Annotated in this window: 223 protein-coding genes, 6 tRNA genes and 3 pseudogenes (2 of these 232 cut by a window edge); 114 read left to right on the top strand and 118 right to left on the bottom strand. The window is 65.1% G+C overall.

Annotated elements, in window-relative coordinates:
* Positions 1 to 1,042, top strand: partial view of a serine hydrolase gene (locus tag I6F33_RS12960; RefSeq protein ID WP_225142776.1) — the 3' portion only. Its footprint begins 194 nt before the window's first position; the window shows 1,042 of its 1,236 coding nt (coding positions 195–1,236); its start codon lies beyond the left edge, outside the window; it ends in the stop codon at positions 1,040 to 1,042.
* Positions 1,043 to 1,189: 147 nt separating this feature from the next.
* On the opposite strand, the gene I6F33_RS12955 is transcribed toward I6F33_RS12960, so the two are convergent.
* Both I6F33_RS12955 and I6F33_RS12950 read right to left on the bottom strand, forming a co-directional pair.
* Complete coding sequence (locus I6F33_RS12955; RefSeq protein ID WP_225142774.1) at positions 1,190 to 1,957, bottom strand: SDR family NAD(P)-dependent oxidoreductase; 768 nt, start codon at positions 1,955 to 1,957, stop codon at positions 1,190 to 1,192.
* A 33-nt stretch (positions 1,958 to 1,990) separates the two neighbouring features.
* Positions 1,991 to 2,689 carry a histidine phosphatase family protein gene (locus tag I6F33_RS12950; protein ID WP_225142772.1) on the bottom strand — a complete coding sequence of 233 codons (699 nt, stop codon included), beginning with the start codon at positions 2,687 to 2,689 and terminating at the stop codon, positions 1,991 to 1,993.
* A 133-nt stretch (positions 2,690 to 2,822) separates the two neighbouring features.
* Between I6F33_RS12950 and I6F33_RS12945 the strand changes: the two genes are divergently transcribed.
* Together I6F33_RS12945 and argE are read left to right on the top strand one after the other, a co-directional pair.
* On the top strand, positions 2,823 to 3,608 hold the full coding sequence (locus I6F33_RS12945; RefSeq protein WP_036027664.1) for an SDR family NAD(P)-dependent oxidoreductase: 786 nt from the start codon (positions 2,823 to 2,825) through the stop codon (positions 3,606 to 3,608).
* A gap of 400 nt (positions 3,609 to 4,008) precedes the next feature.
* Positions 4,009 to 5,202, top strand: a complete 1,194-nt coding sequence (argE, locus tag I6F33_RS12940; protein ID WP_225142770.1) for an acetylornithine deacetylase — start codon at positions 4,009 to 4,011, stop codon at positions 5,200 to 5,202.
* Between the two features lie 161 nt (positions 5,203 to 5,363).
* Here argE and I6F33_RS12935 read toward each other — a convergent pair whose 3' ends face one another.
* From I6F33_RS12935 to I6F33_RS12925, 3 genes are all read right to left on the bottom strand, one after another.
* The gene (locus tag I6F33_RS12935) at positions 5,364 to 5,990 is read right to left on the bottom strand and encodes a LysE family translocator (protein WP_225142769.1); all 627 of its coding nucleotides are present in this window, start codon (positions 5,988 to 5,990) and stop codon (positions 5,364 to 5,366) included.
* 249 nt (positions 5,991 to 6,239) lie between these two features.
* On the bottom strand, positions 6,240 to 7,298 hold the full coding sequence (locus I6F33_RS12930; RefSeq protein ID WP_225142890.1) for a phosphotransferase family protein: 1,059 nt from the start codon (positions 7,296 to 7,298) through the stop codon (positions 6,240 to 6,242).
* Positions 7,299 to 7,429: 131 nt separating this feature from the next.
* Complete coding sequence (locus I6F33_RS12925) at positions 7,430 to 8,665, bottom strand: acyl-CoA dehydrogenase family protein (protein WP_225142767.1); 1,236 nt, start codon at positions 8,663 to 8,665, stop codon at positions 7,430 to 7,432.
* 229 nt (positions 8,666 to 8,894) lie between these two features.
* Here I6F33_RS12925 and I6F33_RS12920 point away from each other — a divergent pair, with 229 nt between their 5' ends.
* Positions 8,895 to 9,557, top strand: a complete 663-nt coding sequence (locus I6F33_RS12920) for a TetR/AcrR family transcriptional regulator (RefSeq protein ID WP_225142765.1) — start codon at positions 8,895 to 8,897, stop codon at positions 9,555 to 9,557.
* A gap of 303 nt (positions 9,558 to 9,860) precedes the next feature.
* On the opposite strand, the gene I6F33_RS12915 is transcribed toward I6F33_RS12920, so the two are convergent.
* From I6F33_RS12915 to I6F33_RS12880, 8 genes are all read right to left on the bottom strand, one after another.
* Complete coding sequence (locus tag I6F33_RS12915) at positions 9,861 to 10,076, bottom strand: hypothetical protein (RefSeq protein WP_036010888.1); 216 nt, start codon at positions 10,074 to 10,076, stop codon at positions 9,861 to 9,863.
* A gap of 206 nt (positions 10,077 to 10,282) precedes the next feature.
* Complete coding sequence (locus tag I6F33_RS12910) at positions 10,283 to 11,512, bottom strand: CaiB/BaiF CoA-transferase family protein (protein WP_036010886.1); 1,230 nt, start codon at positions 11,510 to 11,512, stop codon at positions 10,283 to 10,285.
* Positions 11,513 to 11,692: 180 nt separating this feature from the next.
* Complete coding sequence (locus I6F33_RS12905) at positions 11,693 to 12,895, bottom strand: MFS transporter (RefSeq protein WP_225142763.1); 1,203 nt, start codon at positions 12,893 to 12,895, stop codon at positions 11,693 to 11,695.
* A gap of 132 nt (positions 12,896 to 13,027) precedes the next feature.
* Positions 13,028 to 13,855 (bottom strand): 3-keto-5-aminohexanoate cleavage protein, encoded by an 828-nt coding sequence (locus I6F33_RS12900; protein WP_225142760.1) that lies wholly within the window; start codon positions 13,853 to 13,855, stop codon positions 13,028 to 13,030.
* 287 nt (positions 13,856 to 14,142) lie between these two features.
* A complete protein-coding gene (locus tag I6F33_RS12895; RefSeq protein ID WP_225142759.1) occupies positions 14,143 to 14,313 on the bottom strand; it encodes a hypothetical protein in 171 nt (56 codons plus the stop codon).
* A 13-nt stretch (positions 14,314 to 14,326) separates the two neighbouring features.
* Positions 14,327 to 14,542 (bottom strand): hypothetical protein, encoded by a 216-nt coding sequence (locus I6F33_RS12890; protein ID WP_036010879.1) that lies wholly within the window; start codon positions 14,540 to 14,542, stop codon positions 14,327 to 14,329.
* 61 nt (positions 14,543 to 14,603) lie between these two features.
* A complete protein-coding gene (locus I6F33_RS12885; protein ID WP_225142757.1) occupies positions 14,604 to 15,935 on the bottom strand; it encodes a sorbosone dehydrogenase family protein in 1,332 nt (443 codons plus the stop codon).
* The gene (locus tag I6F33_RS12880; protein ID WP_225142755.1) at positions 15,932 to 16,384 is read right to left on the bottom strand and encodes a DUF2231 domain-containing protein; all 453 of its coding nucleotides are present in this window, start codon (positions 16,382 to 16,384) and stop codon (positions 15,932 to 15,934) included. The genes I6F33_RS12885 and I6F33_RS12880 overlap by 4 nt, the downstream gene beginning before the upstream one ends.
* Before the next feature lie 163 nt (positions 16,385 to 16,547).
* On the opposite strand from I6F33_RS12880, the gene I6F33_RS12875 reads away from it, so the two are divergent.
* Positions 16,548 to 17,411 (top strand): formate/nitrite transporter family protein, encoded by an 864-nt coding sequence (locus I6F33_RS12875; protein WP_036010870.1) that lies wholly within the window; start codon positions 16,548 to 16,550, stop codon positions 17,409 to 17,411.
* A gap of 135 nt (positions 17,412 to 17,546) precedes the next feature.
* Here I6F33_RS12875 and I6F33_RS12870 read toward each other — a convergent pair whose 3' ends face one another.
* The 3 genes and pseudogenes from I6F33_RS12870 to I6F33_RS12860 all read right to left on the bottom strand — a co-directional run.
* Positions 17,547 to 17,756 (bottom strand): hypothetical protein, encoded by a 210-nt coding sequence (locus I6F33_RS12870; RefSeq protein WP_081494576.1) that lies wholly within the window; start codon positions 17,754 to 17,756, stop codon positions 17,547 to 17,549.
* Positions 17,757 to 17,763: 7 nt separating this feature from the next.
* Positions 17,764 to 17,837 (bottom strand) — tRNA-Gly (locus I6F33_RS12865).
* Positions 17,838 to 18,166: 329 nt separating this feature from the next.
* Positions 18,167 to 19,912, bottom strand: a pseudogene (locus I6F33_RS12860) (ATP-binding protein); the annotation flags it as partial.
* Positions 19,913 to 20,322: 410 nt separating this feature from the next.
* Here I6F33_RS12860 and I6F33_RS12855 point away from each other — a divergent pair.
* Positions 20,323 to 20,493, top strand: coding sequence for a hypothetical protein (locus I6F33_RS12855; RefSeq protein ID WP_225128221.1), 171 nt, complete (start codon positions 20,323 to 20,325; stop codon positions 20,491 to 20,493).
* 11 nt (positions 20,494 to 20,504) lie between these two features.
* Here I6F33_RS12855 and I6F33_RS12850 read toward each other — a convergent pair whose 3' ends face one another.
* Positions 20,505 to 20,666 (bottom strand): hypothetical protein, encoded by a 162-nt coding sequence (locus I6F33_RS12850; RefSeq protein ID WP_225142753.1) that lies wholly within the window; start codon positions 20,664 to 20,666, stop codon positions 20,505 to 20,507.
* Positions 20,667 to 20,793: 127 nt separating this feature from the next.
* Positions 20,794 to 20,979, bottom strand: coding sequence for a hypothetical protein (locus tag I6F33_RS12845; RefSeq protein WP_036010865.1), 186 nt, complete (start codon positions 20,977 to 20,979; stop codon positions 20,794 to 20,796).
* 211 nt (positions 20,980 to 21,190) lie between these two features.
* Here I6F33_RS12845 and I6F33_RS12840 point away from each other — a divergent pair, with 211 nt between their 5' ends.
* A complete protein-coding gene (locus I6F33_RS12840; protein ID WP_036027698.1) occupies positions 21,191 to 21,565 on the top strand; it encodes a YciI family protein in 375 nt (124 codons plus the stop codon).
* Here I6F33_RS12840 and I6F33_RS12835 read toward each other — a convergent pair.
* Positions 21,532 to 22,125 carry a TMEM175 family protein gene (locus I6F33_RS12835; protein WP_036010860.1) on the bottom strand — a complete coding sequence of 198 codons (594 nt, stop codon included), beginning with the start codon at positions 22,123 to 22,125 and terminating at the stop codon, positions 21,532 to 21,534. The two genes, I6F33_RS12840 and I6F33_RS12835, sit on opposite strands and share 34 nt — an antisense overlap.
* A 122-nt stretch (positions 22,126 to 22,247) precedes the next feature.
* Between I6F33_RS12835 and I6F33_RS12830 the strand changes: the two genes are divergently transcribed.
* The 3 genes from I6F33_RS12830 (at position 22,248) to I6F33_RS12820 (ending at position 26,469) form a co-directional block, all read left to right on the top strand.
* Positions 22,248 to 24,305, top strand: a complete 2,058-nt coding sequence (locus I6F33_RS12830) for an ATP-dependent helicase (protein WP_225113255.1) — start codon at positions 22,248 to 22,250, stop codon at positions 24,303 to 24,305.
* A 56-nt stretch (positions 24,306 to 24,361) separates the two neighbouring features.
* Positions 24,362 to 25,342 carry an NADPH:quinone oxidoreductase family protein gene (locus I6F33_RS12825; RefSeq protein ID WP_225142751.1) on the top strand — a complete coding sequence of 327 codons (981 nt, stop codon included), beginning with the start codon at positions 24,362 to 24,364 and terminating at the stop codon, positions 25,340 to 25,342.
* Between the two features lie 95 nt (positions 25,343 to 25,437).
* Complete coding sequence (locus I6F33_RS12820; protein ID WP_225142749.1) at positions 25,438 to 26,469, top strand: LLM class flavin-dependent oxidoreductase; 1,032 nt, start codon at positions 25,438 to 25,440, stop codon at positions 26,467 to 26,469.
* A gap of 126 nt (positions 26,470 to 26,595) precedes the next feature.
* On the opposite strand, the gene I6F33_RS12815 is transcribed toward I6F33_RS12820, so the two are convergent.
* A tRNA-Tyr gene (locus I6F33_RS12815) sits at positions 26,596 to 26,681 on the bottom strand.
* Between the two features lie 207 nt (positions 26,682 to 26,888).
* Here I6F33_RS12815 and rlmB point away from each other — a divergent pair.
* Positions 26,889 to 27,719, top strand: a complete 831-nt coding sequence (rlmB, locus tag I6F33_RS12810) for a 23S rRNA (guanosine(2251)-2'-O)-methyltransferase RlmB (RefSeq protein WP_225142747.1) — start codon at positions 26,889 to 26,891, stop codon at positions 27,717 to 27,719.
* Between the two features lie 262 nt (positions 27,720 to 27,981).
* On the opposite strand, the gene I6F33_RS12805 is transcribed toward rlmB, so the two are convergent.
* The gene (locus tag I6F33_RS12805) at positions 27,982 to 28,506 is read right to left on the bottom strand and encodes a hypothetical protein (RefSeq protein WP_225142745.1); all 525 of its coding nucleotides are present in this window, start codon (positions 28,504 to 28,506) and stop codon (positions 27,982 to 27,984) included.
* A gap of 41 nt (positions 28,507 to 28,547) precedes the next feature.
* Positions 28,548 to 29,030: a hypothetical protein gene (locus tag I6F33_RS12800; RefSeq protein ID WP_109143325.1), complete on the bottom strand. Its 483-nt coding sequence runs from the start codon at positions 29,028 to 29,030 to the stop codon at positions 28,548 to 28,550.
* Positions 29,031 to 29,313: 283 nt separating this feature from the next.
* Between I6F33_RS12800 and I6F33_RS12795 the strand changes: the two genes are divergently transcribed.
* Together I6F33_RS12795 and I6F33_RS12790 are read left to right on the top strand one after the other, a co-directional pair.
* On the top strand, positions 29,314 to 29,808 hold the full coding sequence (locus tag I6F33_RS12795; protein WP_225142742.1) for a hypothetical protein: 495 nt from the start codon (positions 29,314 to 29,316) through the stop codon (positions 29,806 to 29,808).
* A gap of 171 nt (positions 29,809 to 29,979) precedes the next feature.
* Positions 29,980 to 30,054, top strand: a tRNA-Thr gene (locus I6F33_RS12790).
* On the opposite strand, the gene I6F33_RS12785 is transcribed toward I6F33_RS12790, so the two are convergent.
* Positions 30,042 to 30,761, bottom strand: coding sequence for a class I SAM-dependent methyltransferase (locus I6F33_RS12785; RefSeq protein WP_225142740.1), 720 nt, complete (start codon positions 30,759 to 30,761; stop codon positions 30,042 to 30,044). The two genes, I6F33_RS12790 and I6F33_RS12785, sit on opposite strands and share 13 nt — an antisense overlap.
* Before the next feature lie 234 nt (positions 30,762 to 30,995).
* On the opposite strand from I6F33_RS12785, the gene I6F33_RS12780 reads away from it, so the two are divergent.
* Entirely contained in the window at positions 30,996 to 31,199 is a 204-nt protein-coding gene (locus I6F33_RS12780) for a hypothetical protein (protein ID WP_225142739.1), read from the top strand.
* 23 nt (positions 31,200 to 31,222) lie between these two features.
* Here the strand turns inward: I6F33_RS12780 and I6F33_RS12775 are convergent, their stop codons facing one another.
* Positions 31,223 to 31,387: a hypothetical protein gene (locus I6F33_RS12775; protein WP_167361680.1), complete on the bottom strand. Its 165-nt coding sequence runs from the start codon at positions 31,385 to 31,387 to the stop codon at positions 31,223 to 31,225.
* Positions 31,388 to 31,486: 99 nt separating this feature from the next.
* Here I6F33_RS12775 and I6F33_RS12770 point away from each other — a divergent pair, with 99 nt between their 5' ends.
* Together I6F33_RS12770 and I6F33_RS12765 are read left to right on the top strand one after the other, a co-directional pair.
* On the top strand, positions 31,487 to 31,858 hold the full coding sequence (locus tag I6F33_RS12770; protein ID WP_128264674.1) for a hypothetical protein: 372 nt from the start codon (positions 31,487 to 31,489) through the stop codon (positions 31,856 to 31,858).
* A 312-nt stretch (positions 31,859 to 32,170) separates the two neighbouring features.
* Positions 32,171 to 32,425: a hypothetical protein gene (locus I6F33_RS12765; protein ID WP_036010552.1), complete on the top strand. Its 255-nt coding sequence runs from the start codon at positions 32,171 to 32,173 to the stop codon at positions 32,423 to 32,425.
* Between the two features lie 27 nt (positions 32,426 to 32,452).
* On the opposite strand, the gene I6F33_RS38470 is transcribed toward I6F33_RS12765, so the two are convergent.
* The 4 genes from I6F33_RS38470 to I6F33_RS12745 all read right to left on the bottom strand — a co-directional run bounded on the left by I6F33_RS38470 (position 32,453) and on the right by I6F33_RS12745 (position 34,964).
* On the bottom strand, positions 32,453 to 32,695 hold the full coding sequence (locus tag I6F33_RS38470) for a DUF6719 family protein (RefSeq protein WP_036010549.1): 243 nt from the start codon (positions 32,693 to 32,695) through the stop codon (positions 32,453 to 32,455).
* A gap of 282 nt (positions 32,696 to 32,977) precedes the next feature.
* A complete protein-coding gene (locus I6F33_RS12755) occupies positions 32,978 to 33,682 on the bottom strand; it encodes an outer membrane protein (RefSeq protein ID WP_225142737.1) in 705 nt (234 codons plus the stop codon).
* Positions 33,683 to 33,943: 261 nt separating this feature from the next.
* Positions 33,944 to 34,339 (bottom strand): hypothetical protein, encoded by a 396-nt coding sequence (locus tag I6F33_RS12750; protein ID WP_225142888.1) that lies wholly within the window; start codon positions 34,337 to 34,339, stop codon positions 33,944 to 33,946.
* A gap of 229 nt (positions 34,340 to 34,568) precedes the next feature.
* Positions 34,569 to 34,964, bottom strand: coding sequence for a His-rich protein BRANT (locus tag I6F33_RS12745; protein ID WP_225142735.1), 396 nt, complete (start codon positions 34,962 to 34,964; stop codon positions 34,569 to 34,571).
* 250 nt (positions 34,965 to 35,214) lie between these two features.
* On the opposite strand from I6F33_RS12745, the gene I6F33_RS12740 reads away from it, so the two are divergent.
* Positions 35,215 to 35,757, top strand: a complete 543-nt coding sequence (locus I6F33_RS12740) for a lipopolysaccharide assembly protein LapB (protein ID WP_036010542.1) — start codon at positions 35,215 to 35,217, stop codon at positions 35,755 to 35,757.
* A 108-nt stretch (positions 35,758 to 35,865) separates the two neighbouring features.
* Positions 35,866 to 37,254: a serine hydrolase gene (locus I6F33_RS12735; RefSeq protein WP_225142733.1), complete on the top strand. Its 1,389-nt coding sequence runs from the start codon at positions 35,866 to 35,868 to the stop codon at positions 37,252 to 37,254.
* On the opposite strand, the gene I6F33_RS12730 is transcribed toward I6F33_RS12735, so the two are convergent.
* Positions 37,241 to 38,809 (bottom strand): S10 family peptidase, encoded by a 1,569-nt coding sequence (locus I6F33_RS12730; protein ID WP_225142731.1) that lies wholly within the window; start codon positions 38,807 to 38,809, stop codon positions 37,241 to 37,243. The two genes, I6F33_RS12735 and I6F33_RS12730, sit on opposite strands and share 14 nt — an antisense overlap.
* Positions 38,810 to 39,061: 252 nt before the next feature.
* On the opposite strand from I6F33_RS12730, the gene I6F33_RS12725 reads away from it, so the two are divergent.
* The 3 genes from I6F33_RS12725 (at position 39,062) to I6F33_RS12715 (ending at position 41,086) form a co-directional block, all read left to right on the top strand.
* Positions 39,062 to 39,841: an NAD kinase gene (locus I6F33_RS12725; protein WP_036010536.1), complete on the top strand. Its 780-nt coding sequence runs from the start codon at positions 39,062 to 39,064 to the stop codon at positions 39,839 to 39,841.
* A 92-nt stretch (positions 39,842 to 39,933) separates the two neighbouring features.
* Positions 39,934 to 40,479, top strand: a complete 546-nt coding sequence (locus I6F33_RS12720; protein WP_011088265.1) for a response regulator — start codon at positions 39,934 to 39,936, stop codon at positions 40,477 to 40,479.
* A gap of 28 nt (positions 40,480 to 40,507) precedes the next feature.
* Positions 40,508 to 41,086 carry an Hpt domain-containing protein gene (locus I6F33_RS12715; protein WP_225142729.1) on the top strand — a complete coding sequence of 193 codons (579 nt, stop codon included), beginning with the start codon at positions 40,508 to 40,510 and terminating at the stop codon, positions 41,084 to 41,086.
* Between the two features lie 140 nt (positions 41,087 to 41,226).
* Here I6F33_RS12715 and I6F33_RS12710 read toward each other — a convergent pair whose 3' ends face one another.
* The 4 genes from I6F33_RS12710 to folE form a co-directional block, all read right to left on the bottom strand.
* Complete coding sequence (locus I6F33_RS12710; protein ID WP_225142727.1) at positions 41,227 to 42,402, bottom strand: DUF2336 domain-containing protein; 1,176 nt, start codon at positions 42,400 to 42,402, stop codon at positions 41,227 to 41,229.
* 269 nt (positions 42,403 to 42,671) lie between these two features.
* Positions 42,672 to 43,745 carry a transglycosylase SLT domain-containing protein gene (locus I6F33_RS12705; RefSeq protein ID WP_225142725.1) on the bottom strand — a complete coding sequence of 358 codons (1,074 nt, stop codon included), beginning with the start codon at positions 43,743 to 43,745 and terminating at the stop codon, positions 42,672 to 42,674.
* Between the two features lie 96 nt (positions 43,746 to 43,841).
* The gene (hisI, locus tag I6F33_RS12700) at positions 43,842 to 44,264 is read right to left on the bottom strand and encodes a phosphoribosyl-AMP cyclohydrolase (RefSeq protein WP_128264665.1); all 423 of its coding nucleotides are present in this window, start codon (positions 44,262 to 44,264) and stop codon (positions 43,842 to 43,844) included.
* 27 nt (positions 44,265 to 44,291) lie between these two features.
* On the bottom strand, positions 44,292 to 44,984 hold the full coding sequence (gene folE / locus I6F33_RS12695) for a GTP cyclohydrolase I FolE (RefSeq protein WP_036010520.1): 693 nt from the start codon (positions 44,982 to 44,984) through the stop codon (positions 44,292 to 44,294).
* A gap of 253 nt (positions 44,985 to 45,237) precedes the next feature.
* On the opposite strand from folE, the gene I6F33_RS12690 reads away from it, so the two are divergent.
* Positions 45,238 to 45,693: an iron-sulfur cluster assembly scaffold protein gene (locus I6F33_RS12690; RefSeq protein ID WP_036044037.1), complete on the top strand. Its 456-nt coding sequence runs from the start codon at positions 45,238 to 45,240 to the stop codon at positions 45,691 to 45,693.
* Positions 45,694 to 45,801: 108 nt separating this feature from the next.
* On the opposite strand, the gene I6F33_RS12685 is transcribed toward I6F33_RS12690, so the two are convergent.
* Positions 45,802 to 46,698, bottom strand: coding sequence for a hypothetical protein (locus tag I6F33_RS12685; protein ID WP_036027720.1), 897 nt, complete (start codon positions 46,696 to 46,698; stop codon positions 45,802 to 45,804).
* A gap of 255 nt (positions 46,699 to 46,953) precedes the next feature.
* Between I6F33_RS12685 and yidD the strand changes: the two genes are divergently transcribed.
* Positions 46,954 to 47,292: a membrane protein insertion efficiency factor YidD gene (gene yidD, locus I6F33_RS12680; protein WP_225142722.1), complete on the top strand. Its 339-nt coding sequence runs from the start codon at positions 46,954 to 46,956 to the stop codon at positions 47,290 to 47,292.
* A gap of 89 nt (positions 47,293 to 47,381) precedes the next feature.
* Entirely contained in the window at positions 47,382 to 47,588 is a 207-nt protein-coding gene (locus I6F33_RS12675) for a hypothetical protein (protein ID WP_225142720.1), read from the top strand.
* Here the strand turns inward: I6F33_RS12675 and I6F33_RS12670 are convergent, their stop codons facing one another.
* Positions 47,589 to 48,803 carry a hypothetical protein gene (locus I6F33_RS12670; RefSeq protein ID WP_225142718.1) on the bottom strand — a complete coding sequence of 405 codons (1,215 nt, stop codon included), beginning with the start codon at positions 48,801 to 48,803 and terminating at the stop codon, positions 47,589 to 47,591. It lies immediately after the preceding gene.
* A 2-nt stretch (positions 48,804 to 48,805) separates the two neighbouring features.
* Positions 48,806 to 50,173 carry an APC family permease gene (locus I6F33_RS12665; RefSeq protein ID WP_225142716.1) on the bottom strand — a complete coding sequence of 456 codons (1,368 nt, stop codon included), beginning with the start codon at positions 50,171 to 50,173 and terminating at the stop codon, positions 48,806 to 48,808.
* A gap of 360 nt (positions 50,174 to 50,533) precedes the next feature.
* Here I6F33_RS12665 and I6F33_RS12660 point away from each other — a divergent pair, with 360 nt between their 5' ends.
* Positions 50,534 to 51,856: an alpha/beta hydrolase gene (locus tag I6F33_RS12660; RefSeq protein ID WP_225142715.1), complete on the top strand. Its 1,323-nt coding sequence runs from the start codon at positions 50,534 to 50,536 to the stop codon at positions 51,854 to 51,856.
* 21 nt (positions 51,857 to 51,877) lie between these two features.
* Here the strand turns inward: I6F33_RS12660 and I6F33_RS12655 are convergent, their stop codons facing one another.
* Complete coding sequence (locus I6F33_RS12655) at positions 51,878 to 52,243, bottom strand: hypothetical protein (RefSeq protein WP_036010500.1); 366 nt, start codon at positions 52,241 to 52,243, stop codon at positions 51,878 to 51,880.
* A gap of 89 nt (positions 52,244 to 52,332) precedes the next feature.
* Positions 52,333 to 53,508, bottom strand: coding sequence for an MFS transporter (locus I6F33_RS12650; RefSeq protein ID WP_225142714.1), 1,176 nt, complete (start codon positions 53,506 to 53,508; stop codon positions 52,333 to 52,335).
* Positions 53,509 to 53,695: 187 nt separating this feature from the next.
* Between I6F33_RS12650 and thrS the strand changes: the two genes are divergently transcribed.
* The 3 genes from thrS to I6F33_RS12635 all read left to right on the top strand — a co-directional run bounded on the left by thrS (position 53,696) and on the right by I6F33_RS12635 (position 57,728).
* Positions 53,696 to 55,738 (top strand): threonine--tRNA ligase, encoded by a 2,043-nt coding sequence (gene thrS, locus I6F33_RS12645; RefSeq protein ID WP_225142712.1) that lies wholly within the window; start codon positions 53,696 to 53,698, stop codon positions 55,736 to 55,738.
* A 93-nt stretch (positions 55,739 to 55,831) separates the two neighbouring features.
* Complete coding sequence (locus I6F33_RS12640) at positions 55,832 to 56,395, top strand: nitroreductase (RefSeq protein ID WP_036010490.1); 564 nt, start codon at positions 55,832 to 55,834, stop codon at positions 56,393 to 56,395.
* Between the two features lie 64 nt (positions 56,396 to 56,459).
* Positions 56,460 to 57,728 (top strand): serine hydrolase, encoded by a 1,269-nt coding sequence (locus I6F33_RS12635; RefSeq protein WP_225142710.1) that lies wholly within the window; start codon positions 56,460 to 56,462, stop codon positions 57,726 to 57,728.
* Here I6F33_RS12635 and I6F33_RS12630 read toward each other — a convergent pair.
* The 3 genes from I6F33_RS12630 to I6F33_RS12620 form a co-directional block, all read right to left on the bottom strand.
* Positions 57,714 to 60,176, bottom strand: a complete 2,463-nt coding sequence (locus I6F33_RS12630) for a bifunctional diguanylate cyclase/phosphodiesterase (protein ID WP_036027750.1) — start codon at positions 60,174 to 60,176, stop codon at positions 57,714 to 57,716. The two genes, I6F33_RS12635 and I6F33_RS12630, sit on opposite strands and share 15 nt — an antisense overlap.
* 982 nt (positions 60,177 to 61,158) lie before the next feature.
* Positions 61,159 to 61,398, bottom strand: coding sequence for a hypothetical protein (locus tag I6F33_RS12625; protein ID WP_225115011.1), 240 nt, complete (start codon positions 61,396 to 61,398; stop codon positions 61,159 to 61,161).
* A gap of 320 nt (positions 61,399 to 61,718) precedes the next feature.
* The gene (locus I6F33_RS12620; protein WP_225142708.1) at positions 61,719 to 62,792 is read right to left on the bottom strand and encodes a hypothetical protein; all 1,074 of its coding nucleotides are present in this window, start codon (positions 62,790 to 62,792) and stop codon (positions 61,719 to 61,721) included.
* A 247-nt stretch (positions 62,793 to 63,039) separates the two neighbouring features.
* On the opposite strand from I6F33_RS12620, the gene I6F33_RS12615 reads away from it, so the two are divergent.
* Complete coding sequence (locus tag I6F33_RS12615; RefSeq protein ID WP_036015237.1) at positions 63,040 to 64,113, top strand: patatin-like phospholipase family protein; 1,074 nt, start codon at positions 63,040 to 63,042, stop codon at positions 64,111 to 64,113.
* Here I6F33_RS12615 and I6F33_RS12610 read toward each other — a convergent pair whose 3' ends face one another.
* Together I6F33_RS12610 and I6F33_RS12605 are read right to left on the bottom strand one after the other, a co-directional pair.
* Positions 64,114 to 64,542, bottom strand: a complete 429-nt coding sequence (locus I6F33_RS12610; RefSeq protein ID WP_036015240.1) for a CBS domain-containing protein — start codon at positions 64,540 to 64,542, stop codon at positions 64,114 to 64,116. It lies immediately after the preceding gene.
* Between the two features lie 188 nt (positions 64,543 to 64,730).
* On the bottom strand, positions 64,731 to 65,549 hold the full coding sequence (locus I6F33_RS12605) for a rhomboid family intramembrane serine protease (RefSeq protein WP_225142706.1): 819 nt from the start codon (positions 65,547 to 65,549) through the stop codon (positions 64,731 to 64,733).
* A 449-nt stretch (positions 65,550 to 65,998) separates the two neighbouring features.
* Between I6F33_RS12605 and I6F33_RS12600 the strand changes: the two genes are divergently transcribed.
* From I6F33_RS12600 to I6F33_RS12590, 3 genes are all read left to right on the top strand, one after another.
* A complete protein-coding gene (locus I6F33_RS12600; protein ID WP_036015243.1) occupies positions 65,999 to 66,553 on the top strand; it encodes a PAS domain-containing protein in 555 nt (184 codons plus the stop codon).
* 135 nt (positions 66,554 to 66,688) lie between these two features.
* Entirely contained in the window at positions 66,689 to 67,822 is a 1,134-nt protein-coding gene (locus I6F33_RS12595; RefSeq protein WP_036015286.1) for a DJ-1/PfpI family protein, read from the top strand.
* Positions 67,823 to 67,900: 78 nt separating this feature from the next.
* On the top strand, positions 67,901 to 68,407 hold the full coding sequence (locus I6F33_RS12590) for a GNAT family N-acetyltransferase (protein ID WP_225142704.1): 507 nt from the start codon (positions 67,901 to 67,903) through the stop codon (positions 68,405 to 68,407).
* A 45-nt stretch (positions 68,408 to 68,452) separates the two neighbouring features.
* Here the strand turns inward: I6F33_RS12590 and I6F33_RS12585 are convergent, their stop codons facing one another.
* The 3 genes from I6F33_RS12585 to I6F33_RS12575 all read right to left on the bottom strand — a co-directional run bounded on the left by I6F33_RS12585 (position 68,453) and on the right by I6F33_RS12575 (position 71,597).
* Positions 68,453 to 68,677 (bottom strand): hypothetical protein, encoded by a 225-nt coding sequence (locus I6F33_RS12585; protein ID WP_081494642.1) that lies wholly within the window; start codon positions 68,675 to 68,677, stop codon positions 68,453 to 68,455.
* 115 nt (positions 68,678 to 68,792) lie between these two features.
* Positions 68,793 to 69,272, bottom strand: coding sequence for a phasin (locus tag I6F33_RS12580; protein WP_225142701.1), 480 nt, complete (start codon positions 69,270 to 69,272; stop codon positions 68,793 to 68,795).
* A gap of 399 nt (positions 69,273 to 69,671) precedes the next feature.
* A complete protein-coding gene (locus I6F33_RS12575; protein WP_225142700.1) occupies positions 69,672 to 71,597 on the bottom strand; it encodes a DEAD/DEAH box helicase in 1,926 nt (641 codons plus the stop codon).
* A 271-nt stretch (positions 71,598 to 71,868) separates the two neighbouring features.
* Here I6F33_RS12575 and I6F33_RS12570 point away from each other — a divergent pair, with 271 nt between their 5' ends.
* The gene (locus I6F33_RS12570; RefSeq protein WP_225132650.1) at positions 71,869 to 72,609 is read left to right on the top strand and encodes a metallophosphoesterase; all 741 of its coding nucleotides are present in this window, start codon (positions 71,869 to 71,871) and stop codon (positions 72,607 to 72,609) included.
* 6 nt (positions 72,610 to 72,615) lie between these two features.
* Here I6F33_RS12570 and I6F33_RS12565 read toward each other — a convergent pair whose 3' ends face one another.
* The 3 genes from I6F33_RS12565 to I6F33_RS12555 all read right to left on the bottom strand — a co-directional run bounded on the left by I6F33_RS12565 (position 72,616) and on the right by I6F33_RS12555 (position 74,783).
* Positions 72,616 to 73,038, bottom strand: a complete 423-nt coding sequence (locus I6F33_RS12565) for a VOC family protein (protein ID WP_225132651.1) — start codon at positions 73,036 to 73,038, stop codon at positions 72,616 to 72,618.
* A 107-nt stretch (positions 73,039 to 73,145) separates the two neighbouring features.
* Positions 73,146 to 73,628 carry a DUF5680 domain-containing protein gene (locus I6F33_RS12560; protein WP_225132652.1) on the bottom strand — a complete coding sequence of 161 codons (483 nt, stop codon included), beginning with the start codon at positions 73,626 to 73,628 and terminating at the stop codon, positions 73,146 to 73,148.
* A gap of 3 nt (positions 73,629 to 73,631) precedes the next feature.
* A complete protein-coding gene (locus I6F33_RS12555) occupies positions 73,632 to 74,783 on the bottom strand; it encodes a zinc-binding dehydrogenase (protein ID WP_225142698.1) in 1,152 nt (383 codons plus the stop codon).
* Positions 74,784 to 74,979: 196 nt separating this feature from the next.
* Here I6F33_RS12555 and I6F33_RS12550 point away from each other — a divergent pair, with 196 nt between their 5' ends.
* The 4 genes from I6F33_RS12550 (at position 74,980) to I6F33_RS12535 (ending at position 79,126) form a co-directional block, all read left to right on the top strand.
* On the top strand, positions 74,980 to 75,918 hold the full coding sequence (locus tag I6F33_RS12550) for an acyl-CoA desaturase (protein WP_225132654.1): 939 nt from the start codon (positions 74,980 to 74,982) through the stop codon (positions 75,916 to 75,918).
* 267 nt (positions 75,919 to 76,185) lie between these two features.
* A complete protein-coding gene (locus I6F33_RS12545) occupies positions 76,186 to 77,436 on the top strand; it encodes an MFS transporter (RefSeq protein ID WP_346657202.1) in 1,251 nt (416 codons plus the stop codon).
* Positions 77,437 to 77,560: 124 nt separating this feature from the next.
* The gene (locus tag I6F33_RS12540) at positions 77,561 to 78,172 is read left to right on the top strand and encodes a PilZ domain-containing protein (protein ID WP_026312634.1); all 612 of its coding nucleotides are present in this window, start codon (positions 77,561 to 77,563) and stop codon (positions 78,170 to 78,172) included.
* Between the two features lie 330 nt (positions 78,173 to 78,502).
* Complete coding sequence (locus tag I6F33_RS12535) at positions 78,503 to 79,126, top strand: transglutaminase-like cysteine peptidase (RefSeq protein WP_036029667.1); 624 nt, start codon at positions 78,503 to 78,505, stop codon at positions 79,124 to 79,126.
* A 120-nt stretch (positions 79,127 to 79,246) separates the two neighbouring features.
* Here the strand turns inward: I6F33_RS12535 and I6F33_RS12530 are convergent, their stop codons facing one another.
* Both I6F33_RS12530 and I6F33_RS12525 read right to left on the bottom strand, forming a co-directional pair.
* Positions 79,247 to 81,010, bottom strand: coding sequence for a CYTH and CHAD domain-containing protein (locus tag I6F33_RS12530; protein WP_225142694.1), 1,764 nt, complete (start codon positions 81,008 to 81,010; stop codon positions 79,247 to 79,249).
* A 181-nt stretch (positions 81,011 to 81,191) separates the two neighbouring features.
* Positions 81,192 to 82,739, bottom strand: coding sequence for an FAD-dependent oxidoreductase (locus I6F33_RS12525; RefSeq protein ID WP_225142691.1), 1,548 nt, complete (start codon positions 82,737 to 82,739; stop codon positions 81,192 to 81,194).
* Between the two features lie 139 nt (positions 82,740 to 82,878).
* Between I6F33_RS12525 and I6F33_RS12520 the strand changes: the two genes are divergently transcribed.
* From I6F33_RS12520 to I6F33_RS12510, 3 genes are all read left to right on the top strand, one after another.
* Complete coding sequence (locus I6F33_RS12520; protein WP_225114709.1) at positions 82,879 to 83,085, top strand: hypothetical protein; 207 nt, start codon at positions 82,879 to 82,881, stop codon at positions 83,083 to 83,085.
* 104 nt (positions 83,086 to 83,189) lie between these two features.
* Positions 83,190 to 84,005: a helix-turn-helix domain-containing protein gene (locus tag I6F33_RS12515; protein WP_036015272.1), complete on the top strand. Its 816-nt coding sequence runs from the start codon at positions 83,190 to 83,192 to the stop codon at positions 84,003 to 84,005.
* 104 nt (positions 84,006 to 84,109) lie between these two features.
* A complete protein-coding gene (locus I6F33_RS12510; protein ID WP_036029677.1) occupies positions 84,110 to 85,087 on the top strand; it encodes a tripartite tricarboxylate transporter substrate binding protein in 978 nt (325 codons plus the stop codon).
* 40 nt (positions 85,088 to 85,127) lie between these two features.
* Here I6F33_RS12510 and I6F33_RS12505 read toward each other — a convergent pair whose 3' ends face one another.
* Complete coding sequence (locus I6F33_RS12505) at positions 85,128 to 85,835, bottom strand: GntR family transcriptional regulator (RefSeq protein WP_225142689.1); 708 nt, start codon at positions 85,833 to 85,835, stop codon at positions 85,128 to 85,130.
* 255 nt (positions 85,836 to 86,090) lie between these two features.
* Between I6F33_RS12505 and I6F33_RS12500 the strand changes: the two genes are divergently transcribed.
* The 6 genes from I6F33_RS12500 (at position 86,091) to I6F33_RS12475 (ending at position 91,675) form a co-directional block, all read left to right on the top strand.
* Positions 86,091 to 87,077, top strand: coding sequence for an ABC transporter ATP-binding protein (locus I6F33_RS12500; protein WP_036044007.1), 987 nt, complete (start codon positions 86,091 to 86,093; stop codon positions 87,075 to 87,077).
* 42 nt (positions 87,078 to 87,119) lie between these two features.
* Positions 87,120 to 88,409 carry a PotD/PotF family extracellular solute-binding protein gene (locus I6F33_RS12495; protein WP_036029687.1) on the top strand — a complete coding sequence of 430 codons (1,290 nt, stop codon included), beginning with the start codon at positions 87,120 to 87,122 and terminating at the stop codon, positions 88,407 to 88,409.
* A 5-nt stretch (positions 88,410 to 88,414) separates the two neighbouring features.
* Positions 88,415 to 89,368: an ABC transporter permease gene (locus tag I6F33_RS12490; RefSeq protein WP_157280642.1), complete on the top strand. Its 954-nt coding sequence runs from the start codon at positions 88,415 to 88,417 to the stop codon at positions 89,366 to 89,368.
* A 3-nt stretch (positions 89,369 to 89,371) separates the two neighbouring features.
* Entirely contained in the window at positions 89,372 to 90,250 is an 879-nt protein-coding gene (locus I6F33_RS12485) for an ABC transporter permease (protein WP_025037151.1), read from the top strand.
* A 21-nt stretch (positions 90,251 to 90,271) separates the two neighbouring features.
* Entirely contained in the window at positions 90,272 to 91,003 is a 732-nt protein-coding gene (locus I6F33_RS12480) for an aspartate/glutamate racemase family protein (protein WP_225142686.1), read from the top strand.
* A 180-nt stretch (positions 91,004 to 91,183) separates the two neighbouring features.
* Positions 91,184 to 91,675, top strand: coding sequence for a hypothetical protein (locus I6F33_RS12475; protein ID WP_057029563.1), 492 nt, complete (start codon positions 91,184 to 91,186; stop codon positions 91,673 to 91,675).
* A gap of 180 nt (positions 91,676 to 91,855) precedes the next feature.
* On the opposite strand, the gene I6F33_RS12470 is transcribed toward I6F33_RS12475, so the two are convergent.
* From I6F33_RS12470 to I6F33_RS12455, 4 genes are all read right to left on the bottom strand, one after another.
* On the bottom strand, positions 91,856 to 92,230 hold the full coding sequence (locus I6F33_RS12470; protein ID WP_225142684.1) for a hypothetical protein: 375 nt from the start codon (positions 92,228 to 92,230) through the stop codon (positions 91,856 to 91,858).
* A gap of 141 nt (positions 92,231 to 92,371) precedes the next feature.
* Positions 92,372 to 94,066 carry a PAS-domain containing protein gene (locus I6F33_RS12465; protein ID WP_225142683.1) on the bottom strand — a complete coding sequence of 565 codons (1,695 nt, stop codon included), beginning with the start codon at positions 94,064 to 94,066 and terminating at the stop codon, positions 92,372 to 92,374.
* 132 nt (positions 94,067 to 94,198) lie between these two features.
* On the bottom strand, positions 94,199 to 94,729 hold the full coding sequence (locus I6F33_RS12460; protein WP_036044000.1) for a gamma carbonic anhydrase family protein: 531 nt from the start codon (positions 94,727 to 94,729) through the stop codon (positions 94,199 to 94,201).
* 85 nt (positions 94,730 to 94,814) lie between these two features.
* Positions 94,815 to 95,144: a hypothetical protein gene (locus I6F33_RS12455; protein ID WP_036015295.1), complete on the bottom strand. Its 330-nt coding sequence runs from the start codon at positions 95,142 to 95,144 to the stop codon at positions 94,815 to 94,817.
* Between the two features lie 222 nt (positions 95,145 to 95,366).
* On the opposite strand from I6F33_RS12455, the gene I6F33_RS12450 reads away from it, so the two are divergent.
* Positions 95,367 to 96,074, top strand: a complete 708-nt coding sequence (locus I6F33_RS12450) for a hypothetical protein (protein WP_225142681.1) — start codon at positions 95,367 to 95,369, stop codon at positions 96,072 to 96,074.
* 266 nt (positions 96,075 to 96,340) lie between these two features.
* A pseudogene (locus I6F33_RS12445) lies at positions 96,341 to 97,790 on the top strand (hypothetical protein).
* Positions 97,791 to 98,104: 314 nt separating this feature from the next.
* Here the strand turns inward: I6F33_RS12445 and I6F33_RS12440 are convergent.
* Together I6F33_RS12440 and cysE are read right to left on the bottom strand one after the other, a co-directional pair.
* A complete protein-coding gene (locus I6F33_RS12440; RefSeq protein WP_007602550.1) occupies positions 98,105 to 98,323 on the bottom strand; it encodes a DUF3126 family protein in 219 nt (72 codons plus the stop codon).
* A gap of 132 nt (positions 98,324 to 98,455) precedes the next feature.
* Positions 98,456 to 99,280, bottom strand: a complete 825-nt coding sequence (gene cysE, locus I6F33_RS12435) for a serine O-acetyltransferase (RefSeq protein ID WP_036015299.1) — start codon at positions 99,278 to 99,280, stop codon at positions 98,456 to 98,458.
* Between the two features lie 274 nt (positions 99,281 to 99,554).
* Here cysE and I6F33_RS12430 point away from each other — a divergent pair, with 274 nt between their 5' ends.
* Together I6F33_RS12430 and I6F33_RS12425 are read left to right on the top strand one after the other, a co-directional pair.
* Positions 99,555 to 101,009, top strand: coding sequence for a hypothetical protein (locus I6F33_RS12430; RefSeq protein WP_225142680.1), 1,455 nt, complete (start codon positions 99,555 to 99,557; stop codon positions 101,007 to 101,009).
* A gap of 313 nt (positions 101,010 to 101,322) precedes the next feature.
* Positions 101,323 to 101,550 (top strand): hypothetical protein, encoded by a 228-nt coding sequence (locus I6F33_RS12425; protein WP_146207712.1) that lies wholly within the window; start codon positions 101,323 to 101,325, stop codon positions 101,548 to 101,550.
* 55 nt (positions 101,551 to 101,605) lie between these two features.
* Here the strand turns inward: I6F33_RS12425 and I6F33_RS12420 are convergent, their stop codons facing one another.
* Complete coding sequence (locus I6F33_RS12420) at positions 101,606 to 101,944, bottom strand: hypothetical protein (RefSeq protein ID WP_225142679.1); 339 nt, start codon at positions 101,942 to 101,944, stop codon at positions 101,606 to 101,608.
* A gap of 182 nt (positions 101,945 to 102,126) precedes the next feature.
* Here I6F33_RS12420 and I6F33_RS12415 point away from each other — a divergent pair, with 182 nt between their 5' ends.
* A complete protein-coding gene (locus I6F33_RS12415; RefSeq protein WP_225139951.1) occupies positions 102,127 to 103,062 on the top strand; it encodes a LysR family transcriptional regulator in 936 nt (311 codons plus the stop codon).
* 108 nt (positions 103,063 to 103,170) lie between these two features.
* A complete protein-coding gene (locus tag I6F33_RS12410; RefSeq protein WP_225142676.1) occupies positions 103,171 to 103,683 on the top strand; it encodes a protein-tyrosine phosphatase family protein in 513 nt (170 codons plus the stop codon).
* 16 nt (positions 103,684 to 103,699) lie between these two features.
* Here I6F33_RS12410 and I6F33_RS12405 read toward each other — a convergent pair whose 3' ends face one another.
* Together I6F33_RS12405 and I6F33_RS12400 are read right to left on the bottom strand one after the other, a co-directional pair.
* Positions 103,700 to 104,455, bottom strand: a complete 756-nt coding sequence (locus I6F33_RS12405; RefSeq protein ID WP_036015305.1) for an alpha/beta fold hydrolase — start codon at positions 104,453 to 104,455, stop codon at positions 103,700 to 103,702.
* A 117-nt stretch (positions 104,456 to 104,572) separates the two neighbouring features.
* The gene (locus tag I6F33_RS12400; RefSeq protein WP_225124824.1) at positions 104,573 to 105,709 is read right to left on the bottom strand and encodes a hypothetical protein; all 1,137 of its coding nucleotides are present in this window, start codon (positions 105,707 to 105,709) and stop codon (positions 104,573 to 104,575) included.
* 308 nt (positions 105,710 to 106,017) lie between these two features.
* Here I6F33_RS12400 and I6F33_RS12395 point away from each other — a divergent pair, with 308 nt between their 5' ends.
* The gene (locus I6F33_RS12395) at positions 106,018 to 106,263 is read left to right on the top strand and encodes a zinc-finger domain-containing protein (RefSeq protein ID WP_008562814.1); all 246 of its coding nucleotides are present in this window, start codon (positions 106,018 to 106,020) and stop codon (positions 106,261 to 106,263) included.
* Between the two features lie 20 nt (positions 106,264 to 106,283).
* A complete protein-coding gene (locus I6F33_RS12390) occupies positions 106,284 to 107,486 on the top strand; it encodes an FAD-dependent monooxygenase (protein WP_225142674.1) in 1,203 nt (400 codons plus the stop codon).
* A gap of 25 nt (positions 107,487 to 107,511) precedes the next feature.
* Here the strand turns inward: I6F33_RS12390 and I6F33_RS12385 are convergent, their stop codons facing one another.
* Positions 107,512 to 107,934 (bottom strand): hypothetical protein, encoded by a 423-nt coding sequence (locus I6F33_RS12385; protein WP_036045885.1) that lies wholly within the window; start codon positions 107,932 to 107,934, stop codon positions 107,512 to 107,514.
* Between the two features lie 173 nt (positions 107,935 to 108,107).
* Between I6F33_RS12385 and I6F33_RS12380 the strand changes: the two genes are divergently transcribed.
* A tRNA-Leu gene (locus I6F33_RS12380) sits at positions 108,108 to 108,196 on the top strand.
* Between the two features lie 10 nt (positions 108,197 to 108,206).
* Here I6F33_RS12380 and I6F33_RS12375 read toward each other — a convergent pair.
* Positions 108,207 to 109,517: a hypothetical protein gene (locus tag I6F33_RS12375; RefSeq protein ID WP_225142672.1), complete on the bottom strand. Its 1,311-nt coding sequence runs from the start codon at positions 109,515 to 109,517 to the stop codon at positions 108,207 to 108,209.
* 288 nt (positions 109,518 to 109,805) lie between these two features.
* On the opposite strand from I6F33_RS12375, the gene I6F33_RS12370 reads away from it, so the two are divergent.
* Positions 109,806 to 111,056 (top strand): multidrug effflux MFS transporter, encoded by a 1,251-nt coding sequence (locus I6F33_RS12370; protein WP_225142670.1) that lies wholly within the window; start codon positions 109,806 to 109,808, stop codon positions 111,054 to 111,056.
* A gap of 382 nt (positions 111,057 to 111,438) precedes the next feature.
* Here I6F33_RS12370 and I6F33_RS12365 read toward each other — a convergent pair whose 3' ends face one another.
* Complete coding sequence (locus I6F33_RS12365) at positions 111,439 to 113,046, bottom strand: ABC transporter substrate-binding protein (protein ID WP_036015319.1); 1,608 nt, start codon at positions 113,044 to 113,046, stop codon at positions 111,439 to 111,441.
* A gap of 267 nt (positions 113,047 to 113,313) precedes the next feature.
* On the opposite strand from I6F33_RS12365, the gene I6F33_RS12360 reads away from it, so the two are divergent.
* The 9 genes from I6F33_RS12360 (at position 113,314) to I6F33_RS12320 (ending at position 124,295) form a co-directional block, all read left to right on the top strand.
* Positions 113,314 to 114,444, top strand: coding sequence for a M20/M25/M40 family metallo-hydrolase (locus I6F33_RS12360; protein ID WP_036015323.1), 1,131 nt, complete (start codon positions 113,314 to 113,316; stop codon positions 114,442 to 114,444).
* A 221-nt stretch (positions 114,445 to 114,665) separates the two neighbouring features.
* Positions 114,666 to 115,607: an ABC transporter permease gene (locus I6F33_RS12355; protein ID WP_225114725.1), complete on the top strand. Its 942-nt coding sequence runs from the start codon at positions 114,666 to 114,668 to the stop codon at positions 115,605 to 115,607.
* 18 nt (positions 115,608 to 115,625) lie between these two features.
* The gene (locus I6F33_RS12350) at positions 115,626 to 116,513 is read left to right on the top strand and encodes an ABC transporter permease (RefSeq protein WP_036029754.1); all 888 of its coding nucleotides are present in this window, start codon (positions 115,626 to 115,628) and stop codon (positions 116,511 to 116,513) included.
* A gap of 129 nt (positions 116,514 to 116,642) precedes the next feature.
* Positions 116,643 to 118,292 carry a dipeptide ABC transporter ATP-binding protein gene (locus I6F33_RS12345; protein WP_225124813.1) on the top strand — a complete coding sequence of 550 codons (1,650 nt, stop codon included), beginning with the start codon at positions 116,643 to 116,645 and terminating at the stop codon, positions 118,290 to 118,292.
* Positions 118,293 to 118,558: 266 nt separating this feature from the next.
* A complete protein-coding gene (locus tag I6F33_RS12340; RefSeq protein ID WP_225142668.1) occupies positions 118,559 to 120,064 on the top strand; it encodes a M81 family metallopeptidase in 1,506 nt (501 codons plus the stop codon).
* A gap of 14 nt (positions 120,065 to 120,078) precedes the next feature.
* Positions 120,079 to 121,251: a M20 aminoacylase family protein gene (locus I6F33_RS12335; protein ID WP_036015333.1), complete on the top strand. Its 1,173-nt coding sequence runs from the start codon at positions 120,079 to 120,081 to the stop codon at positions 121,249 to 121,251.
* Entirely contained in the window at positions 121,244 to 122,659 is a 1,416-nt protein-coding gene (locus tag I6F33_RS12330; protein WP_225142666.1) for an amidase, read from the top strand. Before I6F33_RS12335 ends, I6F33_RS12330 begins: the two co-directional genes overlap by 8 nt.
* A gap of 161 nt (positions 122,660 to 122,820) precedes the next feature.
* A complete protein-coding gene (locus tag I6F33_RS12325; protein WP_036045899.1) occupies positions 122,821 to 123,711 on the top strand; it encodes a crotonase/enoyl-CoA hydratase family protein in 891 nt (296 codons plus the stop codon).
* A gap of 137 nt (positions 123,712 to 123,848) precedes the next feature.
* Entirely contained in the window at positions 123,849 to 124,295 is a 447-nt protein-coding gene (locus tag I6F33_RS12320; RefSeq protein WP_225114408.1) for a hypothetical protein, read from the top strand.
* On the opposite strand, the gene I6F33_RS12315 is transcribed toward I6F33_RS12320, so the two are convergent.
* The 3 genes from I6F33_RS12315 to I6F33_RS12305 all read right to left on the bottom strand — a co-directional run bounded on the left by I6F33_RS12315 (position 124,284) and on the right by I6F33_RS12305 (position 126,704).
* A complete protein-coding gene (locus I6F33_RS12315) occupies positions 124,284 to 125,258 on the bottom strand; it encodes an NADPH:quinone oxidoreductase family protein (protein ID WP_225142664.1) in 975 nt (324 codons plus the stop codon). The two genes, I6F33_RS12320 and I6F33_RS12315, sit on opposite strands and share 12 nt — an antisense overlap.
* Positions 125,258 to 125,866: a 2-hydroxychromene-2-carboxylate isomerase gene (locus tag I6F33_RS12310; protein WP_225142662.1), complete on the bottom strand. Its 609-nt coding sequence runs from the start codon at positions 125,864 to 125,866 to the stop codon at positions 125,258 to 125,260. Before I6F33_RS12310 ends, I6F33_RS12315 begins: the two co-directional genes overlap by 1 nt.
* A gap of 136 nt (positions 125,867 to 126,002) precedes the next feature.
* Positions 126,003 to 126,704, bottom strand: coding sequence for a glutathione S-transferase N-terminal domain-containing protein (locus I6F33_RS12305; protein ID WP_225142660.1), 702 nt, complete (start codon positions 126,702 to 126,704; stop codon positions 126,003 to 126,005).
* Positions 126,705 to 126,822: 118 nt separating this feature from the next.
* On the opposite strand from I6F33_RS12305, the gene I6F33_RS12300 reads away from it, so the two are divergent.
* A complete protein-coding gene (locus I6F33_RS12300) occupies positions 126,823 to 127,845 on the top strand; it encodes a methionine synthase (protein WP_225142658.1) in 1,023 nt (340 codons plus the stop codon).
* 25 nt (positions 127,846 to 127,870) lie between these two features.
* On the opposite strand, the gene I6F33_RS12295 is transcribed toward I6F33_RS12300, so the two are convergent.
* From I6F33_RS12295 to I6F33_RS12285, 3 genes are read right to left on the bottom strand one after another with little or no spacing between them, the layout of a single operon-like run.
* Positions 127,871 to 128,533 (bottom strand): hypothetical protein, encoded by a 663-nt coding sequence (locus I6F33_RS12295; protein WP_225142656.1) that lies wholly within the window; start codon positions 128,531 to 128,533, stop codon positions 127,871 to 127,873.
* Between the two features lie 23 nt (positions 128,534 to 128,556).
* Positions 128,557 to 129,084, bottom strand: coding sequence for a xanthine phosphoribosyltransferase (gene gpt, locus I6F33_RS12290; RefSeq protein WP_036015348.1), 528 nt, complete (start codon positions 129,082 to 129,084; stop codon positions 128,557 to 128,559).
* Between the two features lie 36 nt (positions 129,085 to 129,120).
* Positions 129,121 to 129,858, bottom strand: a complete 738-nt coding sequence (locus I6F33_RS12285) for a molybdopterin-binding protein (protein ID WP_036046217.1) — start codon at positions 129,856 to 129,858, stop codon at positions 129,121 to 129,123.
* A gap of 278 nt (positions 129,859 to 130,136) precedes the next feature.
* On the opposite strand from I6F33_RS12285, the gene I6F33_RS12280 reads away from it, so the two are divergent.
* The 6 genes from I6F33_RS12280 to I6F33_RS12255 all read left to right on the top strand — a co-directional run bounded on the left by I6F33_RS12280 (position 130,137) and on the right by I6F33_RS12255 (position 135,760).
* Entirely contained in the window at positions 130,137 to 131,555 is a 1,419-nt protein-coding gene (locus I6F33_RS12280) for a circularly permuted type 2 ATP-grasp protein (protein WP_036015353.1), read from the top strand.
* Positions 131,556 to 131,559: 4 nt separating this feature from the next.
* Positions 131,560 to 132,504: an alpha-E domain-containing protein gene (locus I6F33_RS12275; protein WP_036015356.1), complete on the top strand. Its 945-nt coding sequence runs from the start codon at positions 131,560 to 131,562 to the stop codon at positions 132,502 to 132,504.
* Positions 132,505 to 132,701: 197 nt separating this feature from the next.
* Positions 132,702 to 133,550 (top strand): transglutaminase family protein, encoded by an 849-nt coding sequence (locus I6F33_RS12270; RefSeq protein WP_036015358.1) that lies wholly within the window; start codon positions 132,702 to 132,704, stop codon positions 133,548 to 133,550.
* Between the two features lie 66 nt (positions 133,551 to 133,616).
* Entirely contained in the window at positions 133,617 to 134,024 is a 408-nt protein-coding gene (locus tag I6F33_RS12265; RefSeq protein ID WP_225142654.1) for a carboxymuconolactone decarboxylase family protein, read from the top strand.
* 192 nt (positions 134,025 to 134,216) lie between these two features.
* Entirely contained in the window at positions 134,217 to 134,975 is a 759-nt protein-coding gene (locus I6F33_RS12260) for a proteasome-type protease (protein ID WP_036046219.1), read from the top strand.
* Between the two features lie 26 nt (positions 134,976 to 135,001).
* Positions 135,002 to 135,760 (top strand): SDR family oxidoreductase, encoded by a 759-nt coding sequence (locus I6F33_RS12255; RefSeq protein WP_036029803.1) that lies wholly within the window; start codon positions 135,002 to 135,004, stop codon positions 135,758 to 135,760.
* Positions 135,761 to 136,000: 240 nt separating this feature from the next.
* On the opposite strand, the gene I6F33_RS12250 is transcribed toward I6F33_RS12255, so the two are convergent.
* Positions 136,001 to 137,239, bottom strand: coding sequence for an MFS transporter (locus I6F33_RS12250; protein ID WP_225142886.1), 1,239 nt, complete (start codon positions 137,237 to 137,239; stop codon positions 136,001 to 136,003).
* Between the two features lie 159 nt (positions 137,240 to 137,398).
* Between I6F33_RS12250 and I6F33_RS12245 the strand changes: the two genes are divergently transcribed.
* Entirely contained in the window at positions 137,399 to 138,649 is a 1,251-nt protein-coding gene (locus I6F33_RS12245; RefSeq protein ID WP_225142652.1) for a NupC/NupG family nucleoside CNT transporter, read from the top strand.
* Between the two features lie 120 nt (positions 138,650 to 138,769).
* On the opposite strand, the gene I6F33_RS12240 is transcribed toward I6F33_RS12245, so the two are convergent.
* Together I6F33_RS12240 and I6F33_RS12235 are read right to left on the bottom strand one after the other, a co-directional pair.
* Entirely contained in the window at positions 138,770 to 139,969 is a 1,200-nt protein-coding gene (locus tag I6F33_RS12240; RefSeq protein ID WP_225142650.1) for a rhomboid family intramembrane serine protease, read from the bottom strand.
* A 151-nt stretch (positions 139,970 to 140,120) separates the two neighbouring features.
* Complete coding sequence (locus I6F33_RS12235) at positions 140,121 to 140,648, bottom strand: cupin domain-containing protein (RefSeq protein ID WP_225142649.1); 528 nt, start codon at positions 140,646 to 140,648, stop codon at positions 140,121 to 140,123.
* A 291-nt stretch (positions 140,649 to 140,939) separates the two neighbouring features.
* On the opposite strand from I6F33_RS12235, the gene I6F33_RS12230 reads away from it, so the two are divergent.
* Positions 140,940 to 143,069 carry a tetratricopeptide repeat protein gene (locus tag I6F33_RS12230; RefSeq protein ID WP_225142647.1) on the top strand — a complete coding sequence of 710 codons (2,130 nt, stop codon included), beginning with the start codon at positions 140,940 to 140,942 and terminating at the stop codon, positions 143,067 to 143,069.
* Positions 143,070 to 143,203: 134 nt separating this feature from the next.
* On the opposite strand, the gene I6F33_RS12225 is transcribed toward I6F33_RS12230, so the two are convergent.
* A complete protein-coding gene (locus I6F33_RS12225; protein WP_036015394.1) occupies positions 143,204 to 143,491 on the bottom strand; it encodes an usg protein in 288 nt (95 codons plus the stop codon).
* Positions 143,492 to 143,869: 378 nt separating this feature from the next.
* Here I6F33_RS12225 and I6F33_RS12220 point away from each other — a divergent pair, with 378 nt between their 5' ends.
* Positions 143,870 to 144,184, top strand: a complete 315-nt coding sequence (locus I6F33_RS12220; RefSeq protein ID WP_025037205.1) for a co-chaperone GroES — start codon at positions 143,870 to 143,872, stop codon at positions 144,182 to 144,184.
* A gap of 48 nt (positions 144,185 to 144,232) precedes the next feature.
* The gene (gene groL / locus I6F33_RS12215; RefSeq protein ID WP_057029537.1) at positions 144,233 to 145,873 is read left to right on the top strand and encodes a chaperonin GroEL; all 1,641 of its coding nucleotides are present in this window, start codon (positions 144,233 to 144,235) and stop codon (positions 145,871 to 145,873) included.
* A gap of 238 nt (positions 145,874 to 146,111) precedes the next feature.
* On the opposite strand, the gene I6F33_RS12210 is transcribed toward groL, so the two are convergent.
* From I6F33_RS12210 to I6F33_RS12185, 6 genes are all read right to left on the bottom strand, one after another.
* Entirely contained in the window at positions 146,112 to 146,399 is a 288-nt protein-coding gene (locus I6F33_RS12210; protein ID WP_036012793.1) for a GIY-YIG nuclease family protein, read from the bottom strand.
* Positions 146,400 to 146,468: 69 nt separating this feature from the next.
* Positions 146,469 to 147,212, bottom strand: coding sequence for a signal peptidase I (gene lepB, locus I6F33_RS12205; protein WP_225142645.1), 744 nt, complete (start codon positions 147,210 to 147,212; stop codon positions 146,469 to 146,471).
* A 160-nt stretch (positions 147,213 to 147,372) separates the two neighbouring features.
* Positions 147,373 to 148,536 (bottom strand): slipin family protein, encoded by a 1,164-nt coding sequence (locus I6F33_RS12200; protein WP_225114397.1) that lies wholly within the window; start codon positions 148,534 to 148,536, stop codon positions 147,373 to 147,375.
* 337 nt (positions 148,537 to 148,873) lie between these two features.
* Positions 148,874 to 148,939: transfer RNA gene (locus I6F33_RS12195), tRNA-His, on the bottom strand.
* 4 nt (positions 148,940 to 148,943) lie between these two features.
* Positions 148,944 to 149,013, bottom strand: a tRNA-Phe gene (locus I6F33_RS12190).
* Positions 149,014 to 149,207: 194 nt separating this feature from the next.
* Positions 149,208 to 150,047 carry a LysR family transcriptional regulator gene (locus tag I6F33_RS12185; RefSeq protein ID WP_225139950.1) on the bottom strand — a complete coding sequence of 280 codons (840 nt, stop codon included), beginning with the start codon at positions 150,045 to 150,047 and terminating at the stop codon, positions 149,208 to 149,210.
* A gap of 127 nt (positions 150,048 to 150,174) precedes the next feature.
* Here I6F33_RS12185 and I6F33_RS12180 point away from each other — a divergent pair, with 127 nt between their 5' ends.
* Together I6F33_RS12180 and I6F33_RS12175 are read left to right on the top strand one after the other, a co-directional pair.
* Positions 150,175 to 150,768 (top strand): cysteine hydrolase family protein, encoded by a 594-nt coding sequence (locus I6F33_RS12180; RefSeq protein WP_225132688.1) that lies wholly within the window; start codon positions 150,175 to 150,177, stop codon positions 150,766 to 150,768.
* 13 nt (positions 150,769 to 150,781) lie between these two features.
* Positions 150,782 to 151,411, top strand: a complete 630-nt coding sequence (locus tag I6F33_RS12175; protein ID WP_225142643.1) for a glutathione binding-like protein — start codon at positions 150,782 to 150,784, stop codon at positions 151,409 to 151,411.
* Positions 151,412 to 151,418: 7 nt separating this feature from the next.
* Here the strand turns inward: I6F33_RS12175 and I6F33_RS12170 are convergent, their stop codons facing one another.
* A complete protein-coding gene (locus tag I6F33_RS12170) occupies positions 151,419 to 152,498 on the bottom strand; it encodes a tlde1 domain-containing protein (RefSeq protein ID WP_225142641.1) in 1,080 nt (359 codons plus the stop codon).
* A 658-nt stretch (positions 152,499 to 153,156) separates the two neighbouring features.
* On the opposite strand from I6F33_RS12170, the gene I6F33_RS12165 reads away from it, so the two are divergent.
* The gene (locus I6F33_RS12165) at positions 153,157 to 153,681 is read left to right on the top strand and encodes a FecR domain-containing protein (protein WP_036043640.1); all 525 of its coding nucleotides are present in this window, start codon (positions 153,157 to 153,159) and stop codon (positions 153,679 to 153,681) included.
* 56 nt (positions 153,682 to 153,737) lie between these two features.
* Complete coding sequence (locus I6F33_RS12160; RefSeq protein ID WP_225142638.1) at positions 153,738 to 155,627, top strand: CHASE2 domain-containing protein; 1,890 nt, start codon at positions 153,738 to 153,740, stop codon at positions 155,625 to 155,627.
* Positions 155,628 to 155,690: 63 nt separating this feature from the next.
* Here I6F33_RS12160 and I6F33_RS12155 read toward each other — a convergent pair whose 3' ends face one another.
* The 4 genes from I6F33_RS12155 to I6F33_RS12140 form a co-directional block, all read right to left on the bottom strand.
* Positions 155,691 to 157,193, bottom strand: a complete 1,503-nt coding sequence (locus tag I6F33_RS12155) for a glycosyltransferase family 39 protein (protein ID WP_225142636.1) — start codon at positions 157,191 to 157,193, stop codon at positions 155,691 to 155,693.
* Between the two features lie 6 nt (positions 157,194 to 157,199).
* Positions 157,200 to 158,327 carry a glycosyltransferase family 2 protein gene (locus I6F33_RS12150; RefSeq protein ID WP_225142634.1) on the bottom strand — a complete coding sequence of 376 codons (1,128 nt, stop codon included), beginning with the start codon at positions 158,325 to 158,327 and terminating at the stop codon, positions 157,200 to 157,202.
* A 241-nt stretch (positions 158,328 to 158,568) separates the two neighbouring features.
* Complete coding sequence (locus I6F33_RS12145) at positions 158,569 to 158,769, bottom strand: hypothetical protein (RefSeq protein ID WP_036027765.1); 201 nt, start codon at positions 158,767 to 158,769, stop codon at positions 158,569 to 158,571.
* 135 nt (positions 158,770 to 158,904) lie between these two features.
* Positions 158,905 to 159,285 (bottom strand): hypothetical protein, encoded by a 381-nt coding sequence (locus I6F33_RS12140; RefSeq protein WP_036012816.1) that lies wholly within the window; start codon positions 159,283 to 159,285, stop codon positions 158,905 to 158,907.
* 98 nt (positions 159,286 to 159,383) lie between these two features.
* Between I6F33_RS12140 and I6F33_RS12135 the strand changes: the two genes are divergently transcribed.
* A complete protein-coding gene (locus tag I6F33_RS12135) occupies positions 159,384 to 160,220 on the top strand; it encodes a DUF72 domain-containing protein (protein WP_225142632.1) in 837 nt (278 codons plus the stop codon).
* A 7-nt stretch (positions 160,221 to 160,227) separates the two neighbouring features.
* Positions 160,228 to 160,689: a DUF488 family protein gene (locus tag I6F33_RS12130; RefSeq protein ID WP_225142630.1), complete on the top strand. Its 462-nt coding sequence runs from the start codon at positions 160,228 to 160,230 to the stop codon at positions 160,687 to 160,689.
* 124 nt (positions 160,690 to 160,813) lie between these two features.
* Here the strand turns inward: I6F33_RS12130 and I6F33_RS12125 are convergent, their stop codons facing one another.
* The 6 genes from I6F33_RS12125 to I6F33_RS12100 form a co-directional block, all read right to left on the bottom strand.
* Positions 160,814 to 161,728 (bottom strand): PhzF family phenazine biosynthesis protein, encoded by a 915-nt coding sequence (locus I6F33_RS12125; RefSeq protein WP_225142629.1) that lies wholly within the window; start codon positions 161,726 to 161,728, stop codon positions 160,814 to 160,816.
* Between the two features lie 152 nt (positions 161,729 to 161,880).
* The gene (locus tag I6F33_RS12120) at positions 161,881 to 163,188 is read right to left on the bottom strand and encodes an adenylate/guanylate cyclase domain-containing protein (protein WP_225142627.1); all 1,308 of its coding nucleotides are present in this window, start codon (positions 163,186 to 163,188) and stop codon (positions 161,881 to 161,883) included.
* A 28-nt stretch (positions 163,189 to 163,216) separates the two neighbouring features.
* On the bottom strand, positions 163,217 to 164,380 hold the full coding sequence (locus I6F33_RS12115; protein ID WP_225142625.1) for an ABC transporter permease: 1,164 nt from the start codon (positions 164,378 to 164,380) through the stop codon (positions 163,217 to 163,219).
* Positions 164,377 to 165,309 (bottom strand): ABC transporter ATP-binding protein, encoded by a 933-nt coding sequence (locus I6F33_RS12110; protein ID WP_036027774.1) that lies wholly within the window; start codon positions 165,307 to 165,309, stop codon positions 164,377 to 164,379. Before I6F33_RS12110 ends, I6F33_RS12115 begins: the two co-directional genes overlap by 4 nt.
* Entirely contained in the window at positions 165,306 to 166,109 is an 804-nt protein-coding gene (locus I6F33_RS12105) for an HlyD family secretion protein (RefSeq protein WP_036027776.1), read from the bottom strand. The genes I6F33_RS12110 and I6F33_RS12105 overlap by 4 nt, the downstream gene beginning before the upstream one ends.
* The gene (locus I6F33_RS12100; RefSeq protein WP_225124775.1) at positions 166,106 to 166,801 is read right to left on the bottom strand and encodes a TetR/AcrR family transcriptional regulator; all 696 of its coding nucleotides are present in this window, start codon (positions 166,799 to 166,801) and stop codon (positions 166,106 to 166,108) included. Before I6F33_RS12100 ends, I6F33_RS12105 begins: the two co-directional genes overlap by 4 nt.
* Positions 166,802 to 166,909: 108 nt before the next feature.
* Between I6F33_RS12100 and I6F33_RS12095 the strand changes: the two genes are divergently transcribed.
* From I6F33_RS12095 to I6F33_RS12085, 3 genes are read left to right on the top strand one after another with little or no spacing between them, the layout of a single operon-like run.
* The gene (locus I6F33_RS12095; protein ID WP_036012825.1) at positions 166,910 to 167,245 is read left to right on the top strand and encodes a helix-turn-helix transcriptional regulator; all 336 of its coding nucleotides are present in this window, start codon (positions 166,910 to 166,912) and stop codon (positions 167,243 to 167,245) included.
* Complete coding sequence (locus I6F33_RS12090) at positions 167,242 to 167,703, top strand: SRPBCC domain-containing protein (protein WP_036027779.1); 462 nt, start codon at positions 167,242 to 167,244, stop codon at positions 167,701 to 167,703. The genes I6F33_RS12095 and I6F33_RS12090 overlap by 4 nt, the downstream gene beginning before the upstream one ends.
* Positions 167,704 to 167,718: 15 nt before the next feature.
* Positions 167,719 to 168,132, top strand: coding sequence for a GFA family protein (locus I6F33_RS12085; protein ID WP_036012827.1), 414 nt, complete (start codon positions 167,719 to 167,721; stop codon positions 168,130 to 168,132).
* A gap of 67 nt (positions 168,133 to 168,199) precedes the next feature.
* Here I6F33_RS12085 and adhP read toward each other — a convergent pair.
* From adhP to I6F33_RS12030, 11 genes and pseudogenes are all read right to left on the bottom strand, one after another.
* Positions 168,200 to 169,224: pseudogene (adhP, locus tag I6F33_RS12080) on the bottom strand (alcohol dehydrogenase AdhP).
* A 139-nt stretch (positions 169,225 to 169,363) separates the two neighbouring features.
* Positions 169,364 to 169,774, bottom strand: coding sequence for a DUF2000 family protein (locus tag I6F33_RS12075; protein WP_057029516.1), 411 nt, complete (start codon positions 169,772 to 169,774; stop codon positions 169,364 to 169,366).
* Between the two features lie 66 nt (positions 169,775 to 169,840).
* The gene (locus tag I6F33_RS12070) at positions 169,841 to 170,230 is read right to left on the bottom strand and encodes a DUF4189 domain-containing protein (RefSeq protein WP_109143260.1); all 390 of its coding nucleotides are present in this window, start codon (positions 170,228 to 170,230) and stop codon (positions 169,841 to 169,843) included.
* 203 nt (positions 170,231 to 170,433) lie between these two features.
* The gene (locus tag I6F33_RS12065) at positions 170,434 to 172,038 is read right to left on the bottom strand and encodes an NTP transferase domain-containing protein (RefSeq protein ID WP_225142623.1); all 1,605 of its coding nucleotides are present in this window, start codon (positions 172,036 to 172,038) and stop codon (positions 170,434 to 170,436) included.
* Positions 172,035 to 172,736 (bottom strand): XdhC family protein, encoded by a 702-nt coding sequence (locus I6F33_RS12060; protein WP_225142621.1) that lies wholly within the window; start codon positions 172,734 to 172,736, stop codon positions 172,035 to 172,037. Before I6F33_RS12060 ends, I6F33_RS12065 begins: the two co-directional genes overlap by 4 nt.
* Positions 172,737 to 172,738: 2 nt before the next feature.
* Positions 172,739 to 173,062 (bottom strand): XdhC family protein, encoded by a 324-nt coding sequence (locus tag I6F33_RS12055; protein WP_025037240.1) that lies wholly within the window; start codon positions 173,060 to 173,062, stop codon positions 172,739 to 172,741.
* A gap of 10 nt (positions 173,063 to 173,072) precedes the next feature.
* On the bottom strand, positions 173,073 to 174,275 hold the full coding sequence (locus tag I6F33_RS12050; protein ID WP_225142618.1) for a VWA domain-containing protein: 1,203 nt from the start codon (positions 174,273 to 174,275) through the stop codon (positions 173,073 to 173,075).
* A gap of 131 nt (positions 174,276 to 174,406) precedes the next feature.
* Positions 174,407 to 175,330, bottom strand: a complete 924-nt coding sequence (locus I6F33_RS12045; protein WP_036027789.1) for a MoxR family ATPase — start codon at positions 175,328 to 175,330, stop codon at positions 174,407 to 174,409.
* A gap of 62 nt (positions 175,331 to 175,392) precedes the next feature.
* Positions 175,393 to 176,199 (bottom strand): xanthine dehydrogenase family protein subunit M, encoded by an 807-nt coding sequence (locus I6F33_RS12040; RefSeq protein ID WP_225142615.1) that lies wholly within the window; start codon positions 176,197 to 176,199, stop codon positions 175,393 to 175,395.
* Positions 176,200 to 176,226: 27 nt separating this feature from the next.
* Positions 176,227 to 176,712 (bottom strand): (2Fe-2S)-binding protein, encoded by a 486-nt coding sequence (locus I6F33_RS12035; protein WP_014494194.1) that lies wholly within the window; start codon positions 176,710 to 176,712, stop codon positions 176,227 to 176,229.
* 149 nt (positions 176,713 to 176,861) lie between these two features.
* Positions 176,862 to 177,308 carry a carbon monoxide dehydrogenase subunit G gene (locus tag I6F33_RS12030; protein WP_036043583.1) on the bottom strand — a complete coding sequence of 149 codons (447 nt, stop codon included), beginning with the start codon at positions 177,306 to 177,308 and terminating at the stop codon, positions 176,862 to 176,864.
* A 172-nt stretch (positions 177,309 to 177,480) separates the two neighbouring features.
* Here I6F33_RS12030 and I6F33_RS12025 point away from each other — a divergent pair, with 172 nt between their 5' ends.
* The 3 genes from I6F33_RS12025 (at position 177,481) to I6F33_RS12015 (ending at position 180,136) form a co-directional block, all read left to right on the top strand.
* Positions 177,481 to 178,836 (top strand): 3-carboxy-cis,cis-muconate cycloisomerase, encoded by a 1,356-nt coding sequence (locus I6F33_RS12025; protein ID WP_225142613.1) that lies wholly within the window; start codon positions 177,481 to 177,483, stop codon positions 178,834 to 178,836.
* Positions 178,837 to 178,851: 15 nt separating this feature from the next.
* Entirely contained in the window at positions 178,852 to 179,634 is a 783-nt protein-coding gene (gene pcaD, locus I6F33_RS12020; RefSeq protein ID WP_036012854.1) for a 3-oxoadipate enol-lactonase, read from the top strand.
* Positions 179,635 to 179,743: 109 nt separating this feature from the next.
* Positions 179,744 to 180,136 carry a carboxymuconolactone decarboxylase family protein gene (locus I6F33_RS12015; protein WP_024340834.1) on the top strand — a complete coding sequence of 131 codons (393 nt, stop codon included), beginning with the start codon at positions 179,744 to 179,746 and terminating at the stop codon, positions 180,134 to 180,136.
* On the opposite strand, the gene I6F33_RS12010 is transcribed toward I6F33_RS12015, so the two are convergent.
* Together I6F33_RS12010 and I6F33_RS12005 are read right to left on the bottom strand one after the other, a co-directional pair.
* On the bottom strand, positions 180,098 to 180,637 hold the full coding sequence (locus I6F33_RS12010; RefSeq protein ID WP_225142610.1) for a hypothetical protein: 540 nt from the start codon (positions 180,635 to 180,637) through the stop codon (positions 180,098 to 180,100). The two genes, I6F33_RS12015 and I6F33_RS12010, sit on opposite strands and share 39 nt — an antisense overlap.
* 231 nt (positions 180,638 to 180,868) lie before the next feature.
* Complete coding sequence (locus tag I6F33_RS12005; RefSeq protein ID WP_167361691.1) at positions 180,869 to 181,030, bottom strand: hypothetical protein; 162 nt, start codon at positions 181,028 to 181,030, stop codon at positions 180,869 to 180,871.
* A gap of 262 nt (positions 181,031 to 181,292) precedes the next feature.
* Here I6F33_RS12005 and I6F33_RS12000 point away from each other — a divergent pair, with 262 nt between their 5' ends.
* From I6F33_RS12000 to I6F33_RS11980, 5 genes are all read left to right on the top strand, one after another.
* Positions 181,293 to 182,210 carry a branched-chain amino acid ABC transporter permease gene (locus I6F33_RS12000; RefSeq protein ID WP_057029507.1) on the top strand — a complete coding sequence of 306 codons (918 nt, stop codon included), beginning with the start codon at positions 181,293 to 181,295 and terminating at the stop codon, positions 182,208 to 182,210.
* 5 nt (positions 182,211 to 182,215) lie between these two features.
* Positions 182,216 to 183,535, top strand: coding sequence for a high-affinity branched-chain amino acid ABC transporter permease LivM (gene livM / locus I6F33_RS11995; RefSeq protein WP_225142609.1), 1,320 nt, complete (start codon positions 182,216 to 182,218; stop codon positions 183,533 to 183,535).
* Entirely contained in the window at positions 183,532 to 184,365 is an 834-nt protein-coding gene (locus I6F33_RS11990) for an ABC transporter ATP-binding protein (RefSeq protein WP_036012867.1), read from the top strand. Before livM ends, I6F33_RS11990 begins: the two co-directional genes overlap by 4 nt.
* Positions 184,362 to 185,099 (top strand): ABC transporter ATP-binding protein, encoded by a 738-nt coding sequence (locus I6F33_RS11985; protein ID WP_025037253.1) that lies wholly within the window; start codon positions 184,362 to 184,364, stop codon positions 185,097 to 185,099. The genes I6F33_RS11990 and I6F33_RS11985 overlap by 4 nt, the downstream gene beginning before the upstream one ends.
* A 151-nt stretch (positions 185,100 to 185,250) precedes the next feature.
* Positions 185,251 to 186,369, top strand: coding sequence for a branched-chain amino acid ABC transporter substrate-binding protein (locus I6F33_RS11980; RefSeq protein ID WP_036012868.1), 1,119 nt, complete (start codon positions 185,251 to 185,253; stop codon positions 186,367 to 186,369).
* Positions 186,370 to 186,463: 94 nt separating this feature from the next.
* Here I6F33_RS11980 and I6F33_RS11975 read toward each other — a convergent pair whose 3' ends face one another.
* A complete protein-coding gene (locus I6F33_RS11975) occupies positions 186,464 to 186,850 on the bottom strand; it encodes a response regulator (protein ID WP_225142608.1) in 387 nt (128 codons plus the stop codon).
* A 235-nt stretch (positions 186,851 to 187,085) separates the two neighbouring features.
* Between I6F33_RS11975 and I6F33_RS11970 the strand changes: the two genes are divergently transcribed.
* From I6F33_RS11970 to I6F33_RS11960, 3 genes are read left to right on the top strand one after another with little or no spacing between them, the layout of a single operon-like run.
* Complete coding sequence (locus I6F33_RS11970) at positions 187,086 to 189,899, top strand: PAS domain S-box protein (protein WP_036043571.1); 2,814 nt, start codon at positions 187,086 to 187,088, stop codon at positions 189,897 to 189,899.
* A gap of 55 nt (positions 189,900 to 189,954) precedes the next feature.
* Positions 189,955 to 190,953, top strand: a complete 999-nt coding sequence (locus tag I6F33_RS11965; protein ID WP_036012870.1) for a P1 family peptidase — start codon at positions 189,955 to 189,957, stop codon at positions 190,951 to 190,953.
* 53 nt (positions 190,954 to 191,006) lie between these two features.
* Entirely contained in the window at positions 191,007 to 191,219 is a 213-nt protein-coding gene (locus I6F33_RS11960; protein WP_225142606.1) for a KTSC domain-containing protein, read from the top strand.
* Between the two features lie 13 nt (positions 191,220 to 191,232).
* On the opposite strand, the gene I6F33_RS11955 is transcribed toward I6F33_RS11960, so the two are convergent.
* Positions 191,233 to 191,982, bottom strand: coding sequence for an EF-hand domain-containing protein (locus tag I6F33_RS11955; RefSeq protein ID WP_109143249.1), 750 nt, complete (start codon positions 191,980 to 191,982; stop codon positions 191,233 to 191,235).
* A gap of 254 nt (positions 191,983 to 192,236) precedes the next feature.
* On the opposite strand from I6F33_RS11955, the gene rpe reads away from it, so the two are divergent.
* The 5 genes from rpe to I6F33_RS11930 all read left to right on the top strand — a co-directional run bounded on the left by rpe (position 192,237) and on the right by I6F33_RS11930 (position 194,213).
* Positions 192,237 to 192,938 (top strand): ribulose-phosphate 3-epimerase, encoded by a 702-nt coding sequence (rpe, locus tag I6F33_RS11950; RefSeq protein ID WP_036012875.1) that lies wholly within the window; start codon positions 192,237 to 192,239, stop codon positions 192,936 to 192,938.
* Between the two features lie 47 nt (positions 192,939 to 192,985).
* Positions 192,986 to 193,585 (top strand): hypothetical protein, encoded by a 600-nt coding sequence (locus I6F33_RS11945; RefSeq protein ID WP_225142605.1) that lies wholly within the window; start codon positions 192,986 to 192,988, stop codon positions 193,583 to 193,585.
* A gap of 89 nt (positions 193,586 to 193,674) precedes the next feature.
* The gene (locus I6F33_RS11940) at positions 193,675 to 193,815 is read left to right on the top strand and encodes a hypothetical protein (protein ID WP_167361692.1); all 141 of its coding nucleotides are present in this window, start codon (positions 193,675 to 193,677) and stop codon (positions 193,813 to 193,815) included.
* A 5-nt stretch (positions 193,816 to 193,820) separates the two neighbouring features.
* Entirely contained in the window at positions 193,821 to 194,003 is a 183-nt protein-coding gene (locus I6F33_RS11935) for a hypothetical protein (RefSeq protein WP_225114378.1), read from the top strand.
* A 21-nt stretch (positions 194,004 to 194,024) separates the two neighbouring features.
* A complete protein-coding gene (locus I6F33_RS11930) occupies positions 194,025 to 194,213 on the top strand; it encodes a hypothetical protein (RefSeq protein WP_036012880.1) in 189 nt (62 codons plus the stop codon).
* 27 nt (positions 194,214 to 194,240) lie between these two features.
* On the opposite strand, the gene I6F33_RS11925 is transcribed toward I6F33_RS11930, so the two are convergent.
* From I6F33_RS11925 to I6F33_RS11905, 5 genes are all read right to left on the bottom strand, one after another.
* The gene (locus tag I6F33_RS11925; RefSeq protein ID WP_225142604.1) at positions 194,241 to 195,674 is read right to left on the bottom strand and encodes a bifunctional serine/threonine-protein kinase/universal stress protein; all 1,434 of its coding nucleotides are present in this window, start codon (positions 195,672 to 195,674) and stop codon (positions 194,241 to 194,243) included.
* Between the two features lie 3 nt (positions 195,675 to 195,677).
* Positions 195,678 to 196,418, bottom strand: coding sequence for a metallophosphoesterase (locus I6F33_RS11920; protein ID WP_057029497.1), 741 nt, complete (start codon positions 196,416 to 196,418; stop codon positions 195,678 to 195,680).
* A 118-nt stretch (positions 196,419 to 196,536) separates the two neighbouring features.
* On the bottom strand, positions 196,537 to 197,142 hold the full coding sequence (locus I6F33_RS11915; RefSeq protein WP_109143243.1) for a hypothetical protein: 606 nt from the start codon (positions 197,140 to 197,142) through the stop codon (positions 196,537 to 196,539).
* Positions 197,135 to 197,821, bottom strand: coding sequence for a hypothetical protein (locus I6F33_RS11910; protein WP_036043556.1), 687 nt, complete (start codon positions 197,819 to 197,821; stop codon positions 197,135 to 197,137). Before I6F33_RS11910 ends, I6F33_RS11915 begins: the two co-directional genes overlap by 8 nt.
* The gene (locus I6F33_RS11905) at positions 197,818 to 198,588 is read right to left on the bottom strand and encodes a MotA/TolQ/ExbB proton channel family protein (protein ID WP_036027818.1); all 771 of its coding nucleotides are present in this window, start codon (positions 198,586 to 198,588) and stop codon (positions 197,818 to 197,820) included. Before I6F33_RS11905 ends, I6F33_RS11910 begins: the two co-directional genes overlap by 4 nt.
* Positions 198,589 to 198,786: 198 nt before the next feature.
* On the opposite strand from I6F33_RS11905, the gene I6F33_RS11900 reads away from it, so the two are divergent.
* Both I6F33_RS11900 and I6F33_RS11895 read left to right on the top strand, forming a co-directional pair.
* Complete coding sequence (locus I6F33_RS11900; RefSeq protein ID WP_225142601.1) at positions 198,787 to 200,157, top strand: sensor histidine kinase; 1,371 nt, start codon at positions 198,787 to 198,789, stop codon at positions 200,155 to 200,157.
* Positions 200,158 to 200,164: 7 nt separating this feature from the next.
* Complete coding sequence (locus I6F33_RS11895; RefSeq protein ID WP_036027820.1) at positions 200,165 to 200,818, top strand: response regulator transcription factor; 654 nt, start codon at positions 200,165 to 200,167, stop codon at positions 200,816 to 200,818.
* 451 nt (positions 200,819 to 201,269) lie between these two features.
* Here the strand turns inward: I6F33_RS11895 and I6F33_RS11890 are convergent, their stop codons facing one another.
* Positions 201,270 to 201,857, bottom strand: coding sequence for a TetR family transcriptional regulator (locus tag I6F33_RS11890; RefSeq protein ID WP_036012895.1), 588 nt, complete (start codon positions 201,855 to 201,857; stop codon positions 201,270 to 201,272).
* 566 nt (positions 201,858 to 202,423) lie between these two features.
* Between I6F33_RS11890 and purB the strand changes: the two genes are divergently transcribed.
* Complete coding sequence (gene purB, locus I6F33_RS11885; RefSeq protein WP_225142598.1) at positions 202,424 to 203,731, top strand: adenylosuccinate lyase; 1,308 nt, start codon at positions 202,424 to 202,426, stop codon at positions 203,729 to 203,731.
* Positions 203,732 to 203,899: 168 nt separating this feature from the next.
* Positions 203,900 to 205,072: a M20 aminoacylase family protein gene (locus I6F33_RS11880; RefSeq protein WP_225142596.1), complete on the top strand. Its 1,173-nt coding sequence runs from the start codon at positions 203,900 to 203,902 to the stop codon at positions 205,070 to 205,072.
* Between the two features lie 120 nt (positions 205,073 to 205,192).
* Here the strand turns inward: I6F33_RS11880 and I6F33_RS11875 are convergent, their stop codons facing one another.
* Positions 205,193 to 206,983, bottom strand: coding sequence for a caspase family protein (locus I6F33_RS11875; protein WP_225142884.1), 1,791 nt, complete (start codon positions 206,981 to 206,983; stop codon positions 205,193 to 205,195).
* 192 nt (positions 206,984 to 207,175) lie between these two features.
* The gene (locus I6F33_RS11870) at positions 207,176 to 209,083 is read right to left on the bottom strand and encodes an acyl-CoA synthetase (RefSeq protein ID WP_225142594.1); all 1,908 of its coding nucleotides are present in this window, start codon (positions 209,081 to 209,083) and stop codon (positions 207,176 to 207,178) included.
* Between the two features lie 226 nt (positions 209,084 to 209,309).
* Here I6F33_RS11870 and I6F33_RS11865 point away from each other — a divergent pair, with 226 nt between their 5' ends.
* From I6F33_RS11865 to I6F33_RS11835, 7 genes are all read left to right on the top strand, one after another.
* Positions 209,310 to 210,389, top strand: a complete 1,080-nt coding sequence (locus I6F33_RS11865; protein ID WP_225142592.1) for a preprotein translocase subunit SecD — start codon at positions 209,310 to 209,312, stop codon at positions 210,387 to 210,389.
* 229 nt (positions 210,390 to 210,618) lie between these two features.
* Positions 210,619 to 211,425 (top strand): Crp/Fnr family transcriptional regulator, encoded by an 807-nt coding sequence (locus I6F33_RS11860; protein ID WP_036012905.1) that lies wholly within the window; start codon positions 210,619 to 210,621, stop codon positions 211,423 to 211,425.
* Positions 211,426 to 211,561: 136 nt separating this feature from the next.
* Positions 211,562 to 212,359 (top strand): glutamate racemase, encoded by a 798-nt coding sequence (gene murI, locus I6F33_RS11855; RefSeq protein WP_036027824.1) that lies wholly within the window; start codon positions 211,562 to 211,564, stop codon positions 212,357 to 212,359.
* Between the two features lie 61 nt (positions 212,360 to 212,420).
* A complete protein-coding gene (locus tag I6F33_RS11850; protein ID WP_225142590.1) occupies positions 212,421 to 213,194 on the top strand; it encodes an HpcH/HpaI aldolase/citrate lyase family protein in 774 nt (257 codons plus the stop codon).
* 221 nt (positions 213,195 to 213,415) lie between these two features.
* Positions 213,416 to 214,183 (top strand): acyltransferase, encoded by a 768-nt coding sequence (locus I6F33_RS11845; protein WP_036012914.1) that lies wholly within the window; start codon positions 213,416 to 213,418, stop codon positions 214,181 to 214,183.
* Between the two features lie 222 nt (positions 214,184 to 214,405).
* On the top strand, positions 214,406 to 215,023 hold the full coding sequence (gene rpsD / locus I6F33_RS11840) for a 30S ribosomal protein S4 (RefSeq protein ID WP_036012915.1): 618 nt from the start codon (positions 214,406 to 214,408) through the stop codon (positions 215,021 to 215,023).
* Between the two features lie 87 nt (positions 215,024 to 215,110).
* A complete protein-coding gene (locus I6F33_RS11835) occupies positions 215,111 to 216,178 on the top strand; it encodes a low specificity L-threonine aldolase (RefSeq protein ID WP_057029488.1) in 1,068 nt (355 codons plus the stop codon).
* 112 nt (positions 216,179 to 216,290) lie between these two features.
* Here the strand turns inward: I6F33_RS11835 and I6F33_RS11830 are convergent, their stop codons facing one another.
* From I6F33_RS11830 to grxD, 4 genes are read right to left on the bottom strand one after another with little or no spacing between them, the layout of a single operon-like run.
* Positions 216,291 to 217,550 carry a serine hydrolase gene (locus I6F33_RS11830; protein WP_225142588.1) on the bottom strand — a complete coding sequence of 420 codons (1,260 nt, stop codon included), beginning with the start codon at positions 217,548 to 217,550 and terminating at the stop codon, positions 216,291 to 216,293.
* 1 nt (position 217,551) lies between these two features.
* A complete protein-coding gene (locus I6F33_RS11825) occupies positions 217,552 to 218,838 on the bottom strand; it encodes a serine hydrolase (protein ID WP_036012922.1) in 1,287 nt (428 codons plus the stop codon).
* 46 nt (positions 218,839 to 218,884) lie between these two features.
* On the bottom strand, positions 218,885 to 219,436 hold the full coding sequence (locus I6F33_RS11820) for an O-acetyl-ADP-ribose deacetylase (protein WP_225142586.1): 552 nt from the start codon (positions 219,434 to 219,436) through the stop codon (positions 218,885 to 218,887).
* A gap of 3 nt (positions 219,437 to 219,439) precedes the next feature.
* The gene (gene grxD / locus I6F33_RS11815; protein WP_018647423.1) at positions 219,440 to 219,766 is read right to left on the bottom strand and encodes a Grx4 family monothiol glutaredoxin; all 327 of its coding nucleotides are present in this window, start codon (positions 219,764 to 219,766) and stop codon (positions 219,440 to 219,442) included.
* A gap of 238 nt (positions 219,767 to 220,004) precedes the next feature.
* Between grxD and egtB the strand changes: the two genes are divergently transcribed.
* Both egtB and egtD read left to right on the top strand, forming a co-directional pair.
* Positions 220,005 to 221,300 (top strand): ergothioneine biosynthesis protein EgtB, encoded by a 1,296-nt coding sequence (gene egtB / locus I6F33_RS11810; RefSeq protein ID WP_225142584.1) that lies wholly within the window; start codon positions 220,005 to 220,007, stop codon positions 221,298 to 221,300.
* A 48-nt stretch (positions 221,301 to 221,348) separates the two neighbouring features.
* Positions 221,349 to 221,854, top strand: partial view of an L-histidine N(alpha)-methyltransferase gene (egtD, locus tag I6F33_RS11805; RefSeq protein ID WP_192893154.1) — the 5' portion only. 466 nt of this gene lie beyond the right edge of the window; 506 of the gene's 972 nt are visible here — the first part of the coding sequence; it begins with the start codon at positions 221,349 to 221,351; the stop codon falls past the right edge of the window.

Here is a 221,854-nt window from a genome sequence, read left to right as displayed (position 1 = left end):
AATCGGCTGGTTCGAGGCACTCGGCAGGCAGAGCCCGGCAGGCGCGGCGCCGATGGCGCGCGATTCGATCTTCCGCATCTTCTCGATGACCAAGCCGATCGTCTCGGTCGGCATCATGGCGCTGGTCGAGGACGGCTTCCTCCTGCTCAGCGATGCCGTCGCAAAGTTCATCCCGGAGTTCGCGAGCCAGCAGGTCGGCGTCGTCAAGGACGGCAGGTTGGAGCTGGTGCCGCCGGCGCGGCCCATGACCGTGCAGGACCTGCTCCGCCACACCTCCGGCCTCACCTACGAGCACCAGGGCGACGGCCCCGTGCACAAGTTCTACCAGGAGTCCCGCGTCCGCAGCCGCAAGATCACCAATGCCGAGCACGCCGCGCTGGTGGCGAGCTTCCCGCTGGTCTGCCAGCCCGGCGCGGAGTTCAACTACAGCCGCTCCACGGATATTTTGGGCCGCATCATCGAAGTGGTGAGCGGCAAATCGCTCGGCACGTTCCTCACAGAGCGCGTGCTCGCGCCGCTGCAAATGGCCGAAACCGGCTTCTCGACGAGCCAGGCGAATGCCGGCCGGCTCGCCGAGCCGTTCGCGGCCGACCCCTGGACCGGCGACAAGGTCGCCCTGTTCAACATGCTCGAGCAGCCGGTGATGGAGTCCGGCGGCGGCGGCCTGGTCTCGACCACGATGGATTATGCCCGCTTCTGCCTGATGCTGCGAAACGGCGGCTCACTCGACGGCAACAGGATCATCGGCCGCAAGACGCTGGAGCTGATGGCCTCTGATCACCTCGGGCCAGGCGTGCCCACCAACGGCACGCTGCTGTCGCCCGGCCATGGCTTTGGCCTCGGCTTTGCCGTGCGTCGCGAGGCAGGCATCGCACCCTTCCCCGGCAGCGTCGGCCAGTATTTCTGGAGCGGCATTGCCGGCACCTTCTTCTGGATCGATCCGAAGGAGGACCTGTTCGCAGTGTTCATGAGCCAGGGGCCGGGACAGCGCGACTACACGCGGACCTTGGTACGGGATCTGGTGTACGCGGCGGTGGAGTGAGATCTCGTGCCCCGGACGCGCTGCAACGCCCTTTAGCGTTGCTGCGCAGAGCCGGGGCCCGTGCATCCACGATCTCGTTCTCGGCCTTCTGGATCCGGGCTCTGCGGCGCAGCGTTACACGCTGGCGTCCGGGACACGGTCGTTATCTCAACTGATCGTCGCGCCGCCGTCGATCACCATGGTCTGGCCGGTCATGAAGTCGCCGGCCTTCGAGCCCAGGAACACCGCCGCGCCGGCGATCTCGTCGGGGATGCCGATGCGCAAGAGCGGCGAGCGCGAGGTCGAGGCTTTCAGGTTCTCCGGATTGTCCCACAGCGCTTTGGCAAAATCGGTCTTGATCAGGCCCGGCGCGATACAGTTCACGCGAATGTTGTGCTGGCCGTATTCGCAGGCGAGGTTGCGCGCGAGCTGCATGTCGGCGGCCTTCGAGATGGCGTAAGCGCCGAGGATGGTCGAGCCCTTGAGGCCGCCGATCGACGAGACGATGATGATCGATCCGTCCTTGCGCTCGATCATCTGCGGCACCACCATCGAGATCAGCCAATTGTTGGCGACGATGTTGTTGTCGAGGATCTTTCTGAACTGATCGTCGGAGATGCCGGCGAGCGGGCCGTAATATGGATTCGATGCGGCGTTGCAGACCAGCACGTCGATCTTGCCGAAGGCACGGTTGCTCTCGTCGACGAGGTTTTGCAGATTCTCCTTCGACGAGATGTTGGCGGCGATCGCAATTGCAGTGCCCTTGCCAAATCTGTCGTTGATGCCTTTCGCCACCTCCTCGCACACGTCGGCCTTGCGCGAGGAGATCACCACCTTGGCGCCGTGCTCGGCCATGCGCTCGGCGATCGCAAGCCCGATGCCGCGCGTCGAGCCCGTGATGACGGCGACTTTCCCCTTCATGTCGAACAAGGTCATGTTTCTCTCCCAGATTGATTTTCGTATTCAGTGTCAGGCCAGCTTCTTGACTTCCGGTCCCGCCGGCTGATGCATCGCCGCGTGCGCGGGATCCGCAATCCACGGCTGCTGATTGACCATCGGCAGCCGCCAGACCGTGCGATCGGGGCTCGCAAAATAATCCAGCCGCGTCACCGAGCAATTGTCGATGTCGAACGACAGCCCGCGTTCCGCCTGCCCGCCGAGCGCGAACCCCACCGCCGCCCTGATGGTGCCACCATGCGCCACTGCGATGATGTCCTGTCCGGCCGCCTCGGCGTTGATCCGCTCGATGGTGCGGCGCGTGCGATTGTAGAGATCCATGAAGCTTTCACCGCCGGGCGCGGGCTCGTTGATGTCGGCGAACCAGCTCGCACCGACGGGGCGGCTGGCAATGAACTGGGCGCGGTTCATGCCCTGCCAGCGGCCGAGGTTCTGCTCGGCGAGATCCGCCTCCCATTTCAGCGCTGCCGGCCTTGGAAAACCCGCAGCCCAGATCGCCTCGGCAGTTTGATGGGTGCGCATCAGATTGCTCGAATACCAGACCGCCTGGCGTGGCAGCACCTTGGCAACAGCATTGAACACATAAGTATCGCTGGTGTCACAGGCGATGTCGCTCTGCCCGTAGATGTTGCCGCCGTCGTTGCGCACCGGCGCGTGACGGACCCACCACCACCGCGTGATGACCACGTTCGGCTTGTCTGCACCTGCCATCGAAACCCTTCCATCCAGTCTATTGTCGCTGTACGTGAGTAGCGAACGTGTCTCAAGACACTTTGCCGTTTGAAATCTTGTTTGAAATTCCGTCGCGCGGCAAGCGTCGTGCACGAGCAAAAGGGAGAAACGCATGGGTCGCCTGCAAGGCAAATCCGTCATCATCACCGGCGCCGGCAGCGGCATCGGCCGCGCGGCTGCGCTGCTGTTCACCAAGGAGGGCGGCAAGTTGATCGCGGTCGATCGCACCGAGGCGGTGAAGGAGACGGTCGAGGAGATCAAGAAGGCCGGCGGCGTCGCGGAAGCGATGGTTGCGGATGCCGGCTCCGAACGAGACGTCATCGCTGTGATCGACAAGGCGGTGAAGACGCACGGCCGGCTCGACGTGATCTGGGCCAATGCCGGCGTCTCCGGCGGACTCGTTCCGCTCGCCGAGCAGACCGTCGAGCATTGGCAGGAAATCCTGCGCGTCAACCTGATCGGGCCGTTCCTCGCGGTGAAGTACGCAATGCCGCACATGGTCAAGCAGCAGTCCGGCGCGATCGTGCTGACCGCCTCTGTCGCCGGCCTCAAGGCCGGCGCGAGCGGGCATCCCTATGCCGCGAGCAAGGCCGGCGTAATCAGCCTGGTGCAGACCACGGCGTATTCGCTCACCGGCACCGGCGTGCGCATCAATGCGGTCTGCCCCGGCCTGATCGAAACAGGCATGACCAAGCCGATCTTCGACCGCGCCAAGGAGCGCGGCACCCAAGACAAGATCGGCCAGCTCAACCCGCTCAAGCGGCCGGGACAGCCGCACGAGCTCGCGGCGATGGGACTGTTCCTGGCGAGCGACGAGGCTTCGTATGTGAACGGCCAGGCGTTCCCGGTCGACGGCGGCTTGACGGCATCGATGCCGTATACGGGCAAGCCGGTTTAGTTCGCAGGTCGTGTCCCGGACGCGACGCAGCGCGCAAGCGGTGCGGCGCAGAGCCGGGACCCAGCAGGCTACGTCGCTCGCTGCTGCACGGGCCCCGGCTCTGCAGCGCATCGTCGAACCGGACGATGCTTCGCATCGCCGGGGAGACGCTGCGCAGCGTCCGGGCCACGAGACGTGAGTTTCAGGTACACAGCTGCCTCAACCCGTCATTGCGAGCGCAGCGAAGCAATCCAGAATCCCTCCGCGGAAAGACTATGGATTGCTTCGCTGCGCTCGCAATGACGGTCGTGTGGTGGGCAGCATCCGGGCTGCGGGACTGTGTTGATTTGCTCGACCGGGGCTCACGTTGGTATGGTTCCTGCAGGCAACTCAGCCTCCATTCCCTGACAAGACCGAGACAATGCCAAGCTCAAGACCCGACCGTATCCGAAAACTCCTCGCCGACCTCGTCTCGTTCGACACCGTCAGCGACCGCACCAACCTGCCCCTGATTGCCCATATCGAGAGCTATCTCGCCGCGTTCGGCCTCAAGGGTGAGCGCATCGTCGACGAGACCGGCGAGAAGGCTTCGCTCTGGGTCACGATCGGGCCGGAGGATCGGCCGGGCTTCGTGCTGTCGGGCCATACCGATGTGGTCCCTGTCGTGGGCCAGGACTGGAGCCATGATCCGTTCAAGCTGGTGGAGCGTGACGGCAAGCTGTACGGCCGCGGCACCACGGACATGAAGGGCTATGTGGCGGTGTGCCTCGCCATGGTGCCGGAGATGGTGGAGGCGAGACTCAAGACGCCGATTCATCTGGCGATCTCCTATGACGAGGAGATCGGCTGCGTCGGCGTGCGGCCGATGCTGCACGAGGTCGCGAAGAAGAGGGTCCGGCCGCTCGGCGCATTCATCGGCGAGCCCACCCAGATGCAGGTCATCATCGGCCACAAGGGCAAGCACGGCGTGCGCGCCACATTCCACGGGCTTGCACGTCATTCCTCGATCGCGCCCGACGGCGTCAATGCGATCGAATATGCCGCCGAGCTGATCGTCGAGATCCGCCGCCGCGCAGTGGCGCTGGCGGCCGTGCGGTTGACGGACAGCCTCTACGACGTCCCGCATTCGACGCTGCTCACCAGCATCGTGCACGGCGGCGCAGCGCTGAACATCGTGCCTGATACCTGCACCGTGGATTTCGAATGCCGCGGCATCGGGATCACCGAGTCCAAGGAGGTGACCGATGCGATCGTCGCCTGGGCCAAGGCCGAGATTGAGCCGGCGATGAAGGCGAGACATCCCGATTGCGGCATCGATTTCGAGGAGATCCTCGACTATCCCGCGCTCGACACCGCCGCCGACGCCGCCCTCGTCACGCTGGCCAAGAGCCTCGCAGGACGCAACGACCACGCCAAGGTCGCGTTCGGCACCGAGGCGAGCTTGTTCGCCGACATCGCCGACATTCCCTCCGTGGTGATCGGCCCGGGCTCGATCGCACAAGCGCATACGCCCGATGAGTTCGTGGAGATGGCGGAGCTGGAGAAATGCGCGGGGTTCGTGGAAAGGCTGATCGCGCATTGTGCGAAGGGCGCCTCTCAGGCGGCGCTGCCGTAGGGTGGGCAAAGCGACTTGTCCGCCGTAGCTCGGAGAGCGAAGGCGGAAGCGTGCCCACGGTTTCGTGTGACCGCGGAGAGATGGTGGGCACGGCGCTGCGCGCCTTTGCCCACCCTACGAGAGTCAGCCTGTACTCATTGCCGCTACGGGCTCACCGCGCCCTATCGCTCCTGCAAGGCCAGCCGCACGCCGACGGCGCAGTAGATGGTCCCGACCACTTTGCCCTGCCACTTCACCACCGCCGGATAGCGGCGCAGTAGCTTGCCGAGGCGGCCGGCGCCGACAGCGAATACGACGGTGCTGACGAGACCGAGCAGCACGAAGACGACACCGAGAACGGCAAGCTGAAGTGCAGGCGCGCCGTGCTCCGGCTTCACGAATTGCGGCAGGAACGCCAGGAAGAACAGTGCGGTCTTGGGATTGAGTACCTCGGTCAGCACGGCCTCGCGAAAGGCACGGCCCGCGCCGATCGGAGGGGCGCCGACGTTCAGCGCGATCGGCGCCTTGTCCAGCATGGCCCGAATGCCGAGATAGATCAGGAAGCCAGCGCCGGCATATTTGACGATGCTGAACAGCAGCGCCGAGGTGGCGATGATCGCCGAGAGTCCGACAATCGCCATCCCCGTATGTACCAGGTCTCCAGCGGCGATTCCCGCACCCGTGGCGATGCCGACCTTCGTTCCCGAGCTTGCCGCCCGCGCCATCGTGAGCAGCGTCGCTGGTCCCGGGATGAAGACGAAACCGAGCACGATGAGGACGTAGGTGATGAGGGTAGTGTGGTCGATCATGCGCGGGTCTCCCGGGGCGGATTGGGCAAAGGGATACAAGGACTCGGTCGCTGCGAAAGGCACTTGCGCGGTGTGAATTGCGAGTCTTGGATTCCGCCTCCTCGTCATTGCGAGCGCAGCGAAGCAATCCAGGGGGCCACCGCGGAAAGAATCTGGATTGCTTCGCTGCGCTCGCAATGACGGCGCGTGTGGAGCAGCGCCTTACCAAAACAAAAAAGGGCGCAGCCATCGGCCGCGCCTTTGTTCTTCCTACACCGCCCCCGCCTTCTGCGCGTATTCCCAGGAAGCCTTCGACAGCGGCACGGTGCGCTTCGCGGATTCGAGCGCCTTGGCGTTGGCGGCGGTGCCGTCGCGGACGCGGCCGGCGATGCCTTGGGTGATGCCGGCGAGACGGAACAAATTGTATGCGAAATACCAATTGAGATCGGGCACCGTCATCTCTGTGACGTTGCAATAGATCTGCGCGGCCTCTTCGAGGCTCGGGATATTGAGCGCCTTGAGGTCGGCACCGTCGAGGCCCGGCATGATCCATTGCATCAAGAGATAGGTGAAGTCGGCCATGGGATCGCCGAGCGTCGACAGCTCCCAGTCCAGCACCGCCTGCACGCGCGGTTCCGTCGCGTGGAAAATCATGTTGTCGAGACGATAGTCGCCATGGACGATCGAGACGCGCGCCTGCTCCGGCACCGTCTTCGGCAACCATTCGGCCACCTTCTCAAACTCCGGAATGTGCTGGGTCTCGGACGCGCGATATTGCTTGGTCCAGCGGTCGATCTGCCGGGCAAAATAGTTGCCGGGCTTGCCGAAGTCGCCGAGCCCGATGGCAACAGGGTCGAACATGTGGAGCTTGGCCAGCGTCTCGATCTTGCTGGTGAAGATCTTCCGCCGGGCTTCCGGCTCCTGGCTCGGCAGCGTCGGATCCCAGAACACGCGGCCCTCCTCCATCGACATGATGTAGAAGGCCGCGCCGATGACGCCGTCGTCCTGGCACAGCGCATAGGCGCGCGCGACCGGAAAGCCCTGCTTGCCAAGCGCCGCGATGACGCGATACTCGCGGTCGACTGCATGCGCCGAGGGCAGCAGCTTGCCGAACGGCTTGCGGCGCATCACGTAGGAGCGGTTCGGTGTGTTGAGGCGATAGGTCGGGTTGGACTGCCCGCCCTTGAACTGCAGCACCACAAGCGGGCCTTCGAAGCCTTCGACGTGCTCGCGCATCCAAGCCTCGAGCCGCATCTCGTCGAAGCGATGCCGCTCCTCGACCGGCTTGGTGCCCGAAAACTCCTCGTCTTTCCTGACGCCGTCAGCCACGGTCACGCTCCCTCTTCAGTCCGAACATGATCCTAATCGGTAACCGCTAACGCACTTGCGTCAAGCGGTTACCGCAATTGGATCATGTCCCGTCGTTTCTTCAAGTCGGGAGCGCCGCAGGGCTCCCCCGCTTAGTGATTGGGAGAGTTTGCATACTTCCGAAGTTCGAGCCTGGCAATGGCGCGATTGTGCACCTCGTCCGGGCCGTCGGCGAGCCGCAGCGTGCGGATGTGGGCGTAGTCCTTGGCAAGGCCAGCCTCGTCCGACACACCGCCGCCGCCGAACGCCTGGATCGCCTCGTCGATGATCTTCAGCGCCATGTTGGGCGCAGCGACCTTGATCATGGCGATCTCGGCCTGCGCGGTCTTGTTGCCGACCTTATCCATCATGTCGGCCGCCTTGAGACACAGAAGACGCGTCATCTCGATGTTGGTGCGGGCCTCGCCGATGCGCTGCTCCCACACGCTGTGCTCGACGATCTTCTTGCCGAACGCGGTGCGCGAGGCAAGCCGCTTCACCATTTTCTCCAGCGCCTCCTCAGCCTTGCCGATGGTTCGCATGCAGTGATGGATACGGCCCGGGCCGAGGCGGCCCTGCGCGATCTCGAAGCCGCGGCCTTCGCCGAGCAGGATGTTCTCCTTCGGCACGCGCACGTTCTCGAGCAGCACCTGGGCATGGCCGTGTGGCGCATCGTCGAAGCCGAACACGGGCAGCATCTTCTCGACCTTGATGCCGGGCGTGTCGAGCGGAACCAGGATCTGCGACTGCTGCTGGTGCTTGGCGGCCTTGAAGTCGGTCTTGCCCATCAGGATCGCGATCTTACAGCGGGGATCGCCGACGCCGGACGACCACCATTTGCGGCCGTTGATGACGTAATGGTCGCCGTCGCGCTCGATGCGGGTCTCGATGTTGGTGGCGTCGGACGAGGCCACCGCCGGCTCCGTCATCAGGAAGGCGGAGCGGATCTCACCGTCCATCAGCGGCCGCAGCCATTTCCGCTTCTGCTCCTTGGTGCCGTAGCGGATGAACACTTCCATGTTGCCGGTGTCGGGCGCGGAACAATTGAACACTTCCGAGGCCCAGGTGATGCGGCCCATTTCTTCCGACAAAAGCGCGTATTCGAGATTTGTCAGTCCCGCGCCGCGGAATTCGTCGTCCTCGTGCTCGGACGGCGGCATGAACATGTTCCAGAGGCCTTCGGCCTTCGCCTTCTTCTTGAGCTCCTCGAGAACAGGGATCACCTTCCAGCGGTCGCCGCTCTTGTCCTGCTGATCGTAGATCGGCACCGCCGGGCGCACGTGCTTGGCCATGAAGGACCGCACGCGGTCGAGCCATTCCTTTTGCTTGGGCGACATATCGAAGTCCATGCGACGCTCCTCTCTCTCACTGGTCCTTTTGCGCGGGACTGTCCTCCCGCTTTGCGCGGCCCGCAAGCGCGAATGCGCGTCCTTGCGGGACCTGTCGAAACCCGGCTGCAGTTGCGAACGAGTCCCGATTGCGGATTGACTTTTCCCGACCTTCAAACGATAGTTTCATACAACTGTTTGAATTGCAACTCCCCTGTTTGAATTGCAACTCCCCTCCCCGAGGGCATTCATGGCCAGCGATCATACGAGGTCTGCCATTCTCGCCGCCGCCGAGCGGCTCTATGCCGATCGCGGCTTCGGCGACGTGACGCTGCGCGACATCGTCGCGGAGGCGGGCGTCAATCTCGCCGCGGTGAACTATCATTTCGGCTCAAAGGACGAGCTGATCGCGGAACTGTTTGTCACGCGGTCGATCGCCACCAACCGCGAGCGCCTGCACGAGTTGAAGGCGGCGGAGGAGCAAGGCGGCGGCCGCGCGCCGATCGAGGTCATCCTGCGCGCGTTGGTCGGGCCAACCTTGCGCGGCTGCCTGGGACCGGAGAACCAGCGCTCGACCGCGGCGCGCTTCATGATCCGCGCCTCGATCGAATCCGTGCCGCCGATCCGGCGCATCAAGAACCGCGAGATCGACCATTTGCGCAAATTCGTCGGCGCGATGCGGCGGTCCCTGCCCGACCGCAGTGACGTCGATATCTATTGGGGCCTCAACTTCGCGCTCGCCATGGCGCATCACACCATCCGTGAGAGCGAGCGGCTGACCAAGCTGTCGGAGGGCAAATGCGACATCGACGACGTCGAGGACGTGGTCGCGCGCGTCGTCAGCGTGGCGACGATGGCGCTGACGGCGGGACGGATGGAGCCGAAGGTCTCTTCAAAGGTGGCGGCGCGTTAGCGCGGATGGGCGTTGACGGTACGGAGCTGGAAGCTGCATTCGCGGTGCGCTCCCTCGCCCCGTTCTTACGGGGCCGCGACGAGCTTTGCTCGCGCTGAGAGGGGTTGGGGTGAGGGGCCTCTCTCCACACGTGCGGTCTTCGGGGAGACCTGTACCCCCTCACCCGGATCGCACCGGACGATGCTTTCGCATCGCCGAGGCGATCCGACCTCTCCCCGCAAGCGGGGAGAGGTGAAGTCAGCGCCATTCACCTCACAACAGGCGATGCAGTCGATCTGGTCGAAGAATGATTGGTGGGCGGGACTACGCCCGCTGCGGCATCTCCTCGGCCTCTTCCTTGGCGAGCAGCAGCAGCATCTCGATGCCCATTTCGCCTTCCTGCGGCGAGCGGATGAACTTGATCTCGTCGGCGCTCTGCCGCAGCGCGGCAATGATGGCGACGGCCTGATTGGCGGTGGCCGCCTCGGTCGCCAGAATGGCTTTCTGGTCCTTGGCCTGGAACCCGATCGTGTAGGACATTCACTTCCCTCCCCGAACTCAAGTGGAGAGATCGAATCAGAGTCGGAGGCAAAGCGGAAGCCTGTGCGACTACGGACCGGGATTACTTGGGATTTGCGGGCAAGCTTCACGCAAGCCCCGGCATGGCGCGCGCGTCCACGGCTGTCACAATATAGTCGCGCTGCGCATGAATCCCGGCCTCTTGGCCCCAGGCGCGGAACAGAGCGTCAGATAATCCCCTGCTGCTTCAGCTGCTCGATCTTGCCGGCATCATAGCCGAGCTTGCCGCCGAGGACCTCCTGGGTGTGCTCGCCCAGAAGCGGCGGGGCGCGGTAGTCCTTGATCGGGGTCTCCGAGAGCGTCAGCGCGTTGCGGACCAGCGACAGATCGGGCTCGAAGGGATGGTTGACCTTCACGCGCATGCCGCGCGACTGGACGTGCGGGTCGGAGAACACCTGCTCGAAATTGTTGATCGGCCCTGAGGGCACCCCCGCCTCCTCCAGCTTCTCCAGCCAGTAGGCTACCTTTTGCTTCAGGAACAGGCCGGCGAAGATCGCCATGATCTCCTTGCCGTGCACGACGCGGTCGTTGTTCTTGACGAAGCGCGGATCGTTCGCGAGCTCGGGCTCGCCGAGCACGGCGCAGGTGCGCTGAAACTGGCCGTCATTGCCGACCACCAGCATCAGCTCGCCGTCGGCGCAGCGGAACACGCCGGCGGGCATGCCGCCATTGCCCCAGGTGCCGCGGCGCGGCGGCGTCTTGCCGTTGACAAGGTAAATTTGGAGCCAGTGCGACAGCGATGCGATCACGGTATCGAACAGGCAGACGTCGATGTGCTGTCCCTGCCCGCCATTGGCATCACGATGGTAGAGCGCCGAGAGAATGCCAATCGAGGCGTTCATGCCGGTCATGTAGTCGACGATCGAGGGGCCGACCTTCATCGGACCCTCGCCGGGCTCGCCGTCGATATGGCCGGTGACGCTCATCAGGCCGCCCATCGCCTGCAGGATGGCGTCGTAGCCGGCGCGCGGCGCGTAAGGTCCGGTCTGGCCGAAGCCGGTCACCGAGCAATAGATGATGCGGGGATTGATCGCCTTGATGGTCTCGTAGTCGAGACCGTAGCGCTTGAGATCGCCGACCTTGTAGTTCTCCATGAAGACGTCGGCGTCCTTGGCGAGCTCGCGGACGATCGCCTGCCCTTCGGGCTTGGCGATGTTGACGGTGACCGACTTCTTGTTGCGGTTGGCACAGAGGTAGAACGAATTGTTGTTGTTGGCCTTGCCCTCCGGGTCGGCCAGGTAAGGCGGACCGAAAGCGCGCGCGTCGTCGCCGGTGCCCGGCCGCTCGATCTTGATCACCTCCGCGCCGAGATCGCCCAGCATCTGGGCCGACAGCGGCCCGGCCAGCACGCGGGTGAGGTCAAGGATCTTGATGCCTGAGAGCGGCAGGGCCGACATGTCGATTTCCTCCGGGGAACTAACCTTGGCGCGGCGGCGGGATCGCGAGGCTGCGCTCCCTGCCGATACCACCATTTTCGCACGCTGAGCACTGCACTTGCGGCATACGGCTATCTCCTGCCGGGCCGGAGGTGATCGCCGTCCGCAAACTTTCCGCGCCGCGAATATTGCGTGATCGGCTCAGGTCACGACCGCCGGCTGTCGCGGCCGGCGGCGAGCGAGCAGAACGAGGATCAGCACCGTCGCGCAGGAGAACACCAGCGTGAGACCGAGCGCAGCACGGCTGCCGAACTCCGTCAGCAGGCCCGCGAGCAGCGGCGGTGAGATCGCGGAGGCGAGGTTGAGCGGCAGCGAGATCATCGACATCGCCTTGGCGAACTCGGCCTGGTCATAGAACACCAGCGGGATGGTCGCCCGCGCCACCGCCATTGCGCCGCTGCCGGCGCCATAGAGCAGGATGAAGACCGCGACCGCCCACGTGGCGCCCTCGCTCGACATCAGCAGCAGCATGGCTACCGGCAATGCGCTGCCCGCGACGAGCCCGGTCGTGATGCCGTCCCATCGTCCGCCGCCGAGAAAATCCAGCCCGCGGGCGCTGACCTGGATCACGCCCAGCATCGAGCCGAATACCAGCGCCTGAGCCGGCGCCAGCCCCTCCGCCCGCAACAGCTCGATCAGGATCGCACTGACGCCGAAATTGACGAAGGCGTTCAGCGTGATCGCGGCGACGACGAGGCCGAACGTGCTCCGTGCAATCGCGGGCGGCGGCGACCGCTTCGCCGGCGCGGTGCCCTCGTCCTGTGCGATCTTTCGGCGCGGCGCGCCGAACGCATAGAGCGGGAGGCTGACGAGGAGCATCATCGCGGCGTAGACCAGGCACGTCCCCCGCCAGCCGAGGTGACCGCTCAGGAACGAGGTCGTCGGCCAGAAGATGCTGCTGGACAGGCCCGTCACCAGCATCAGCGCGCCGATCGCGTTCTTGGCCTGCCGCCCCGCGATCTCGTTCAGCATGATATAGGCGCCGGTCGACAGCGTGGCGCTGCCGGAGATGCCGAGGACGATCCACGCGGCGAAATAGAGCATCGGCTCGCGCGCCAGCGACAGCAGCACGAAGCCTGGCGCCGTGACGATCGTGCCGACCATCATCACCGTCCGCGCGGCATGCCGCGCAAACGACTTGGCGAGCAACGGACCGCACAGCCCCATCGAGACGTAGAGAACGGACGTGCCGGCGAACACCGCCGGCAGGCTCATGCCGAGATCGGCGGCGAGATCGCGCCCGACGATGGCGGGAAGCCCGATCGTGCCCCATCCGACCAGCTGCGTGGTGGCGAGCATCAGCAAGACCCCGATGAGCCTGCCGTCATATTTCAAGAACTGCATTCCAAAAGTCGCCTGCCCGGCAGGCGCAGATTGCGCCTGTCGCACCTGTCTACTCGGAGAAACGGCGCACGGGAACGCCGGCCGCCGAATGGCAGGCGGCAGCCGGGAGCATGTGAGGACGAGGAAGTCGCCCTACCCTGCCATGGCGAGCAGCGATCGCGCCTCAGTCGCGGTCGCAACGCGCCGGCCGTGGCGCGCGACCGCCTCGCAGGCCAAGGTCACGAGCTCGGCGTTGCTGGCAGCAAGGCGCGTCTTGTCGATGCGGATATTGTCCTCGAGCCCGGTGCGGACCGCGTCCGCCCCTCGGGCGAGCGCCCACCCCATGACCTCGGCCTGATGGCGGCCGATTCCGGCTGCGGTCCAGGTTGCCTTCGGGATCAGCCGCCTGAGCTCGCCCAGGAGAATGTCGAGCACATGCTCGTCCGTCGGCATCGCGTTCTTGACACCCATGACGAACTGCACGTGCGGACGCGCGTCGATGAGGCCCGCATCGATCAGGCGGCGGGCGCCATGCAGATGCGACAGATCGAAGATCTCGATTTCCGGCCGGATGCCGTTCGTCTTCATGCTAGTGGCGAGCGTCTCGACCAGCGCGGCGCTGTTCTCGTAGACGATGGTCGGAAAGTTCACCGATCCCGTGGAGAGCGAGGCCATGTCGGGCTTGAGGTAGAGCGCCGATCCGCGCGCCGAGGGATCGCGGCCACGTCCGCCGGTCGAGAACTGGACGATCATATCAGGACAATGCTTTTTGATCCCCTCCTGCACCTGGGCAAAACGCTCGGGATCGGAGGACGGCGTCTCGTCGTCGTTGCGGACGTGGATATGCGCAAGCGTGGCGCCCGCCTCGAAGGCCTGGTGCGTCGATTCGATCTGCTCCGAGGGCAGGATCGGCACCGCCGGATTGTCCTTCTTGCGCGGAACGGAGCCGGTGATGGCGACGGCAATGACAGCGGGGTTCATCCAGCGACCTCATGATCTTTGCGCTCGCGCGCATAACGTTCGGCCAGTCTTGCTACAAGTGAAACCCTGTCGCCGCAACATTCGTCGATCGCAGCGACAGGGCCTTTTCGTCCGAATCAGGTCGGAACTGCGGTCGCCCGGCCTGCTGTGGCCGTGCGGCTGGCGGCGGCGCGCGCGATGACCTCGAGGCGACTACCTCGATTCAAAGGCCGCTACGGAAATGACGGAGGAGTGCCGCCCGCCGCGGGCGATTGATCGTCTGGTCGGTTGGCCGCAGCGGAGCCCCCTCACGCGGTGTGGCCGGGATCCACGTGCTTCGGCGTCTTCTTCTCGCGCTGCGGCGTCATCTTGGCCGGATCGAGCGCGCCCGGCACGCCGCGCGGGCCGAGCTGGTCGCGCTGGATGTCGTCCTCGGAGCGGGATGGCTCGACGCCGTTGGGCTCACGGGGCTTGGTCATCGCGTCTTCCTTCTCAAGCGTTGTCCCGGACGCCGAGCGCGTTGCCTCCCGCCTCGCGGCCGGGCACGCTGACCTGAACTTCATGTCCCTCACGCAGCGCGAGGGATGCGGCGGCGACTGCGGACTCGAACGCGGCTTCCTTGGTGGCGTAGGTGTTCTTGACGTCGCCGTCGTGCAGCACGCCCCATTCGTCCCGCACCGGCACGATGGCATATTGCGCAAGGCCCATTGTCCAAACTCCTGGCTCTAGATTTCAGAAAAAAGATCTGCACGACAACGCGCCTGCGCGCTTAACGTTGCGTCAGCTGCGGATGGGTCGCGCTCACTCGCCAGACCGTGTTGCCGCTGTCGTCCGCAACCAGAAGCGCGCCGGTCTTGTCGATGGCAACACCAACGGGGCGGCCGCGCGCCTTATTGTCGCTGTTGAGGAACCCGGTGACGACGTCCTGCGGCGGGCCGCTCGGTCTGCCGTCCGTGAACGGCACGAACACGACCTTGTAGCCGCTCAGCACCTGCCTGTTCCAACTGCCGTGCTCGCCAACGAAGGCGCCGCCGCGATAGGCGGCCGGCAGGCTGGTGCCGGTGTTGAAGGCGAGCCCGAGCGGGGCGACATGCGAGCTCAGCGCGTAGTCAGGCACGATCGCCCTGGCGACGAGATCCGGCCGCTCCGGCTTGACGCGGGGATCGACGTGCTGGCCGAAATAGCTGTAGGGCCAGCCGTAGAAGCCGCCGTCCTTCACCGAGGTCATGTAATCGGGCACGAGATCAGGACCGAGCTCGTCGCGCTCGTTGACCACCGCCCAGAGTGCACCGGTCTGCGGCTCGAAGCTGAGGCCGTTGGGATTACGCAGGCCGCTTGCGAACACGCGCCAGCGGCCGCTGGCGCGATCGACCTCGAGGATGGCGGCGCGATTGTGCTCGGCCTCCATGCCCCTCTCGGCAGCGTTGCTGTTGGAGCCGACGCCGGCGTAGAGCTTCGAGCCGTCGGGGCTGGCGACCAGGCTCTTGGTCCAGTGATGGTTGATCGGACCGCCCGGCAGCGGCGTCAGCACCGTGCCCGGCGCGGTGATCTTCGTGTCCCCTTCGGTGTAGGGATATCTGACGATGGCGTCGGTGTTGGCGACATAGAGATCGTTGCCGACCAGCGCGACGCCGAACGGCGAGTTGAGATGGAGGAAGACGCTTTGCGTCTCCGGCACGCCATCCCCATTGCTGTCGCGCAGCAGCGTGATGCGGTTGCTCGCGCCGCTGTCGCCGCCGGAGGTCGCCCAGGACTCGATGAAGCCCATCACGATCTCCTTGGGCCGCTTGATCGGGGCGCCTTTCGGCGCCTTGGATTCCACCACCAGCACGTCGCCATTGGGGAGAACGTAGAGCGAGCGCGGGTGCTGCAGGCCCGTGGCGAAGGCCTTGGCCTGCAGGCCCTGCGCGACCGTCGGCGTCTCGTCCTTCTTCCAGCCGACGATGCGGGCAATGTGGACCGGCGGCAGCAGATATTGCTGGATTTCGGGAAGTGCCGGATTGGCGCCGACCTGCGCGTTGGGATCGCCGCTGCCGTCATTGCAGCCGGCCAGACCCAGCACCGACGCGCACAACAGCGCGCGGATCATCGCAGATATCATCGTGCAACTCCCACGCCGTGGCGATAGACAAGAGCCCAGCCGAGCCACCCCGTGATCGGCAGGATCAGCACTGTGAGAGCGGACAAGGCGAGCCCGCTCGGCCACACCGAAGTCCAGCCATCGCGCATGTGGATCATCAGATTGACCATCGAAAGGATCAGCACCACGACATTGCCGATCAGATGCGGCCAGGCCGGCGCCTGCGCCCGCACCAGCCGATTGCCGAGGAAGTCGATCAGGCCCACGATCGCCGCCAGCACGCCGAAGACGATTCCGGCGAGCAGCAGCCAGGCCGAAAAATTCGCCCACATGATCTCGGCACTGGCGACATAGGCGATGTCGGTCAGCAGCGCCCCGACGAAACACGTGATCGGGATCGGCACCAGCATCGGATGAATCGGATGACCCGCGATCTGCGCGGTGGAGCGCACGCGCTCGTCGTCTCGCACGGTTGACCTCGTGACTTTCAGCCTGCCCCTGCGGCGAACTCCTGCTCATGACGAAGGTTCCTCCGCGTGCTGCACCGCGCCTGGAGCGAGGCTGCACCGCGCAAGGGGAACTGAATGGGACATCCGGAAGTCTTGACTGGATCAGCCTTTCGGAGACCGCAGCGTGGATCAGTCTGGCGACGGCGCCTCATTCAACCCAGCATCCAAGCTCGACGGCGTGTCGCGGCGCCAGACCAGGCAGATCGAATCCCAGAGCAGGCCAAGCGCCGCGCTGATCCATGAGACGATCCGCGCCGAAGGCGAGCAGGAGCTGGAGCGGCGATGGTGGGCCATCGTGCTGTCCGGTTTTGCTGCCGGCCTTTCGATAAGCCTGTCGCTAATCGTTCAGGGCGAGTTGCATGCGCTGATCTCGGATGAGGCGACCCGCCGCCTGGTTGCTCCGCTCGGCTACACCGTCGGCTTCCTGGTCGTCGTGCTGGGACGACAACAGCTCTTTACCGAGAACACGCTGACACCGATCCTGCCGCTGTTGCACAACAGGGATCTCGGCACCTTGGCAAGCGTGCTCAAGCTCTGGATCCTGGTTCTCGCCTCGAATATCGCAGGGACCTGGGCGGCCGCCTCCGTGCTCGCTCGCACCAGCATCTTCGAACCTCGCATCGTGGACGCCTTCATCGATCTCAGCCGGCCGACGATCGAGGGGACGTTCTCGAGCACCTTCGTCAGGGCCATCTTCGCCGGCTGGCTGATCGCCTCGATGGCCTGGCTTCTTCCGGCTGCCAAAGGCTCGCGCGCACACATCATCGTAGTGATGACCTATGTGGTCGCACTCGGCCAGTTCTTGCACATCGTCGCGGGTTCGATCGAGTGCGCCTTTCTGGTGCAGAGCGGCCTGGCCTCGTTCAGCCAATATGCCTCCGACTTCTTCATACCCACGCTACTCGGCAATATTATCGGCGGAACGACCCTGGTTGCGCTGCTGAACTACGGACAGGTCGCCGCCGAAATCGATAACCACAGGGGATAGAGCCTGCACGAAGCGGCTGCTTTGGACAGGAACGATAGCGCAGAGCTGGGTTTGCCCTAGCAATCAACGCGGTCAAGCAGGATCATTCATGAGCATCGAGAGCAAGAGCCCATTCGACAGGAACCGGCCGAAGGATCACGCGACATCATTGATCGCGAACTTCAGCGCGGCGACGAGGCCGACAAGGTCGATCATCTCCCCGGCGTGAAGGTCAGCGGACAGCCTCAAGGCGGCGCGCTCGATCGCGCACGGAAGGAACGCGAGCGACGGGACGAGGAATAGCTGATCAGCCGTCAAGCCACGGGCGGCTATCGAGGAAACGCCCTGCTGGGATATCGCGTCCAACAGGTTCTGGAGCGGGTGAAGGGAATCGAACCCTCGTATTCAGCTTGGAAGGCTGCTGCTCTACCATTGAGCTACACCCGCGTTACGGGCTCCCTAACACGGCCGGGCTGCGGTCTCAACTGCCCAGGAGGTCGCTTTCCGGCGTCTTCGGCGGCCTTGCGAACCATCCGGGTTCCTGCGGACCCGCCGCCCCTTAACAGCGGCGGGATCGCCGCCTATATTGAAGACTTCCGAAACCAACGAAAGGAGGTGATCCAGTGTCTTATCTCAAGCGCTGTCACCTCGCTGGGATCGCCCGCTAAGCTTTGAGTAGGGCTTGGCATCGGGGCGCTCTCAGCCCTGGACCAGCGAGCAAGAAATCGGGCGCGACGGGGCTTCCCCGCCGCGCCTTTTTCGTCTGTCGCCGCGGCTCAGGCGGGCGGCTCGCCGGCAAGCACCTCGCGAATCTTCTGCGACAGCTCCGCCTTGCGGTATGGCTTGAACAGCAGCGCCACGCCGGGATCGAGATGTCCGTCGTGGACGATGGTGTTGTCGGTATAGCCGGAGGTGTAGAGCACCCTCACGCCCGGCCGGCGGAGCCTGACGGCTTCGGCCAATTCATGCCCGTTCATGCCGCCGGGCATGATGATGTCCGTGAACAGCAGATCGAATCGGGCACCTTGGTCGACCAGCGTCAGCGCGGACGCGCCGTCGCTCGCAGCGAGCGTGCGGTAGCCGAGGCCGCCGAGTTGCGCGATGACATAGCCCTGGACCAGCGGATCGTCCTCCACCACGAGTATCGTCTCCCGCCCGCGCGCCGTGGCGGGCGCTTGAACCGGCGCCGTCCTGGCCACCGCCTCGCCCTTTGCCCGCGGCAGGAACAGCCGCATCACGGTGCCGCGCCCCTCCTCGCTTTCGATCGCAACAGTGCCGCCGCTCTGGCGGGCAAAGCCGTAGACCATGCTCAGCCCCAGACCGGTGCCGCGGCCGACCCCCTTGGTGGTGAAGAACGGCTCGAAAACACGCTCGCGGATATCGGCCGGAATGCCGTGACCGGTGTCGCCGACTGCAACCATCACGAAGGCGCCGCGCACGCCCTCACCAGCGGTCCCCGTGCCGTCGAGCTCGCGGTTCGCGGTTTCGAGGGTGAGCTTGCCGCCGCCCGGCATCGCGTCGCGCGCATTGACGGCGAGGTTGACGATCGCGGAGGACAGCTGCGACGGATCCACCATCGCGGACCAGGCCTCGTCGGCGAGCCGCGTCTCGATCTCGATTTGCTCGCCGAGCATCGGCCTCAGCAGCTTCGCGGTCTCGACCACGAGCGCGTTAACGTCGATCTCGCGCGGCTCCAGCGGCTGGCGGCGCGCGAAGGTCAGGAGTTGCGAGGTGATCTCCGCCCCGCGCGCGGCCGCATCATCGATCAATTGCGCGATCGCGGCCAGCTCGGGCTTGTCCGCAAGCCCCTCCTGGATGATCTCGATCGTACCGGTGATAACCGTGAGCACGTTGTTGAAATCGTGCGCCACGCCGCCGGTGAGCTGGCCGATCGCGTCCATCTTCTGGGACTGACGCAGCCGCTCCTCGATCTCGTGCTGCGCGGTGAGGTCGGTCGCGGAGCCGCGGTAGCCGAGGAAGCGTCCATCGTCGTCGAAAACCGGCTTGCCGTTGACGCTGAAATGATGCATCCGCCCGCGCGTGTCGCGTCCGCGATACTCGAATTTGCGGAACGGCTCGTGACGGTCCAGCGTCGCCAGATGCGCGCGCCATTTCTCGGCCTCGGTATCCCGATCGAGCGCAGTATCGATGCGACGCGTGCCGATCCGCACTTTGGGATCCATTCCGAAGGCGATCACCCGGTCAGAGAGATAGGTGAAGCAGTGGTCCGGCCCGGTTTCCCAGAACCAGTCGGACGCGGTTTCGGCATAGTCGCGGAAACGCTCTTCGCTCGCCCGCGCCTCCGCTTCGGCGCGCCGGCGGATGGTCAAATCGCGCTCGAGATTGGCATTGGCCTCGCGCAGCTCGCCATAGGCCTGCTGGAGGTTCGCGCACATCGCATTGAAAGCCTCGATCACCTTGTCCAGCTCGTCGGCATCGGAGGGCGGCCGGCGCTCCAGGCGTAACGGCGGCGGCGGCCGGGTCAGGCTGTATTTGCTGACGTACTCGGCGATGGCCGCAAGCGTCTCGATGTCGGTCAGACCAGGCTTCGCCGCCGTCGGCGCGATGGCGTGGCTGCGCTTGGCGTCCTCGTCAGCTGCGTTGGCCATGCACCATGTTCCCGAAATGGCGGCTCGCTGCTGCGGTCGAGCGGTTGCAGTCTCGAGCAATCCATGGGCTGAGACGCGCCCGTCTCGTCACCCGATGCAAGCGACGTCCCGTCGGCCCGCGAGCTCGAAGTCGGCAAGTCACGTCTTCCGCCCAGCAGCGGCACTGCTGGGCAAATTATCACTGCCCGTGCTAAAATGTCATCGGTGAAAGTCCGGTATGGCTCGCGGGACGAGCGCGCAATGATCGTTGCGACCGGGTGTGCAGGCGCCAACTTTGGCGGCTAGCCGTCGCCTGCCTGTCGCTGCTCGCCACTGACCCTGCGTTGGCGCAGGACACGATCCGGCTGGCGCGGATCGCCTGCAACCACTACCTGTATGAACGTCATCGCGATCTGGTGCCTGAGGTTGGCAAGGTCATCGCTCGGATGCAGGCGAGCGGCGAGCTGGGCTCGCTACGCGAGGCCTTGGTCAAGCAGGTCTTGAGCGGGCAATGACGAATGCTGCGTCAGCCGGCGCGAAGCCGCTCGCGCAGCGCGACGGCGGCGATCAGCATGCCGACGCACCAGGCCACGACCGCGCGGTGCGGCTCCTCGCCGAGCAGCACCGTGACCAGAGCATGATCCAGAAAAGTGTGTAGCGGTTTTCCGAAAAGATCATGCTCAAACATAACCTCTCGTCAGAAGGCACGGGACGATGGCCTTGGAGGTCCGGCTCATCAGCGCGAGCAGGAACGGCATCGCCGCGATCGATATCTGCAGGACGTCCATTTCGAACGCCGGCCTCGCCGCAAGGCTTCAGAACCCGAAGAAGTTGAACGCGCGCCGCAGTTTGCCGCGCCGGCTCTCGACGATCCGCTCACCGCCGTTCTCAGCCGAGCTGCCGTAATAGCGGTGATGGCCGGCCTGGTCGTGCAGATCGGCCGGCTCCGACTGCCCTGCCCGCCGCGCGTCGCAGATGATCTTGATGGTATGACCCGACATTGCCGCCTCCAGCAAAGAACTTGTTGTTTATGGTCCATCAGTCGCGACCAGTTCCGGCGGCGTTCACATCGGCGAGGACGCAATCGGGTTTCAGGACGGTTTCGCCGCTTGCGGGCCACGCAATATTTTGCTTCGGAAGTGTCGGCACGGGCCGCCGTGCCACGTCCTCAGGACTTGCGCAGAAACAAAAGCAGAAAAGAACGAGGTGACGATGCTGTACGCCATCCTGGCCTATCACGTGGAAGACGAGGTCCTGTCCTGGACGCCGGAGCAGGATGCCGCGGTCGTCGCCAAGGTCATCGAGGTTCAGGCGCCGCTGCGGGCCAGCGGGCAGTTTGGTCCGGCGGCCCGGCTGGATGAGACCCGGAAGGCCCGCACTTTGCGGGGTCCCGGCGCGGGAATGGTGCTGGACGGGCCGTTTGCCGAGACCAAGGAGCAGCTTCTCGGCTTCCACTTGATGCAATGCGCCACCGAGGAGGAAGCGATCGAAGCGGCGCGGAAGCTGCGCGCGGTCAATCCGACGGCGGTGTACGAGATCCGCCCGGTCAAGCTTTACGTGCCGGCCGATGGGTTCGGCGCGACATAGAAGCGCTGGATCAGGAGGCCGCCAAAGGCAAAACACCAGATGTAGGGCGCGATATGCGGCGCAAACGCCGCAACGATGGTGCCCGGGATGAACACGGCGACCGGAAACAGCGAAGCCATGATCTCGCGGCCCCAGCCGCGCAGGATGGTCCACCACAGCAAGGCATTGAGGCCGCCGATCGTGGTCAGGTGCAGGCCGTAGAGCACCGCCACCGCGCTGCTCATGGCGTAGTTGGTGTAGAGCCCATTGGTGACCGGCAGCAGCACGATCGAGAGCAGGAAGAAAAGGTTGAGGACCACCATGCCGCGGCTGCCGACGGGCTGACGTGCCAGTCGGCGGTGATGGCTGATCCAGAACACCCCGGCGATGATGAAGCTGAGCGCGAAGCCGGCAAGCTTGCCGGAATACACCCGCGCGAGATCGTTCCAGTCGGGTGCGCCACTGAACACTGCCGCCTTCGGCAGGTCGTAGGCCAGCAGCGTCATGGCGACGCCGAAAATGGTGTTGCTGAGCGACTCCAGCCGCCGCATCTCGAATTGTTCGGGCTTGAGCTCGGTCATCTCGCCATGGGGTGCTGGAACTAAAGGGCCGTCATCCCCCTAAATCCTAATTCCAGTTCCGTCCAGCCGCATTGCGATTCGCGCCGGGATCGCCGAGTCTCATCCTTTCACCGGGGCGATTCGTGGCGACATATCTGGACACGCTCAATGCGGAGCAGCGCCGCGCCGTCGAGCATGGCGTGGCCGACGGCGCAACCGTGGGCGGCCCCCTGCTCGTCATCGCCGGTGCCGGCTCCGGCAAGACCAACACGCTCGCCCACCGCGTCGCGCATCTGATCGTCGCAGGCGCCGATCCCCGCCGCATCCTGCTGATGACGTTCTCCCGCCGCGCCGCGGCGGAAATGGCCGGAAGGGTCGAGCGCATCGCGCGCAAGGTGCTGGGCGAGAACAACGCCGCAATCATGCGCGATGCGCTGACCTGGGCCGGCACCTTCCACGGCATCGGCGCGCGGCTCCTGCGCGAATATGCCGAGCGGATCGGCGTCGATCCCGCCTTCACCATCCATGACCGCGAGGATTCTGCCGACCTGATGAACCTGGTCCGGCACGAGCGCGGCCTGTCGAAGACCGAGAGCCGCTTTCCGGCCAAGGGCACCTGCCTGTCGATCTATTCCCGCTGCGTCAATGCCGAGATGGAGATCGAGAAGGTGCTCGCCCAGCATTTTCCCTGGTGCGCGGGCTGGGCCGCCGAGCTGAAGGGTCTGTTCGCCGCCTATGTCGAGGCCAAGCAGGCCCAGCACGTGCTCGATTACGACGATCTGCTGCTGTATTGGTCGCAGATGATGGGCGATGCGCTGATCGCTCAGGAGATCGGCGGCCGCTTCGACCACGTGCTGGTCGACGAATATCAGGACACCAACCGTCTGCAATCCTCGATCCTCTTGGCGCTCAAGCCCGACGGCCGCGGCCTCACCGTGGTCGGCGACGACGCGCAGTCGATCTATTCGTTTCGCGCCGCCACCGTGCGCAACATCCTGGACTTTCCGCAGAGCTTCTCGCCGCGCGCGGAGATGATCACGCTCGACCGCAATTACCGCTCGACGCAGGCGGTGCTGTCGGCGGCGAACGGCGTGATCGGCCTCGCCCGCGAGCGCTTCACCAAGAACCTCTGGACCGACCGCACCTCAGGTCAGAAGCCGCAGCTCGTCACCGTGCACGACGAGGCCGACCAGGCGCGCTACATCGTCGAGGCGGTGCTGGCGAACCGCGAGCAAGGCGCGCTGCTCAAGCATCAGGCGGTGCTGTTCCGCACCTCCTCGCATTCGGGTCCGCTGGAGATCGAGCTGACCCGCCGCAACATCCCCTTCGTCAAGTTCGGCGGCCTGAAATTCCTGGATGCCGCGCATGTCAAGGACGTGCTGGCCGTGTTGCGCTTCGCCGAGAATCCGCGCGACCGCGTCGCCGGCTTTCGCATCCTGCACCTGCTGCCGGGTATCGGGCCTGCGACCGCACAGCGCGTGCTGGACCAGATGGCGGAGAGCACCGACCCGCTTGCCGCGCTCGGCCGGCTGCCGGGGCCGGCGCGCACCGGCGAGGACTGGACCTGTTTCGTCCGCACGGTCGAAAACTTGCGCTATTCGGAATGGCCCGTCGATCTCGAACGGGTGCGGCTCTGGTACGAGCCGCATCTCGACCGCATGCACGAGGATGCCGAGACGCGCCGCGCCGATCTGATGCAACTCGAGCAGATCGCGAGCGGCTATGCCTCTCGCGAGAAATTCCTGACCGAGCTCACGCTCGATCCGCCGGATGCGACCAGCGACAAATCAGGGCCACCCCTGCGCGACGAGGACTACCTGATCCTCTCCACCATCCACTCCGCCAAGGGCCAGGAGTGGAAATCGGTGTTCGTGCTCAACGTCGTCGACGGCTGCATGCCGTCCGATCTCGGCGCCGGCACCAGCGCCGAGATCGAGGAGGAGCGCCGCCTGCTCTATGTCGCGATGACGCGCGCCAAGGACGATCTGCATCTCGTCGTGCCGCAGCGCTTCTTCGTGCACGGTCAGGCCGCCAGGGGCGACCGCCACGTCTACGCCTCGCGCACCCGGTTCATCCCGGAGCAATTGGTCTACCTGTTCGAGCGCACCGCCTGGCCGAAGGCAGCAAGCGGTGCCGCGCGCACCGCGGCGCAGGGGCCGAAGATCGACATCGGGGCGCGGATGCGGGGGATGTGGCGGTAGACACAAGAGGCTAGTGTCGAGACCTGTCAGGATAACTGGAACAACAGAGGTCCGACATGAAAGCCGTTGTCGTCGAGCAATACGCCCCCATCGATCAGATCGAGCTGAAGGACGTACCGCCTCCGTCCATGGAGGCGGGACAGCTGCGCATCCGGGTGGAAGCTGCCGGGATTGGCTTCGTCGACGGGCTGAAGATCGAGGGACGCTACCAGACCAAGGACCCCCTGCCCTTCATTCCCGGGACGGAGTTCGCGGGGGTGGTGACGGACGCGCCCGGCCCACCGGGCGGTTACCAACCCGGCATGCGCGTGATGGGCATGACGCGATCGGGCGCACTGGCCGAAGAGATCGTCGTTAGGCCTGAAGCGGTCCATCCCCTGCCGGATGGCGTCGCAGCCGAGGTCGCCGCCTCGTTTCGCGCCAATTACCTGACGGCCCTTTATGCGCTGGGCGCGCGCGCTTCGCTGGCCGCAGGCGAGCAGCTTTTCGTGCTGGGTGCCGCCGGCGGCACTGGGATTGCGGCCGTCCAGATTGGAAAGCTGCTCGGCGCTCGCGTCATCGCGGCTGCATCAACACCAGAGAAGCGCGAGTTTGCGCAGGCGCATGGCGCCGATGCGGTGATCGACTATACGCAGGCCGGCTGGCGCGACACGCTCAAGGAGTTGACGGCAGGACGTGGCGCGGACGTGATCTTCGATCCCGTTGGCGGCGAAATCTCGGTGCAGGCATTTCGCTCCATCGCCTGGCGCGGACGCCATCTCGTGGTCGGCTTTGCCGCCGGCGCCATTCCCGCGCTGCCGTTCAATCTGCCGCTGCTGAAAGGCGGCGCCTTACTCGGTGTCGATCTTGCGCAGATTCCAACGCGCGAGCCCGATGTGCAGAAGCGCCTGATGTCACAATTGACGGACTGGCTTGCCGATGGCCAGTTGAAGCCCGTGGTCGGCCAAGTCTTCGCCTTCGAGGATTTCCGCGCGGCATTCAAGACGATGCAGACGCGCGCTGCGCTCGGCAAGATGGTGGTGCGCATCGGGCGATAAGATCCACAAACGGAAACCGAGCATTTCCGCACGTGCGCTTGTGACCGGGCTGCGGTCCCTTAGATGTGGCCGATCCTCCCACAGAGACCTGATCGATGACCCCACCGCTCGAATTCGGACTGGATACCTTTGGCGACGTCACAAGAGATGCGTCCGGCGACATGATTCCGCATGCGCAGGTGATCCGCAACGTGGTCGACGAAGCGGTGCTGGCGGACGAGCTCGGTCTCGATTTCATCGGTCTCGGCGAGCATCACCGCGCCGATTTCGCGATCTCCTCGCCGGAGACCGTGCTCGCGGCGATCGCATCGCGCACCAGGCGCATCCATCTCGGCTCGGCCGTGACGGTGCTGTCTTCGGACGATCCCATCCGCGTGTTCCAGCGCTTTGCCACGCTGGATGCGGTCTCGAACGGACGCGCCGAGGTGATCCTCGGCCGCGGCTCGTTCACCGAATCCTTCCCGCTGTTCGGCTTCGACCTGCGCAAATATGAAGAGCTGTTCGAGGAGAAGCTCGATCTGTTCGCCGCGCTCTTGTCGCAGCAGCCGGTCACCTGGCAAGGCAAGCTGCGCCCGCCGCTGAAAGATCAACTGGTCTATCCGCCGGTCGAGAACGGCAAGCTGAAAACCTGGATCGGCGTCGGCGGCAGTCCGCAATCGGTGGTGCGCGCCGCGCATTACGATCTGCCCTTGATGCTGGCGATCATCGGCGGCGATCCCGCGCGCTTTGCGCCCTATGTCGAGCTCTATCATCGGGCCTTCAGGGAGTTCGGTCGCCCGGCCCAGCCGATCGGCGTGCATTCGCCGGGCTTCGTCGCCGAGACCGACGCGCAGGCACGCGAGGAGCTGTGGCCCGATTACAAGGCGATGCGCGACCGCATCGGCAAGGAGCGCGGCTGGCCCCCGATGGGACGCGACGAGTTCGTCCATGAGGCCGAGCACGGCTCGCTCTATGTCGGCGCGCCGGAAACGGTGGCGCGCAAGATCGCGAAGACCGCGAAGGCGCTCGGCATTTCGCGGTTTCAGTTGAAGTATTCGGCGGGGCCCTTGCCGCACGAGAAGCTGATGCGGAGCATCGAGCTTTACGGGCGGAAGGTGGTGCCGATGGTGCGGGAGATGATGGGGTAGCGGGCTTGAGAAACAGTCCCAGTCCGCCTACGCCCTGCGGGCTACGGCGCGACAGCCTTCGCTCACTTCGCGCCACGAGCACTTATGCTGGCTTGCCTAGCCGTAGCTCGCGAAGCGAGCGAAGGCTGGTGGGGGAGGCAGGACTCGAACCTGCGAAGCCATGAGGCGGCTGATTTACAGTCAGCTCCCTTTGCCACTCGGGACACTCCCCCGCTCGACGGCAGCACAATCGGGCCGGACCTTGCCGGCGGACCGAAGACGGCCATGGAACGTGAAGGCCGCGGCAACCCGGATCGGGGCGCGACCGGGCGCGTTTATGGGCGAAGCGGTGGGGCAAAGTCAACCGAGGCAAGCAGCTAAAATCGCCCTCACAGGCACCGAAATTGCCATATTCCGGAACCCATGACAGAAGCGAGCCCATGAAGGATCGAAAATTCGGCCCCAAGGGGGCTCGCGGCGGGGCTAAGCCCTTCAACAGACCCGGAAAATCGGCCGGCCGGCCGGCTTGGCGCGACCGCGATTCGCAAGGCGACGGCCCGGTCATTCTCTATGGCTGGCACACCGTCACCATGGCCCTCGCCAACCCGCAGCGGCGGATCCGCAAGCTGACGCTAACCGAGAACGCCGCGCGGCGGCTGGCGGAGGAAAACATCGCGACCCGCATCGCGCCCGAGATCGTCCGTCCCCAGGAGATCGACCGCCTGCTCTCGCCCGACGCCGTGCATCAGGGCCTGCTCGCCGAGGCCGATCCCCTGCCCTCGCCGGACATCGAGACGCTCAAGCAGGAAGGCATGGTGCTGGTGCTGGACCAGATCACCGATCCGCACAATGTCGGCGCCATTCTGCGCTCTGCAGCGGCCTTCGCGGTGAAGGCGATCGTGACCACCGCGCGTCACAGCCCCGAGGCGACGGGCGTGCTCGCCAAGGCCGCCTCCGGCGCGCTGGAGCTTGTGCCTGTCGTCACGGTGCAAAATCTCGCCCGCGCCTTAACGGCGTTGAACGAGCGCGGCTTCCAGACCGTCGGTCTCGACAGCGAAGGTACCGAGGACCTCTCGAACGTCACACTGCGCGAGCCGCTCGCGCTGGTGCTCGGCGCCGAAGGCAAAGGCTTGCGGCAATTGACGCGCGAGACCTGCAGCGTCGTGGCGCGGCTCGACATGCCCGGCGAGATCAAGAGCCTCAACGTCTCGAATGCGGCCGTACTCTCGCTCTATGTCGGCGCGAGCCGGCTGGGGCTGATGAAGCGCTAGCGCTTTAGGCGCCGCGCATATCCGGACGATGCTAGACTACGCCTGTTTTGCCCGACGGATCAATCGAAGTCTCTGTTTTTCCGAAATTTGGAGTTCGAACAATGAGCTAATGAGCGATGCTCGCTCATCTCGGGCACATTGCGCTTCAAGTCCTTGATTTCACTGTTCCCGGCTACTGTGCATGGGGTTGTTTTGAAGAGAAAGCAAAACGCCCGTCCGCATCACGCGAACGGGCGCTTCGCCAATCTCAACCGATCAGAGATCAGTAATAGCGGCGCAGCACGCGGTGACCGCCATAATAATGCGGCGCGTGGCGGTGGGCGTGGCCGTGGCGGTGGGCGTAGCCGTAGCGGTGAGCATGGCCGTAGTTCACGCGCGGCAGATAGCCGTAGCGCGGGCCGTAGCCGTAGCGATAGGGACGGAAGTACGGACGGCGATAGGGATAAGCGGCCGGCGGCGCGACCGCAGCGGCACGATAGCCATAGCCATAGCCGTAATTGGCGGGCGCGACGACCGCGTCCTCGCGATAGGTCGGGTACGGCGCGAAGGCGCCCGGACCGGTATAGGTCGGACCCTGGTTGACGTAATAATACTGCGTGGTCGGCTCGGCGAGACGCTCATAGGCGCCGTAGCCGTAGCCATAACCATATCCGCCGCATCCGGTGTTGCAGCCGGCATAGACCGGCGCAACGGGCGCGCATGTGCTGAAGCCGCAGGCCGCGGCCGGCACGGTGGCGGCGAACATCACGGCAGTTGCCGCGACCAGTCCCGAAATCATTTGACGCATTACTCTCTCCTGTTGATTTCCGTTTTTGGTTTTCACGTTTCTCAACCCGGCGGCCTGCCGGGTATCTCTGTGCGCGGCCGCGGCCGCGGGGGCCGAGGACGGTCGTTGATCTCGGGCGCGTAGATCACCGGCGGCGGATCGACGGGCGGATCCATCTGCGCCGGCAGCGGCGCGGACGAGGCACCCCAGCTCTGGTGGTAGCTCTCGGCGGGCTTGGGCAATTTGCGGTTCGCCGGCGGCTCGACCTCGAGCCGGCCGTAGCCTGGCCGCAGGCCCAGCGTCGGATAATAATGGCCGACGTTGTCGGGCTGCCGCTCGGCGATATAGCGTCCGCCATAGATCGTGGGCTGCACCTGCTGGCCCTTGCCGAGGCCCCAGGTGCCCTCGACGACGGCATAGGACGCGTCGATGTTGTTGATGATGACAGGCACGCCGGGACGGCCGGGAACGACGATCTCGAAGCCGGCTGCAAACGCGGTTGCAGGCAGTCCGATCAGAAAGGCGGCGAGCGCCACGGCACGCATGAGGAGACCCCGGTTATCCGGGCGCAACCTATCCGATCGCGACGCAGAGAGAGTTAAGGCCTGCTCACCAAATTCCGGTAAGCCTAACGTGCAAGGATTGCGCGCCGCTCAAATGCTGCACGGCGAGCTAGCGAAGCGTTAACGGCGCGGAACCGCGCGGCTGGAACAACGCATGCTGCTCACATCGGTTTGACGGCTCGCCTCCGAAAAATCCCAAGGTTGCATCGGAACGTCCTGCGCCGTCAGCGTTTAGCTCCTGTCCACAAAATGGGAGCGAACAACCATGACCATCAAGCTTCTCGGGGCCACGGCGATCGCAGCGACCATGCTGGCAGGCTCTGCCATGGCGCAGACCGTCGTCACCAATCAGGGCCGCTGCTCGGCGCAATTCCCGAACGCCAATTGCCAGACCTTCGGACCGGGACAGGCCACCACCGAGAGCGGCTACCGCCACCGCCGCGCGGCCTATCGCCAGACCAACCGCGACTGGAATAACGACTGGAACAGAAGCCCCACTGGCTTCTGGCCGACCGACGTTGCGGCGGGCGCTGTCGGGACGGCGGCCGGCGTCGCGGGCGCCGCGATCGGCACCGCCGGCGCGATTGCCACCGCCCCATTCCGAGGTTCGGACAATTCCTACGCCTATGACAATTCGTGGGACCGCGGCTGGGACAATCGTAGCTGGGACAGGCGCACCTATGCCCAGCGCAACGGCTTCGTCTGTACGCCCGGCACGTACTTCAAGGGCGCAGACGGCCGCCGGCAGCTCTGCCAGTAAGCCGGCTTGAGCCGAACGCGACACATCGGGCGGCCCGCGCGGCCGCCCGATTCACGTCCTGCGACGACGACCTGCCGGTTCTGGCACTTTCCGATCAAGTCTGCTATTGCGGCGCGCACGGGTAGACGGGGCCCGGCGCGAGCCGAGCTCTGCCCTGCCTCTTGAGGCATCGCCGGCTTAGCTCAGCGGTAGAGCAGCGGTTTTGTAAACCGAAGGTCGGGGGTTCAATCCCCTCAGCCGGCACCAGCTTCTGACGCGAAGCTATTCTCCGACAGCTCATCCAGCCGCCAGAGCCCGAGGCTCTTGTCGCGCCAGCCGCCACCGCCCTCCTCGCAACGCTCGTCGATCAGTGCCTGCGGTGCCGGCCAGCCGAACGGCGCTTTCTCCATGTTGAGCGCGCGCCAGTCGCCATCCTCGCAATCGTGATTGTCGTCCCACTCCGGAAAGGTCGTGACGAGCAGGAAGCGCGCGCCGCTCATCCGAAATTGCGCGAGCGCGCGATAGATGTTCGCAAAGCTCAGATGCACCAGGCAATCCCGGCAGAGAATGACGTCGGCGTGCGGCAGCGCATCGCGCGTGATGTCAGCAACGAGAAACCGACCGGACGAACCGTCAGCTGCGACACGCCAGCGGTTTGCCTCGATCAGCGCCGGTACGATGTCGATGCCGGTGTAATCGATATCGAGCTCGAGCCGGCCGATCCAACCTGCATCGCCGCAGGGCGCATCGAGCAGCGAGCGCGCGCCGAGCCGTTGCAGCAATGCAGGCAGCGCCTCCTGGATTGCGGCTGTGGCGACATCCTCCGAGCCGAGGCCGGACACCGAAGTGGCCGCGCCCCAGAGGTTGGTCCGCTCGATCCGCGCGAACCGTGCGGCGAGATCCAGCCCTGAGAAATTGTCACGGTCGGCAACGAAGCGTTCGTGCGCAAGCACGGGGGGACGATCGGCGGTCATTGGGCGAGCCTTTTGCGGCGCGCGCGCACTATACAACCCAGGCGAACTGTTCGAAACCGGCGCGATGACGGCCGTCGTCGCGACGGCCATGCTGTTCGTGCTCGCGCTCGGCTTGGTGCTGTCGCACTAGGCGCGATCTAAAGCCCCCGTTTTCGCATCGAAAATCGCCGGCCCGGAACCGGCTCCGGCGCCAGCCGTTGTCGGCGCATGCGGATCCGGGAAGAAAACCGAAACATGATTCTGCTGGCGACGGTGATGCTGTGCTGCAGCGCCGTGGCCGGGACGCTGGCGCTGTTCGAGCCGGCGCCGGGGCGGGCGCCCGATAAGCTGGTCGCCGATAGAGCCGTGATCGACCCCACTCCGCGCACGCCAGCTCAGATCCCGGTTCGGGTGGTCGGCGCGCCGTTCGAGCCCAACGTCAATCCGCGCGAGCGGTAGCGCTCACCTCGGCCAGGCCTTGCTCACCTCGGCGAGGCCTTGGCGCCCTCCTCGGGCCGGCCGTGGACACGCGCCAATTCCTCGACAAACGCGATGACCTCCGCCCGCTTGTCGGGCGGCAGCGTCAGGAACGCGCGGATGAGCCTCAGGCCCTCCGCCTCGTTCGGTCTTTCTTTCGATGCATCCATCTGCCCAGTGTCGGGCTACCGGGAAAAATATGCAACCCTTGCAAACAGCCTTGATTCGAAGCAGCCGCTTTGCTGGAATACGCGCGGCTGAGGTGGATCATGAAATGGATCAGGGAGCGCGACGCACTGATCGCGCAGACGCTGGCTTTCGTCCAATCGGTGACCGGCAGGAAGGATGATGTCCTCCAGCCGGAGGCGCCCGCATCTGGCCCGGCCGTCGCGATGGAGATCGTAACCGTGGAGGCGGTCACCGTCGAGATCGAACCGCCGCAAGCCCCCCTTCCGCCGCGGCCCGCGCCTCTGCCGACGCGGACGAGCGGCGAATTCCGTGCCGAGATGCAGGCCCGCATCGCCAATTTCCGCAAGCACCAGGAGCGCTTCGAGCGCGAACGTGAGGAATATTGTGCGGCGACCCTGACCAAATTGCGTGCAGCCATCCGCGACGCCTCAGGTCCGCCGGCCGAAAAATAAGGCCCGGCCAGGGGTCTACAGCCAGGACCCTACAACCACGACCAGACCAGCCAGAGATTGGCCGCGCAGGCGCCGAACAGCGCCAGCGTGAGCGGCAGGAGCATGTGCCCGCAGGATGTGTTCAGGTCGCTCGTCATGGCCGAAAACATCCGCTGATTCCGGCCGAAGAGTCCCAGGGATTCTTTTTTCCGGGATTCAGGACTCATTAAGGACTCAAGGGCCGTCCAAGACGATCACGGGCGCGTGATCGGGCGGGTGGCCGGAACCCTCCCCCCGTAAGCTCGTTAACGGGCATTCCTGGAGTCGGGATGCATGCCCTACGCCCTCTTCTGCAATGACGCCCAAATCAGCAAGTCCTATCCGAGCGAGGCCGACGTCTGGAAGCTCGCCGAGCGGAGTGGTCTCGTCGTGGACGTGACGGCGGACGACGAGCGGCCGGGACCGCGCCGGGTGCTCGACAATGATTACAAGATCGAGCCGTGCCAAGCGGCCCAAGGCGAGGACCCCGCCAAGAACAAGGCGGAGGCTGATCGGCAGTCCAGAATGGAGCTCGAGCTGAATTCCTGAGCTCCGGCACGGAGCCGGAGCGAAAGCTCAGGGAGTGGCCGCCACAAGCGAGGCCTGCTCGCCCGGCATAGTCACGCAGGCCTTGCGGCGGTGCAGCCCGCGGATGGCGCCGGTGACCTTCATGACCTTGCCCGACGGACATGAAGCGTCCTTGACGAAGGCAACTTCGTACGGTGCCAACATCAGAGGCTCGGATCTGAGGATTGTCTGTGCAGAGCACGGCAGGCAGCCGAAGAACGAGAGCACCACTGCCGACACCAAGATACGCATGTCCGTCGTCCCACCTGCCCGGTAATTGTCATATAACGCGTTCCGGAGCGCGAGTTCCGTAAACCGCAAAAATTATTTTTGCTTTACGCCAGCCCCATGACGCGCGTGAGAAGGCGCGCCAGCATCGTTTGCAAGCAAATGACGCGCCAAATGGTTCACGGAATGCAAAGAAACAGGCGCCGGAGGCGGGAGGCCGGCAGACGAAAGGCCGGCGGAGCCGGCCTTTGTCAGGTCTTCGATTTCAAGGTCTTGGATCTTCAGGTCTTGGGTCGGCGCTGACCGTCAGTACCGCGAGGCGGCCGGGCCGCCCCAGCCGAAGCGGTAGTTCACCCCGGCCTTGACGGTATGCTCGTCCTCCCGGCCACGAACGCCAACGATGTCAGCCGGGCCGGAGGTGAAGGTGGTGCTGCCGAAATTGTAATACTGGTACTCGGCCTTGGCCGACCAGTTTGGCGCGAACATGTATTCGAGGCCGGCGCCGACCGTATAGCCGTCCTTGTTGTTGCCGGTGGTAGTGAAGGCCTGCGGCACCCCGGCGATGTTCACGCCAAGGCCGTTATTGCGCCAGGCATAACCGCCCTTGGCGTAAAGCAGCGTCGGTCCCCAGGTGTAGCCGACGCGACCGGTCACCGACCCGATCTGGTCGGTGTTGGATGTCACCTGCGTGCCCAGCGGGAAGATGGCGCCATTGTTGTTGGTCGGCAGCCAGGAATACTGGGCCTCGATACCCACCACCCAGTTGGGCGCGAACTGGTAGTCGAAGCCGCCCTGCACGCCGCCCAGGAAACGCGCATCGCTCGACTGGAAGGTGTTGTCGCCGGCAAACGCGCCGCCGAGATGGCCGCCGATATAGAAACCGGTCCAGTTATAGATAACCTGCGGCGGCGTGACCGGAGCCTTGGTATAGGCGCGCGGCTGCATGTCGGCCGCTGCGGCCGGCGCAACCAGCGCCAGCAGAGCTGCTGCACCCAGCAAGATCGACTTCATGATCATCCCCGTTCTTTCATTACGACACTCGGGAAACAACGTGGCGTGAATTGGGTTGCTTCGCGGCAATGCCGGAACGTTGATCGTTCGTGACTGTGACGGCGTGGCAACAACACGAATTTGTTCCGTCAATTCGGCTGCGCAAGGCCGCCGCCACGATTTGTCGCAAGACGAAACCACCCCGTTCAAAGCTCGCCGAAATGTGATCCAGCGGCTCCGGCTCCTTCTGTCTAACACCGGGCGATAAAGGCTGCCTTTGCGCTACCGCGTCATCTTTTCCAGTTCCGGAAACGGTGCGTAAACCGCACCGGCGCAGAGATCGCTGGTCTGGTCGACCACGCGGTCCGCCCGGCCGTTGACGAAGATCACGGCCCGCTCGCGCATGCCCTTGTAGCTCCCATCCGTCTCGCGCGGGGTGAAGTGCAGGCAGCTCACATAGAACTGCCGGCCGCCGACCTCGCGCTGTACCGGCTCGGCCATGGCGGCATTGCGCACGCCGACCGGATTGTTGAGATAGGCCCGCATCAACGCCACCGTGTCGTTCCGGAAATTGTCGGGAAACGGCTGCGGCCCGCCGGCCTGGGTCCCGCCCATGAAAGTCGGACGGTCACTGTCGCTGCCGAAACATGCCGTAAGCGCCAGCGGCAACGCCAGGATCACCGCACATCTCGCCAATCGCCCCACAGGCCCCGCTCTCCGCTCGAACAGATCAGGAGACGTTCTAGCCCCAAGCCGGGATGAAGGGAATTCGCTTGCAGCGCGCAAACAGCGCACCGGCCAGCCGCCGAAATCTCGGGCTTCCGCCCGAGGCGTGGCAACGGGCCAGGCCTGACGTCCGCGCGCGGCGGCGGGCAATGCCAGGGATGCCGCCGCGCGGGATCAGTCGTCAGTTGCGCTTATCAGACGTCGCGGGCTTGGTCACATCCGGCTGCGCCTTCTGCGACTCCTTGGCCGTGACCTGCTTGTCGTGATGGCGATGCTTGCTCACGCTCTTGTGCTGGTCGGTGGTGACCGCGGCGTTGGCGTCCATTGCCTTCGACTTGCCATCCACCTTGGCGTCCGTCTTGACATCGGAAGCCTTCGCGTCCGTCGTCTTCACGTCCGTCTTGGCGTCGGCCTTGACGCCGGCTTCCGGTTTTGCGGCAGTGGTCGCCGCCTTGGTCTGGCTCTGGTCGGCCTTGATCACCGGCGCGGCTGTGGTGGTCTTGCCGGCCTCGGCGGCGAACGCCGGGGCTGCGATCACGGAGGTTGCGAGCAAGGCTGCAGAAATGGTCTTCAACATGGTGGTCTCCTCTTGGAAGATCATCCAGGCGGCGCCCTCTCGCCCGCCCATCGATCGTGGGGAGGAGCCTAGGCGCGGGGCACTGAACCCAGTCTGAAGCCCTCAGCGGGCTTCCGTTCATCTCGATGACACGTTTGTCATCCACGGCCGGGCGAATCGATCGTGCGACGCGGGAATGTTTTTGCCCGAGAGGTGTTCCGGTCTTCGGGCAATCGTGTAGGATCGCCACGTTCCATACCGGAGAACTTAGATGCGCAAACTCTCAATGCTCGTTGTGCCGGGACTCGTCGCCATGACACTGGCGGCCGCGCCGGTGCTGTCCAGCGCGTATGCCGCCGCCGGCGACGACCCTTCGTCGCCGCCGAAATCGGACACCTCGACCAAGAAGGGCAAGAAGAAGAGCTCTTCCGTCAGCGACCCCAAATTCCTCGCGGCCTACCGCACCGCCTACGCCGCGATCTACGACAAGCACGATTACAGGGGCGCGATCGACCAGCTGAAGTCGCTCAAGCGCAACGACGTCGCCGACGTCGCCAACCTGATCGGCTACTCCTATCGCAAGCTCGGCGACTACCAGTCGTCGAAGGCCTATTATGAGCTGGCGCTGAAGGACGATCCGAACCACGTCCGCACCTGGCAATATTACGGCCTCTGGCAGCTCGAGCAGGGCAACCGCGAGCAGGCGCAATACCACCTCGACAAGATCGCCTCGCTCGCCGGCACCGGCAGCTCGGAATATCGCTCGCTGGCCGAAGCGCTCGACAAGCCGACCGGCGCGACGCTCGTCTACTGAAGGCATCGCATCTTCGAACGACGCGATCGGGCACAACCTTTCAGGTTGTGCCCGTTCTGCTTTCTCGGCTAGCTTTCGCACCGACCTCCCTCGCAAACCGGTAGCGCAATGGATACGTGGCTGCGATCCGCGATCGACTACATCGGCTCCTGGATCGAATACCAGCTGACGACGATCCAGCAGCCGGGCGTCATCGTGGCTTTCGCTCATCGCGGCGAGGTCGTCGCCGAGCATGCGTTCGGCCTCGCCAATCTCGACACCGGCGAGAAGCTCACCCCGCGCCATCGCTTCCGCATCGCCTCGCACTCCAAGAGCTTCACCTCGGCCGGCATCATGAAGCTGCGCGAGCGGGGCAAGCTCCGGCTCGACGACCATGTCGGCCGATATGTCGGCGGCCTCGATCCGCGCGTCGCCGAGACCACGATCGCGCAAGTGCTGTCGCACAGCGCGGGGCTGACGCGCGACGGCGCCGATTCCGGCCAGTTCATCGACAGCCGCCCCTATCTCGATGCCAAGGAGCTGCTTGCAGAATTGAAGCTGCCGACCGCGATCGACCCCGGCACACGCTTCAAATATTCTAATCACGGCTTTGGCCTGCTCGGCCTCGTGATCGAGGCTGTTGCGAAGGAGCCCTACTCCGTCTGGATCAAGCGCGAGATCATTGCGCCGGCCGGCCTGCGCGAGACCGAACCGGACGCACCGCTTCCCAAGGGCGCAGCCTTCGCGCGCGGCCACACGCGAAGAGTGCCGTTTGGCGAGCGCTGCGTGATCCCCGGCGACAATCCCGCACATGCAATGGCATCTGCCGCAGGCTTCGTCGCCACCTCCGCCGACACCGCCCGCTTCTTCGCGCAGCTGGCGCCCAACGCGAAGAAGAGCGTGCTGTCGGTCGCGAGCCGCCGTGAGATGACACGAAATCATTGGCGCATCCCGCAGAGCGTCGAGGCCTATTACGGCTTGGGGGTCAATGCCGGCAAGACCGACGGCTGGGACTGGTTCGGCCATGGCGGCGGTTTCCAGGGCTATATCTCGCGGACCTGCTCCATTCCCGCTTGCGAGCTTGCAATCAGCATCCTCAGCAACTCGATCGACGGCGCGGCGCCGTTCTGGATGGACGGCGCGATGCAGATCCTGCGCGTCTTCCAGACCCGCGGCGCACCCGACCGGCGCCTGCGCGACTGGACCGGGCGCTGGTGGACGATCTGGGGCGCGACCGATCTCGTCCCCGCCGGCGACCGCGTGCTCGTCGCCAACCCGCAATTCAACAACCCGTTCATGGATGCCGCCGAAATCGAAGTGACCGGCCGCGACACCGGCAAGCTCGCCTGGGCTGCCGGCTATTCCAGCCACGGCGAGCCGGTGCGCCGAATCCGTGACAAGCGCGGCAAGATCAGCGACATCTGGATTGCCGGCGCGAACGTGAAGCCAAAAAAAGTCGTCGCACGCGAGATCGCGCGCCGGTATCCGCCGCGCAAGCGCCGGCCTACTCCCGAATGAGCGCCTCGACCTCGCTTCGGAACGCCTGCCGCGATCCGTCGCGCGAATAGAACATGTGGCCGCCGGGATAGACCACGAACTTCACGCGCTGCGTCACGAAGGCCGGCAACTGGTCGAGCACCCGCCTCGTTGCGAAATAGGGCGTGGCGAGATCGAACAGGCCGTGCGTGACCAGCACGTTCAGCTTCGCATCGGTGGCGAGGATCTGGCGCAGTTCGGAAACCGATTGCGGCGGGTTGATGCCGCGGCCGAAATCCCATTGACCTTCGACGGCGCCGTTCAGGACTTCATATGAGCCGCCGGGCCGCCAGTTGAGCTTGCGCGAGAGCACGTCGACCGCGGCGCTCGTCAGCGGTGCCTGGAGCGGATCGCCGGAGGGATCGCCGAAGCGCGAGCTGCTCGAATCCGGATAGGGATCGAAGCCGCGCACCGAGGCATCGTAGCGTCCGGTCACCTTGCCGTTCTTGCGGTCGAATTCGCGGCGGAATTCACCGACGTCGAAGCGGCCGGCGAGGCGGCGGCTCACCGCCTGGTCGATGCCGGTGAGTTCGGCGACCTTGTCGGCCAGACGCGTCGTTGCCTCCTTGTCCGCCTCGCCCCTGACGAGGTCGGTCAGGAATTCGCCGCGCGCATAAGCTTCGACGTCGGCGAGGTCGGCGCGCTTGACTGGACGTTTGGCTTCGCGCGCCACTGCCACGTAGCTCGGCAGCGTCGCGACATATTGCAGGAGGCTCGTGCCGGTGAACTCGCGGAAATCCAAGAGCGGCGAGACCAGGATCAAGCCCCTGACGCCGACGCCGTGCTGGAGCTGCAACTGGCGCAAGACCTTGGGGCCGCGAATGCCGCCATAGCTTTCGCCGGCGACGTATTTCGGCGAAGTCAGCCGCTCGTGCTTTTCGAGCCAGCGGCGGATCACGAGCGCGATCGAGTTGGCGTCGCCGTCGACGGAGTAGAACGATTTGCGGGCATCCTCGCCGCTCGCCACGAAGCGGCTGTAGCCGGTGCTGACGGGGTCGATGAAGACGAGATCGGTGAAGTCGAGCCAGGTCTCCGCGTTCGGCTTCACCTCGGGCGAGGCCGACGGCGACAGGGCCTCGCCATCGAGCGGCAACCGCCACGGCCCGGCCGCGCCGAACTGAAGCCAGGCCGAGGACGCACCGGGCCCGCCGTTGAACAGGAACGTCACCGGACGCGTGGCGCGCTCGGCACCGTCGAGCTGGTAGGACGTATAGGCGATGTCGGCCAACGGCTCGCCTTTGCCATCGAACACGCGGATCGACCCGGCGGTGGCCGTGAAGTTGAGGGTCCGGCCGGGCAGATCGAGCGTCTGTTTCGTGGTCGAATCCGGCGGCAGACGGTGCGGCTCGGCCGCGGACGACGACGTCTGCGGCGCGCCTTGTGCGCCACCGCCGCGGCCCCCCTTCTGTCCGGCCGGCGCGGCCGCCTCGGAGCGCGGCTGCGGCGCATCATCTGCGTGTGCAAGGCCGACGAACGCGAAAGCCGACACCGCCAACACCAGGCCCGCGCGGCGGAGCGCCGGCAAAGTCGTGACCATGATCGTCCTCCGTGTCCGGCCGTGATCGCCGGCAGTCAGAAAGGTAGCGCCAAATTGCGACGGTTTGGGGAATCATTGGCAGTGCGAACCCTGAAGCGGCCGGCCGGGTTCAAATTGCCCGGTTCGGTGCTTAAGTCCGGTTGGATCGTCCCCGTTAGCTTTGGTGGGCGGTCATCCTCGACAATACGGGCCTACCTCGTATAGACGAGCCCGGCGGAACCTTCCTCGACCCAGCGGCCCTGCCGAGAAGCCATGACCAAGCCTGCGCGATACGACCGGATCGCCTTCGTCGCCAGCCCGAGCAACGAGGCGCAAGCCGCCTTTGGCCAGCTGACCAGGGATTATGGCAATTGCGATCCCGATGAGGCCGACGTAGTCGTCGCACTCGGCGGCGATGGGCTGATGCTGCAGACGCTGCACCACCATATGCGCACGGGAAAGCCGATCTACGGCATGCACCGCGGCACGGTCGGCTTCCTGATGAACGAGTACTCGACGCATGATCTGCGCCAACGGCTCGAGACGGCGCATGAATCCGAGATCAATCCGCTCCTGATGCGCGCGACCGACGTCAACGACCGCGTTCACCTGCACCATGCCATCAACGAGGTCTACCTGTTCCGCCAGACCTCCCAGGCGGCGCGCTTGCGGATTCTGATCGACGAGCGCGAGCGCATGCCGGAGCTGATCGCCGATGGCATTATCGTCGCGACGCCGGCAGGTTCGACGGCCTATAACCTCTCCGCCCAAGGACCCATCCTCCCAATCAACGCCGCCCTGCTGGCGCTGACGCCAATCAGCGCCTTCCGGCCGCGGCGCTGGCGCGGCGCCCTCCTGCCCAATACCGCCTATGTCGTGATCGAGGTGCTGGAAGACGACAAGCGCCCCGTCGCAGCGGTCGCCGACCACGAGGAGGTGCGCAGGGTCCGGCGCGTCGAAGTGCTTTCGGACAAGAGCATCTCGATGCGGATGCTGTTCGACCCTGGCCACAGCCTGGAAGAGCGTATCCTGCGGGAGCAGTTCGGCTACTGAGTGTCCTGCCGGCCCACCCCTGGCCGCAACCCTTCGTTAACTCCCGGCACGATATGGTTAACGAAGGTTGACCCGCTTTTGGCCCGGGCGTCATGTTCCGTATCGACTTCAACAAGCTGCGCTTCCTCGTCTGCGACGACAATCCGCACATGCGCCGCATCCTGCGGACGCTGCTGCATTCGTTCGGCGCGCGCGAGGTCTATGAGGCCGAGGACGGCGCCACGGCGCTCGAAATGTACAGCCATTACGTGCCCGACATCGTCATCACCGACTGGGCCATGCCGATCTTCGACGGGCTCGAGCTCGCGCAGATGATCCGGCAGCCGGAATCCAAGGGCAATCCCTACGCACCGATCATCATGCTGACCGGACATTCGGAGAAACGTCGCGTCACGGTCGCGCGCGATGCCGGCGTCACCGAATTTCTGGCCAAGCCGATCTCGGCCAAGGGGCTCTATCAGCGTATCCTCAACGTCGTCGCCAATCCCCGCCCCTTCATCAAGACCAAGACCTATTTCGGCCCCGACCGGCGCCGCAACACCAACTCCGCCTATATGGGCCCGGAGCGCCGCGTCGGCGAAAAGCACGAGGTGCTGCAGCAGCCCTCGCTGCTCGACAAGGCCCGCTCCACCATCTAGCGCAACCGCTTCAGACGAGGCAGGCATCATGGCGAAGAACAGCGCAAAGGACATCGAGGTCAAGGCCTTCGCCACGCACCAGGTCATCACGCAGCCCAATCCGCTGCGCAAGGTCCTGCGCCGCGTCGAAGAAAAAGACCTCGACGACCCGGTCGCCCGCGCCGAGCAGGCGCTCGCGAGCCTCTCCGGCGAGTTCAAGGACTGGATGGCGATCGAGGCCCAGCGACTGTACGCCGCCTGGACGGCCGTGCAGAACGACGGCTTCACGAAGAAACTGCGCGACGAGCTGTTTCGCGCCGCGCATGACATCAAGGGGGATGCGGCGACATTCGGCTTTCCTTCAGCCGCAGGCATCGCCGAAAGCCTGTGCCGCGTCATCGAGCACGCGCCTGACCTGGAAAAGGTGCCGGCCGAGCTGTTCACGCACCACATCAACGCCATTCTCGCCATCGTGCACGAGAACACCAGGCTGGACAGGATCAGCGTCTCGGCCGAGCTCAGCCGCCGCCTGCGCAAGGTCGCCGATGATTATCTTGCCTACGTCAACCGCGACCGCCCCGAGCATCTCGAGGTGATCCTGGCGCCGAGCATCGCGCCGGCGGAATAAGGCCGAACTCTCTCCTCTCGTCATTGCGAGCGCAGCGAAGCAATCCAGACTGTCCCCGCGGAGGGATTCTCGATTGCTTCGCTGCGCTCGCAATGACGGAGCCTGTCTCTCTTCCGGCCCGCCTTGTCGCGAGCTTCGAACTACGCCGCAATCAGATCGTCATAGAGCGGATCGACCACATCATCCGCGACAATCTCGTCGCAGAACAGCCGTGCCTCTTCGCGCGCGGATTCAGTGGCGAAGCGGCGCAGCAGGACCATCAGCGGCTCGGTGGCGCCGCGATCGGACTCGCAATGGGTGAGCACGCGCTCGACCATGCGCCGGCGCAGCCGCGCCGCGCCGTCGTCGCTATCGACGAAGCCCTGCTCGTGGCAGGCATCGAGCGCGACCTGGAACGCCGCAAACGTCGCCTCCGGAAGCCCGGCGCGACGGAGCAGCGCGTGCACGCCGTTGCCGCGGCGCTCGTGCAGCAGCGCCGAGACGCGCGCCAGCGGCAGATCGGCGAGTTCGGCGAGTGCCGCGTCGAACAAGTCCAGATTGCCCGACAGCAATGCGCGCAGGATCAGGCCCGCGGTCAGCTGGCCGGTGATGCGCAAATGCCGGACCAGGCCCTGCATGTCATCGCCGCGCGAGCGCGCCGCGATGTTCATGGTGGAGCGGTCGCGCGCCTCGATGGTGATGCGGTCGGCGCGGTCGGCGCTCAGCCAGTTCCGCGCCACGACGAATTGCGCCAGCGTCTCGGAGAGCTTTGCCACCAGCGCAGCACGCGTTGCAGCCGGCAGATCCTCCAGCACCAGCATCGCCTCGCGGATCGCGGCTAGATGGCCATGACGCTCGACGATCCGGTCCCAGGAGAACGGGGCGAGCTCGGCATGGGGATTCTCGATCAGCTCCAGCGCGGCAGCCGCGCAGCCGACTTCGGCGATCGCGGCGCACACCGACACCGGCAATGCGATGCGGCGCGCGACTGCGCATTGCACCTCCTCGCCGCCGGTCGCGACGATGTCGACGAGATCGGCGTCGATCAAGAGCGGGGAATGTTCGAGCACCGGCAGCGCGACCGTCGGCTGATCGGCCGACAGCGCCCGCACGATTGCGGCCGGCGCATCGAGGCTGCGGGCAAAAGCTTCAGCCATCGCCTGCCGCACCAGCGGCGAGGCATCGTCAAGCAGCATCAGAAGCGCGCCTTCGGCGGCGATGCGATCGTCTGCAGAAAGGTCCGAGATCAGCCAGGCCCGGGCCAGCGCCCGTGTTGCCTCGGCCCGCTCGCCTGCGGGTGCCGTCCTGATCCAATGAATGAACTGCCGAACAATCATGCTGCTTCCGGCTTACACAACAAACGAAAAACGATGACGCTCGTCACCTGCAACACAAAATAAACCACGACGCTTAACAAAGCGTTCACCATAACTGGCTGGTTTTGTTGATGATTTGTTAAGGGAACAAAGCCGCTTGGCAGGAGTGCCCGGACGCAGCGCAGCACGCAAGTGATGCGCTGCTGAGCCGGGGCCCAGATGGTCGAGAGCAGTTTTGTTGCATGGGTCCCGGCTCTGCGCCGCAGCGCGTCCGGGACACGAGATATCGGCTAGCTCGAGAACGTGCCGCTGCGATCACTGAAGAGATCGAGCGGTTGCGGCGGCCGCACGTCCGGCGTCGCCGCTGCGACCGAGGTGAGCGAGGCATTGTTGCCCCATAGTTTCTGCACCGTGGTCGAGACCGGCTGCGTGGCATCGCCGGGTTGATAGATCGAACGAAACACCGGCGTGCCCGTCGGATTGTCCGCGACATGTGTCGACGACGTCGCGCTGACGGGCGTCACTGTGCGGGCATTCGGGAAGGTCTGGAGATAGGCGGCGTTGTCCACGACAGGCGCAGTGGGCACCACTGCATTGGCACTCGCGACCTGCGTGGTCGAAGGCGTGGCGCCATACATCGCCATCGCGCTGCGGGTTACCTTTGAATTGGCCGCGCTGGCATAGCGGCTGTCCAGGACCGAATAGACCTCGGAGACGCTGCGGGCGCGGCCGTCCTTGGCGTAGAAGATCGGGCGGTTGGCGGCCGCCGCGTTGGGAAACAGCCGCGCGCCGACGGCTTGCGGATTGTCCTCGGCATTGGCGATCAATTTCGCCGCGCCGCGGACGCCCATGAAATGGGCCATGTAGAGTTCGCTGTCGCTCGGCCTGCGCCCGAGCAGGCCGGTGAGCTTGAAGCTGTTCGACTGCGTCAGCGCCGCGGCCATGGCGGAAGCGGCTTCGGGATCGTCGCGCAGCTTCATGATCGACCGCTTCTTGACGGGATCGTCGACGGTGTAGGTCCCCGATGACGTCCTGGTGATGGCGTCGGCGTAGCTGCCATAGCCGAGCTGGGCACCCGCTTCCTTCACCGTACCGAGCCAGGTCTGGTCGATGAACTGGTAGAGCCCCTGCGCGGACGAGGTGGTCGCGGCGGCCGTCGGATTGAAGTCCGATTCCATCTTGGCCGTGGTCAGCATGTACTGGAAGCTGACGCCTGTGACGTTCGAGGCCTGCTTGATCGAACCGGCGACACGCGCGCGCGACGGATCAAGGCCGGCCGTCTGCGTGGCACTGAAACTGTCGATCGACATGGTGGAGGGCCCGCCCCGCGCGGCGCTGAGCGACGCCGGCAATTCGGCGCCCATCGTCTCACCGTGGGACAGGTATGGTTAAGGCGGGGTTAACTGACGCTCCGCGTCATTCCGGGGCATGCGACAGCGCGAACCCGGAATGACAGGCTGCTACTTCCTGTAAACGTCGTTCGGATCGAACAGCCGGTCCGCCTCAGTGAAGACCAATCTCGCTCCCCCGCCCTCGGCCTCGACCTTGCGGTAGAAGCACGACCGCCGGCCGGTATGGCAGGCCGCGCCGATCTGCTCGATGCGGATCCAGACCGCATCCTGATCGCAGTCGGTGCGCATCTCGACCACGCGCTGGGTCTGACCCGACGTCTCACCTTTTCGCCACAACGCATTGCGCGAGCGGCTGAAATACCAGGCTTCGCCGGTCGCAATGGTCTTGCGCAGCGCCTCCTCGTTCATGTGCGCGACCATCAGCACGTCGCCGGTGGCGACGTCGGTGGCGACGACCGTCACGAGGCCAGCGGCATCAAATCTGGGCAGGAAGGCGAGGCCCTCCTCGATCTCGTGGGAATGAGCGGACACAGCAACTCTCGCCGGTTTGTCGCGAGGTCAGCGCGTCGTGCCTCGCACCAGGGACAGGAAACGGGCCTGCTCCGCCGGATTGTCGCGGAACATGCCGGTGAAGCGGCTGGTGAAAGTAGAGGCGCCATGCTTGGCGACGCCGCGCACCGACATGCAGGTATGCTCGGCCTCGATCAGCACGGCAACGCCGCGAGGCTTGAGGACCTCGTCGATCGCGGCGGCGATCTGCGCGGTCAGGTGCTCCTGGGTCTGGAGCCGGCGGGCGAAGATGTCGGTCAGGCGGGCCAGCTTGGACAGGCCGACGACGCGCTCCACCGGCGTATAGGCGATGTGCGCCTTGCCGTAGAACGGCATCATGTGATGCTCGCATTGCGAGGTGAACTCGATGTCGCGCACCAGGACGAAGTCGTCATAGCCCGCCGTCTCACCGAAGGTGCGGTCGAGCACCTCGGCCGGGCACTGGTGGTAGCCCTGATAGAGCTCGTCGAAAGCCTCGACGACGCGGCGCGGCGTGTCGAGCAGGCCCTCGCGCTCGGTGTTCTCGCCGATATAGGCGAGCAGCGTCTTCACCGCCGCTTCCGCCTCGGCGCGCGCGGGGCGCGGCTGGTCGGCGCGGACTGCGGCCGCGAGGAATTCGGCAGGATCAAGCTCGGCCGGGCGGCTCTCGGGCTGCCGGTCGGAGGGCTTGCCCGGGCGGATGGATTTGATTGCAGCGTCCATATCTTCTCCGTTCGACGGCCTAACGGCCGGAGTGTCACCGGCAGACGGGGCGGCCAAGCCGCCGGACGCCTGAACAGAACAGTTTCGGTGCAAAAGTCCCAAGGTCACAAAGCCGGCAGCGCAGATCTGGATCACCGCCACCGCTCCGCTGGACTGTTTTTCCACCAGTTCCGCCCCTATATAGGACCGTGGGCGGCGCCCGCCAAGGCCGATCCGGCTTGGAAGCGGGTGTGGACGCGTTGGACTCCATCACATGCTGAACGACATTTACAACAAGCGGATCATCGAGCTGGCCGGGAATATTCCGCGGCTCGGACGGTTGGCGGACCCCGATGCCTCCGCCACCGCCCATTCCAAGCTGTGCGGCTCGACCGTGAAGGTCGATCTTAAGATGAACGGGGATACCGTCACCGACTTCGCCCATGACGTGAAGGCCTGCGCTTTGGGCCAGGCCTCTTCATCCATCATGGCAAGTCACGTGGTCGGCTCGACTGCGAGCGAACTCCGTGAGTTACGCGAAACCGTTCGCAAGATGCTGAAGGAGAATGGTGCGCCTCCTCAAGGAAAATGGGAGGAGATCAAGTTCCTCGAGCCGGTCCGCGACTACAAGGCGCGCCATGCCTCGACGCTTCTCACCTTCGATGCCGTGGTTGATGCCATCGGCCAGATCGAGGCCAGAACCAAGCAGCCGGCCGCAGCGCAAGGCTGACCCCCCTCTCCGTCATTCCGGGGCGAACTTGCGCACCCCAGGTACGCACTTGCTCACCAACGTTCGCGCTGACGCGCGCCCCGCGAATGACTGCCGAGATTTAAGAGCTTACTTCGGCGCCGCCGCAGCAGCCGGTGTGGCAACACTACCGGTCGGCACCAGGGCTTCCGCCGTCTTGGTCGACTTGGAAGCCTGCTCCGGTTCCGCGCCGAACCTCGCCTGCGTCTTCGGTGCAAGCTCCGCCATTGCCGGCGCCGAGATATCCACGTGCGGGAGCACGTCAGCCACGAGATCGGTCGTAACCAGATTGGTGAGCTTGAGCTCGCCGGCATCGAGCTCGTGCAGGTCCTCCCAAGGCGGGACGCTGAGCGCAAGCGACAACAGATCCCCGGCGCCACCCATATCGAAGGTGTATTTGGCGAGGCGGCCGATGTCGCGCTCCACGATCATCAGGTCCTGCGCGCTATAGCTCGCCGCCTTGGCATCATCGGCGCGGTCGCCCATCCAGATCTGGTGAACCCGGACATGAGCGGCTTCCGGCACGTAACGCTTCTTGCCGGCCAGCAGCAGGAAGGCGCACATGGATTCGCAATACGCTTCCGGCGCGACGGCCGGCCGTGTCGACGGCCCGCCGCGGAGGCTCACGCCGACCGTGGTCAAAAGCCCGAGATTGCGGAAGCGCCGGCCGAGCGTGATCGCGTCATTGACGGAGCCGCCGCTGGAATCGAGCACTACGGTGGCGCCGCCGAGCTGGCGGCCGCGCGAAAACTCTTCGAATTCTTTGGGCGTATCGGCGGTGATGATGCCGACCGCGCTGATCCAGCCGCGGCAGTTCGGCTCGCAGGCGACCCAGCTGAACTTCATCGGCAGCTTGCGCTCTTCGAGGGCAGCGCCGGCGCGGGCCGACGATCCGAATGTTGCGACAGCGCCAGCCAGCGCGACTCCGCAGACGGCGGTTCCCACCAGCAACCAGCCGCGAAGTTTAAGGGAGTTCAGAAGTCTCAATCTGGTTCCTTCCCCAAGCCCCAAAGCCCCAAGGTCCCCAAACAATCCCCGGTGGCGCTACCTGAGTCCATCATACAGGCGTATGTTTCTACACACGACCGTCATAAAAATGGTATCCGGGCGAATACAGATCGTCCACAGATACTTGCTGCACTGCTCCCAAAAAACACGCAAAATATGGCGTGGAAACAACAACTTATGGTTCCCTGCACCGGAACCGGGCAAAGCTTCGCTCAACATCGCAGCACAACGCACATGAAGCATTCAGCTTGCGAGCATTGTTCCAGTTCCGTCGATGGTGTGCTCCGGCTGCCGCGCAGATTCGGCCGTGCACTGATCTGGCTGTATCGCCACACGCTGTCACCTCTGGTCGGTTACAATTGCCGGCACCTGCCGACCTGCTCCGTCTATGGCGATGAGGCAATCGAACGGTTCGGGCTGTGGGCCGGCGGCTGGATGACGCTCGCGCGCCTGCTCCGTTGCCATCCCTTCGGCACGTCCGGCATCGACAACGTGCCTCTCACGGCGCCCAAAGGCGCACGCTGGTATCTCCCCTGGCGCTATGGCCGCTGGCGCGGAGTTAACGCGTACTGACCTGCGGTGCTCTGAACAGCGCCGCCCTGACCGGAACCTTAGACTTTCCGCCCGCGTTGTCTTGATGCTCCCCACGGGAGGAAACAACAATGCGCTGGAAAATCAGCCCGCATTTTCACGCTAAGCCCGGTCCGAATCTCGATCACAGGGCGCACGATCCAAGAACCATCGACCTGCTCGCCATCATCGCTTTGCTTGCGCTCGTCCTCGGCTCAGGCTGGTATCTTGAGAGGAGCCTTGCGACACAGCCGAGCACGACGACGTTCATCGTGCCGAGCCAGAGCGTGCATTGGTAGTCACCGGAACCAGTAGAACCGTCCCTGTGACGGAGGGATCGACTCCGGCGGTCGTAGCCGCTTCGGGCGCGGCGGCTTTGGCGCCGGCTCGGCGGCCGAAGTGGTCTCTGCAGCCGGTGCGGTCTCGCTGCCCGGCACCTTCACTGCCAGCAGCAAATTCGATTCACGCATGCGCCAGCGATAGCCGACGCCGAAATCGATTGGCTGGGCGCGCGTGAACAGCTCGGCGTAGCGCTCCTGGTAGCGGCCGGGGAATTCGTCGATGGGGCCGAGATAGCGGCCGAACGGGAAGAACCGCCATTGCCGCGCATTGTAGTTCGCAAGCGGAATGCCGGAATCGTCCTGGATGATGGTGGCGCTGTTGGCGAGCAACCAGTCGCGTGCGACGGTAAAATTGCCGGAGTGCAACAAGTAGGACGCACTCTTAAGCAGGCTGTTGCCGGGCCCGAGCGTCTCGCAGAATTTCAGGAAGCCCGTGGCACGTGCGCCGGAATTTGAGAGGTCGGTTGCGAAATAATACAGCGTACGCGCTTCCCCGTCGCTGCCGGCAAAGCTGATGCGGACGCCGCGCGTCACGTTCCGTCCGGGATTGTCGCCGCCGACATGAAGCCCGCCCTTGTCGTCGAGCGCGACCATCTCGACGTTGCGGATGGTCTTGCCGGAGCGGGCGAGGAAGACATAGAGGATCGGCAGGGTGCCGTTGACCTGGTTGGCGCTCAGGTCGACCTTCATCTGCTTGGTGATGAAGAACGAGAAGCTCAGGATCGAGCCAAGCGAGCGTTCGACGTTATAGAGCGCAGCGCCGACCGAACCGCGCGGCAGCCGCGTCAAATCGGGGACCGCGCCGACCGGCTCCAACGCGCCGAGCACGTAGGTGCTGGCTTTGGGATAGAAGGTGTTGGCGTAGAGGAAATCGGGGCCGCTGAACAAATAGAACATGGTCGGTCGGGGCGCGGCCAGATTGAGGTCGGCCCAGCTGCGGATCTTCGAGAGCTGACGCTGCTCGAGCTGAGCGAAGGCGCCGTCGAAGAATTTGGCGTGACGCTGCCAGGCCGGGTCCCTGGTGAGCGGCACCAGCGGCGAGTCCGCCGAAGGCTGCATGCCCGCAAGGAAGCGCGCCGTGTCATCGAAGGTGACGTCTGCGGCACGCGCGGACGAGACGGCCGCAGCCAGGAGGACGAAAGCAACGGCCGCAATTCTCAGGGGGCGGAGCATGTCTATTCGCGATGCGGTGATGCGGCAGCGACGACGGGCCGCCTGCGGAACACAGCGTAAATCATAAGGCCGGAGAGCATGACGAGCATTCCCGACAGCGACTGAAGCGGCCGCTCCGTCAGAAGGTAGTACATCATGAACGCGGTCACGAGCAGAAACACGAGCGGCGTGAACGGGTATCCCCAGGCGCGATAGGGCCGCGGCAGATCGGGATCGGTGATCCGCAGCTTGATGACGCCGGCGACCGTGAAGAACGAGCAGAACAACAGCGCGAACTGGATGAAATCGAGCACCGCCTCGAAGCTGCGCGTGAACAGCAGAAGATTGGCGATGGCCAGTTGGAACAGGATGGCATAGGCCGGCGCGCCGCTCACCGACCGCTTGGAGAAAACGCGCAAGGCGGGAATGTCCTCCCCCATCGTCATCATCACGCGCGGGCCGATCCACATCATCGCGCTGATCGAAGAGATCAGACCGAAGCAAATCATGGCGCCGACGATCCGACCGCCGAGGGTGCCGAAGATCGCCGTGCCGGCGACACTGGCGACGTCGAGCTGGCCGGCGAGCGCGCTGACCGGCGCCGAATGGAGAAATACCGCGTTCAGCGCGACATACAGCACGAGCACGATCAGCGTGCCCGCGAGCAGCGCGCGCGGCAGGTTCCGTTGCGGCGTCTTCATCTCGCCGATGATGTAGGTGGCGGCATTCCAGCCCGAGAACGAATACATCACGAAGACGAGCCCGATGGCGAACGGCGCGCTGACGATGTGAGCGATATCGCCGGGCTGCGGCGTGAAGCTGATCGGCTGCGGCACGGCGATGCCGAAACCGGCGACCAGGAAGGCGACGATCAGCACGACCTTGAGGACGGTCGAGATCAACTGGAACGTGGATGAGTGCCTGACGCCGGTCAGTTGCACGAGCGAAACCAGCCACACCACGCCGATGGCGAGCGGAATCGCCGGCAGATCGGGTACGACCGACTTGGCATATTCCCCGAACGCCATTGCGGCGAGCGCGACCGGCGCCGCGAAGCCGACCGTGGCCGACACCCAGCCGGCGAGGAAGCCGAAGGCCGGGTGATAGGCGCGGCCGAGGAAATTGTACTCGCCGCTCGAGCGCGGAAACATCGCGCCCAACTCGCTGTACGCGAACACACCGCACAGCGCGACGACGCCGCCAACCGTCCAGAGCAGGAGGATGGAGAAGCCGGACGGGATGTCCTTGACCTGGAAGCCGAGGCTGGTGAAGACGCCGACCCCGATCATGTCGGCCACGACGATGGCGGTGGCGACCGGGACGGAGACCCCGGCCCCCCTCCCGGTCAGCCGGTCCGTCCAGGGCGGGGTACCCGCATCTGATGCCGTCATCGGGGTCCTTAACCTCAGGCGCTTCGCCTAATGGGCCGATCGTGCACTTTGGCCCAGTCAATTCAAGCAGGGTTAACAAGGGTTAAATGAGGCAACGGAGGTAGGTACCTGACCACCGCCTAGGCGCTTCTTTGGACGATGTCTCTGGATGAACCCGGGATTGGCCGTTCCGCTCCCCCACAATCAGGACACGATTGCATGGTCCTTTCGAGCGTTCCGGATGTGGGGAAGTTTCTCCGGACGCTTAACGTCGCCTAAACGCCAGTCGGCTCAATTGTTTCAAGTTTGCCGATGGACGTGTGACTTGGACGTGTGACCTGGGACGTAAGACTTGGGTCGTGACTTTGGGGTCATGGGTGGATGGCCGGGGCCGCTCCTAAACTGAGAGCTGATGATCGTGCCGATCGGACAATGTCCGGTCGGCATGATCGTGCGCTCCGGGCCGGTCTAATCTCAGTCATGGTGCCGTTGTCGCTGACGCTGGTTCAATGCGGCAAGGCGCCGGATCCGGCGGCGCTGGCGGCGAACTCCCAGGCGAATGTCCAGGTGGTCGCCAAGACCAATTCGCAGAGCTCGAACGCGCGCGTGGCAAGCGGCGACACGTTCGAGGATCGCTTCCCTGCCCCGCAGTTTAGGGAGCGCTTTCCCTCGGCGAGTGAGAGCTTCCTGCAACGGCAGATGTCGGACTTCTCACCCAAGAGCGCAGTCCAGCGACAGATACCGGACCAGGCGTCCTACAAGGTGGCCTCGCTCGAGCCGCAAGTGCCGTACAAGCGCCCCGCCCGCGAGGATCTGACGACACTCGTCAGCATGAAGTCGTCGGCCTTTCCCTATTTCGGCAACAACCCCGCCTCCGACGCGCCCTTCCTCAACATCTCCAAGGGCGACCGCCGCGGCCACCGCAGCTATTCCGGCCGCGTCTACTGGCAGGACGAGACCTACAGCGACAGCCGCGTGCTGGTGCACGTGCCCGAGCATTTCGACCTGCGCAAGCCGGGCGTGATCGTGGTGTTCTTCCACGGCAATGGCGCAACGCTCGAGCGCGACGTCCGCGACCGGCAGATGGTGCCGAAACAGGTCACCGATTCCGGCGCCAATGCGATCCTGCTCGCGCCGCAGATGGCGGTCGACGCCGCCGATTCCAGCGCCGGAAAATTCTGGCAGCCGGGCGGCTTCAAGCGCTTCATGGCGGAATCGGCCGACCATCTTGCGCGCCTCACCGGCGATCCCAACAGCGCGCGCGCCTTCGCCAACATGCCGATCGTGATCGTCGGCTATAGCGGCGGCTTCCTGCCGACGGCCTGGAGCCTCGAGGTCGGCGGCATCAGCGACCGCGTGCGCGGCGTGGTGCTGCTCGATGCCGTCTATGGCGAGATGGACAAATTCGCGTCCTGGATCGAGAGCCACCGTTCCGGCTTCTTCGTCAGCGCCTACACCCGCCACACCGCGCGGCGCGACCGCGAGCTGATGAGCATGCTCCGCCAGAAGGGCATCAGCGTCGCCGAGGGCATGGACGGGCCGCTACGACCCGGCAGCGTGGTATTCGTGGAGACCGGCGAGGGCATCACCCATCGCGACTATGTCACCCGCGCTTGGACGCGCGATCCGCTCAAGGACGTGCTGGTGAAGATGGCGGCGACGCCGTCGCTCGCGCTGACGCGCGTCGCCTCCACAAATCCCTAGCCGGGATATCAGTTCCCAATATCAGTTCCTGGGCAGCTTCGGAATGCTCTCGGCAAAGCCGTTGAAGCAGGCCAGCCGCTCGTCCTCTTCCTTGAAGAAGCGGCAGTCGGCATAGCCCTTGGCCTTGGCCGGCTTCGGCTTCGGCGCCGGCGGGATCACCGCGTCGTAGCAGTTGAGGCGATCCTTGGTGCCGTCGTCGATTTCGAGGCAGGTCTGGAGGCGGACCGCGATCGATTGCGGCTTGCCCTTTGGAGCGGCGACAGCCTCCTTGGCGCCTTTCGGCTTGACCTGCACCAGCGGCTTGTCCCCCACCATGGGTGGCTTCTCGGTCTGCGCAAATGCGGAGGCTGAATAGAGCACCGCGGCAACCGCCAGAATCATCCTCATCTCAGTCAACTCTCTTTGATCCCCACGCCGGCCTTCTACCGCTCCCGCGCGAGGTTTGCCAAGCGCCTTGCGCGCACGACCTGCTGCGTTCAGGCGGTGGCGGCAGCCGCCCGCCGGGGCCGGGTCACGACCACCAGGATCAGTGCCAACACGACGAAACCGACCGCGACGAAGCCGAGCGCGTGCAGGAGCTCGCGGGCGAACAGCAGCCCGCCGACGGCGGAGCCAACCGCCTGGCCGATATAGAGGACGGACGTGTTGAGCGCCACGGTGGCCCACGCCAGCGGCGGCGCAGCCGCGACCAGCCGCACCTGCTGCATCGAATTGGTCGAGGCAAAGCCAAGGCCCCAGATCGCTACCGCGCCCGCCATCATGACGAGCGAGCCCGCGCCGAGGGCCCACCCGCTCATCCCGGCAAGCAGCAGGCAGGTGAACAGCAACGAGGTGCGATAGGGCCCCGCAGTGTCGACGATGCGGGTGGCGACGACGACGCCGAGGAAGCCGCAGATCCCGTACAGCGCGAAGACCGAGCCGATCGCATCGGGGCCGGCGCCGGTGAGCTTGTTGAGCAGCGGGCCCATATAGGTGAACACGACGAACTGCCCCGACATTTGCAGCATCGTGATCGCGAGCAGCAGCAGGATCGTCCTGCTTCGGCCGACGGCGGCCCATGTCTTCAGATCGACCGGTGCGCCCTGCAGGCCCGCCGGCAGGCGCAGCAGCAACAGCAGCAAGCTGACGCAGCCGAGCGCGCCGACCCCGCCATAGGCCGCGCGCCAGCCGTAGCGGCTGGCGATAAAGGTGATGAGCGGCAGGCCGACGGCGGCTGCGAGCGACCAGCCGAGGAAGAGGTACGCAATGGTGCTGCCGCGCCGTTCCGCCGGCACGATCAGCGCAGCCGTGCCGGCGGCCTGCGGCGTATAGAGCGAGCCGACTGCGAGCATCGCGAGCCGAATGATCAGCAGGCTGGTATAATCGGGCGCAAGCGCGGAGGCGAGATTGCCGAGTGCGAGCACCGCCAGCGTCGTGGCGAGCAGGATCCGCCGTTCGATGCGGCTGGTCAGCCACGCCGTCAGCGGCGAGCCGACGCACAGCGTCACCGCGCCGAAGGTGATCAGGAGCCCGGCCGCGTGGATGCTGATCCCGAGCCCTGCCGACAATTCCGGCAGCATGCCCGCCGGTGCCAACACCGAGCAGCCGGTCACGAGATTGCCGAGCATCAGGGCGGTTGGCGCGAAACGGCCGGCGGCTGGGGCGCTTTTCATGCAAACGCATGTAGCGGCGGCCTGCGACCGGTTAAAGGGTACAACGTCAAATAGTTGCTGGCTCCGCCCCGGGTTTTGCGCGCCACTTTCTTGGAAATGCCGGATTGCGCAGGCCGAATCGCCTGATATATCGCTCGTTCCCGCTTACCTGCGCTCGTTCGCAGGAGTGAGCCCCAGGAGAAAAGCAATGTCCGACCAGCCCAAATCCGAGTCCGGCTTCCAGTACAGCCTCTCCAATTTGAAGCCCGTGACCCCCGCCGCCAAAGTCACCCTCACCTTCCCCGACGGCGCCAAGCGCCAGTTCGACAAGGGCATCACCGGCCTCGATATCGCCAAGGGCATCTCGCCGTCGCTGGCCAAGCGCACGGTCGCCATGGCGCTCGACGGCACGCTTGCCGATCTCAACGATCCGATCGAGGCCGACGCTGGAATCGAGCTCGTCAATCGCGATGACCCGCGCGCGCTCGAATTGATCCGGCACGACTGCGCACACGTGCTGGCGGAAGCGGTGCAGACGCTGTGGCCGGGAACCCAGGTCACGATCGGCCCCGTGATCGAGAACGGCTTCTATTACGACTTCTTCCGCAACGAGCCGTTCACGCCGGAAGACTTTGCCGCGATCGAGAAGAAGATGCGCGAGATCATCGCGCGCGACAAGCCTTTCACCAAGGAAGTCTGGGACCGCGAAAAGACCAAGCAGGTGTTCCGCGACAAGGGCGAGGCCTTCAAGGTCGAGCTGGTCGACGCCATTCCCGGCACCGAGCCGATCAAGATCTACTACCAGGGCGACTGGTTCGACCTGTGCCGCGGTCCGCACATGACCTCGACCGGCAAGGTCGGAGGCGCCTTCAAGCTGATGAAGGTGGCCGGCGCTTATTGGCGCGGCGATTCCAACAACCCGATGCTGACGCGCATTTACGGCACAGCCTTCGCCAAGCAGGAGGACCTCGACGCCTACCTGAAGCAGATCGAGGAGGCCGAGAAGCGCGACCATCGCAAGCTCGGGCGCGAGCTCGACCTCTTCCACTTCCAGGAGGAAGGTCCGGGCGTCGTGTTCTGGCATCCGAAAGGCTGGACCATCTTCCAGCAGCTGATCGCTTATATGCGCCGGCGCCTCTCCGGCGACTACAACGAGGTCAACGCGCCGCAGATCCTCGACAAGGTGCTGTGGGAGACCTCGGGCCATTGGGGCTGGTATCGCGAGAACATGTTCGCGGCGCAATCGGCCGGCGACGAGGCCGAGGACAAGCGCTGGTTTGCGCTCAAGCCGATGAACTGCCCTGGCCACGTCCAGATCTTCAAGCACGGCCTGAAGAGCTACCGCGACCTGCCCTTGCGCCTCGCCGAGTTCGGCGTGGTGCACCGCTACGAGCCCTCCGGCGCCATGCACGGCCTGATGCGCGTGCGCGGCTTCACCCAGGACGACGCGCACATCTTCTGCACCGAGGATCAGCTCGCCGAGGAGTGCCTGAAGATCAACGATCTGATCCTGTCGACCTATGCCGATTTCGGCTTCACCGGCGACCTCACGGTGAAGCTCTCGACCCGGCCGGAGAAACGCGTCGGCACCGATGCGATGTGGGATCACGCCGAGCGCGTGATGGCGACGGTGCTGCGCGAGATCCAGTCGCAGAACAATCACATCAAGACCGAGATCAATCCGGGCGAAGGCGCTTTCTACGGACCGAAGTTCGAATACGTTCTGCGCGATGCCATCGGTCGCGACTGGCAGTGCGGCACCACACAGGTCGACTTCAACCTGCCGGAGCGGTTCGGCGCCTTCTACATCGACCATGACGGCGGCAAGAAACCGCCGGTGATGGTGCACCGCGCGATCTGCGGCTCGATGGAGCGCTATATCGGCATCCTGATCGAGCACTATGCTGGCAACTTCCCGCTCTGGCTCTCGCCGGTGCAGGCGGTTGTCACCACCATCACCTCGGAAGGCGACGAATACGCCAAGGTGGTGCTGGAGCAGGCGCGGCGCGCCGGGCTTCGGGTCGAGATCGACCTGCGCAACGAAAAGATCAACTACAAGGTCCGCGAGCACTCGCTGGCCAAGATCCCGGCCCTGCTTGTGGTCGGCAAAAAAGAGGCTGAGACGCATTCGGTCTCGGTCCGCCGGCTCGGCAGCGACGGCCAGAAGGTGATGACGACGGCCGAGGCGATCGCCGCCCTGGTCGACGAGGCGACGCCGCCGGACGTGAAGCGGGCGCGCGGCGCCGTCTGAGCCCTGAAATCGATCTAAATTCGCTTCCGGTTGCGGGCGTGCATGCTTATCTCGGCATGGCACGCCCGCCGACCATTTGAAGAGGATATCGCAGTGCCCGATGCCATCGAACTCCTGAAGACCCGCCGCTCGGTCAAGCCGCGCGAGATGACGGGGCCCGGCCCGTCGGCGGCCGAGCTCGAGACCATCCTCACCATCGGGGCGCGCGTGCCGGATCACGGCAAGCTCGCGCCCTGGCGCTTCATCATCTTCGAGGGCGAGGCCCGGCTACGTGCCGGCGAGGTGATCGCGCGGGTCTTCGCCAGGAAGAATCCGGGCGCGCCGGCGGCCGACGTCGAGACCGAGCGCAAGCGCCTAATGGACGCACCGCTGGTGATCGGCATCGTCAGCTTCACCAAGCCGCACCCGAAGGTGCCGGCGTTCGAGCAGGAATTGTCGGCGGGCGCCAGCGCCATGAACATCGTCACCGCCGCCACCGCACTCGGCTACGGCGCCTGCTGGCTGACCGGCTGGTTCTCTTTCGACCGCGACGTGCTCGACGGCCTCGGCCTCAAGCCGGATGAGAAGCTCGCCGGCTTCATTCATATCGGCACGCCGACCAAGCCGAACGAAGACCGTCCGCGCCCGTCACTTTCGGACATCGTGACGCGATTTTAATCGATGTTGTGTTGACGCATCGAGCCTCTTGCGGCTTTGATCCCGCCGAGGGAGGAAGGTGCGGATGAGACGCCGTGAATTTCTGGTCGGGGCCGCGATGCTCGCCGGCACGATGGCGCGAAGCCGGGCCGCGGACATCCCCGCCCCCTCGCCCGACGGCCTCGACCGCATCACGGCGTACTTCGACAATGAGGTGGCAAGCGGCCGGCTGCCGGGCGCGGTGATCCTCGTTCAGCAGCACGGCAAGCCGGTCTACCTGAAGTGCTTCGGCGTGCGCGACACCAGGAGCGGCGTCGCGATGACGCCGGACACGATCTTCGCCATCCATTCCATGACCAAGCCGATCACGTGCCTTGGCGCGATGATGCTGATCGACGAGGGCAAGCTCGCGCTGACCGACCCCGTCTCGAAATACGTCCCGCTGTTCGCCGGGACCAAGGTGGGCCGCGAGGTGACCCTGCCCAGCGGCACGGTCGAGCTGGACCTCGACCCACCGGACCGCCCCGTCAACATCGAGGATCTGCTGCGGCATACTTCGGGCATCAGCTACGATTACATCGGCAGCGAATGGGTCGAGCACGCCTACAAGATGGCCGACATTTTCGCGGGCCATTTCGACAACAGGGAATTCGCCGATCGCATCGCCAAGCTGCCGCTGGCGCGGCAGCCCGGAACGCTGTGGCGCTACGGCCATTCCACCGACGTGCTCGGCAGCGTCATCGAGATCATCTCGGGCCAGACGCTGTACGACTTCCTGAAAGCACGCATCTTCGATCCGCTCGGCATGAACAGCACCAAATTTACGCTCGCGACCGAGGACGAGCTGGCGCGGATGGCGCGGCCGCTGCCGAGTGACTCAATCCTGCTCGCCGGCGAGCGCGACCGCCTGGACCATCCAGAATGGCAGTCGGGCGGCGGCGGCCTGCTCTCGACCATCACCGACTATCAGCGCTTCTCGCAGATGCTGCTCAACGGCGGCGAGCTCGAGGGCAGGCGCTATCTCAGCCCCGCCGCGTTCAAGGCCATGACGACCGATCAGATCGGGCCGGGCTCCGGCGTCGGACGCGACTATTTCTATTTTCCAGGCGACGGCTTCGGCTACGGCTACGGCCTTGCGGTGCGCACCGATCCCGGCAATGCAAAACCGCCGCCGCCGGGCTCGCTCGGCGAATTGAAATGGGACTCGGGGAGCGGCACCTATTTCGGCGTCGATCCCAAGCTCGACATGGTCTACGTCATGATGCAGCAGACCCAGAACGAGCGCGGCCGCATCACCCCCGCGTTCAAGGCGCTGGTCTACGATTGCTATCCGCCCGCGTTACGCCGCCCGTGAGGTGCGCTGGCCGAAATCGGCGAGGAGCTTTCCGAGCTCGGCCGCCGGCCGCGCGGCGCTGAACAGAAATCCCTGCACCTCGTTGCAGCCTTCGGCGCGCAGCCAGTCGAGCTGATCCTCGGTCTCCACGCCCTCCGCGGTCGTGGTGATGTTGAGGCTGCGCCCCAAACCCGAGATCGCGCGCACGATCGCACCGCAGTCGGGCCGCTCAGCCAGATCCTTGACGAAGGAGCGGTCGATCTTGATCTTGTCGAACGGAAAGCTGCGGAGATAGCTCAGGCTGGAATAGCCGGTGCCGAAATCGTCCATGGAAATGCCGACGCCGAGCTCGCGCAACTGGTGCAAGGTGGCGACATTGGCGTCGGTCTCGGCCAGGAAAATCGACTCGGTGATCTCGAGCTCGAGCCGCTTCGGCGACAGGCCGGACTGCGCTAGGGCCGAGATCACGACCTGGACCAGGTTGCGGCTGCGGAATTGTGCCGGCGACAGGTTAACGGCGACCTTGACGTCGACGGGCCATTTCACCGCCTCGGTGCAGGCTTCGCGCAGCACCCATTCGCCGAGCTGGGTGATCAGGCCGATGTCTTCGGCGACGGGGATGAACTCCGCGGGCGAGATCATGCCCTTGTCCGGATGACGCCAGCGCAGCAGCGACTCGAAGCCGGAGATGCGGTCAGAGGCGATCGACACCAGCGGCTGATAGTGCAGCTCGAACTCGCCGTTGGCGAACGCCCGGCGCAGATCCAGCTCCATGTCGCGGCGCCTCTGCGCCTGGAGGTCCATCTCACGCTCGAAGAAGTGGTGCACGCCGCCGCCGTCGGCCTTGGCCCGGTACAGCGCCATGTCGGCATTGCGCATCAACTCTTCCGGCGTGGTGCCATCGCCCGGCGACAGCGCGATGCCAACGCTGGCGCCGATCACCATCTCCTGTCCGTCGACGTCGTAAGGCGCCTTGAGCATGTCGATCAGCAGGGAGGCACAGGCGCTGGCCTCGTTCGGCGAGACGTCGGCAGCCAAGATGACGGCGAACTCATCGCCGCCGAGCCGCGCGGCGAGATTGGTGCCGCGGACCGCTATGGTCAGGCGCTCGGCGACCTGCTTCAACAGGCGATCGCCCACCGGATGACCGAAGGAATCGTTGATGTTCTTGAACAGGTCAAGATCGATGTAGAGCACGCCGACCCGTTTTCCCGCGGCCTGGTCCAGCGCCTGCTTCAGGCGCTCCTGGAAGTGCTCGCGGTTCGGCAGGTCGGTGAGCCCGTCATGATGGGCCATATAGGCGATGCGCGCTTCGGCCTTGCGTCGTTCGGTGATGTCGACCACCGCCACCAGATAGCCGTCGCGCTCGTCGAAGGCGACGCGACGGCCGAAGGTGAGCACCTCGATCTCGCTGCCGTCGGCGCGCAAGTGTCGCCAATTGCGCGAGGAGTGGTAGGCGTCGCCGAGGCGCTCCAGCGCCGCGGCGTGGCTGTCCCACTCGTCCTCCGGCCATATCTCGTGCAGCTTCATGCGCAGGAAGGTCGCGCGGCTGTAGCCGTAATGCTGGACCGCGGCGTCGTTGACGCTGAGGAACTCCTTGGTCTCTGCGTCGAACACCCACATCGGCATTGGATTGTTGTCGAACAGGAGGCGGAACGAGGCATCGCGCCGCTTCAGGACGGTGACATCGGAGATGGTCAGCGAGACCACGTCGGCAAAGGCCGTGGCGCTGAGCCTGAGGTAGCGTCCCTCGCTCTCCAGCTCGAGCTGCTCGCAGCGGCTGCCCGAAACGGCCTTGAGCAGGAATTCCATCACCTCGGGGAAAGCCAGCAGCGTGCCGCCTTCGCCGATCCGCCGCCACAACAGGCTTGCGCCTGCAACCTTCAGCAGCTCACCCGCGCTCTTGTTGTGGTGCACGACCTGAAGGTCGAACGGCTTGCCGGCGGCATCGCGCAGCGTCGCCAGGAAGACCACCGCGTCGTCGGTCGCGGAAAAGATGGCGTCGAGGAGATTGTATTGCGCGCCGCGCTCGTTGACATAGGCGCCGATCAGCGTCGCGCCCCAGCGCGAGGACGTCGGCAGCGCCAGCACGTCGTAGGTCCTGACCATGCCGTCGCGCACGCAATGCGCGCTCGCCCGGTGCGGCCGTCCGGCCGCCAGCGCGCTCGCCGCCGCTTCCGACAGCGCCGTGGCGCAATCGGGCGACAGCTCGGCTAGGGGAATGTCCCAGCGCTCCTCGCCGAGCCATTTCTGCACGTAGCGTCCGCTGCGCGACAGTTCGAGCACGCCATCGTTCTTCAAGAGCGCGATGTGGTCGGCGAGCCGTCCGAGACTGCCGAGCATGACGTCCTCGTAGCGCGGCAACCGCTCGCCCGGCTTCAACGCCGCACGCCATTTGCGCTGAAGCACCGGGATGTCGTCGAACATTTCGGCGGCCGGTTTTCCCGGCATCTTCTTCGCGGCAGTCATTGCAGTCCCCAACGCACTTTCCCGCCGCATCCAATGCAGGCGCGCTTAACGACGTGTAAAAAGCGCGCAGGCGCGGGTTCCATTCAGAGATTATGACAGTTTTAAGTCAGGTGTTGGTTAGTGGGCGTTAGAGACTGTGACGGTTGCGCGAAGCTGCTCTCGTGTCCCGGACACAGCGCGGCGCGCAAGCGATGCGGCGCAGAGCCGGGCCCGAGAGCGGAGCTTTGGCGCGCACCTGCCTCAACACCGTGAGCGCAGCGAAGCAATCCAGAATCTTTCCGCGGATGCCTTCCTGGATTGCTTCGCTGCGCTCGCAATGACGGAGTGTGTGGTGGGCAGCGCCGTTCTTCAATTCGCATTTCGCTCGCGGACACGCTTCCGCATCCTCGCGGCTCATTTCGCCCGAGCTTTGCCTGTCGTCCGACCCTCAATTGAAAGAGGGCGCAGGGAAGACCGGGTGCCGGCCGGGCACCCACGGTCCACTGTGCGAAAGGTGGCGACGAAGAATTTGCACAGCGGCATACAGGTGAAGCCAAACATCCGGCCTTCCCTGCGCAGTGGCTTTACGGCTTATGTCGTGCTCTCCTCGGGGAGCGATGCACTATTGCCCCCGTCGCCTTGCGGATGGCCGACGCGTCGGCCCGGTTGAGCCGCTCACATCACCGCAAGACTTGGCGCACAGACACCGGGCGCCAGGACCACACGATTTTGCCGTACGCGAACCGCACCCGTCGTTGGCGCGAGGTCTTCGCTCACGGTTACCCGCCCTGCGAAGCTTTTCGCGCCGATGTGGCCCGCGTCCACCGCCCCCCCGGCCCGCGTTCGTGACGATCGCGATACGCCCCTCTTCCTTGGGCCGGGTTGCGCGAGACATACGCGATTTCCGAATTTCGGTAAAGCGGAATATTTTGGGCCGTGTGCGTTGACCTAGCGCTCGCGTGTTTTGCCCGTCGGGCAACGCAAGGGATGGTGGCCTACCCCGCTAATCCTCGCTGGAGGCCGCCGAGCGGTTGCGCAAATAGGCCTGGGACAGCAGGAAGAACAACGCGCGTTCGCCCTGATATTTGGCGGACGGGCGCGTGCGCTCGAAGCCGTCGGCAAATATCTTGCCGGACTGGTCGCACACCTGCCACCGCCAGCCGAACCGCTTGCGCCTGGTGAGGATCACTTCGAACATGTCGACAAGCCTGGTCCCCTGCTCCATGCCGGTCCTGCAAGGCATGAGCCTGCTCCGGCTTCCCCCCGTTGGACGGACGCCAGACATATAGCGCAGCAGGATGGAAAGAGAATAAAATTGATTATCGGAAATACGTACCGTCCAGGATCGTAAGCAAGACGCGCTGCTGCTGGAATAAGCCGATGCCGCCGGTGTTTGCTGGCCCCTGCACGTAATGATGACGCTACCAGTGTTCACAACAGAACACACAGAGAGGGGTCCGAGGTTACCTGGCAGAAACCCACTGACGGTGACGGTAACAGAAGATGCACATCCGTGCGCGCGATGAGAATCGTCGTGCCGGAGCCTCTCGCCGCCGGCTGCCCTTAGCGCGCGATGACCTCGACTTCGCCGTCGACGCCGTTGACGACGTTGAATCCGCGCTCGTAGACCTTGCCCTCGTTCTTGGCGATGGCGCGGTACTCGCCTTCGGACAGCACGACGCGCGGGAACGCGCCGATCGATTCCTTGATGACGTCGCCGCCCGGGGTCAGCACCGACCAGGCGGTGTTGGCGAGCGCCTCGCCGCCCCTGTCGCTGACCAGCTTGAGCGTGATGACGGCGGCGCGGTGGGTGATGGTGACGTCGGTGAGCTTGCCGGCCTGGACGCGGATGTCCGAGCGCACCACCGAATTGGCATCGCCGTAGTTGGAGACGATGTAATAGGTGCCCTCCGGGATCAGCACGACGTCGCCGGCGGCGACGTTCGGCACCAGGGAAGTGCGCTCGCCGGATTCGAACTGGCTGCCCTTGTAGATCGCGAATGAGATCTGGTTCTGCGGAATGCGGCTGGTGCCGACGCGGCCCTCGATGCGCAGGCCGCCGGCCGGCAGCACGAAGGATTCGCGATTGGTCTCGGACTTCAGGCTGACGGTGCGCACCGCGCTGACGAGGCCGAAGGCGACGTGGACGACATAATTGCCGGGCGGCAGCACGATGTTCGGTGTCCCGCTGCGGTCCTCGCGGATCAGCTTGAAGGTGCCGTTCTCGTCGGGCCGATCGGCAAATACGCGCCAGACCAGGCCGCTGGTGATCGGCGCCGAGTCCTTGCCGTATTTCGCCGTCAGCGACAGCACGCCCTGTCCGGGCACGGCCGCATTCAGCGGGGCGGCGGGCGGCACGGTCGAGACAGCGGGCGGTGGCATGCTCGGGGTCGCCGGCTGCATCAGGGTCGGCGGCAGGCTTGGCGGTCCCGCGCCCAGCCCGGAGGGCGGCGCCAGGCTGACAGCGTTGCCTGGGTCGGGCACCGAGGCCGGCGGTACCGGCGGCGGACGATCCGAGAAAAGCTGCGCCTGGGCGGCATTTCGGCCGGAAGTCAAGAGGCATACGGCAAGGACGAGCGCCGGCAGCAGCCTGCTGCTGCGCCGCCATCCGCCGATGCCGTCACCCCCGCGTGTCATGCTTCCTGCTTTTCACCGAAAACGCGGCAAATTCAAGCCTCTGAAACCCCAGGAAATACGGCCCCGGACCTTCGGTGGAACCGGCTTGACGGCTGCGTGATTAGCCCCGTGGCAACCGGCCCTCGCCATATTCCTGCCCCGTGCCCTTTCCAAAGCGGCATAAACCATGCTTCGCGCCTGATATGGCGGAGCGCAAGTGCGATGCCTAGTCTGACGATGCGGGCTGGCCCGGCGTAGGAGAGTTTCGGTGCTGGACAGATTGAAAGGCCGGGGCGCGAACGGCTCGAACGGCGAGAAAGTGGGCGAAAAAGTCGGCGAAAAAGTTGGCCTGGGCAGCATCCGCCGGCCGGTGATCGGCCTTGCCCTCGGCGGCGGCGCGGCCCGCGGCTTTGCCCATATCGGAATCCTGAGGACCCTGATTGCCAATGGAATCGTGCCCGATGTCGTGGTCGGCACGTCAATCGGCGCCGTGGTCGGCGGCCTCCACGCGGCCGGCCGGCTCGATACGTTCGAGGAATGGGGGCGCAGCCTGCAAGGGATGCGCAACATTCTCGGCTATCTCGATATCCGTCTCAACGGCTCCGGCCTGCTCGGTGGCGAGAAGCTCGCGACCCGGCTCGAGGAGGCGATCGGGCAGATCCTGATCGAGGACCTGCCCATCAAGTTCGCGAGCGTCGCGACCGAGGTTCGCACCGGCCACGAGATCTGGCTGACGCGCGGCCGCGTGGTCGATGCCATGCGCGCCTCATACGCCCTGCCCGGCATCTTCGCGCCCGTGCTGATCGGCGACCGCTGGCTGGTCGACGGCGCGCTGGTGAACCCGGTGCCGGTCTCGGCCGCCCGCGCGCTCGGCGCCGAAATCGTCATCGCCGCAAATCTTTCCAGCGACATCTTCACCCATTCCACCACGATCTATTCGCACGGCGCAGTGCCCGCCCCGGTCGTACCGGTGGCCGAGGAGCCGACGGCGAAGCGGCGCTTCCCGCGCCTGTTCTCGCCCGAGAAGACGATGAAGCGCGAGTTCTTCGGCGGTAACGGCCGGCCCGGCATCTCCTCGGTGATGGTGGACGCCTTCAACATCATGCAGGACCGCATCACCCGCGCCCGTCTCGCCGGCGATCCGCCCGACATGCTGATCACGCCGCGGGTCGGTCAGTTCGGCTGGTTCGACTTCCACCGCTCCGAAGACCTGATCGCACATGGCACGCGCGCCGCGGAGCGTGCACTGGAGTCCATCCAGGAGGCGATCCACGTGCTGGCGCCGGCGCCCGCGGGCATCGCGCCGAAAGCGGACGAGCCGAAAGCGGGAGACTTGGCCTGATCAGGCAGTCTTGATGTAGTCGCGCAGGGCTTCCTGCTCGCTCTCGTATTCCTGGACGCGGCGCTTGACGATGTCGCCGATCGAGATCAGGCCGACCACCTTGCCGTTGTCGATCACGGGCAGATGACGGAACTTGCCGGTCGTCATCATCTCCATGAGCTCGGCGACGGTGTCGGTCTCCTTGCAGGTCACGACCTTGCGGGTCATCACCTCCGAGACCGGCGCCTCCAGCACGCCGGCGCCGCGCTCGCCGAGCACGCGCACAATGTCGCGCTCCGACAGGATGCCCTCGAGCCGGCTCTGACTCATCACCAGCACCGCGCCGATCTTCTTCTCGCCGAGCAGCTTGATCGCGTCCGCCAGCTTGGCGTCGGGCTCGACGCTCATGATCTGGTGGCCCTTGGTGTTCAGAATGGAACGTACCGTCATCGTCGCCTCCCTGAATCCGAGCCGTCCGCCTTTGGCGGTTCGGACTTGTTCGCGAGTCTTCAACTAACAGTTACAGCGCCGGTTTCACGCTCGTGCGCTTTGCGAAGCATCGTCGCTAAGGACGTGTCGCTTCGGAACATTCTTCGCGGGAATGATGGATGAATTCGGGCCGCGTCGCAAGCGCCGCTTCAGATACGGTCTGAAACGTCCCGTGATGACGCATCCGCAGCATCGCTTCGCACGCGCGGCACGGGATCGAACAGCGCGAACAACAGCAGGCCGGCGAAGAAGCCGCCGATATGCGCCTGCCAGGCCACGCTCGTGGTGTCCGCATCGACCCCGATCGCGCCCACGCCGAAGATGATGTTGACGCCGAACCAAACGGCGAGGAAGCCGACCACCCGCCCGTCGCGGAGCGCGCGCGACAGCGGCAGCGCCGGAACTTTCGCGGCGGTATCGGCATCCGATCGGCTGAACGACAGGAAGCTGCCGCGGACGAAGGCAAAGCGGATTGCGGCTGCCATCGCGCCCGACACCGAGGCCGAGGCGCCGATCATCGGCGCCACCGCATGCTCATGGGTGATGAGATGGGCGAGCGCGCCGGCCGCCGCCGTCACGGCCAGGAAGACGAAGAACCTGACGGTGCCGAAACGCCGCGCCAACGCGCTGCCGAACGGCAAGAGCCACAGCACGTTGAAGCCGAGATGGGTGAGATTGGCGTGCAGCAGCGAATAGGTGACGAAGGTCCAGACCTTCGCCCCCGCCCCGCCCGGGATCTGCAGATTGAGCAGCGAGGAATCGTAGCGCTTCGGGATGAAGCCGAAGACGTCGATGGTCCAGTTCTCGAGCTCGGGCGGTAGCAGCACGTGCAGATGGATCACCGCCAGCAGCAGGATATAGGCGGTCAGCGCCGGAGGCAGCGTCAGGATCGGCTCGCGCGGAGCCTCCACGACGGCCGGCCGGCCCGGCTCAGGACCTTGCGGCGACGAATCTTGCGGGGAATCCAAGGCAGCTTCGCTTTCGGGCGACATCGGGGCGACAGACTTGGAGATAGGCGCCTTTGCCGTCCCTGCGCAAGTGCACAAAAGGAAAAGGCAGGGCCGAAGCCCTGCCTGTCCGTGTCGGTCTTCCGGTGGCCGGAGAGACAAGGCGTATCCCCACCCCTCCCCGCGGCCCGTGACCAAACTGTTTGACGCCCTGTACAGGCCCCGCCGAGAACCTGGAGAAAAGCGGCGAGGCTTGCGACCGCGGTCACCATAGCAGGCACGCGGCCGGCACGAAGCGCATAGTTAATTTAACGTTAACGACGTAAAGGCCGGCCCAAGAAGCCTGAAAACGCGCCGGCGGCATGGACGCTGCAAATCCCCTCCTGCACAACAACAGAAGGGATCGCGGGTGCACTGAAGCGGGACAAGTCTGTCCCTTCGAGGTTGCACCCCGGGGCGAGCGTTCAGTCATGAAACATCCGTCGAGCCGCGCGTTCTTCGCGTATTGGGACAAGAAGCGCGGCACTGCACGGGCTCCTGACCGGGCCGACATCGACCCGGCCGCGGTCCGCGGCCTGCTCGGCGACATCTTCGTGTTGTCCTGCGAGCCGAACCTTGGCTTCCCGTTCCGCGTCGCCGGCACGCGCGTCTGCGCGCTCGCGGGAACCGACCTCAAGGACCGCAGCTTTGCGGCGCTGTTCACAGAAGCAAGCCGCAGCGAGATCGAGGAGATCACGACGATCGTCGCCGACGAGGCACTGGGCGCGATCGCCGGCGTCACCGCCGCGCGGGAGGACGGCAGCAAGGCGCATCTCGAGCTCCTGCTGCTGCCCTTCAACGCCCGCCCGCATACGCCGGTCAGCGTCACCGGCGTGCTCGCGCCGTTCGACGACGAATGCGGCACGTTGTCCGCCTTCACCCTCACTTCCTGGCGCTACCTGCACCAGCCGGAGAAACTCCTGCCGCGCGCCATCCGCAAATTGCAGATCGCGCGCGGGCTGATGGTGTATGAGGGGCTGCGATAGAGCCCCTGCAGACGTGCGGCGATCCTGCGATGGATCGTCGCGCGGCGTGACCGTTTTTGCCGGATTTGCGTCATTCCTGACGTCGATGCGACCGGATAGCTTCCGCGCCGCGTGAGACGAGCGGGTGACATCATGATGAGCTGGCGCAATCTGGCGTGGACTGCCCTCGGCGGCATGACATTGCTGGCAGGGATCGGCGCGACCTGGCTGCTCCTGCTGCCAGCCGCGCCAGCCTCGGGAACCGCGCCTGCGATTTCCAGAGACGAAACCGAATCGACCCTGGCGGCGCTGAAACCGCCGAAACGCAAGCGCCCCTTGATCGCCATCGTCGGCATCAACGACATGAGCGAGACCACCGATTACCTGATGCCCTACGGCATTCTCGCCCGCGCCGATATTGCCGACGTCCTCACCTTGTCGACGCAGCCAGGGCCCGTCACGCTCTATCCCGCCCTCAAGGTGCAGCCGCATGCGACCATCGCCGAGTTCGATGCCGCGCACCCCGATGGCGCCGACTACGTCATCGTGCCGGCGATGAGCCGCGACGACGACGCAACGGTCTTGCACTGGATCAGGAGCCAAGCCGGCAAGGGCGCGATTGTGATCGGCGTGTGCGTCGGTGCCACGGTTGTTGCCAACACCGGGCTGCTCGACGGCAAGCGGGCCACGACGCATTGGTATTCCGTGGGCGATCTGAAGAAGCATTCGACGATCCGCTACGCGGCGGACCGCAGGCTGGTCGTCGACCAGGGCGTCGCGACGACCACTGGCATCACCGCATCCATGCCGATGGCCCTCACCTTGATCGAGGCGATCGCCGGCCGCGCCAAGGCCGAGGCGGTCGCCGGCGACATCGGCCTTGCGCGATGGGACGCACGCCACCGCAGCGACGCGTTCAGCTTCACACGCCCCTTCGCGCTGACGGCGATCGCAAACACGCTCGCATTCTGGAAGCGCGAGCAACTCGGCATCGCGTTGACGCCTGATGTCGACGAGGTCTCGCTCGCCCTGATCGCCGATGCGTGGTCGCGCACCTACCGCTCGCGCGCCCTCACCTTCGCCGCCACGGCAGAGGCGCGGACCAGCCGCAGCGGTCTTCGCATCCTGCCGGACCGCATTGCCGGGAGCTGGCCGGCGGAGCAGGCCGTGCCGGATTCCGGCGCCTCGCCGCCGGCGCGGGCGCTGGACGAAACGCTGCGCGCGATCGAGACGCGCTACGGAGCACGCACGGCCGACTTCGTGGCGATGCAGCTGGAATATCCGCGATAACGACCGCCAGGGTCTTTCCCGCTGCGCGCATCGCCGCGGCGGAATAGACTGGAAGGACACCACGAACGACGGATCGACATGAGCAAGCCGCATTGGCGTCCCGCGCGCGCCTCCGACCTTCCTGCGATCAGCGCGATTGCGGCACGCATCCATCCGGCGTTGCCCGAACGCGAAGAGGTGCTGGCGGAGAAGATCAGGCTTTGCCCGGACGGCTGCAGCGTGCTCGATACGGACCAGGGCATCGCCGGCTACGGGCTGGCGCATCCCTGGATGCGGTACCGGATTCCGCCGCTCGACGGCTTTCTGCGAGCATTGCCCGATCGCGCCGACTGTCTCTACATCCACGACGTCGCCGTATTGCCGGAGTTCCGCGGCGGCGTCGTGCGCGCTTATGTCGGTGATATCGAGAAGCTGGCGCGTGCATCACGCATCAGAACGCTCGCGCTGGTCTCGGTCTACGGCACGCCGCCGCTATGGGAACGCATGGGCTTTCGGGCTGTGACGGCCGACGCCGAGTTGCACGCAAAGCTCGCATCCTACGGCGACGGCGCGACCTACATGCTGCGCGACCTCGCCGCGACGTAATGCCCGTCGCCGGGCAAATTGATCGGATTGCTTCGCAGGACGCCGTCAGGCTGCTTCACGCCGCCCCCGCGCGGAACGACTGCCTGCCCCCGGACTTCCCGTTTCGTAGACCCAGGCCTCCTTGGCAAACCACTCGTGCGTTGCCGCACACATCCCGCAATAGGTGCGAGAGAAGAACACTGCACTGCACCGAAATCGTTCGCGGTCCATCTCGATGCCGGTCGAAATGGCTCGGCCCGTTTCCGGGCACTTGATCATCACCATACCCATCTGATTTCCTCCAGCTCGGCATCCCTTCACGGAAAGGCGTCGCCGCCATCAGCCGGACGGCGTCTCTTCTGGCGAAGACGCTCGTCCGCCGATTCACGCGGCCGATAGCCTCGATTCAAGCTGCCCTGTGCAGAACCCGGTTGAAGCTCTTCTTGATCGGCTCGGCCGTCTCGGTCGCAACCTTCTGGGCAAGGTCCCAAAGCTCCCGGTTATGCCCGGAAGCCATTTCAAAGGTCCTGCGGGTGTGGGTGGTGGAGAGGTTCACGACATCCGCAAACGACCTTGCATCGGCGAGCTGGGACAGGAATTCCAGGGTGGAGCTGGTATTGATTTTCGATATCTCGATGACCTTGGTGCCGTAGTCGGCGGCACGCGTGGCATTGGTCGCACAGGCTTCGCGGAAAGCGTCGGTGATCTCCTCGGAAGCCGCCTTCATCTGCTCGAGATTTGCCTTGGCCCGCGCGGCGCCCTGCTCGGCAAGATCACCGAAGATCTCCTGGATATTGAAAAACGGCACGTCGAACTTGAGCCTTGCACCACCATTCCCACCCGCGGGAGTGGCATTCGTCTCGGCTTTCACATTGGCATCATGCATCGTCATTCCATCCTTTCACGCGAAACCAGATGTTGGATTGAAGACTCTCAGAAGCTCCCAGGTGCGGGCCGCACCGGGAAACCAGTGCCCCTACTCTCAAAATGGAGGGATGCTGCTGATGAGCTGCTCTCGCCCCCCTGCCGATGCCAACTATGACCAACCAGGATCGGACCTTCAGTTCGCTTTCAGACTCTCGACTTGATTAAATTCGATTCAAGCGACGCCTCGCCGCAGGCGCCGCTCTTGCCGCTTTGAGTTTGCCGAAAAGGATTCTGCCAACTCGAGAAGGCGCGGGCTCGCAGGCGCGTCCGGATGGCACCATGTACTGATTGATTGCGCCATAGCGCACCGCGCGAGCCTTCGGCGGCGTTAGTCTGGCCGGGGCCGGAAAGCGGCAGATCAGCCCCGACGCTTCTTCTTCGCATTTTTCTCGGGCGCGCCCTTCGCAGGCCACGGCGTGACCGAAGGCTCTGCATGGCCGGGCTTGTTCTTGTGCTTCTTTTTCTTTGCGAAAGAACGCGCATCACCGAATTTCGACGCGCGCTCGCCCTGAGGCTTGCTGCGCGACTTGAATCCACTCGCCTCGCGCGGGCGATTCTCGCGCCGTTCATGATGAGCGCCGGCCTCGCGCTGCGGCGCGCGGGGGCGCTCCTGAGGAGCGTCTTGCCGGTGAGGCGCATCCGTCATCGGCTCGATCCGGATGCTGTCTTCCTTGTCGGGACGCTTGATCTTCGCCGCAAAGGATTCGGCGACCCGCTGGGAGATCTCGAACTCGGTAGTGGTGTCCATGATCCTGATGGCGCCGATGTCGCGCTTGTCGATGCCGCCGCGGCGACAGATCATCGGCAGCAGCCAGCGCGCTTCCGCGTTCTTGCGGCGCCCGATGGCGGCGCGAAACCAGACGCTGCCATCCGCCATGGCGTGCTTCGAGGATTTCCCAGCCTTCGACCGCGGCTTGGCGCGGTCCTCGCCCTGTTCGGACCTATCACGCCCGCGTTCCGGCCTGCCGCTTCGCTCGCCGGGATCGATGATGTCCTCTGGCGACGGCAGCCGCGCGCGATAAAGCCGCGCGAGCGCGGCGGCGATGTCCTCGGCCGAGCGCTCGGCCAATAGCGATTGCGCCAAAGCCAGATCGTCGGGACCAGTCTCCTCCGTGAACAGCACGTCCTTCATGCGCGCATGATCGAGCTTGCGGATGTCTTCCGCCTGCGGCGCCGTGCCCCAGACCGCGTCGACCCCTGCGAGATCGAGCAGCAGCTCGGCGCGCCGCCGCCGCGCGGGCGGCACCAGCAGGACGCTCGTCCCCTTCCGGCCCGCGCGCCCGGTGCGGCCCGAGCGATGCTGCAGGACCTCGGCGTCGTTGGGCAAATCGGCATGAATGACGAGGTCGAGGCTCGGCAGGTCGATGCCGCGGGCGGCAACGTCGGTCGCGACGCAGACGCGGGCGCGCCCGTCGCGTAGCGACTGCAGCGCCAGGGTGCGTTCGTTCTGCGTTAATTCACCCGACAGCGCGACCACAGAGAAGCCGCGCTCCAGGAGCGCGGCTTGCAAATGCCTGACGGCATCGCGCGTGCTGCAGAACACCAGCGCGCTCGGCGCCTCGTAGAAGCGCAGCACGTTGACGACGGCATGCTCGACGTCGGCGGGCGCGATGCGGATCGCGCGGTATTCGATATCGGCGTGGCCGCCCTCGTCGCCGGCGACCTCGATCCGGAAGGCGTCGCGCTGATATTGCCGCGCCAGCGCGACGATGCCGCGCGGAAACGTCGCCGAGAACAGCAAGGTGCGGCGCGTCTGCGGCGTGGTCTCGAGGATGAATTCCATGTCCTCGCGAAAGCCGAGATTGAGCATCTCGTCGGCTTCGTCGAGCACAACCGCGGCGAGCTCGGAAATGTCGAGACGGCCGCGCCGCAGATGATCGCACAGACGCCCGGGGGTGCCGACGACGATATGCGCGCCGGCGGCGAGCTCGCGCTGCTCGCGCCGCGGATCCATGCCGCCAACGCAAGAGACGACACGCCCGCCGGCATGCCCATAGAGCCAGGCCAGCTCGCGCTGAACCTGGAGCGCGAGTTCGCGGGTCGGCGCCACGATCAAGGCGAGCGGCGCGGCCGCTGGTGCGAACTGCTCGGCGTCATCGAGGATGTTCTTTGCGATGGCCAAGCCGTAAGCGACGGTCTTGCCGGAACCGGTCTGGGCCGAGACCAGGAGGTCGCGGCTGGTGGCTTCATGGGCGAGCACCGCGAGCTGGACGGGCGTCAGTGAATCATAGTTCCGCTCGGCCAAAGCGCGGGCGAGCGGCGGGGTCAGGGCCGGAAGAGACACGAGATGGGAAACCTTGTTTGATTCAGGCGCGCAAACGGTGAACCGGCGCCCCGAGCTGCGTGCGCGGCAAACGGCCCGACCGCACGCTGATTTGATCTGGGCGCTCTTTACGCCAAGCGCCCGGAAATCACCATAGCCGTGATGCATGGCTTGACGGCGAGCCGCGCCTGAAGCTTGCAGCGGATTTTTGCGGCCAGCTCGATTAACCTTGGCGCGGCGGGATCGGCCTATAGCCGAGCCACGCTCACGTCTGGCGATATGGGGAATAAAGATGCGATTGGCGGTCATTTCCGACATCCACGGCAATCTCGCCGCGCTGGAGGCGGTGCTGGCGGATATCAAGACGCGGGGCGTCGATCGGATAGTCAACCTCGGCGACTGCGTCACCAGCCCGTTGTGGCCGAGGGAAACGTTCGAATTCCTCCAATCGCTGGCGTTGCCGACGGTTCGTGGAAATCATGATCGCTGGATCGAGGAGTTTCCGGACGACAAGCTCTCGCCGGCAGGTCTGTTTGCGCGCAACGCATTGACTGCGGAGCAGCGCCGCGCGCTTCACAACCTGCCCTCCCAGCTGCGGCTGGACGACGGCATCCTGGCCTGCCATGGCACGCCCGAGAGCGATACGGCGTGCCTGCTGGAGGACGCGCTCGACGACGGCCGCTTCGTGCCGGCACGCCGCGACGTGCTGGAGGCACGCCTTGCGAGCGAGCCGGCGGCACGCGTGGTGCTGTGTGGCCATAGCCACCGCCCGGCCGTCGTTCACGGGCCGCGCGAATGTCTGGTGCTCAATCCCGGCAGCGTCGGATGCCCGGTCTTCGCCGACATTCCCTTTGCAGCGAAACTGGAACACCGCTCGCCTCACGCCCGCTACGCGATCCTCACCAAGGGCAAAAGGGGCTGGCAGGTGGAGCTCCTGGCGCTCGAATATGATTGGGAGGCCGCATCAGTGCGCGCGCTCGCCAACAACCGCCCGGACTGGGCGCACGCCATGTTGTCGGGATATGTCAAATAGAATTTCTCAGATCTCCGCGTAGATCTCCAGCAGATTGCCGTCGGGATCGCGGAAGAACAGCGTGCGATGGCCGAAGGGCTGGTTCGTCGGCGGCGACAGCAGCGCCACGCCTTGCCGCACGAGTTCATCGGCGCACGCGTCGACCTCGGCCGCAGAGACCTTGAAGGCCAGCTGCAGCGAGGCGCTGCCCGTTGGCGTCGGTGCATCGCTGGCGGTGCGGCTCGGCCTTGCCAGCGCCAGCGTGTTGCTGCCGATGCTGTACTCGATCCAATTCGGCGACAGCTCGCGCGAGAGTGGAAAGGCGAGGACGTCCTCGTAGAAGCGCCGCATCGCCGCCATGTCGCGCACGAAGACGACGGTGTAGTCGATCGCGCGGATGGCGTTGAAGGGGGATTGTCGGGCTGGTTCGGGTGTCTTTTCGTCGGTCATTTCGTCGCTCGTTCCAGGCTCCGACTTTTGGCCCGCATGGAGCAAAGCGGAATGCGGGACGGACGTCCCCGGATTACGCTCGGCTCCACCCGGGCTACGGATTTTGTCTATCGCAGCAGGCCGCCACCATAGCGCAGCTCATAAAGCGGTGTACCATCCTGCCGGGCAATCGTCTCCACACCGTGGAAGCGATCGGTACCGCCTTCGATCTCGTTGCGGTACGCCATGCCGTCCTGCTCGAACAGGCGAGGTCCCCGGTAAGGCTCTTCGACGCCGACGCGCAGCAACGCCTGGCGCAGGAATTTGTAGATGGCGAGGAAGATCTCCCGCTCCGTGATCTCCGCACGAACGCCGCCGCTGTAGCTCATCGACCAGATGACGCGTTCATCCCGCGACACGGTCTCCTGCCCGACGAAGAAGCCCATCCCGAAATAGATATCGCGATAGGCATAAGGCGGCGCGTGATGCTCGAGCTGCTTGGAGCCGGTAAGCAGCGGCGCAGCAACGGTCGCATCGTCATCGAGACCCGCATAGGTGCGGCGTTTGGCTTCGACCAGGAACGCCGCGAGATCGTGAGGCGCGGACGGCATCGTCTACTCCACCAGCTCCGGCCACGGCACGATGGTCGACTTCACCGTCTTCATCGCCATCGCGTCCTTCACCGCCTGCGCGACGCCTGCTTCCGTGAACGGGTAAATCGTCTGCATCTTCGCCCAAGGATATTTGTCGCGCGTGCGGTAGAGCATGTCGACGCCGAGCGGGAGGTCGTTGCCGGTGAAGCCCCAGGATCCCAGCACGTTGAGATCCTTGGTGCAGATGCGGTGCCAGGAGGTGTCGATCGAGCCGGCGTCGGTGAACTGGCCCATCTCGACATAGGTGCCGCCGTCGCGCAGCATCTCGATGCCTTCGGGGCCGGCTGAGGGGTGGCCCGAGCAGTCCATCACGAGATCGGCGCCGAAGCCGCCGACGATCTCGCGGACGCGCGCAATGCGATCCTGCGGTGATTTCAGCTCCTCGATGTTCACGGTCGCCTCGGCGCCGAACTCACGCGCCAGCTTGAGCCGCGGCTCCTCCGGCGCGCCGACGCAGATGATGCGCCCCGCCCCCATCTCCCTGGCGGCCGCGACCGCCAGAATGCCGATCGGGCCGGAGCCCTGGATCACCACGGTGTCGCCCCAGCTGAATCCGCCGGCGCGGGTCGCACGATTGAAGGCCCGAATGCAGGAGGTCAGCGGCTCCGACAGCGCACCCAGGCGCAACGACATGTCGTCCGGCAGCTTGTAGATCTTGGTGCCCGGCAGCATGTCGAGATCGACATAGACATATTCGGCCCAGCCGCCCCACAAATGCGGCGCCTTGTCGAAGCCGAGATAGCGGCCGTAATAGACCGGCGTCAGGCATTTGTTCGCGGTTTGCGGATAGTGGATGCAATAGTAGCAGCGGCCGCACGGCATCAAGGGCGGGATCATCACTTTCGATTCAACTTTGAGCGGCTTGCTCATGAAATCTTCGGTGAACTCGTCGCCGCATTCGACGATGACGCCGCCGAGCTCGTGTCCCAGCGTGAACGGCCAGGGCAGCGGCTTCGGCCAGTGCCCCTTGAGGATATGGAGATCGGTGCCGCAAACCCCGCAGGCGCCGACCTTGATCAGCGCAGCCTTGCGGCCGACCTTCGGCCACGGCACGGTGCGGATCACGGGCTCCGAGCCGGGACCTGCGTGGGTGCAGACGCGGATTTGTTGCATGGCTGTTTCCTCGCTGCCCGCTTGTTGTGTTTTGATCGTGCGGGCCTGCGATCAACCTATGACAGCCCTGCGACATTGGAAATACCAACGCGGCGCGTTGACACGCCGCAGTTGTGTGAGCAGGCTGCGTGTGCCGGAGCGATGCCTGCTTCGGACCTGCGCGGCTCCTCGCGCCGCGGTCAGCCGGGATCATCAGATGGATTTGCGACCGGGTTCGGAACGAATTTTTGTCGCCTCTGACACCGATCCGGTAGACGGATATGTGCAATGGGCGCCGCAGAAGTCGCTGTGGCTCGCGGGCATGACGACGGCCGCCATCGCGCTTGCGCCGCTCTGCTTCTCCTGGTCGGCATTCGCACTCTTCCTCGCAGCGAGCGCCGTCACGCTCTGCGCAGGGCACTCCGTCGGCATGCACCGCAAGCTGATCCATGCGAGCTACGACTGCCCACTCTGGCTGGAACATCTCTTCGTCTATCTCGGCACGCTCGTCGGCATGGCCGGGCCGTTCGGCATGATCCGCCTGCACGATTTCCGCGACTGGGCGCAGCGCCAGCCCGCGTGCCATGAATATTCCCGCCACGGCGCCGGCTTCTGGCGCGATGCCTGGTGGCAATTGCATTGCCGGCTGGTGCTGCGCCATCCGCCAAGATTCCGGCTCGAGCCGCCGCTTGCCAGTGACCGGTTCTATGCGTTCATCGAACGCACATGGATGTTGCAGCAATTGCCCTGGGCCCTCCTCTTCTTTGCAATCGGCGGGCTGGACTGGCTGGTCTGGGGCATTTGCGTGCGCGTCAGCGTCTGCGTCACCGGCCACTGGCTGGTCGGCCACTTCTCCCACACAAGCGGCGATCAGATCTGGAGCGTCGATGGCGTCGCGGCCCAAGGCTACAATGTCCGCCTCGCCGCGCTGATCAGCATGGGCGAGAACTGGCACAACAACCATCACGCCTATCCGGGCTCGGCGAAGCTCGGACTTTTGCCGGGACAGGTCGATCCCGGCTGGTGGCTGATCCGATCACTCGAAGCGATCGGGTTGGTCTGGAATGTCAGGACGCCGCACAACCTGCCGGAGCGGCCCGGCTTGCGGCGATTGACCGAGGCGAAACGGGACGATGGGGTCGCCGATGCTGCGTGATGATCGCGATGGTGACGTCGATGCACTACAGGCGCCGTCATTGCGAGGAGCTGTTGCGACGAAGCAATCCAGAATCCCTCAACAGGGGCAGTCTGGATTGCGTCGCTGCCCCGGCTCGACGAGAGCGAGCCGGAGCTCACAAGGCTTGCATCTGAGATCACGGGCCTCGTGGCAAGCATGCATGGCTGCTGTTCCAGCACGCCCAATTGTCTTGAGCGCCGGCCGGCGAGCGTGTAACTCGCCACGAGTCTCACCTCAGGTCATCCCGTGAATCCCCTTCCCCAAAATCCCGTGGCCGCGTCCGGATCGTTCGCGGCGATGAGGTCCGTGCCCTACCGTCTCCAGTTCGCCTCTTACGTGCTGGCGATGATGGCCGACAATATCGAGCATGTGATCAGCTATTGGGTGGTGTTCCAGAAATTCCATTCGCCGACGCTGGGCGGGTTTGCCGTGCTGTCGCACTGGCTGCCGTTCCTGCTGTTCTCCGTCGCGGTCGGCGGCCTCGCCGACCGGTTTGATCCGCGCCGCATCATCCAGTGCGGCATGCTGCTGTTCATCGTCGCCTCCGCCGGTTGGGGCTTCTTCTTCCTGACCGATACGATCCAGATGTGGCACGCGATGCTGCTTCTGGTGATCCATGGCTGCGCCGGCGTGCTCTGGCAGACGCCGAACCAGCTCTTGCTCTACGACCTGGTCGGCCCGGCCGACCTGCCGAGCGCGGTGCGGCTGAACGCGATGGCGCGCTATCTCGGCATCCTGGTCGGACCTGCGATGGGCGGGCTCATCATGCTGACGCTCGGTCCCTCGCACGGCATCATCTTCAACACGCTGTTCTATCTGCCGATGCTGCTCTGGCTGTTCTGGGCCCCGATCAGGGACAAGAGCGTGGCGGCAAGGCGTTTTGCCGTGCGCGGCCTTGCCGACATCGTGCTCACCATCCGCGCGATCGGCACCCAGCCCGTGTTGTCGGCGATGACGTGGCTCGCCGGCCTCACCTCCTTCATGATCGGCAACGCCTATCACGCCCAGATGCCGGGCTATGCCGGCGATCTCGGCCATGGTGATCCCGGCGTCTCCTACAGCGTGCTGCTCGCCGTGGACGCAGCCGGCGCAGTGCTTGCCGCAATCGCGCTGGAATCCTGGGGGCGGCTGAAGGGCACCCCGCGCACCGCGATCGCGTTGGCGATGCTGTGGAGCGTGGCGCTGCTCGGCTTTGCGCTCGTGCCGGTCTATCCGGTCGCGATCGCGCTATTGTTCTTCGCGGGCTTCTTCGAGCTCTCCTTCAACACCATGGCGCAGGCGCTGGTGCAGCTCAACGCGCCGCACGACGTCCGCGGCCGCGTCGTCGGCCTCTACAACATGGCCGGGCTCGGGATGCGGGCCTTCAGCGGCATCACGATCGGGGTATCAGGCGCGGCGATCGGCATCCACTGGTCGCTCGGCTTGTCGGCCGCCGTGCTGCTGGCGCTGCTGTGCCTGCTTTATGGGCGCGCCGCGAGGAAGCCGAGCCCCACCTGAAGGTGTGGCTTTTCGAGCGCATCGTGTCTGTCCGTGTCCAGCGCGCCCGATCCTAACGCGGCATTAACCCTGTGCACCTTAGGGTCGCAAGGACTCCGCCCGGGCGGGGGGTCGGGTGTTGGAAATGGCGTTGGCGAACAAAAAATTTCTTCCGGCCGCCGAGGAGCGCAGGCGCTTCCAGCGGGTGAAGGTGCACCTGCTCGGCCGCTACATGCTGCCGGACCGCCGGGAATTCCCCTGCCAGGTGATCAACATGTCGCCGGGCGGCCTCGCTTTGCTCGCCCCCGGCATCGGCAATGTCGGCGACCGCGTGGTCGCCTATCTCGACCATATCGGCCGCGTCGAGGGCAAGATCACCCGGATCATCGACAACGGCTTCGCCATGACCATCGGTGCGACGCCGCGCAAGCGCGACAAGCTCGCCGCGCAGCTGACCTGGCTCGCCAACCGCGACATCCTCAATCTGCCGGAGGACCGCCGCCACGACCGCATCGTGCCGCGCAACCCGATCGCGGTGCTGACGCTCGAAGACGGCACCAAGATGACCTGCCGCATCATCGACCTCTCGCTGTCGGGCGCGGCCATCGCTGCCGAGAACCGGCCGCCGCTGAAATCGACGGTTCTGCTCGGCCGGGTCCAAGGCCGCGTGGTCCGAAACCTCGAGGACGGCTTCGCGCTCGAGTTCATGCACGAGCAGCCGGCGGAGACACTCGAAGAGAGCGTTACCGCGCGGTAAAGCGCAAGGACGCGAAAACCTCCATATTTCCAGGCTCGAAGGCGGCTTCCGCGATGCGGACGCCGCCTTTTTCATGTCCCGCGGCGAATGGCCAGCGGTTAACGGAGGAGCTGGAGATGAGCGCAAACAACGCTCCTCCCAGCATTTCCGTGTTAATAGATAAAATTTGAACCAATTGCAGTCATATCGAATTTTACGCGAATTCTATTCAAGTATAGCTCGAATTCGCCGCGCCTTTTACTTGCATTCGTCTCGACTTGACTTGGTCGACTTAGCGGCAACTCAAAAGCTCCGTGCGAAATGTGGTCCCAACAAGAAACGGGGGCCGCAATGTTTGACTTCAGGGGACGGGGGAAGGGACTGGCGCTGGCCGCCATGCTCTTCGGGATCAGCGCGGCAGCGCAGGCCGGCGAAGGCCGCCTGCTCTACGCGAGCCTCGGCGACACCACGCGTGCGCCGATCGGCTGGGTCGAGTTCTGCGCGGACAATGCTGCCCAGTGCCAGGGCGCACCGCTGCAGCCGCGCGACATCGTGATGTCGCAGGCCGCATGGCGCGACCTCGTCAAGGTCAATCGCTGGGTCAACGAGACCGTCAAGCCTCTGACCGACCAGGAGCACTGGGGCGTGATCGAGAAGTGGTCGCTGCCGTCAGACGGTTACGGCGACTGTGAAGACTACGTGCTGTTGAAGCGCAAGATGCTGATGGATGCCGGCTGGCCGCGCCAGGCCCTGCTCATCACCGTGGTGCGCGACAAGAAAGGCGAAGGCCACGCGGTGCTGACGGTGAAGACCGACAAGGGCGAGTTCATTCTCGACAATCAGAACGAGAACGTCCTCGCCTGGACGGAGACCGGCTACCGCTTCGTCAAGCGCCAGTCGCAGAGCGATCCCAACGTCTGGGTCTCGCTGGGCGATACCAAGCCGGCGGTCTCCACCGCCAGCGCCAAAGATTAGTAGGAACGAGACAACAGGTTACGCGACCCGGTCACATCCCCACCCCTCCCCGTCCCAGACCGGTTCGCGCGCGCCCAGCCATCCCCCAATGGCTGGGCGCAACTTTTTGGGAAAGCGCGATCAGCTCTGCTCGCCTTGGCGCGACCAGGGCACGCGTGCGGCGGCAAAATCCCGCCAGCTATCCTGCAAGCCCTGCTGCATGCCGATCGATGCCCGCGCCTGCCAGCCGGCGATCGCGGCCGCCGCAATGGCGCTGTCGCGATCGTCAGCGCCGAGCCCATCGAGCAACGAGGCCGTCACCGCCATGTCATTGAAGACGCCGAGCTCCTCCTGCAAGCCGGCGAGCCGGCGTGCGAATTTTCGTGCGGACTTGCGATCCTCGTAGAGCGGCAGCAGGAACTCGCTGAGGTAGCGCAGCCGCTTGGTGGCGAGCCGCACGCGGTGCAGTTCGTCGACCGTCAGCGATTTGAAGCGGCGGCCGCGCTTGAGCACCTTCGCGTGCTGTTCCGATAGGACACGCTGCGCGAAATTGAGGGCGGGCTCGGCGAGCCGGCCGAGATCTTCGGGCGCGACGCCGTTGCGCCAGCCGCGCGTCTCGATCCAGCCGCCGAGACCGATCAGGAAGAGCGCGCAACGGCGATCATCGAGCGCGTGGCGGGCGCTGCGATAGGCTTCCGCCTGACGCTGAGCCGCGGCCCGCCCAAGCGCATCGAAACCCGCGACCGACGGACAGGCTTTTGCGATCGCCGGCAAGGTGGCGAGCTGGAACACGTCCCAGTCGCGCGCGGCAGACAGGCCTTGCGCCAGCCATTTGGCCTCCGAGCGCAGCGCCTCGAGGTTGCTGAGCGCGCCGACCGATCGCATCAGGTCGAGCGCGGATCGCAGCCGGCGCAGCGAGACGCGCAGCTGATGCACGCCTTCCGGATTGCGGCCGTCCTCGGCCGCCGGCAGCGATTGCAGCAGGTGAAGGAAGCAGGCGCGCAGGATGGTCGCGAAGGCTTCGTCGAGCGTCACGGAGGGATCGAGACGAAGCTTGCGCGGCCGGCGAGCCGACGGCGGCAGGTCTGCGGCAAGATCGAAGCCGCGCGCCGACTTGCTGCGGATGGACGGCTTCACCGTTCCGTGCTCCGCAAGGCGCAGGGCGATCTCGTAGATCACGCTCGTGCTGCCGCTCTTCAGCTCCAGCTCGATCTCGCTGACAGGAACCGACCGGTCGCCGGCCGTCAGCTCGCCCTGGTCGCAGGCGACCTCGACCGTGCCGGACGGCAGGTCGATGATGCGCGTGTGCCGATGCACATCGGCCGTGAACACCGCTTCGAGCGGCTGCGCTTTGAGTCGCTCGCGAATCTTCTCCGGAATGAACGGCATCGCCAAAGCGAGATCGGGCGCAAGCGAAGGCACGCTTGCTTCCCATTCGCCGCGACGCAACGGATCGTCCGCAACCTCGGTCTTCACGGTCTGCACGAAACGCGTGCCGCTCTGGCGGACGCGCAAGCTCAGGCCGGCGCGACGAAGCGCCCGCTCGGGCGTGTCGTAGTAGACGGACTTGAGACGTTTGCGCGTGCCCTTGTTGCGTGCGTTCGCCGCGATCACGGGCGCTGCGCCGAAATGCGCCATGCGATCGGCACCAACGAGCAGCTTGAGCTCGATTTCGGCGGCGGGATGAGCCTTGCTGCCCGGCTCAGCCGGTTGCAGACCAGGCGTCGTCTCTGGCGTCCGATCGCTCACAGCGTCCTTGATCACCGGTTCCGCTTCTGGCCCTGCGGGTTCGATCTGCCTCAGGAAACCGGCGACGATATGCGCTCCCTTGTTCTCCTTCGGCGCGTGATTCCCGTCCGGTGCGCCAGGAGTCTTGCGGGCCGGCCTTGAATCTGACTTGAGCATGGAACGTAACGTGACAGTTTGATGACAGAGCGCGAGCATATAGCCCATAGACTGCGCGAGGAATAGTCACATCCGATCGCCGCGCGTCATGATTCACATGCGGCTCGTCACGTATAAGCTGCAGGCGTCAGGGCGAGCCCCTTTAAATAACGCCTGACCACAACACGCCGAGGGATGCCGCTCATTCTGCCGCTTCAAGATTGGCCGGCTTTTCAGCCTCGCCGAGCGGGGAAACCGCCGGGCCGTTGAGCGCGGTGCCATCGGGTGCAAACTGCGATCCGTGACATGGGCAGTCCCAGCACTGTTCGAGTGAGTTCCAGTGCACGACGCAGCCCAAATGGGTGCAGCTCGCCGAATGCAAATGCAAATGTCCGCTTCGGTCCCGGCACGCCGCGATCTTCTTCAGGCCGCTTCGGAAGAGGCGCCCCTCGCCGGGCCGCAGTTGTTCAGCGCTCGCGATTTCACTTGCGGTGAGATACTCCGCGAAATTCTTGATAGGGGTGATGTTCTCGCTGATGAACTCGCCGATGTTCCTTTGAATCTTCCGCGACGGAGCGTAGACGTCCTCCCAGGCACTTGCGCCGCTGGTGATGAGATCCGCGATCAGCATGCCGGCCACGAGCCCGTTGGTGATCCCCTGCCCGGAGTCGCCGCTGACAACGAATACATGCTCCTCGCCGGGGCTGCGGCCGATGAAGCCGGCGAAATCGACCGGCTCCAGCACCTGACCCGACCACCGATGGGTGACCTCGCGCAAATCCGGCAATCGCTCGCGCGCCCAGCGCTCGAGCGCGTCAAGGCGCTGTGCGCCATCATTCGCCTCACCCGACTTGTGATCTTCGCCGCCGATGATCACGATGTCCTCGTCGGCAGATAACGGGTGGAGGCGGACATAATGATAAGGATCGAGCGTGTCCCAATAGAGCGCATCCTCCACGGCGCCGGCCGCAATCTTCGCGGCGAGTGCATAAGTGCGGTAAGGCGCCTGCTTGGTGTGGATCGCCACCTGAACATTGACGGGCGAGTTGGTCGCAACCACCACGTCGGCGGCGTGAACCTCGTAGCCTGAGGCGGTGGTGACGACCATGCTACCCTGGCGTTGCTGGATGCTCTCGACGCAGGTGTCAGAATAGAGCTGGGCGCCACGGCGCTGCAGTGCGCTCGCCAGACCGGCGAGATATTTAGTCGGATGCAGGCGCGCCTGGCGCGGAAAGCGCAGCGAACGCGTCTGACCGCTGTCATGGAATGGTGTCCGCTCGATGCAATTTTCGACCGGAATCTGCAGCTTGCGACAGCAGTCCAATTCACTATCCAGCTCGGATGCGGACGTTTCGGATGCCAGTACCCAATAGCCATCGACGCGCTTAAAACCGCAATCGATGTGCTCGGCGCCTTGGATGGCCTCGACGCGATCGATCGCGGCAGCGACGCTCTGATAGTAACGCCGCGCACAGTCAGGGCCGCGGACTCGCACAAACGCATCATAACCATCATCAAGCGCGGTCGCCAGATGCGCCGTGGTGCGCGCCGTCATCCCGCTGCCGATGCGGCCGCGATCGATCACTGCGACCGAACGTCCATGGCAAGCAAGTTCATATGCGACCGAAAGCCCGGCTATTCCGGAGCCGACCACGGCAACGTCCACGCCGACCGTACTCGACAGCACCGGAGCTTCGGCGACAGATACGTCCATCCAGAGGGACCACGTGTGCTCATCCCGTACATTCATGGCGCTACTCCTCGGAAGAACAAACGATGCAGCAGAATGACGGTTCCTATGTGCGCTATCGACCGATGAGATGGCCGCATTCATTAGGAACCTTCATCGTGCTCGCGCTTGAACCGGCATGAAAAGTCCATCACCGGGGATGCGCAGGGCGCTGCGCCAGGCGCGATTGTACGGGCACCTGCTCGTCCGCAACGACAGGCTGTATCACCCGGGCGGCAATCATCCGATCTGCTCGATACAGCTTGCACGAGAGATGGTCAGGTCAGGATGGATGACCAAGCACGACGGCGAATACGAGATCACGGCAGAGGGGCAGCTTGCCGCCGAAAGCGAAATCGGTCGCTGAGGAGCCGATGCGGCACCGTCCAATTCCCGGCCGGGAGTCGGGCCTGTTGACTGATCCGGCGATTACATCATTGACTAGCGGCACGGTCCTCACAAAGAGCTGCCATGCCCTCGTTCCGTCCCGTTATCGCGTTGTCGAGAGGCCTCGAGGTCCTGCGCGTCATCAACCAGGAACGGCAATCGACCGTAGGCTCGCTGCATAAGGCGACGGGCCTCAACAAGGCAACAATCGTCCGCATGCTCGAAACGCTGGAGCATGAAGGATATGTAGTGCGGCGCGCCGAGCCGCCCAGCTATGCCCCGACCGGACGGGCGCTCCTGCTCAGCGCCGGCTACGACGAACCCAATTGGATCGGCGGTATCGCCGAACCGATGCTCAACAAGTTTCGCCAACAGATTCAGTGGCCCTCGGACGTGGCCGTGCTCGACGAGGAATCCATGGTGATCGCGCATACGACGCGGATCGGCGGTTCGCTGCTCTTCTACCGTCCGCCGGGTTTTCGCTTTCCCGTGCTGGGCACCTCGATGGGGCGCGCCTATTTGGCGTTTTGCGAACCGGCCGAGCAGGAGCGCATCGCGGCGCGCCTTGCCCTCAGCCCGGAGCCCTGGAACGACCTCGCCCGCAATCCCGCCAAACTCACCAAGGTGCTGCGCGCGATCCGGAAAGCCGGATTCGCAGTGATGGACGAGAGCTACAGCCGCCGCATCTTCGGCGGCGCCGTCTGGGCGATCGGCGTTCCCGTCGCTGTTCCGAACCGCCTGTTCGCAAGCATGAACGTGATGATGCTGCGCGAGGCCGTCAGCACCGAGGAAGGTCTCAGGCGCTTCGTGCCTCAGATGAAGAAAGTCGCCTCCGCACTGGCCGAGACGCTCAGCGCCAGGCTTGCTGCGGCCGGCCCGTCCGCGGCCGCCAAGAGCTAGCCATTTCACACAATGAAATGTTGTTTCTATTTGGCTCTGCTCGTGTGACATCTCTGCCCGGCGGCCAAAGGGCGCCCAAAGACGCAACAAAACGGGAGGGGCAAGTGAGGACATTCGTCGCAATGCTGGGCGCTGCGATTGCAGGCCTGGTGCTGGCCACGGCTGATGGGGCTGCGGCCGAAGCCTGGCCGACCAAAGCAATCAAGATCGTCGTGTCGACGCCCGCCGGCGGCATCACCGATGCGTTCGCCCGCGCCTATGGCGATTACATCTCTCAGAAGCTCGGACAGCCGGTCGTCGTCGAAAACAAGACGGGAGCGAGCGGCGCGCTGGCAGCCCAATCGGTCAAGGATTCGCCGGCGGACGGCCATACGCTGATGTACACGATCTCGTCCACGCTGCTCGGAAACCGGCTGCTGCTGAAGTCGCTCGCCTACGATCCGGACAAGGATTTCACGATCGTCGCGATGACGCCATCGGGTCATCTGCCGCTGGTCGTCCATTCCGCCACCGGTGCAAAGTCCATCGAAGATTTCGTCGCCTATGCGCGCCGCAACAAGGTCACGGCCGGCTCGTATGGGATCGGTTCGTTCGCGCACATCGCGATCGCCGAGCTCAATCGCCAATACGGCCTCGACATCTCCATCGTGCATTACCGCGGCGAAGCGCCGATGTGGCAGGACTTGGCGGCCGGCGTCATCCAGGCCGCGACCGGCAGCTACCAAGCCGCGCTTCCGGTCCTTGATACCGGCGTCGGCCGCGCGATCGCTGTTCCGTCACTGGTTCGCATGAAGAAGCTGCCGGACACCAAGACGTTCACCGAGCAGGGGGTCACCGGCAAGGTCTTCCAGCTGACCAGCTTCACGACCCTGGTGGCGCCCGCTGCGACGCCGACCGACCGGATCGAGCTGCTCGCCAAGCTGATGGTCGAAGGCGGCAAGACCGAGCGTGTCCAGAAGCTGCTGGAGGCCTTCGGGGTCGATGCGCCGGCAATGGACCGCGCATCCTCGGTCGCCCTCTACGAAAAAGAAGGGCCGGTCTGGCTGGAATCGATCAAGAATCTCGGATTGGAGCCACAATAGCGTCCGGACCCGCCGATCCCGTGCGCTGGCGACGCCCTTCTCACGCCCCCAGCACGTCCGCCAGCCGCAATTCATCGGCGGCGGGATCCTTCAGGAACAGCTCCGCCTCGATCTCGTTCAGGTGCGACAGCATCAAGGCGCCGGCGCGCGCCTTGTCGCGCTTGCGGATCGCGGCGGCGATCCCGGCGTGATGATCGGTGCCGCACGCGGGCGTGTCGTGACGGCGGTACAGCAGGATGATGAGCGAGGAGCGCGCGATCAGCTCCTTCAGGAAGCCGAGATAGATGCTGTGGCCGCTCATCTCGGCGACGAGACGATGAAACTCGCCGGACAGACGGACGGAGGCGCGGGCATCGCCGCGCAACTCGGCCTCGCGTTCTTCCGTGAGATGGTGCTGCAGGCGATCGAGCCAGGCCGGCGAAACCGCGTCAATGGCGCGGTCCACGATGCTGGGCTCGATCAGGCGCCGCGCCTCGAACACCTCGCGGGCATCAGCCGGCGTCGGGCGCGCAACGAAAGCGCCGCGATTCTTCTCGATATTGACGATGCCCTCATGCGCAAGCTGCTGCAGCGCTGAGCGCACCAGCGTCCGGCTTGCGCCGTAGATGTCGCCGATCTCGTCCTCCCCGAGCTTGGTGCCGGGCAGCAGGCGATGCTCGAGGATCGCGGCAGTCACACCCTCCCGGATACGGCTGACGCGATCGCTCGCGTCTGGCGCATCGGGTTTCTGGCGGGTCTTGGTGGCCATGATTGTGAGGCTCGATCGACGAACGTTCGGCCTGCAATGTTAGTCGACGAGCTGTATCCAATCACAGGCGAAACTTTATACAATCTTCGCCCGTTTTGTGTGCAGCTGGCTGCACGGGTGACGGCCCGACATTGGGCCGGAATCGATCTAACGATCTGACTCCGCTGCACAGTTTCTGAAATTCGCATCGTCGCGGGCTGTTGGCACGGACCTTGCGGAGAGAGGCGGGACGCAACGCCCCTCCTCGGACACGCCATGGCCATTCCCGCCGCTCTCGAACTGGTCGCCGTCACCAAGCGCTACGACGCCACGCTGGCCGTTGACAACGTCAACCTGAAGATCCCGGCCGGCACCTATTGCTGCCTGCTCGGCCCCTCCGGCTGCGGCAAGACCTCGACGCTGCGCATGATCGCAGGTCACGAGGCGGTCAGCGAAGGCGACATCATCCTCGGCGCGCAGAACGTCACCGACCTCGAGCCCGCCAAGCGCGGCACCGCGATGATGTTCCAGTCCTACGCTCTGTTTCCGCACCTGACCGTGCTCGACAATGTTGCCTTCGCCCTGAAGATGCGCGGCATCGACAAGCCGACGCGGCACAAGCGCGCCGGCGAATTGCTCGAGCTGGTCGCGATGAGCCAATATGCAGGCCGTCTTCCGGCGCAGCTCTCCGGCGGCCAGCAGCAGCGCGTGGCGCTCGCGCGCGCGCTGATCACCGAGCCGCAGATCCTCCTGCTCGACGAGCCGCTCTCGGCGCTCGATCCGTTCCTGCGCGTCAAGATGCGCGGCGAGCTGAAGCGGCTGCAGCGCGAGCTTGGCATCAGCTTCATCCAGGTTACCCACGGCCAGGAAGAGGCGATGGCCCTCGCCGACCACATCGTGGTGATGAACCACGGCAGGATCGAGCAGCAGGGCACGGCGCGCGACATCTTCCATCGTCCCCGCACCGAATTCGTGGCCCGATTCATCGGCGGCCACAACGTGCTCAGCGACGCCGGCAATCTCATCGCCGTTCGCGCCGATCAGCTCGGCATCGTGCCGTTCGTCGACGGCGCCTTCGGCGCGCCGGCGCTGCTGACCCAGACCGAGTACCAGGGGTCCTACATCGCCGTCTCGCTCACGCTCGACGACGGCACCGCCCTGTTCTCCCACGTTCCCGAGGCCGCCTTCGACGTGCATCCGTTCCGTCCGGGCGATCGCGTGCTGGCGACCTGGGATCCCGCCAAGGCGCAACGCCTGCAATAGCACCCTTCACCACGGAATGCGCAACACAGAGGAGTGAGCGAAATGACCGAGACGACCAGGAAGACCGGCGTCAGCCGCCGCACGCTATTGAAGGGCACCGCGGGTCTCGCCGGCCTCGCCGCCGGCTCCGGCGCGATCACCGGCTTTCCTTACGTGAAGTCGGCCGATGCGAAGGTGCTCCGCTATCTCGGCACGGCCGTGAACGAGGGCGACGACATCGCCAAGCAATGCCTGAAGGACACCGGTATCAAGATCGAATACATCACCGCAACCACGGACGACGTCACCAAGCGCGTGATGACCCAGCCGAATTCCTTCGACGTGCTTGATACCGAATATTTCTCGCTGAAGAAGCTGGTGCCGTCGGGCAACATCCTTGCGCTCGACGCCAAGAAGATCAAGGAGTTCGGCAACATCACGCCCGTCTTCACCAAGGGCGAGACGCCCGGCGGCAAGAAGATCGGCGGCCAGGGCACCGCGCCGTGGAAGGTGCTCTATCTCGAAGGCAAGGACTCCAAGAAGTTCGCGACGTCGGCGACGGAATTCGTCACGCTGATCCCGACCGTCTACAACGCCGACACGCTCGGCATCCGCCCCGACCTGATCAAGCGTCCGATCACCACCTGGGCCGAGCTGCTCAACCCCGAATTCAAGGGCAAGGCTTCAATCCTCAACATCCCCTCGATCGGCATCATGGATGCCGCCATGGTCGTGGAAGCCTCCGGCAAGTACAAATATGCCGACAAGGGCAACATGACCAAGGAAGAGATCGATCTCACCATGAAGGTGATGACCGAGGCCAAGAAGGCCGGCCAGTTCCGCGCCTTCTGGAAGGACTTCAATGAGAGCGTCAACCTGATGGCCTCGGGCGAGACCGTGATTCAGTCGATGTGGTCGCCGGCGGTCACCAAGGTACGCTCGATGGGCATCCCCTGCACCTTCCAGCCGCTGAAGGAAGGCTACCGGTCCTGGGCTTCCGGCTTCTGCGTGTCGAAGGGCGTCTCGGGTGCCAAGCTCGAATGGGCCTATGAATTCGTGAACTGGTTCCTGTCGGGCTTTGCCGGCGCCTATCTCAACCGCCAGGGCTATTACTCCGCCGTGCTCTCCACTGCGAAGGCGCACATGGAGCCCTACGAATGGGCCTACTGGATGGAAGGCAAACCGGCCGAGAAGGACATCAAGGCGCCCGACGGCTCGCTGCTTGAAAAGGCCGGCGCGGTGCGTGACGGCGGCTCCTACGAGGATCGCATGGGCGGGGTCGCGTGCTGGAACGCCGTGATGGACGAGAACGACTACATGGTCCGCAAGTGGAACGAGTTCATCGCGGCGTAACGGACATGTCGGAAGAGGTCCTGCAACAGGCAGCCCCGGGCTTGATCCCGGGGTCGGGCACAGCGCGCGCCGCAAAGCCGACGCGCCTGTCGCCGTCCTTCATCTCCTGGCTCCAGGCCGGGCCGATGATGCTGGTGTTTCTCGCGTTCTTTCTCATTCCGCTCGTCTTCGTCGTCATCGTCTCGTTCTGGGACTACAACGAATACCAGCTGCTGCCGGCTTTCTCCGGCCGCGGCTACACCGACACGTTCGAAGGCTGCATTGCGCAGCTCCCTGAGCTCTGCACCATCGCCAAGACCTATCTGAAGACGCTGAAGCTCTGCTTCCTGGTCTGGGCCATCACCCTCTTCATCGGCTTCTGGGTCGCCTACTTCCTCGCCTTCCACGTCAAGTCCAAGACCTGGCAGATGGGCTTGTCGCTGCTCTGCACGATCCCGTTCTGGACCTCCAACGTGATCCGCATGATCGCCTGGATCCCGCTGCTCGGGCGCAACGGCCTGGTGAACACCGGCCTGATGAAGACGGGGCTGATCAACCATCCGATCGAATGGCTGCTGTTCTCCGAATTCTCCGTGGTGCTGGCACTGGTGCACCTCTTCACCTTCTTCATGGTGGTGCCGATCTTCAACTCGATGGTGCGCATCGACAAGTCGCTGATCGAGGCCGCCTATGATGCCGGCGCCAGCGGTTTCCAGACCCTCGTCAACGTCATCATTCCGCTGGCCAAGCCCGGCATCGTGATCGGCTCGATCTTCGTCATCACCATCGTGATGGGCGACTTCATCACCATCGGCGTGATGGGCGGCCAGCAGATCGCTGCCGCCGGCAAGATCATCGAGACGCGGGTCAACGCGCTGCAATTCCCCGCCGCCGCAGCCAATGCCGTGATCCTGCTCGCGATCACCTTCCTGATCATCACCATGATGTCGCGCATCGTCGACATCAAGAAGGAGCTCTAGAGCATGAAGGAAGGACGCCCGCGCTCGTTCTACGTGCTCGCGATCTTCTTCGCGGCCTATGTGCTGTTTCTCTATGGGCCGATGATCGCGATCTACGTGCTGTCGTTCCAGGGGCCGCAGGGCGGCCTCACCTTCCCGATGAACGGCGTATCGACCTTCTGGATCGCAAAATTGTTCCAGGGCACCGGCATCGTCGATCTCGGTGCCGCCTTCCGCCGCTCGCTGCTGCTCGGCATCGTCGTGATGATCGTCACCGTCGTGCTGTCGGTCGCCGCCGGCATGGCGTTCCGGCGCAAGTTCAAGGCGCAGAGCATCCTGTTCTACTCGGCGATCGCCAGCCTCATCGTGCCCTCGATCATCACCTCGCTCGGCATCTCGCTCGAGTTCCGCATCATCGACGACCTGATCAAGGCGCATTGGAACGAGAATTTCGAGACCTCGATGGGCCTGCTGACGTCCGGGCTCGGCGCGCACCTGACCTGGACGCTGCCGTTCGGGCTGCTCATCATGTTCGCGATCTTCAACCGCTTCGATCCGCGGCTGGAAGAGGCCGCGCGCGATCTCGGCGCGACACCGTGGCAGACCTTTCGTCATGTCGTGCTGCCGATCATCCTGCCCTCGGTGATCGGCATCGGCCTGTTCGGCTTCACGCTGTCCTGGGACGAGCTCGCACGCTCCAGCCAGGCGATCGGCGCCGTGAACACGTTGCCGCTGGATCTTCAAGGCCTCACCACCACCGTGACCAACCCCGACATCTACGCGCTCGGCACCGTGATCTCGGCGGTCTCGTTCACGGTCATCACGCTTGCGCTCGGCACCATTCACGTGCTCAACAAGCGGCAGGCGGCCAAGGGCTCGGACGCCGGCAAGGGACTCGTGTGAGATAAGGACTCGTCTGTTCCAATGCGGCTTCACGTCGTCAATCCCAACACAACGGCGTCGATGACGGCGAAGATCGCCGCTGCCGCGCGCAGCGTTGCCCTCGCCGACACCGTGATCGATGCGCGTCAGCCGGCGATGGGCCCGGTCTCGATCGAGGGGTTTTACGACGAAGCTTTCGCGGTGCCCGGCATGCTCGGCTGCATTCGCGAGGCCGATCGCGACGGCGCGGACGCACACATCATCGCCTGCTTCGACGACACCGGCCTGGATGCCGCGCGCGCCGCCGCCAAAGCGCCTGTGATCGGCATCGGCGAGGCCGGCTTCCACCTCGCGAGCCTGATCGCGGCGCGCTTTGCCGTGGTGACCACGCTCGGCGTCTCCATCGTGCCGATCGAGCACAATCTGCGGAAGTACGGCCTGGCCGAACGCTGTGCCCGCGTCCGTGCCGCCGAGGTCCCCGTGCTGGCGCTGGAAGAGCGCAACATTGATGCGCTCGGCAAGATCTCGGCGGAGATCACCGCCACCAACCGTGACGACCGGGCAGAAGCGATCGTGCTCGGCTGCGCCGGCATGGCCGATCTCGCAGGCGAGCTCGCCGCCACGCACGGCCTTCCCGTGATCGACGGCGTCGCGGCCGCGGTGACGTTGGCGGAATCACTGGTGCGACTTGGACTGAAGACCTCCCGGCTCGGACCCTATGCGGCACCGCGCGCAAAGAGCTATTCCGGGCCGTTCTCGCAATTTCAGCCTTGATCCCTGCCCCCTGCGCGGCGCTCCCGGGCTGCAAGAGCCGCTGATCACTGGTTTTTTGCCGCTCAGCCTCTTTTTGGTCCCATTCCTTGCCGAAACGTAAGGCTTTCGGGACGCCCCGGTGACCCCTCTGGGTTGCCGGTCTTCGCCACTCACCAAGTTTCAATTTGGGTTTTGTCAGCGATGATCGATCTCGCCCAGGACAGGCCGTCCAACACCCTCCTTCGCCTTGGCGCCCAGCCGATCGCGCTGACTGCTGCAGCCCTCCTGCTGCTGATCGCGGGCGTGACGTCGATCGCAATCTGGCGGGCCTATACCGGTGCCGCCCCCGAGAGCGACCGGGTGGTGGCCTCGCGGCAGCTTCAGGCCCGCACCGCCCAGGCCTCCGAGCAGCTGGTCGAGAAGACCAAGGGGCTGGAGGCGACCCAGCAGGAATCGATCGACCAGCTCCAGGTGGTGCAGGACCAGCTTCAGACGATGAAGCGGCTGCTGGCGGCGCAACAGGCCGACACCAAGCGCCTGTCGGAGCAGGTTACGGCCTTGAACGAATCCATCGACGGCTTGCGGCAGTCCTTTGCCAGTGCACGGGCGACCGAGGTCGAGACTCCATCGGTTACCCGCAGGAAACCGGCGCGGCGCGTCCACGCCAGCGCCCGCAAGCGCTCGGGCGGCTGAGCCGGTCACGGTGCGGGAACTTTATTTTCGCCACTTGTGAACTGGATCACATTCGCCGGTATGATTCCGCGCGATGCTCGCCGTTACCGGATGGCGTGAGCCGATTTCAATATCCGGGGCTGGCAAGGTCGTTGACGGTATACTGCGTCAACGACCTTGTTTTTTAACAGCTATTTCGCCTCACTCGCAGACGTCGACTTGGCGGTAGCGCCATCCCGACGGGGTCATGACGCGCTTGCGCGCGACGTAGCAGCCGCCATAACCGTCGTTGTAGCCGGCGCCATAATAGGTGGGGCCGCCGTAATAGGGGTAGCCGTAGCCGTAATAACCGCCGTAGTAGCCGGCGCCGGCGAGACCCACCCCGATCCCGATCCCTGGCCAGAAGCCGCCGCCATGCCAATGACGGTGCCCCCAGCCATGGAAGCCGCCACCATGGAAGCCACCGCCGTGAAAGCCTCCACCACGTCCGAAACCGCCGCCCGCCTCGGCCTTTTGTGGCGCCGACAGCCCGACCGCCGCCACGGCCAGCGCCGTCATCATCATCCTGCGTAACATCACTCGATCCTCCGCGTGGAGGTTGCTCCACGCTTCAAAGCAGGACCAAGCTACCGTCAGTCGGTCATTCGTGACAGCCACACTGTCTCACTTCCGCGCGAGCATCGGCAGCCCGCGGCAGATGCGAGCTGCCGCCGGCCGCTATGCCGCCGCTGCCGGCCGTTCGGTCCGATCCTCGACCATGGTCACGAACATGTGGGACTCCTCACCGGCGCCCCCCACCTGGATGCGGCGGGCGCAGATGACGCGGCGCCCGCGGACGGGATTATCGATGGTATCGATGATCGGCTCGAGCTGCTGCCGCTGTGCGAGCAACTGCTGGTCGCGCCGCTCGATCAATTCGGCAGCCTCCACGGAGAACAATTCCCGCGCCGTCTTGCCGATGATCTCGCCGCGCGACATGCCGATCATCTTCTCGGCGGCCTTGTTGACGAAGACGTAGCGCAGATTGCGCGCGTCCTTGGCGATGATGCCCTCGGCCACGTTCTCGATGATAGTGGCGAGAAAGCGCTCCATCCGTTCGAGAATGCGTTCGCGGTGGCGCTGTTCCGTGACGTCCTCCTGCACCGACACCCAGCCGCCGCCGTCCATCGGGCGCTCGTAGATCTTGATGATGCGGCCGTCGTTCAGCGCGATCTCGTACGACGTCGGCTGGCGTTTGGCGATGCGGTCGAGCACCGCCGCGACGTATTTCGTGACGTCGCCGCTGAACAATCCGCTCTCGACCCTGTGCTGGAGGATCTCCTCGAGACTCGACCCGGTCTGGATCGTCTCAGGCAGATTGTAGATCCTGCGGTAATTGGCGTTCATCGCGACCACATTGGCCTTGCCGTCGAGCATGATCAGCCCCTGCGGCATGCTGTTGATCGCCGCCGAAAGCTGCCACTTCTTGGCCTGGTACTTGTCGTTGAACTTGTCGCGCTCGGTCATCGCCGCGTCGCGCGCCTGCGCGGTGCCGACCTCGAGCTCCTCGAGCTCGAAGATGCGCGCCACCGCGTCACGGAAATTCTGCACCGCGCGCGCAAGCCGCCCGATCTCGTCGTGACGGCGCAGATGCGGCACCTCGCTCTTGACGTCGCCCTGCGCGATGCGGTCGGTCGCCTGCGTGATATCGGCGAGCGCGCCGACCACCGAGTGCCGCATCACGACGACGTTCAGCGCCGCGAGCATCAGCGCCGCGAGCCCCAGCGCGAAAAGATAGGCGGCGGCGTAGCGGTTGTCGTCGGCGAGTTCGTCGGCCTCGCGGGCCCGCTGCTCGTAGATGCGCTCGAGCTCTTCGAGATCGCTGTTGAGCTTGCTGCGCAGGGTGCGATTGGCGTCGTTGTCGCCCCACTCGCGGGCCGCGGCCGGGCTGATCTCGACGCCGCGGCGCACCAGCTCCTGGCGGAAGTCGATGAATTGCTGGATGCGCTGGCGGAAGGAAGAGAACAGCTCGGCGTCGTCGTCGCCCACCGTGCGCTCCATGCTCTTCACGGCCTCGGCGAGCTCGCGGTTGCGCCGCACCAGCCCGTCCGCGAACTGCTTCATCGCGGCACGATCGGCGGACATGTAGATGCCGCGCGATTCCATCACGACGGCGTAGATCAGGGCGTTGATGCGCCCGACGCCGACCGCCGCGTCGGCGGAGGTGGCATGCAGGTGGCGATACGTCGTCTGCAGGCGCACTGACTGGACCGACATCACCAGCAGGAAAGTGGTGACGATCGCCAGGAAGGCGGCGATGCTGTAGACCTTCTCCGCGACCGTCAGCGTGTCGGCGCCGCGCACGAATCGGACCAATTTCTTCAAAAATTTGGTACCGGCCCCGAGACCGGATTCCAGCGCCGCAGCACCCATGGCGCCGCTCCTCCTGGTTGAAAACGCTCGACGGTAAGCGTGATCGCGCTAGCAGAGGATTAAAGCGGCAGCCTGTATTTTTACGGTATGGATCCGTTCGCGCGGCTGGACAGAACCGCGTCCGGGCGCAGGTCAGCCGATCCGCTTCAAGCCCTGCTTGAAGCGCGGACCGTTGGCCACATAGAACCGGGCCGCGCTCCCCATCTTCTGCACCTGAGCGTCGTCGAGCGTGCGGATTACGCGGGCCGGCGAGCCGATGATCAGCGAGCGCTCGGGGAACTCCTTGCCCTCGGTGATGACGGAGCCCGCGCCGACGATGCTGTTGCGGCCGATCTTTGCCCCGTTCATCACGATCGAGCCCATGCCGATCAGCGCGCCCTCCTCGATGGTGCAGCCGTGCAGGATGACGTTGTGGCCGACCGTGCAGTTCCTGCCGATGACAAGCGGAAAGCCGAGATCGGTGTGGCAGGTCGAGCCGTCCTGCACATTGGCGCCCTCGCCGACCTCGATCCACTCATTGTCGCCGCGCAGCACCGCGCCGAACCAGACGCTCGCGCCCGGCTTCAAGCGCACCCGGCCGATCACGGTCGCGGTCTCGGCGATGAAATAATTGCCGTCGGCGGGAAGGTCGGGCGCCTGCCCGTCGAGCTCGTAGATGGCCATTGGCTGTCTCCTGTCGCGTTGACGATTGGCATAGCCAAACGGCAGCCGCGACGCAAAGGGCCGGCCGCGCTCGAGGCACTTCGGATCAGACCAGAAGGCCGGCAGCGCGCAGCGTCATCAGGAAGAAGGTGCCGCTCATCATGCTCCAAAAGGCGGCGATGACGGTTGCCATCATCACGAATTCCATGCGGCGGCTTTCCACCCGCACGCCGCGCAGCGTGTTGCGCATGATGATGAAGGGCGCGGCGAACACCAGGAAGGGAACTGCCGCGAAGGTTTTCGGGGCCACGCCGTCCTGCAGCAGGCCGAAGCCGGCGGGCCGCTGCGCCAGCGCCTGGTATCCGTTCACGAGCGCGCCCGCGAGCGCGAAACCGATGCCGATCGAGAAGAAGGTGTTGAGAGCTTCAGGTGTCATCGGAAGTGCTCCGCCCTTACACAACGCGCGTGCCTTCCTGTGACAAACAGAGCCCGTTAACGCTACATTATCCTTAAGGAAAGGTTAACGCGGCCGGCCGTCCCGTGCAGGGGCCGTCCCCGATCCAAGCGGCCGGGAACGCTGCGCGAAAGCGCCGTCGCATGGCATATTCGCGCTGATTCGTCGGCCATCGGCCGACCTCCGGTCGACCTCGCACAATTCATGGCATTGTTCTCGGCAGCTCCCCTCAGGTCCCCCCGCACGCGCACCCGGGCGCATGTCGTGCCGATCGTGCTCGGCGGCGCGGCGGCGGTCGCAGCTGTCGCGCTCGTCGCCTACCTGCTGTGGCCGACCTGGGGCAGCCGGGGCGCGAACGCGCCGGACAAGCTGCCGGTGAGCGTCGGCGGCACGTTGTTCAACCTGCCGGTGACTGCGATCCGGATGAAGATCCAGCGGCACTCGGGGCCGCAGGAGCGCATCGATCTCGACTTCCTCTATCCCTCGCTGGAGCCGCCCGGCGCGCCCAAGCACGTCACCTCCGACACGGCGGAAGCGGCGCTGCAGTCGATCGACCGCATCTTCCTGTCGATCGCCGCCCATCACGATGCGCTCTCGCCCGAGCAGCGCACGGCCACGATCTATCCGCGCTATCTCGACCAGGCCGCGGCAAGCCCAGCGGACGGCCTGACGATGCGCATGTTCCGCACCGACACGCCCTACGGCAGCGAGGACCTCTATTCGGCTGCGAGCCCCGCGCTCACCGCGCGCTGCACGCGCGATGCCGCCACCCCCGGCATGTGCCTCTCCGAGCGCCGCGTCGGCGGCGCCGACCTCACCTTCCGCTTTCCACGCAGCTGGCTGTCGCAGTGGCGCGAAGTGGCGGAGGCGATGGAGAGGCTGACCGCGCATCTGCGCGGGCCGCGGGGCTAAGGGCGGTCGGCTTACTGTCGGCTGGAGCCTCCAAACCAAAAAATCGAAAACAACCCCATGCACAGTAGCCAAGCGTTGGCAGCATCGAGTCTTTTCGTTTTTTTCGAATAACGATTGACCCATCGGGCCAAAACAGGGCATGATGGCCGTGATGCATGGCACGGGGTTGCCCGGATGGCGCATGGATGTGTGACTGATATCACTGAGCATAGATTGCGATTGGCCATGCTGCGAATAATCTGACGCTATTGCATTCGGGGGCTGGAATGCGGCTTCGGCTGTTTGTTTTGTTGATATTTGCGATCTGCGTGGGAGCCGGACCGGCGCTGGCCGAGAAGCGCGTCGCGCTGGTGATGGGCAACTCGGCCTACAAGAACGTGGCGCGGCTGGCGAACCCCGCGAATGATGCCACCCTGGTCGGCGGCATGTTCAGGAAGGCCGGGTTCGATTGCGTTCGCGGCGAAAGCGGGCTCGACGGCGTCCGACGGCGACTCCAAGAATAGCCCGTTCGCGGCGGCTCTCGTCGAACGTCTGCCGACGCCCGGGCTCGATCTGCGCAAGGCGTTCGGCTTCGTGCGCGACGACGCGCTCAAGAATACCGGCTACAAGCAGGAGCCATTTGTGTACGGCTCGCTCGGCGGCGACGACGTGGCCCTGGTTCCGGCCAAGCCGGTCGCGACCGGACCGCAGGCGAACCCGGACAGCGACATCCGGCGCGACTACGAACTGGCGCTCCAGCTCGGCACGCGCGACGTTTGGACTGCATTCCTCAATCGTTATCCCAGCGGCTTCTATACCGATCTCGCCAAGGCTCAACTTAACCGGATTTCTGCCGAAGACGCCCGCGCTGCAGCGGCCGAGAAGGCGCGGGCGGCCGAGGAGGAGAAGGCAAAGCTTGCCGCCGAACGGGGCAAGAAGGCCGAGCAGGAGAAAGCCGCAGCAGCGGCCAAGGCTGCCGAAGATGCTCGGATCGCCGCGGAGAAGGCCAAACGGATCGAAGAGGCCAAGGCGGCGGCCGCCGAGCAGCGCAGGAAAGATGCAGAAGCAGCCGCCAAGGCACTGGCCGACAAGCAGGCTGCCGAGAAGGCGCTGGCCGAAAAGATCGTAAACGACAAGGCAGCTGCTGAAGTCGCTGCAAGACAGGCAAATGACAAGGCGCAGAGCGAGCAGAAGGTCGCGGCGGTTACCCCAGCTCAGTCGCCGCCCTCTCTTTCTCCGCAAGAGACGGCAAAGCTGGTGCAGTCCGAGCTCCGTCGCGTCGGTTGTCTGGCCGCAGCCGCCGATGGCGACTGGAATGCGTCATCACAGCGCTCACTGACGCTGTTCAACCAACATGCGGGAACGAAGCTCGGCCCCAAGCTCGCAAGCTTCGAGGCGCTCGACATGATCAAGTCCAAGCCAGGCCGTGTCTGTCCGCTGGTCTGCAATCGCGGCTTCAAGGCGGACGGCGATACTTGCGTCAAGATCACCTGCCGCGCCGGCTATCGCGTCAACGACGACAATGAGTGCGAGAAGGTGCAGGACAAGAAGCCGGTCGCGACCCGCGAGGATGCCACGAACCGAGACGCCGAACGGAAGCAAGTTGAATCCAGGCCTGCGAAGCCTCAGACAAGTGGTCAGATAGTTTGCGGCGTGGGAATTGGTGGTTGCCGCCCTGTTCGCCCCGGCTGTCGGCTTGAACAAAAGAATTCAAGCAACGTCGAGGTCTGCAATTGAGCACGTAAAGGCCGTCAGGGTGTTGCCCAAGCAATGCTGGCGCCGCTGTGCTGGGCTCGCAATGACGGCGTGGAGAAATTGCACCGCGATCTTCGCTGCGTGCCCCGGACGCAGCGCAGCGTCTCTTCGACGGTGCGCTGCTGAGCCAGGGCCCATGTCCGAGATGCGCTGCGTGGCTATCTGGGTCCCGGCTCTGCACTGCAACGCCACAGCGTGTCGAAGACGCGCGTGAACGCGCTTATGGAGCGTTGCAGTGCGTCCGGGACACGGAGAACGCCGCGCGCGAGCGAAGACTCCGCTTCGCTCGCGACCAACTACTCCTGATCGACCAGGTCGTCCTCGAGGATCGCCATCTGGAATTGGAACGAGCGATCGTCGTCCTCGTCGTCGACGAAGAGCACGCCGATGAATTCCTCGCCGATATAGACCTCGGCGGAATCGTCCTTCTTCGGCCGCGGCACGACGCGGATCTTGGGATTGCCGAATACGCGCTTCAGATACGCATCTAACTTTCTGACTTCTTTGACGTCCACGGCAAGTCTCCGATCGAAAATGGTCGGCGGGTTTTAGGACGAGATGCGGCGAACCGCCAGCACGAATTGTCAAAGAATTTAGGGACGAAAAGGGCCGGAAAAACCCGGCCCTTCGCAGCATCAAGAGCCCGCTCAGAGCCCCATCGCGTTGATCATCTGGTCCATGGTGCGCGACGGCTCGGCGCAGCCGGCCTCGCCGACGATCTTGGCCGGCACGCCCGCAACCGTGACGTTGTGCGGCACCGGCTTGACGACGACCGAACCGGCGGCGATGCGCGCGCAATGGCCGATCTCGATGTTGCCGAGAATTTTTGCGCCGGCGCCGATCAGGACGCCGTGGCGAATCTTCGGGTGACGGTCCTCGTTCTCCTTGCCGGTGCCCCCTAACGTGACGCCGTGCAGGATCGAGACGTCGTCCTCGATGACAGCCGTCTCGCCGCAGACGAAGCCGGTGGCGTGGTCGAGGAAGATGCCGCGGCCGATGCGCGCGGCGGGATTGATGTCGGTCTGGAACACCGCCGACGATCGGCTCTGAAGGTAATAGGCGAAATCCTTGCGGCCCCTCAGATAGAGCCAGTGCGCGAGGCGATGGGTCTGGATGGCATGAAAGCCCTTGAAGTAGAGCAAGGGATCGATGAAGCGCGAGGTCGCGGGATCGCGGTCGTAAACGGCAACGAGGTCGGCGCGGAAGGCGTTGCCGAGATCGGGGTCGTCGCGCAGCGCCTCGATATAGGCCTGGCGCACGAGGTCGCCCGACAGCGCGGAATGATCGAGCCGGTCGGCGACGCGGTGGACCACCGAATCCTCCAGCCGGCCGTGATGCAGCACCGCCGAATAGATGAAGGTCGCAAGCTCCGGCTCGCGGCGGACGATGTCCTCCGCTTCGCTGCGGATCCGGTCCCAGATCGGATCGAGCGATGCGAGCTTTCCTCCCGGATTGACCTGATGCACTGCCATGGGATCTGCTCTTTCGAATTGGCTGATTTTGTTGGCTCTATAGCACAGTCTAGGCGACAAAGTCCTGACGGGCTTGCCTGAGAGTGAACAGTGCCCTGCCTCGGAGATCAAGCCAAACCATTGATAAACAAGACTTTCTTCTGACGCCCCGAGCGGCAAGGTCGGCTCAAGGTGGTCAGAGTTTCGCCAAATTCAAGCCGGGCAGCGTCAAACTATTGGTGAATTCGCCTCCAACCGTTATTGCGGGCATGATCCGAGCGGGGGCAGAGCCGATTTGACCATCACCACCGATCAACTGCGCGCGCGCGCCGCGGGCTCTTTTTGGCTGCGGCTGGCCGCAATGGCCCTGCCCCTCCTGATGATCGCGCCGGCGGTCTGGAACGGCTATCCGCTGTTGCAATGGGATACCGGCGGCTATCTCGCGCGCTGGTACGAGGGCTATCTCGTCCCCAGCCGCTCCACGGTGTTCGGCCTCTATTTGCACTATGGCGAGGGTTTCGGCTTCTGGATCAACCTCGCCGCCCAGTCGCTGGCGACGCTATGGCTGCTGCAGCTCACTCTTCGCGTGTTGAGTTTGATGCAGACCTTCCGCTTCGTCGCAATCAGCCTCTCCCTGATGCTGTCGACCGCGCTGCCCTGGCTTGCGAGCATGCTGCTCACCGACATCTTTGCCGGGCTCGCGGTGCTGTCGCTGTTCCTCCTGGTGGTCGGCGCAAACCGCACCTCGGCGATCGAGAGGATCTCGCTGTTTGTCTTCACCGCCTTTGCCGCGGCGACCCACAGCGCCACGCTCGGCGTGCTGCTCGGACTGTGCGCCGCGGGCTGGATGGCGCGGCCGTTTCTGGGCGCGCGCCTGCCGCTGGCCGGACTACTGCAGGCGAGCCTCACTATCGTCGCGGGCGGCTTGATGCTGGTGGCGGCGAATTATGCGCTGTCCGGCAAGCTGGCCTGGACGCCCGGCGGCTACGGCGTCGCCTTCGGCCGCATGATGCAGGACGGCATCGTCGCGCAATATCTCAACGACCGTTGCCCGCGCGAACGTTACAAGCTTTGTCCCTACCGCAACGAGCTGCCGGCGAGCGCCGACGAATTCCTGTGGGGCAAGAGCGTGTTCAACACGCTCGGCCGTTTCGCAGGCATGAATGAGGAGATGGGCACCATCGTCGTGCAGTCGCTGAAGGATTATCCAGCCTGGCAGGCCGGCGTGGCGCTTCGCGCGATGGGACAGCAATTGCTGCACGTGGCGACCGGCGAAGGCACCAACGGCTGGATCCCGCACACCCGCGGCATCATCGAGCGCTACATCCCCGCACAGGCCGCGCCGATGCGCGCGGCGCGGCAGCAGAACTGGGGTGTCAATTTCGATGTCGTGAACTGGCTGCATGTCCCGGTCGCGCTGGCCTCGATGCTGGCGCTGCTCGCGCTGCTCGGCCATGCGCTGGCAAGGCGCCGGCTGGACGATCTGACGCTGCTGGCTGGGACGGTGACGCTGGCGCTGCTCGGCAACGCCTTCATCTGCGGCGTGATCTCAGGGCCGCATGATCGCTACGGCGCGCGCATGGTGTGGGTGGCGACGTTCGTGGTGCTGATGGCCGTGGGGCGGCGGCTGGGCGAGGACGGCAAGCAGGATGAGATCGGGGTGAAGCCTCATCGCTCCCAATCTCCTGAGGGAGTGGACGATGTGTACACATTTGCACAGTTTAATGCGGCAGCCGTCTCGGTCAGGTAGGCTGTTCGCATGGACCGAGAATTCCGCCGCCTCGAACATGCCGCCCGCGAGCAAGCAGCACTGTCGGCTGACGGGCGCACCAAGGCTGCGCTGCTAGAGATCGCCGAAGAATACCGTTTGCGCGCCGACTACCTCGAAGCTCAAAAGCGCAACCCTGCTGATCAAGTTGCAATATCGCTTGCTTGGCACTCTGACGGCATTGACTGCCAAGCCGTTGAGGAACAGTGTGTTCCATCACCGCCCGGTCCGTGGCTTCAATCGGTGACAGAGAGACCGGTTGTGCTCCCGCCCTACTCCAACAGGGAGCAGCGTCATGCCGATTCTACGGCTGATTGCGAATGTCGATCTCACCCGCGAACAGGAACATGTTCTTGAACTCGCCTTCAACCATGCCTTGCGCAAGCTCGACCTGGTGGATCGAAGCGATCCGATCTGTGATCTTCTCGCCAAGAGGATGATCGACATTCACATGCGCGGCGTGACTGACGCTGTCGCTCTGGCCGAAATCACCGTCCGGGAAATCAGAGCACCGAAACAATAGGGCCCGAGATCGGTGACGCCGTTGAGCGACGGCGCCTGGCACTGTCGCCATAGTTTCACATCGCCTTGGCGAGCGCGAACAGCCGGAAATCCTCAAGCGCCGCGTGCCGGTGGGGCGCCACTTCGCGCCTGTAAGTCTCGGTGTCGACGATCGAGCGGAAGGTGGCAAAGTCACCGTACTCATTGAGCGCCGCTTCGTCCCAGCGTTCGCTTGGCGAGCCGACGAGGCTCGCGAGGATCGGCCCGGAAAACATCGGCGCGATCGGCTTGCCGGCCGCAAGGCGCCGGAATGCCGGCCTGTAGCGCTCATGAAAGGCTTCACGGCCCGAGCAGGGCGCGGCGTCAAAGCCGTCCTCGTAACGCGCCTGCGCGCGGTAGCGCAGCAGATTGAGCATATAAACCGGCTGCCCGGATGGAATCGCCCGCTCGGCGGCGTCGAGGGCTTGCAGCGTAATTTCGATAGGGTTCATCGGACGTCCCGCGTTTCCAGCGCCGCAGAATGCGTGCTGATACTCCCCGATTAGCCGTTCTCGAATGGGTCTTGTAGTGACCGTCTGGCCATGGCTATGTGGACTTCATGTCCACAACGACTTTGCCTCCCGACCTTTCGCGCCTCCTCGCCTTCGTCCGCGTCGTCGAGGCAGGCTCCTTCGCCGAAGCCGCGCGGCGGGCGGGGACGACCACATCGGCGATGTCCAAGGCGGTCGCCCGCTTCGAACAGGCTCACGGATTGCGACTTTTGCATCGCTCCACCCATTCGTTGGCGCTGACCGCAGAGGGCGACCGGCTGATGTCGGCGGGACGCGCGTTGGCCGAAAGCCTCGCCCGTGTCCAATCCGCGCTCGGCGAAGTCGCGCGCGACGATGGCGGACGGGTGCGCGTGACCGCCCCCGCCTCGTTCGCGCGCGCCTGCATCCTGCCGCGACTGCCCGCGTTCCTGCGGGAACGGCCGGAAATCGAGATCGAGGTCAAATTCCGCAACGAGATTCTCGATCTCGCGGCGGAAGGCGTCGACATCGCGATCCGCACAGGGCCGCTCGATCGCGCGCCCGGTCATCAGGCACGGCGGCTTTGCACCTTCTCCTGGATCGCTTGCGCCTCGCCTGCCTATCTGAAAGCGCGCGGCGCGCCGGCCACTCCCTTTGAGCTTTCCGCGCACGAGCACGTCGGCTTCCGCAATCCCGCGAGCGGTCAGATCCTGACCTGGCGCTTCGCCGACCCGCGCGGCAAAGGACCCATTCGCATCACCCCCAAGCCCAAGCATATTTGCGACGACGCGCATGCTTCGCTCGCTTTGATCGTGAATGGGTTCGGTGTCGGCTGGGGGCCGGCGTGGCTGGTTGGCGAAGACCTTCGCGCCGGCCGGCTGGTCGAAGTGCTGGCGCCCTGGCGCGCGCCTGGGGAACCCCTTTGGATGCTGCGCACCTCGGGCCGCCGCCCGCCCCTGCGCACACAGCGCGTCATGTCGTTCCTCAACACGCTTCCCACCGCGTTCAGCGACAAGGTGGTGTGAAGCAGCAGTCGTCACCGACATTCGGTCGCCAGGAAAATGAGCTCCAGGCGGCGGCTGCCGGTGAGGTGTGGATTATGCGATCCCGTCTTGCATCAACCAGGGTTTGAGATGTCCCGATTACATTGGATCGAGATTCAAGCGGCTGGACGAATAGCGATTATGGCGCGTCCTCGCGCCGACGAGTGGTTGGAGATGGAAGTCATTGAGTGGAAGGACGCCCGAGTCGATCTGGTAGTGAGCCTTCTCGAGCGCGAGGAGGTTTCAGAGCTTGGGTTACAGCGTGAAGACGAGGTTTGTCGTTCTAACGGAATCGACTTCATCTCTTTTCCGATTCCGGATCGGGGATTGCCAGAATCGCGACCGGAGGCATCGCAGATCGCTCGCTTATTAGCCAGCGGCTTGCAAGATGGTCGTTCTATGGCGATCCATTGTCGCGCGGGGATCGGCCGATCTTCGGTAATTGCAGCTTGCGCACTGATCTGTTCCGGAATCCAAGCGAAGGAAGCTCTCGAGCTGATTGGAGCTTCGCGGGGCTTGATCGTGCCGGACACGGATGAGCAGCGCGATTGGGTGATGACCTTTGGCCAGGCGGAGCGCGGCGATGCGCCACGTACCCGATAGGCCATGCAATGTCGCCTCAGCCGCGGCGTGACAGGAAGTCGAGCACGCCGGTCTTGTAAACCTTGTCGCCGACTGCACGCATGTGGTCGCGATTGGGAATATCGAGCACTTCGGAACCCGGTATGATCGCGCCGAGCGCGCTGGCGCTTCCTGCGACATCGTCGGCGCTGCCGACCGCGATCAGCACCGGCACCTCGATGCGCGCGGCCTCTTGCCTCGTCATGAGATCGCGCGTGCCGCGCAGGCACGCGGCGAGTGCACGGCGGTCGGAGCGGGTCTGGTCGGCGAACGCGCGAAACGTGCGGCCGACGGGATCGGTGACGTCGTCCAGCGCGGGCGCCTCCAGCGCCTTGGCGACGTTCTCGCCGGGACCGCTGCCCTCGATCAGGCCGCCGATGCCGATGCCGCCGAGGATCGCCGAGCGCAGGCGCTGCGGCTCGTTGAGGGAGAGCCAGGCCGTCATCCGCCCGCCCATCGAATAGCCCATGATGTCGGCCTGCGGGATGGCGAGGTGATCCATCAGTGCGAGCACGTCGCCGGCCATTACGGGTATAGAATATTGCGCGGGTTCGTAGAGCTTTGCGCTCTCGCCATGGCCGCGATTGTCGAGCGCGATGACGCGGCGTCCGTTCTTGCGCAGCTCCGACACCCAGGTCGGATAGACCCAGTTCACGTTCTTGCTGGAGGCAAAGCCGTGCACCAGGATGATCGGATCGCCCTCGCCTTCGTCGAGATAGGCAATTTCAACGGCGCCGTTGTGAAAGCTCGGCATCAGCAGTTCCGTGGGATCTTGTGGGGGACAGCTCGATCTTAGAGCACGATCCGGCAAAGTGTGCAGCGGTTTTCCGGCAACATCATGCTCAAACAATAGCCCGAAGCGGATCGCGCCTCAGGCCGTCGCGGCCGCGTTAGCCAAAGCAGCGTCGGCGGCCATCTGCGCGCGGCGCAGCCGCCGCGCCCGCCTGCGATCGCACCAGGCCTGGGTCAGGCGCTCGGTCGTCGCCTTGATGGAGGAGAGCAGGCCGAACAGCGTCACGACCGCGCCAAACAGCCACATCGCCAGATCGAACGCGCCGCCGACGAGCAGCAGCGCGCCGCGGCCGAGCAGCTTGATGATCGCGCGCGTCTTGCCGCCTTGCGCTTCCGCAAGCCGCACGGCGCGCGCGACGTCCTTGGGGCCCTCGGCGATGCGGAGCGTATCCATGGCCCCGCGCGTGCCGGTCTTTCCGGCGACGCGCGTGACGTCCTTGCCGAGCCGGACCAGCGCACCGGCCTTCTCGGCCCGGAACGCGGCCTTGATCGCGCTCACGGTCTGGCCTGGGCGCAGCACCGAGCCCGATGCCACCGCGTTCCGCAGCATCGGCGCGTCGACGACCTCGCGCGCGGACCGGCCGGCCCATGCGGCGAGCCCCTCGCCGAGCCGTCCGAGCTTGCGCGCATCCTTCACCAGCGTCAGTCCTGCGCGCACCGGCGCGGCACCGCCGACGGAGATGTAGGTTGCCGCCGTCACCGCAAGGCCGGCCGCCGCAAGGGAGAGCACGAGGCGGTCGGTGTCCTCGCCCATGGCGAGGTGCTTGCCTTCGCGCACCACGTCTCTGATGTCGCCGAACACGAAGAGATCGCCGGCCACGGTCCCGGACAAGCTGGCGACATCGTCCGCGTTGCCGGTGACGAGACCCGTGGCGAAGCGCTTGGCGAAATGCGCGGTGGAATTCTCCGCTTTCACGGCATCAGCGACGCGGCTCAAGAGGTCGTCGGGAAGCGCGATGTTGCGCTCGCGCGCCAGCGTGACGAAACTGTCGGCGAGATCGGCATCGCCGGCCGCGAGCGCGGCCTCGATATTGTCCTGAACCAGGCGGTCGTTGTGCCGGAGCAGTGCATCGAGCTTCAGCTCGGAGAGCGCGACCGGATCGTCCTGGGCAGCCAGGATCGCGCCGGCCTCGCGGGCATGCGGCGCCACCTGCGCGAGCACGAAGCCGCACACGGCCATTCCCGCCAACGCCGTACTGATTCGCAGCCACTTCATGTGGAAAAGCCCGGATGCCCTGAGATCGCTTGCGCGGAACACTACGTCTTTCGTCCCGGTTTCACGCAACCACAGAGATAGTATGCCAAAATTGCGACACAACGTCCCCGACGAAAGAAGGGCTTCTCTCAGGCCGCAAGATTGTGTCGAATTTGCATGAGCAAATGAGCATGGGGCGCTTGCGAAGCTTTTCGGTTCCGCTGGACTAGCAATCACCTGTACCCGCCAGTATGGTCCGCAGCGCCTCAAAGATGCCGCGTAAGTTCGTGATTGTATCTGCCGCCATTGCCACTCCAGGATGAACTTCGATGTCCGACCATGTCGTCCCGCACTTCCATAACGATGCCGGTGTCCCCGTCATCGAGATCGGCTCGCAAGAGTTCATGTGCGTGGGCGCCAATCCTCCGTTCGACCATCCGCACGTCTTCCTCGACCTCGGCAACGACAACGAGATCATCTGCCCCTATTGCTCGACGCTGTACCGCTTCGCGGCCGACCTGAAGCCCGGCGAAGCCCGCCCGCCGGAATGTGTGCTGAAGGACAAGGTGGCCTGACCGCGTCCATCGGTTAAGGGGTGGCGCTCTCCCGAACGATCGTCGTCGCCGGTGCCGGCATCGGTGGCCTGACGGCCGCGCTCGCGCTCGCCGCCCGCGGCTTCCGCATCGTCGTGCTGGAGAAGGCCGAACGCCTCGAGGAGGTCGGCGCCGGCCTGCAGCTCTCGCCCAATGCCAGTCGCGTGCTGGTCGAGCTCGGCCTCACCGAACGCCTCAAGCTGCGCGCCGTCACCCCGGAAGCGCTCTCGATCATGAGCGCGCGCGTCGGCGGCGAGCTGCTGCGCATGCCGCTCGGCGAAGCCGCCTCGCTGCGCGCCGGAGCGCCCTATTGGGTGGTGCACCGTGCCGACCTGCAAGCGGCCCTCGCCGGCGCCGTCGCCGACCATCCCGACATCGACCTGAAGCTGGGCGCGACCTTCGAGGACGTCGCGCCTCACGCCAAGGGCCTGACCGTGGTCCATCGCAGCGGCACGATCCGCCGCAGCGATCTCGCCAGCGCGCTGATCGGCGCCGACGGCATCTGGTCGACGGTGCGCCAGCATCTGTTTCCCGAGGTGCAGCCGCGCTTTTCCGGCCTGATCGCCTGGCGCGGCACGCTCGATGCCACGCAATTGCCGAAGGACTATACCGCGCGCCGGGTGCAGCTCTGGATGGGACCGAACGCCCATCTGGTCGCCTATCCCATTGCGGGCGGGCGCCAGATCAACGTGGTCGCGGTGCTGCCGGGCACCTGGAACCGGCCGGGCTGGAGCACGCCCGGCGATATCAGCGAGGTGATGGACGCCTTTGCCGTCCCGCGCTGGCCGCCGGCGGCGCGGATGCTGCTCGCCGCGGTCGACAGCTGGCGCAAATGGGCGCTGTTCGGCGTGCCGGACGGCTGCCCCTGGAGCAAGGGTTCGGTGGCGCTGCTCGGCGATGCCGTGCACGCGATGCTGCCGTTCGCAGCCCAAGGGGCCGGCATGGCGATCGAGGATGCCGCCGTGCTCGCCCGGCATTTGAGCCTGGAGGCCGCCCAGAGCAGCAAAGCGGTTGCCGCCGCGCTGACGCAATACGGCCGTGCCCGCCAGGCGCGGGTGCGGCGGGTGCAGCGGACCGCGCGGCAGCAGGGCCGCATCTATCATCTCAGCGGGCCGCTCGCGCTCGCACGCGATCTTGCGATCCGCGCGCTCGGCCCAGAGCGCATGCTGGCGCGACAGGACTGGATCTACGGCTGGCGGCCCTGATGCGGCGCGCCGCCGGCAGCATGCCTCAGTGGGCCGCTTTGCCGGATTTCGACGCGGATTTGGCGCTGGCCGCGGGCGATGCCGGAGGCGGCGGCGCCTCGGGCGGCGTCTCCCGGCATCTGTTGCGGCGCCAGGCATCCTCGGCCAATTGGACCTGCCCGCGCACGGCGATATAATCGTTGCGATAAGCGAGTTCGGACACGACGGCCCCGCCGGCCCCGGTCTCGGCCTTCTCCATCAGCCTCTGCAGATCGGCGGTGCGCTTGGCGAGGTCCTTGCGCTCGGTCTCGAGCTGCTTGCAATCGTACAATTCGTATTTGGCGGGATCGGCAAAAGCCGGTGCGATCGTCTCGCTCACGCCGGCGCAGCCGGACAGCGCGAGGCCAGCCGCAAGCAGCGCGAACAGCGCGCCAAAGCCGCGCAGCGAAAAGGAAAACGAAGCAGCCATGCCGGATGAATAGCCCCCGTGGATTGAGAATGCCTAAAGCAGCAACAGATGTCCGGATTGAGGCTTTGCCTTGTGCCCCCGGCTCGCTTAAGGAAGAACCGTCCCTCCGGCGGCGAAACGCGCCAATTCCAGACCGCCGGAACGGACTTAAGTGTTTGATCTCGTTGGATCAAGCGGGCATGGCGGAATTGGTAGACGCAAGGGACTTAAAATCCCTCGGTGCGCAAGCGCTGTGCCGGTTCGACCCCGGCTGCCCGCACCACTAGCTTGTATCACCCTTGCTCGAGGCGCTCGGGCTCTGCGCGGAAATCGAGCAGCACGATCCAGAAGCAGATCAGCGCGATGACGAGGAGGATGAAGGTGCCCTCGATCGGCGCGCCCAGAAGCGAGACCAGTGCCGGAAAGGCGAGGCCGATGCCGAGGATGGCGGCGAGCGCCAGGGACGGAAGATCGACGATGAGGATCGCGGCATAGAGCGCGAGCTCGAAGAAGGCATATTCCTTCAGACGCGGCGAGCTGAGATAGAGCGCGAACATGGCGAGCACCGTGATGCGCATGCCCGTGCGCGGGTGATCCATCAGCCAGCGATCGAGCTGCGTCAGGAGCGATGCCCCTTCGCGCACCGGTCCGCTCGCGGCCGCGCGCAGGACGGACAGCGCGAACGGCACGAGCACGAGCGCGAGCGCCGCGAACGCGTAGGCCGCCAACATCGCCGGCTTGCCGTCACCGAAGCCGGCCTGGACCATGAGGTCGCGCGCCAGCAGCAACAGCGACGGATTGGTCTCCACGAGACCGACGGCATGCTGGCCGGGAATTTGTCCTGCGATCGCGAGCAGCCAGCTCGCGAACAGATCTGGATAGAGTAACCGCGACAGCGCGAGCGGCAACGCGAAGGCGAACGCGGCCACCGCGATCAAGGCCAGCTTGCGGCCACGCGGCAGCGGCAGGAAATAGAGCGCCGCCAGCACCGGGACGAACACCAGCTTGAACGAGGTCACGAGGCCGAGCAGCGCAGCGCCGGCGATGCGCCAGGAAAAGTTCGAATTCTGTTCGGATGCGAGCGGGCGTAGCAGGAGCTTCAGCGCGATCGCGGTCAGCACTCCGCTCAGCAGCGCAAAATTCCCCGACGCCACCACGAATTCGAAACCGACGAACGCGCCGAGCGCGCAGAGCACCTTCAAGCCAGCATCGCGCGCGCTGGCACGCGTCCGGCCAAGGCCGGGCAGAAGCAGCGCGCAGAGCACGGCGAGGACGAGAAAGATGCTTCGGTAATGATCGAGCAGAACCCCGCCCGCGCAGAGGGGACGGAAAGCGTCCAGCGTCACCGGCAGATAGGGATAAGAATAAGTGGTGCCCTTCAGGTTCTTGACGAAGTAGGGATCGAGCCCTTCGGCGTGTGCATCGACCGCCGCGCAATTGACCCGGACGTCCCAGCCATACGGCAGGTCGAGCGAGGCATCGTTGGCGAGATTGCCGAGCACCAGCAGCGCGGTCAGCGTGACCACGCCGGCAAGCCAGACGTTGCGCCTGGCAACCTTGGCCGCAGGCGCCAACCATCGTGCTACACCTGATATGTCGGACACCGGCGATACCCTGTTTGGCTTCTCGCGGCGCCGTTGCGGCAGCCGGTCCGACCACAATGGACAGGACGGGTTGCCGATTCATCTCCCCGGCATGCCGCGCCCGATCTTATGGTGAATCCCTGGTTGCAGGCCCAGCCCTCCGGCGACGCGGCGGATGGCCATCAGGCCGGCGACGGGCCCTCACCCGTTTTTGACCGCTCCTGCTCCGTCTGCCAGCCATCCCGAAACATGGGTTGTGCAACGCAGCATCGGGGCTAGATAACTGGCTTGATTGCAGGGGTAAGCTTCTTGTCCGACGTCAATGCCGACGGTTGGGTGTCCTCGGGACACCGCCCAATGGGTTTTCCGGAATTCGTCATCGTGATCGCGTCCATCATGGCGCTGAATCCGCTCGCGATGGACATGATGCTGCCGGCGCTGCCCAATATCGGCGCCGCCTTCAAGATTCCCGTCGAGAACCATCTGCAACTGGTGCTGTCGACCTTCCTGATCGGCTTCGGCGCCGGCCAGTTCGTCATGGGTCCCCTGTCGGACCGTTTTGGGCGCCGACCGGTGCTGCTCGGCGGCATGGCGGTCTATGCGGTGGCGAGCGTGCTGGCGGTCGTTGCCCCCTCGTTCGAGACGCTGCTGCTGGCGCGTGCGCTCCAGGGGCTCGGCACCGCGGCGACGCGCGTGATCGCGACCTCGATCGTGCGCGACTGCTATGTCGGCCGCCGCATGGCGAGCGTGATGTCGCTCGCCATGATGATCTTCATCGCGGTGCCCGTGGTCGCGCCCTCGTTCGGACAGGCGGTGCTGCTGGTGACGGCGTGGCGCGGCATCTTCGTGGTGCTGATGCTCTACGGCCTGCTCGCGGTCGCATGGTGCGTGCTGCGGCTGCCCGAGACGCTTCCCGAGTCGAAGCGCAGGTCGCTGGCGCCCTCCGACGTGCTCTCGGCATTCCGGCAGACCCTGACCCATCGCCAGACCGTCGGCTATGCCACCGCCGCCGGCAGCGTCATCGGCGCGCTGTTCGCCTATGTCTTCTGCGCCCAGCAGGTCTTCACCGGCATCTATCATCTCGGCCAATATTTCCCGCTGGCTTTCGCCGCGATCGCCGCCGGCACAGCCATCGCCGGCTTCCTCAATGCGAGGCTGGTCGGCCGGCTCGGCATGCGCGTGATCTCGCACGGCGCGCTGACGCTCTACACGGCCGTGGCCGGCGTGATGCTGCTGACGGAAAGCCTCGGCGTGCTGTCGCTCGCCTTGTTCATGGTGCTCTCGGCCCTGATGATGTTCTCGTTCGGCATGATGGTCGCCAACTTCACCGCGCTGGCGATGGAACCGCAGGGCGACATCGCCGGCACCGCCTCCTCGCTGTACGGCTCGATCACCACGCTGATCGGGATCGTGGTCGGCATGGCAATCGGGCAGAGCTTCGACGGCACGCTGCTGCCGTTCTCGATCGGCTTCTTCCTGTCGACGCTCGCCGCGCTCGCGATCGTGCTGGTGGTGGAGAAAGGGCGGCTGTTCAGGCCGCATCATCGCCCGATCAGCTAGGAACTTCCCGCCCCTCGCGATGTTGTACTGCAGCAATTCAGAGGATTGGCGAGATGGAACAAGAGAACAGATCGGATCAGCCCGCGTCCGAGATCGAACAGCCGATTTCGCAGCCTCGTTCCGATGAACGAATGGACTCGAGCTTGGCATTCATGAGTGAAGGGCTCGAGCAGCTGCGCGACAGCCACTGCTAGACGAGCGCGATCACAGACCGCCTCATAGAAAAACGGCGCCGCAGGAAACTGCGGCGCCGTTCGTATTCACCTGCAAGGCGCGCGGCGCGTAAAGCGCGATGAGATTCGGATGATCGTCATCGCGCTTTAGGTTGTTGTTTGCGCATGATCTTTCCGGAAAACCGCTTCGCACTTTTCCGGATCATGCTTTATTCCTTCTTGTCGATGTTCCAGAACACCGGCGTCGCGGGGCCGTCGAGCACGCCCGTCAGCGATTTGCGCCAGCCGCTCGGGATGAGATACTGCCCCAGCGGAATGTAGATCACCTGCTCATAGGCCTGCTTCTGGATATCGGCGGCGATCTTCTTCTGATCGTCGACCGAGGCCGCGCGGACGAAAGCGTCCTTGAGCTGCTCGATCTTGGCGTCCTCCGCCCAGCCGAACCAGCCCTTCTTGCCCTGGCCGCCGATCGAGAGATTGGCGATCGGGTTGGACACGTCGGCCGCGACCCAGTTGGTGAAGAACATGTTCCAGCCACCTTCCTTCGGCGGCTTCTGGCTGGCGCGGCGGCTCACCACCGTCTGCCAGTCGGTCGCCTGAAGGTCGACCTTGAAGCCGGCCTCGCGCAGCAGCTGGGCCGAAACGATCGGCTGCGCCTTCAGCGTCGTGACGTCGCCAGGGGCCATGATGACGATCGGCGTGCCGTCATAGCCGGACTCGGCGAGCGCCTTCTTGGCTTGCGCCATGCCGTTCCCCTTGACCAGGGTCTCGGAGCCCGCATCGGTTGCGAGCGGCGTGTCGCAAATGAAGAACGCGCCGCAGATCTTCTGATATTTGGCGTTGCCGACCAGCGCGTCGAGCACGTCCTTCTGGTTCAGGGCCAGCAAGGCAGCACGCCGCACCTTCACGTTGTCGAACGGCGGATGCAGGAAGTTCATCCGGCCGAGCGTCTGGAAGCCGAACTTGTTCAGGACCTCGATGGTGAGCTCCTTGTTGCCTTCCAGCACCGGCAGCATGTCGAACGGCAGGTTCTCCATGAAATCGATGTCGCCCGACTGCAGCGCGTTCACCGCGGTCTGCGAGTCCGGCATGGTGATCCACTCGACGCGGTCCACCTTCACCACCTTGCCGCCGGAGGTCCAGCTCGCCGGCTCCTTGCGCGGCACGTAGTCAGTGTTCTTGACGTAGACCGCCTTCACGCCGGGCTGGAATTCGCCCTGCACGAACTTGAACGGACCAGAGCCGATCTGCTCGGGGATCTGCTTGTCCGGCGGCGTCTCCGCAAGGCGCTTCGGCATCATGAAGGCGACGCGCGAGGACGGCTTGCCGATGGAGTCGAGCACCAGGCCGTAGGGCTCCTTCAGCTTCAGCGTGATGGTCTTGGGGTCGGTCGCCTCGATGCTGGCGGTGAAGTCCATGAGCTTCTGTCCCATGCCGTCGACCGCAGCCCAGCGCTTCAGCGAAGCGACGCAGTCCTCCGCCGTCACCGGCGCACCGTCATGCCACTTCAGGCCGTCGCGCAGCGTGAACGTGTAGGTGAGCTTATCGTCGGAGACCTTCCAGTCCGCCATCTGCGGCTGGACCTTGAAATTCGAGTCGGTGGCCACCAGCGTGTCGTAAACCATGTAGCCGTGGTCACGCGTGATGTAGGCCGTGGTGAAGATCGGATCGATGATGCGCAAATCCGAATGCAGCACCGCCGTGAGAGTCTTGCCGGCCGCGAGCACCGGCGAGGCCAGCGCGGTCGAAAGCGCGACGACCGACAGCGCAAGTGTGGAGGCGAACGCGCGAGGCCCCCGGCGCATGAAGTGGAACATAGAAAGTTCTCCTGACGTGAAACTGTTCAAAGGCAGGTTATTGGTTGAGCATGAGGTTCGTTCGTTGGGCGAACTAACCTCATGCAATGCCTTCGTCTTTCGAGACTTGCAGACAGGGTGAAGCGCGTCAATCCGGTTTCGGTGCAAGCCCTTGCGGCGCGCGCACGGGCTCCACAAAGATCGGTTTGGCTCTACAACACCCTCCGCTTGTCCCGTCCGCGCCAATGCAATGCGCGTTCCATCTTTCCAAGCTTGAGAGACATTGAGATGAATCCTGCCAATCTTCCCTTTGATTCCGAGGCCATGCTCGAAGGCCTGCGCGGCTGGATCGAATGTGAAAGCCCCACCTGGGATGCCGGTGCCGTGGACCGCATGCTCGATATCGCAGCGCGAGATATGGCGATCATGGGTGCGACGATCGAGCGCATCGCCGGCCGCCAGGGCTTCGGCGGGGTCATCCGCGCGCGTTTCCCCCATCCGAAGCAGGGCGAGCCCGGCATCCTGATCGCCGGGCACATGGATACCGTCCACCCGGTCGGCACCATCGAGAAGCTGAAATGGCGGCGCGAGGGCAACAAGTGCTATGGCCCCGGCATCTACGACATGAAGGGCGGCAACTACCTCTCGCTGGAAGCCATCCGCCAGCTGGCACGCGCCTCGTTCACGACCCCATTGCCGATCACCGTGCTGTTCACGCCGGATGAGGAAGTCGGCACGCCCTCCACGCGCGACATCATCGAGGCGGAAGCCGCGCGCAACAAATACGTGCTGGTGCCGGAGCCCGGCCGCGCCGACAACGGCGTCACCACCGGACGTTACGCCATCGCACGCTTCAACCTCGAAGCGACGGGCCGGCCGAGCCACGCCGGCGCGACGCTGTCCTCGGGACGCTCGGCGATCCGCGAGATGGCGCGACAGATCCTCGCGATCGACGCCATGACGACGGAGGACTGCACCTTCTCGGTCGGCGTCGTGCATGGCGGCCAATGGGTCAATTGCGTTGCTACCACGGCGACGGGCGAGGCGCTCTCCATGGCCAAGCGCCAGGCCGATCTCGACCGCGGCGTCGAGCGGATGCTGGCGTTGTCCGGCACCAGCAACGACGTCAGCTTCAAGGTCACGCGCGGCGTGACGCGGCCGGTCTGGGAGCCCAATGCCGGCACCATGGCGCTGTACGAGAAGGCCCGCGGCATTGCCAAATCTCTCGGCATGGAATTACCGCATGCAAGCTCCGGCGGCGGCTCGGACGGCAACTTCACCGGCGCGATGGGAATCCCCACGCTCGACGGCCTCGGTGTGCGCGGCGGCAATGTCCACACGCTCGAAGAGTATATCGAAGTCGAGAGTCTCGCTGAGCGAGGACGGCTGATGGCGGGGCTGCTGGCGACGCTGGAGTGATCGCGAAGCGATCCCGTAGGTGGGCAAAAGGCGCAAAGCGCCGTGCCCACCGTTTTCCCGACCGAAAGCAGGTGGGCACGCTCCGCTTTGCCCACCCTACGAAGATTGGCTGCACCGCAAAAACTGTGGCCCTCGTGGCACGGGAATTGCTGAAATGTTAGGCTGATGGCAGGCTGGCCGAAGAGCCCTGCCCAATTTGACTCTAAACTGACGGATCCAACTTGCTCGGATATCTCCTTCGCCGAATTCTCGCCGCCGTGCCCGTGATGGGCGTGGTCGCGCTGTTCGTTTTCCTCCTGCTCCGCCTCACCCCCGGCGATCCCGCCGCGATCCTCGCCGGCGACAACGCGACCCCGGAACGGCTGGAGCGCATCCGCGAATCGCTCGGCCTCAACGAGCCGCTGATCGTGCAGTTCGTCACCTGGGTGAACAAGCTGCTGCACGGCGACCTCGGGACGTCGCTGATCTCCAATTTGCCGGTGATGAAGATGATCGGCCAGCGCGTCGAGCCCTCGATCTCGATCGCGTTGTGCACCATCATCCTCGCCGTCGTCGTCGCAGTTCCCTTGGGGGTGATCGCGGCGTGGAAGCACGGCACCTGGATCGACCGTTTCGTGATGGGTCTGTCCGTGCTCGGCTTCTCGGTGCCGGTGTTCGTGGTCGGCTATGTCCTCATCCAGGTCTTCGCGATCGAGCTGCGCTGGGTGCCGGTGCAGGGCTTCCGTAGCATCTTCAACGGCTTCGGTCCGTTCTTCGAGCGCATGATCCTGCCGACCTGCGCGCTGTCCTTCATCTACGTCGCACTGATCGCGCGCATGACGCGTGCGGCGATGCTCGACGTGCTCGGCGAAGACTACGTGCGAACGGCGCGCGCGAAGGGCATCAACGAGGTTGCGGTGATGATGCGCCATGCTCTGCGCAACGCCGCCGTGCCCGTGATCACCGTGATCGGCACCGGCTTTGCGCTCTTGATCTCCGGCGTCGTCGTCACCGAGAGCGTGTTCAACATCCCCGGCATCGGGCGTCTCACCGTCGATGCGGTGCTGGCGCGCGACTATCCGGTGATCCAGGCGATGATCCTGCTGACCTCGCTGATCTACGTCGTCGTCAATCTTCTCATCGACGTCGCCTACACCCTGCTCGATCCCCGGATCCGGTACTGAGGCAAGGACAAGAACAAAATGTCGGTCGATACCCTTCCCCAGTCCTCCATTCCGATCACGTCGCCGCTGCGGCCGCGATTCGGATTCCTCACCTCGACCCCGATCATCGCCACCGCGACGTGCCTGCTCGCGCTGATCGTGGTAGTCTCGATCCTCGCGCCGCTGATCGCGCCGCATGATCCGATCCAGCTCGCCCCGTCGCAGCGGCTCAAGCCATCTTCCGCACAGTTCCTGCTCGGCACCGACGCCTACGGCCGCGACGTGTTGTCGCGCGTGATCTATGGCGGCCGCATCTCGCTTCTGATCGGCATCGGTGCGGCGATCCTGTCGATCGCCATCGGGCTGGCGATCGGCCTCGTCTCCGGCTTCTTCAAGCTGGTCGATTCCGTGATGATGCGCGTCATGGACGGCCTGATGGCAATGCCGAGCATCCTGCTCGCGATCGCCGTGGTGTCGCTGTCCGGCGCCAGCCTCTGGACCGTGCTGATCGCGATCACGATCCCCGAGATTCCGCGCGTTGCACGCCTGGTCCGCTCGGTCGTGCTGTCGGCGCGCGAGGAGCCTTACGTCGAGGCCGCGATCTCGGTCGGCTCGAGCCTGCCGAAGATCATGTGGCGCCACCTGATGCCGAACACGATCGCGCCGCTGATCGTCCAGGGCACCTATATCTGCGCCAGCGCCATCCTGACCGAGGCGATCCTCTCCTTCCTCGGCGCCGGCATCTCGCCGGAGACGCCGACCTGGGGCAACATCATGGCCGAGGGCCGCCAGTACTTCCAGATCAAGCCATCGCTGATCTTCTGGCCGGGCCTGCTGCTCTCCATCGCCATCCTCAGCATCAACCTGATCGGCGACGCCGCCCGCGACGCCCTCGATCCGCGCATGAAGCAGCGGGAGGGGAAGTGATGCGAGTAGCGTTGTCATTCCGGGGCGCGCGTAGCGCGAGCCCGGAATCCATTTCACCACGCGTGCTGCGGCCCGATGGATTCCGGGCTCGCGACCTTGTCGCGCCCCGGAATGACGGAGAGAATTGACGTGACCGACACCATCCTCGACATCAACAACCTCGTCGTCTCCATCGGCAAGCAGCCGAAAGGCGCCAACATCATCGACGGCATCTCGATCCAGGTGCGCGAGCGCGAGACGCTGTGCCTCGTCGGCGAGAGCGGCTCGGGCAAGTCGGTGACCTCGCTCACCACCATGGGCCTGTTGCCGAAGGGCACGCTGGTGCCAACCGGCGGCAGCGTGAAGCTGGTCGGCGAGGAGCTGCTCACCGCCACCGACCGCCGCCTGCGCCAGCTGCGCGCGACCAAGATGGCGATGATCTTCCAGGAGCCGATGACCGCGCTCAATCCGGTGGTGCCGGTCGGCCGCCAGATCGACGAGGTGCTCCGCGCCCACACCAAACTCGATGCCAAAGCGCGCAGGAAGCGCATTCTCGACATGATGGAGCAGGTCCACCTGCCCCAGGTCGAGCGCATCTTCGCCTCCTACCCGCACCGTCTCTCCGGCGGCCAGCGCCAGCGCATCATGATCGCGATGGCGCTGGTGCTGGAGCCGAAGCTGCTCATTGCCGACGAGCCGACCACCGCGCTCGACGTCACCACGCAGAAGCAGATCCTGTCGCTGATCCGCGAGCTCCAGCGCGATCACGGCACCGCCGTGCTGTTCATCACGCACGACATGGGCGTGGTCGCCGAGATCGCCGACCGCGTCGCGGTGATGCGGCAGGGCCGGCTGGTCGAGACCGGTCCGCTCGAGACCGTGCTGCGCAATCCGACCATGGAATACACCCGCAACCTGCTCTCCTCGGTGCCGAGCCTGGTGCCGCGCCCGCCGCGCGAGGAAACCCGCGAGCCCGTGGTGCTGGAGGCCAACGAGCTCGGCAAGGTCTACAAGGAGCGCGCCTTCTTCGGCAAAGGCCGCGAGGTCGTCGCTGCCGACAAGGTCACGTTGACCCTGCGCAAGGGCCGCACGCTCGGCATCGTCGGCGAAAGCGGCTCGGGCAAGTCGACGGTTGCGCGCTGCATCGTGCGCCTGATCGATCCGACTTCCGGCGGCGTGCGCCTCGCCGGCCGCGAGATCGCCGACATCTCGCGCCGCCTGTTGCAGCCGCATCGGCAGAAGATCCAGATCGTATTCCAGGATCCCTATCGTTCGCTCAATCCGCGCGTCACCGTCGGCGAGAGCATCGCCGAAGGCCCGGTCAATTACGGCGTGGCGCACGCCGACGCGATGAAGCGGGCGCGCGAGTTGCTCGAGCTGGTCGGCCTGCCGCCGGATGCGGTGTCGCGCTATCCGCACCAATTCTCCGGCGGCCAGCGCCAGCGCATCGCGATCGCCCGGGCGCTCGCGCTCGATCCGGACGTGCTGGTCGCGGATGAAGCGGTCTCCGCGCTCGACGTCTCGGTGCAGGCGCAGGTGCTGGAGCTGCTCGACGAGATCCAGAAGCGGCTCGGCATCGCCATCCTGTTCATCACCCACGACCTCCGCGTCGCAGCCCAGATCTGCGACGAGGTCGTGGTGATGCAGCACGGCCGCGTCGTCGAACAGGGACCGGCCGCCGAAGTGCTGACGCATCCTAAGGAGGCCTACACCAAGGCGCTGCTGGATGCGGCGCCCGGGCGGGGTTGGGATTTTGCGAACTTCAGGCCGGTGGCGGAAGGCGTGGGGGCGACACTGTAGCTCTCTCCTCTGTCATTCCGGGGCATCGCGAAGCGATGAGCTATGGTGCGCAATTGCGCACCTGAGAATCCATTTAGCCGCGGACTCTGTCGCACGATGGATTCCGGGCTCGCGCCCAAGAGGGCGCGCCCCGGAATGACGGCGGAGTATGGGGCGCAGCATTCCCAAATCGTCTTGACCCTATGCACGTCGCGAGTGCTTCCTCACCTTGCCCTCCTCGCAAGGGCAAGGCTAACGTCGCGCACTTTCAATTGGGACTGAACTGAATGACACGCATCGCCGTCGGCGGCTTCCTGCACGAGACCAACACCTTCGCTCCGACGAAGGCGACATTCGCGGACTTCCAGCATGGCGGCGGCTGGCCGGCGATGACTGAAGGTGCCGACGTGTTTAAGGTGATGCGCCGCATCAATGTCGGGCTCGCCGGTTTCGTCGACAGCGCCGAGGCGAACCGCTGGGAACTCATTCCGACCATCGCCTGCGGCGCGAGCCCGTCGGCGCATGTCACCGAAGACGCATTCGAGCGCATCGTGAAGGTCATGGTCGACGGCATCGCCGCCGCCGGCCCGATCGACGCCGTCTATCTCGACCTGCACGGCGCGATGGTGACCGAGCATCTCGACGACGGCGAAGGCGAGATCTTGGCGCGCGTGCGCCGCGTCATCGGTAAGGATGTTCCGCTGGTCACCAGCCTCGATCTCCACGCCAACGTCACGCCCGAGATGATGGAGCATGCCGACGCGCTGATCGCCTACCGCACCTATCCGCATGTCGACATGGCCGAGACCGGCCGCGCCTGCGCGCGCCATCTCGCGCTGCTGCTGAAGACGAAGCAGCGCTTCGCAAAGGCCTTCCGGCAATTGCCATTCCTGATCCCGATCAGCTGGCAATGCACCAACGACCAGCCCACCAAAGGCATCTACGAAAGACTCGCCGCGCTGGAGAGCGATGCCGTTCCCACCCTCTCTTTCGCGCCCGGCTTTCCCGCCGCCGATTTCCGCGACTGCGGCCCCAGCGTGTTCGCCTACGGCAAGACGCAACACGACGCCGATCGTGCGGCCGACGCGCTTCTGAAGCTGATCGAAAGCCACGAGAACGATTTCGACGGCAAGATCTGGACGCCTGACGACGGCGTGCGCCACGCCATGGAACTTGCCAAGGGCGCGCGCAAGCCGATCATCATCGCCGACACCCAGGACAATCCGGGCGCCGGCGGCGATTCCGACACCACGGGCATGCTGCGCGCGCTGGTGCGCAACAAGGCGAGTGCCGCAACCGGCGCGATCTACGATCCGGAATCGGCCAAGGCCGCGCACGCAGCCGGCGTCGGCGCCACCGTGACGCTGTCGCTCGGCGGCAAGTCCGGCATCCCCGGCGACGAGCCCTATCGCGAGACCTTCGTGGTCGAGCAGCTCTCGGACGGCCGCTTCATCGCGCCCGGTCCCTATTACGGCGGCCGCGAGATGGAGATGGGCCCGTCCGCAGCCTTGCGCATCGGCGATGTCCGCATCGTCGTCTCTTCGCACAAGGCCCAGCTCGCCGACCAGGCGATGTACCGCTATGTCGGCATCGAGCCGACCGAACAGAAAATCCTGGTCAACAAGAGCTCGGTGCATTTCCGCGCCGATTTCGAGCCGATCGCCGAGAAGCTGATGATCTGTGCCGCGCCCGGTGCGATGCCGGCCGACACCGCTTCGCTACCCTGGACGCGCCTGCGCCCGGGCATCCGCATCAAGCCGAACGGCCCCGTATTCACGCCTCCCTCACGCTAACCGGACAGGACCACATGCCCACGATCGATCGCATCGACGGCTACGCCGACGAACTCACCGCAATCAGGCGCGACCTCCACGCCCATCCCGAGATCGGCTTCGAGGAAGTGCGCACCTCCGGCATCGTCGCCGACAAGCTGAAGAGCTGGGGCATCGAAGTGCATCGCGGCCTCGGCGGCACCGGCGTGATCGGCGTCATCAAGGGCAAGGGCACCGGCAGCAAGCGCATCGGGCTGCGCGCCGACATGGACGCGCTGCCGATGGAAGAGAACACCAATCTGAAGTGGAGCTCGAAGATCCCCGGCCGCTTCCACGGCTGCGGCCATGACGGCCACACCACCATGCTGCTCGGCACCGCGCGCTATCTCGCCGAGACCCGGAATTTCGACGGCACCGTGCACCTGATCTTCCAGCCGGCCGAGGAAGGCCTCGGCGGCGCCCGCGCCATGATCAAGGACGGGCTGTTCGAGAAATTTCCCTGCGACGAGCTCTACGGCCTGCACAACGCGCCCGACCTCAACCATGGCGAGATCGCGATCCTGCCGGGCCCGGCCATGGCCAGTGCCGACTTCTTCGACCTGCGCATCACCGGCTACGGCGCGCATGGCGCGATGCCCGAGCGCTCCAAGGACGCGGTTGTCATTGCGACCACACTGGCGCAGGCGATCCAGACCATCGTCAGCCGCAACGTCGACCCGCTGCAGGCCGCGGTGATCTCGATCACCCAGATCCATGCCGGCTCCGCCTACAACGTCATTCCGGGCGATGCGCATCTGTGCGGCACCATCCGCACCTTCTCCAACGAGGTCCGCGCCCTGATCGCCGAGCGCATCCGCACCATCTGCGCCGGCATCGCCGCCGCCTATCAGTGCACGATCGAAGCCGACATCCGCGACACGTTCGGCGTTCTGGTCAACCAGGTCGAGCAGTCCAAGGTGGTCGAGGAGGTCGCGCGCACCATCGTCGATCCCGCCAACGTGATCACCCGCATCCAGCCGAAGATGGGCAGCGAGGATTTCGCCGACATGCTGGAGACGATTCCCGGCGCTTACTTCTGGGTCGGCCATGACGGCTCGGTGCCCGTGCACAATCCCGGCTTCGTGCTCGACGACAAGATCCTGCCGATCGGTGCCAGCATGTTCGCCCGCATCGTCGAGACGCGCATGCCGGTGGGTGGCAATGCATAAAAAGAGCGTCGAGGCGGTCACCTCGCTGCACGATCTGTCCGCGGTCGACCTGATCGCGGGTTATCGTGCCAAGCAGTTCTCGCCGAGCGAGGTGCTGGAGGACGTGCTCGCGCATGTCGCGGCGTGGGAACCGCATCTGAAGGCGCTCTATGCGTTCGACCCCGATGGCGCGCGCGAGGCCGCAAAGGCCTCGACCGCGCGCTGGACCGGCGGCGAGCCCTCCGGGCCGCTCGACGGCGTGCCCGTGACGGTGAAGGACAACATCGCGACCAAGGGCGTGCCGGTGCCGCTGGGGGCAGCCAGCGTCAAGCTCGTGCCGGCCGAGAAGGACGCGCCGCCCGCTGCGCGGCTGCGTGAGGCCGGCAGCATCATCTTCGCCAAGACCACCATGCCCGATTACGGCATGCTGTCCTCCGGGCTGTCCTCGTTCCATGCGCTCGCGCGCAACCCGTGGGATCTCAGCAAGAACCCGGGCGGCTCCAGCGCCGGCGCAGGCGCCGCCGCCGCGGCCGGCTACGGGCCCTTGCATCTCGGCACCGATATCGGCGGCTCGGTTCGCCTGCCCGCCGGCTGGTGCGGCCTCGTCGGCCTGAAGCCGAGTTTTGGCCGAGTGCCGATCGACCCCACCTATGTCGGCCGTGTCGCAGGCCCGATGACCCGCACGGTCGACGATTGCGCGCTGATGATGAGCGCGATCGCAAAGCCCGACCGCCGCGACGGCATGAGCCTGCCGGCCGAGCTGCTGAACTGGAAGGGGCTGGAGAAATCTCCGCGAAAACTACGCATCGGGTTGATGCTCGATCCCGGCTGCGGCCTGGCGCTGGAGAAGCCGGTGCGCGAGGTCGCAGTGAAGGCCGCGAAGGCATTCGAGTCCGCAGGCAGCGTCGTCACCGAGGTCGACGGCATCCTCACGCGCGAGATGCTCGACGGTCTCGACAATTTCTGGCGCGCGCGGATGTGGGACGATCTGTCCAAGCTGACGCCGGCCGAGCAGGCCAAGGTGCTGCCCTATATCTTCAAGTGGGGCGAGTCCGGGGCCAAGCTCTCGGGCGTCGACGTCATCCGCGGCTTCAACCAGACCATGGCGATCCGCGCGGCTGCGGCGAAGCTCTTTTGCGAGCTGGACTATGTGATCTCGCCGACCGCGCCGAACGTGAACTTTCCGGCGGAATGGGCGTCGCCGACCAACGATCCCATGAAGCCGTTCGAGCACATCGCCTATACCGTGCCGTGGAATATGTCGGAGAACCCGGCGATCTCCCTCAACGGCGGCTTCGACGCCAGGGGTTTTCCCATCGGCGTGCAGATCGTCGGCCGCCGCTTCGACGACATCGGCGTGCTCGGCATGGCCAAGGCGTTCGAAGGCCTGCGCGGCCCGCAGCGGCCCTGGCCGAAGCCGCCGGCGTAACAAACGCTCGCTCGTCATTCCGGGTTGCGCCCTCTTGGCGCAAGCCCGGAATCCACTCATCCGCATTACTGATGTGGACAAATGGATTCCGGGCCCGCGCTTCGCGCGCCCCGGAATGACGTGCTAGAGAGAGCGACAAAGAAACAGGGAAGGAAACCACCATGGCGTATGAGACGATCAAGTACGAGGTCGCCGATCAGATCCTCACCATCACGCTGAACCGGCCCGACAAGCTCAACGCCTTCAACGCGCAGATGCAAGCCGAACTGATCGACGCGTTCGACACCGCCGACAAGGATGATAACGTCCGCGCCATCATCGTCACCGGCGCCGGCCGCGGCTTTTGCGCGGGCGCCGATCTCTCCTCCGGTGCCGACACGTTCGATCGCGACGCGCGGCGCGGGCCGGTCAAGCGTTTTGCCGACGGCAAGGTCGACTATAGCGACCCGCAGGTGCGTGACGGCGGCGGCCAGGTGACGTTGCGCATCTTCAAATGCCTCAAGCCCGTGATCGCGGCGGTGAACGGCCCGGCCGTCGGCATCGGCGTCACCATGCAGCTTGCAATGGATATCCGCATCGCCTCGGAGGCTGCGCGGTTCGGCTTCGTGTTCTCCCAGCGCGGCATCGTGCCCGAGGCGGCCTCGAGCTGGTTCCTGCCGCGCATCGTCGGCATCTCGCAGGCGCTGGAATGGTGCTATTCGGGCCGTGTCTTCCCGGCGCAGGAAGCGCTTGCGGGCCGCCTCGTCAGCAAGGTCGTGGCCCCCGATGATCTGCTGCCGACCGCCCGAGCGCTCGCCAAGGAGTTTGCGGCAAAGACCGCGCCGGTGTCGGTCGCGCTGATCCGCCAGATGATGTGGCGCATGATGGGCGCCGACGATCCCATGGAAGCCCACAAGGTCGACAGCCGCGGCATCTACGCCCGCGGCCGCTCGGACGACGTCAAGGAAGGCGTGGTGTCGTTCCTGGAGAAGCGTCCCGCGCACTTCAAGAACAAGGTGTCCACCGACATGCCGGATTACTTCCCGTGGTGGACGGAGCGCGAGTACAAGTGACGAGCGCGTAGCGCGCCGTAACGCGCAACTCGGCTGTTTGATCCATGCCAAGTGCGCATGGACAGTCGGTCGACAGGCCTGCTGCATCGCAAAACCACCTTGCGCTATCGTTCGCATCGCACAGGGAAGCGATGCCGATGCAACTTTGCCTGCGAATGGCGGCTCTCGCGCCACTCGTCCTTGCCGGCTGTGCCGAGCAGGACGCCGAGTGGGCGCAGCGCGGACGAGCCAGCTTGATCGGTCTCGACCAGTCGGCGATCCGCATGTGCGCCGGCCTGCCGGCCGGAACCGCCAAGGACGGTTCGGGCGAGATCTGGATGTACGAGCACGCGGCGAGCCCTCCCGGCGGCATCGCGCCGCCCACGCTCACGCTTCCGCCCGGCCTGAATATCGGAGGCCAGGCGCCTTCGGGCTATTGTCGCGTGCAGTTGCGCTTTGCTCGCGGCAAGGTCACCGAGGTGCAATATGCCGGGAATACCGACATCGGAAATGCGCGTGACGCCGTCTGCGGCCAGATCGTGCGGACCTGCCTCGGCTACGCGCCGGGCGGCCGCGACACCGTCGCGCGGACGTCACATCAGTAGCGCGACGCGTCCGATCGCCTTGCGGTCGATCAACAACCGCATCGCCTTCGCATAGTCCTTAAGCGGCAGGCGGTGCGAGACGTTGGGGCGCAGCTTGCCCTCCTCCGCCCATTGCAAAAGCGCCTTCAGGCGGACCTCGCCGAGCGCAGGATTCTTCCGCACCGCTTCGCCGGCGCGTACGCCGAGCACGCTGGCGCCCTTGATCAGCAGGAGATTGGTCTTGGCCGAGCCGATGCCGCCGGTGAAGCCGATCACTAAGAGCCGCGCGCCCCAGGCGATGCAGCGCATCGAATCTTCGAAGACCTGGCCACCGACGGGGTCGAACACGACGTCGGCGCCGCGCCCCTCGGTGATGCGCTTGACGGCATCGCGGAACGGCTCGCGGTCGTAGCGGACGAGATGATCGGCGCCGCGCGATTTCGCGATTCTGAGCTTCTCGTCGCTGGAGGCGGTCGCGATCACGGTCGCGCCCAGCATCTTGCCGATCTCGACAGCGGCAAGGCCGACGCCACCGCCGGCGCCGTGGACCAGCAGCACCTCGCCGAGCGCGACCCGGCCGCGATCGATCAACGCGTGATAGGCCGTGCCGTGGCCGGCGAGATAGGTCGCAGCCTCCGCATAGTCGAAGGTGGACGGCATGGGAGTGAGCTGCGACGGCGTGACCACCGCTTCATCCGTGAAGGCACCAAAGCGCATCTTCACGATGACCTTGTCGCCGACGGCAACGCCGCTTGCCTCCGATGCCACCTCGGTGACGTCGCCGGCCGCTTCCATGCCCGGCGTGAACGGCAGCTCCGGCTTGAGCTGGTATTCGCCGGCGGCCATCAGCACGTCGGGGAAGTTCAGCCCGGCGGCGCGGATGGCGACGCGTACCTCGCCCGGCTTTAGCGCGCGCGACGGAAACTCCTCCAACAGCAAACGCTCGGGCGCGCCGAGCTCGCGGCAGACGACGGCGCGCACCATCAGGCCGCGCTCGCCTTGCTGCGCTGAAGCGCTTCGCGGATCAGCGGCAGGCGATCATTGCCGAAATACATGTCGCTCTTGTTCACGAAGATCGTCGGCGAGCCGAAGCCGCCGCGTGCGACGACCTCCTCGGTATTGGCCTTGAGCTGGTCCTTGATGCCCTGCTCGGCAATGCCGGCGAAGAACTTCTGTTCGTCGATGCCGACCTTTCTGCAGATCTCCGCGAGCACCGCGTCCTGCGAGATGTCCTTGTCCTCGCCCCAATAGGCCTCGAACACCGATGTCGCGAACGGCACCATGTCCTGACCGAGCCAGAGGCAGCCGCGCATCACCTTGACGCTGTTCACCGGAAACACCGTTGGCGGCATCTTCATTGCAAGGCCCGCCGAACGCGCCCAGTCGGCGAGGTCCTTCTTCATGTAGCGCGCCTTCAGCGGCACCGGCTTCTCGCGCTGGGCATAGACGCTCGGATTGACGGTGTTGAAGATGCCGCCGACCAGGATCGGCCGCCAGGTGATGTCGGCCCCGAACTCCTTGGCGAGCGGTTGGATGTTGTGGAAGGCGAGATAGGTCCAGGGGCTGGAGCAGTCGAAGAAGAATTCGATCATGGGGGTTCCTTTTTGCTGTCATTCCGGGGCGCGCCGCCTTTGGGCGCGAGCCCGGAATCCATTTCGCCTCTCGTTACGCTGCCTGATGGATTCCGGGCTCGCGACTTCGTCGCGCCCCGGAATGACGGATGTGGCACTACTTCCTTCCCAACACTTCCTTAGCTCTCTGGCCGAACATGATCTTGCGTGATTCCTCGTCGAACGGCTCTTTCACGAATTTTCCGATCGCTAGCCCCGCCTGCACCTGCGGCCTTGCTCGGACCTCGGCATACCAGCGTTTCACATTGGGATAGTCGTCGAGCGTAAAACCCTGCGCCTTGTGGGTCATGGTCCAGGGGAAGCAGGCGATGTCGGCGATGGAATAGTCGCCGGCGACATAGGCGCCAGTCCTGGCCAATTGGCGATCGAGCACGCCGTAGAGCCGCGCCGCCTCGTCGCGATAGCGCTCGATCGCGTAAGGGATCTTCTCGGCCGCATAGAGCGCGAAATGGCCGTGCTGGCCGAGCATCGGCCCGAGGCCCGCCATCTGCCACATCACCCACTGGATCGTGGTGGAGCGGCCGCGCCAATCGGCGGGCAGGAAGCGGCCGGTCTTCTCCGCGAGATAGATCAGGATCGCGCCGGTCTCGAACGCCGAGAACGGCTCGCCGCCATCAGCGGGCGCGTGATCGACGATCGCGGGAATACGGTTGTTCGGAGAGATCGCCAGGAACTCAGGATTGAACTGCTCGCCGGCGCGGATATTCACGGGGATCACCCGATAGGGAAGCCCGAGCTCCTCCAGCATGATCGAGATTTTCCAGCCGTTCGGCGTCGGCGCGTAATAGAGGTCGATCATGGGCCTTCCCTTGCGCCGTCCCTATCGCTGCCGCCAGCCAATGACGACTTTTGTTGTTCTGTACCTCGACGTTAGGACATGGCAGGAAGGGGCGCAACAATCTGCCGGGAGGGCCGCCATGCTGTTTCCAACCACGATCGCCGGCTCCTTGCCGAAGCCGGAATGGCTCGCCGAGCCGAACATGCTCTGGGCGCCCTGGAAGTCCGAAGGCGACGAGTTGCTCCGCGCCAAGCGCGATGCGACGCTGATCTGGCTGAAGCTCCAGGAGGACGCCGGCATCGACATCGTCACCGAAGGCGAGCAGGCCCGGCAGCACTTCGTGCACGGTTTCCTGGAGAAGATCGAGGGCATCGATTTCGCCCACAAGGTCGAGATGGGCATCCGGAAAGACCGCTACAAGGCGATGGTGCCGCAGGTGGTCGCGCCGCTGCGGCTGAAGGACCGCGTCCATGCCTTCGAGGCGCGCGTCGCGCGCACGCACACCAGGAAGCAGCTGAAATTCACCCTGCCCGGCCCGATGACCATCATCGACACCATTGCCGACCGCTACTATGGCGACCGGGTCAAGATGGCCTTTGCCTTCGCCGAGCTCTTGAACGAGGAAGCCAGGGCCTTGCAGGCCGACGGCGTCGATCTCGTGCAATTCGACGAGCCCGCCTTCAACGTCTACATGGACGAGGTCAACGATTGGGGCATCAAGGCGCTGGAGCGCGCCGCACAGGGCCTCGCCTGCGCCACCGCCGTGCACATCTGCTACGGCTACGGCATCAAGGCCAATACGGACTGGAAGGAGACGCTCGGCAGCCAATGGCGGCAATACGAGCAGATCTTTCCGGCCATCGACGCAAGCCCGATCCAGCAGGTCGCGATCGAGTGCCGCAATTCCAAGGTGCCGCTCGACCTGCTCGCGCTGCTGAAGAACAAGATCGTGCAGGCCGGTGTCATCGACGTCGCCAGCGACACGGTGGAGACGGCCGAGGACGTCGTGAAGGTGATCGAGGCGGTGTCGCAATTCGTGCCCAAGAGCAACATCATCGCCACCACCAATTGCGGCATGGCGCCGATGCGGCGCGAGATCGCCGAAACCAAGCTGATGGCGCTTGGCGCCGGCGCGGCGCTGGCGCGCGAGAGGCTGGGGTGATGGCGGTGATCCGCAGGTCGCTCGGCTAGTCCGGAGCGGTCGGATGCAACGCCGGTCGATATCCGGCGCTGAACGCCCGTAATGTGGATGGAGGCGTCAGCAGCATCGCACTCGACAGTTCGTGCTCGGTACGGGCATAGCCGGCTGGCGACCAAAGCAGCGGCCGGCCTTTCGTCACAAGATAGCTCTGCTCGCCCTGCTGCACCATCACACCATCGGGTAAGTCTGCGAGCGGCCCTCGCAGTGGGTGCAGGCGCTTACGGCCGTGATCCAGACGCTCCAGGTGCAGCTTTGCGTCCATCGACTTTGCGCTCACCTTGCTTGCGCCGTTTCCCCTCTCCCATGCCGCGCGAAACCGGTTGGCATCGTCACGCCGGCAGAAGAAGCATGGGCGATGTCCGGCAGCAAAGGCGGTGGCTTCGTCGAGAAAGAACAGCTCGGTCCAGCTCCGCCGCGCCATCACCGGCCGCCGCCAGCCGCGGAATTCGCACAGGCATGTGATCCAGGCCGGCGTCGACCAGCGCTTCTTCAGCAGCGTCTTCGTCGCGGGATCGTGGATGATGCCGCGATTGCCGGTGAACAGACCGCGGTGTGGGGTGGCGATGATCTCGCCGGTGGGTGTGACTCGGTTCTGGAGGGGGCGAGTGGCGAATGGCGAATGGCGAATGGGGTCGGTGTTACGCGCCATTCGCTACTCGCCATTCGCTCTGGTCACGCCGCGCCGTCGCGCAGCGGCGGGTGGTAGGACAGTGCTGTGTCCCAGGGGAAGAAGATCCAGGTGTCCTGCGACACCTCAGTTATGAAAGTGTCGACCAGCGGGCGTCCCATCGGCTTGGCGTAGACGGTGGCGAAATGCGCATCGGGCAGCATCTCGCGCACCATCCTGCCGGTCTTGCCGGTATCGACGAGGTCATCGACGATCAACAGGCCCTTGCCGGTGCCGCCGCCGAGCGTCATTGTCGCCTCGGAAATGCCCTTGAGCACCTGGAGCTCGCCCTGCTTGTTGTGGTCGTAGCTGGCGACGCAGACCGTATCGATGACGCGCACCCCTAACTCGCGCGCCACGATCGCGGCGGGCACCAGGCCACCGCGGGTGATCGCAATCACCGCATGGAACGGACCGACCTCGTTGAGCCGCCAGGTCAGCGCCCGGCAATCCCGGTGGAACTGGTCCCACGAGACGGGGAAGGCCTTGCCTGCCCGCTCCTGCGCACTCAGTTCCGGTGCTTCACCAGCCATCGCCTGTCTCCTGCAATCTCGTCCGGCAATTCCCTGCTAGCGGTTGACGTTCAATCCCGCCAGCATTTCCTTCACCGCGGCCATTGCCGCCGCGAGCTTCTCGGGATCGCGCGAGCGCACCACCAGATTGGTGTTGGGCTTCTGCTCCTCGTCCATGAAGGGATAGCTGCCGATGATGGTGTCGGGATGGGCGGCAGCGATCGCCCGCAGCGGTCCGCCGATATCGCCCTCGCGCGCATTGGCCCGGACCGAGTCCGACAGCATGCGCACGCCCGACTTCAGTTTGGGCGAGACGATGTCCATCATCGCCTGCATGATCGAGGGCACGCCGGCCATGACGATGACGTTGCCGATCTTGAAGCCGGGGGCGAGAATGGTCGCGCTCTGGATCAGCTCGGCGCCGTCGGGGATGCGGGCCATGCGTAGTCGGGCCTCGTTGAGGTCCTGCTCGCTCCAGCGCTCGCGAAAGCGGGCGACCACTTCCGGATGATGGTCGATACCGACGCCGAACGCCTTGGCCACGGCATCAGCGGTGATGTCGTCATGAGTCGGCCCGATGCCGCCCGTGGTGAAGACGTAGGTGTAGCGATGCCGCAATGCATCCAGTGCAGCGATGATATCCGGCTCGTCGTCGGAGACGATGCGGACCTCCTTCAGGTCGATGCCGATATTGGTCAGGTATTCGGCGATGAAGCCGATATTCTTGTCCTTGGTCCGGCCGGACAGGATTTCGTCTCCGATGACCAGAATGCCCGCCGTGACGATCTCGCTCATGCCTTAAGTCCCTCACCTGTGACGCCGACTTTGCCGAGGTAACGCGTTGAAGTCACGCGGTTTTGCTTCTGAAATAAGCAGTCTTCAGCCATTTTTTCAGGCACGCCGCCGGCCGTCGCCGGCAAATGCCCCCTCTCCATGCTTATCGCGCTGGCCCGGCCCTTGCTACCACATGAAAGTCATGCACTGTTGACGCATGGCCACAGGACGTTGCGGTCTCATCAAGGCCGACGCGACCTGGCGCATGGCGCAACGCCTGGGGAGACAAGTCGGGATCTATGGCAGTCGCGTTTGACGAAATGAACATTCCCGGCGGGGACCTCCGCCCCGCCTATCAGGAGCTGGCGCGCTGGCTCAAGGAGACGCCTCCCGAGGCGCTCGAATATCGCCGCCAGGAAGCTGAGCTGCTGTTTCGCCGGATCGGCATCACCTTCGCGGTCTACGGCGATTCCGAGTCCACCGAGCGCCTGATCCCCTTCGACGTGATTCCGCGGATCATGTCCGGCAAGGAATGGGCGCGGCTGGAGAAGGGCCTGAAGCAACGCGTGCGCGCGCTCAACATGTTCCTGCGCGACATCTATCACGGCCGCGACATCCTCCGCGCCGACATCGTGCCCGACGATCTGATCTTCCAGAACCCGGTGTTCCGGCCCGAGATGAACGGCCAGCAGGTGCCGCACGACGTCTACGTGCACATCGCCGGCATCGACATCGTCCGGGTCGACGCCGAGGACTTCATCGTGCTGGAGGACAACGCCCGCACGCCGTCGGGCGTGTCCTACATGCTGGAAAACCGCGAGATCATGATGCGGCTGTTTCCGGATCTGTTCGCCCGCCACCGGGTGGCGCCGGTCGAGCGCTATCCGGACGAACTGCTCGCAGCGCTCCGCTCGGTCGCGCCGCAAAGCGCCTCCGGCGAGCCGACGGTGGCGCTGCTCACCCCGGGCGTCTACAATTCGGCCTATTACGAGCACTCCTTCCTCGCCGACAAGCTCGGCATCGAGCTGGTCGAAGGCCGCGACCTCGTCGTCAAGAACAACGAAGTGTTCATGCGGACGACGGAAGGGCTGAAGCGGGTCGACGTGATCTATCGGCGCGTCGACGACGACTTCCTCGATCCCCTCACCTTCCGTCCCGATTCGGTGCTCGGCGTGCCCGGACTGATGTCGGCCTACGCGGCCGGTAACATCACGCTCGCCAACGCCGTCGGCACCGGCATCGCCGACGACAAGGCGATCTACTCCTACATGCCCGACATCGTGAAATTCTATCTCGGCGAGGAGCCGATCCTAAAGAACGTGCCGACCTGGCGCTGCCGCGAGCCAAAGGACCTCGCTTATGTGCTGGACAATCTAAGCGAGCTCGTCGTCAAGGAAGTGCACGGCTCCGGCGGCTACGGCATGCTGATCGGTCCCGCCGCGACCAAGGCGACAATCGAAGCGTTCCGCGACAAGCTCAAGCGCGAGCCGGAAGGTTTCATCGCCCAGCCGACCCTGGCGCTCTCGACCTGCCCGACCTGCACGGCGTCGGGCCTCGCTCCACGTCACGTCGATCTTCGCCCCTTCGTGCTCACGGGCAGCAAGAGCACGACCATCGTGCCGGGCGGGCTCACCCGCGTCGCGCTCAAGGAAGGCTCCCTGGTGGTGAACTCGAGCCAGGGCGGCGGCACCAAGGACACCTGGATTCTGGACGAGTAGAGAGATGCTGTCGCGTACCGCCGAAAACCTCTACTGGCTCGCCCGCTACGTCGAACGGGCCGAATATCTCGCGCGCACCATCGATGCGACGCTGCGCGTCACCGCGCTTCCCGCCGCCTATATCGGCAAGACCAATGAATGGGATTCGGCGCTGCTCACGGCCGGGGTCGCCGCTAGCTTCTATCAGGCCTATGAGGAAGCCAACGAGCACAACGTCGTCGAGTATCTCTCGTTCTCCCAGAACAACCCGTCCTCGATCCGAAACTGTATCGAAGCGGCGCGGCTGAACTCGCGCTCGGTGCGCACGGCCCTCACCAGCGAGATGTGGGACACCATCAACTCGGCCTGGATCGAGCTTCAGGCGGTGTGGAGCAAGGGCACCTCGACGCGCGAGGACCTCGCAAAATTCCTGCGCTTCGTGCAGGAGACCTCGCTGCGCTTCGACGGCTCGGCCTATCGGACCATGCTGCGCAACGACGCCTATTGGTTCTCGCGCATGGGCGTGCACCTGGAGCGCGCCGACAACACCGCGCGCATCCTCGACGTGAAGTATCACGTGCTGCTGCCCGAGGAGGAGCATGTCGGCGGGCCTCTCGACTTCTACCAGTGGAGCTCGATCCTGCGTTCGGTCTCGGCGCTGACGGCCTATCACTGGGTCTATCGCGAGACGCTGAAGCCCTGGCTGATCGCGGACCTGTTGATCCTCAACGACACGCTGCCGCGCTCGCTCGCCAGCTGCTACGGCAATCTCGTGCGCAATCTCGACCAGATCGGCGTCGCCTATGGCCGCCAGGGCCCGGCCCAGCGCCACGCCCGCGGCATCCGCAACCGGCTGGAACACAGCAACATGAACGACATTTTCCAGCATGGCGTGCATGAATTCATTCAGGAATTCATCGCGGACAATTCCAGGCTGGGCGAAATCATCACGAAGCAGTATTTGATCTAATGTCGCTCGACTGACGACAGGGGATATTGTCATGGCCTGGCAAAAGCGCGAAGCGCGTCTTCGCGCTAGATGTGCCGGCCATCCACGTTCTTGCTTTTGCGCGACGAGGAAGAACGTGGATGCCCCGGGACAAGCCCGGGCATGACGAGCTTCTTTGCGACGGCAGTCACGCCTTACAACAAACGACACGGTCCACCATGCGCCTGCGAATCCAGCACACCACGACCTATCGCTACGAGCCGCCGGCCACCAGCGTGATCCAGATCCTGCGCATGACGCCGGGCAGCCATGACGGGCAATACGTCGCGGAATGGCAGATCGACGTCTCCACCGACACCAAGCTCGACATGCATGAGGACGCGTTCGGCAACGTCACCCACGTGCTGTCCTGCGGGCCCGTCGGCGACATCCAGATCATTGCCGAAGGGCTGATCGAGACCCACGACACCGGCGGCGTGCTGCGTGGCAGCGATGAGCGCTTTCCCCCCGGCATGTTCCTGCGCGTCACCGACCTCACCTCGGTCAATCCGGCGATGACGGCGGTCGCGCGGCAGTTGCGCAGCGAGGCCGAGAGCGACACGCTGGGCTTCCTGCACACGCTGATGACGCAGGTGACCGATCACATGACGTTCGACGAGGACCCCACCAACAGCGGCACGTCCGCAGCGGAGGCGTTCACGCTCAAGCGCGGGGTCTGCCAGGACTACGCGCACATCTTCATCGCCTGCGCCCGCGCCGGCGGCGTGCCGGCGCGCTTCGTCTCCGGACATTTCCTGCGTGCGGACGACACGGTGCACCAGGACGCCGGCCATGCCTGGGCAGAGGCTTACGTGCCCGATCTCGGCTGGGTCGGCTTCGATCCCGCCAACAGCATCTGCGCCACCGACGCGCATGTCCGCCTCGCGATCGGGCTCGACTATCTCGGCGCGGCCCCGGTGCGCGGCACGCGCTACGGCGGCGGCACGGAAACGCTGACGGTGGCGGTGAAGGTCGAACAGGCCGGCCGCGGCGGGCAGTCGCAATCGCAATCCCAGCGGCAGAGCTAGGAGCCGCCAGCCGAACACATTCGGCGTGCTACAATCGCGGGATCGGATCAGACCCGCGAGGTAGCCATGGCGACTGTGAAATTACTTTCGGATGATGAACTCTCGGCCGAAGCGCGCGCCGTTTTCGACGATATCCGCAAGGTGCGGAAATCGGACTTCGTCAACAATTTCTGGCGCGCGCTGGCCCATGATTCGAAGACGCTGCGGCGGACCTGGGAGAGCATCAAGGAGGTGATGGCTCCCGGCGCGCTCGATCCCAAGGTCAAGGAAATGCTCTACGTCGCCGTCTCGATCGCGCATGGCTGCAGCTACTGCATCCATTCGCACACGGCCGCGGCACGGGCCAAGGGCATGAGCGAGGCCGAATATGGGGAGCTGCTCGCCATCGTCGGCATGGCCGCGGAGACCAACCGGCTGGTGACGGCGCTCGGCGTGCCGGTCGATGAGGCGTTTCTGGTGAATGCCGCGGACTAAATTGCCGTCTCGCACCGTCATTCCGGGGCGCGCGTCGCGCGAACCCGGAATCCATCTGGCCGCAGAGTTGGTGGAGGAATGGATTCCGGGCTCGCGACTTCGTCGCGCCCCGGAATGACGGACCCAATCGGGGGTTGGAGTGGCCCTTGAAATTGGCTAGTAATTCCGCGCAAACGCGTTCGGGGACCGGAAATGACCTATTGCTGCGGAATCCTGGTTCGGGACGGTCTGGTGATGATCGCCGATACCCGCACCAATGCCGGCCTCGACAATGTCTCGACCTTCCGCAAGCTGCACATCTTCTCCAAGCCCGGCGAGCGCATCATGGCGATCGCCAGTGCCGGCAACCTCGCCATCAGCCAGTCGGTGCTGTCGACGCTGACCGAGGGCCTCGAAGATCCCAATACGGGCGAGATCGAGACGCTGATGAACGCACCGACCATGTTCCAGGCCGCCCAGCGCATCGGCCGGGCGATCCGGGCGGTGCATGCCACCGAAGGGCCGGCGCTGAAATCCGAGGACGTGTCCTTCGACGTCTCCTTCCTGTTCGGCGGCCAGATCAAGGGCGCGCGGATGCGCCTGTTCATGGTCTACACCGCCGGCAATTTCATCGAGTGCACCACCGACACGCCCTACCTGCAGATCGGCGAGCACAAATACGGCAAGCCGGTGCTCGACCGCGCCATGCATTACGACGTCGAGCTCTATGAGGCGCTGAAGACCGGCCTGATCTCGATGGACTCGACGATGCGCTCGAATCTCGGCGTCGGCCTGCCGATCGACGTGCTGGTGGTGCGCAACGAAGCCTGCGAGGCCGATCTCAACCATCGCATCGAGGCAGGCGAGCCCTATTTCCACGACCTGCGCTCGCGCTGGTCGGCGGCCTTGCGCGCGGCGCATCAGAACATTCCGCGCCCGCCCTACAAGAACGACAAAGAACCCAAAACCTGACAGCAGAAGAGAAAAGGCAGGAAACGATGAGTGAAGCGAAAAAGATCGCATTGGTGACGGGCGCCGGCACCGGCGTCGGGCGCGCGGCGTCGCTGGCGCTGATGAACACCGGCTTCACCGTGGTGCTCACAGGCCGCCGGCTCGACATGCTCGAGGAGACGGCAAAGCTCGGTCCCGCGGGAAAAAGCCTCTGCGTCACCGCCGACATGACCAAGCCGGACTCCATCGCCGCGCTGTTCGACAAGGTGAAGGCGACCTACGGCCGGCTCGACGTGCTCTTCAACAATGCCGGCATGGGCGCGCCGGCCGTCAACTTCGAGGATCTCAGCCTCGAGCAATGGCAGGCCGTGGTGAACACCAACCTCACCGGCCCGTTCCTGTGCACCCAGCACGCCTTCCGCATCATGAAGGATCAGACCCCGCGCGGCGGCCGCATCATCAACAACGGCTCGATCTCGGCGCACGCGCCGCGGCCATTCTCGGCGGCCTACACCTCGACCAAGCACGCCATCACCGGCCTCACCAAGGCCAGCAATCTCGACGGCCGCATGTACGACATCGCCGTCGGCCAGGTCGACATCGGCAATGCCGCAACCCCGATGACCGACCGCATGGTCAACGGCCCCGGCGTGCTGCAGCCCGACGGCACCACCAAGCACGAGCCGCGCATGGACGCGAAAGCAGTCGGCGATGCCGTGGCCTACATGGCCAGCCTGCCGCTCGATGCCAACGTGCTGACCATGACGGTGATGGCGACCAAGATGCCGTTCGTCGGGCGGGGCTGAACAAAAAGCGCGAAAACAACCCCATGCACAGTAGGCGTCAAGAGGCGCCTGCTGCTGCCGGGCTGCGGGCGTGACGCGAGTTAAGTCCCCACGCCATCTCAACAATCGTCATTGCGAGCGCAGCGAAGCAATCCAGGCTGCCGCCGCGGTGAGATTCTGGATTGCTTCGCCGCATCAGCGCAAAATTGCTACGCAATTTTGTCGCGGGCTCCTCGCAATGACGTTGAGAGAGCGGAGCGCCTACTCCAGGCTCTCCACCTTGCGCAGGGCTGGAAACAGCTTCATCCAGAGCAGCGCCACTGCGACGGTGGCGACGCCGCCGAGCACAGCGGCGGGCATGGCGCCGAGCAGCGCGGCTGCCACTCCACTCTCGAACTGGCCGAGCTGGTTCGAGGCGTTGATGAACAGGAAGTTCACCGCGCCGACGCGGCCGCGCATCTCGTCGGGTGTCGACAGCTGCACCAGCGAGAAGCGGATCACGAGGCTGATCGTGTCGGCCGCACCGAGGATTGCAAGCGACAGCACTGAAAGCCACATCCAGGACGACAGCGCGAACACGATGGTGGCGAGGCCGAACACGATCACGGCCTGGAACATGCGAAGGCCCACATGCCGGGAGATCGCGTGGCGCGCCAGCACCATGGTCATCAGCAAGGCACCGACCGCAGGCGCGGCGCGCAGCACGCCTAACCCGACCGGGCCGGTCTGGAGGATGTCGCGGGCATAGATCGGCAGCAGCGCCGTGACGCCGCCGAACAGCACGGCGAACAGATCGAGCGAGATGGTGCCGAGGATCGCCGGGTTGCTGCGAATGAAGCGGACGCCGGCGAAGATGTTGTCCGAGTCCATCCCCTCCCTCGCGATCGCCTGCGGGCGCGGCCGGATGAAGCCGGTCAAGATCATCCCCAAGACCCAGAACAGGACCATCACGGCATAGGCAAGGTGCGGGGCGACCGCATAGGCGATGCCGCCGAGCGCAGGTCCCGTGATGGTCGCGACCTGCGCCGCCCCACTGGAGACGGCAGTGGCGCGCTGGAGCGAGCCCTGCGGCGCGATCAGCGGCAGCAGCGCCGCCGTGGTCGGGCTCTCGAACGCGCCGGCGATTCCGAGCAGGAAAGTCGCGATGAAGATCTGCACTTCGCTGACCGCGCCGAGATAGGTGATGGCCCCGAGATAGAGCGCGGTCGCGGCCTCCACCAGCTGGCAGAGCTGGACGACGCGCTTGCGCTCGTAGCGATCGGCGGCGTGGCCGGCGACGAACACCAGAAGCGCGGTGGGCAGGAACTGGACGAGACCAACCATCCCGAGGTCGAACGCCGAGCCGGTGAGATCGTAGATCTGCCAGCCGATCGCGACGGCCGCGATCTGGCTGGAGAAGCGCGACAGGCTGCGCGAGAGCAGGAAGAACAGGAAAGCGGGATGGCGGAGGAGCTCACCGGCGGTGACCTGTCGATGTCCTGATATTGGCTGCTCTGGCATCGCCTCTTCGGTCACGCTCGGACCGCTCTTTCCCTCGATATCGAAGGCCTCCCGCGTGGCCGAGGTGGCCCCGCTTGTCAACACTGGTCGTTCCCGGCTGCTCCCGGCATTGCCTTTGCAGCGCAGGCACGGCCATAATCATCGAGGGTTTGGGACATCATGCTGCGCCTGCAATCTGCACTCGGCATTTTCGCATTGCTGCTGATCGCCTTCGCGCTGGCGGAGAATCGGCGCGCGGTGTCGCTGCGCCAGGCGGCGATCGGCCTCGCCGCGACCTTCATCACCGCCCTCGTGCTGCTGAAGCTGCCGGTCGTCGCTCATGCCTTCGGCGCCATCAACGAGGCGGTCGGCGCGATCTCGGCGGCCTCGCGGGCCGGCTCCGCCTTCGTGTTCGGCTATATCGGCGGCGGACCCCTGCCCTTCGACCTGAAGGCGCCAGGCGCGGACTTCATCCTGGCGTTCCAGGCACTGCCGATCGTGCTGGTCATGAGCGTGCTCACGACGCTGCTGTTCTATTGGCGCGTGCTGCCACCGATCGTCCGCGGCATGGCCTGGCTCTTGGAGCGCACGCTGGGCGTCGGTGGCGCCGTCGGGCTCTCGACCGCTGCCAACATCTTCCTCGGCATGGTCGAGGCGCCGCTGTTCGTGCGGCCGTATCTGGCACAGATGACGCGCAGCGAGTTGTTCCTGGTCATGACCGGCGGCATGGCCGGCATCGCCGGCACCGTGCTGGTGCTCTATGCGACGCTGCTGGCGCCGCTCATTCCCGACGCCGCCGCGCATTTCGTCATCGCCTCGGTGCTCGGCGCGCCGGCGGCGATCCTGGTCAGCCTGATCATGGTCCCTGAAACCTCCGACAAGCGCACCGGCGGCGCGCTGGAGGATCCGCAAATGGAGGTCGCCAGCACGATGGACGCGATCGTGAAAGGCACCAGCGCGGGCATCGAGCTGCTGATCAACATCGTCGCGATGCTGCTGGTGCTGGTGGCGCTGGTCTATCTCGTCAACGCAATCCTCGGCCTGCTCCCGCACGTCGGCGGCGCCGCGATCTCGCTGCAGCGGCTGCTCGGCCTCGTCATGGCGCCGGTGTGCTGGCTGATGGGGCTGCCGTGGGATCAAGCGATCACCGCCGGCAGCCTGATGGGCACCAAGACCGTGCTGAACGAATTGATCGCCTATGTCGACTTCTCGAAGCTGCCGCCCGACACGCTCGATCCGCGCTCGCGCCTGATCATGCTCTATGCGATGTGCGGCTTCGCCAATTTCGCCAGCCTCGGCATCATGATCGGCGGCTTAGGGGTGATGGCACCGGAGCGGCGCGAGGAGATCAACGCGCTGGGTCTGAAGTCGATCGTGTCGGGGACGCTGACGACGTGTCTGATGGGAGCGGTGGTGGGGGTGCTGGCGTAGGCTCTCTTTCCACGCGTCATTGCGAGCGAAGCGAAGCAATCCAGACATGCGTCCGCGGAGACAGTCTGGATTGCTTCGTCGCAAGAGCTCCTCGCAATGACGGCGGCGAGAATCTTTGCATCAACCGCACAATTTCGACTTCTGCAGGATGCGACGCACCTCGGGCATCTTGGCACGGCATGGCTCGGCCGCCATGGCCTTCGCCTCGCTGGTTCGCCCCTGCACCCACAGCAACACCGCCATCAAGCCCTGCGCCCCGGAGCGCACCGGCCCACCCGCCACGTCCGAAGCTGCGAGCGACATGGCGGTTTGCGCTTCCCTCTCGGCGGCATTGATATCCGCTTGTTCCAGGAAGAAGACAGCACGGTAGACGTGAGCCCGCGCGTCTTTCGGGTAGCGGCTAACGAGATCGAGCGACCGGCTGGCCATCTCGTCGCCCTTCATCGGCACTTCCGAGGCGCGGATATAGTGCGCGGCATCGGCCATGTAGGCCGAATAATGCGCGGCGGCGAAGCCGGCGCAGATGAGAGATCCGATGGATCCTGCCAGCAAGGTCATGCTCGCGCTCCGCGGCAGGCTGTCATAGGACCGGAAGGCGAGCCACGGCGTGACGGCGAGCGCGGCGCCGGCCACCGCACCGCCTGCGTGGGCGTAATAGTTGACGTTGCCGGAAGCGCCAAAGGCCATTGGCAGCAGTGCGGGAACACCGAAGAACAGCGACGTCTTCAGCCTCGATATGGTCTGATCGGCGTCCGCTTCGGGATCGAAGCTCGCCACGAACAGCGCGGCGATCAGCCCGGTGATGGCGCCGGACGCACCGACGCCGACCGTGCCGGGACCGTTGCCCAGCAGCGAGCCGGCCTCTCCGGCCAATGCACTGGCAACGAAGATCAAAGCAAACCAGCCGCGGCCGATCAGCGACTCCAGCCTGACGCCGACGATGAACAGCGCCACGCAGTTGCTCACGAGGTGCCACCCGCTGCCATGCAGAAGCGGCGCAAGGCCGATTCGCCACCACTCTCCCCTCCCGACGACGAGATCGTAGCCGGACGCCCCCTGAGCGATCAGCGAGCGGACATCGAGATCGCCGTCCCGCGCGATGTCGATGGCGAGACTACGCTGCAGAACGAAGATCAGGAGCAGACCGAAGATCAGGCCGATGGTGAGGAAGGGGATGTCGGCCAGAAGCTTGTTGTCGGCAAAAAGCGTCTCCTCGCTGGAAGAGGGCTTCTCTATGGCGATCGGCGCGGCGGCGGCTTGAAACGATGCTCTTGGAGCTGGCGCTACGGTGCCGCGTCGGCCAAAAGTGTTGGTCGCCATGAAAGCATTTCCCGCGTTGACACAGCCTTGAGCTGACGCGAGAGGTATTTTCGACTGGTTAGCACCAGGCTTGCGGGGCGGCCGAAATCATCCCGATTGCTGACCACCCGGTTTCTCGGATCGACCGCATTTTAGCGATCGAGAGTTGCGCTTACGCCTTCAGCTCCACCGTCTTGAACTCAGCGGGGAGGATCACCTCCAGCAGCTCCACGTCGTCCGAATAGTCCAGGATCATGTGCCTGATCTTCGGCGGCTGGGTCCAGGCGCTGCCTTGCTGCATCAAGGTCTCGCCCTGCCCGTCCATATAGGTCTTCACCCAGCCCTTGAGCACGTAGACCATCTGGAATTCGACGTCGTGATAGTGGAGCTTGGACACCTCGGCCGGGTTGCAGAGACCTTGCAGGCGGATCACATGCGCCTGCGCGAGGCCATGGGTCGCCTCGCCGATGCCGAGATCGCGATACTTCGCGTAGGCGCGCAGGCCGTCGGCCTTGAAGTCTTCCTCGCGGTGATGGCTGACGGCGATGCGCTGCTTCGGACGTGCGGGCTTTTTCGCAGCGGCAGTGCGCGCCTTCGCCTTCACGGCCTTGCGTGCCGAGGATCGCGCCGCCGCCTTGGCGCCACTCCGCTTCTTCACCGCGGTCTTCAATGCGGGCCTCGATGCCTTTTGCTTGGCCATTGTCTGCCTCCCTGTTTCTGAGCCGCCGTCGCGCGGTATGGCTTGAAGGTCAGCTTATCCAGTCGTGGGCGAGGCAGCAATCGCAGAGCTGGTCGTGTTGAGTAGTGCCGCATCCGCGCTGTCACCCTCCCCCTCCAGGACCCTCCCCTGGAGGGTAAGAGGCTGAGGCCAATCACGCGATCACCGTATCGGATCGTAGCTTGCCCCAAGCTGGCGCGTCGGGCTGGGGTCGTCTCGTCTTCGTTCTCGCGCTGAACTAGTCTCGCCCGGGACATCCGGGGGAATTGATTCATGGGCAGCAATGTCGGTCAGCGTGCATTTCAAAATGCCCGGCTTCAGAAGCGGCAAAAGGCCGACGTGCTGCCCTTGCTCGGGCAAGCGCTCGAGTTGCACAAGAAGGGACGCTTGCCCGGGGCCAAGGCTGCCTATCGCCAGCTCCTGCAGATCGCGCCCAATCAATTCATCGCGCTGCATATGCTCGGCGCGTTGGAGTCCGATGCTGGGAATTATCAGCAGGCCGAGAGCCTGCTGAGCCGGGCGGTTGTCGTCGATCCGCGATCGGCCGAAGCCCATATGAGCCTGGGCGTCGCGCTGAACGGGCTGAAACGTCACAATGATGCCCGCGAGAGCTATCGCAAGGCGCTCGCCTTGCGGCCCAACTACGCCCTCGCTCTCTCCAATCTCGGGAACGCGAGCGCGGCCCTGGATCGCTACCAGGAAGCGCTCGACAGCTACGATCGGGCGCTCGCCGTCGACGCAAACCTCGCCGAAGCCCACAACGGCCGCGGCTCCACGCTCTGCCGTCTGCGCAACTACGACAAGGCTCTTGCAAGCCTGAACCGCGCGCTCGCGATCAAGCCCGACTATGCGGCGGCGCTGGCGAACCGCGCCGTGGCACTCCGGGAGCTGCAGCGATTCGACGAGGCCATGGCGGATTGCAACCGGGCAATCGCCCTCGCCCCTGACGACGTGAACGGATGGCTTTGGCGCGCCAATGTCTTGCTCCAGACCCGGCAGATGGCCGAGGCACTATCCGATTGCGAAAAGGCGCTCGCGATCGCGCCCGATTCCGATCAGGCTCACCTGGTGCTGGGCCTTTGTCTTGCCGCACTCGGCCGGGTCGACGAAGCCCTCGCCAGTTTCGACAGAGCCCTCGACATCCGGCCCGATCTCGAGAGCGCGATCTCCAGCAAGATCTTCGCGCTCGATTTCGTGCCGGACGCCAGCGTCGAGCAGCATCAGCAGGCGCGACGCGTATGGTGGGAGCGGATCGGCGCGAAAATCGCTTCAGAAGCGGCCGCCCCCCATGACAACAGCCGCGATCCGGATCGTCGCCTGGTGCTCGGCTACGTCTCGTCGGACTTCAACGCGCATTCGGCTGCGCTCATCTTCAAGCCTGTCCTGCAACACCACGACCGCGCCCGGTTCGAAATCGTTTGCTATTCGTGCTCGGCGAAAGTCGATGCGACGACACGCGAATTTCAAGGCATCGCCGATCGCTGGCGTGACGCCTCGCAATGGAGCGACGATCGCCTCGCCGCCCAGATTCGCGACGATCGCATCGATATCCTGATCGATCTGTCCGGCCATACAAAAGGAAACCGCCTCGGCGTATTTGCGCGCAAGCCGGCACCGATCCAGGCGCACGGCTGGGGCCATGGCACCGGCACCGGGTTGCCGACAATCGACTATCTGTTCTCGGATCCGGTCGGGATTCCGCACGACGTTCGGCATCTGTTTGCAGAGACGGTGGTCGACCTGCCGTGCTTCGTGACGCTGGCGCCGCTGCCGGCCGGGATTGCGCAGGGCAAGGCGCCGGCACTCTCGAACGGCTTCGTCACCTTCGGTGTCTTCAACCGCATCAGCAAGATCTCGGACGAGGCCGCGGCAGTCTGGTCCAGTATCCTCGAACGGGTGCCGGGCTCGCGCCTCCTGATCAAGGATGTTGCGCTCGACGATCAACTCGTCCGCGACAAGCTGCTGGCGCGATTTGCGGCCTGCCGATTGCCGGCCGAACGCGTCGATCTGATCGGGGCCACCTTGCGGGACGCGCATCTGGCATCGTTCGATCGTATCGATATTGCCCTCGATCCATTTCCGCAGAACGGCGGCGTCAGCACATGGGAAGCCCTGCAGATGGGCGTGCCCGTGGTGGCGAAGCTCGGCAACAGCCTGCCCGGCCGCGCTGCCGGCGCCATCCTCACCGCACTTGGCCTGCCGGACTGGGTCGCCGACAGCGAGGAGGCCTATGTCGAGATCGCGGCCAGCCGCGCGGCCGAGATCGGCGAGCTCGACAAATTGCGCCGCGAATTGCCCGCAACGATCAACGCCGCGGCCGCGGGCAACCCCGTCTCATATGCACGCGCGGTGGACGCGGCCTATCGCGCGATGTGGACGCGTTATTGCAGCGGCGGCGTCTGATTGCGTGATCTCGTAGGGTGGATTAGCCGAAGGCGTAATCCACCGTTTCTGTTTCGGCACGCGGAGAGAAACGAGGTGGATTACGCCAGCGGCAGCGCGTCGCGCCGCCGCAGGCTAATCCACCCTACGCGGCCTCAATGCAGGCGGAACACGCCGTCGACGGCGCGGAGCTCGGCCGGCTTGATCAGCTTGGAATGGGCCACCGTCACCGAATGGAGGGGACCGTCGAGCTTCTCCTGCCAGAACGCCAGGAAATCGGTCAGCGCGGGGAATTTCGGAAACATGTCGTAGTTCTGCCAGACATAGGTCTGGAGCAGCGAGGGATGATCCGGCATCCGATAGAGAATTTGTGCCGTCGTCAGCCCGTAGCCCAGCATCTGTTTCCGGAATTCCTCGGAAACGCCCCCAACGCGCAGTCCCATGCCAAACCTCCTTTGCAGGAGCGCATTCGGCGAGTGGCTTGGTCCGTGCCCCGGGGAGCCACCCGGAAACGATGCGCTCACATGAGAGAAATGTGACGCAAACTGACAACTCATCTCAAGCCCAAAAGTTTAACAAGCTGTTGAAATTCAATGCTTTAGCAGCAGAGACGACTCCGTGCTAATACGGTCACGGCTGCCGGGTTAACGATGGCGAGGAGTTTCTGGCAGTCCGCGCTTTCGGCTGCTATTTTTTCTGCTACAAACCCTTGCTCCCGCAAAATTCCTGTCCTATTTCAGGCTCGCTCGTGCTAGCACTCACGGGCAACGATTGCTAACAATCTCAAAACCTCAACCCGAGCAATTGCTTAGGAGGACTGCATGAAATTCCGTCCGCTTCACGACCGCGTCGTGGTCAAGCGCATCGACGCCGAAGAGAAGACCGCTGGCGGCATCATCATTCCCGACACTGCCAAGGAAAAGCCCTCCCAGGGCGAAGTCGTCGCCGTTGGCCCCGGTGGCCGCGACGAAGCTGGCAAGCTGATCCCGATCGACCTGAAGGTCGGCGACCGCGTGCTTTTCGGCAAGTGGTCCGGCACCGAGGTCAAGATCGACGGCCAGGACCTGCTGATCATGAAGGAGAGCGACGTGATGGGCGTTCTCGAAGTCAGCGAGTCCAAGAAGAAGGCGGCTTAAGAGCCCCTCTCCTCCCCTCCAGTCAAACTCACCTAAGGAAAACTCCAGATGGCAGCCAAAGAAGTCAAATTCTCGGTTGAAGCGCGCGACAAGATGCTGCGCGGCGTCGACGTTCTCGCCAACGCGGTGAAGGTCACGCTCGGTCCGAAGGGCCGCAACGTCGTGCTCGACAAGTCGTTCGGCGCTCCCCGCATTACCAAGGACGGCGTCACCGTCGCCAAGGAGATCGAGCTCGACGACAAGTTCGAGAACATGGGCGCCCAGATGGTGCGCGAAGTCGCTTCCAAGTCCGCTGACGCGGCCGGCGACGGCACCACCACCGCCACCGTGCTGGCCCAGGCGATCGTGAAGGAAGGCGCGAAGTCCGTTGCCGCCGGCATGAACCCGATGGACCTCAAGCGCGGTATCGACCTCGCAGTCGAAGCCGTCGTGGCCGACCTCGAGAAGAACTCGAAGAAGGTCACCTCGAACGACGAGATCGCCCAGGTCGGCACCATCTCGGCCAACGGCGATGCCGAAATCGGCAAGTTCCTCGCCGACGCCATGAAGAAGGTCGGCAACGAGGGCGTCATCACCGTCGAGGAAGCCAAGTCGCTCGAGACCGAGCTCGACGTGGTCGAGGGCATGCAGTTCGACCGCGGCTACATCTCGCCCTACTTCGTCACCAACGCCGACAAGATGCGCGTTGAGATGGACGATGCCTACATCCTCATCAACGAGAAGAAGCTCTCCTCGCTGAACGAGCTGCTGCCGCTGCTCGAGGCCGTGGTGCAGACCGGCAAGCCGCTGGTCATCGTCGCCGAGGACGTCGAAGGCGAAGCGCTTGCGACCCTCGTCGTGAACCGCCTGCGCGGCGGCCTCAAGGTCGCGGCCGTCAAGGCTCCGGGCTTCGGCGATCGCCGCAAGGCCATGCTGCAGGACATCGCGATCCTGACCGGCGGCCAGGCGATCTCGGAAGACCTCGGCATCAAGCTCGAGAACGTCACGCTCAACATGCTCGGTCGCGCCAAGAAGGTGATGATCGACAAGGAGAACACCACGATCGTCAACGGCGCCGGCAAGAAGGCCGACATCGAGGCGCGCGTGGCGCAGATCAAGGCGCAGATCGAGGAGACCACCTCGGACTACGACCGTGAGAAGCTCCAGGAGCGTCTCGCCAAGCTCGCGGGCGGCGTCGCGGTGATCCGCGTCGGCGGCGCGACCGAGGTCGAGGTGAAGGAGCGCAAGGATCGCGTTGATGACGCGATGCATGCGACCCGCGCGGCCGTGGAAGAAGGCATCGTCCCGGGCGGCGGCGTCGCCCTGCTCCGTGCCTCCGAGCAGCTCAAGGGTCTGCGCACCAAGAACGACGACCAGAAGACCGGCGTCGAGATCGTGCGCAAGGCGCTGTCGGCCCCCGCTCGCCAGATCGCGATCAACGCCGGTGAAGACGGCTCGGTGATCGTCGGCAAGATCCTGGAGAACAAGGCCTACAATTACGGCTTCGACTCCCAGACCGGCGAATATGCCGACCTCGTCAAGAAGGGCATCATCGACCCGACCAAGGTGGTCCGCACCGCGATTCAGAACGCTGCCTCCGTGGCTGCGCTCCTGATCACCACGGAAGCCATGGTCGCCGAGCTGCCCAAGAAGGGCGGCGCCGGCCCCGCGATGCCTCCGGGCGGCGGCATGGGCGGCATGGACTTCTGATCCAGCCTCTCAGGCACGATACGAATGCGAAACCCCGGCAGCGATGCCGGGGTTTTTGTTTTTTTGGGGAGCACGTCATTCCGGGGCGCGCCCCTCTTGGGCGCGAGCCCGGAATCCATAACCACGAAACTCACGCGCGACGGGCATAGCGGGCCCACTCCATCTGGCTGTGATTATGGATTCCGGGCTCGCGCCCAAGGGGGCGCGCCCCGGAATGACAAGGAGTGCAGGATGAACCTTATTTGGTCAGCCCCGGATAGAGATCATCCCAATTTGGGTTCTGCTCCTCGATGAGACGCGTCTTCCAGTCACGTCGCCATTTCTTGAGCTCCTTCTCGCGGGCGATGGCGCTCACGGCATCGTCGTAGATTTCGAACAAGACGAGCTTGTCGACGCCGTACTTGCTCGTGAAGCCGGGGACGGTCTTCGTTCTGTGCTGATACACGCGGCGCACCAGGTCGTTGGTCACGCCGATGTAGAGCGTGCCGTGTTTCTTGCTCGCAAGGATGTAGACATAGTAGGCCATTCCCGTCCGCCTGTGATTATGGATTCCGGGCTCGGCGCAGCGCGCCGCCCCGGAATGACGGAGCAAGCCTCACTCCACCTTCCCGATCCGCTCGAAGCGCGGCTCGCCGTCTTCGTCGAGCGACCAAAAGATCCGCGTCACCTTGCCGATGAGATTGTCCATCGGGACGAAGCCGAATGTCGACATGCGGCTGTCGGTGGAATTGTCGCGGTTGTCGCCGAGCACGAAGATGTGGCCCGGCGGCACCGTGAAGAGGTCTGTGTTGTCGAGATAGCCGTTGTCGAGGCAGTCGTAGGTCACATAGGACGCGCCGCTCGGCAGCGTCTCGCGCCAGCGCTTGACGGCGGCGCGGTCGTCGACACCGCAGGCGTCGCCGGCAAATGTCGCCTCCAGGGCGACGCGGGTCACCGGGCGGCCGTTGAGGATGAGCCGGCCCTGCCGCATCTGGATGCGGTCTCCGGGCAGGCCGACGACGCGTTTGACGTAGTGGGCAGAACTGTCCTTCGCCGTCCGGAATACCACGATATCCCCGTATTCGGGATCGGCGGCGAGGATGCGGCCCGAGATCCAGGACGACGCGAATGGGAGGGAATAGCGGCCATACCCGTAGGGATATTTCGCGGCGAAGACGTAGTCGCCGACCATCAGCGCCGGTGTCATCGAACCGGACGGAATGTTGAACGGCTGATACAGGACGAAGCGAAACAGGATCACCGGCGACCACAGCACCGGGATCATGAGGATGAGGACGACGATCGCCTTCCAGTCGCTGGATCGTGCCGCGGGGCGGATCGATTCCTGAAGAACGGTCATGGGCCTTCCCTGATCAAGACGTTGCGGTCCCAAGATGACGCAACCTGCGAGCGCGCTCAATCCCCGACGAGCTCAAATTGGTCGCGCCGCGCGCCGATCGCGTTCATCGCAGACGGCGGCAACGCCAATGTGAAGGGCCGCCCGTGGGCGGCCCTTCGGTTCATGCGCTCTCGGGCGCCTTCAGACGCACGAGCCGGGTCAGGAGGGCATCGAGGCCCTGGCCTTCACCGGCATGGAGGTCGATGCGGCCGACCTTCTCGACCAGCCGCTCCAGCGACTCCAGCTCCTTGAGCCGAAGCAGCAGGGGGTTCTCCTCCATCAGGCGGGCAGTGTTCAGGAGCGAACGCGTCGCCGCGGTCTCCTCCTGCCGGCGGATCAGGTTCGCCTTCGCGACTCGCTCCGCCTCCACCACCTTGTTCACCAGCTCCCGGATCTCGCCGGGCAGGATCACGTCCTTGACGCCGAGCTCGGTCACCTCCACGCCTGATACCGCGACGCGTGCACGCACATAGTCGCGCAGCTCCGCATCCAGCGCCGCCTTCGCAGACAGCACCTCGTCCAGCGTCCGGCCCGCCACCGCCTCGCGGATCGCGAACTGCACCAGGCGGTACAGCCACGCATCCACGTCGGGCACGGTCGCCACCGTGCGCTCGGGATCGACGATGCGGCGGAACGCCGTCAGCGTCACCCGCAGCGCGATGCGATCCTTGGTCAGCATCTCCTGCGCGGTGATCTCGACCGCCTGGGGCCGCAGGTCGAGGCGCTTCACCTCGATCTTGCGGCCGACGGTCCAGAAGGCGTGCCGGCCGGGCGCGAGCCGCTCCACGAGCCGGCCCTCGACATAGAGCAGGCCCGCTTCGTGGTTCTCGACCACAGTCTCGCTCATGACGGTCGAGCGGCTACGCTCGATCATGGTGAGGTGCCGCGCGTCGACCCTGACGTCGCTGGACACATCGATGCGCTCGACATCGATGCGCGTTGCGACCTTCCAGTAGACGCGCACCTGCCAAGGCGTCATCAGATGCACGGGCCGGCCGTCGAGGCTGACGATGGCGATCTCGTCCGCCTTGGTCTCGACCGCCTCGAACAGCTCGGCGGCAAGATCAGGCCGCGCGGCCTTCAGCACTGCGTAGCGCTCCGCAGGAAATTCGCTGCGGACCACGTCGAGCACCTCAGCCTTCAGCTCGTGCAGGGGATCGAACAGGCGATGCTTGCCGGGCGCGAGCACGCGCACGAGCTGCCCGTTGCGCGTCAGCAACGCACGCTCGCCATCCTTCACCGTCACGTTCAGCATCAGCAAATGCCAAGTCTTGTTCAAAGTCATGGCACGCCTCCTTCAGTTGCCTCCGGCCGAGCGCGGCCGGATAGCGGGTTACACCTGCAAAGGACGTGAGGACGCGGACGACGCTTCCCGCGAAATCGGCGGGCCGGGGCTTGAGCTTGCATGACGACGGGCGCACGCGCGCGATCGCGCGAGACGTGTCGCGCGGCCGTGCGGAGCCACCCGGCATCAGCGCAAGCGGTATCTACCCGCGGCGCAAAGCCGGTCTCACAGTGTCTAGGTTCGGACGGAAAGCCTTGCGGCAAAACGGCCGGACCGCGACTGAAGCGCGCGTCCGGTCCTCGTCAGAGGTATCAGCGTTTCAGCTGAAACGGAGCGCTGGAGCGGGATTCGAACCCGCGACAGGATGAGTCACAATCATCTGCTCTACCAAACTGAGCTATCCTTTGTGCAAGAGACCGGAATCGAACCGATGCCTTCGGGTGTTCAGCCCGACGCTCTCCATGAGCTACGTCCTGCGTTTCTCCTTCATTCGGCGGAACACGAAACCGGCAAGACCGGCCCGCGCCAGTCGGGATCTCAGCGAGCCCGAACCCATGGCCTAGCGAAGGACGGCGCTAATAGACCAGGCACGTTCGGGTTGCAAGGGGGCGGCTGAAGTTTTTTCGTCGCAGCGTGCGCGCGTGGCGCGATGATTGCGGCGATATGCGACATCAATTGCGCGAGATGTCCTGGAAGCACGCCCTCACCCACGCGATCGTCACGCGTGTCGCCGGATCGCGCTTGAGGTGGTTCTGCACGAGCAGCCAGACGTCGCGGCGCTTCGGCAGCAGGGTGGCGCGCAGGCTGCGGTCGGCGAGCAGGGCTAAGCAGCTGTGCTCGGGCAGCACGCCGATGGCCTGATGCGACTGGATCATGGTGCGGATGATGCGGATATTGTCGGTGACGCAGCGCACGTTCGTCAGCCGCTTCGCACGCAAGAACTGCGCTTCCGGGATCGCGTCGAGCTCGTCCGGATAGACGCACGCAACGGGCTCGCCGCCGCCGCGGTCCGCCGGCTCGAAGAAGTACAGCCTGACGTCGCCGAGCTTGGAGATGGTGAAATCGCCCTTCTCCGGCTTGCGCAGGCGGATGGCGAGATCGGCCTGCCAGCGCGAGAACTTGACGTTGCCGCTCGCGGTGAGGAATTGCAGCGTCAGCCCCGGATGATCGCGCAGGAAGCTGCTCGCATGCGGCGCCAGCAGCTCTTCGGCGACCGCATTGGTCGAGGCGATGCGCAGCCGCCCGACCGGGCCGGCCTGGCCCTCCTTGATGCGGTCGATCGCCGCCGCATGCGCGGCCATCGCACCGACATGCGCGAGCACCGCCTCGCACTGGCGCGTCGGCCGCCGCACGCCGTCCACCGCATCGAACAGCTTCACGCCGAGATCTCGCTGGATGCGCGCAAGCCTGCGGCCGACGGTGGTCTCGTCGATGCGCAGCCGCGCGCTGGCGCCGGCATAGGTGCCCTCGTCCCTGACCGCGGCGATGATGCGCAGATCGTCCCAATTCATTGGGGCGAGCCTAGCAGGCGCCGCCGCTGCCTGCAAATTTGCAGCCATCAGCTGCAATAGTCCTGCACAATGGCAGGCTGCTGCTGCGCTAGTGTCGAAGCATCCGAATTCACGAAAGCCTGACGGCATGACCACTCCAAAGACGCTGCTCGAACTCGCCGGCGCCGATCTCGATCCGCCCAAGCTCAACGAGACATGCCTCGTTCTGATCGACATCCAGAACGAATATTGCGCCGGCCCACTCGCCCTGCCCGATGCGCAAGCAGCGATCGCCGCGGCTGCGCGCCTGCTCGCGCGCGCACGGGAGAGCGGAGCTGCGATCTTCCACGTCGCGCACAAGGGTCGCGCCGGCGGCCTGTTCGACCGCGAGGCGGCGCGCGGCGCGATCGTCGAACGCCTGACGCCGCTCGCGACCGAGCCCGTGATCGAGAAGGCGCTGCCGAATGCCTTCGCCGGCACCGACCTGCAGGCCCGCCTGGCCGCGACCGGACGCAAGAACATCGTGCTCGCGGGGTTCATGACGCATATGTGCGTGTCTTCGACCGCGCGCGCCGCGCTCGATCTCGGCCTGCGCACGACGATCGCGGCGGATGCCTGCGCCACGCGCGATCTTCCCGATGGGCGCGGCGGCGCACTGCCGGCGAGAATGATTCACGAGGTCGCTCTGGCCGAATTGTCGGACCGCTTCGCGATCATCGCGCAGAGCGACGTGCTGACCTGAGGAGACCTTCCCGATGCTGCAGCTCTATTTCTTTCCGATGGCCTGCTCGCTCTCGAGCCACATCGCGCTGCTGGAGGCCGGAATCGAGGCGCAGTATCACCTCGCCCATATCTGGACCAAGCGGCTCGTGGACGACGGCGGCGATTTCCTCCGTGTGTCACCGAAGGGCGCGGTGCCGGTCCTGGTGCTGGAGAACGGCGAGCGGCTGACGGAAAGCGCAGCGGTGCTGCAATACATCGCCGATGTGAAGCCGGAGGTACGCCTTGCGCCGCGGCCCGGCGACATCGATCGTTATCGCCTGCAGGAATGGCTGAGCTTCGTCGGCGCCGAGATCCACAAGGCGTTCCTGTTTCCAACCTTCTGGTACAAGGACGACGGCTCGCTGGCCAAGCCGCGCGCGAGGATCATGCAGACACTGTCGGTGCCGGCAGCGCATCTGGCGGGCCGCGAATTCCTCGTCGGCGACGCCTTCACCGTGGCCGATGCCCATCTCACCTGGACCTTGCTTCTGCTCCGTCCGGCAGGGATCGACATCGCGCAATGGCCACCGCTCGCGGCCTATCTCGAACGCATGCAGGCCCGCCCCGCGGTCCGGCGCGCGATCGCGACCGAGATGGCGCTGCGCAAGACCGTTGCGGCCTGAGCTCGCCTCACTCCACCCGCGCCAGCACCGCGAGCTTGCGGATGCCCTTATTGCGGTAGGCGTCGAGGAACGCGTAGTAGTCCTTGAACGACACGCAGCCGTTGGAATCGCCGCCCGGCCCGAGCATGAAGGTGTGGGCGAGCAGGCCGTCGCGGCCGTAGATCGCGCTCTCGCCGCCGATCGGGGTCAGGCGCAGCGCCGGCACGCCGTGGAACAGCGCCTCGCGCGGCTTCAGCGTGTAGATGTGCGGCGGCGTCACGCCGCGCATGCGCAGGCGGCGGGAGTCCGGATCGTCGCGGTTGGCGCCAAGGCCGGAATGCGCCTCGAGCCTGGTGCCGTCGGGCAGATACACCATCTTGGCCGTGATGTCGTAGACCGCGGTGTCCCGCTCATAAGGCGGAGCGCCGCCGAACATCGGGTTCTGCTCCTTCGGGGCGATGGACGCAGTGATGCTGGCATCGGCCGAGGCGTAGGCGAGCAGCCCGCCGGACGCTTCGCGCTTGCCCCACAGCTTTTCCACCATCGCCTGGCGCGGAGCGGTGATCGACATCACCGCGGCCTTGGCACGGTCGGCGAAGGATTTTTGCTTGGCTTCGGGCGCCGGCACGATCTCGGCCGGGTCGGCCGAGGCGAGTTGCAGCTGGGCAGCCGGCGCGCGCTTGGTCTTGTCCGCGGCGTTGTCGGCGCCCTTGGCCGCCGGCTTCAGCGCCTCCGCGACCTTCGCGATCACGCCCTGCTTCGGGGCGTCTTTGGCCACCGCAACGACCTGCGCCGGGGGTGCGGCGCTTGTGGCATTCGACGGCACGCCCTGCGTTGCGGCCGCGGCAAAGCGCTCGTTGAACATCTCGCGCGAGATCGGAGCTGCGACCTGGAGGCGGTCGGGCAGCAGCGCGAAGGTATCCTTGATGGCCTCGCCGGCCTCGCGCAGCGCCACCCTGGGCGCGCGCTTGATCACCGGCTCGTCGTAGCCGACGCTGCCGACTGAGGGATAGACGCTCGCGCCGAAGATGTTGCTGTGGATGGTCCAGCCGGCGCCCATCACGGCGCAGCCGATCGCCGCGGCGCCAAGCCAATTGGTCGTGGTCATTTTCCGGGAAGATTTCCGCGAATTGGTCTTCGAGAAATTCTTGGACTTCCGTGCCGCGTTACTCTGCGCAGCGATACTCGTACTCATTCGCCTTGCGTCCAGGACGGTGTCACTCTGTCCCCCTTCGAAGTGCCGCTGGTCACGATCCGGGAACAGCATCTCGCAGAGGGTCGGAGCGTCATTAAGGCGACTTTTAGTTAAATGCGGATTAAGTTCGGGCGGATCTGCGGCGACTCGTTAACGCTGTCCCGTTTTGAGAAAAACGCCCGCAGAACTACGGACTTAGTTGGGTCTGTTAACTATAATTCTCGGCCGGTTCAGCAGGCTCTGCGGACGTCTGCGGCCACATCCATGACGCACTTGAGAACGTCATTTTCGTGGCCCTCCACTGCCCCCGAACGTAACGCGCCAGCGTTGCGCGAGGCTGGTGGGCGACGCGTCGGATTGGGCCTCGTCGGCCGCGCGACAACGGTGCATGCTCATGACGCGCAGGGCACCGCGGCACGGCGCCGTGATTGAAAGTTGATCGCCTCGGTTCTGGACATCGCGGCCGCGAGAAAATAGCTCCCACTTCGGCACTTTTCAGCAGCCTCTGCGCGTGATACGGTACCGTATCATCCTGCCCTGAGCTGTGCCGAGCACGCAAACGGAGGCTGGCATGAGAGGGATTGCGCGCGCGGGGTTTTTCGCCCTGGCGGGGTCGTTTCTGTTGATCGGATCTGCGACTGCGCAGCCTGCGGCGAATGCGGGCTGCACGGCATCGCCGTCGGCTGCCGGGACGCAGACCTGGCGCTGCGACAACGGCATTACCATCGTTGCGGAAAACGGCGCCAGATTTGAACTTAAGGACGCCAACCGCGACGGACATATAGACTCCGTGGAGTTGAGCAGCAAAGCGCTGCTGATCGAGGTACCCAAGAAGCCGCGCGGCAATCCCTTCAAGGTGCTGACGCCGCAAGCGATTGCCGCAGTACGCGGCACGAAATGGGCGGTCGATGTCGCCGACACCAAGACTTCCGTGTTCGTCGCAGACGGCCGGGTCGGCGTGAGCCGCAGGGCTCGTGGACGCGGTGTCGTGCTTGGACCCGGGGAAGGCGTCGATGTCGAGCCAACCGGCCCGTTGACGGTCAAGACCTGGGGCCAGCCGCGCGTCGACGCGCTCATGGCCAGACTCGGGCAATGAGCCGGGGCCGACAAGGCCCGGCCCATGAGATTTGGATTATACGATTGCAAGACCGCATGCGCAGCCGACGCGTTCAGATCCTGGTGGCACTCGTCCTCACCGCGCTGTGGGGCGCGGGCATCTATGCCACGCACGCCCACGGCCATCTGCGCTTCCTGGACCGGCTCGAAGCCACGTTGACGGATTGGCGGACGCAGGCGCGCGGCGTGCGGCGTCCGCCGGATCTCGTCACCATCGTTGCGATCGACGACACGGTGGTGAAGCGCGGCGGCACCTATCCACTGCCGCGCGCCGATCTTGCCCGCGTCGTCGACACCATCGTGCAGTTCAAGCCGAAGGTCGTGGCGATCGACCTGCTGCTGGTCGACCGCAGCGCCGCGATCGGCGATGCGACGCTGGCCAACACATTGGCCACCGGTCCCATGGTGCTTGCCGCCGCCGCGATCTTCCCCTCCGCGAGCGAAACCGTGGCACCCAGCCGCGAAGGACCGCTGGCCGTGCTGCCGGAGGCCGAGCGCTTCCTGCAGCCATTGCCCGCATTCGCCGAGCACACCGAGGTTGGCATCGTCAATGTCGCGACAGGGCAATCAGGCTCGCCGCTCTCGGTGCCGATGCTGTTCCGGACCCGCGACAAGGTCGAGCTGTCGTTTCCGTTGCGCGTCGCGGCCCGCGCGCTCGACGAGCCGCTGACCGTCGCGCCGGGCCATCTCATGCTCGGCGATCGCGTGGTGCCGACCGACAGCAATCTGGCATTGCCGATCACCTATTACGGCCCGCGCCGCACCATCCGTACCGTCAGCGCACAGAGCATCTTCGACGGCACGCTCGATCGCGCGGCCATCGAGAACCGGATCGTCGTAATCGGCGCCTCCGTCGCCGGCGGCGGCGACTTCTATCCGACGCCGTTCGATTCCCTCATGCCCGGCGTCGAGGTGGTCTCGACCGCAATCACGCATCTCGTCGCCGGCGACGCCATCCTGCGTGACCACCGGGTCCGCATTGCCGACGCGCTCACGGCGATCCTGCTGCCGGTGCTGCTGGTCGGCCTGCTCGCCTGGCGGCGCATCGCGCTCGGCACCATGGCGGCGGCCGCGGTGATGATCGCCTGGGCCGGGCTCAACCTGTTCGCGTTCACGCACGGCGTCTGGCTGAACGCCGCGACCACGCTCGCCGCCGCCGCGCCGCCGGTTGCGGTCTTTGCCGGCGTGCAGCTGTGGGCCGGAGGCCGCCGCACGCAATATTTCGCCGCTAAGAGCAGGTCGCTTGCGCAATTCCAGGCTCCGGCGCTGCGGGATTGGCTCTCGCGAGATCCGAACTTCCTCTCGAAGCCGGTGCGGCAGGATGCAGCCGTGGTGTTCGTCGATCTCTCCGGCTTCACCGGTTTGAGCGAGCGGATCGATCCGGACGAGCTCACGGATATTCTGAAGGCGTTTCATGCGCTGATCGACCGGATCGCGATCGATTGCGGCGGCATGATCACGGGCTTTCTCGGCGACGGCGCCATGATCCTGTTCGGGCTGCCGCGCGCCATGCCCGACGATTCGGCGCGCGCGCTGAAATGCGCGGTCGATCTGCATCGCGGCCTCGCACGCTGGATCGCCTCGCTGCCGCCGGCGATCGCAGGTCAGCTTGGCTACAAGATCGGCGCGCATTGCGGCCCGATCGTCGCCTCGCGACTCGGCGAAAGCCATCAGCACATCACGGCGACGGGCGACACCGTCAACGTCGCAAGCCGGCTGATGGAGATTGCCGCCCAGAACGATGCGCGCCTTGCGCTGAGCGACACGCTGCTGGATGCGGCCGACTTCCAGGGCGCGCCCGACGGCGTTCTGTCCGGCCCCCTGCTCGCCCGGGTCCGCGGCCGTTCCGGCGTCGTGACTGTCTGGTTCTGGCGCGATCGCGATGGGCCGGGACAGGATGCTGACAAGGCCGAGATGATCGATTAAGCCGCTAGAGATGATCCGGAAAACCTAAAGCGCGACGATGATTCATCCTAATCGCATCGCGCTTTAGCGCGCTTCCGGCGGCGGCGAACGGTCCAGCACCTCGCCCTTGGCGACTTCCAGCAGGTCGATGCCGTAGGTCTCGACCACGAGCGGCCCGCGCTTGCGCTGCAATTGCGCCACCTGCGTCACCTTTGCAAAGAGAGCATTGAGGGCAGGATGACCGTCGGCGCGCAGCTCGTCGACATAGAGCAGCTTGCCGGCGAGCAGCTTGGGATCGGGTTCGGCCATGTTGACCCAGCGGATGCGCTGGCTTTGCTGCGCGACGCAGGTGCCGCGCGGCAGATAGAATGCGAGCCAGCTCGTGGTGCCGTAATCCTGCGCCAGCACGCAGGTGGCGCCACTGCGCGCGCGCACCGCTTCGATTCCGGCCGCGAGCTCGCGCCAGCCGACACCGACACTGCGCACGGTGGCATCGCGGCGATATCCGGACAACCAGCCGGTATTGGCCTGCACGATCAAGGCGGCAAACATGACGATGCCCACAGGCGCGGCCCAGCGCAGGCAAACGTCGACGAGGCGCCGCTGACGCGGCTTCCATTGCGCAAGATTGGCCGCGGCGGCCGCGGCTATGACGAACGGCGGATACACCGGCGCGAACCAGTTGGCCTCGACGCGCGCATGCAGCGAATGCCAGACGAAATAGACGACGATGGTCCAGAACATCGTCTCGATCAGCACGCGCGAGGGCAGCGCGCCGACGCGCTGCCAGGTCAGCGCATGCAGGCCCATGGCGCCGAGGATGAAGACCAGCGGGGTTGCGAACGCGATCTGGGTCGGGATCAGCTCGGCGATGAAGACGGGGCGGAAGTCCTCGATCCTGGCGCGGCCGAGCTGCTTTGCGAACGAGACCCATTGATGGTCGGCATTCCAGAGGATCACCGGCGAGAACAGTGCCAGCGCCACGAGGCCGCCGAGATAGGGCCAGGGCGAGACGAACCAGCGCCGCAGCTTCGGCACGCAAGCGAGCCAGATCAGGATCGCGGCGCCAAAGAACATCGCGGTGTATTTCGACAATAGCGCCGCGCCGACGGCGGCGCCGACCGCGAGCCACCAGGCGCCGCGTCCGGTCTCCAGCACCTTGGCGAGAAAGAACAGCACGAAGCTGGAGGCGACCAGCAGCGGCGCATCGGGCGTGACGATCAGCGTGCCGACGGAAGCCAGCAGCGTCACGTTGAGCAGGATGGCGCTGGTCGCGGCCACACGCACCCCGCCGAACAGAATTGCGGCGGAGCGATAGACCGCATAGCTCATCGGCAGCGCGAGCAGGATCGAGACGAGGCGGACGCCGAGCTCGGTATCGCCCGCGATCATGGTGCCGGCGCGGATCACATAGGCGACCATGGGCGGGTGGTCGTAATAGCCCCCGGCGAGGCTCTTCGACCACATCCAGTAATAGGCTTCGTCGAACGTGATCGGCGTGAAGGCGGCTGCGACGAGCCGCAATCCCACCAGCGCGACAATCAGCAGCGCGGTGTTGCGGACGATCCGCGCGTCGGCCCCGCCCATCACGCGCTATTTCTTGCGCCAGACGAACAGTCCGGACATCGCGTAGTTCCACACCACGCCCATCAACGCGCCGGCCAGGCCGGCCAGCCACCAGATCGGCTCCTGGTCGTAGACCGAGAAGGCGACGCCGACATTGGCGAGCAGGCCGACGCTGCACACGATGTAGAAGGCGATCAGGCCGCGCAGCAGCGCAAAGCCCTTCAGCCGCTGGTCGCGATAGGTGAGAAAGTTGTTGAGGATGAAATTGCTGGTCATGGCGACGATGGCGCCGGCGGCCTGCGCCTCCGGGAACGGCGCGTTGAACAGGCGAAGCGCGATGAACAGCGTGGTCAGGTGCACGACGACGCCGATGCCGCCGACCATCGCGAACAGGATGAAGCGCAGCGAGACGATGTCGTTGGTCAGCTTGGCGAAGACGAGGCCGAGGAAGTCGAGCGCGACCATGGAATCGAGCTTGCTCTCGCCGTGCTGGCGGGCGCCGAAGGTGTAGGGAATCTCGACCGCCCGCAAGCTGCCATGCGCGGTCGCGACGATGTCGAGCAGGATCTTGAAGCCGTGCACGGAGAGTTTTGGCGCGAGCTGCTCGAAGCGGTCGCGGCGGATCATGAAGAAGCCGCTCATGGGGTCGGCAATCTCGACCCGCAGCATCTTCTTGGCGACCTCGGTCGCGAGCGCGCTGGCGCCGGCGCGCTGCCTGTTGAAGCCTTCGCTCTTGTAGCCCTCGATGTAGCGGCTGCCGACGACGAGGTCGGCCTGATCGCTCGCGAGCAAGAGCAGCATCTTGGGCAGCTGGGTCTCGTCATGCTGGAGGTCGGCATCGATCACGGCCACATAGGGCGCGCTGGAGGCAAGGATGCCCTCGATGCAGGCGCCCGACAGGCCGCGGCGGCCGATGCGGCGGACGCAGCGCACGCGGCTGTCGCGCTGCGCCAGCTCACGCACGACATCCCAGGTGCCGTCGGGCGAATTGTCGTCGACGAACACGACTTCCCAGACGACGTTGGCGAGCGTCGCCTCGAGGCGCCGGTACAGCACGGTGACGTTGTCGCGCTCGTTGAAAGTTGGGACGATGACCGACAGTTCCGGCCCCTCGTGGGCTTGGTTGTCGATGCCCGGTCTGATCGCTTCGTTCATGACGGCAGCGTATATCCGCCGCATCCTGCGCTGCCAAGCCGGGGGTCTGGGGAAGGGCCGAAAAGGGGCCTAAAATGCCAACGACCCCGGAACGGCGGGCCGCGCGTACATCCGGCGCAAGCCTTAAGCTATTCCAAGGTCGTTCCAGCGACGGAGGTCTTTACGCTCAACGTCGCCGTTAGAAGCTAGATGGGAATGGCAAAAGCGTTCCGCAAGGGGGCGGAAATCCGATTTTCAAACCCTATTGGTTGGGCACTTCCCGGATGACCGGCCCGCGCGGCGCGGGCGCGACCGGGGCTGCGGGTGCCGCCGCCGCCGGCTCGGCCTTCGCCGGCTTGGGCGGCTTGCCGTACTGGCCGATCGGCCCGAACACGACGGCAACCGCAAGGACGACCGCCGCGACGATCGCCCCCAGAATGCCACCCACCGACTCAGACGACATGCAAGTTCCTGCTCCAGACGGGCTCACTGATACCATGGATGAGCGCGCGACTGGAAGGCCCAGGGCGAATCGCGAATGGCGAGTGGCGAATGAGCATGGCCTGCCTTGTCGCCCTATTCGCGATTCGCCACTCCCCTACTTCTGGGGCGGCCGGTGCTTGACGAAGGCCATCACGATGTCCTTCTGCGCCGCCTCCACCGCTCTGTTCGCGGTGGCGAGATGAGCGCCGGCATCGATATCAGGATATTGCGTGGTGAGATAATCGAGCAGCGTGACCCGGTAATATTGCCGCTCCGACGGACAGGCTCCGGCAACCGAGCGGCCGAAATCCTGCTCCGACAAGCCCTGATTGGACTCGCGCGAATATTCCCGCGCGAGGCAATGCCAATAGTCGTCGCGGCCCTGCTGAGCGAGCTTCTGCGCGCCCTTCGTGTCGTCGTCATCCGCCACGGCAGAACTTGTCATGGCAGCAGATGTCATCATGACGAGTGCGCCCCCCACCAGCAGCATCCGCATCTTGTTCTCCTTCTTCGCGGGCCCGTCGCGAGCTTAGACCGGACCGGCCAACTGGCCAATCACATCTGGTTTGATTAGGATGAGATCCCTCCCCGTCGATGCGAGATCCTCCCGTGGCCAAAGCAAAAACTGCGTCCAAAAAATCCGGCAACATCTTCATCGGAATCGGCGGCTGGACCTTCGAGCCCTGGCGCGGCGTGTTCTATCCGGAGAAGCTCGCGCAGGCGAAGGAGCTGTCCTATGCCGCCTCGAAGCTGACCTCGATCGAGATCAACGGCACCTATTACGGCTCGCAGAAGCCGGAGAGCTTTCGCAAATGGGCGAGTGAGGTGCCTGACGGTTTCGTGTTCTCGGTGAAGGGACCGCGCTTCGCGACCAACCGCCGCGTGCTCGCGGAGGCCGGCGATTCCATCAAGCGGTTCTACGATTCCGGCGTGCTGGAACTCGGCGATCATCTCGGGCCGGTGCTGTGGCAGTTTGCGCCGACGAAGAAGTTCGATGGCGCCGATTTCGGCAAGTTCCTGGAGCTGTTGCCGCGCAAGCTCGAGGGGCGCGCGCTGCGCCATGTCGTGGAAGTGCGCCATGACAGCTTCTGCACGCCGGACTTCGTGGCGCTGATCCGCGAGTTCGAGACGCCCGTGGTTTTCGCCGAGCACGGCAAATATCCCGCCATCGCAGATGTCGCCGGCGATTTCGTCTACGCGCGGCTGCAGAAGGGCAATGACGAGATCAAGACCTGCTATCCGCCGAAGCAGCTCGATGCCTGGGCCCAGCGCTTCCAGGATTGGGCTTCGGGCGGTGAACCCGACGATCTCCCGAAGGTTGACAAGGCCAAGCCGAAGAAGGAGCCGCGCGACGTGTTCGCTTACGTCATCCACGAGGGCAAGGTGCGCGCACCGCACGGCGCCATGGAACTGATCGCACGGGTGAGTTGAGGGTCCCATGGCAAAGGCGAAGAAGCTCTTCACCATCGGCTATGAGCAGACGCCGCCGAAGGCCGTGCTGGACGAGCTGGAACAGGCCGGCGTCAAGCTCGTGGTCGACGTGCGCGCGGTGACGTCGTCGCGTCGGCCGGGCTTTTCCAAGAGGCAGCTTTCGGCGGGCCTCGACGAGCGCGGCATCGGCTATGTCCATCTCGCCGCGCTCGGCACGCCGAAGGAAGGCCGCCTCGCCGCCCGCAGCGGTCAATACGACGTGCTGGAGAAGATCTTCTCCAAGCACCTGAAGACGCCGCAGGCGAAAGAAGAGATGGACGAGCTTTCTGCGCTGGTGAAAAAGGCCGGCCCGGTGTGCCTGCTCTGCTACGAGCGCGACCACACCCACTGCCACCGCCAGATGATCGCGGAGATCATCGAGGAGCGCGATGGGGTTGCGGTGAAGAATTTGGCGGGGCGGCAGGTGTAGCCACAGCCGTCATTCCCGGGCGCGCGCTAGGGTGCGCAATTGCGCACCTGAGAATCCATTCCTCCACCAACACTGCGGCTAGATGGATTCCGGGTTCGCGCTACGCGCGCCCCGGAATGACAAGTTACCCCTCCCCCGCCAGCCGGAACGTCCCCTCCATCATCTGCACGCAAGCGCCGCCGACGTGAGCGGATACAATTTTGCCGTCCTGCTTGCGTACGCGGGTCGAGAGGATGCTTGGACGACCCATGTCAAAACCCTGGCCGAGTGTGAGCTTGAGCTCACCATCGCGCGCGGGATCGAGATCGGCGAACAGCGCGGCGGCGGCAACCGTGGCGCTGCCGGTGGCGGGATCCTCGACGAGGCCGCTGGCACCGCGCATGAACATGCGCGCCTGTCGCTCGCAAGGCGCCTCCGTCGCCGGCACATCGCGCGTATAGAACCACACCGAGCGGGCACCATCGCGCGGCAAGACCTTGCCAAAGGCCGCAGCATCGGGCCGGGCCCGCTTCAGCGCCTCACGCGAATGCAGCTCCATCACCAGAAACGCGTTTCCGACGGTGACGACCTGTGGCTCGTGATTGTCGGTCTTGATGTCGTCGGCAACGAGCGAGATGCAGCTCGCCGCTTCCGCTGTTGACAGCGTTGAGAGCCGCTGCAGCGGCTGCGGCGCGGTGAGCTCGGTTCTGATCACCCTGCCCTGCTCTCGCACGATCTCGACCGGGACCAACCCGGCCTTCTCCTCGAACAGCAGGCGTGGCTTCGGCTCCTTCGCCATCGAGGCCAGCACGAAGGCGGTGCCGACATTGGGATGGCCCGCAAAGGCGATCTCCTGCACCGGCGTGAAGATGCGCACCTCGGCGTCGTTGGCCCTGTCGCGCGGCGGCAGCACGAAAGTGGTCTCGGAATAGTTGAACTCGGTCGCGATCGCCTGCATCTGCTGCGTCGTCAGCCCGCCGGCATCGAGCACCACAGCGAGCTGGTTGCCGCCGAAGGCGCGGTCGGTGAACACGTCGACGGTGATGTAGCGGCGCTGCATCGTCACTTCCTCATGCAAGTCGCGGCCGCGACCGGCCGCATCGCGCAGCACTCTACAAGCCGAAAACATCGCTCGTCATGCCCCAAAATTGAGTGCAATCGGAGCAATCGCTTAGATGAAAGAGAACTGCGCGCACCGATGTGTGATGCACATTACCCCAGCTGAAACACCGGTACTTTCTGCTCGTAGCCGCGCACTTCGACCTCGCCGAGCGCGACGGCATCGCTGCCGTCGGCTCCCAGCGCCTCGCGCACGGACGCCGAGATCAAGAGCTGCGAGCCGAAATCCTTGTTCAGCGCCTCGAGCCGCGAGGCGAAGTTCACGGTGTCGCCGATGACCGTGTATTCCTTGCGCCGGGGCGAGCCGATATTGCCGGCGACGACCTCGCCGAAATGGATGCCAATGCCGATCCGCAGCGGCCAGCTGCTCTCTGCGTTGATGCGGTCCATGGCCCTCAGCATCTCGCGGCCGGCGGCGACCGCGCGGTGCGCGGCATCGGATGCTTCCAGCGGCGCGCCGAACAGCGCGAGGAAACCGTCACCGAGAAACTTGTTCACTATGCCGCCCTGGCGGTCGAGAATGTCGACCAGGACGGCGAAGGCGCCGTCGAGCCGGTCGACCACCTCCTGCGGACTGCGCGACTGCGCACCGGCCGTGAAGCCGCGGAAATCGACGAACATCACCGCGACGCGGCGGACGTCGCCGCTAGCGCCCGTTCCCGCCGTCATCAGCCGCTCCACCACCTGCGGCGAGACGTGCTGGCCGAACAGATTGGTGACCCGGTCACGCGCGGTGGCGGCCGCGATGCTCGCGGCGAACTGCCGGCGCAATTGCGCGCCGACGGCGCCGGCGAGCACGCCGCAGATCAGGATGATGGCGCTGCGCACCGCGTGAAAATAGAGCTGGGGCTCGCCGACGCTGCTCGAGGGATCGTAGACCCGTGCGACCACGAACAGCTCGGCAGCAGCGACGAAGCCGGTGAAGGTCGAGAGCCAGAAATCGAGCCGCAGCGTCGAGAGGATGACGAAAATGAAATACATCAGCGGCACGGCGAAGCCGAGGGCCTGGGTCGCGCCCATGGACCGGATCTGCAGGATGAGGATCACGGTTGGCAGCGACGTCTCGATCAGCGTGCCGATATAGCGCCTGGCCACCGGCACGTCGCGGTCGAGGCGGAGGTTCTTCCTGATCTGGGTGTGGACCCAGGCCTCGAACAAAATGAACCCGACGAGCAGGCCGTAGACTTCGGCGAGCCCTTCGGTGCCGCGCCAGACCCGGTTCACCACGGCGGGGTCGATCAGATAGATTGCGGTGAGGAACAGCGTCATGACGCAGCCGGTCGCAATCAGCGCCCGGACCCGCAACAGCTCGGTGCGCAGCACCTCCCGCGTCAGCTCGCGCTCGAAGTCCTCCGACAAGACGGCATGCTGCCGCGTCTTCCTGCTCGCAAACTTGGCCATTCCGCCCCTCGATTCCGGGTATTGTGCCTCAATCCAGCGTGCGGCGGAAGCGCGTCACCGCGACGGTCATGGCGAGCAGCATCAGGGCCGCCAGAGCCAGCGTATCGAAGCGCAAATTCTCCATGGTCGCGCCCTTCAGCATGATGGCGCGGACGATCCGCAAATAATGGGTCAGCGGCAGGCATTCGCCGAGATATTGCGCCCAGGCCGGCATGCCTGCGAAGGGGAACATGAAGCCGGAGAGCAGAATGCTCGGCAGGAAGAACATCATTGACATCTGCATGGCCTGGAGCTGGTTCTGAACCAGCGTCGAGATGGTGTAGCCGACCGCCAGATTGGTGGTGATGAACAGCGTCGAGAGCAACGCCAGCAGGACGAGATTGCCGAGCACGGGCACGCCGAACAGGCCGACACCGATGCTGATGATCAGGAAGGCCTGGACGAAGCCGACCAGCACGTAGGGCACGATCTTGCCGAACATCACCTCGACCGGCTTGATCGGCATCGACAACAGGCTCTCCATGGTGCCGCGTTCGACCTCGCGCGTGACCGAGAGCGCGGTGAAGATCAGCATGGTCATGGTGAGGATGGTGCCGACGAGGCCTGGCACGATATTGAGGCTGGAATTCGCGGCCGGATTGTAGCGGGCGTGGGCGCGGATCTCGAACGGCATCTCCGAGGGCTCGCCGATATAGAGATCGTGCGCGAGCGCGGTCTGCACGATCATGCCGAGCGAGCCGAGCGCAGCGCTTGCGGCGACCGGATCGGTGGCGTCGGCCGCGACCAGCAGCGCCGGCCTGTCGCCGCGCCGCACCGCCCGCTCGAAGCCGCGCGGGATCTCGACCCCGAACAGCACCTTGCCGGACTTCAGGAGGTTGTCGAAATCGTCGACGTCGTGAACCTCGTAGAGGAAGCGGAAATATTTGGTGTTCTCCAGCGCCTTCAGCACCGAGCGGGCGAGATCGGAATCCTCCTGGAGCAACACCGCGCTCGGCAGATGACGCGGCGTGGTGTTGATGGCATAGCCGAACAGCATCAGCTGCATCACCGGCAGCATCACGATCATCGCGAACGAGACGCGGTCGCGCCTCAGCTGGATGAACTCCTTGACCAGCATCGCGTAGGAGCGCCGCAGGAAACCGAAACGCTCGCGGATTTCGCGCCGTGGTTCGGGATGTTCTACCGCGCTCATTGGAAATTGTCCTTGGAACGTCCCATCAGCTCGATGAACACGTCTTCGAGCGAGGGCTTGGACTTCTGCCAGTGCAGGCCGCCTCTCTCGCGCCAGGGCGCGATGCTGGCTTCGAGCGCCGGGACGTCGCGGCCAGAAACATGCAGCGAGGTGCCGAACGGCGCCACCATGTCGATGCCGGGCTTGCCCGTGAGCGCCGCGCCAAGCTCGTTCAGGTCGTCGCCCGTGACGGTATAGGTCGTCAGCGCGGATTTCGCGATGACCTCCTCCACCGTGCCGTGCGCCAGCAGATAGCCGTAGGCGATGTAGGCGATCTCGTGGCAGCGCTCGGCCTCGTCCATGTAATGGGTCGAGACCAGCACCGTGAGGCCCTCGGCGGCCAGCGCATGGATCTCGTTCCAGAAATCGCGACGCGCCTTGGGATCGACGCCGGCGGTCGGCTCGTCCAGCAGCAACAATTGTGGATTGGGCAGCGTGCAGGCCCCGAGCGCCAGCCGCTGCTTCCAGCCGCCCGAGAGCTCGCCGGCGAGCTGCTCCTCCCGCCCCGAGAGCCCGAGCCGCTTGATCATGTCGCGCGCGGCGCCGCGCGCGTCAGCGAGGCCATAGAGCCGCGCCACGAATTCGAGGTTCTCACGCACCGAGAGGTCCTGGTACAGGCTGAAGCGCTGGGTCATGTAGCCGACCTGGCGCTTGATCTTCTCGGCATCGCGGCGGATGTCATAGCCGAGACAGGTGCCCTCGCCGCTGTCGGGCGTCAGCAGGCCGCAGAGGATGCGGATGGTGGTGGTCTTGCCCGAGCCGTTGGGACCGAGGAAGCCGTAGATCGAGCCGCGCTTCACCTGCATCGACAGATCGTGCACGACCTCGCGGCCGCCGAATGACTTGGTCAGGCCCTTGACGTCGATTGCGATGCCGTTGCCGTTGCTCATCGCTTGTCCGCCACCGGTGTCTTGGTCTCAGGAGTTTTGGGATTGAGGTGGATGTCGATCGGCTGTCCGACGCGCAAGGCATCGGGCCGCGAGGGTCGCGCCTGGATCAGATAGACCAGCTTGTTGCGCTCTTCGAGGCTGTAGATGACGGGCGGCGTGTATTCGGCCGAGGTCGCGATGAAGTAGATCTTCGCGGTGAGGTCGGCGGCGCAATTGTCACAGGAGACACGCACCGTGTCGCCAATCGCGAGCTTCGGCAGCTCGGTCTCCGGCACGAAGAAGCGCAGCTTCATGTTGCCGGGCGGCATGATCGAGAGCACCGGCCGCTGCGCCGCCACCATCTCGCCTTCGCGGAAATAGATCTGCTGGATGGTGCCGGCGACTGGCGCAAAGCCCTTGCGCCGCGCCATCCGCGTCTCCGAGGTCGCCACCCGCGCCTCCGCGACGCGCAAGGCGGACACGGCGGAATCGAGATTGGCCTGCGTGCCCGAACCGGTCTTGTTCAGCGAGGCCGCACGGTCATAGGTCTGCTGCGCATTCGCAAGCGTCGCCTTCTGCTGGTTGAGGTCGGCAAGCTGGAGATCGTCATCGACGGAATAGAGGTGATCGCCGACCTTGACCTCGTCGCCTTCGCGGACATTGAGCTTGGTGACGCGCCCGGCTTCGTCCGGACTGACGAAGATCATGTCGGCCTCGACCCAGCCCTGGAAGCCGGGATCGCGCTTCTCCTTGCACCCCGCAAGCCCGGTTGCGAGCACAAGGACCAATGCCAAGAAAGAAATCACTTGCGACGACCTCATGTCGTCCTCCGTTCGCCAAAAATCAAATCGAGATGAACGCGCAGCATCTCCTGCGCGTCGAGCGGCGCATGCCGCGCAAACAGGCTCTGCCAGATCACGGCGATCATCGCGGGCGCGACCAGGATCTGTGGATAGTGCGCGAGGTCCTTCTGCCGGATCTCGCCGCGGGCGATGCCGAGCTCGATCAGCGCGCGCATGGCAGTGATCCCGCGCGAGACCACCTCGCGGTAGTAGAAGTCGGCGACGGACGGAAAGCGCGGCCCCTCCGCCACGATCAGACGCACCAGATCGCCCCGTCTCGTGCCGATCACCTCCTTCAGGAAGTTGCCGGCGAACGTCTCGATGAGGTCGCGCACCGAGCCTGCCGGCGGCGGCAGCGTGGTCAGCCGTGCGACCACGGGAACGATGACGATGCGCACCAGCTCCTCGAACATCGATTCCTTGTCCTTGAAGTGCAGGTAGATCGTGCCCTTGGCGACGCCGGCGCGCTTGGCGATGTCGTCGAGCCTGGTGGCGGCAAAGCCGCGCGCGATGAACTCCTCCATCGCCGCCTCCACGATCGCCGCACGCCGCTCCGCCGCACGCGAGGCGCGGTTCGAGGCAGGCGCCGCATCGGGGCCAGCAGTCCCAGGGTCGTTCGCTCCGGTGGGAGCGGCGGAGGGCAAGGCGGCTTTGGTCGGCTTCTTCGTCATTCGATATATATGACTGACTGGTCAGTCATAGTCAAGAGCGCGCGGAGGCGGCGACTGCCCAGACGAATTAGTGTTGACTAATGCATTAGTATCCGCTAATTTGATGGCATGATCGAAGCCACCCCAAACCCCGTCACCACCGTGATGCGCGCCCTTGCCGATCCGACCCGCCGCGCCGTGTTCGAGCGTGTGTTCGAGAGCAAAGAGATCAGCGTCGCCGAGCTGACGCGCGGCAGCGGCGTCACGCAAGGAGCCGTCTCGCAACACCTGAAATCGTTGAAGCAAGCGGGCCTCGTCGCCGAGCGCGCCGAGGGCCGCAACGTCTATTACCGCGCCGCGCCGCAGGGACTCGAGCCGCTGGTCACCTGGATGGACCATTACGGCGTCTTCTGGCGCGAGCGTTTCCGGAACCTGCGTGACCTCTTGAAGGAGATCGACCCGTGAGTGCTGCCGCGTTGAAAGCCGACACAAGAGACATCGTCATCGACGAGGTCTTCCCTCACACAGCCCAGACGATCTGGAAGGCGCTGACCAGCGGACAGCTGATCGGGCGCTGGCTGATGCAGCCGACCGGCTTCGAAGCCGTCGAAGGCAAGGCCTTCACCTTCCAGACCACCCCGGGGGGCAACTGGGACGGCGTGATCCATTGCCGGGTTCTGGAGGTCGTGGCTTTCAGCCGCCTCGTCTACGCCTGGAAAGGCGGCGACGAGCGCAACACCGGCTATGGCGCCCCGCTCGACACCGTCGTGACCTGGTCCCTCACCCCGGTCGAAGCCGGCACGCGGATCCGCCTCGTGCACGCGGGCTTCGTCCTGCCCAGGAACGAGTCGGCCTACACGGTGATGAGCGGCGGCTGGAAGAAGGTCGTTCGCAAGCTCGACGAGATCAGCGGCGAAGGTTGAGTGGGAGATATTGCGATGGAGAAGCCCTATACCGGCGGCTGCGCCTGCGGCGCGATCCGCTATTCGATTGAAGGGGAGCCCCTCTTCAGCAATCACTGCCAATGCCGCGACTGCCAGCGGGAAAGCGGCAGCGGCCATGGCTCGTACGCGACCTTCGCGCGCGCCGGCGTCACGCTGACGGGCGATGCCAGGCACTGGGACATGGTCGCCGACAACGGCAAGGTGAAGACCCGCGGCTTCTGCACACAATGCGGCGTAGCTGTCTACATGACCTTCGCGGCGCAGCCTGACGTGTTCACGATCCGGGCGGCAAGCCTCGACGAGCCCGCCCGCTACAGGCCGCAGGCGGTGACCTTCGCCGCGCGCGGCCATGAGTGGGATCCTCTCGACCCTGGCCTGGTGAAGTTCGACGGCATGCCGCCGGGGTAAAGCGCCAGATTCTTGTTTTGACGCGTTTTCTTAACGCGAACCGGTGTCCACTTCGCTCGAAAACGCTTTAGCCAAAATCCAGCACCATGCGACCGTCGATCTTGCCGGCCTTCATCCGGTCGAAGACCTCGTTGATCGCTGCGAGCGGCACTTTCGTCACCTCGGCCTTGACCTTGCCGTCGGCGGCAAACGCGATGGCTTCGTCGAGGTCGCGGCGGGTGCCGACGATGAGCCGCGCACGGTGATGCGCTTGAGCACGACGTCGAAGATCGGTGTCGGGAATTCGCCCGGCGGCAGGCCGACGAGGCTGACGGTGCCCTTGCGGCGCACCATCTTGAGCGCCTGAGCGAATGCAGCAGTCGACACCGCCGTCACCAGCACGCCATGCGCGCCTCCCCCGGTCGCCGTCAGCACCTTCTCCACTGCACCATCCGCCAGCGCGTTGACCGCGAGATCGGCACCGGTTTCACGCGCCAGCTCCAACTTGTCCTCGGCGATATCAACCGCGGCGACCTTGAGCCCCATCGCCTTGGCATACTGGATCGCGACATGGCCGAGCCCGCCGATTCCGGAGATCACGACCCACTCACCGGGCTTCGCCTCGGTTTCCTTCAATCCCTTGTAGGTGGTGACCCCGGCGCAGAGGATCGGTGCGATGGCCGCGAAATCGATCGTCGCCGGCAGCTTGGCGGCGAAGGCGGCCGAGGCGATGACATATTCGGCGAAGCCGCCGTTGACGCTGTAGCCGGTGTTGTGCTGGTGCTCGCACAGCGTCTCCCAGCCGGTCTCGCAATATTCGCACGACATGCAGGCGTCGTGCAGCCAGGCGACGCCGACGGCATCGCCAACTTTCAGATTCTTCACGCCGGGCCCGAGCGCGGCGACGATGCCGGCGGCTTCATGGCCGGGGATGAAGGGCGGCACCGGCTTCACCGGCCAATCGCCGGAGGCGGCATGCAGATCGGTGTGACAGACGCCGCAGGCCTTGACCTTGACCAGAACCTCGCCCGGACCGGGCTGCGGCACCGGCACGTCCTCGATCACCAGCGGCTTGCAGAATTGCTTGACGATTGCGGCTTTCATGGTCGGCATCGGTCTGCTCCTTGTGCTTTGTGAAGCAGAATAGCGACGCCGCCCGGCGCACCCTTGAGGAGAGTCAAAAAGCACAATGTTTGCGCAAGGGCGGGTCCATCATGACACCCCGATGACGCCGCGCGATGCTCTCGATCTGTCAGCTATGGAACTTGAGACCGTCGACGATCTTGTCGATCACCTTCCGCTCGGCGCGCATCGCAATACCGACGAGATTGAGGTCGCTACGCGCAACCGCCCTCACCGCCTCGCGGTTGGCGGCATCATGTGTCGTCTTGAACATGTCTTCGGTATAGACCGCCGCCTTGACGTTGCGGGCGAGCGCGCGGTCCAGCGCGCGCGACAGCGCCGGACCGTCGGCGCCATAGATCAGGATCGGTTGGCCGATCAGTGCATGATACTTCGTGCCCGAGGCGTCCTCATAGGCTTCGCCGATGCATTCCGGAAAGGCCGCGGCGATGCCGCTGGTGAGGAAGGAGGCTACGTTCAGCTTCTGCCAGGCTTGAAGATCGGTACGGATCACGACCGCGATCTTGGTGTCGAACTGCATGTATGCCTTCCACCGTCATTCCCGAGGCGATGCTACGCAACGCCCGATCACGACAGCAAGAGAAAATCACCCTTTCGCGTCGCAGGCCCAGGCGCGGATCACGCATTCCTTGCCGCCGTATTTGTAGCATTCACGCGTGGCGGCGTTGAGCGAGGCGGAAATGTTCGGCTTGACGGCATAGCCGTAGGCGCCGCAGGGATTCGTCATATCGACCGACATCGCAGCGCAGGCGCGCTTCATTGTCATGGTGGTGCAATCGCCCTTGCACTGCTTCTGCGCGGCGGCGCGGGCCTCGTGCTCGTGGCCATAATCATAGGCCTGGCCATAAGCGCCGCATTTGCCGACCGCGATGGCGCCGGCGGCCTCGGCTTCTGTCGTATGGCGCGCGCCGGATGCAAAGACGGACAGCGCAAGGAAAAACATCGCGCAACGGCGCGCGACGACGTTCGAAGCCATGGAAAAACCCCTCCCCCCAAGGCAGGTGGCGGCAACTCTAAGCGGCGGTCGTTTCCAGATGGTGAACGGGGGGTTGAAATCGGCAGGCTTGCAGGATGCCGTAGTCCCGTAGGGCGGATTAGCGAAGCGTAATCCGCCTCTTTTGTTTCCGCGGAGAAACACAGCGGCGGATTACGCCTTCGGCTAATCTGCCCTACGCACCTTCAGCCCCGCCGTGCCGCCTCCAGCGCCTGCGGCGTGTCGATGTCGAGGAAGGCGCTCTCGCCGTCCACGGGCACTTCGGCGACCGCCTCGGTGTGCTTGGCGATCAGATGCCGCGCGCCGACGTCGCCGTCGAGCGTCATCAGCTCCTTGAAGAAGCGGCGCGACCACAGCACGGGGTTGCCGCGGCGGCCATCGCTGACGGGAACGACGATGAGATTGCCGCGGTCGGGCGCGAAACTGTCGATCAGCCTGTCGATCAGGCCGGCGTCGATCAGCGGCATGTCACCGAGACACACGACGGTGCCATCGCAGGTCTCGGGAACGGCGGCGATGCCGGCCTTCACCGAACTGGCGATGCCGCCGGCGAAGTCCGGATTGCGGACGAATGTCACCTTCAGGCCTTGCAGCGCCTGCTCGACGAGCTCGGCCTGATGGCCGGTGACGACGATCACCTCGGATGCCCTAGAGGCCAGCGCCTGCTCGGTCGCGAGGCGCACCAGCTTCTTGCCGTCGAGCTCGGCGAGCAGCTTGTTCGGCCCGCCCATCCGGGTCGAGCGGCCCGCCGCGAGCACGATGGCCGCGACCTGGCTGTTGCCCTCGGTCTCCGGCTTGGCGCGCGGCTGCGGCCGCGTCACGATCTCCATCAAGAGGCCGCCGACGCCCATGCCCATCAGCTCGGAGCGGGTCACCTTGATGCCGGCGAGAAGCCGCATTAAGACCCAGTCAAAACCGTTCTCGACCGGCGAGCGCGCGCAGCCCGGCGCGCCCAGCACCGGCACCTCGCCGGCGCGGGCGATCAGCAGGAGATTTCCGGGGTCGACCGGCATGCCGAAATGCTCGATCTCGCCGCCGATTCCGGTGACGGCCGCCGGAATCACGTCGCGGCGGTCAGCGATCGCGGATGCACCGAACACGATCACGAGCTCGGCGCCGAGGCCGAGCAATTCCTTGATCGCGGCCGACAGCGCCTGCTCCTCGTGCGGGACCCGGCGCTCGGCGATGATGCTGGCGCCGGCTGGCGCCAGCCGTTCGGCAGTGACGCGCAGCGTCTTGTCGATCACCTTGGTGGACAGGCCCGGCAGCAGCGTCGAGACCACGCCGACGCGCTTGATCACGTAAGGCGCGACCTTCAGCACGTCCTTGCCCGCCGCCTTCACCGCGGCATCGCGCAAACTCGCCTCGACGCCGAACGGGATGATCTTGACGGTTCCGACCATCTCGCCCTCGACCACCGGCTTGTAGGCGGCGAGCGTGGCAAAGGTGATGGCTTCGTCGATGTTGTTGATGCGGTCGACCGCGGCGCGATCGATCACCAGCACGCCCGCTCGCGCGGCGAACAGATTGGCACGGCCGGTGAAAGCGCGCTCGACATGGATGCCCTCGCCGCCGATGGCGAGCGCGATGCTGGCGGCGGCAACGTCCTCGGAGACGTCGCCCGCCTCCATGCGCACCACGACGATGTCCTTGATGCCGGCGCGCTCCAGCGCCTCGACCTCGGCAGGTCCGATCGTCGTACCCTTCTTCAGCACCAGCGATCCCTGGCGCAGGGTGTGGACGGTCACCCCGCCAATCGCATCCCTGGGGCTCGCCGGGCCGAACTTCATGCCGCTTCTTCTTTTTCCTTGGGAGGCAGCCGAAGCACGGCCGTGATCTCGGCCATGATCGCCACCGCGATCTCGGACGGCGAGACCGCGCCGATCGCTAGCCCAATGGGCGCGTGGATGCGCGCGATGTCGCTTTCCTTGGCGCCTTGCGCCCGCAACCGGTCGCCACGCTTGGCATGCGTCTTTCGCGAGCCGAGCGCGCCGATATAGAAGCAGTTGCGCTCGAAGGCGTGCAGCAGCGCGGGGTCGTCGATCTTGGGATCGTGCGTCACCGCCACGAACGCGGTGTAGGCATCGACATTGAGCGGCGGCAGCGCAGTATCAGGCCATTCGGCGATCAACGGAATGTCGGGAAAGCGCTCGGGGCTCGCAAAGGCCGTGCGCGGATCGACCACGGTGACGTCATAGCCGAGCGAGCGCGCCAGCGGCGCGAGCGCCTGGCTGATATGGACCGCGCCGATGATGACGAGCTTTGCCGTCGGGGCGTAGACGTTGAGAAACAGCTTCTTGCCGCCGGCCTCGACACTGGCGCTCTTGCCCATGCGAAGCTGCTTCTCCAGCTCGGCGCGCAGCGGATCCCCGGCGAAATCCTTCGCCTTCACCAGCCGCTGCTCGCCGCTCTCGGTGTCCGTCACCAGGATGACCGGCCGGCGCGCGGCGCGTTCGGCATTGAGTTCGTGCAGGATGTCGAGCTTCACGGCTAACCGACCTTCTCGACGAAGACGCGGATGGTGCCGCCGCAGGACAGCCCAACGTTCCAGGCGGTCTCGTCGGCGACGCCGAACTCCAGCATCTTCGGCTTGCCGCTCTGGATCACATCCATGGCCTCCGTAACCACCGCGCCCTCGACGCAGCCGCCGGAGACGGACCCCAAGAACGTGCCTTCGTCGTTGATAACGAGGCTCGAGCCCGCCGGGCGCGGCGCCGAGCCCCAGGTTTCCACCACCGTCGCCAGTGCGACGCCACGGCCGGCCTTCTGCCAGTCCTCCGCCGCCTTCAGGATGTCCTCGTCGCGATCGAGCATGGCTGGCCTCTCAAGCTGCGGAGCGGATCAGGCTGCGGTGATGCGGCGGCAGCGGCTGGGAGAGCGTCGTGATCAGCTCCTGGATCGAACTCAAATTATGTACCGGGCGGAATTCGTCAACGTGGGGGAGCATCATTTTGATGCCCTGCGCCTTGGCCTCGAAGCCGCCAAACCGCAGCAGCGGGTTCAGCCAGATCAGCCGCCGGCAGGACCGGTGCAGCCGGTCCATCTCGAAGGCGAGCTTGGAATCGGCCTCCCGCTCCAGCCCGTCGGAGATCAGGAGCACGATGGCGCCCTGGCTCAGCACCCGGCGCGCCCACAATTTGTTGAAGTTGTGCAGCGAGGCCGAGATACGGGTGCCGCCGGCCCAGTCCTCGACCGAGGCCGAGCAGCTCGCCAGCGCCTCGTCCGGGTCGCGCTGGCGCAGCGCGCGGCTGACATTGGTGAGGCGCGTGCCGAACAGGAACACCGAGACGCGCTTGCGGGCATCCGTGATGGCATGCAGGAAATGCAGGAACAGGCGGGTGTATTCGCTCATCGAGCCCGAGATGTCGAGCAGTGCCACGATCGGCGCCGGCTTCTCGATCCGTCCGAGGCGATGAATGTCGATGATGTCACCGCCGGTGCGCAAGGAGGCGCGCAGCGTGCGGCGGAGGTCGAGGCGCAGGCCGCGCGCATCGGGCCGGCGCCGGCGCGTCAGGAGCTCGGCCTGCGGCAGGTGCATCCGCTCGATGGCACGGAGCGCCTCGGCAATCTCCGCCGCGCTCATCTGCGCAAAATCCTTCTTCTGCAGGATCTCCTTGTCGGAGACCGACAGGCGCAGATCCTGCTCCTGGTGCTGCGGCGTCTCGGTCATGCGAGGCTGCGCCATCGCCTCCTGGACGCGGCGGGCGCCGGCCTGGGGCTTCTTCTTGGCCTCGTCCGGCAGCGGCACCGAATCCAGCATGTGCTTCCATTCTTCCGAGGCGCGGAAGAACAGGTTGAAAGCCTGCTTGAAGATCAGCGCATGCTCATGGCGCTTGACGAAGATCGCCTCCAGCGTGGTGAAGACGTCGGATCGGCTGCCGATGTCGATCACCTGCAGCGCGCTCATGGCATCGATGACAGCGCCCGGCCCGACCGGCAGGCCGGCCGCACGCAGCGCGCGTGCGAAGCCCACGATGTTGTCGGCGAATTGCTCGGTCTTTTCGGGGGCAAGGTGGTTGATGGCCATTGGTTCAGCACCCTCGGTCGTCATTCCGGGGCGATGCGCAGCATCGAGCCCGGAATCCATTCATCCACCAACTCTGCGGCCCGATGGATTCCGGGTTCGCGCTAACGCGCGCCCCGGAATGACGCGCGAGATCAATTCTCGCTCGTCGCGTCCTTCAGCACCTTCTGCAGCGTGTCGCCCTGCATGCGGGTGATGTCGTCCTGGTACTTGAGCAGCGCGCCCAGCGTGTCGCCGACCACTTGCGGGGTCAGCGAGCGGGCATCGAGCTCCGACAGCGCGGTGGCCCAGTCGATGGTCTCGGCAACGCCCGGCGACTTGTAGAAGTCCTGGTTGCGCAATGCCTGCACGAAGCGCACGACCTGCTGCGACAGCTTGGCGGAGATTCCGGGCACACGTGTCTTGACGATCGCGAGCTCGCGCTCGGCAGCGGGATAGTCGACCCAGTGATAGAGGCAGCGCCGCTTCAGCGCGTCGTGGATCTCGCGGGTACGGTTGGAGGTGATGATGACGATCGGCGGATGCGGCGCCTTCACGGTGCCGAACTCAGGGATGGTCACCTGGAAGTCACTGAGGATTTCGAGCAGGTAGGCTTCGAACGCCTCGTCGGCACGGTCGAGCTCGTCGATCAGCAGCACCGGCGGACCGGCGACATCAGGCTCCAGCGCCTGGAGCAGCGGCCGCTTGATCATGTAGCGGTCGGCGAAGATATCGCTCGAAAGCTGATCGCGATCAGTGTCGCCCGCGGCTTCCGCCATCCGGATCGCGATCATCTGCGACGCGCTGTTCCACTCATACACCGCGGAGGAGACGTCGAGGCCTTCATAGCACTGCAGGCGGATCAGCTTCCGCCCCAGCGCCGCCGAGAGCACCTTAGCGATCTCGGTCTTGCCGACGCCGGCCTCACCTTCCAGGAACAGCGGTCGGCCCATACGCAGCGACAGATACGTCACCGTCGCCAGCGAGCGCTCAGCGAGATAGCCGCGCGACGTCAGGAGTTCGAGCATCGCATCGACCGATGCCGGCAAAGCACCGGAAGAAGTAGCCGCTGAAGTCATGAAAAAGCCAGTCTCGCTTCGCCCTCACCGGGGACAGGTCTGGACCGAGGAATGAGGTCAGCTCATTCCTTGGCATTGGCGGCATCGACGGCGCGCCGCGTCAGCACGCCGATGAGATGCGCGCGGTATTCGGCGCTGCCGTGGATGTCGCTGTTGAGGCCTTCGGCCGGTACCGCGATGCCCTCCAGCGCCTTCGAGGCGAAGCGCTTCTTCAAGGCTTCCTCGAATGCGGTGACGCGGAACACGCCTTCGGAGCCCGCACCGGTGACGGCAACGCGCACGTCCGAAGGACGCCGCGCCACGAACACCCCGACAAGCGCATAGCGCGAGGCCTGGTTGCGGAACTTGACATAGGCGGCCTTCTTCGGCAGCGGGAACATCACCTTGGTGATGATCTCATCCGCTTCGAGCCCGGTCGTGAACAGGCCCTGGAAGAACTCTTCCGCCTTGAGGCGGCGCTTGTTGGTGACGATGGTGGCCCCGAGCGCGAGCACCGCGGCCGGATAATCGGCAGTCGGATCGTTGTTCGCGAGCGAGCCGCCGATCGTGCCCTTGTGACGCACGGCGGGATCGCCAATGCCGCCGGCAAGGTTCGCCAGCGCCGGAATGGCTTCACCGACGATGGCGGAGGTCGCGACCTCGGCATGCTTGGCGGTGGCGCCGATCACGAGCGAGCGGCCCTTCATCTCGATCGCATTGAGCCCCTCGATGTGGGAGAGGTCGACCAGATGCGGGGGACTGGCGAGGCGCTGCTTCATGACGGGAATCAGCGTGTGGCCGCCGGCGATCACCTTGGCGTCCTCGTTCTTCACCAGGAGGTTGGCCGCCTGGCGAACGGTCCCAGGGCGATGATATTTGAATTCGTACATCTGTATGTCCTGATCGCGGGAGGCGCGTTACGCGAGGTCGGATTTGGCCATCGCCTTCGCGCCGGCGGAGATCGAGGCGACGATGTTCTGGTAGCCCGTGCAGCGGCAGAGATTGCCTTCGAGCTCCTCGCGAATGGTGTGGTCGTCGAGCTCGTGGCCCTTGCGGTGCACGATGTCGATCGCGGTCATGATCATGCCGGGCGTGCAGAAGCCGCACTGCAGGCCATGGTGCTCGCGGAAGGCCTCCTGCATCGGATGCAGCGGCGCGCCGTCCGCAGCCAGCCCCTCGATCGTCTTGACCTCGTGGCCATCGGCCATCACCGCAAGCGTGGTGCAGGACTTCACGGCCTTGCCGTCGAGATGCACGACGCAGGCGCCGCACTGCGAGGTGTCGCAGCCGACATGGGTGCCGGTCAGCCGCAGATTCTCGCGCAGGAATTGCACCAGGAGCGTGCGGGGATCGACATTGGCGGTGACTGGATTGCCGTTCACGATGAGGGAGATTTTTGCCATAAGCACTCTCTGTCAGCACCCCGACGGGTCCCGTCGAAGCGGTTCTTATAATTATTCCAACCCATCATATGGGCCATTATGCCCCGGGGCAACATCGCCCCGGGCGCAAGGCGCCATGCCGAAGGCGCTACCCTAAAGGTATTGGACCTTCAGCCCTGTACGGCCTTGGCGAAGTTCGCGAAAAACTCATCGGCAAGCTTCTTGGCGGCGCCGTTGATGAGGCGCTGGCCGAGCTGCGCCAACTTGCCGCCGATCTGCGCCTCGACGTCGTAGGAGAGCAGCGTGCCGCCGTCCTTCTCGGCGAGCTTGACGGTCGCGCCGCCCTTGGCGAATCCGGCCACCCCGCCCTCGCCCTCGCCGGAGATCTTGTAGCCGTTCGGCGGGTCGAGATCGGACAGCGTGACCTTGCCCTTGAAGCGCGCCGACACCGGCCCGACCTTCATCTTCGCCGTCGCGCGGAAGCCGCCGTCGTCGGTCTTCTCCAGCTCCTCGCAGCCGGGGATGCAGGCCTTCAGCACCTCGGGATCGTTGAGCTTGGCCCACACGGCCTCGCGCGGCGCTGCAAGCTGGACTTCGCCGTTCATCGTCATGGCCATGAGGGTGCCTCCCGGATCGCGTAACTATAGTGCTGATCAAGTAACGCAGCGGCGCGGCAAAGAAAAGGCCGGCGCCCGGTCACGTGCAATGCATATTCGCAACTGCAAAATGACGTGTGCGGGCGGTGGGGGATTGGCACGGCCGGGCCATGATGATTAGGTCGCGCGCAACATGAGCACATCCATCTCCCCCCTGCTCGCACCGATGCTGTCGAGCGCCGCCATGCGCGTGGTCTGCGACGATCGGTCGACCTTGCAGAACATGCTCGATTTCGAGGCAGCCTTGGCACGGGCCGAGGCGGCCAGTGCGGTGATTCCCGCATCCGCCATCGGACCAATCGAGGCGGCGTGCAAGGCCGATGGCTTCGACATGGCCGCACTGGCCGAGGCCGCGACGCGGTCGGGCAATCTCGCGATTCCCATGGTCAAGATGCTGACCGCCAATGTTGGCAAGAATGACGCGGAGGCCGCGCGCTACGTGCATTGGGGCGCGACCAGCCAGGACGTCATCGACACCGCGACCATGCTGATGCTTCGCGCCGGCATCGCGGCGCTGGATGCCGACCTCAGCCGTGCCATCAAGGGCTTTGCCGCGCTGGCGCGCAGCCATCGCAACACCCCGATGGTGGCGCGGACCTGGCTCCAGCATGCGCTGCCGATGCCGTTCGGGCTGAAGGCCGCCGAATACGCCTCGAGCCTTGCCCGCGCCCGCTGCCGCCTGCGGCGGCTCTCCCGCGAGGGCCTCGCGCTGCAATTCGGCGGCGCCGCCGGCACGCTCGCTGCGCTCGGCGATAACGGGCTCGCGGTGGCCGAACGGCTGGCGCAGGAGCTCGACCTGCCGCTGCCCGAGGCGCCCTGGCATACCCATCGCGACCGCATCGCCGAGGCCGCATCCTGCTTTGCCATTCTCGCCGGCAGCTGCGGCAAGATCGCGCGCGACGTCTCGCTGCTGATGCAGACCGACGTCGCCGAAGCGTTCGAGCCCGCCGGCGAAGGCCGCGGCGGCTCCTCGACCATGCCGCACAAGCGCAACCCGGTCGCCGCCGCAAGCGCGCTGGGCGCTGCCACCATGGCCCCGCAGCTCGCCGCGACGATCTTCGCCGCCCAGGTGCAGGACCACGAACGCAGTGCCGGTCCCTGGCACGCGGAATGGCCGACGCTGCCGCAATTGATGCTGGTCACATCAGGCGCGTTGGCGGCCGTCGTCGACATCGCCGAGGGTCTCGAGGTCGATGCGGCGCGCATGCGCAGCAATCTCGATGCGACGCATGGCTTGATCATGGCCGAGGCCGTCACCTTCGCGCTCGCCGAAGCCATCGGCAAGAGCAACGCGCATCATCTCGTCGAGGCCGCGAGCAAGCGTGCCGTCGCCGAGAAGAAGCATCTGCGCGAGGTGCTGTCGGCCGATTCGCAAGTCATCGCGCACCTTTCGCCGGAAAAAATTGCGGCATTGTTCGAGCCGATGGCCTATCAAGGGACGTCACAGGCGCTGATCGACCGGCTGCTCGACAACCTCGATCAAGATTAAGAACGGAGACGCCGCATGCCCATGATCGATGCCGACGGATGCCTGCTCAACGTCTCCGTCGAGGGCCGCGACGGCGGGCCGACCTTGATGCTGTCGAACTCGCTCGGCTGCACGCTGCAGATGTGGGAGCCGCAGATGAAGGCGCTGACGCAGGTGTTCCGTGTCATCCGCTACGATCGCCGCGGCCACGGCAAGTCGAACGTCCCGCCTGGCCCCTACACGATGGAGCGGTTCGGCCGCGACGTGCTCGCGATCCTCGACGACCTCAACATCGAGAAGGTGCATTGGTGCGGCCTGTCGATGGGCGGCATGGTCGGGCAATGGCTCGGCGCCAATGCGCCCGAAAGGTTCGGCAAGCTGATCCTCGCCAACACGTCCTGCTACTATCCCGATCCAACAAACTGGCACAACCGCATCAAGGCGGTAAAGGAGGGAGGCATCGCCGCCGTCGCCGATACCGTGATCGCGGGCTGGCTCACCCAGGATTTCCGCGAGCGCGAGCCTGCGATCACCGCGAAGATGAAGTCGATGCTGCTCGCCTCGCCTGTCGAGGGCTATCTCGCCTGCTGCGAGGCGCTGTCGACGCTCGACCAGCGCGCGCTGCTGCCGAAAATCAAGAGCCCGACGCTGGTGATCGCCGGCCGCCACGACGTGGCGACGCCGATCTCGGCGGCCGAATTGATCCGCTCCAGCATTCCCGGCGCCAGCATGACGATCATCGACGCCGCGCACATTTCGAACGTCGAGCAGCCGCATGCGTTCACGGATGCGGTGGTGGGGTTCCTGACGCAGCGCTAGCAACAACCGTCATTGCGAGGAGCGTAGCGACGAAGCAATCCAGTCCGTCTCCGCGGACACATGTCTGGATTGCTTCGCTGCGCTCGCAATGACGAAAGAGGAGGATGGAATGGACGACCAGAAGCGCCGCGATGCCGGCATGAATGTGCGCCGCAAGGTGCTGGGCAATGCCTGGGTCGACAAGTCGATCGCGAACCGCAATGCCTTCAACACCGACTTCCAGGACCTGATCACCCGCTACGCCTGGGGCGAGATCTGGACGCGGCCGCATTTCGACGAGCGCACGCGGCGGGTGCTGGTGATCGGCACCATGGTCGCGCTCGGGCAATGGGACGAATTCCGCCTGCACGTGCGTGCGGCACTGGCCGAGGGCGGCTTCACGCCCGATGACATCAAGGAGATCCTGCTGCAGCAGGCGATCTATTGCGGCGTGCCGGCGGCGAACCACGCCGTCAAGGAAGCCTCAGCGATTGTGCAGGAGCTCGGCCTGCTCAAGACCTAGAGGCTGAAGATTCGGCGGCGCAGCGGCCTCGACCGTCTTCGCCGCTGCGTCCGGCTTCTCGATCACGACCACGACCGCGGCACCGAGCAGCATCAGGAGCTCGGTGGCGTGGAGCCGAAGCGCGGCCAGCTCGCCGACCTTCGAGGCCATCACCATGCTGGCAAAGGAGATCAGGCTGCCGATCGCCAGCGCAATCCCGAGCGCCTCGTCACTGCCGCCGCCCTTACGGGTGCGGGGAATACAGAGCAGCACGAGGTAGATTGCAAAGAACGCCACCACGGTCAGCCTTCCGAGCGCCAGCAGCCAGGCGGCACGCACCGTGTCCATGCCCGCCATCTGCAGATGGTCGCTCAGGTACAGCGCCACCGCGACGCTCGGCCGCTCGTAGAGGCCGCGCACGGGCGCGACGATGATGCTGAAGGCTATGAGGCTCCAGACGGGAATGAAATAGGTCGCCAGCAGCGCGCCGTTGACCGAGCCGATCCGCCAATTCCTGAACATGCCGCTTCCCGCCTGATTTGCCGAGCCTTCGATGGAAGGCGGCGGCCATGCCGGAGCTAACTCGCATCAGACTGTGGCGGCAATTTAAACCCTTTGTTTACCTTAACTGCCCTCTCGCGCGGCGTCATTCCGGGGTGGTGCGCAGCACCAGACGCGGAATGACTCTTCCGCAAAGAAAAAAGGCCCCGCCTTGCGGCGGGACCTCTCCTCACTGCCGGGCTCCCAAACTCGCTATTCCTGATCGCGCTGGCCGCCCTGCTGCTGGCCCGGGCGATCGCCCTGGCGCGGGTCCTGCTGCTGCTGTCCGGGTTTCTGGCCACCACCCTGCTGCGGGTTGCGCTGGCCGGGATTCTGACTCTGCTGACCCGGATTCTGGTTCTGCTGCTTCGTCATTCGGGGAAACTCCCTTGTTGGACGTCAGAGGGGAGACAACGGCCGGCATCCACTTTGGTTGCCTCGGGAACCGGGTTCCTCGCAGGACCCAGGGAACCCGGCGCCGAAATGATCTCTGTACAAGCCTTAAGGTGGAGACCGGGCCAGTTGCAGCCGCCAGTTCCCTCCTGTTACAAAACCCAAATGCTCAAGGGCTGCCGGGGCCCAAGAACTCTCTGCAAGAGCTCCCTTTGAGCCGCGTCAAGTTTGGGTACGGCAGCTTATGGATTATTTCGCCCAGCAGCTCATCAACGGCCTCGTGCTCGGCTCGATCTACGGCCTGATCGCGATCGGCTACACGATGGTCTACGGCATCGTCGGCATGATCAACTTCGCCCATGGCGACGTCTTCATGATCGGCGGCTTCATCGCCCTCATCACCTTCCTGATCCTGATCTCGCTCGGCCTCACGGCCATTCCCCTGATCCTGCTCGTGGTGCTGCTGGTCTCGATGGCGATCACCGCGCTCTATGGCTGGACCATCGAGCGCATCGCCTACCGGCCGCTGCGCCATTCCTTCCGCCTCGCCCCGATGCTGTCGGCCATCGGCATGTCTTTCGTGCTGACGAATTATTCGCAAGTGGCGCAAGGCGCCCGGGTCAAGCCGATCCCGCCGGTCATCACCGGCGGCTATACGCTGCATGAAAGCGCGGACGGCTTCGTCATCCAGCTTTCCAACATCCAGATCATCGTCGTCATCACCACCATCGTGCTGCTGGCGATCTTCACCTGGCTGGTGTCGAACACCCGGCTCGGGCGCGACATGCGCGCCTGCGAGCAGGATCAGACCATGGCAGCGCTGCTCGGCGTCAACGTCGACCGCACCATCTCCATGACCTTCGTGATCGGCGCGGCGCTCGCCGCCGTTGCGGGTCTGATGTACCTGCTCTATTACGGCCTGGTCGACTTCTTCATGGGCTTCGTCGCCGGGATCAAGGCCTTCACCGCCGCGGTGCTCGGCGGCATCGGCTCGCTGCCCGGCGCCATGCTCGGCGGCCTTGCGATCGGCCTGATCGAGACGTTCTGGTCGGCCTATTTCTCGGTCGAGTACAAGGACGTTGCGGCGTTCTCGATCCTGATCGTCGTGCTGATCTTCATGCCGACCGGCCTGCTCGGCCGTCCCGAAGTCGAAAAAGTCTGACGCGCGTGACAGCTCCCTCCACCCACACGACCAAACCTGCAACGGGCATCCCCGCTCTCCTCAAGACCGCCTTCATCAACGCAGTGATCGCGCTGGTGCTGTTCTCGCTGATGGTGGGCGTCCGCACCGAGGCGGGCTCCGACGGCCAGCTCACCTATTGGACGCGATTCGGCGAGCTCGCCTCCCTCGTCGCCGCGGTGTTCGGCGGCTCGATCGTGATCGAGCTGCTCAGGCAATGGATCGGCCCGGCCGGCACCGAGCAGCTGGTGCCGCCAGCGTTGCAGAAGGGCGTGTCGCTGGTCGGCCGCTACCTTGCGCCCGCGCTGCTGATCTTCACGCTGCTGGTGCCCGTGATCTTCTATAACCAGCGCTACATCCTCGACCTCGCCATTCTCGTGCTCACTTATGTGATGCTCGGCTGGGGCCTCAACGTTGTGGTCGGGCTCGCCGGCCTGCTCGATCTCGGCTACGTCGCGTTCTATGCCGTCGGCGCCTATTCCTACGCGCTGCTCGCCACCAATTTCGGCTGGTCGTTCTGGATTTGCCTGCCGCTCGCCGGCATCCTCGCCGCATTCTGGGGCGTGCTGCTCGGGTTCCCCGTGCTGCGCCTGCGCGGCGACTACCTCGCCATCGTGACGCTCGCCTTCGGCGAGATCATCCGCCTCGTCCTGATCAACTGGCAGGATCTGACCGGCGGACCGAACGGCGTATCCGGTATTCCGCGTCCGACCCTGTTCGGCATTCCGCTGAGCAACACTGACGATGGGCTGGCCGCCAAGCTCGGCATCGAGTACTCGGCGACCCACCGTATCGTCTTCCTGTTTTATCTGATCCTGGCGCTGGCGCTGCTCACCAATTGGGCGACGATCCGCCTGCGCCGGCTGCCGATCGGGCGTGCCTGGGAAGCCTTGCGCGAGGACGAGGTCGCCTGCCGCGCGCTCGGCATCAACACCACGACGACCAAGCTCACGGCATTTGCGACCGGCGCCATGTTCGGCGGCTTCGCCGGTGCGTTCTTCGCCACCCGCCAGGGCTTCATCAGCCCGGAATCCTTTACCTTCCAGGAATCGGCGCTGGTGCTCGCCATCGTCGTGCTCGGCGGCATGGGCTCGCAGCTGGGCGTCGCGCTCGCCGCGCTGGCGATGATCGGCGGCTTCGAGCTGTTCCGCGGCCTCGAGACCTATCGTATGCTGGTGTTCGGCTGGGCCATGGTGCTGATCATGATCTGGCGGCCACGCGGCCTGGTCGGCCATCGCGCGCCGACCGTTTATCTGAAGAAGGCGCAGGCCATCTCCTCCGACCTCGTCAAGGAAGGACACGGATGAGCGGCGACAAGATCCTCAGCGTCGACCGGCTGACGATGCGCTTCGGCGGCATCGTCGCCGTGCAGGATCTCTCGTTCGCCGCCGAGCGGAAGAAGATCACCGCGCTGATCGGGCCGAACGGCGCCGGCAAGACCACGGTGTTCAACTGCATCACCGGCTTCTACAAGCCGACCGGCGGCGCCATCCGCCTCACCCACGATGACGGCAAGGAAATCGCGCTCCAGCGGCTCAACGACTTCCGTATCGCCAAGCAGGCCAAGGTCGCGCGCACGTTCCAGAACATCCGCCTGTTTCCCGGGATGACCGTGCTCGAAAACCTGATGGTGGCGCAGCACAACATGCTGATGCGCGCCTCGGGCTTCACCTTGCTCGGCCTTGTCGGCGCGCCTGCCTATCGCGACGCAGAAAAGCGCGCGATTGATCTCGCCTCCGACTGGCTGAAGCGGGTCAACCTGCTGGACCGCGCCGACGACGCCGCCGGCAATCTCGCCTATGGCGATCAGCGCCGCCTCGAGATCGCGCGCGCGATGTGCACCGAGCCCGCACTGCTGTGCCTCGACGAACCGGCTGCCGGCCTCAACGCGCGAGAGAGCGCCGCGTTGAACGAGCTCCTGCTTTCGATCCGCAACGACCTGGGAACGTCGATCCTCCTGATCGAGCATGACATGTCGGTGGTGATGGAGATCTCCGACCACATCGTGGTGATGGATCACGGCGTGAAGATCGCACAAGGTACGCCGCGCGAGGTGCGCGACGATCCCAAGGTGATCGCCGCCTATCTCGGCGCCGACGAGGAAGAGGCCATGGCCGTCATGGAGAGCGGATCGTGACGGCGGCATCCCCCCTGCTCGCGATCCGGGGCCTGCGCGCGGCTTACGGCAAGATCGAGGCCTTGAAGGGCGTCGACGTCGACATCAATTCCGGCGAGATCGTGGCGCTGATCGGCGCCAACGGCGCCGGCAAGTCGACGCTGATGATGACCATCTTCGGCAAGCCGCGCGCACGCGCCGGGCAGATCCTGTACGAGGGCAAGGACATCACGGCCGTCCCGACCCATGAGATCGCCCATTTGCGCATCGCGCAGTCGCCCGAAGGCCGCCGCATCTTCCCGCGCATGAGCGTCGCCGAGAACCTCCAGATGGGGGCCGACGTCACCGAGAGCACGCCGGCGGAACGGGAGAGCACGCTCGAGCGCGTGTTCGCCCTGTTTCCCCGCCTGAAGGAACGTTTCGCCCAGCGCGGCGGAACCCTGTCCGGCGGCGAGCAGCAGATGCTGGCCATCGGCCGCGCCTTGATGAGCCGCCCTCGCCTGCTCCTGCTCGATGAACCCTCGCTGGGGCTCGCCCCGCTGATCGCGCGGCAGATTTTCGACGCCATCCGCACGCTGAACCGGCAGGACGGCCTGACCGTGCTGATCGTCGAGCAGAACGCCAACCACGCCCTCAAGCTGGCCCATCGCGGCTATGTCATGGTCAACGGCCTGATCACGCTGGCCGGCAGCGGCGCCGAATTGCTGCAGCGCCCCGAAATCCGCGCCGCTTATCTGGAAGGCGGCCGGCACTGACCGGCCCCGCCCTGCGCGAGAATGCGGCTAGATATCTTGGCGTATGCCCGTATTTTGCCGGTGACTTCTCCTCGAATTCATTCAAGAATGGCGCCGGTTTGAACCGGGCATGCCCGGCAACTTCCACAGGCGACCACCCGCGAGGTATCTCATGAAATCACTGAAGCTCATCGGTCTGGCATTCGGCGCATCGCTCGCGCTATCGAGCGCGGCATTCGCGCAGGATGTCACCGTCGCAGTCGCAGGCCCGATGACCGGCGGCGAGTCCGCCTTCGGCCGCCAGATGAAGAACGGCGCCGAGATGGCCGTCGCCGACATCAACGCCGCCGGTGGCGTCAACGGCAAGAAGCTCGCGCTCAACGCCGAGGACGACGCCTGCGATCCGAAACAGGCCCGCTCGATCGCGGAAAAGATCGCCGGCGCCAAGATCCCGTTCGTCGCCGGCCATTTCTGCTCGTCATCTTCGATCCCGGCCTCTGAAGCCTATGCGGACGGCAACGTCCTGCAAATCACCCCGGCTTCGACCAACCCGCTCTTCACCGAGCGCAAGCTGTGGAACGTGGCGCGAGTCTGCGGCCGCGACGACCAGCAGGGCCTGATCGCCGCGCAGTACATCGCCAAGAACTACAAGGGCAAGAACATCGCGATCCTCAACGACAAGACCACTTACGGCAAGGGTCTTGCCGACGAGACCAAGAAGGCGCTCAACAAGGCCGGCATCACCGAGAAGATGTACGAATCCTACAACAAGGGCGACAAGGACTTCAACGCGATCGTCTCGCGCCTGAAGAAGGACAATGTCGAGCTCGTCTATGTCGGCGGTTACCATCAGGAAGCCGGCCTCATCCTCCGCCAGATGCGCGATCAGGGCATGAAGACGGTGCTGATGTCGGGCGACGCGCTCGCGGACAAGGAGTACGCCTCCATCACCGGTCCCGCCGGCGAAGGCACGCTGTTCACCTTCGGTCCCGACCCGCGCAACAAGCCGACCGCGAAGAAGATCGTCGAGGCGTTCAAGGCCAAGGGCATCGATCCGGAAGGCTATACGCTCTATACCTACGCTGCGCTGCAGGTCTGGACGCAGGCGGTCAAGAAGGCCGGCACCACCGACGCCAAGAAGGTCATGGAGACCATCAAGGCCGGCAAGTGGGACACGGTGCTCGGCCCGATCGAAATTGACGCCAAGGGCGACCTCAAGCAGATCGACTATGTCGTCTACAAGTGGGACGCCAAGGGCAATTACGCCGAGCTCGGCGCCAAGGGCTCTTGATCGAGAATGCTCTTCGGGGATCCCGATCAGCGATCGCCCGAAGGCTCCCGCCATCGCGACCACGCCCCGGCTTGCCGGGGCGTTCTTTTGCCGGTCAGACCGCGGCCGAAATCTCGTCGCCGGCCGCGGCCTGGGCCTTCCGCAGGGCCTGCAGCAGATCGTTCGGCCGAAACGGCTTTTGCAGGCCGACCACGTTGGCGAGGTGGGGCGATTGGTCCATGAAATCGAGTGCCGTCATCCCGGATACCGCAATCACCGGCAGCGCCGGCGCGCGTTCGCGCAAGGCGGTGATGACGTCGACGCCGCTGGTATCACCGAGGAAGATGTCCACAATCGCCGCGTCAAAGCGGCTTTCCGCAAAGGCCTTCAGCCCCGCCGCGCCGCTTTCGGCCTCCACGACCTCGAAATGGTTGACCCGAAGCACGATCGCCACCATCGCGCGGACGTCCTTCTGGTCGTCGATGATGAGAACGCGGGGCATGGGGGCAAACTCCCGATCTCGAAATCAAAATCGCCTGTTTCAAGCCTGGAACCCGCCGCAGCGGCAGGGCATTATGACACCGCCCAGTAAAGTGCCCCTTACCAATCCCTGTTCCGTGCTCTCACCGAAATTAGGTAAGCTGTAACCCTCGGTTGAGTCGTAAACCGGTTCCGTGACCACCTGCGCCCAGAACCCGCTACGATGAACGGACTGCCGGCGAATGAGACTAGCGGAGATGCTCAAGCCCATCGACTCGCGCGAAATGGACGTGCCTGCGCCGATCGACCGAAGCACATTTCTGTCGACCCTGCCGGCCACGTCGGCCGACCGCACTGCAGCATTGACGATTGTCGGTGTGTCCTCGCTCCTGTTCGCCGCAGCCGTGCCCTTCGCCGGTACCCCGCTCCTGCCGGTGCCAGCCTTCGTCGCCAGCTATCAATCCGCGCTGGCCGTGAGCGACATCGTCACGGCAGTGCTGCTGCTGTCGCAATTTGCGATCCTGCGCACCCGCGCGCTGCTGTGGCTCGCCAGCGGCTATCTCTTCACCGCCGCGGCGGCGCTGGTTCATGCCCTCACCTTCCCAGGGCTGTTCACCCCGACCGGACTCCTGGGCGCGGGCCGACAGACCACGGTGTGGCTCTACATGATCTGGCACGCCGGCTTTCCGCTCTGCGTGATGGCATATGCCTGGCTGAAGGAGAAAGACGGTGGGCCCCGGATCCGCGGCGCGGTAAGCACCGCGATTTATGCCTGCGGGCTCGGCGTCGTCGCCGCGATGGCGGTCTTCGCCTGGATCGTCACCGCGCAGCACGATCTGTTGCCGGTCCTGTTGAGCGAGGGCCGCTATACGGCGACCATGATCGGCGTCGTGTCCTTCGTGTGGTCGCTGAGCTTTGCCGCGCTGGTCTCGCTCTGGTTCCGCAGGCCGCATACGGTAATCGACATCTGGCTCATGGTGGTCATGTGCGCCTGGCTGTTCGACATCGCCCTGTCGGCGATCGTCAACGTCGCGCGCTTCGATCTCGGATTCTATGCCGGCCGGCTCTACGGCCTCGCCGCGGCGACCTTCGTGCTCGCGGTGCTTCTGATCGAGAATGTCCGCCTCCAGGCGCATACAGTGGGCCTCGTCGGAAAGCTGCGCCAGCAATCGGCCTCGCAACGCGACTATTTCGGCAAGCGCCTCGCGCTGTACGGCGCCGTGGTCGAATCCTCCAATGACGCGATCATCACCAAGTCGCTCGACGGCATCATCACCAGCTGGAACAAGGCCGCCGAAAACCTATTCGGCTACTCCGCCGCCGAGGCCGTCGGCAAGCCGATCGACATCATCGTGCCGCCGGATCGCAAGGGCGAGATCAGAAGCACCCTCAACCAGATCGCCAGCAATGAATCGATCGCCCAGCACGAGACGGTCCGAATCCGCAAAGACGGCCGCCCGCTCGACGTCGTCCTGAACGTCTCGCCGCTGCGGACCGACGATGGAGAGATCATCGGCGCTTCCAAGATCGCCCACGACATCACGGAAGAAAAGCAGGCTAGAGAGAAGCTGCGCCGCGAGACCGAGGAACGCCAGCGGATTTTCGAGACATCGCAGGACCTGATCCTGGTCACCGACGGCTACGGCAATTTCGTCCAGGTCAGCCCGAGCGTGCAGAACATTCTCGGCTACAGCCCCGAGGACATGGTCGGGCACAGCGCGATCGAGTTCATCCATCCCGACGATCTCGAGAAGACGCGGAGCGAGATGCGCGCGGCCCGTCGCGGCGCGGTCAAGCGCAGCTTCGAGGCGCGCTACTACCATTACGACGGTCACGAGGTCACGCTGAACTGGATGGGCACCTGGTCCGAGCCGGTGAAACGCCACTTCTTCATCGGCCGCGACCTCACTGACAAGCAGGCCGCCGAAGCCCAGCTCCGGCAGGTCCAGAAAATGGACTCGATCGGCCAATTGACCGGCGGCGTCGCCCACGACTTCAACAACGTGCTGACCGTGATCACGGGCACGATCGGCATTCTCAGCGACGCGGTCGCCGACCGGCCCGATCTTGCCGCGATCACCAAGCTGATCGACGACGCCGCCGAGCGCGGCGCGCAACTGACCAAGCACCTGCTCGCCTTCGCCCGCAAGCAGCCGCTGCAGCCGCGCGAGATCGACGTCAACGCACTGGCGCTCGAAGCCGCCAAGCTCTTGCATCCGACGCTCGGCGAGCAGATCACCATCATGCCGCAGCTCACCGAGGATGCCTGGCCGACACTGGTCGACCCGGGCCAGCTCTCCACCGCGATCCTCAATCTCGCGCTGAACGCGCGCGACGCCATGCCCGAGGGCGGCACCCTGGTGCTGGAGACCCGCAACATCTTCCTCGACGACGGCTATGCCAGCATGAACCCCGACGTCGTTGCCGGCAATTACGTGATGATCGCGGTCAGCGACACCGGCACCGGAATTCCTGCCGAGCTGATCGACCGGGTGTTCGATCCCTTCTTCACGACCAAGGAGGTTGGCAAGGGCACTGGCCTCGGCCTCAGCATGGTGTTCGGCTTCGTCAAGCAATCGGGCGGGCACATCAAGATCTACAGTGAGGAAGGCCACGGCACGAGCGTGAAGATCTACCTGCCGCGCTCGACCGGTGTGCAGGAGACCGAGTTCGAATCGCTCCAGAATGCGCCAATCACCGGCGGTAACGAGAAGATCCTGATCGTCGAGGACGATGCCTTGGTGCGGCAGTATGTCGTGACGCAGGTCAAGAGCCTCGGCTATACCGCGCTCGAGGCCGCCAACGGCGCCGAGGCGCTCAATATCATCGACAGCGACGAGACCATCGACCTGCTGTTCACCGACATCATCATGCCCGGCAACATGAATGGCCGCCAGCTGGCCGACGAAGCCCACAAGCGCCGCCCCGACCTGAAGACGCTGTTCACCTCGGGCTACACCGAGAACGCCATCGTCCATCACGGCCGGCTCGATTCCGGCGTGCTGCTGCTGGCCAAGCCCTACCGCAAGTCCGAGCTCGCCAAGATGCTGAGGACCGCGCTCGCCGGTTGAGCCTGCGGCATTGCTGCGCTATCGCAGATCGTGAATTCTCAAACACGAGGCCGCCTTGAAGAACCTTCTCACCGATATCGCCGGCGTCCGGGTCGGCCACGCCGAAGATCCGAAAGTCGGTTCCGGTGCGACCGCGATCATCTTCGATTCTCCTGCGATCGCCGCGATCGACGTGCGCGGCGGCGGCCCCGGCACGCGCGAGGATGCACTGCTCGATCTCGCCAACACGGTCGAGCGCGTCGACGCTATCGCGCTGTCGGGCGGCTCGGCCTTCGGCCTCGACACCGGCGGCGGCGTGCAGGCCTGGCTCGCCGAGCAGGGCCGCGGCCACCGGGTTCGCGAAGCGCTGATCCCGATCGTGCCGGGGGCGATCCTGTTCGACCTGCTCAATGGCGGCGACAAGGCCTGGGGACGCTTCTCGCCGTATCGCGACCTCGGCTATGCCGCGGCGACTGCCGCCACCAGCGCGGATTTCGCGCTTGGCAGCGCCGGCGCCGGTTTCGGCGCCACCACCGCGACGTTCAAGGGCGGGCTTGGCTCGGCATCGGCCGTGACGCCGAGCGGAATCAAGGTCGCGGCGATCGTCGCCGTCAACGCCGTGGGCAGCGTCACCGTCGGCAATGGCCCGTGGTTCTGGGCGGCGCCGTTCGAGGTGGACAGCGAATTCGGTGGACGCGGCCTGCCGGACAAGTTCACCGAGGACATGCTCCGCATGCGCATCAAGGGCGGTCCTGCCGCGAGCGCGCGCGAGAACACCACCATCGGCGCCGTCGTGACCAACGCGGTGCTGACCAAGCCCCAGGCCAAGCGGCTGGCGATGATCGCGCATACCGGCTTCGCCCGCGCGATCTATCCGGTGCATGCGCCGACCGACGGCGACGTGCTGTTCGCCGCCGCCACCTGCGAAACGCCGATCGAGCCGCTGGTTGGCCTCACCGAGCTCGGCACGATCGCCGCCAACGTGGTCGCCCGCGCGATCGCCCGCGGCGTCTACAGCGCGACGGCCCTACCGTTTCCGGGCGCGCAGCCAACCTGGCAAGACCGGTTCGGCTAGACGAGAAACGAAACCGTCACCCAAGCGTTATCCGGCGGACAAGGTGTGCGGCCATGCCCTCTTCCGTGATCCGCTTCTTTCGCTATTCGCCAGAGAAACGCGAGCTGAAGGTGACGTTCGTCAGCGGGCGCCTCTATGTTTATGCGGATGTTCCGCCCGAGGTCGCTGCCGCGTTCGGGGATGCGCGCGCAAAAGGAACGTTCTTCAATCGCGAGATCCGCGACCGCTATGCCTGTCGTGACATCACGCACGAACTTGCCGGGTAACTTCGGGACGCGCTCACACGCTGATCGACATCGATGAAGCTGCTGATCCCGCAGTGGCCTGCGCCTGGCGCTGCATCATCTGCCCGAACCAATCATAAGGCGAATTCCCGCCACCTTTCGCATTCGACGAGCTGGCGGCGCCCGGCACCGTGGTCGACATCTTGAAGCCGTCGGCATAGGTGACGGTGGTGGTGGTCGAGCCGTCGGCATTGGTCGTCGTGGTCGACGTCGAGCCGCGGCTGGATTGCGACGAGGAATCCGAGCCATCGCCCGCGCCTTCCGCGTGATCACGGCCGTGACCGCCCCTCAGCGCCTTCGTCATCTCGCCGAGATTGACGCTGCCATCCGCATTCGCGTCCATCTTCGAGAACACGTCGTCGGCCTGGGCCAGGTTGGTGCCGCCCGCGCCGAGCGCGTCCTCGAACTCGGACTTGGTGATCTTGCCGTCGGCGTCAGCGTCGATCTGCGAGAACAGATCCTTCAGCGCAGCCTCCCGGCTCTTCGACGACGAGGATGTGCCGTTGGCCGACTGGCCCTGCGCCGCGAACAGCGCATTCATCGTCTCCGCCGAGATCTGCGGATATTTACCTGCATTGACCGACGAGGTCGCGCCGGTCGTGCTGCTGCCGCTGTCGATTGCGAACGGATTGGTCGGCGCGCTCTGCGAGGAGCCCGACTTGTGCGCCGCCGACGACGATTTCGCGTTCGTCAGCGACTGGATCGCGTCGAGCGCGCTCGATACCGCACCAAGGGCGAACAACATTGCACAACTCCAACAGGATGCGGCATGCCGCGACCAATGTTCTGCGGCTGAAGTCAGCAAGCGCCGTGCCATCGCGAAAATCTCAACGAATTCCGCATCCGTCGGGTCGTGCAGGCCGCGGGAACATCGGCAATTCATGCCGCCGGCGGCAGAAATTTCCGCCCACAGGAAGCCCGCCCTCCTGCATTGCCCGGCACAAGGGCCCATGTTAGGCGAGGCCATTCGTCGTCCGTACGCCCCCGGGAAAACGCGCCATGACCCAAGCTTTCGCCCCCCGCCCCCTGGCCATCGCGCCCTCGATCCTGGCCTCGGATTTCTCGAAGCTCGGCGAGGAGGTGCGCAGCGTCGACGCCGCCGGCGCCGACTGGATCCATCTCGACGTGATGGACGGGCACTTCGTTCCGAACATCTCCTACGGCCCTGACGTCATCAGGGCGATGCGCCCGCACACCAAGAAGATCTTCGACGCGCATCTGATGATCTCGCCCTGCGATCCCTATCTCGAGGCCTTCGCGAAGGCCGGCTGCGACCACGTCACCGTGCACGCGGAGGCAGGTCCCCATTTGCACCGCTCGCTCCAGGCGATCCGCGCGCTCGGCAAGAAGGCCGGCGTCTCGCTCAATCCGGCGACGCCGATCAGCGCGCTCGAATACGTTCTCGACCTCGTCGACCTCGTGCTGGTGATGTCGGTCAATCCCGGCTTCGGCGGCCAGGCCTTCATCCCCTCCGCGATCAACAAGATCCGGGACATCCGCGCGATGGTTGCGGGCCGCCCGATCGACATCGAGGTCGACGGCGGCGTCGGCCCCGATGTCGCGGGTGCGCTCGCCGCAGCCGGCGCCAACGCTTTCGTCGCGGGCACCTCGGTGTTCAAAGGCGGCACGCAGGAGGCCTACAAGACCAACATCGCCGCGATCCGCAACGCGGCACTTGGGGCACGCGGCGAGGCGATCTGAGATCATCGCTATCCGAACCGGAGCCGCGGCCGCTACGACCAAGTGGAATGGATAAACTCCGCGCCACTCCGTTTACTGCCGGCCTGCTTCGTCTTCTCGCCGAGTCCCTTCAGGATGGAGAGCAAGTGGTCTGGCAGGGGCAGCCCGACGCCACCGCCAACGCGACAATGTGGCGATTTCTCTGGTGGATCGGATTTCCCTGGTTGTTGCTGACCGTCATCGCCGTCAGCAACGATTGGATCGACCAAGCGACCCAACCTCTGGCAATGATTGGAGTTGGGATGATTGCAGCTCCGTTCGTGATGCTGCTGCAAGACCTGCAGACGCTTTATGTGATCACCGACCGCCGCGCGCTGATCGTGCGCACGGCCTGGAGCAGACGCAGCGTGACCGCTACTTCGTTCGACGCCATGGATGAAGTGTTCGAAATCCTCGACATCGGCGGCGGCGTCGGCCACCTGAACTTTGCGTCAGGGCGCTCGACCCGTTCGCCCGATACCGACTACACCGGGCGCTATGGGTTTCGCTGTGTTCGAGACGCAAGGCGCATCCGGGATATCCTCGATCATGCGCGCACCGGCAAAGTACGTCGGTCGCACGCGGGAAGAACTGCGGCTTCCACGGGTTCTGCAAGGCGCAAAGCTTAAAATTGTAGCCTTGGTCCGTACTCATCCGGACTTCCCTGATTCGCGCAAATCACTGCAAGTGATTCCTGCCTGTTTCGCGGGAGCACATCATGACGACGACCCTGGTCTGGACTGGCGTGGCGTTGTGGATTGGTTTCAGTGCGTTTGTGGTGTTCGGTCCCTCGGCCGGACCGGTCGAGGCCCCGGCACGTCCGGCCCGCAACATCCGTCGCGACCGCACCAGGGGCTGACGTCCATGCAGATCGCACTCGTGAGACGTCAGCCGAAGCGCCGGTGCCGGATTCCACGGCGCCCGCATCCGAGCCTCGATTATTTCTTCGGCCGCCTCGAGCGCGGCGATGGCACGCTGGACGACGATGCCGGGCTCGACAATTCGGACCTCGACCTCCGTTCGCCCGGCTCGCCGCGCCGACACTGAGACTCCTTTTCCGGACCGCCCATGAAACCGCATTGCCCGAACTGCCTGAAGGAAATGACCAAGGCGTCCGCGTCGCGTAACCTGTTCAATTGCGAGCCCTGCCGCGAGATCATCCAGTATTTCGGCGGCAGCGCCGATCACGGCGAGCCGGGACCGCAATTCTCCTGGCCGATCCGCCGCAAGCGCGCATTTGCCGTCCACGCGGCCTGATCCGGCCCGCAAATCGCCCCGGCCGGCCTAACCTTCGCCGGCATCCGGCCCGCCGCCGTCCCCCGCCAATCGCGGCGGCCGCACCACGGTGACGGTGCAGCTCGCCTCCGAGGCCACCTTGGCCGACACGCTGCCGAGCAGCATGCGCCGGAACGAGCTCTGTCGCGCGCCGATGATGACGTGGTCGACCTGGTTGGCCTTGGCAAACTCCAGGATCGCGGCGGCGGGATCGACCGCCTCCAGCACATGAGCCGACAGCCGGCTCTCGTCCAGCTTGAGCGGCGTTGCCCAATGCCTGAGCGCGACCAGACGATCGATATGCTTGTTGGAGCCCTGCTCGTCCAACGTCCGATCGATCGCAATCCGGTTCAGCTTGAGCACGTTGACGCAGGCAAGCCGCGCCGAGGGCAAAGTGGCGAGGATGCGCTCGGTGGTCACGCGCAGCGCCTCGTTCAGCTCCGGAGCGCCCTCCGCCGTGTCGAGCGCAACGGCGAGGATCGGGCTCGATGCGATCTGGGCTGCGACATCCGATTTCGCGCGCGGCACCATTGCGCCCTGGTTGAAGCGCCGGCGCCAGACGATGCCGAGGGAATCGCGCTTCACCCGCTCCGAGCGCGCGGTGAGCTTGACCTGGTCCGGATAAGCGAGATCGAAGGCAAGCTGGGCCGCAGTCGGATAGCGCCACACCGGCTCGATCTCCAGACAGCGCAACACCACCTCCTGAAGCCAGGGCGGATAATCCGCACGAAGCTTCCGCGGCGGATGCGGATCGCGCCACAGCCGGCGCCGCATCGCCCGCAGCGTCTCGCCCTCGCCGAACGGCCGCTCGCCGGTGGTGAAGAAATAGAGCAGCACGCCGAGCGAAAACACATCGCTGCGCGGATCGTCGCGCACCCCGAGCAGCCGCTCGGGTGCCATATAGGGCGCGGTGCCGTAAGGCAGGCGGAATTCCTCCTGCAACAGGTCCGGCAGGTGGTTGTGATGCGACAGGCCGTAGTCGATCAGCACCGCTTCGCCGATCTCGCGGAACATGATGCTGCTCGGCTTGATGTCGTGGTGGATCACGTTCTGCCGGTGCAGATCCGCAAGCGCCGTGGCGATCCTGGCGACGAGCTGCCGCGCCTCGTCATAGGGCAGCGGCAGGTCGGGGAGCCGCTTGTACAGCGTGGCACCTGGAATGCGCTCGATCACGACATAGGCTTGGCGGGCGAAATCACCGGTGCCGAAGCAGGCCGGCACGTGCGGCCCCGCCAGCCGCGGCAGGATCATCATCTCCATCTCGAAGGAAACGATCGCGGCGGCGTCCTCGCCCTCCGACACCCGCGGGATCTTCATCAGCAAGGGCACGTCGATGCCGGGATGGGTGACGGTCCACAGCGTCGCCATGCCGCCGGCATGAACGCATTCGCCGATCGTAAAACCGTCGATCTCCGCGCCTGACTTGACCAGGGGTTTCGGCATCCGTCAGCGCCCCTGCAACAAGCGGTCGGCAAGCCAAGGCGGCAGGCCGTTGTCGCGGATCCTGCTCGCTGCGGTCTCGACGTCATAGGGCGCGCGGCAATAGGTGATCTGGCACGACTCGGTGTCGAACAGCACGAAGGCCGCCGACGGATCGCCGTCGCGGGGCTGGCCGACCGAACCGAGCACGGCGAGCCATTGCCGTCCGCGCAGGAGCTGCACGGGGACGTCGGTCTTCGGCACGAAGCTCGTCATCTTCGCCGTCACCGACATCGAATAGAGCGCCGGCCTGTGGATGTGGCCGCAAAAGGTGACGTGGGCCCGTGTCGCAATCAGGCTCTTGGCGGCGTCCACGGTCGAGCGGACATAGTGCCAGCGCTGGGGATGCGAGGCTTCCGCATGCACGAACAGGCGGCCATCGTCCTCCACCTGCATCGGCAATTCGGCCAGAAACCGCCGCTGCGCCGTGTCGAGGCGGCCGCGGGTCCATTCGATCGCGATCTGCGCCTCGGCGTTCATCGTCTCGGCCGTGGAATTGATCGCCTGGTCATGATTGCCGCGCACCGCGACGGCGCCCTGCGCGACCAGCTCCATCGCGGTGTCCACCACCCATTCCGGATCGGCGCCATAGCCGACGAAGTCGCCGAGCAGGACGAAGCCCTCTGCGCCCTTCGCATGCGCGATCTTCAGGCAGGCCTCGAACGCCTGCCTGTTGCCATGGATATCCGAGAAGACAGCGAGAAGCACGCACCCTCCACCCCTCAAATTCTTATTCGAGGCCGATGAGGCCAAATTGAGGGAGGTCAACAGGATGCGCCAGCACTGGGCCGTTTGCCAGCGCTGCTCTACGATGATGGTGATGGGCCTATTGCTCGTCCTTCGGCGGCATCCGGGGCGGCGGAATCGGCGTGAACACCGCGTCCTGGGCACCGGCCGGCGGCGCAGTGAACTCGCCGGTCGAGGAATCGCCGCCGCTGGTCTCCAGGATGGTCTTCGGCGTCACATATTCTCGAACCAAGTCGATCAGGCTGCCGTCGCCGCCGCCGAAATCCGCCGCGCGCCCTCCTTGCGGATGTCCGGCCGCGATCTCGTTCTCGGCGGCGTGGGTCTTGTCGGCCAGCCGGTCATTGTACGGCACACGAAAAGCGCGCGGGATGCCGCTCGGGCGATTGTCCTCGTCCAGCGCCTCGACCCAGAGATAGATCGAGCCGGGATCGCCCTCAAGCGAATGCGGCTCGACGATGCGGGCCTTCAGCAGCTTGAAGGTGGTCGGCAGCCGCTCCGTGCTGGCCCAACCGAGCAGGCCGCGCATTTCGGTGAAGCTGACGATGTAGAAGGTGCTGGTCACGACCACGGCGACCGCCTTCAGCGACCAGTGCAGCCGCGCATAGACCAGAACGACCAGCAGCAGCGCGCCGATGACGGCATACGCGATCGACAGCGTCAGGATGACCGTTTGCAGGTTACTCACGGCGTACCCTCGTAGCGTTCCTGCTCACACCGGTCCTGGCATCGAGATCGCCGCCGTTGCGCCAGCTGCTGCGGAACGTCTCCAACAGCGATTTCGGCCGCTGATCGACATCGACGACCTTGCCTTCCGCATCGATCCGGAATCGGACCGCGGTCTTCTCGTCGCCGGTGTGGTCGAGCGTGAACTTGTTGTCGAAGATCACCTGCGCGGTCGGATTGAGCTTCTGCACCTTCACACTGGCCGTCACAGGCTCGCCCGTGGTGGCGACGAAATGCGAGACGTTCACGACGTACTCGCCGGCGAGGATGCCACGCACGGTGACGATCTCCTCGCGGATCGGCGAGGCGATCTTCTTGCCGTTGACGATGATGAAATTGTTGGCCCCGCCGCGGTCGTCGCGGTCGAGCGTGAGGAAGCCGGCCTCGCGGTGGCGATACCAGGCGATGTTGCCGGCGGGATCCTGCACGAACAGGTCGAGATCGTCGGGGTGGTTGTCCGGCCAGTCCAGCGTGATCATGAACTCCGCCTTGGAATCGATCTTGCCGTCCTTGGCGTCGGGGGAGACCGCCAGCAGCGCCAGGAAGAACAGGAAGGCGATCACCTGGAGCGCCTTGAACAGCATCACGCCCAGCGGGTCGAACGGCTCCTCGCGCGGATAGAGACCGAAATCATCCATCATGACGGCGTTCCCGAACCCTTGCGCTCCAGCACCGGCGTCACATAGGTCTCGGTCAGCACCACCGCGTCCGAGAACACCCGCTGGGTCGCGGCGTCGAGCATGTAGTACTGGATGCGGATCAGGATCGAGCCGACAAGGCCGGCCAGCGTCGTGTACATCGCGATCGCCATGCCGTCGCTCATCAAGCCCATCGAGGAGCGCATCGCGACCTTGTCGGCGGCGTCCAGCCCCGCGATCGGCGCCAGCATGATGATGAAGCCGATGATGGTGCCGAGCAGACCGAGCTTCATCAGCGTATCGGAGACGAAGGCGCCGAACCCGTTGGAGCCGCGCAAGCGATCGGCGAGATTACGTAGCAGCAGCGTCTGGTCGACCGGCCGGTAGTCCTGCGCCGCGGCCTTGGTCACCAGGCTTTCGATGTGGTCGCGCACCAGACCGCGCGGCAGCGCCACGGCGCTCGCATCGAGCGCCTTGCTGCCGCCCGCTGCCGACAGCACCGCGCGGCAGCGCCGCGTCGCCGCCCCTTCCCGCGCGATGGCCCGGGTCCGCAGGAAGCAGTGGCCGCAGGTGAGGACGTAGAGCGCCGCGATCACCGCTGAAATGTAGGTGCGATCCGAGGTCAGCATCAGGTGAATCAGGCCGAAGCGCCACAGCAGCACGACAGCGAAGATCGACAGCCCGGTGAAGATCATCCAGAACAGCAGCGCGCTGCGCTCGGATGGATCGGCAGCCTGGCTTGCGATTGGTCCAATCGTTATCGAACTCATGCTGCACCGCTCCTGGCTTGCAGGCGCCGGCCTGCAACGTGTCCTCACCGATTAGATCAAAGCCGCCGTTTCAGGTCCAAAGACCCATGCCCAATCCGGCTTGGGAAATTTGCCCGAGCTGCAATCCCTAGCGTTCTGCGATTGGCAAGGCACGGCGGCGTTGTTAGGCTGACCTTAGCAAACGTCGGGGGTGATCGCATGCGCCTCGTGCTTCAGCTTGTAGCTCGCCTGCTTCTAATCGTAGCGCTGTGCCTGGGAGCCGCGACCGTATGGGCCACGTTCGATGCCTATCGCAGCGTCGATCGGGCGACGGCGGCGTCGGCGCAGCGGGTCGCGCAGGCGCTTCAGGCGCTGTATTGGCGCGAGCTGTTGTTGCGCAGCAGCAGGGCGCGCGAGCATCTCCTGCCGGTTCCGGACTGGCGCACGCTGGAGACGATGAAGCTGATCTCGCCCGGCGTCTGCGTCGAGTTCCAGCCCGCGGCGGCCTTCGAGAAGCCGCTCTGCGGCCAGAGCGAGGGGCTGGGCAAGACGCCGCCGCGCTGGTTCGCCGCCATCGTGCCGAGCTTCCTCGGCAGCCACGCCGAGGTGGTGCGGCCCGTCAGTCCCCGCGCCGCAGCCGCCGGCGCCGTCGTTGCGACGCCCCATGCGGCCGCCGCGGTCGCGCTCGCCTGGGACTACGTCCTCAACGTCATCGACGTCGCGCTGCTGATGGCGGCGGCGATCGCCCTGCTTGCTTCGCTCGCCATCGCGCACGCGCTGGCGCCGGCGCGCGCGATCGTCACCGCGCTTCAGCGCATGGCGCGCGGCCAATATCGCACCAGGCTGCCGCGCTTCCGCTCGATGGAGCTGGCGATGATCGGCAGCGCCGTCGGCGAGCTCGGCGGCCGGCTGGAGGAAGCGACCGAGCAGCGCGCCGCGCTGACGCGCCGCCTGATCGAGATCCGCGACGACGAGCGCCGCGCGCTCGCCCGCGAGCTGCACGACGAGTTCGGGCAGAATCTGTCCGCCATTCTCGCCTTCGCCAACACGATCGAGACGGCGAGCACGAAGCGGCACAAGGATGATGGGATCGCGCAGGACGCGCGCATGATCTCGCAGGCGACGCACCATCTGATGGCTTCGCTGCGCGACGCGCTGAACCGGCTGCGCAATCCGCTGCCGGAGGAGCTCGGGCTCGAGGCGAGCCTGGTCAATCTCGTCGACAGCTGGCGCTCGCACAGCGCCGCGCGGCCGGCGATCCAGCTCGATCTCAGGGGCGACCTCACCGATATCAGCGGCCCGGCCGCCACCACCGCCTATCGAGTCGCACAGGAATGCCTGACCAACGCGCTGCGCCACAGTGCAGCGCGCGAGATCTCGCTCCGCGTCGAGCGGCGCGCCGGCGAGGACGATGCGCTGCTGATCCGCGTCGAGGACGACGGCGGCGGCGATGCGGAGCGTGTCGCGCAATCGGCCGGCTTCGGCCTCACCGGAATCCGCGAGCGCGTCACGGCCGCCGGCGGATCGCTGTCGATCCTGCCCGCGAACCGCGGCCTCAGCATCGCCGCCACCATTCCGCTCGCTGCATGAGGCCGGAATGAACGAGGTGGCGGCAACAGGCATCTCCGTGCTGCTGGTCGACGACCATCCGATCGTGCGGCAAGGCTATCGGCGCGTGCTGGAGAGCCAGGGCGATTTGCATGTCGTGGCGGAAGCCGACAACGCCGCCGACGCCTACGGCGCGTTCAAGGCGCATGACCCCGACGTGGTCGTGCTCGACATTTCGATGCCCGGCGCGAGCGGGCTGGAGGCGATCCGCAACATCCGCGCCCGCAGCCCGCGGGCGCGCATTCTCGTCTTCACCATGCACAATGAGGCCGTGCTGGTGAAGGCGGCCTTCGGCGCTGGCGCCTCCGGCTTCGTCACCAAGAGCAGCGAGCCGTCCGCGGTCGTGAACGCCATTCGCAGCGTCGCCCGCGGCGAGCGCGCCATGAGCGATGACATCGCACATGTGCTGGCGGAGGACAGCCTGTCGCCGACCGGCTCGGTGCTGGACCAGTTGGGCGAGCGCGAGATCGAGATTTTGCGCCAGTTCGCCGGCGGCGCCACCACCGAAGAGATCGCGGCGCATCTCAATCTCAGCGTCAAGACCGTGCAGAACTATCACTACCTGATCAAGTCGAAGACCGGCGCGCGCACCGATGCGCAGCTGGTGCGGCTCGCCGCGACCTGCGGGCTGACGAGGATCTAGCAGCAAAGCTGCCGCACAGCCTCATCCCTCGCGATCCTCAATCTGCCGAACGAAATTGGAACGGTTCCGATCCGGCTCCGGTTAGTACGGCAGACAAGGAGTAAAGGGTCATGAGTAAGGGTCACCCCAAAGCAGTCGACCATCCCCCCATCATCACAGTAGGCGAGCTCATCGACGAACTTTGCCGCCTGCCGGACACCGCCATCGTCCACTTTCGCTGTCCGATGTTCGATCAGGAGCTGACATTCTACCGGCTTCGAAGGCGGTCGAAGGACGCCGTCGAAATCGCCGTCAACGCTTATCCGGATAGTCCGCCGGTCGTGCCATCGTCCGATCCTGCCTTCCACACGCGCAGACATTCGGCATCCGCACCCTTGCCCCGCGACGGCGCCGCTCTCCAGAAAACGCGAGGTTGATTGACAGCACCCAGGGCTGAACGGGTTCTGCGGCCTTAGGCCGCCTTGAGCCCACGCAGCAGCAGCGCCAGCGTCGCATCGAGGCGCGCGGGGAGATCGGCGTCCTTCCATTCCTCGGCATGGGCCGGATGGTGGAAGCGGACGGTCGCATCGAAGATCGCGCGCGCGGTCACCTTGACGTCGCCCACGGCGAACTCGCCCTGCTGCACGCCGTCGGTCAGGATCGCGGCGATCTGGTCGATCATAGTGTCCTTGTGGCACTTGACGGCCGCGCATGCCTCACGCGCCAGAGTCAGATAAGTCTCGAACATTTCAGGATCGTCGAGCACACGCGAACGCTTGGCCGCGAACAGCGTGCGCAGCCAGCGGTCGAGCCTGTCGGGCGCCGACCCCTGCTCCCTGGCGATCGCCAGCAGCGGGGCGTCGATGCGGTCCAGCCAGCGCTTGGCAACGGCCTCGCGCAGCGAGGCCTTGCTGGGGAAATGACGGTAGACGCTGCCGTGGCTCACATCGAGCGCACGGGCAACGTCGACCACGGTGGCCTTGGCAAGTCCGTAACGCCTGAGCACGTCCTCGGTGACTTCGAGGATCCGCTCCGGCGTCAAGACAACAGCTTCATTCATGCCAGCACCATGTTCCCGTTCAGGGCTCAGTTTACTCCGCCAGTAGGGCTGCTTCCGAAGCGCCCTGGCCGGTCGTTTCGGAAAGCCTATGCCTTAATGCGGCAGTTTTGCAGCCTGCGCCGCGATCTGGCGCGCCACCAGCAAATTGAGCCAATGCCCAATCACGCCAGTGAAATTGAGGATTTCGGTCGTCATTGTCTAAGTCTCCATTCGTCCGCGGTCCCCGCTCTTCAATCCGCCCTCCGATCCGAGCGTGGCTCGGATGTCGGGCTCCCCGGGGCTTGTCGCGGGACGCCCAATCGGAGCGTCCGAGAACGGATATATACACGTCCCGCTGACAGATTTCAATATCTGTCAGTCAATGATCCGTGATTGACAGTTAATATCTGCGGCCAGGCGCCGCCATCCCGGCCGGCCGGTCCGGTGGAAAGGTCGGCGATGCCCTTCTTCCGGGGCCCCAGACCGTTTGTTTCGCCCTGCCTGCTCTGTTACATCACGGCGTAAAAAGCATTTTGGCCGGCGCCGCCGTTCTCGGGACCGCCCGCCCACCTTCCTGGAGCCGCCCCATGATCCCCCGCTACACCCGCCCGGAAATGGCCTCGATCTGGGAGCCGCAGACCCGGTTCAAGATCTGGTTCGAGATCGAGGCGCATGCGGCGGACGCCCTCGCCGAGCTCGGGACCATCCCCAAGGAGGCCGCCCGGACGGTCTGGGCCAAGGCCAAGGACGCCGTCTTCGACGTCGCCCGCATCGACGAGATCGAGCGCGAGACCAAGCACGATGTCATCGCCTTCCTCACCCACCTCGCGGAGATCGTCGGCCCCGAGGCGCGCTTCGTGCACCAGGGCATGACCTCCTCCGACGTGCTCGATACCTGCCTTAACGTCCAGCTCACCCGCGCCGCCGACCTCCTGCTCGCCGACCTCGACAAGGTGCTGGCCGCGCTCAAGAAGCGCGCCTTCGAGCACAAGATGACGCCGACTATCGGCCGCAGCCACGGCATCCATGCCGAGCCCGTCACCTTCGGCCTCAAGCTCGCTTATGCCTATGCCGAATTCACCCGTGCCAAGGAACGTCTGATCGCGGCGCGCAAGGAGGTCGCGACCTGCGCGATCTCCGGCGCCGTCGGCACCTTCGCGCAGATCGATCCGCGCGTCGAAGAGCATGTCGCCAAGGCCATGGGACTCGTGCCGGAGCCGATCTCGACCCAGGTGATCCCGCGCGACCGTCACGCGATGTATTTCTCGACCCTCGGCGTGATCGCCTCCTCGATCGAGCGCATCGCCGTGGAGATCCGCCACATGCAGCGCACCGAGGTGCTCGAGGCCGAAGAGTTCTTCTCGGAGGGACAAAAGGGCTCCTCCGCCATGCCGCACAAGCGCAACCCGGTGCTGTCGGAGAACCTCACCGGCCTCTCCCGCATGGTGCGCGCCTATGTGACGCCGGCACTGGAGAACGTCGTGCTCTGGCACGAGCGCGACATCTCGCACTCCTCGGCCGAACGCATGATGGGCCCGGACGCCACCGTGACGCTCGACTTCGCGCTGGTGCGCCTCGCCGGCCTGATCGACAAGCTGCTGGTCTATCCCGCCAACATGCAAAAGAACCTCGACCGCCTCGGCGGCCTCGTGCATTCGCAGCGCGTGCTGCTGGCGCTGACGCAGAAGGGCGCCAGCCGCGAGGACGCCTACAAGCTCGTGCAGCGCAACGCCATGCCGGTCTGGCGCGGCGAAGGCGACTTCCTTCAGCTGCTGAAGAAGGACAGTGAGGTGAAGACATATCTCACCGACGCCGAGATCGAGGAGCAGTTCGACCTCGGCTATCACCTCAAGCACGTCGACACGATCTTCAGGCGCGTGTTCGGGGAAGCGTAGGATCGTAGGGTGGGTTAGCCTTGCGGCCTGCGCGAAGCGCAGTCCGCTGGGCGTAACCCACCTCTTTCGCTCCCACGGAAACCGTGGTGGGTTACGCCTAGTGGATGCGCTTGCGCATCCACGGGGCTAACCCACCCTACAAACGACAACCAGAAAACGGATTCCCTCATGCCCATCGTCAATCGCGTCGCCGCCCTCTTCGACGAAATGGCCGCCTGGCGCCATGACTTCCACGAGAACCCCGAGCTGCTCTACGAAGTCCACCGCACCGCCGGCATCGTCGCCGATCGCTTGCGCGAATTCGGCTGCGACGAGGTGGTGACGGGTATCGGCCGCACCGGCGTAGTCGGTGTGATCCGCGGCCGCAAGTCGGCCTCCGGCAAGACCATCGGCCTGCGCGCCGACATGGACGCGCTGCCGATCATGGAGACGTCGGGCGTGCCTTATGCCTCGAAAGTCCCCGGCAAGATGCACGCCTGCGGCCATGACGGCCACACCGCGATGCTGCTGGGCGCGGCCAAATATCTCGCTGAGACGCGCAATTTCGACGGCACCGCCGTGATGATCTTCCAGCCCGCCGAGGAAGGCGGCGGCGGCGGCAAGGCCATGGTCGAGGACGGGCTGATGACGCGCTGGAACATCCAGGAGGTCTACGGCATGCACAACATGCCGAACCTGCCCGAGGGCCATTTCGCGACCACGCCGGGTGCGATGCTCGCCTCCTCCGACAACATCCAGATCACCATCCGCGGCAAGGGCGGCCACGCCGGCGCCGGTCCGCACAAATCTGTCGACAGCGTGCTGATCGGCTCGCAGATCGTCAACGCGCTGCAATCGATCGTGGCGCGCAACGTTGATCCGTTGAAGTCCGCCGTCATCTCGATCACGCAATTCCACTCCGGCACTGCCTTCAACATCATCCCGGAGATCGCCGAGCTCGCCGGCACCGTGCGCACGCTCGATCCCGAAGTGCGCGATCTGGTCGAACGCCGCATCGGCGAAGTCGCCGACAGCATCGCGCGCGCCTATGGCGGCTCGGCCGAGACGAAATATACGCGGATGTATCCGGTGACGATGAACCATGCACGCGAGGCCGCGCTGGCCGCCGACGTCGCGCGCGACATCGTCGGCGCCGATCGCGTCAACGACAAGTTCGTTCCGATGATGGGTGCCGAGGACTTCTCCTTCATGCTGGAAGCGCGTCCGGGCGCGATGGTGCTGGTCGGCATGGGCGACGGCAACGAGTGCCACCACCCGGCCTACGTCTTCAACGACAACATTCTGGGTCACGGCGCCTCGTTCTGGGCGCGCCTGGTCGAAACGCGGATGCCGGTGGGCTAAAGCATGATCCGGAAACGTGCGGAGCGGTTTTCCGAGAAGATCATGCTCAAACAATAATCCAAAGCGCGATGACGATTCATCCTAATCGCATCGCGCTTTAGCCGGCCGGCACTCGCCGGTTCAGTTGCAAACTTCGATCATGCTGGTGCCGCTGGTCATCCTGTTGCCCCATCCTTCGAGCCGACAACCCTGCCGGACCGGCCGGCACCCTGCACTGTTGCAAAAGATCTGACCGGTCGCCTGCGGCTTTGACGGCGCGGACTCGCTTGCCTTCCGCTCATCATCTCGCGGCTTCGAATTCTCGCGCGTCGCAACCGGCTTCTTCTCCTGCACCTTCTCGCATTCGTTATTGTCATTGACGCGATAACCAGCCTGGCAGGCGATCTTGACGCATTGATCGCCATTGGCCTTGAAGCCGAAATTGCAGACCAGCGGACAAACCCGTCCCGGCTTCGCCTTCAAAGCATCGAGCGCATCGACACTGGCGAGCTTCACGTCGTACTGGGTGCCGGCATATTTGTTGAACAACGTCAGCGAGCGCTGCGCGGCCGAGCTCCACTCACTCTCTGCAGACGAGGCCAGGCAGCCGACGCGACGCAATTCGCTCTGTACCGATTTTGAAAGCTCGGCTGCCGACAATGTGGATGTGGGCCCGGGCGCGAGCGCGGCCACTTTCTGGTCGGGCATCTTCAAATCCGCGGCGGGCTTTGCGGTCTGCTCCGCTTTCTCCGCCGCCTGCTTTGCTGCGAGCTCGGCCTTGGCCTTCTCTGCCGCCTGTTTCTCGGCCAACGCTTTCGCGGCCGTCGCCTCGGCGGCCTTGCGCTGCTGCTCGGCGGCCTCGGCCCTCGCTTGCTCGATCTGCTTCTGCTTTTCCGCTGCGATTCGAGCGTTCTCGGCGGCCTTGGCGGCGGCCGCCGCCTTCTCCTGCTCGGCCTTCTGGGCGCGCTCGGCAATCAGCCTCGCCTTTTCGTGCTCGGCCGCCTTGGCCTTCTGTTCGGCCGCCGCACGCGTCTCCTCGGCCGCGATCTTATTCAACTGGCCCTTGGCGAGGTTGGCATAGAAGCCGTCTGGATACGCGGCCAGGAACGCCTCCCAGCCGTCGCGCGTCGCAAGCTGGAGCGCGAGCTCGTAGTCCCTGCGAACCGCGTCCTGCGGGTTTGCCTGCGGACCGGTTGGTGCCGGCTTCACCACGAGCGACACGTCGTCGCCGCCGAGCGAGCCATACACATAGGGCTCCTGCTTGTAGCCGGTGGTCTTGAGCACGTCGTCGCGCACGAAGCCGAACGCCTTGCGCAGATCGAGGCCCGGCTTCGGAAGGTGCTCGACCAGCGCGGCGGCGAACGGACTGTTGCGAGAATCGCCGTCGGATGCGGTCGAGCCGGCCTTCGCGGCGAAGGCAATCATCGTGTTCGGGCTGGTTGGCTCCACCTTGGCAAGGCCGCGTCCGATCGCCCGCGAGGCGAGCGTGCGCTTCATCGTCTTCGCAAAGGGGTTATCGCGGCAGGCGTCGAGGATGATCAGGCGCAGCTGCTTGGCCGGCTCGACTGCGAACAATGCGCGCTCGACAGGGATGGTCTCGTCGAGGACGTCACCATCGGTCTCCAGCGTCGCGTCAGTCGGAATGAGATAATTGTTGCCGTCCAGCTCGATGCCGTGACCGGCATAATAAATCACCGCCATGTCGGCGTCGCGAACCCTGCCGGCAAACTCACGCAGCGTCCGCCGCATGTCACTGGCGCTGAGATCGAGCCTGACATCCACGGAATCGAAGCCCGCCTTCTTGAACATACCGCCGACCAGGGTGGCATCGTTGGCGGGATTGTTGAGCTTCGGCGCGCTCTTGTAGGCGGAATTGCCAATGACGAGCGCCACCCGCCGATCGGCGTGTGCCGATCCGCAGGCAAGTCCCATCATCATTATCAACAACGCAAATAGCCGAACCGGAATCACTTGCGCCCCCCCGGGATGCAATGCCCTGAGACTATTCGCCAGCGTCGCCGAATGCCAATTCTTCTTATGTGATGCCCCTCACGTAGAAGCATCCGATCGCGCTATGGATAATGCGGTGAAGCGTCGCCTGCCACTTGGTGGCTGAGTGAGCGTCTACGCCTGCACCACCTCGTGGCGCATCACGAAGGGTGCGAGCAGTGCGTGCACCTCCCCCTCCACCGCTTCGCGCTGCCCTGCCGGCAGACCCGTCAGCGTCACGGTCGCGATCGAGCCGTGGCTGCCGTGCGGACCGACCTTCACCTTGCAATCGATGCCGCGCTCGACCAGCGGCGCCAGCACCTTGGTGAACACGCGCGCGGCCGCGTCCCAGCGCAGCTGCGGCTTGAACACCTTGCCGACGCCCGTCACCGGCATCGGGTCGATCGGGATGACCTGCACCGGGACGGCGGCGCGCTCCGGCGTGCGCTCGCGCACCCACGCTTCCAGCTCGCCCGGCTCGACCTTTGCGCCCGGCTTCAGCTGCACGTAGCCCACCGGCAATTCGCCAGCGTAAGCGTCGGGCTGGCCGACCACCGCGGCGAAGCCTACGGCGGGATGTCGGAACATGATCTCCTCGATCGGCGCCGGATCGATGTTGTGGCCGCCGCGGATCACGAGATCCTTGGCGCGGCCGGTGATCCACAGATAACCGTCGGCATCGAGCCGGCCGAGATCGCCGGAATTGACCCAGACCCCGTCGATGAAGGCACCCTTGTTGTGCTCGTCGTTGAGATAACCGCCGAACACGCCGGGCCCGGCCATGATGACGACACCGATCTCGTCCGGCTTGCAGTCGCGGATCAGGCGGCCGTCGGCGTCGAGCTGCACGATGCGCACGCGCGCATAGGGCATGGGAAGGCCAACCGAGCCGAGCCGGATCGGCCGGCCCGGATAAGCGAGCGTGTGCACGCTCGAGGTCTCGGTCATGCCGTAGACCTCGACCACCGGCAGCTTCAGCGTCTCCTGAATCGCCGAGCCGACCGCGACCGGAATCGCCGAGCCGCCGCCGGCCGCATATTTCAGGCTCGAGATATCCGCGTTCCCAGGCGGCACCGCGAGCGTCGCTGCGAGCACGGTCGGCACGCTCGACAGAGCTTCAGGCTTGAAGCGCGCGACGAGCTGCCAGATGTTCTTCACCGCATTCGGGTTGCGCCAGCCGCTCGGCGACAGCACGACCAGCGAACCCCCGCCCGACAAAGTCGTCAGCACCTGCGTCAGAGATCCGCCGACGTGAAACAGCGGCATGCCGAACAGCAGATTGGCGCCGGGTTTCCCCTTCAGCAACAGATTGAGAGCCCAGGCCTGATAGACCTGGTTGGCATGGGTATGCCGCACCAGCTTGGGCGTACCCGTGGTGCCGCCGGTGTGGAAATAGGCTGCGATGTCGCTGCCGCGAATCTTGCGCCCGCTGACCAGCCGATCCGACGGCTGCTGCTTGATCAGGTCGCTGAAGGCGAAGATGCCATTGGCCGGATCGCCGCCGCCGAACACCTGCACGATGGCTTTCAGATGCTTCAGCTGCGGGCGGATCTGCTCGACCTTCTGCCAGATGTCGGTGCCCGGCATCGGCCCGAGCGCCACCAGGATCTTGGTGTTCGCAGCTTCCAGGATTTCGGCGAGCTGGTGCGGCTCGAGCAGCGGATTGACGGGATTGGCGATGCCGGCGGCCTCGGCGCCGAACAGAGTGACGAACGCATCCGGCACCAAGGGCAGCATGAAGCTGATGACGTCGCCCTTCTCGGCGCCGAGCGCGTGAAACATGTTGGCGGCCTGGGTGACGCGCGCGATGAAATCGCGGTGCGTGACGACCAGCGGCGTGTCGGCAGGATCGGCATTTTGCAGGAACTGGATCGCCGCCCCGTCGGGATTGCGCTCGGCACCAAGCCTGATGGCGTCATAGGTGCTCTCGGCCGCGACGCGGTCGGCGTAGGGGACCTGCTCGAACGCCCGGACCTCCTCGTCCGTCAACAGTTCCGGATAGTCGTTGCCGATCAACCGATCGAGCGCGTGGATGCCCGCCATGAATTCCGTCCTCCCTCAGATGCATGTCCCCGCCGCCGTATCTTTTGACAGTTTGGTTCGGCGAGGTCTCGGCCGTGTTCGGCCGAGCCGGACCAGAATGATGGATGATTTGCCGTTCGTCCATTGCCTACCGGCTGCGCCACTTGAACCTCTGCGCCTGATCGAGGGACCAAGAACTGCCACTGAATTCACTCGCCAGCGCCCTGCCGCAAGACTCGAGGTCATCATGACGACGCCCCTGCGGAACCGGATCGCACGGCTGGTCGCTGCGTTCACAATGGTATCCGCGATCGCCCTGCCCGGTGCCTCGCTTGCCGACAGCCAGCTCGACAAGGTGCGGGTCAAGGTCGCCGCCTTCATCGCCGACAAGATGGAGAAGCTGGGCGGATCGCGGATCGTCTACAGGGTCGACACCGATGCCTTGCGGGAGGCGGTCGTCACGGATTTGCGCGACGACGTCTACAAGATTCTGCGCGAGGGCCGCATCGCGTTCTCCGGACTTGCGATCCGCGACGGCGGCGTCGACGTGAAGATCGCTGACGGCAAAGGCCGCGAACAGCTCACGCGCAAGCTCGTCGCGGCGGCGGAGGGGTTGCCGACACACGCGCTCAACGTCACCGACGCCGGCGACGGGCTGCTCAGGCTCGCGCCGACCGATGCCGCATTCGCCGCGCGGCTGCGCGACCTCGTCGAAGATTCCATCGCCATGATCGAGCAGCGCCTCAAGGACGCCGGCGTCAAGCTCGCCAGCGTCCAGCCCGAGGGAATGGACCGTATCCGCATCTTCCTGCCCGGATTGATGGAGCCCGAGCAAATCACCGCGATCTTCGCCAGGAAGGTCAAGGTCGGCTTCCGCCTGATCGACCTCTCGATGTCCGCAGAGCAGGCGCAATCGGGCACGCCGCCGGCGGGCACGGAAGTCCTGCTCGGCTTCAAGGACAAGCTTCCTTATCTCGTCGCCAAGGACAGCGCCCTCGAGGGCGGCGAGATCAGCTATGCCGGCCCGGGATTGACCGGCGACAGCAAGGAGCCGATCGCATCGTTCCGCTTCAACGGCCGCGGCACGCGGCGCTTCGCCCATATCACGGCAGAGAATGTCGGAAAGCCTTTTGCCATCGTGCTCGACGACAAGGTGATCTCCGCGCCCGTGATCCGCGAGCCCATCACCGGCGGCTCCGGCCAGATTTCCGGCAATTTCACCCTGGAAGAGGCCAACAGCGTCGCCATGCTGCTGCGCGCCGGCTCTCTGCCGGGGCGGCTCGGCCTCGTCGAGCAGCGGGTCGTGCAACCCGCCGCCAAGCCGTAAACGAAGGTCGCTTCGGGCCCGTCAGCGACGCTCAAGCCCGCACGGCTGGCCCGAATCACGGGCCTGCGCGGCCGGACGCGCAACCAACGGGCAATTGCCGAAACGCCCGATCAGGCTAAAATTTGCCCCTTGCGGCACGATGGCCGGAAGCGTCATTCAAGCGGTCGTCATTCGATTTCGGCTATACGGGTGCCGACCAGGACTGAATGCCTTACGTGGGGTTAATACCATGCCGTCCGGCAGCGCAGACGTTTCGTCGATCCTCGACCGCATCCTCGAAGCGGCCACGGACAACCTCAGGATCGCGAAAATCCTGGTCCAGATGGGGCTCGATCCCGACAGCGTCACCTACGAGGCGATCTTCAACCGGCTCCTGGAGATCTTCGTCCACAACATCACGCTCGCCAATCTGTTCGCCGTGGTCGGGGCGGTCTTCTTCGTCGCCACCCTCTTGATGCGGACAATGGTGCCGCTGCGCGTCGCCAACATGATCGGCTGCGCGTTCTTCGCTCTCTTCGGCGCGCTCTCCGCCAACGTCGCGACGTTCCTGCTCTATCTCCTGATGCTTCCGATCAACGCGCTGCGCCTGCGGCAGATGCTGAAGCTGGTCAAGAAGGCGCGCCATGCGGCCGAAGGGGACATGTCGATCGAATGGCTCAAGCCATTCATGACCGAGCGCAGATACCGGCGCGGCGACATCCTCTTCAAGATGCGTGACCCAGCCAACGAAATGTTCCTCACCGTCACCGGCAAGTTCCTGGTCAAGGAGATCAACGTCGAGATCGGCCCCGGGGCGCTGATGGGCGAGCTCGGCTTCCTCACGCCGGACAACCGGCGCACGGGGACGGTCGAATGCATCGAGGACGGCCAGGTGCTGACCATCACCTATGACCGGCTGCTCGAGATCTACTTCCAGGATCCGCAATTCGGCTATTACTTCCTGGTGCTGACCAGCCAGCGCCTGTTGCAGAACATCGATCGCCTGCAGAAGCAGCTGGCAACCGAGCGCGGGACCACCACCAACAGGATCGCGTGAGCGCCGCGCGGCCAATGTGACGCCGGGGATGACGACGCAGCGCGTCCGTGACACGAGACGCCCCCGGGTCTTTGCGGGATCGCCGCAAAATCGCCCTAAAAACCGAATGGTAACCATGCCGGGCTAGGGTGGCGACGTGACCAATTCTCCGACGATCCTGGTGTTCGATTCCGGCCTTGGCGGGCTCACGGTGCTCCGCGAGGTCGTGGCGGCGCGGCCCGACGCGCATTACGTCTACGTCGCCGACGACGCCTTCTTCCCCTATGGCCACCACAGCGAGGACGAGATCATCGCCCGCGTCGTGCCGCTGATGGGGGAGCTGATCGGCCGGCATAGTCCAGACCTCGTCGTCATCGCCTGCAACACGGCGTCCACCCTGGTCCTGTCTCACTTGCGCGCCGCCTATTCCGTAGCCTTCGTCGGCACGGTGCCGGCGATCAAGCCGGCCTGTGCGCAGTCCAGGACCCGCCGCGTTTCGGTGCTCGGCACCAAGGGCACGGTGAAGCGCGAGTACACCAAGGCGCTGATCCGCGATTTCGCACAAGGATGCGAGGTGACGCTGGTCGGCTCGCCCGAGCTCGCTTCGCTGGCCGAAGCCGCGCTCGGCGGTAGCCCGATCAGCGACGAAGCCATCCTCGCCGAGCTCGCTCCCTGCTTCGTCGGCGACGCCTCGGATGCGAGCGCGCGCACCGACACTGTGGTGCTCGCCTGCACGCACTACCCGCTTCTGCTGGACCGGATGAAGAAGCTCGCGCCCTGGCCGGTCGACTGGATCGATCCGGCGCCCGCGATCGCCCGTCGCGTCTCCGACCTGCTCGGCCCGCCGACCGGCGGCATCGCGCAGTCCGGCGCCGAGATGATTTTTACATCGAACCGCGTGCATGGTCTCAGCGCCACGCTGACGCCGTTCTTCGGCGGACGCGCGGTGGCCTGAGCTTGCGCACTGGCGGCGCGCTGCTAGGCTTTGCCGTCGCCATCGTCCCGCAGGATTTTCCATGTCGGTCCCCGCAAAGCCGCTGAACCGCCTCCGCCAGCTCTGGCGCGAGGGTCGCCCCACCTTCGGTGCGATCGCGACCATCCCGAGCGTGCAGATGGTGCAGATCATGGCGCGCTCGCTCGACTGGATCATCGTCGATCTCGAGCACGGCCCGATCGGATTGACCGAAGCCCACGCGATGATCGCCGCGACCACGGGCACGCCGTGCACGCCTCTGGTGCGGATCGCCGCCAACGAGCCGTGGCTGGCGAAAGCGCCGATGGACATCGGTGCCTTCGGCATCAACTTCCCGATGATCACGAGCCGCGCGGATGCCGAGAAAGCGGTGCGCAGCGTGCGTTACCCGCCGCGCGGCGATCGGCTCTGGGGTCCCTTCCACGCGCCGTTCCGCTGGGGCCAGTCGATGCCTGATTACATGGCCTCTGCCGACGACGAGATGATCTGCATGATCACGATCGAGCACGTCGATGCGGTCGATCGCATCGACGAGATCATGGCAACGCCCGGTATCGACGTCGCGGTCATCGGTCCCGGCGATCTCGCCACCTCCATCAACAAGCGCGGCCAGATGGATGATCCGCAATTGCTGGACCTGATCGCGCGCGCCGAGGCGGGCATCCTCAAGAGCGGGGTGCCGATCGGCGGGGTGGCGCGCACCGCCGATCAGGCCAATGCGCTGATCGACCGCGGCTACCGCGCGATTGCGCTGGGCTTCGACTGGTCGCTGTTCCAGCGCGGCATCATGGCGGCCTACGAGGGGGTCAGGCGCTGATCGGGCCGATCGACGCATGACCGACCGACGCGACCAAGAGCGCCTGATCGAGATATAAATCATTGAAAATGGATGATTTTTTGGTCTAAAGGGGGTCCATCTTTGGCGCTGCCCGGTGCGGCGAACCGACCGGCCCCAAGCGGGTTGGTTCGTGCTAGAGCGAGCAGGCGGGCCCCGCTCGTTGCACATATTTTGATCTTTTGATTTGGAACCGGAGGCCTATGCGCGGGACGCCCAAGACCATTTCGCTGCGTCGTCGTGTGATCTGCGACCTCATGCACGCCTCGAAGGGCGTACCTTTCGTTTCATTGGCCCGTTCGCTCAATATCCGCCCCCTGCTGGAGGCCCGCGCGGACGCGGCCGCGCCCGCCGGCTGGGCCGCGATGTTCGTCAAGGCTTTCGCCCTGGTTGCAAAGGACGAGCCGATCCTGCGCACCCTTTACGTCAAATGGCCCTGGCCGGCTCTGTATGAGCTTCCAAAGAGCGTGGCGACGGTCGCGATCGCGCGGGTCGAGGATGGCGAGGAATGCGTGCTGCTGCAGCGAATCGCGGGTCCCGAGGCTCTTTCGCTGGCAGAAGTCGATGCGGAAATCCGACGCGGCAAGACGGCCCCGATCGAGGATGTTCCGATGTACCGCAAGATCATGCGGGCGACCCGCCTGCCGTTGCCATTGCGGCGCCTGTCCTTGGCCATCGGTCTGAATTTCGGCCGTCAGCGGGGTAACTGGTTCGGCAGCTTTGCGGTAAGCTCGGTCGCCGCCTACGGCGGCGGCGAGCTCCACCCGATCACGCCGGGCCCCTTTGTCCTGAGCTATGGGCTGGTCGAGCCGGATCAGACCATCCATGTCGTGATCCGCTGGGACCACCGCGTCACCGACGCCGCCCCGATCGCGCGGGTCCTGACCCGGCTGGAACAGGTCCTGAACACTGAAATTGCTGCCGAATTGCGGGCGGCGGGGTCAAAGCCGGTCCGGGCGGTCAGGACATAAGAATACCGTCGTCGCAGGTCCCGGAATGACAGGCTAAAGAATTGACAGCCAACCCCAAACTCCCCTAAAAGCCGCCTGCTCGCGGGCCGATTTCGGCCCGCGAAGCGTTTCGCGACCCGTGGTCCTCTCCCTTAAGCTTTGGGGATCGGACCTGTCGGTGCCGGGATCATCCCGTCACACAGGAGGGCGCGTTTCCTCAAACCATGACCTGAAGAGGACGCGATGACTAAGCGCAGTGAGGCGAAGTACAAGATCGATCGCCGTATGGGCCAGAACATCTGGGGCCGCCCGAAGAGTCCCGTCAACCGCCGCGAATACGGCCCCGGCCAGCATGGCCAGCGCCGCAAGGGCAAGCTCTCCGACTTCGGCGTGCAGCTGCGCGCCAAGCAGAAGCTGAAGGGCTATTACGCCAACATCAGCGAGCGCCAGTTCCACGGCATCTATGTCGAGGCCAGCCGCCTCAAGGGTGACACCGGCGAGAACCTGATCGGCCTGCTGGAGCGTCGTCTCGACGCGGTCGTGTACCGCGCCAAGTTCGTCTCCACGATCTTCGCCGCACGCCAGTTCATCAACCACGGCCACATCAAGGTGAACGGCCGCAAGGTCAACATTTCGAGCTATCAGCTCAAGGTCGGCGACGTGGTCGAGGTCAAGGAAGCCTCCAAGCAGCTCGCCCACGTGCTCGAAGCCAGCCAGCTTCCCGAGCGCGAGGTCCCCGACTATCTCGAAGTCGACCACGGCAAGATGACCGCGAAGTACGCCCGCATCCCCGGCCTCTCCGACGTGCCGTTCCCGGTGCAGATGGAGCCGCATCTGGTCGTCGAATTCTATTCGCGCTAAGATCTGAATATCGAAAGGCCCCGGTTCGCCGGGGCCTTTTTGCTTAAGAGCCACACTTCAGTGGCCGCACTGCTTAGGAGCCGTCGCATGCTCTACACCCCTCCCCCCGTCGATCCCAAGGCCCCGCCGGTGCGCATCAACCTGCTCTCGGACACGCAGACCAAGCCGACGGCAGCAATGCGTGAGGCGATGGCGCGGGCGGAGGTCGGCGACGAGCAGGTCGGCGACGATCCGACCGTGAACGCGCTGTGTGAACGCGTGGCCGATCTGCTCGGCAAGGAAGCGGCGGTCTACATGCCCTCGGGCACGATGTGCAACGTCACCGCGACGCTGGTGCATTGCCGCCCCGGCGACGAGATCCTGGCACATGAGACCGCGCATATCATCGCGCGCGAAGGCGGCGCGCATGCCGCCATCGGCGGTTTCCAGATCACCCAGCTCAAGGGCCCCGATGGCCAGTTCACGCCGGAGACTCTTCGCAAGGCGCTGCATCCGCGCACCCGCTACCAGCCGCCGCAGACCGTCGTCAGTGTCGAGCAGACCGCCAATATCGGCGGCGGCACGATCTGGAAGAAGGCGGCGCTCGACGAGATCGTCGCGATCGCCAGGCAGCACGGCCTCGTCACCCATATGGACGGTGCACGCCTGCTCAACGCCACCGTCGCGAGCGGTATCTCGCCGCGCGACATGACCGCGGGCTGGGACTCGGCCTGGATCGACTTCTCCAAGGGCCTGGGCGCACCGATCGGTGGCGTGCTCGCAGGCTCGCGCGCCTTCATCGACGCGGTCTGGCAGTGGAAGCAGCGGCTCGGCGGCTCGATGCGGCAGGCCGGCATCTGCGCCGCAGCGTGCATCTATGCTCTCGACCACCACGTCGAGCGCCTGGCCGACGACCACGCCAATGCGCGCGCGCTCGCCCGCGGCCTGTCGCAGATCTCGGGCATGGAGGTGCAGGAGCCCGAGACCAATCTCGTGTTCTTCAAGCCCGACGGCGCCGGCATTCCCGGCGACAAGATGGTCTCGGCCCTCCGTCAGCGCGGCGTGACGCTCGCGATGATGGACGGCCGCATCCGCGCCTGCACCCATCTGGACGTCAATGCGAGCCAGATCGAGGAGACGATCGGGTACGTGCGCGAGATCGTGCGCGGGGCGTAAAGCTCAGCCCCGTAGCCCGGATGGAGCGCAGCGAAATCCGGGATCTATCCACGCGGTGAGGACGTCCCGGATTGCGCTGCGCTCCATCCGGCTACGCAAAGGGGGAGAGGTCTCACCGCCCCATCGCCTGATAGATCAGCGTCTTCAGCTCGAGCTGGATCCGGCCGCGCTGCGAGGGGGTCTGCACCATGAAGATTCCGAACAGGTCGTCTTCGGGATCGATGAAGAAGAAGGTGCCGCCAACGCCGTCCCAGCGATATTCGCCAAGCGGCCAGTTCGTGCCCGGCGGCACTGCGGTACGTACGGCGAAGCCGAGGCCGTAGCCGCTGGTCTCACCCGGATAGTAGTGCTTGTCGCGCTCGACGCGGGTTTCGGGACCGATATGATCCCTCGCCATCAAGGCGATGGTTTCCCGCTTCAGATAACGTCGACCTTCAAGCGTGCCGCCGTTGAGCAGCATTTGCGAGAAGCGGGCATAATCGCCGACCGTGCCGACGAGGCCGCCGCCGCCCGACTCCCATCGCAGCGGTTTCCTGATATCGCGAACCTGCGTGATCGGGCTGATCGCCCGATCCTGCGGCATCGGCTCGGCGATACGCGGCCATTTGGCGGGATCGGCGAGGTAGAATTCCGTGTCCTTCATCCCGAGTGGGTCGAGCAGCCGCGTCTTCGCGAACTCGCGCAGCGATGTCCCCGAGATCACCTCGATGATGCGCCCGAGCACGTCGGTGGAGTGGCCGTAGTCCCAGATCGTGCCGGGCTGTTCGGCGAGCGGAAGCGCGGTGATCTTCGCGACGAATTCGGCATTGGTCGAATTCCTGTCGAACAGTCCGGCGTCGGCGTAGAGCTTGTTCACCAGGTCCCCGCCATAATAGCCATAAGGAATCCCGGCGGTATGCCGCATCAAATCCTCGATCGTCACCGGACGGTTGAGCGGCTCCAGCTCCAGCGAGACCTTGTCGTCCTCGGCCTTCTTCTCGACGCCGACCTTCATGCCGGCAAAGGCCGGAATGTATTTCGAGACGGGATCGCTGATCGCAAGCTTACCCTCCTCGACCAGCATCATCGCCAGGACCGAGGTGATCGGCTTGGTCATCGAATAGAGGCGGAAGATCGTGTCCGCACTCATCGAAAGTTGGGTCGCGACGTCGCGGACGCCGAAATTCTCGCAGTAGACCGGCTTGCCGTGTTGCTGGAGCAGCAGAATCGCTCCCGGAAATTTGCCGGTCGCGATCTCATTCCTGATGTAGTCGGAGACTTTTGCCAGGCCTTCGGGCGTGAATCTGTGCGCGCGGCCCTCCGAGCCCGCCCGCGCACTTACGGCGCCGAACAAAAGAACGAGCGCCGCGAACAGCGCGCGGCGCCCGTTCATGTCACTTCTCCATGGCTTCATAAACCAGCTGCTTCAATGTCCGCTGCACGCGCTGGCGCTCGCTCGGGGTCTGCTCCAGCAGCACGAAGAACATGTCCTGCTTGGGGTCGATCACGAAATAGCAGCCGGAGGCGCCGTCCCATTTGAGTTCGCCGAGGTTGCCGGGCGGCGGCGGCTTGGCGTTGCCGGGCTCGGTACGGACCGCAAGCCCAAGGCCGAAGCCAAAGCCGTCGCCGGGGAAATAGAAATAGTCGCGCTCGACGCCGGAGCCGGGGCCGACCTGATCAGTGGTCATCAGCTTGAAAGTCTCGGGCTTGAGGATGGTCTTGCCGTCGAGACTGCCGCCATTGAGCAGCATCTGCGAAAAGCGCCTGTAATCCGCCATGGTCGTGACCATGCCGCCGCTGGCGAACTGGATCTTCTTGACGACCGTCGGATCATTGATGCGGCCGACGCGGAAATCGGCATCGTTCGGCACGGGCTGGGCCAGGAGCTTCTGCTTCGCGGGGTCCGTGACCAAGAAGCCGGTATCGACCATGCCGAGAGGATCGAGCAGCTTCTCGCGCATGATGTCGATCAGCGGCTTGCCGGCGGCCACCTCCATCACACGCGCCAGCACGTCGGTCGAGTGGCCGTATTGCCAGAGCGCGCCCGGCTGGTTGTGCAACGGCAGCTTGGCGATGCGTTCGGCGAACTCGGCCAGATCGAAGTCGCCGGCATAGATGTTGGCCTCGCGATAGGCCTTGCGGACCAGGCTGTCGCCGTAGAAGCCGTAGGTGATGCCCGAGGTGTGCGTCATCAGATCGTGCACGGTCATCGGCCGCTTCGGCGGCACCAGCTCGAGCGATTTCGTGCCGTCCTCCGCCTTCTTCTCGACACCGACCTTCACATTGGCGAAGGAGGGAATGTATTTCGAGACGGGATCGTCCAGCTTGATCTTGCCCTCCTCGACCAATTGCATCGAGACCACCGCAGTGATCGCCTTGGTCATCGAGAACAGGCGGAAGATGGTCTTGTCCGTGATCGGAGCCTTGCTGACCACGTCCTGAACGCCGAAGACTTCGTGATAGACCGGCTTGCCATGCTGCTGGATCAGCACGTTTGCACCGGCGATCTTGCCCGTCGCAACCTCGTTCTTGAAGAACTCGGTGATCCTGCCGAGCTTCTCCTGGTTGAAACGTGCGCCGGCCGGAATCTCGTAAGTGCCCTCCGCGCGCGCCGGCGAGATCGCGGCAAGCGACACCAACGCGCCGCAGGCGAGCGCACGCAGTCCAAATTGTGAAATCATATCCCCTCCCCGGAACATAGCGCCTCGGAGTGTACCGACCGCGTCATCAGGCACAAGGGCTGCCGTACCGCGCCAAGACATCCGAATGGAGGGCGGCGCTTGCCTCCGAGAAACAACAAAATATGACGTGCGCAACCAGCGGCGCAGCAGGCAGGGCTTCGATGGCGGCATGGACCGCGATCTTTGCCGCCTGGTCGGCAGGAAAACGATATACGCCGGTCGAGATCGCGGAGAACGCCAGCGAAGTCAGCCCATTGGCCTGGGAGAGCTCCAGCGCACCGCGGTAACAGGAACGAAGTGCCGCCGCCTCGCCGCGAGTGCCGCCGTGCCAGACCGGACCGACGGCATGGATCACGTATCGGGCGGGCAGACGATAGCCCTTCGTGATCTTGGCATCGCCGGTCGGGCATCCCCCGAGCGTCTGACATTCGGCGAGAAGCTCGGGACCAGCGGCGTCATGGATCGCGCCATCCACGCCGGCCCCGCCAAGGAGCGACGTGTTCGCGGCGTTGACGATGGCGTCAACGCCGAGTGTGGTGATATCGGCGACGATGACCTCGAGCTCCGCGCCGCCAATCCGGCGCGTCAGCACGGTCACGTGTCAGGCCGCGACGACGACGCCCTTCTCGGAGAAGAGCTGCTGCAATTCGCCGGCCTGGAACATCTCGCGGACGATGTCGCAGCCGCCGATGAACTCGCCCTTCACGTAGAGCTGCGGGATGGTCGGCCAGTTCGAATATTCCTTGATGCCGTTGCGCAGCTCGGCGGATTCGAGAACGTTGAGGCCCTTATAGCCGACACCGATATGATCGAGGATCTGGACCACCTGGCCGGAGAAACCGCACTGCGGAAATTGCGGCGTCCCCTTCATGAACAGAACCACGTCGTTCGACTTCACTTCATTGTCGATGAATTCCGCGATGCTCATATCCGTGTCCTTCTGGGGCAGAGCCCTCACCAATTGCTTCGGGCCGGCTCAGCCGATTTAACCCGATACCTGCCCATATATGTAGCCCAAACCGTTGTGCATCCAAAGTAAAATGGCGGCGACGGGTCCCCGCGGCCGGATTGACCCCAGCCGGGTCCATAGGCTGATGACATCAATATCATCGCCGCAGAGGACTTTCATACCGTAACGGAGCCCCTATCTAGGACGAACCCTGTTCATGGAACCGGGTCGTGCGAACAACGTTCTCTTGTCCTGTCTGGAGAAAAATGTGACGAAACAAGCCTCAGCCACGGCCTCCCTGCGTTCGTCACCGTCCTCCCGCGAGGACGAACTCGCCCAGCGGCTGGAAGCGGCGTTCTCGACTGTCCGCAATGAGACCGAACGCCGGGCCGCACCGCTGTCGCCCGAGGACCAGCAGATCCAGTCCATGCCGGATGCCAGCCCGACCAAATGGCACCGGGCCCATACGACCTGGTTCTGGGAGCAATTCCTGCTCGGCGAGCATGCTGCGGGCTACCGGCCCTTCCACCCCGATTTCGCGTTCCTGTTCAATTCCTACTACGTCAGCGCCGGCCCGCGACATGCTCGCAATCATCGCGGCGACATCACCCGCCCCAGCGCCGACGAGGTCGGCGCCTATCGCAAATACGTCGATACGGCCGTCGGCAAATTCTTCCGCGAGGCCAGCGCGGACAAGCTCCGCGCAATCGCGCCGCTGGTCGAGGTCGGGCTCAATCACGAGCAGCAGCATCAGGAGCTGATGTTCACCGACATCCTGCATGCCTTTGCGCAGAACCCGATCTATCCGGCGTATGACCCGGCCTGGCGCTTCCCGGCCGCAACGCGCGGCGGCGATGACTGGCTGACGCTGAACGAAGGCATCCACACCGTCGGCCATGTCGACGACGGCTTTCATTTCGACAACGAGAAGCCGGCGCACCGCGCCCTGGTCGGCCCGGTCAGGATCGCCCGCAATCTGGTCACCAATGCCGAGTGGCTCGCCTTCATGCAGGACGGCGGCTACCGGACCGCAACCCTGTGGCTGATGGACGGCTTTGCCGCGGCCAGCAAGGAAGATTGGCAAGCCCCCGGCTATTGGCGCGAGGTCGACGGCGCATGGCAGGTGATGACGCTGGCCGGCCTCAAGCCGGTCGATCCGGACGCGCCGGTCTGCCACATCAGCTATTACGAAGCGGACGCGTTCGCGCGCTGGTCCGGAAAACACCTGCCGACCGAGATGGAATGGGAGGTCGCGGCCCGCGCTGGCCAGCTCAACGACGCCTTCGGCCTCGTCTGGCAATGGACCCGCAGCTCGTACGCGCCCTACCCCGGCTATCGCGCCGTCGAGGGCGCGCTCGGCGAGTACAACGGCAAGTTCATGGTCAACCAGCTGGTGCTGCGCGGCTCCTCGCTTGCAACTCCGCAGGGCCACAGTCGTACCACCTATCGCAACTTCTTCTATCCGCACCACCGCTGGCAGTTCACCGGGTTGCGGCTTGCCGATTACGACTAAGTATTCCGACGACAGATGCGCGCCGGACAGCGCGTTCAGGAGAGTATCATGAATGTGCACGCCAGCGCTTTGGCCGAGGCCCATCTTCCCGACGAGCAGACCACCGCCTTTGCCCGCGAGGCCATCGAGGACCTCTCGCAGCAGCCGAAAAAGCTGTCGCCGAAATACTTCTACGACGCGACCGGATCGGAGCTGTTCGAGGCGATCACCAAGCTGCCGGAATATTATCCGACGCGCACCGAGCTATCGATCCTGAAGGAGCGCGGAAGCGAGATCGCAAGCATCATCCCGGAGCACGCCGCGCTGGTCGAGTTCGGCGCCGGCGCGACCACGAAGGTGCGCCTGCTGCTCGATCAGTGCAAATTCGCAGCCTATGTCCCCGTCGACATCTCCGGCGACTTCCTGAAGGCACAGGCGAGCGGCCTGAAGCGGGATTTCCCGGCGCTCGGCATCTATCCGGTGGCGGCCGATTTCACGACGCCGTTCGAGCTGCCCAAGCAGGTTGCATCCATGCCGAAGGTCGGCTTCTTCCCCGGCTCCACCATCGGCAATTT

Source organism: Bradyrhizobium sp. BRP20, assembly GCF_020194215.1.
Lineage (GTDB): Bacteria > Pseudomonadota > Alphaproteobacteria > Rhizobiales > Xanthobacteraceae > Bradyrhizobium > Bradyrhizobium yuanmingense.
Note: the sequence above shows the minus strand (reverse complement) of the source record. Positions and strands in the feature narration are given on the sequence as shown.

Bases quoted from the DNA above. Each gene is read 5' to 3' on its own strand.
- folE (WP_036010520.1), bottom strand. From the start codon at position 44,984: ATGGACGCTGCAATCAAATCCATCCGCCCGGGCAAGCCCTCCGACCGG.
- I6F33_RS12055 (WP_025037240.1), bottom strand. From the start codon at position 173,062: ATGCTCGATCGCGACGAGGACATCCTGAAGGCGGCGGAGGACTGGCAG.
- I6F33_RS12485 (WP_025037151.1), top strand. From the start codon at position 89,372: ATGAAGGAAGGACGCCCGCGCTCGTTCTACGTGCTCGCGATCTTCTTC.
- I6F33_RS12100 (WP_225124775.1), bottom strand. From the start codon at position 166,801: ATGACGAAGAAGCCGACCAAAGCCGCCTTGCCCTCCGCCGCTCCCACC.
- I6F33_RS11865 (WP_225142592.1), top strand. From the start codon at position 209,310: ATGACGACGCCCCTGCGGAACCGGATCGCACGGCTGGTCGCTGCGTTC.
- I6F33_RS12240 (WP_225142650.1), bottom strand. From the start codon at position 139,969: ATGGCGACCAACACTTTTGGCCGACGCGGCACCGTAGCGCCAGCTCCA.
- I6F33_RS12050 (WP_225142618.1), bottom strand. From the start codon at position 174,275: ATGGCCATCAACCACCTTGCCCCCGAAAAGACCGAGCAATTCGCCGAC.
- I6F33_RS12480 (WP_225142686.1), top strand. From the start codon at position 90,272: ATGCGGCTTCACGTCGTCAATCCCAACACAACGGCGTCGATGACGGCG.
- I6F33_RS12665 (WP_225142716.1), bottom strand. From the start codon at position 50,173: ATGACGGCATCAGATGCGGGTACCCCGCCCTGGACGGACCGGCTGACC.
- I6F33_RS12710 (WP_225142727.1), bottom strand. From the start codon at position 42,402: ATGATTGTTCGGCAGTTCATTCATTGGATCAGGACGGCACCCGCAGGC.
- I6F33_RS12900 (WP_225142760.1), bottom strand. From the start codon at position 13,855: ATGAACCCCGCTGTCATTGCCGTCGCCATCACCGGCTCCGTTCCGCGC.
- I6F33_RS12000 (WP_057029507.1), top strand. From the start codon at position 181,293: ATGGATTATTTCGCCCAGCAGCTCATCAACGGCCTCGTGCTCGGCTCG.
- I6F33_RS12320 (WP_225114408.1), top strand. From the start codon at position 123,849: ATGCAACTTTGCCTGCGAATGGCGGCTCTCGCGCCACTCGTCCTTGCC.
- grxD (WP_018647423.1), bottom strand. From the start codon at position 219,766: ATGAGCATCGCGGAATTCATCGACAATGAAGTGAAGTCGAACGACGTG.
- I6F33_RS12495 (WP_036029687.1), top strand. From the start codon at position 87,120: ATGACCGAGACGACCAGGAAGACCGGCGTCAGCCGCCGCACGCTATTG.
- I6F33_RS12420 (WP_225142679.1), bottom strand. From the start codon at position 101,944: ATGCTCAATCTGCTGCGCTACCGCGCGCAGGCGCGTTACGAGGACGGC.
- I6F33_RS12675 (WP_225142720.1), top strand. From the start codon at position 47,382: ATGCGCTGGAAAATCAGCCCGCATTTTCACGCTAAGCCCGGTCCGAAT.
- I6F33_RS12540 (WP_026312634.1), top strand. From the start codon at position 77,561: ATGGCGTTGGCGAACAAAAAATTTCTTCCGGCCGCCGAGGAGCGCAGG.
- I6F33_RS11975 (WP_225142608.1), bottom strand. From the start codon at position 186,850: ATGCCCCGCGTTCTCATCATCGACGACCAGAAGGACGTCCGCGCGATG.
- I6F33_RS12175 (WP_225142643.1), top strand. From the start codon at position 150,782: ATGCTGCAGCTCTATTTCTTTCCGATGGCCTGCTCGCTCTCGAGCCAC.
- I6F33_RS12805 (WP_225142745.1), bottom strand. From the start codon at position 28,506: ATGCGTCAAATGATTTCGGGACTGGTCGCGGCAACTGCCGTGATGTTC.
- I6F33_RS12350 (WP_036029754.1), top strand. From the start codon at position 115,626: ATGTCGGTCGATACCCTTCCCCAGTCCTCCATTCCGATCACGTCGCCG.
- I6F33_RS12765 (WP_036010552.1), top strand. From the start codon at position 32,171: ATGCCCTACGCCCTCTTCTGCAATGACGCCCAAATCAGCAAGTCCTAT.
- I6F33_RS12220 (WP_025037205.1), top strand. From the start codon at position 143,870: ATGAAATTCCGTCCGCTTCACGACCGCGTCGTGGTCAAGCGCATCGAC.
- I6F33_RS12460 (WP_036044000.1), bottom strand. From the start codon at position 94,729: ATGGCCATCTACGAGCTCGACGGGCAGGCGCCCGACCTTCCCGCCGAC.
- I6F33_RS12925 (WP_225142767.1), bottom strand. From the start codon at position 8,665: ATGGACTTCGATATGTCGCCCAAGCAAAAGGAATGGCTCGACCGCGTG.
- I6F33_RS12530 (WP_225142694.1), bottom strand. From the start codon at position 81,010: ATGCTCAAGTCAGATTCAAGGCCGGCCCGCAAGACTCCTGGCGCACCG.
- I6F33_RS12740 (WP_036010542.1), top strand. From the start codon at position 35,215: ATGCGCAAACTCTCAATGCTCGTTGTGCCGGGACTCGTCGCCATGACA.
- I6F33_RS12405 (WP_036015305.1), bottom strand. From the start codon at position 104,455: ATGCCGAGCTTTCACAACGGCGCCGTTGAAATTGCCTATCTCGACGAA.
- egtB (WP_225142584.1), top strand. From the start codon at position 220,005: ATGGAACCGGGTCGTGCGAACAACGTTCTCTTGTCCTGTCTGGAGAAA.
- I6F33_RS12890 (WP_036010879.1), bottom strand. From the start codon at position 14,542: ATGGGCCTTGCGCAATATGCCATCGTGCCGGTGCGGGACGAATGGGGC.
- I6F33_RS11980 (WP_036012868.1), top strand. From the start codon at position 185,251: ATGAAATCACTGAAGCTCATCGGTCTGGCATTCGGCGCATCGCTCGCG.
- I6F33_RS12920 (WP_225142765.1), top strand. From the start codon at position 8,895: ATGGCCAGCGATCATACGAGGTCTGCCATTCTCGCCGCCGCCGAGCGG.
- I6F33_RS12610 (WP_036015240.1), bottom strand. From the start codon at position 64,542: ATGACGGTACGTTCCATTCTGAACACCAAGGGCCACCAGATCATGAGC.
- I6F33_RS11830 (WP_225142588.1), bottom strand. From the start codon at position 217,550: ATGAACGGGCGCCGCGCGCTGTTCGCGGCGCTCGTTCTTTTGTTCGGC.
- I6F33_RS12120 (WP_225142627.1), bottom strand. From the start codon at position 163,188: ATGGCCAAGTTTGCGAGCAGGAAGACGCGGCAGCATGCCGTCTTGTCG.
- I6F33_RS12905 (WP_225142763.1), bottom strand. From the start codon at position 12,895: ATGCAGTTCTTGAAATATGACGGCAGGCTCATCGGGGTCTTGCTGATG.
- I6F33_RS11910 (WP_036043556.1), bottom strand. From the start codon at position 197,821: ATGATGGATGATTTCGGTCTCTATCCGCGCGAGGAGCCGTTCGACCCG.
- I6F33_RS12450 (WP_225142681.1), top strand. From the start codon at position 95,367: ATGGCATTGTTCTCGGCAGCTCCCCTCAGGTCCCCCCGCACGCGCACC.
- I6F33_RS12235 (WP_225142649.1), bottom strand. From the start codon at position 140,648: ATGGCCAAGCAAAAGGCATCGAGGCCCGCATTGAAGACCGCGGTGAAG.
- I6F33_RS12125 (WP_225142629.1), bottom strand. From the start codon at position 161,728: ATGCAGCGCCGCTACATCACCGTCGACGTGTTCACCGACCGCGCCTTC.
- I6F33_RS11990 (WP_036012867.1), top strand. From the start codon at position 183,532: ATGAGCGGCGACAAGATCCTCAGCGTCGACCGGCTGACGATGCGCTTC.
- I6F33_RS12895 (WP_225142759.1), bottom strand. From the start codon at position 14,313: ATGACCAAGCCCCGTGAGCCCAACGGCGTCGAGCCATCCCGCTCCGAG.
- I6F33_RS12745 (WP_225142735.1), bottom strand. From the start codon at position 34,964: ATGTTGAAGACCATTTCTGCAGCCTTGCTCGCAACCTCCGTGATCGCA.
- I6F33_RS11870 (WP_225142594.1), bottom strand. From the start codon at position 209,083: ATGGCGGGCATCCACGCGCTCGATCGGTTGATCGGCAACGACTATCCG.
- I6F33_RS12560 (WP_225132652.1), bottom strand. From the start codon at position 73,628: ATGCCGTCCGCGCCTCACGATCTCGCGGCGTTCCTGGTCGAAGCCAAA.
- I6F33_RS12040 (WP_225142615.1), bottom strand. From the start codon at position 176,199: ATGTACGAATTCAAATATCATCGCCCTGGGACCGTTCGCCAGGCGGCC.
- I6F33_RS12655 (WP_036010500.1), bottom strand. From the start codon at position 52,243: ATGAGGATGATTCTGGCGGTTGCCGCGGTGCTCTATTCAGCCTCCGCA.
- I6F33_RS11895 (WP_036027820.1), top strand. From the start codon at position 200,165: ATGAACGAGGTGGCGGCAACAGGCATCTCCGTGCTGCTGGTCGACGAC.
- I6F33_RS12400 (WP_225124824.1), bottom strand. From the start codon at position 105,709: ATGAAGTGGCTGCGAATCAGTACGGCGTTGGCGGGAATGGCCGTGTGC.
- I6F33_RS12315 (WP_225142664.1), bottom strand. From the start codon at position 125,258: ATGGTGCGCGCCGTCGTCTGCCGCGAGCTCGGCGCGCCCGAGCGTTTG.
- I6F33_RS12945 (WP_036027664.1), top strand. From the start codon at position 2,823: ATGGGTCGCCTGCAAGGCAAATCCGTCATCATCACCGGCGCCGGCAGC.
- I6F33_RS12670 (WP_225142718.1), bottom strand. From the start codon at position 48,803: ATGCTCCGCCCCCTGAGAATTGCGGCCGTTGCTTTCGTCCTCCTGGCT.
- I6F33_RS12330 (WP_225142666.1), top strand. From the start codon at position 121,244: ATGCATAAAAAGAGCGTCGAGGCGGTCACCTCGCTGCACGATCTGTCC.
- I6F33_RS12395 (WP_008562814.1), top strand. From the start codon at position 106,018: ATGTCCGACCATGTCGTCCCGCACTTCCATAACGATGCCGGTGTCCCC.
- I6F33_RS12180 (WP_225132688.1), top strand. From the start codon at position 150,175: ATGACCACTCCAAAGACGCTGCTCGAACTCGCCGGCGCCGATCTCGAT.
- I6F33_RS12955 (WP_225142774.1), bottom strand. From the start codon at position 1,957: ATGACCTTGTTCGACATGAAGGGGAAAGTCGCCGTCATCACGGGCTCG.
- I6F33_RS12310 (WP_225142662.1), bottom strand. From the start codon at position 125,866: ATGATCGAATTCTTCTTCGACTGCTCCAGCCCCTGGACCTATCTCGCC.
- I6F33_RS12535 (WP_036029667.1), top strand. From the start codon at position 78,503: ATGTTTGACTTCAGGGGACGGGGGAAGGGACTGGCGCTGGCCGCCATG.
- I6F33_RS12210 (WP_036012793.1), bottom strand. From the start codon at position 146,399: ATGGCCTACTATGTCTACATCCTTGCGAGCAAGAAACACGGCACGCTC.
- I6F33_RS12520 (WP_225114709.1), top strand. From the start codon at position 82,879: ATGCGCAGGGCGCTGCGCCAGGCGCGATTGTACGGGCACCTGCTCGTC.
- I6F33_RS12775 (WP_167361680.1), bottom strand. From the start codon at position 31,387: ATGGATGCATCGAAAGAAAGACCGAACGAGGCGGAGGGCCTGAGGCTC.
- I6F33_RS12425 (WP_146207712.1), top strand. From the start codon at position 101,323: ATGCCGATTCTACGGCTGATTGCGAATGTCGATCTCACCCGCGAACAG.
- I6F33_RS11905 (WP_036027818.1), bottom strand. From the start codon at position 198,588: ATGAGTTCGATAACGATTGGACCAATCGCAAGCCAGGCTGCCGATCCA.
- I6F33_RS12825 (WP_225142751.1), top strand. From the start codon at position 24,362: ATGAAAGCCGTTGTCGTCGAGCAATACGCCCCCATCGATCAGATCGAG.
- I6F33_RS12565 (WP_225132651.1), bottom strand. From the start codon at position 73,038: ATGACCGACGAAAAGACACCCGAACCAGCCCGACAATCCCCCTTCAAC.
- I6F33_RS12385 (WP_036045885.1), bottom strand. From the start codon at position 107,934: ATGGCTGCTTCGTTTTCCTTTTCGCTGCGCGGCTTTGGCGCGCTGTTC.
- pcaD (WP_036012854.1), top strand. From the start codon at position 178,852: ATGCCCATGATCGATGCCGACGGATGCCTGCTCAACGTCTCCGTCGAG.
- I6F33_RS12075 (WP_057029516.1), bottom strand. From the start codon at position 169,774: ATGCAGTTCGACACCAAGATCGCGGTCGTGATCCGTACCGATCTTCAA.
- groL (WP_057029537.1), top strand. From the start codon at position 144,233: ATGGCAGCCAAAGAAGTCAAATTCTCGGTTGAAGCGCGCGACAAGATG.
- I6F33_RS12045 (WP_036027789.1), bottom strand. From the start codon at position 175,330: ATGACTTCAGCGGCTACTTCTTCCGGTGCTTTGCCGGCATCGGTCGAT.
- I6F33_RS12580 (WP_225142701.1), bottom strand. From the start codon at position 69,272: ATGCATGATGCCAATGTGAAAGCCGAGACGAATGCCACTCCCGCGGGT.
- argE (WP_225142770.1), top strand. From the start codon at position 4,009: ATGCCAAGCTCAAGACCCGACCGTATCCGAAAACTCCTCGCCGACCTC.
- I6F33_RS12135 (WP_225142632.1), top strand. From the start codon at position 159,384: ATGCGAGATCCTCCCGTGGCCAAAGCAAAAACTGCGTCCAAAAAATCC.
- I6F33_RS12085 (WP_036012827.1), top strand. From the start codon at position 167,719: ATGGAGAAGCCCTATACCGGCGGCTGCGCCTGCGGCGCGATCCGCTAT.
- I6F33_RS12885 (WP_225142757.1), bottom strand. From the start codon at position 15,935: ATGATATCTGCGATGATCCGCGCGCTGTTGTGCGCGTCGGTGCTGGGT.
- I6F33_RS12360 (WP_036015323.1), top strand. From the start codon at position 113,314: ATGAATCCTGCCAATCTTCCCTTTGATTCCGAGGCCATGCTCGAAGGC.
- I6F33_RS12140 (WP_036012816.1), bottom strand. From the start codon at position 159,285: ATGCGGATGCTGCTGGTGGGGGGCGCACTCGTCATGATGACATCTGCT.
- I6F33_RS12165 (WP_036043640.1), top strand. From the start codon at position 153,157: ATGAGAGGGATTGCGCGCGCGGGGTTTTTCGCCCTGGCGGGGTCGTTT.
- yidD (WP_225142722.1), top strand. From the start codon at position 46,954: ATGAAGCATTCAGCTTGCGAGCATTGTTCCAGTTCCGTCGATGGTGTG.
- I6F33_RS12335 (WP_036015333.1), top strand. From the start codon at position 120,079: ATGCCCACGATCGATCGCATCGACGGCTACGCCGACGAACTCACCGCA.
- I6F33_RS11945 (WP_225142605.1), top strand. From the start codon at position 192,986: ATGGATAAACTCCGCGCCACTCCGTTTACTGCCGGCCTGCTTCGTCTT.
- I6F33_RS12340 (WP_225142668.1), top strand. From the start codon at position 118,559: ATGACACGCATCGCCGTCGGCGGCTTCCTGCACGAGACCAACACCTTC.
- I6F33_RS12070 (WP_109143260.1), bottom strand. From the start codon at position 170,230: ATGGCTTCGAACGTCGTCGCGCGCCGTTGCGCGATGTTTTTCCTTGCG.
- I6F33_RS12260 (WP_036046219.1), top strand. From the start codon at position 134,217: ATGACCTATTGCTGCGGAATCCTGGTTCGGGACGGTCTGGTGATGATC.
- I6F33_RS12295 (WP_225142656.1), bottom strand. From the start codon at position 128,533: ATGGCGCGTAACACCGACCCCATTCGCCATTCGCCATTCGCCACTCGC.
- I6F33_RS12935 (WP_225142769.1), bottom strand. From the start codon at position 5,990: ATGATCGACCACACTACCCTCATCACCTACGTCCTCATCGTGCTCGGT.
- I6F33_RS12465 (WP_225142683.1), bottom strand. From the start codon at position 94,066: ATGGGTGCTGCGGCGCTGGAATCCGGTCTCGGGGCCGGTACCAAATTT.
- I6F33_RS12065 (WP_225142623.1), bottom strand. From the start codon at position 172,038: ATGAAGTTCGGCCCGGCGAGCCCCAGGGATGCGATTGGCGGGGTGACC.
- I6F33_RS12005 (WP_167361691.1), bottom strand. From the start codon at position 181,030: ATGACGAAGCAGCAGAACCAGAATCCGGGTCAGCAGAGTCAGAATCCC.
- I6F33_RS12185 (WP_225139950.1), bottom strand. From the start codon at position 150,047: ATGAATTGGGACGATCTGCGCATCATCGCCGCGGTCAGGGACGAGGGC.
- I6F33_RS12300 (WP_225142658.1), top strand. From the start codon at position 126,823: ATGCTGTTTCCAACCACGATCGCCGGCTCCTTGCCGAAGCCGGAATGG.
- I6F33_RS11960 (WP_225142606.1), top strand. From the start codon at position 191,007: ATGCCCTCTTCCGTGATCCGCTTCTTTCGCTATTCGCCAGAGAAACGC.
- I6F33_RS12840 (WP_036027698.1), top strand. From the start codon at position 21,191: ATGCTGTACGCCATCCTGGCCTATCACGTGGAAGACGAGGTCCTGTCC.
- I6F33_RS12025 (WP_225142613.1), top strand. From the start codon at position 177,481: ATGAGCACATCCATCTCCCCCCTGCTCGCACCGATGCTGTCGAGCGCC.
- I6F33_RS12650 (WP_225142714.1), bottom strand. From the start codon at position 53,508: ATGAAAAGCGCCCCAGCCGCCGGCCGTTTCGCGCCAACCGCCCTGATG.
- I6F33_RS12755 (WP_225142737.1), bottom strand. From the start codon at position 33,682: ATGAAGTCGATCTTGCTGGGTGCAGCAGCTCTGCTGGCGCTGGTTGCG.
- I6F33_RS11925 (WP_225142604.1), bottom strand. From the start codon at position 195,674: ATGCCGAAACCCCTGGTCAAGTCAGGCGCGGAGATCGACGGTTTTACG.
- I6F33_RS12835 (WP_036010860.1), bottom strand. From the start codon at position 22,125: ATGACCGAGCTCAAGCCCGAACAATTCGAGATGCGGCGGCTGGAGTCG.
- I6F33_RS12550 (WP_225132654.1), top strand. From the start codon at position 74,980: ATGGATTTGCGACCGGGTTCGGAACGAATTTTTGTCGCCTCTGACACC.
- I6F33_RS12015 (WP_024340834.1), top strand. From the start codon at position 179,744: ATGGACGACCAGAAGCGCCGCGATGCCGGCATGAATGTGCGCCGCAAG.
- I6F33_RS12735 (WP_225142733.1), top strand. From the start codon at position 35,866: ATGGATACGTGGCTGCGATCCGCGATCGACTACATCGGCTCCTGGATC.
- I6F33_RS12170 (WP_225142641.1), bottom strand. From the start codon at position 152,498: ATGACCACGACCAATTGGCTTGGCGCCGCGGCGATCGGCTGCGCCGTG.
- I6F33_RS12035 (WP_014494194.1), bottom strand. From the start codon at position 176,712: ATGGCAAAAATCTCCCTCATCGTGAACGGCAATCCAGTCACCGCCAAT.
- I6F33_RS12620 (WP_225142708.1), bottom strand. From the start codon at position 62,792: ATGACACGCGGGGGTGACGGCATCGGCGGATGGCGGCGCAGCAGCAGG.
- I6F33_RS12725 (WP_036010536.1), top strand. From the start codon at position 39,062: ATGACCAAGCCTGCGCGATACGACCGGATCGCCTTCGTCGCCAGCCCG.
- I6F33_RS12285 (WP_036046217.1), bottom strand. From the start codon at position 129,858: ATGAGCGAGATCGTCACGGCGGGCATTCTGGTCATCGGAGACGAAATC.
- I6F33_RS12915 (WP_036010888.1), bottom strand. From the start codon at position 10,076: ATGTCCTACACGATCGGGTTCCAGGCCAAGGACCAGAAAGCCATTCTG.
- I6F33_RS12625 (WP_225115011.1), bottom strand. From the start codon at position 61,398: ATGCCTTGCAGGACCGGCATGGAGCAGGGGACCAGGCTTGTCGACATG.
- I6F33_RS12820 (WP_225142749.1), top strand. From the start codon at position 25,438: ATGACCCCACCGCTCGAATTCGGACTGGATACCTTTGGCGACGTCACA.
- I6F33_RS12490 (WP_157280642.1), top strand. From the start codon at position 88,415: ATGTCGGAAGAGGTCCTGCAACAGGCAGCCCCGGGCTTGATCCCGGGG.
- I6F33_RS12275 (WP_036015356.1), top strand. From the start codon at position 131,560: ATGCTGTCGCGTACCGCCGAAAACCTCTACTGGCTCGCCCGCTACGTC.
- I6F33_RS12265 (WP_225142654.1), top strand. From the start codon at position 133,617: ATGGCGACTGTGAAATTACTTTCGGATGATGAACTCTCGGCCGAAGCG.
- I6F33_RS12635 (WP_225142710.1), top strand. From the start codon at position 56,460: ATGAGACGCCGTGAATTTCTGGTCGGGGCCGCGATGCTCGCCGGCACG.
- I6F33_RS11845 (WP_036012914.1), top strand. From the start codon at position 213,416: ATGCGCGGGACGCCCAAGACCATTTCGCTGCGTCGTCGTGTGATCTGC.
- I6F33_RS11955 (WP_109143249.1), bottom strand. From the start codon at position 191,982: ATGTTGTTCGCCCTTGGTGCGGTATCGAGCGCGCTCGACGCGATCCAG.
- gpt (WP_036015348.1), bottom strand. From the start codon at position 129,084: ATGGCTGGTGAAGCACCGGAACTGAGTGCGCAGGAGCGGGCAGGCAAG.
- I6F33_RS12280 (WP_036015353.1), top strand. From the start codon at position 130,137: ATGGCAGTCGCGTTTGACGAAATGAACATTCCCGGCGGGGACCTCCGC.
- I6F33_RS12010 (WP_225142610.1), bottom strand. From the start codon at position 180,637: ATGTTCAGGAATTGGCGGATCGGCTCGGTCAACGGCGCGCTGCTGGCG.
- I6F33_RS11900 (WP_225142601.1), top strand. From the start codon at position 198,787: ATGCGCCTCGTGCTTCAGCTTGTAGCTCGCCTGCTTCTAATCGTAGCG.
- rpe (WP_036012875.1), top strand. From the start codon at position 192,237: ATGACCCAAGCTTTCGCCCCCCGCCCCCTGGCCATCGCGCCCTCGATC.
- I6F33_RS12630 (WP_036027750.1), bottom strand. From the start codon at position 60,176: ATGACTGCCGCGAAGAAGATGCCGGGAAAACCGGCCGCCGAAATGTTC.
- rpsD (WP_036012915.1), top strand. From the start codon at position 214,406: ATGACTAAGCGCAGTGAGGCGAAGTACAAGATCGATCGCCGTATGGGC.
- I6F33_RS12500 (WP_036044007.1), top strand. From the start codon at position 86,091: ATGGCCATTCCCGCCGCTCTCGAACTGGTCGCCGTCACCAAGCGCTAC.
- I6F33_RS12515 (WP_036015272.1), top strand. From the start codon at position 83,190: ATGCCCTCGTTCCGTCCCGTTATCGCGTTGTCGAGAGGCCTCGAGGTC.
- I6F33_RS12785 (WP_225142740.1), bottom strand. From the start codon at position 30,761: ATGACCGCCGATCGTCCCCCCGTGCTTGCGCACGAACGCTTCGTTGCC.
- I6F33_RS12115 (WP_225142625.1), bottom strand. From the start codon at position 164,380: ATGAGCGCGGTAGAACATCCCGAACCACGGCGCGAAATCCGCGAGCGT.
- I6F33_RS12595 (WP_036015286.1), top strand. From the start codon at position 66,689: ATGAGCTGGCGCAATCTGGCGTGGACTGCCCTCGGCGGCATGACATTG.
- I6F33_RS12150 (WP_225142634.1), bottom strand. From the start codon at position 158,327: ATGAACGAAGCGATCAGACCGGGCATCGACAACCAAGCCCACGAGGGG.
- I6F33_RS11825 (WP_036012922.1), bottom strand. From the start codon at position 218,838: ATGATTTCACAATTTGGACTGCGTGCGCTCGCCTGCGGCGCGTTGGTG.
- I6F33_RS12415 (WP_225139951.1), top strand. From the start codon at position 102,127: ATGTCCACAACGACTTTGCCTCCCGACCTTTCGCGCCTCCTCGCCTTC.
- I6F33_RS12145 (WP_036027765.1), bottom strand. From the start codon at position 158,769: ATGTCGTCTGAGTCGGTGGGTGGCATTCTGGGGGCGATCGTCGCGGCG.
- I6F33_RS12600 (WP_036015243.1), top strand. From the start codon at position 65,999: ATGAAACATCCGTCGAGCCGCGCGTTCTTCGCGTATTGGGACAAGAAG.
- I6F33_RS12230 (WP_225142647.1), top strand. From the start codon at position 140,940: ATGGGCAGCAATGTCGGTCAGCGTGCATTTCAAAATGCCCGGCTTCAG.
- I6F33_RS12770 (WP_128264674.1), top strand. From the start codon at position 31,487: ATGAAATGGATCAGGGAGCGCGACGCACTGATCGCGCAGACGCTGGCT.
- I6F33_RS12105 (WP_036027776.1), bottom strand. From the start codon at position 166,109: ATGAGGTCGTCGCAAGTGATTTCTTTCTTGGCATTGGTCCTTGTGCTC.
- I6F33_RS12570 (WP_225132650.1), top strand. From the start codon at position 71,869: ATGCGATTGGCGGTCATTTCCGACATCCACGGCAATCTCGCCGCGCTG.
- I6F33_RS12250 (WP_225142886.1), bottom strand. From the start codon at position 137,239: ATGCCAGAGCAGCCAATATCAGGACATCGACAGGTCACCGCCGGTGAG.
- I6F33_RS12325 (WP_036045899.1), top strand. From the start codon at position 122,821: ATGGCGTATGAGACGATCAAGTACGAGGTCGCCGATCAGATCCTCACC.
- I6F33_RS12475 (WP_057029563.1), top strand. From the start codon at position 91,184: ATGATCGATCTCGCCCAGGACAGGCCGTCCAACACCCTCCTTCGCCTT.
- I6F33_RS11930 (WP_036012880.1), top strand. From the start codon at position 194,025: ATGAAACCGCATTGCCCGAACTGCCTGAAGGAAATGACCAAGGCGTCC.
- I6F33_RS12800 (WP_109143325.1), bottom strand. From the start codon at position 29,030: ATGCGTGCCGTGGCGCTCGCCGCCTTTCTGATCGGACTGCCTGCAACC.
- I6F33_RS12845 (WP_036010865.1), bottom strand. From the start codon at position 20,979: ATGTCGGGTCATACCATCAAGATCATCTGCGACGCGCGGCGGGCAGGG.
- I6F33_RS12270 (WP_036015358.1), top strand. From the start codon at position 132,702: ATGCGCCTGCGAATCCAGCACACCACGACCTATCGCTACGAGCCGCCG.
- I6F33_RS11875 (WP_225142884.1), bottom strand. From the start codon at position 206,983: ATGGGACTTGCCTGCGGATCGGCACACGCCGATCGGCGGGTGGCGCTC.
- I6F33_RS12660 (WP_225142715.1), top strand. From the start codon at position 50,534: ATGGCCGGGGCCGCTCCTAAACTGAGAGCTGATGATCGTGCCGATCGG.
- I6F33_RS12110 (WP_036027774.1), bottom strand. From the start codon at position 165,309: ATGAGCAACGGCAACGGCATCGCAATCGACGTCAAGGGCCTGACCAAG.
- I6F33_RS11940 (WP_167361692.1), top strand. From the start codon at position 193,675: ATGACGACGACCCTGGTCTGGACTGGCGTGGCGTTGTGGATTGGTTTC.
- I6F33_RS12795 (WP_225142742.1), top strand. From the start codon at position 29,314: ATGACCATCAAGCTTCTCGGGGCCACGGCGATCGCAGCGACCATGCTG.
- I6F33_RS12950 (WP_225142772.1), bottom strand. From the start codon at position 2,689: ATGGCAGGTGCAGACAAGCCGAACGTGGTCATCACGCGGTGGTGGTGG.
- I6F33_RS12095 (WP_036012825.1), top strand. From the start codon at position 166,910: ATGATCGAAGCCACCCCAAACCCCGTCACCACCGTGATGCGCGCCCTT.
- I6F33_RS12705 (WP_225142725.1), bottom strand. From the start codon at position 43,745: ATGGGCGCCGAATTGCCGGCGTCGCTCAGCGCCGCGCGGGGCGGGCCC.
- I6F33_RS12130 (WP_225142630.1), top strand. From the start codon at position 160,228: ATGGCAAAGGCGAAGAAGCTCTTCACCATCGGCTATGAGCAGACGCCG.
- I6F33_RS12850 (WP_225142753.1), bottom strand. From the start codon at position 20,666: ATGTTTGAGCATGATCTTTTCGGAAAACCGCTACACACTTTTCTGGAT.
- I6F33_RS11835 (WP_057029488.1), top strand. From the start codon at position 215,111: ATGCTCTACACCCCTCCCCCCGTCGATCCCAAGGCCCCGCCGGTGCGC.
- I6F33_RS11860 (WP_036012905.1), top strand. From the start codon at position 210,619: ATGCCGTCCGGCAGCGCAGACGTTTCGTCGATCCTCGACCGCATCCTC.
- cysE (WP_036015299.1), bottom strand. From the start codon at position 99,280: ATGGCAGTGCATCAGGTCAATCCGGGAGGAAAGCTCGCATCGCTCGAT.
- I6F33_RS12245 (WP_225142652.1), top strand. From the start codon at position 137,399: ATGCTGCGCCTGCAATCTGCACTCGGCATTTTCGCATTGCTGCTGATC.
- I6F33_RS12365 (WP_036015319.1), bottom strand. From the start codon at position 113,046: ATGTTCCACTTCATGCGCCGGGGGCCTCGCGCGTTCGCCTCCACACTT.
- I6F33_RS12780 (WP_225142739.1), top strand. From the start codon at position 30,996: ATGATTCTGCTGGCGACGGTGATGCTGTGCTGCAGCGCCGTGGCCGGG.
- I6F33_RS12730 (WP_225142731.1), bottom strand. From the start codon at position 38,809: ATGGTCACGACTTTGCCGGCGCTCCGCCGCGCGGGCCTGGTGTTGGCG.
- I6F33_RS12470 (WP_225142684.1), bottom strand. From the start codon at position 92,230: ATGTTACGCAGGATGATGATGACGGCGCTGGCCGTGGCGGCGGTCGGG.
- I6F33_RS12910 (WP_036010886.1), bottom strand. From the start codon at position 11,512: ATGTCGGCCCTGCCGCTCTCAGGCATCAAGATCCTTGACCTCACCCGC.
- purB (WP_225142598.1), top strand. From the start codon at position 202,424: ATGATCCCCCGCTACACCCGCCCGGAAATGGCCTCGATCTGGGAGCCG.
- I6F33_RS11970 (WP_036043571.1), top strand. From the start codon at position 187,086: ATGCTCAAGCCCATCGACTCGCGCGAAATGGACGTGCCTGCGCCGATC.
- I6F33_RS38470 (WP_036010549.1), bottom strand. From the start codon at position 32,695: ATGCGTATCTTGGTGTCGGCAGTGGTGCTCTCGTTCTTCGGCTGCCTG.
- I6F33_RS12255 (WP_036029803.1), top strand. From the start codon at position 135,002: ATGAGTGAAGCGAAAAAGATCGCATTGGTGACGGGCGCCGGCACCGGC.
- I6F33_RS12715 (WP_225142729.1), top strand. From the start codon at position 40,508: ATGGCGAAGAACAGCGCAAAGGACATCGAGGTCAAGGCCTTCGCCACG.
- I6F33_RS12690 (WP_036044037.1), top strand. From the start codon at position 45,238: ATGCTGAACGACATTTACAACAAGCGGATCATCGAGCTGGCCGGGAAT.
- I6F33_RS12155 (WP_225142636.1), bottom strand. From the start codon at position 157,193: ATGGGCGGGGCCGACGCGCGGATCGTCCGCAACACCGCGCTGCTGATT.
- I6F33_RS12410 (WP_225142676.1), top strand. From the start codon at position 103,171: ATGTCCCGATTACATTGGATCGAGATTCAAGCGGCTGGACGAATAGCG.
- I6F33_RS12455 (WP_036015295.1), bottom strand. From the start codon at position 95,144: ATGACACCTGAAGCTCTCAACACCTTCTTCTCGATCGGCATCGGTTTC.
- thrS (WP_225142712.1), top strand. From the start codon at position 53,696: ATGTCCGACCAGCCCAAATCCGAGTCCGGCTTCCAGTACAGCCTCTCC.
- I6F33_RS12525 (WP_225142691.1), bottom strand. From the start codon at position 82,739: ATGAATGTACGGGATGAGCACACGTGGTCCCTCTGGATGGACGTATCT.
- I6F33_RS11880 (WP_225142596.1), top strand. From the start codon at position 203,900: ATGCCCATCGTCAATCGCGTCGCCGCCCTCTTCGACGAAATGGCCGCC.
- I6F33_RS12505 (WP_225142689.1), bottom strand. From the start codon at position 85,835: ATGGCCACCAAGACCCGCCAGAAACCCGATGCGCCAGACGCGAGCGAT.
- I6F33_RS12160 (WP_225142638.1), top strand. From the start codon at position 153,738: ATGCGCAGCCGACGCGTTCAGATCCTGGTGGCACTCGTCCTCACCGCG.
- I6F33_RS12030 (WP_036043583.1), bottom strand. From the start codon at position 177,308: ATGGCCATGACGATGAACGGCGAAGTCCAGCTTGCAGCGCCGCGCGAG.
- I6F33_RS11850 (WP_225142590.1), top strand. From the start codon at position 212,421: ATGTCGGTCCCCGCAAAGCCGCTGAACCGCCTCCGCCAGCTCTGGCGC.
- I6F33_RS11935 (WP_225114378.1), top strand. From the start codon at position 193,821: ATGCAGATCGCACTCGTGAGACGTCAGCCGAAGCGCCGGTGCCGGATT.
- I6F33_RS12590 (WP_225142704.1), top strand. From the start codon at position 67,901: ATGAGCAAGCCGCATTGGCGTCCCGCGCGCGCCTCCGACCTTCCTGCG.
- lepB (WP_225142645.1), bottom strand. From the start codon at position 147,212: ATGACCGTTCTTCAGGAATCGATCCGCCCCGCGGCACGATCCAGCGAC.
- rlmB (WP_225142747.1), top strand. From the start codon at position 26,889: ATGAAGGATCGAAAATTCGGCCCCAAGGGGGCTCGCGGCGGGGCTAAG.
- I6F33_RS12720 (WP_011088265.1), top strand. From the start codon at position 39,934: ATGTTCCGTATCGACTTCAACAAGCTGCGCTTCCTCGTCTGCGACGAC.
- I6F33_RS12225 (WP_036015394.1), bottom strand. From the start codon at position 143,491: ATGGGACTGCGCGTTGGGGGCGTTTCCGAGGAATTCCGGAAACAGATG.
- I6F33_RS12585 (WP_081494642.1), bottom strand. From the start codon at position 68,677: ATGGGTATGGTGATGATCAAGTGCCCGGAAACGGGCCGAGCCATTTCG.
- I6F33_RS12305 (WP_225142660.1), bottom strand. From the start codon at position 126,704: ATGATCGACCTCTATTACGCGCCGACGCCGAACGGCTGGAAAATCTCG.
- I6F33_RS12200 (WP_225114397.1), bottom strand. From the start codon at position 148,536: ATGACTTTGAACAAGACTTGGCATTTGCTGATGCTGAACGTGACGGTG.
- I6F33_RS11890 (WP_036012895.1), bottom strand. From the start codon at position 201,857: ATGAATGAAGCTGTTGTCTTGACGCCGGAGCGGATCCTCGAAGTCACC.
- I6F33_RS12555 (WP_225142698.1), bottom strand. From the start codon at position 74,783: ATGCAACAAATCCGCGTCTGCACCCACGCAGGTCCCGGCTCGGAGCCC.